General features: G+C 68.2%; 224 protein-coding genes and 2 tRNA genes (2 of these 226 cut by a window edge). 121 read left to right on the top strand and 105 right to left on the bottom strand.

Translation table 11 applies throughout. The features are described from left to right. The 6 genes from AC0IZS_RS03650 to AC0IZS_RS03625 all read left to right on the top strand — a co-directional run. On the top strand, positions 1–699 hold the 3' portion of the coding sequence (locus AC0IZS_RS03650) for a TRAP transporter large permease (protein WP_471634400.1). Its footprint begins 594 nt before the window's first position; the window shows 699 of its 1,293 coding nt (coding positions 595–1,293); its start codon lies off the left edge, out of view; it ends in the stop codon at positions 697–699. Positions 700–859: 160 nt separating this feature from the next. After that, positions 860–1,798 carry a DMT family transporter gene (locus tag AC0IZS_RS03645; protein WP_471634399.1) on the top strand — a complete coding sequence of 313 codons (939 nt, stop codon included), beginning with the start codon at positions 860–862 and terminating at the stop codon, positions 1,796–1,798. Positions 1,799–1,906: 108 nt separating this feature from the next. After that, positions 1,907–2,374 carry a bifunctional diaminohydroxyphosphoribosylaminopyrimidine deaminase/5-amino-6-(5-phosphoribosylamino)uracil reductase RibD gene (locus AC0IZS_RS03640; protein WP_471634398.1) on the top strand — a complete coding sequence of 156 codons (468 nt, stop codon included), beginning with the start codon at positions 1,907–1,909 and terminating at the stop codon, positions 2,372–2,374. 8 nt (positions 2,375–2,382) lie between these two features. Further along, positions 2,383–2,802, top strand: coding sequence for a hypothetical protein (locus AC0IZS_RS03635; RefSeq protein WP_471634397.1), 420 nt, complete (start codon positions 2,383–2,385; stop codon positions 2,800–2,802). Between the two features lie 149 nt (positions 2,803–2,951). Next, the gene (locus AC0IZS_RS03630) at positions 2,952–3,326 is read left to right on the top strand and encodes a hypothetical protein (RefSeq protein ID WP_471634396.1); all 375 of its coding nucleotides are present in this window, start codon (positions 2,952–2,954) and stop codon (positions 3,324–3,326) included. Between the two features lie 71 nt (positions 3,327–3,397). Continuing rightward, positions 3,398–4,138, top strand: a complete 741-nt coding sequence (locus AC0IZS_RS03625) for a hypothetical protein (protein WP_471634395.1) — start codon at positions 3,398–3,400, stop codon at positions 4,136–4,138. 84 nt (positions 4,139–4,222) lie between these two features. Here AC0IZS_RS03625 and AC0IZS_RS03620 read toward each other — a convergent pair whose 3' ends face one another. The 3 genes from AC0IZS_RS03620 to AC0IZS_RS03610 form a co-directional block, all read right to left on the bottom strand. Beyond that, positions 4,223–5,014, bottom strand: a complete 792-nt coding sequence (locus AC0IZS_RS03620) for a hypothetical protein (protein WP_471634394.1) — start codon at positions 5,012–5,014, stop codon at positions 4,223–4,225. Positions 5,015–5,379: 365 nt separating this feature from the next. Next, complete coding sequence (locus AC0IZS_RS03615; protein WP_471634393.1) at positions 5,380–5,721, bottom strand: hypothetical protein; 342 nt, start codon at positions 5,719–5,721, stop codon at positions 5,380–5,382. Between the two features lie 68 nt (positions 5,722–5,789). After that, positions 5,790–6,230, bottom strand: a complete 441-nt coding sequence (locus AC0IZS_RS03610; RefSeq protein ID WP_471634392.1) for a hypothetical protein — start codon at positions 6,228–6,230, stop codon at positions 5,790–5,792. A 288-nt stretch (positions 6,231–6,518) separates the two neighbouring features. Here AC0IZS_RS03610 and AC0IZS_RS03605 point away from each other — a divergent pair, with 288 nt between their 5' ends. From AC0IZS_RS03605 to AC0IZS_RS03570, 8 genes are all read left to right on the top strand, one after another. Next, a complete protein-coding gene (locus AC0IZS_RS03605; protein WP_471634391.1) occupies positions 6,519–7,169 on the top strand; it encodes a hypothetical protein in 651 nt (216 codons plus the stop codon). Between the two features lie 171 nt (positions 7,170–7,340). Beyond that, positions 7,341–8,456, top strand: a complete 1,116-nt coding sequence (locus AC0IZS_RS03600) for an aldose epimerase family protein (RefSeq protein WP_471634390.1) — start codon at positions 7,341–7,343, stop codon at positions 8,454–8,456. An 8-nt stretch (positions 8,457–8,464) separates the two neighbouring features. Continuing rightward, entirely contained in the window at positions 8,465–8,737 is a 273-nt protein-coding gene (locus AC0IZS_RS03595; protein ID WP_471634389.1) for a hypothetical protein, read from the top strand. A 101-nt stretch (positions 8,738–8,838) separates the two neighbouring features. Beyond that, on the top strand, positions 8,839–9,252 hold the full coding sequence (locus tag AC0IZS_RS03590) for a DUF4279 domain-containing protein (RefSeq protein WP_471634388.1): 414 nt from the start codon (positions 8,839–8,841) through the stop codon (positions 9,250–9,252). 127 nt (positions 9,253–9,379) lie between these two features. Then, the gene (locus tag AC0IZS_RS03585) at positions 9,380–10,912 is read left to right on the top strand and encodes a DegQ family serine endoprotease (RefSeq protein ID WP_471634387.1); all 1,533 of its coding nucleotides are present in this window, start codon (positions 9,380–9,382) and stop codon (positions 10,910–10,912) included. Positions 10,913–10,978: 66 nt separating this feature from the next. Further along, a complete protein-coding gene (locus tag AC0IZS_RS03580) occupies positions 10,979–11,638 on the top strand; it encodes a response regulator transcription factor (RefSeq protein WP_471634386.1) in 660 nt (219 codons plus the stop codon). Then, a complete protein-coding gene (locus tag AC0IZS_RS03575) occupies positions 11,635–13,023 on the top strand; it encodes an ATP-binding protein (RefSeq protein WP_471634385.1) in 1,389 nt (462 codons plus the stop codon). The genes AC0IZS_RS03580 and AC0IZS_RS03575 overlap by 4 nt, the downstream gene beginning before the upstream one ends. A gap of 63 nt (positions 13,024–13,086) precedes the next feature. After that, complete coding sequence (locus AC0IZS_RS03570) at positions 13,087–14,082, top strand: 2-dehydropantoate 2-reductase (protein ID WP_471634384.1); 996 nt, start codon at positions 13,087–13,089, stop codon at positions 14,080–14,082. 156 nt (positions 14,083–14,238) lie between these two features. Here the strand turns inward: AC0IZS_RS03570 and AC0IZS_RS03565 are convergent, their stop codons facing one another. After that, the gene (locus AC0IZS_RS03565) at positions 14,239–14,715 is read right to left on the bottom strand and encodes a hypothetical protein (protein WP_471634383.1); all 477 of its coding nucleotides are present in this window, start codon (positions 14,713–14,715) and stop codon (positions 14,239–14,241) included. Positions 14,716–15,016: 301 nt separating this feature from the next. Here AC0IZS_RS03565 and AC0IZS_RS03560 point away from each other — a divergent pair, with 301 nt between their 5' ends. Then, a complete protein-coding gene (locus AC0IZS_RS03560) occupies positions 15,017–15,247 on the top strand; it encodes a DUF4287 domain-containing protein (protein WP_471634382.1) in 231 nt (76 codons plus the stop codon). Between the two features lie 85 nt (positions 15,248–15,332). Here AC0IZS_RS03560 and AC0IZS_RS03555 read toward each other — a convergent pair whose 3' ends face one another. After that, positions 15,333–15,827 carry an Lrp/AsnC family transcriptional regulator gene (locus tag AC0IZS_RS03555; protein ID WP_471634381.1) on the bottom strand — a complete coding sequence of 165 codons (495 nt, stop codon included), beginning with the start codon at positions 15,825–15,827 and terminating at the stop codon, positions 15,333–15,335. Positions 15,828–15,926: 99 nt separating this feature from the next. On the opposite strand from AC0IZS_RS03555, the gene AC0IZS_RS03550 reads away from it, so the two are divergent. Together AC0IZS_RS03550 and AC0IZS_RS03545 are read left to right on the top strand one after the other, a co-directional pair. Further along, positions 15,927–16,814: an EamA family transporter gene (locus tag AC0IZS_RS03550; protein ID WP_471634380.1), complete on the top strand. Its 888-nt coding sequence runs from the start codon at positions 15,927–15,929 to the stop codon at positions 16,812–16,814. A gap of 97 nt (positions 16,815–16,911) precedes the next feature. Next, positions 16,912–17,349 (top strand): hypothetical protein, encoded by a 438-nt coding sequence (locus AC0IZS_RS03545; protein WP_471634379.1) that lies wholly within the window; start codon positions 16,912–16,914, stop codon positions 17,347–17,349. 153 nt (positions 17,350–17,502) lie between these two features. Here AC0IZS_RS03545 and AC0IZS_RS03540 read toward each other — a convergent pair whose 3' ends face one another. The 9 genes from AC0IZS_RS03540 to AC0IZS_RS03500 all read right to left on the bottom strand — a co-directional run bounded on the left by AC0IZS_RS03540 (position 17,503) and on the right by AC0IZS_RS03500 (position 28,681). Further along, positions 17,503–17,835, bottom strand: coding sequence for a YrhB domain-containing protein (locus AC0IZS_RS03540; protein WP_471634378.1), 333 nt, complete (start codon positions 17,833–17,835; stop codon positions 17,503–17,505). Between the two features lie 98 nt (positions 17,836–17,933). Then, entirely contained in the window at positions 17,934–18,470 is a 537-nt protein-coding gene (locus AC0IZS_RS03535; RefSeq protein WP_471634377.1) for a hypothetical protein, read from the bottom strand. 96 nt (positions 18,471–18,566) lie between these two features. After that, complete coding sequence (locus tag AC0IZS_RS03530) at positions 18,567–19,004, bottom strand: hypothetical protein (RefSeq protein ID WP_471634376.1); 438 nt, start codon at positions 19,002–19,004, stop codon at positions 18,567–18,569. A gap of 908 nt (positions 19,005–19,912) precedes the next feature. Further along, a tRNA-Arg gene (locus AC0IZS_RS03525) sits at positions 19,913–19,987 on the bottom strand. Between the two features lie 345 nt (positions 19,988–20,332). Then, a complete protein-coding gene (locus AC0IZS_RS03520) occupies positions 20,333–24,802 on the bottom strand; it encodes a translocation/assembly module TamB domain-containing protein (protein WP_471634375.1) in 4,470 nt (1,489 codons plus the stop codon). A gap of 59 nt (positions 24,803–24,861) precedes the next feature. After that, positions 24,862–26,784: an autotransporter assembly complex protein TamA gene (locus tag AC0IZS_RS03515; RefSeq protein WP_471634374.1), complete on the bottom strand. Its 1,923-nt coding sequence runs from the start codon at positions 26,782–26,784 to the stop codon at positions 24,862–24,864. Positions 26,785–27,018: 234 nt separating this feature from the next. Continuing rightward, on the bottom strand, positions 27,019–27,570 hold the full coding sequence (locus AC0IZS_RS03510) for a 2OG-Fe(II) oxygenase (RefSeq protein ID WP_471634373.1): 552 nt from the start codon (positions 27,568–27,570) through the stop codon (positions 27,019–27,021). Further along, a complete protein-coding gene (locus AC0IZS_RS03505) occupies positions 27,567–27,938 on the bottom strand; it encodes an ankyrin repeat domain-containing protein (RefSeq protein WP_471634372.1) in 372 nt (123 codons plus the stop codon). Before AC0IZS_RS03505 ends, AC0IZS_RS03510 begins: the two co-directional genes overlap by 4 nt. A gap of 206 nt (positions 27,939–28,144) precedes the next feature. Then, complete coding sequence (locus AC0IZS_RS03500) at positions 28,145–28,681, bottom strand: hypothetical protein (protein ID WP_471634371.1); 537 nt, start codon at positions 28,679–28,681, stop codon at positions 28,145–28,147. A 511-nt stretch (positions 28,682–29,192) separates the two neighbouring features. Here AC0IZS_RS03500 and AC0IZS_RS03495 point away from each other — a divergent pair. After that, positions 29,193–29,678, top strand: coding sequence for a DUF4279 domain-containing protein (locus tag AC0IZS_RS03495; protein ID WP_471634370.1), 486 nt, complete (start codon positions 29,193–29,195; stop codon positions 29,676–29,678). 194 nt (positions 29,679–29,872) lie between these two features. Continuing rightward, positions 29,873–30,304 (top strand): hypothetical protein, encoded by a 432-nt coding sequence (locus AC0IZS_RS03490; protein ID WP_471634369.1) that lies wholly within the window; start codon positions 29,873–29,875, stop codon positions 30,302–30,304. A gap of 99 nt (positions 30,305–30,403) precedes the next feature. On the opposite strand, the gene AC0IZS_RS03485 is transcribed toward AC0IZS_RS03490, so the two are convergent. From AC0IZS_RS03485 to AC0IZS_RS03450, 8 genes are all read right to left on the bottom strand, one after another. Then, complete coding sequence (locus AC0IZS_RS03485) at positions 30,404–30,646, bottom strand: hypothetical protein (RefSeq protein WP_471634368.1); 243 nt, start codon at positions 30,644–30,646, stop codon at positions 30,404–30,406. Positions 30,647–30,659: 13 nt separating this feature from the next. Then, a complete protein-coding gene (locus AC0IZS_RS03480) occupies positions 30,660–30,986 on the bottom strand; it encodes a hypothetical protein (RefSeq protein WP_471634367.1) in 327 nt (108 codons plus the stop codon). Between the two features lie 51 nt (positions 30,987–31,037). Continuing rightward, the gene (locus AC0IZS_RS03475; protein ID WP_471634366.1) at positions 31,038–31,280 is read right to left on the bottom strand and encodes a hypothetical protein; all 243 of its coding nucleotides are present in this window, start codon (positions 31,278–31,280) and stop codon (positions 31,038–31,040) included. Between the two features lie 4 nt (positions 31,281–31,284). Then, entirely contained in the window at positions 31,285–31,851 is a 567-nt protein-coding gene (locus AC0IZS_RS03470; protein ID WP_471634365.1) for a hypothetical protein, read from the bottom strand. Positions 31,852–31,948: 97 nt separating this feature from the next. Then, on the bottom strand, positions 31,949–33,136 hold the full coding sequence (locus AC0IZS_RS03465) for a vWA domain-containing protein (protein WP_057267916.1): 1,188 nt from the start codon (positions 33,134–33,136) through the stop codon (positions 31,949–31,951). A 44-nt stretch (positions 33,137–33,180) separates the two neighbouring features. Continuing rightward, the gene (locus tag AC0IZS_RS03460; RefSeq protein WP_471639460.1) at positions 33,181–33,774 is read right to left on the bottom strand and encodes a GNAT family N-acetyltransferase; all 594 of its coding nucleotides are present in this window, start codon (positions 33,772–33,774) and stop codon (positions 33,181–33,183) included. 11 nt (positions 33,775–33,785) lie between these two features. Continuing rightward, positions 33,786–34,046 (bottom strand): hypothetical protein, encoded by a 261-nt coding sequence (locus AC0IZS_RS03455; protein WP_436216705.1) that lies wholly within the window; start codon positions 34,044–34,046, stop codon positions 33,786–33,788. 83 nt (positions 34,047–34,129) lie between these two features. Beyond that, positions 34,130–34,984 (bottom strand): AAA family ATPase, encoded by an 855-nt coding sequence (locus AC0IZS_RS03450; protein WP_057201805.1) that lies wholly within the window; start codon positions 34,982–34,984, stop codon positions 34,130–34,132. A gap of 109 nt (positions 34,985–35,093) precedes the next feature. On the opposite strand from AC0IZS_RS03450, the gene AC0IZS_RS03445 reads away from it, so the two are divergent. Continuing rightward, entirely contained in the window at positions 35,094–35,759 is a 666-nt protein-coding gene (locus AC0IZS_RS03445) for a cytochrome c4 (protein WP_179683561.1), read from the top strand. 184 nt (positions 35,760–35,943) lie between these two features. On the opposite strand, the gene AC0IZS_RS03440 is transcribed toward AC0IZS_RS03445, so the two are convergent. Then, on the bottom strand, positions 35,944–36,378 hold the full coding sequence (locus AC0IZS_RS03440) for a DUF1841 family protein (protein ID WP_471634364.1): 435 nt from the start codon (positions 36,376–36,378) through the stop codon (positions 35,944–35,946). A gap of 90 nt (positions 36,379–36,468) precedes the next feature. Then, positions 36,469–36,759 (bottom strand): hypothetical protein, encoded by a 291-nt coding sequence (locus AC0IZS_RS03435; RefSeq protein WP_471634363.1) that lies wholly within the window; start codon positions 36,757–36,759, stop codon positions 36,469–36,471. 291 nt (positions 36,760–37,050) lie between these two features. Here AC0IZS_RS03435 and AC0IZS_RS03430 point away from each other — a divergent pair, with 291 nt between their 5' ends. Continuing rightward, positions 37,051–37,281 carry a hypothetical protein gene (locus tag AC0IZS_RS03430; protein WP_471634362.1) on the top strand — a complete coding sequence of 77 codons (231 nt, stop codon included), beginning with the start codon at positions 37,051–37,053 and terminating at the stop codon, positions 37,279–37,281. A 15-nt stretch (positions 37,282–37,296) separates the two neighbouring features. Here AC0IZS_RS03430 and AC0IZS_RS03425 read toward each other — a convergent pair whose 3' ends face one another. Together AC0IZS_RS03425 and AC0IZS_RS03420 are read right to left on the bottom strand one after the other, a co-directional pair. Then, positions 37,297–40,383 (bottom strand): VIT domain-containing protein, encoded by a 3,087-nt coding sequence (locus tag AC0IZS_RS03425; protein ID WP_471634361.1) that lies wholly within the window; start codon positions 40,381–40,383, stop codon positions 37,297–37,299. Positions 40,384–40,494: 111 nt separating this feature from the next. After that, positions 40,495–41,295, bottom strand: coding sequence for an IclR family transcriptional regulator (locus tag AC0IZS_RS03420; RefSeq protein WP_471634360.1), 801 nt, complete (start codon positions 41,293–41,295; stop codon positions 40,495–40,497). A gap of 122 nt (positions 41,296–41,417) precedes the next feature. Between AC0IZS_RS03420 and AC0IZS_RS03415 the strand changes: the two genes are divergently transcribed. The 6 genes from AC0IZS_RS03415 to AC0IZS_RS03390 all read left to right on the top strand — a co-directional run bounded on the left by AC0IZS_RS03415 (position 41,418) and on the right by AC0IZS_RS03390 (position 46,895). Further along, positions 41,418–42,119, top strand: coding sequence for a 3-oxoacid CoA-transferase subunit A (locus AC0IZS_RS03415; protein ID WP_471634359.1), 702 nt, complete (start codon positions 41,418–41,420; stop codon positions 42,117–42,119). 26 nt (positions 42,120–42,145) lie between these two features. Then, positions 42,146–42,805 (top strand): 3-oxoacid CoA-transferase subunit B, encoded by a 660-nt coding sequence (locus AC0IZS_RS03410; protein WP_471634358.1) that lies wholly within the window; start codon positions 42,146–42,148, stop codon positions 42,803–42,805. 53 nt (positions 42,806–42,858) lie between these two features. Beyond that, positions 42,859–44,064: a 3-oxoadipyl-CoA thiolase gene (gene pcaF, locus AC0IZS_RS03405; protein WP_471634357.1), complete on the top strand. Its 1,206-nt coding sequence runs from the start codon at positions 42,859–42,861 to the stop codon at positions 44,062–44,064. Positions 44,065–44,093: 29 nt separating this feature from the next. Further along, positions 44,094–44,891 (top strand): 3-oxoadipate enol-lactonase, encoded by a 798-nt coding sequence (gene pcaD, locus AC0IZS_RS03400; protein WP_471634356.1) that lies wholly within the window; start codon positions 44,094–44,096, stop codon positions 44,889–44,891. Between the two features lie 104 nt (positions 44,892–44,995). Next, complete coding sequence (locus AC0IZS_RS03395; protein ID WP_322596167.1) at positions 44,996–45,724, top strand: SDR family oxidoreductase; 729 nt, start codon at positions 44,996–44,998, stop codon at positions 45,722–45,724. A gap of 169 nt (positions 45,725–45,893) precedes the next feature. Then, positions 45,894–46,895 (top strand): Bug family tripartite tricarboxylate transporter substrate binding protein, encoded by a 1,002-nt coding sequence (locus AC0IZS_RS03390; protein ID WP_471634355.1) that lies wholly within the window; start codon positions 45,894–45,896, stop codon positions 46,893–46,895. Between the two features lie 15 nt (positions 46,896–46,910). Here the strand turns inward: AC0IZS_RS03390 and AC0IZS_RS03385 are convergent, their stop codons facing one another. Both AC0IZS_RS03385 and AC0IZS_RS03380 read right to left on the bottom strand, forming a co-directional pair. Beyond that, positions 46,911–47,162 carry a benzoate/H(+) symporter BenE family transporter gene (locus tag AC0IZS_RS03385; RefSeq protein WP_471634354.1) on the bottom strand — a complete coding sequence of 84 codons (252 nt, stop codon included), beginning with the start codon at positions 47,160–47,162 and terminating at the stop codon, positions 46,911–46,913. A 6-nt stretch (positions 47,163–47,168) separates the two neighbouring features. Further along, positions 47,169–48,284: a phospholipase D-like domain-containing protein gene (locus tag AC0IZS_RS03380; RefSeq protein WP_471634353.1), complete on the bottom strand. Its 1,116-nt coding sequence runs from the start codon at positions 48,282–48,284 to the stop codon at positions 47,169–47,171. Positions 48,285–48,411: 127 nt separating this feature from the next. On the opposite strand from AC0IZS_RS03380, the gene AC0IZS_RS03375 reads away from it, so the two are divergent. Both AC0IZS_RS03375 and AC0IZS_RS03370 read left to right on the top strand, forming a co-directional pair. Next, complete coding sequence (locus AC0IZS_RS03375; protein WP_471634352.1) at positions 48,412–49,263, top strand: aminotransferase class I/II-fold pyridoxal phosphate-dependent enzyme; 852 nt, start codon at positions 48,412–48,414, stop codon at positions 49,261–49,263. Further along, positions 49,260–49,628: a pilin gene (locus tag AC0IZS_RS03370; protein WP_471634351.1), complete on the top strand. Its 369-nt coding sequence runs from the start codon at positions 49,260–49,262 to the stop codon at positions 49,626–49,628. The genes AC0IZS_RS03375 and AC0IZS_RS03370 overlap by 4 nt, the downstream gene beginning before the upstream one ends. Positions 49,629–49,845: 217 nt before the next feature. On the opposite strand, the gene AC0IZS_RS03365 is transcribed toward AC0IZS_RS03370, so the two are convergent. Further along, complete coding sequence (locus AC0IZS_RS03365) at positions 49,846–50,460, bottom strand: short chain dehydrogenase (protein ID WP_471634350.1); 615 nt, start codon at positions 50,458–50,460, stop codon at positions 49,846–49,848. A gap of 124 nt (positions 50,461–50,584) precedes the next feature. Between AC0IZS_RS03365 and AC0IZS_RS03360 the strand changes: the two genes are divergently transcribed. Continuing rightward, positions 50,585–51,469 carry a LysR family transcriptional regulator gene (locus tag AC0IZS_RS03360; protein WP_471634349.1) on the top strand — a complete coding sequence of 295 codons (885 nt, stop codon included), beginning with the start codon at positions 50,585–50,587 and terminating at the stop codon, positions 51,467–51,469. A 2-nt stretch (positions 51,470–51,471) separates the two neighbouring features. Here the strand turns inward: AC0IZS_RS03360 and AC0IZS_RS03355 are convergent, their stop codons facing one another. Beyond that, positions 51,472–51,921 (bottom strand): surface-adhesin E family protein, encoded by a 450-nt coding sequence (locus AC0IZS_RS03355; RefSeq protein ID WP_471634348.1) that lies wholly within the window; start codon positions 51,919–51,921, stop codon positions 51,472–51,474. A 121-nt stretch (positions 51,922–52,042) separates the two neighbouring features. Next, the gene (gcvA, locus tag AC0IZS_RS03350) at positions 52,043–52,954 is read right to left on the bottom strand and encodes a transcriptional regulator GcvA (RefSeq protein ID WP_471634347.1); all 912 of its coding nucleotides are present in this window, start codon (positions 52,952–52,954) and stop codon (positions 52,043–52,045) included. Positions 52,955–53,067: 113 nt separating this feature from the next. Here gcvA and AC0IZS_RS03345 point away from each other — a divergent pair, with 113 nt between their 5' ends. The 3 genes from AC0IZS_RS03345 to AC0IZS_RS03335 all read left to right on the top strand — a co-directional run bounded on the left by AC0IZS_RS03345 (position 53,068) and on the right by AC0IZS_RS03335 (position 55,589). Continuing rightward, positions 53,068–53,667 (top strand): LysE family translocator, encoded by a 600-nt coding sequence (locus tag AC0IZS_RS03345; RefSeq protein WP_471634346.1) that lies wholly within the window; start codon positions 53,068–53,070, stop codon positions 53,665–53,667. A 243-nt stretch (positions 53,668–53,910) separates the two neighbouring features. Next, positions 53,911–54,606, top strand: coding sequence for a M24 family metallopeptidase (locus AC0IZS_RS03340; protein ID WP_471634345.1), 696 nt, complete (start codon positions 53,911–53,913; stop codon positions 54,604–54,606). Between the two features lie 35 nt (positions 54,607–54,641). After that, positions 54,642–55,589 carry an NAD-dependent epimerase/dehydratase family protein gene (locus AC0IZS_RS03335; RefSeq protein ID WP_471634344.1) on the top strand — a complete coding sequence of 316 codons (948 nt, stop codon included), beginning with the start codon at positions 54,642–54,644 and terminating at the stop codon, positions 55,587–55,589. 3 nt (positions 55,590–55,592) lie between these two features. Here AC0IZS_RS03335 and AC0IZS_RS03330 read toward each other — a convergent pair whose 3' ends face one another. The 8 genes from AC0IZS_RS03330 to kefC all read right to left on the bottom strand — a co-directional run bounded on the left by AC0IZS_RS03330 (position 55,593) and on the right by kefC (position 63,841). Further along, positions 55,593–55,772: a hypothetical protein gene (locus AC0IZS_RS03330; protein WP_471634343.1), complete on the bottom strand. Its 180-nt coding sequence runs from the start codon at positions 55,770–55,772 to the stop codon at positions 55,593–55,595. Between the two features lie 151 nt (positions 55,773–55,923). Next, positions 55,924–56,544 carry a Pr6Pr family membrane protein gene (locus tag AC0IZS_RS03325; RefSeq protein WP_471634342.1) on the bottom strand — a complete coding sequence of 207 codons (621 nt, stop codon included), beginning with the start codon at positions 56,542–56,544 and terminating at the stop codon, positions 55,924–55,926. Between the two features lie 46 nt (positions 56,545–56,590). Then, on the bottom strand, positions 56,591–57,232 hold the full coding sequence (locus AC0IZS_RS03320) for a trimeric intracellular cation channel family protein (protein ID WP_471634341.1): 642 nt from the start codon (positions 57,230–57,232) through the stop codon (positions 56,591–56,593). A gap of 37 nt (positions 57,233–57,269) precedes the next feature. Beyond that, a complete protein-coding gene (locus AC0IZS_RS03315) occupies positions 57,270–57,626 on the bottom strand; it encodes a hypothetical protein (RefSeq protein ID WP_471634340.1) in 357 nt (118 codons plus the stop codon). Next, the gene (locus AC0IZS_RS03310; RefSeq protein WP_471634339.1) at positions 57,623–58,465 is read right to left on the bottom strand and encodes a hypothetical protein; all 843 of its coding nucleotides are present in this window, start codon (positions 58,463–58,465) and stop codon (positions 57,623–57,625) included. The genes AC0IZS_RS03315 and AC0IZS_RS03310 overlap by 4 nt, the downstream gene beginning before the upstream one ends. Beyond that, positions 58,462–59,601 carry a PepSY-associated TM helix domain-containing protein gene (locus AC0IZS_RS03305; protein WP_471634338.1) on the bottom strand — a complete coding sequence of 380 codons (1,140 nt, stop codon included), beginning with the start codon at positions 59,599–59,601 and terminating at the stop codon, positions 58,462–58,464. Before AC0IZS_RS03305 ends, AC0IZS_RS03310 begins: the two co-directional genes overlap by 4 nt. A 28-nt stretch (positions 59,602–59,629) precedes the next feature. Continuing rightward, positions 59,630–61,810, bottom strand: a complete 2,181-nt coding sequence (locus AC0IZS_RS03300; protein WP_471634337.1) for a TonB-dependent siderophore receptor — start codon at positions 61,808–61,810, stop codon at positions 59,630–59,632. 141 nt (positions 61,811–61,951) lie between these two features. Beyond that, a complete protein-coding gene (gene kefC / locus AC0IZS_RS03295; protein ID WP_471634336.1) occupies positions 61,952–63,841 on the bottom strand; it encodes a glutathione-regulated potassium-efflux system protein KefC in 1,890 nt (629 codons plus the stop codon). Positions 63,842–64,031: 190 nt separating this feature from the next. Here kefC and AC0IZS_RS03290 point away from each other — a divergent pair, with 190 nt between their 5' ends. From AC0IZS_RS03290 to AC0IZS_RS03275, 4 genes are all read left to right on the top strand, one after another. Next, positions 64,032–64,670 (top strand): LysE family transporter, encoded by a 639-nt coding sequence (locus tag AC0IZS_RS03290; protein WP_471634335.1) that lies wholly within the window; start codon positions 64,032–64,034, stop codon positions 64,668–64,670. Between the two features lie 108 nt (positions 64,671–64,778). After that, entirely contained in the window at positions 64,779–65,396 is a 618-nt protein-coding gene (locus AC0IZS_RS03285; RefSeq protein ID WP_179683587.1) for a ParA family protein, read from the top strand. Positions 65,397–65,456: 60 nt separating this feature from the next. Next, entirely contained in the window at positions 65,457–65,921 is a 465-nt protein-coding gene (locus AC0IZS_RS03280; RefSeq protein ID WP_179683588.1) for a MaoC family dehydratase, read from the top strand. A gap of 62 nt (positions 65,922–65,983) precedes the next feature. After that, positions 65,984–66,925, top strand: coding sequence for a LysR family transcriptional regulator (locus tag AC0IZS_RS03275; RefSeq protein ID WP_471634334.1), 942 nt, complete (start codon positions 65,984–65,986; stop codon positions 66,923–66,925). Here the strand turns inward: AC0IZS_RS03275 and AC0IZS_RS03270 are convergent. Both AC0IZS_RS03270 and AC0IZS_RS03265 read right to left on the bottom strand, forming a co-directional pair. Next, positions 66,913–67,446 carry a tRNA (cytidine(34)-2'-O)-methyltransferase gene (locus tag AC0IZS_RS03270; protein WP_471634333.1) on the bottom strand — a complete coding sequence of 178 codons (534 nt, stop codon included), beginning with the start codon at positions 67,444–67,446 and terminating at the stop codon, positions 66,913–66,915. The two genes, AC0IZS_RS03275 and AC0IZS_RS03270, sit on opposite strands and share 13 nt — an antisense overlap. 52 nt (positions 67,447–67,498) lie before the next feature. Beyond that, positions 67,499–68,272 carry a phosphoribosyltransferase family protein gene (locus tag AC0IZS_RS03265; protein WP_471634332.1) on the bottom strand — a complete coding sequence of 258 codons (774 nt, stop codon included), beginning with the start codon at positions 68,270–68,272 and terminating at the stop codon, positions 67,499–67,501. Between AC0IZS_RS03265 and AC0IZS_RS03260 the strand changes: the two genes are divergently transcribed. From AC0IZS_RS03260 to AC0IZS_RS03225, 8 genes are all read left to right on the top strand, one after another. Further along, entirely contained in the window at positions 68,271–69,218 is a 948-nt protein-coding gene (locus tag AC0IZS_RS03260; RefSeq protein WP_471634331.1) for a class I SAM-dependent methyltransferase, read from the top strand. The genes AC0IZS_RS03265 and AC0IZS_RS03260 overlap by 2 nt on opposite strands. 149 nt (positions 69,219–69,367) lie before the next feature. Continuing rightward, entirely contained in the window at positions 69,368–69,844 is a 477-nt protein-coding gene (locus AC0IZS_RS03255) for a DUF2244 domain-containing protein (RefSeq protein ID WP_035205801.1), read from the top strand. 60 nt (positions 69,845–69,904) lie between these two features. After that, positions 69,905–71,074 carry a cytochrome c oxidase subunit II gene (gene coxB / locus AC0IZS_RS03250; protein ID WP_471634330.1) on the top strand — a complete coding sequence of 390 codons (1,170 nt, stop codon included), beginning with the start codon at positions 69,905–69,907 and terminating at the stop codon, positions 71,072–71,074. A 30-nt stretch (positions 71,075–71,104) separates the two neighbouring features. Beyond that, entirely contained in the window at positions 71,105–72,736 is a 1,632-nt protein-coding gene (ctaD, locus tag AC0IZS_RS03245; protein WP_471634329.1) for a cytochrome c oxidase subunit I, read from the top strand. A gap of 6 nt (positions 72,737–72,742) precedes the next feature. After that, positions 72,743–72,862, top strand: coding sequence for a cytochrome oxidase small assembly protein (locus tag AC0IZS_RS03240; protein ID WP_471634328.1), 120 nt, complete (start codon positions 72,743–72,745; stop codon positions 72,860–72,862). A 22-nt stretch (positions 72,863–72,884) separates the two neighbouring features. Beyond that, the gene (locus AC0IZS_RS03235; RefSeq protein WP_471634327.1) at positions 72,885–73,511 is read left to right on the top strand and encodes a cytochrome c oxidase assembly protein; all 627 of its coding nucleotides are present in this window, start codon (positions 72,885–72,887) and stop codon (positions 73,509–73,511) included. Next, entirely contained in the window at positions 73,508–73,747 is a 240-nt protein-coding gene (locus AC0IZS_RS03230) for a DUF2970 domain-containing protein (protein WP_471634326.1), read from the top strand. The genes AC0IZS_RS03235 and AC0IZS_RS03230 overlap by 4 nt, the downstream gene beginning before the upstream one ends. A 77-nt stretch (positions 73,748–73,824) precedes the next feature. After that, positions 73,825–74,706 carry a cytochrome c oxidase subunit 3 gene (locus AC0IZS_RS03225; protein WP_471634325.1) on the top strand — a complete coding sequence of 294 codons (882 nt, stop codon included), beginning with the start codon at positions 73,825–73,827 and terminating at the stop codon, positions 74,704–74,706. A 167-nt stretch (positions 74,707–74,873) separates the two neighbouring features. Here AC0IZS_RS03225 and AC0IZS_RS03220 read toward each other — a convergent pair whose 3' ends face one another. After that, entirely contained in the window at positions 74,874–75,107 is a 234-nt protein-coding gene (locus AC0IZS_RS03220) for a twin transmembrane helix small protein (RefSeq protein ID WP_471634324.1), read from the bottom strand. A 15-nt stretch (positions 75,108–75,122) separates the two neighbouring features. On the opposite strand from AC0IZS_RS03220, the gene AC0IZS_RS03215 reads away from it, so the two are divergent. From AC0IZS_RS03215 to AC0IZS_RS03195, 5 genes are read left to right on the top strand one after another with little or no spacing between them, the layout of a single operon-like run. Next, positions 75,123–75,890 (top strand): SURF1 family protein, encoded by a 768-nt coding sequence (locus AC0IZS_RS03215; RefSeq protein ID WP_471634323.1) that lies wholly within the window; start codon positions 75,123–75,125, stop codon positions 75,888–75,890. Continuing rightward, positions 75,832–76,584, top strand: coding sequence for a hypothetical protein (locus AC0IZS_RS03210; protein ID WP_471634322.1), 753 nt, complete (start codon positions 75,832–75,834; stop codon positions 76,582–76,584). Before AC0IZS_RS03215 ends, AC0IZS_RS03210 begins: the two co-directional genes overlap by 59 nt. Continuing rightward, positions 76,581–77,771 carry a COX15/CtaA family protein gene (locus AC0IZS_RS03205; protein ID WP_471634321.1) on the top strand — a complete coding sequence of 397 codons (1,191 nt, stop codon included), beginning with the start codon at positions 76,581–76,583 and terminating at the stop codon, positions 77,769–77,771. The genes AC0IZS_RS03210 and AC0IZS_RS03205 overlap by 4 nt, the downstream gene beginning before the upstream one ends. After that, positions 77,768–78,670, top strand: a complete 903-nt coding sequence (gene cyoE / locus AC0IZS_RS03200; protein ID WP_471634320.1) for a heme o synthase — start codon at positions 77,768–77,770, stop codon at positions 78,668–78,670. Before AC0IZS_RS03205 ends, cyoE begins: the two co-directional genes overlap by 4 nt. Positions 78,671–78,681: 11 nt before the next feature. Continuing rightward, entirely contained in the window at positions 78,682–79,299 is a 618-nt protein-coding gene (locus AC0IZS_RS03195; RefSeq protein WP_471634319.1) for an SCO family protein, read from the top strand. Positions 79,300–79,362: 63 nt separating this feature from the next. Here the strand turns inward: AC0IZS_RS03195 and AC0IZS_RS03190 are convergent, their stop codons facing one another. The 4 genes from AC0IZS_RS03190 to AC0IZS_RS03175 all read right to left on the bottom strand — a co-directional run bounded on the left by AC0IZS_RS03190 (position 79,363) and on the right by AC0IZS_RS03175 (position 83,848). Continuing rightward, a complete protein-coding gene (locus AC0IZS_RS03190; protein WP_471634318.1) occupies positions 79,363–80,430 on the bottom strand; it encodes a Bug family tripartite tricarboxylate transporter substrate binding protein in 1,068 nt (355 codons plus the stop codon). Between the two features lie 130 nt (positions 80,431–80,560). Continuing rightward, entirely contained in the window at positions 80,561–81,502 is a 942-nt protein-coding gene (gene rpoH / locus AC0IZS_RS03185) for an RNA polymerase sigma factor RpoH (protein ID WP_471634317.1), read from the bottom strand. Positions 81,503–81,900: 398 nt separating this feature from the next. Continuing rightward, the gene (locus tag AC0IZS_RS03180) at positions 81,901–82,830 is read right to left on the bottom strand and encodes a hypothetical protein (RefSeq protein ID WP_471634316.1); all 930 of its coding nucleotides are present in this window, start codon (positions 82,828–82,830) and stop codon (positions 81,901–81,903) included. A gap of 133 nt (positions 82,831–82,963) precedes the next feature. Then, positions 82,964–83,848, bottom strand: a complete 885-nt coding sequence (locus AC0IZS_RS03175; protein ID WP_471634315.1) for a LysR family transcriptional regulator — start codon at positions 83,846–83,848, stop codon at positions 82,964–82,966. A 143-nt stretch (positions 83,849–83,991) separates the two neighbouring features. Between AC0IZS_RS03175 and AC0IZS_RS03170 the strand changes: the two genes are divergently transcribed. Both AC0IZS_RS03170 and AC0IZS_RS03165 read left to right on the top strand, forming a co-directional pair. Then, positions 83,992–84,498 (top strand): universal stress protein, encoded by a 507-nt coding sequence (locus AC0IZS_RS03170; RefSeq protein ID WP_471634314.1) that lies wholly within the window; start codon positions 83,992–83,994, stop codon positions 84,496–84,498. Between the two features lie 19 nt (positions 84,499–84,517). Then, the gene (locus AC0IZS_RS03165) at positions 84,518–85,489 is read left to right on the top strand and encodes a TerC family protein (protein ID WP_471634313.1); all 972 of its coding nucleotides are present in this window, start codon (positions 84,518–84,520) and stop codon (positions 85,487–85,489) included. A gap of 173 nt (positions 85,490–85,662) precedes the next feature. Here the strand turns inward: AC0IZS_RS03165 and AC0IZS_RS03160 are convergent, their stop codons facing one another. After that, a complete protein-coding gene (locus AC0IZS_RS03160; RefSeq protein ID WP_471634312.1) occupies positions 85,663–86,628 on the bottom strand; it encodes a GlxA family transcriptional regulator in 966 nt (321 codons plus the stop codon). Between the two features lie 97 nt (positions 86,629–86,725). Between AC0IZS_RS03160 and AC0IZS_RS03155 the strand changes: the two genes are divergently transcribed. Further along, on the top strand, positions 86,726–87,364 hold the full coding sequence (locus tag AC0IZS_RS03155) for a cysteine hydrolase family protein (RefSeq protein ID WP_471634311.1): 639 nt from the start codon (positions 86,726–86,728) through the stop codon (positions 87,362–87,364). Between the two features lie 170 nt (positions 87,365–87,534). On the opposite strand, the gene AC0IZS_RS03150 is transcribed toward AC0IZS_RS03155, so the two are convergent. Together AC0IZS_RS03150 and AC0IZS_RS03145 are read right to left on the bottom strand one after the other, a co-directional pair. Beyond that, positions 87,535–88,992 carry a TIGR01777 family oxidoreductase gene (locus AC0IZS_RS03150; protein ID WP_471634310.1) on the bottom strand — a complete coding sequence of 486 codons (1,458 nt, stop codon included), beginning with the start codon at positions 88,990–88,992 and terminating at the stop codon, positions 87,535–87,537. 5 nt (positions 88,993–88,997) lie between these two features. After that, a complete protein-coding gene (locus AC0IZS_RS03145; protein ID WP_471634309.1) occupies positions 88,998–89,639 on the bottom strand; it encodes a DUF4166 domain-containing protein in 642 nt (213 codons plus the stop codon). 188 nt (positions 89,640–89,827) lie between these two features. Between AC0IZS_RS03145 and AC0IZS_RS03140 the strand changes: the two genes are divergently transcribed. Both AC0IZS_RS03140 and AC0IZS_RS03135 read left to right on the top strand, forming a co-directional pair. Further along, positions 89,828–91,636 (top strand): sensor histidine kinase, encoded by a 1,809-nt coding sequence (locus tag AC0IZS_RS03140; protein WP_471634308.1) that lies wholly within the window; start codon positions 89,828–89,830, stop codon positions 91,634–91,636. Next, complete coding sequence (locus tag AC0IZS_RS03135; protein WP_471634307.1) at positions 91,620–93,008, top strand: sigma-54-dependent transcriptional regulator; 1,389 nt, start codon at positions 91,620–91,622, stop codon at positions 93,006–93,008. Before AC0IZS_RS03140 ends, AC0IZS_RS03135 begins: the two co-directional genes overlap by 17 nt. 121 nt (positions 93,009–93,129) lie before the next feature. On the opposite strand, the gene ycaC is transcribed toward AC0IZS_RS03135, so the two are convergent. After that, positions 93,130–93,756, bottom strand: coding sequence for an isochorismate family cysteine hydrolase YcaC (gene ycaC / locus AC0IZS_RS03130; RefSeq protein ID WP_471634306.1), 627 nt, complete (start codon positions 93,754–93,756; stop codon positions 93,130–93,132). Positions 93,757–93,894: 138 nt separating this feature from the next. Then, the gene (locus AC0IZS_RS03125) at positions 93,895–94,758 is read right to left on the bottom strand and encodes a pirin family protein (protein ID WP_471634305.1); all 864 of its coding nucleotides are present in this window, start codon (positions 94,756–94,758) and stop codon (positions 93,895–93,897) included. 131 nt (positions 94,759–94,889) lie between these two features. Between AC0IZS_RS03125 and AC0IZS_RS03120 the strand changes: the two genes are divergently transcribed. Then, positions 94,890–95,792 (top strand): LysR family transcriptional regulator, encoded by a 903-nt coding sequence (locus tag AC0IZS_RS03120; RefSeq protein WP_471634304.1) that lies wholly within the window; start codon positions 94,890–94,892, stop codon positions 95,790–95,792. A 107-nt stretch (positions 95,793–95,899) separates the two neighbouring features. Here AC0IZS_RS03120 and AC0IZS_RS03115 read toward each other — a convergent pair whose 3' ends face one another. Then, positions 95,900–96,817, bottom strand: coding sequence for a LysR family transcriptional regulator (locus tag AC0IZS_RS03115; protein ID WP_471634303.1), 918 nt, complete (start codon positions 96,815–96,817; stop codon positions 95,900–95,902). A 107-nt stretch (positions 96,818–96,924) separates the two neighbouring features. On the opposite strand from AC0IZS_RS03115, the gene AC0IZS_RS03110 reads away from it, so the two are divergent. Further along, the gene (locus tag AC0IZS_RS03110) at positions 96,925–98,187 is read left to right on the top strand and encodes an SGNH/GDSL hydrolase family protein (RefSeq protein ID WP_471634302.1); all 1,263 of its coding nucleotides are present in this window, start codon (positions 96,925–96,927) and stop codon (positions 98,185–98,187) included. 10 nt (positions 98,188–98,197) lie between these two features. Here AC0IZS_RS03110 and AC0IZS_RS03105 read toward each other — a convergent pair whose 3' ends face one another. Continuing rightward, a complete protein-coding gene (locus tag AC0IZS_RS03105; protein WP_471634301.1) occupies positions 98,198–99,115 on the bottom strand; it encodes a LysR family transcriptional regulator in 918 nt (305 codons plus the stop codon). A gap of 108 nt (positions 99,116–99,223) precedes the next feature. On the opposite strand from AC0IZS_RS03105, the gene AC0IZS_RS03100 reads away from it, so the two are divergent. The 4 genes from AC0IZS_RS03100 to AC0IZS_RS03085 all read left to right on the top strand — a co-directional run bounded on the left by AC0IZS_RS03100 (position 99,224) and on the right by AC0IZS_RS03085 (position 103,571). Beyond that, entirely contained in the window at positions 99,224–100,207 is a 984-nt protein-coding gene (locus tag AC0IZS_RS03100) for a Bug family tripartite tricarboxylate transporter substrate binding protein (RefSeq protein WP_471634300.1), read from the top strand. Positions 100,208–100,220: 13 nt separating this feature from the next. After that, a complete protein-coding gene (locus tag AC0IZS_RS03095; protein ID WP_471634299.1) occupies positions 100,221–101,636 on the top strand; it encodes a M20/M25/M40 family metallo-hydrolase in 1,416 nt (471 codons plus the stop codon). 1 nt (position 101,637) lies between these two features. After that, positions 101,638–103,245 carry a carboxylesterase/lipase family protein gene (locus AC0IZS_RS03090; RefSeq protein ID WP_471634298.1) on the top strand — a complete coding sequence of 536 codons (1,608 nt, stop codon included), beginning with the start codon at positions 101,638–101,640 and terminating at the stop codon, positions 103,243–103,245. A gap of 104 nt (positions 103,246–103,349) precedes the next feature. Next, complete coding sequence (locus tag AC0IZS_RS03085) at positions 103,350–103,571, top strand: DUF7661 family protein (RefSeq protein WP_471634297.1); 222 nt, start codon at positions 103,350–103,352, stop codon at positions 103,569–103,571. Between the two features lie 15 nt (positions 103,572–103,586). Here AC0IZS_RS03085 and AC0IZS_RS03080 read toward each other — a convergent pair whose 3' ends face one another. Further along, a complete protein-coding gene (locus AC0IZS_RS03080; RefSeq protein WP_471634296.1) occupies positions 103,587–105,455 on the bottom strand; it encodes a diguanylate cyclase domain-containing protein in 1,869 nt (622 codons plus the stop codon). 98 nt (positions 105,456–105,553) lie between these two features. After that, on the bottom strand, positions 105,554–106,936 hold the full coding sequence (gene ftsY / locus AC0IZS_RS03075) for a signal recognition particle-docking protein FtsY (protein ID WP_471634295.1): 1,383 nt from the start codon (positions 106,934–106,936) through the stop codon (positions 105,554–105,556). A gap of 27 nt (positions 106,937–106,963) precedes the next feature. Between ftsY and AC0IZS_RS03070 the strand changes: the two genes are divergently transcribed. The 4 genes from AC0IZS_RS03070 to coaD all read left to right on the top strand — a co-directional run bounded on the left by AC0IZS_RS03070 (position 106,964) and on the right by coaD (position 111,333). Next, positions 106,964–108,442: a M16 family metallopeptidase gene (locus AC0IZS_RS03070; protein ID WP_471634294.1), complete on the top strand. Its 1,479-nt coding sequence runs from the start codon at positions 106,964–106,966 to the stop codon at positions 108,440–108,442. A gap of 175 nt (positions 108,443–108,617) precedes the next feature. After that, on the top strand, positions 108,618–109,964 hold the full coding sequence (locus AC0IZS_RS03065; RefSeq protein ID WP_471634293.1) for a M16 family metallopeptidase: 1,347 nt from the start codon (positions 108,618–108,620) through the stop codon (positions 109,962–109,964). After that, positions 109,961–110,671: a 16S rRNA (guanine(966)-N(2))-methyltransferase RsmD gene (gene rsmD / locus AC0IZS_RS03060; protein ID WP_471634292.1), complete on the top strand. Its 711-nt coding sequence runs from the start codon at positions 109,961–109,963 to the stop codon at positions 110,669–110,671. The genes AC0IZS_RS03065 and rsmD overlap by 4 nt, the downstream gene beginning before the upstream one ends. Positions 110,672–110,829: 158 nt before the next feature. Further along, positions 110,830–111,333 (top strand): pantetheine-phosphate adenylyltransferase, encoded by a 504-nt coding sequence (gene coaD, locus AC0IZS_RS03055; protein WP_471634291.1) that lies wholly within the window; start codon positions 110,830–110,832, stop codon positions 111,331–111,333. A gap of 251 nt (positions 111,334–111,584) precedes the next feature. Here the strand turns inward: coaD and AC0IZS_RS03050 are convergent, their stop codons facing one another. From AC0IZS_RS03050 to AC0IZS_RS03020, 7 genes are all read right to left on the bottom strand, one after another. Further along, a complete protein-coding gene (locus AC0IZS_RS03050; protein ID WP_471639459.1) occupies positions 111,585–112,334 on the bottom strand; it encodes an alpha/beta fold hydrolase in 750 nt (249 codons plus the stop codon). A 53-nt stretch (positions 112,335–112,387) separates the two neighbouring features. Then, positions 112,388–113,512 carry a zinc-binding metallopeptidase family protein gene (locus AC0IZS_RS03045; protein WP_471634290.1) on the bottom strand — a complete coding sequence of 375 codons (1,125 nt, stop codon included), beginning with the start codon at positions 113,510–113,512 and terminating at the stop codon, positions 112,388–112,390. A gap of 166 nt (positions 113,513–113,678) precedes the next feature. Further along, positions 113,679–113,996 (bottom strand): BON domain-containing protein, encoded by a 318-nt coding sequence (locus tag AC0IZS_RS03040; protein WP_471634289.1) that lies wholly within the window; start codon positions 113,994–113,996, stop codon positions 113,679–113,681. Positions 113,997–114,118: 122 nt separating this feature from the next. Beyond that, complete coding sequence (locus AC0IZS_RS03035; protein WP_471634288.1) at positions 114,119–114,682, bottom strand: ferritin-like domain-containing protein; 564 nt, start codon at positions 114,680–114,682, stop codon at positions 114,119–114,121. A gap of 28 nt (positions 114,683–114,710) precedes the next feature. Continuing rightward, complete coding sequence (locus AC0IZS_RS03030) at positions 114,711–115,100, bottom strand: hypothetical protein (protein WP_471634287.1); 390 nt, start codon at positions 115,098–115,100, stop codon at positions 114,711–114,713. 58 nt (positions 115,101–115,158) lie between these two features. After that, a complete protein-coding gene (locus AC0IZS_RS03025; protein WP_007860309.1) occupies positions 115,159–115,323 on the bottom strand; it encodes a DUF1328 domain-containing protein in 165 nt (54 codons plus the stop codon). 288 nt (positions 115,324–115,611) lie between these two features. Then, positions 115,612–116,976, bottom strand: coding sequence for a sensor histidine kinase (locus AC0IZS_RS03020; RefSeq protein ID WP_471634286.1), 1,365 nt, complete (start codon positions 116,974–116,976; stop codon positions 115,612–115,614). 123 nt (positions 116,977–117,099) lie between these two features. Here AC0IZS_RS03020 and AC0IZS_RS03015 point away from each other — a divergent pair, with 123 nt between their 5' ends. Beyond that, a complete protein-coding gene (locus tag AC0IZS_RS03015) occupies positions 117,100–117,732 on the top strand; it encodes a response regulator (RefSeq protein WP_057201863.1) in 633 nt (210 codons plus the stop codon). A 118-nt stretch (positions 117,733–117,850) separates the two neighbouring features. On the opposite strand, the gene AC0IZS_RS03010 is transcribed toward AC0IZS_RS03015, so the two are convergent. From AC0IZS_RS03010 to gpmA, 4 genes are all read right to left on the bottom strand, one after another. After that, a complete protein-coding gene (locus AC0IZS_RS03010; protein WP_471634285.1) occupies positions 117,851–118,267 on the bottom strand; it encodes a response regulator in 417 nt (138 codons plus the stop codon). A 112-nt stretch (positions 118,268–118,379) separates the two neighbouring features. Further along, the gene (locus AC0IZS_RS03005; protein ID WP_471634284.1) at positions 118,380–119,129 is read right to left on the bottom strand and encodes a HesA/MoeB/ThiF family protein; all 750 of its coding nucleotides are present in this window, start codon (positions 119,127–119,129) and stop codon (positions 118,380–118,382) included. Between the two features lie 153 nt (positions 119,130–119,282). After that, positions 119,283–120,719: a S41 family peptidase gene (locus AC0IZS_RS03000; RefSeq protein WP_471634283.1), complete on the bottom strand. Its 1,437-nt coding sequence runs from the start codon at positions 120,717–120,719 to the stop codon at positions 119,283–119,285. A 199-nt stretch (positions 120,720–120,918) separates the two neighbouring features. After that, entirely contained in the window at positions 120,919–121,662 is a 744-nt protein-coding gene (gene gpmA / locus AC0IZS_RS02995) for a 2,3-diphosphoglycerate-dependent phosphoglycerate mutase (protein WP_409963736.1), read from the bottom strand. A 72-nt stretch (positions 121,663–121,734) separates the two neighbouring features. Here gpmA and AC0IZS_RS02990 point away from each other — a divergent pair, with 72 nt between their 5' ends. From AC0IZS_RS02990 to AC0IZS_RS02975, 4 genes are all read left to right on the top strand, one after another. Next, complete coding sequence (locus tag AC0IZS_RS02990) at positions 121,735–122,142, top strand: rhodanese-like domain-containing protein (RefSeq protein WP_471634282.1); 408 nt, start codon at positions 121,735–121,737, stop codon at positions 122,140–122,142. Positions 122,143–122,211: 69 nt separating this feature from the next. Then, positions 122,212–122,472: a glutaredoxin 3 gene (gene grxC, locus AC0IZS_RS02985; RefSeq protein ID WP_322596852.1), complete on the top strand. Its 261-nt coding sequence runs from the start codon at positions 122,212–122,214 to the stop codon at positions 122,470–122,472. A gap of 125 nt (positions 122,473–122,597) precedes the next feature. Beyond that, positions 122,598–123,056, top strand: coding sequence for a protein-export chaperone SecB (gene secB, locus AC0IZS_RS02980; RefSeq protein ID WP_007860332.1), 459 nt, complete (start codon positions 122,598–122,600; stop codon positions 123,054–123,056). 49 nt (positions 123,057–123,105) lie between these two features. Then, positions 123,106–124,116, top strand: a complete 1,011-nt coding sequence (locus AC0IZS_RS02975; protein ID WP_471634281.1) for an NAD(P)H-dependent glycerol-3-phosphate dehydrogenase — start codon at positions 123,106–123,108, stop codon at positions 124,114–124,116. Here the strand turns inward: AC0IZS_RS02975 and AC0IZS_RS02970 are convergent, their stop codons facing one another. Together AC0IZS_RS02970 and lysA are read right to left on the bottom strand one after the other, a co-directional pair. After that, positions 124,117–124,806, bottom strand: a complete 690-nt coding sequence (locus AC0IZS_RS02970) for an N-acyl amino acid synthase FeeM domain-containing protein (RefSeq protein WP_471634280.1) — start codon at positions 124,804–124,806, stop codon at positions 124,117–124,119. A 442-nt stretch (positions 124,807–125,248) separates the two neighbouring features. After that, positions 125,249–126,499, bottom strand: a complete 1,251-nt coding sequence (gene lysA, locus AC0IZS_RS02965; protein ID WP_471634279.1) for a diaminopimelate decarboxylase — start codon at positions 126,497–126,499, stop codon at positions 125,249–125,251. A 107-nt stretch (positions 126,500–126,606) separates the two neighbouring features. Between lysA and AC0IZS_RS02960 the strand changes: the two genes are divergently transcribed. Beyond that, positions 126,607–127,560 (top strand): LysR family transcriptional regulator, encoded by a 954-nt coding sequence (locus AC0IZS_RS02960; protein WP_471634278.1) that lies wholly within the window; start codon positions 126,607–126,609, stop codon positions 127,558–127,560. Between the two features lie 793 nt (positions 127,561–128,353). On the opposite strand, the gene panC is transcribed toward AC0IZS_RS02960, so the two are convergent. Both panC and panB read right to left on the bottom strand, forming a co-directional pair. Next, on the bottom strand, positions 128,354–129,190 hold the full coding sequence (panC, locus tag AC0IZS_RS02955) for a pantoate--beta-alanine ligase (protein ID WP_471634277.1): 837 nt from the start codon (positions 129,188–129,190) through the stop codon (positions 128,354–128,356). A 48-nt stretch (positions 129,191–129,238) separates the two neighbouring features. Beyond that, positions 129,239–130,117, bottom strand: coding sequence for a 3-methyl-2-oxobutanoate hydroxymethyltransferase (gene panB / locus AC0IZS_RS02950; protein WP_471634276.1), 879 nt, complete (start codon positions 130,115–130,117; stop codon positions 129,239–129,241). 98 nt (positions 130,118–130,215) lie between these two features. On the opposite strand from panB, the gene nadC reads away from it, so the two are divergent. The 4 genes from nadC (at position 130,216) to AC0IZS_RS02930 (ending at position 135,310) form a co-directional block, all read left to right on the top strand. Then, a complete protein-coding gene (gene nadC / locus AC0IZS_RS02945) occupies positions 130,216–131,085 on the top strand; it encodes a carboxylating nicotinate-nucleotide diphosphorylase (RefSeq protein ID WP_471634275.1) in 870 nt (289 codons plus the stop codon). Next, positions 131,082–132,221, top strand: coding sequence for a quinolinate synthase NadA (gene nadA / locus AC0IZS_RS02940; RefSeq protein ID WP_471634274.1), 1,140 nt, complete (start codon positions 131,082–131,084; stop codon positions 132,219–132,221). The genes nadC and nadA overlap by 4 nt, the downstream gene beginning before the upstream one ends. A gap of 19 nt (positions 132,222–132,240) precedes the next feature. Continuing rightward, positions 132,241–134,019: a chorismate-binding protein gene (locus AC0IZS_RS02935; protein WP_471634273.1), complete on the top strand. Its 1,779-nt coding sequence runs from the start codon at positions 132,241–132,243 to the stop codon at positions 134,017–134,019. Between the two features lie 232 nt (positions 134,020–134,251). Continuing rightward, positions 134,252–135,310, top strand: a complete 1,059-nt coding sequence (locus tag AC0IZS_RS02930; protein WP_471639458.1) for a porin — start codon at positions 134,252–134,254, stop codon at positions 135,308–135,310. Between the two features lie 189 nt (positions 135,311–135,499). On the opposite strand, the gene AC0IZS_RS02925 is transcribed toward AC0IZS_RS02930, so the two are convergent. The 5 genes from AC0IZS_RS02925 to AC0IZS_RS02905 form a co-directional block, all read right to left on the bottom strand. Then, positions 135,500–135,859, bottom strand: coding sequence for a 5-carboxymethyl-2-hydroxymuconate Delta-isomerase (locus tag AC0IZS_RS02925; protein WP_057201879.1), 360 nt, complete (start codon positions 135,857–135,859; stop codon positions 135,500–135,502). A 97-nt stretch (positions 135,860–135,956) separates the two neighbouring features. After that, positions 135,957–136,856: an alpha/beta fold hydrolase gene (locus tag AC0IZS_RS02920; protein WP_471634272.1), complete on the bottom strand. Its 900-nt coding sequence runs from the start codon at positions 136,854–136,856 to the stop codon at positions 135,957–135,959. Then, the gene (locus AC0IZS_RS02915; protein WP_471634271.1) at positions 136,844–137,239 is read right to left on the bottom strand and encodes an MAPEG family protein; all 396 of its coding nucleotides are present in this window, start codon (positions 137,237–137,239) and stop codon (positions 136,844–136,846) included. The genes AC0IZS_RS02920 and AC0IZS_RS02915 overlap by 13 nt, the downstream gene beginning before the upstream one ends. A gap of 122 nt (positions 137,240–137,361) precedes the next feature. Further along, the gene (locus AC0IZS_RS02910) at positions 137,362–139,149 is read right to left on the bottom strand and encodes an ATP-binding response regulator (protein WP_471634270.1); all 1,788 of its coding nucleotides are present in this window, start codon (positions 139,147–139,149) and stop codon (positions 137,362–137,364) included. Beyond that, a complete protein-coding gene (locus tag AC0IZS_RS02905) occupies positions 139,150–139,752 on the bottom strand; it encodes a response regulator transcription factor (protein ID WP_471634269.1) in 603 nt (200 codons plus the stop codon). It abuts the gene before it with no gap. A 302-nt stretch (positions 139,753–140,054) separates the two neighbouring features. On the opposite strand from AC0IZS_RS02905, the gene AC0IZS_RS02900 reads away from it, so the two are divergent. Next, positions 140,055–140,810 carry a carbonic anhydrase gene (locus tag AC0IZS_RS02900; RefSeq protein ID WP_471634268.1) on the top strand — a complete coding sequence of 252 codons (756 nt, stop codon included), beginning with the start codon at positions 140,055–140,057 and terminating at the stop codon, positions 140,808–140,810. 159 nt (positions 140,811–140,969) lie between these two features. Here the strand turns inward: AC0IZS_RS02900 and bioF are convergent, their stop codons facing one another. The 9 genes from bioF to AC0IZS_RS02855 all read right to left on the bottom strand — a co-directional run bounded on the left by bioF (position 140,970) and on the right by AC0IZS_RS02855 (position 148,469). After that, positions 140,970–142,190: an 8-amino-7-oxononanoate synthase gene (gene bioF / locus AC0IZS_RS02895; protein ID WP_471634267.1), complete on the bottom strand. Its 1,221-nt coding sequence runs from the start codon at positions 142,188–142,190 to the stop codon at positions 140,970–140,972. After that, complete coding sequence (bioD, locus tag AC0IZS_RS02890; protein ID WP_471634266.1) at positions 142,187–142,858, bottom strand: dethiobiotin synthase; 672 nt, start codon at positions 142,856–142,858, stop codon at positions 142,187–142,189. Before bioD ends, bioF begins: the two co-directional genes overlap by 4 nt. Continuing rightward, positions 142,858–144,204 (bottom strand): adenosylmethionine--8-amino-7-oxononanoate transaminase, encoded by a 1,347-nt coding sequence (bioA, locus tag AC0IZS_RS02885; protein WP_471634265.1) that lies wholly within the window; start codon positions 144,202–144,204, stop codon positions 142,858–142,860. Before bioA ends, bioD begins: the two co-directional genes overlap by 1 nt. 2 nt (positions 144,205–144,206) lie before the next feature. Then, on the bottom strand, positions 144,207–144,587 hold the full coding sequence (gene panD, locus AC0IZS_RS02880) for an aspartate 1-decarboxylase (protein ID WP_471634264.1): 381 nt from the start codon (positions 144,585–144,587) through the stop codon (positions 144,207–144,209). 64 nt (positions 144,588–144,651) lie between these two features. Continuing rightward, a complete protein-coding gene (locus AC0IZS_RS02875; protein WP_471634263.1) occupies positions 144,652–145,026 on the bottom strand; it encodes a 6-carboxytetrahydropterin synthase in 375 nt (124 codons plus the stop codon). 18 nt (positions 145,027–145,044) lie between these two features. Beyond that, positions 145,045–145,683: a 7-carboxy-7-deazaguanine synthase gene (gene queE / locus AC0IZS_RS02870; protein ID WP_471634262.1), complete on the bottom strand. Its 639-nt coding sequence runs from the start codon at positions 145,681–145,683 to the stop codon at positions 145,045–145,047. A gap of 6 nt (positions 145,684–145,689) precedes the next feature. Next, positions 145,690–147,279, bottom strand: a complete 1,590-nt coding sequence (gene nadB, locus AC0IZS_RS02865; RefSeq protein WP_471634261.1) for an L-aspartate oxidase — start codon at positions 147,277–147,279, stop codon at positions 145,690–145,692. Positions 147,280–147,343: 64 nt separating this feature from the next. After that, positions 147,344–148,186 (bottom strand): segregation and condensation protein A, encoded by an 843-nt coding sequence (locus AC0IZS_RS02860; protein WP_471634260.1) that lies wholly within the window; start codon positions 148,184–148,186, stop codon positions 147,344–147,346. A 76-nt stretch (positions 148,187–148,262) separates the two neighbouring features. Next, positions 148,263–148,469, bottom strand: coding sequence for a DUF3460 family protein (locus AC0IZS_RS02855; protein WP_007861239.1), 207 nt, complete (start codon positions 148,467–148,469; stop codon positions 148,263–148,265). Between the two features lie 42 nt (positions 148,470–148,511). On the opposite strand from AC0IZS_RS02855, the gene AC0IZS_RS02850 reads away from it, so the two are divergent. Beyond that, a complete protein-coding gene (locus AC0IZS_RS02850) occupies positions 148,512–149,024 on the top strand; it encodes an outer membrane protein assembly factor BamE (protein ID WP_471634259.1) in 513 nt (170 codons plus the stop codon). A gap of 4 nt (positions 149,025–149,028) precedes the next feature. Here AC0IZS_RS02850 and AC0IZS_RS02845 read toward each other — a convergent pair whose 3' ends face one another. Then, positions 149,029–150,690 (bottom strand): SulP family inorganic anion transporter, encoded by a 1,662-nt coding sequence (locus tag AC0IZS_RS02845; RefSeq protein ID WP_471634258.1) that lies wholly within the window; start codon positions 150,688–150,690, stop codon positions 149,029–149,031. A gap of 197 nt (positions 150,691–150,887) precedes the next feature. Here AC0IZS_RS02845 and AC0IZS_RS02840 point away from each other — a divergent pair, with 197 nt between their 5' ends. Next, positions 150,888–151,526, top strand: coding sequence for a YitT family protein (locus AC0IZS_RS02840; RefSeq protein WP_471634257.1), 639 nt, complete (start codon positions 150,888–150,890; stop codon positions 151,524–151,526). A 3-nt stretch (positions 151,527–151,529) separates the two neighbouring features. Here AC0IZS_RS02840 and AC0IZS_RS02835 read toward each other — a convergent pair whose 3' ends face one another. Continuing rightward, positions 151,530–152,312 carry a MipA/OmpV family protein gene (locus tag AC0IZS_RS02835; RefSeq protein ID WP_471634256.1) on the bottom strand — a complete coding sequence of 261 codons (783 nt, stop codon included), beginning with the start codon at positions 152,310–152,312 and terminating at the stop codon, positions 151,530–151,532. Positions 152,313–152,533: 221 nt separating this feature from the next. On the opposite strand from AC0IZS_RS02835, the gene AC0IZS_RS02830 reads away from it, so the two are divergent. Genes AC0IZS_RS02830 through AC0IZS_RS02820 form a run of 3 tightly spaced genes read left to right on the top strand, consistent with a single transcriptional unit; the run spans position 152,534 to position 155,316 of the window. Beyond that, on the top strand, positions 152,534–153,193 hold the full coding sequence (locus tag AC0IZS_RS02830) for a response regulator (protein ID WP_471634255.1): 660 nt from the start codon (positions 152,534–152,536) through the stop codon (positions 153,191–153,193). Beyond that, a complete protein-coding gene (locus AC0IZS_RS02825; protein WP_471634254.1) occupies positions 153,190–154,611 on the top strand; it encodes a sensor histidine kinase in 1,422 nt (473 codons plus the stop codon). The genes AC0IZS_RS02830 and AC0IZS_RS02825 overlap by 4 nt, the downstream gene beginning before the upstream one ends. 60 nt (positions 154,612–154,671) lie before the next feature. Further along, positions 154,672–155,316 (top strand): DUF2306 domain-containing protein, encoded by a 645-nt coding sequence (locus tag AC0IZS_RS02820; protein WP_471634253.1) that lies wholly within the window; start codon positions 154,672–154,674, stop codon positions 155,314–155,316. Positions 155,317–155,319: 3 nt separating this feature from the next. Here AC0IZS_RS02820 and metG read toward each other — a convergent pair whose 3' ends face one another. Beyond that, complete coding sequence (gene metG, locus AC0IZS_RS02815) at positions 155,320–157,401, bottom strand: methionine--tRNA ligase (protein WP_471634252.1); 2,082 nt, start codon at positions 157,399–157,401, stop codon at positions 155,320–155,322. A gap of 109 nt (positions 157,402–157,510) precedes the next feature. On the opposite strand from metG, the gene AC0IZS_RS02810 reads away from it, so the two are divergent. Continuing rightward, positions 157,511–158,656, top strand: a complete 1,146-nt coding sequence (locus AC0IZS_RS02810; protein WP_471634251.1) for an SMP-30/gluconolactonase/LRE family protein — start codon at positions 157,511–157,513, stop codon at positions 158,654–158,656. A 12-nt stretch (positions 158,657–158,668) separates the two neighbouring features. Here AC0IZS_RS02810 and AC0IZS_RS02805 read toward each other — a convergent pair whose 3' ends face one another. Together AC0IZS_RS02805 and AC0IZS_RS02800 are read right to left on the bottom strand one after the other, a co-directional pair. After that, positions 158,669–159,919, bottom strand: a complete 1,251-nt coding sequence (locus AC0IZS_RS02805) for a patatin-like phospholipase family protein (RefSeq protein ID WP_471634250.1) — start codon at positions 159,917–159,919, stop codon at positions 158,669–158,671. 94 nt (positions 159,920–160,013) lie between these two features. Then, complete coding sequence (locus AC0IZS_RS02800; RefSeq protein WP_471634249.1) at positions 160,014–160,589, bottom strand: restriction endonuclease; 576 nt, start codon at positions 160,587–160,589, stop codon at positions 160,014–160,016. A gap of 108 nt (positions 160,590–160,697) precedes the next feature. On the opposite strand from AC0IZS_RS02800, the gene apbC reads away from it, so the two are divergent. The 19 genes from apbC to AC0IZS_RS02705 all read left to right on the top strand — a co-directional run bounded on the left by apbC (position 160,698) and on the right by AC0IZS_RS02705 (position 183,668). Further along, positions 160,698–161,789 (top strand): iron-sulfur cluster carrier protein ApbC, encoded by a 1,092-nt coding sequence (gene apbC, locus AC0IZS_RS02795; protein WP_322596826.1) that lies wholly within the window; start codon positions 160,698–160,700, stop codon positions 161,787–161,789. Positions 161,790–161,853: 64 nt separating this feature from the next. After that, positions 161,854–162,798 carry a LysR substrate-binding domain-containing protein gene (locus tag AC0IZS_RS02790; RefSeq protein WP_471634248.1) on the top strand — a complete coding sequence of 315 codons (945 nt, stop codon included), beginning with the start codon at positions 161,854–161,856 and terminating at the stop codon, positions 162,796–162,798. Between the two features lie 277 nt (positions 162,799–163,075). Then, a complete protein-coding gene (locus AC0IZS_RS02785) occupies positions 163,076–164,752 on the top strand; it encodes an OFA family MFS transporter (RefSeq protein WP_471634247.1) in 1,677 nt (558 codons plus the stop codon). 141 nt (positions 164,753–164,893) lie between these two features. Continuing rightward, positions 164,894–167,230 carry an FdhF/YdeP family oxidoreductase gene (locus AC0IZS_RS02780; RefSeq protein WP_471634246.1) on the top strand — a complete coding sequence of 779 codons (2,337 nt, stop codon included), beginning with the start codon at positions 164,894–164,896 and terminating at the stop codon, positions 167,228–167,230. After that, complete coding sequence (locus AC0IZS_RS02775; RefSeq protein WP_471634245.1) at positions 167,227–167,526, top strand: hypothetical protein; 300 nt, start codon at positions 167,227–167,229, stop codon at positions 167,524–167,526. The genes AC0IZS_RS02780 and AC0IZS_RS02775 overlap by 4 nt, the downstream gene beginning before the upstream one ends. Further along, positions 167,523–168,419 (top strand): formate dehydrogenase accessory sulfurtransferase FdhD, encoded by an 897-nt coding sequence (gene fdhD / locus AC0IZS_RS02770; RefSeq protein ID WP_471634244.1) that lies wholly within the window; start codon positions 167,523–167,525, stop codon positions 168,417–168,419. Before AC0IZS_RS02775 ends, fdhD begins: the two co-directional genes overlap by 4 nt. Positions 168,420–168,456: 37 nt before the next feature. Further along, on the top strand, positions 168,457–169,011 hold the full coding sequence (locus AC0IZS_RS02765) for a DUF3305 domain-containing protein (protein ID WP_471634243.1): 555 nt from the start codon (positions 168,457–168,459) through the stop codon (positions 169,009–169,011). Then, the gene (locus AC0IZS_RS02760) at positions 169,004–169,687 is read left to right on the top strand and encodes a DUF3306 domain-containing protein (protein ID WP_471634242.1); all 684 of its coding nucleotides are present in this window, start codon (positions 169,004–169,006) and stop codon (positions 169,685–169,687) included. Before AC0IZS_RS02765 ends, AC0IZS_RS02760 begins: the two co-directional genes overlap by 8 nt. Further along, positions 169,647–171,716, top strand: coding sequence for a 4Fe-4S binding protein (locus AC0IZS_RS02755; protein WP_471639457.1), 2,070 nt, complete (start codon positions 169,647–169,649; stop codon positions 171,714–171,716). Before AC0IZS_RS02760 ends, AC0IZS_RS02755 begins: the two co-directional genes overlap by 41 nt. Positions 171,717–171,736: 20 nt before the next feature. Then, on the top strand, positions 171,737–172,342 hold the full coding sequence (locus AC0IZS_RS02750; RefSeq protein WP_471639456.1) for a TorD/DmsD family molecular chaperone: 606 nt from the start codon (positions 171,737–171,739) through the stop codon (positions 172,340–172,342). Between the two features lie 139 nt (positions 172,343–172,481). Next, entirely contained in the window at positions 172,482–172,694 is a 213-nt protein-coding gene (locus AC0IZS_RS02745) for a formate dehydrogenase (RefSeq protein WP_145695590.1), read from the top strand. Positions 172,695–172,708: 14 nt separating this feature from the next. Next, on the top strand, positions 172,709–175,687 hold the full coding sequence (locus AC0IZS_RS02740; RefSeq protein WP_471634241.1) for a formate dehydrogenase subunit alpha: 2,979 nt from the start codon (positions 172,709–172,711) through the stop codon (positions 175,685–175,687). Between the two features lie 31 nt (positions 175,688–175,718). Beyond that, positions 175,719–176,339, top strand: a complete 621-nt coding sequence (fdh3B, locus tag AC0IZS_RS02735; RefSeq protein ID WP_007861300.1) for a formate dehydrogenase FDH3 subunit beta — start codon at positions 175,719–175,721, stop codon at positions 176,337–176,339. Next, a complete protein-coding gene (locus AC0IZS_RS02730; protein WP_471634240.1) occupies positions 176,336–176,572 on the top strand; it encodes a hypothetical protein in 237 nt (78 codons plus the stop codon). Before fdh3B ends, AC0IZS_RS02730 begins: the two co-directional genes overlap by 4 nt. Before the next feature lie 13 nt (positions 176,573–176,585). Next, positions 176,586–177,794 carry a formate dehydrogenase subunit gamma gene (locus tag AC0IZS_RS02725; RefSeq protein WP_471634239.1) on the top strand — a complete coding sequence of 403 codons (1,209 nt, stop codon included), beginning with the start codon at positions 176,586–176,588 and terminating at the stop codon, positions 177,792–177,794. Between the two features lie 14 nt (positions 177,795–177,808). Next, positions 177,809–178,198 (top strand): hypothetical protein, encoded by a 390-nt coding sequence (locus AC0IZS_RS02720; RefSeq protein ID WP_471639455.1) that lies wholly within the window; start codon positions 177,809–177,811, stop codon positions 178,196–178,198. A 64-nt stretch (positions 178,199–178,262) separates the two neighbouring features. Continuing rightward, positions 178,263–179,183: a formate dehydrogenase accessory sulfurtransferase FdhD gene (locus AC0IZS_RS02715; RefSeq protein WP_471634238.1), complete on the top strand. Its 921-nt coding sequence runs from the start codon at positions 178,263–178,265 to the stop codon at positions 179,181–179,183. A 38-nt stretch (positions 179,184–179,221) separates the two neighbouring features. Further along, positions 179,222–180,793 carry a C13 family peptidase gene (locus AC0IZS_RS02710; protein WP_471634237.1) on the top strand — a complete coding sequence of 524 codons (1,572 nt, stop codon included), beginning with the start codon at positions 179,222–179,224 and terminating at the stop codon, positions 180,791–180,793. A gap of 355 nt (positions 180,794–181,148) precedes the next feature. Further along, complete coding sequence (locus AC0IZS_RS02705; protein ID WP_471634236.1) at positions 181,149–183,668, top strand: ABC transporter permease; 2,520 nt, start codon at positions 181,149–181,151, stop codon at positions 183,666–183,668. A gap of 15 nt (positions 183,669–183,683) precedes the next feature. On the opposite strand, the gene AC0IZS_RS02700 is transcribed toward AC0IZS_RS02705, so the two are convergent. The 4 genes from AC0IZS_RS02700 to AC0IZS_RS02685 all read right to left on the bottom strand — a co-directional run bounded on the left by AC0IZS_RS02700 (position 183,684) and on the right by AC0IZS_RS02685 (position 186,786). Continuing rightward, positions 183,684–184,427, bottom strand: coding sequence for an amino acid ABC transporter ATP-binding protein (locus tag AC0IZS_RS02700; RefSeq protein ID WP_471634235.1), 744 nt, complete (start codon positions 184,425–184,427; stop codon positions 183,684–183,686). Then, the gene (locus AC0IZS_RS02695; RefSeq protein WP_471634234.1) at positions 184,424–185,143 is read right to left on the bottom strand and encodes an amino acid ABC transporter permease; all 720 of its coding nucleotides are present in this window, start codon (positions 185,141–185,143) and stop codon (positions 184,424–184,426) included. Before AC0IZS_RS02695 ends, AC0IZS_RS02700 begins: the two co-directional genes overlap by 4 nt. A gap of 9 nt (positions 185,144–185,152) precedes the next feature. Continuing rightward, a complete protein-coding gene (locus AC0IZS_RS02690; protein WP_471634233.1) occupies positions 185,153–185,851 on the bottom strand; it encodes an amino acid ABC transporter permease in 699 nt (232 codons plus the stop codon). Between the two features lie 107 nt (positions 185,852–185,958). After that, positions 185,959–186,786, bottom strand: a complete 828-nt coding sequence (locus AC0IZS_RS02685) for an ABC transporter substrate-binding protein (protein WP_471634232.1) — start codon at positions 186,784–186,786, stop codon at positions 185,959–185,961. Between the two features lie 119 nt (positions 186,787–186,905). Between AC0IZS_RS02685 and AC0IZS_RS02680 the strand changes: the two genes are divergently transcribed. From AC0IZS_RS02680 to AC0IZS_RS02670, 3 genes are all read left to right on the top strand, one after another. Further along, positions 186,906–187,337 (top strand): group II truncated hemoglobin, encoded by a 432-nt coding sequence (locus AC0IZS_RS02680; protein ID WP_471634231.1) that lies wholly within the window; start codon positions 186,906–186,908, stop codon positions 187,335–187,337. Between the two features lie 85 nt (positions 187,338–187,422). Next, entirely contained in the window at positions 187,423–188,004 is a 582-nt protein-coding gene (locus AC0IZS_RS02675) for a hypothetical protein (protein ID WP_471634230.1), read from the top strand. Between the two features lie 26 nt (positions 188,005–188,030). Next, positions 188,031–188,501, top strand: a complete 471-nt coding sequence (locus AC0IZS_RS02670) for a RidA family protein (protein WP_471634229.1) — start codon at positions 188,031–188,033, stop codon at positions 188,499–188,501. Between the two features lie 12 nt (positions 188,502–188,513). On the opposite strand, the gene AC0IZS_RS02665 is transcribed toward AC0IZS_RS02670, so the two are convergent. The 3 genes from AC0IZS_RS02665 to radC form a co-directional block, all read right to left on the bottom strand. Further along, a complete protein-coding gene (locus AC0IZS_RS02665) occupies positions 188,514–189,506 on the bottom strand; it encodes a Bug family tripartite tricarboxylate transporter substrate binding protein (RefSeq protein ID WP_471634228.1) in 993 nt (330 codons plus the stop codon). Positions 189,507–189,620: 114 nt separating this feature from the next. Further along, positions 189,621–190,265, bottom strand: coding sequence for a Smr/MutS family protein (locus AC0IZS_RS02660; protein WP_471639454.1), 645 nt, complete (start codon positions 190,263–190,265; stop codon positions 189,621–189,623). Between the two features lie 311 nt (positions 190,266–190,576). Further along, positions 190,577–191,290 (bottom strand): RadC family protein, encoded by a 714-nt coding sequence (gene radC / locus AC0IZS_RS02655; protein ID WP_471634227.1) that lies wholly within the window; start codon positions 191,288–191,290, stop codon positions 190,577–190,579. An 88-nt stretch (positions 191,291–191,378) separates the two neighbouring features. On the opposite strand from radC, the gene AC0IZS_RS02650 reads away from it, so the two are divergent. Further along, positions 191,379–191,843 carry an FKBP-type peptidyl-prolyl cis-trans isomerase gene (locus AC0IZS_RS02650; protein ID WP_057201916.1) on the top strand — a complete coding sequence of 155 codons (465 nt, stop codon included), beginning with the start codon at positions 191,379–191,381 and terminating at the stop codon, positions 191,841–191,843. Next, complete coding sequence (ispH, locus tag AC0IZS_RS02645; RefSeq protein ID WP_057201917.1) at positions 191,843–192,838, top strand: 4-hydroxy-3-methylbut-2-enyl diphosphate reductase; 996 nt, start codon at positions 191,843–191,845, stop codon at positions 192,836–192,838. Before AC0IZS_RS02650 ends, ispH begins: the two co-directional genes overlap by 1 nt. Positions 192,839–192,865: 27 nt before the next feature. Here the strand turns inward: ispH and AC0IZS_RS02640 are convergent, their stop codons facing one another. Continuing rightward, positions 192,866–193,561 (bottom strand): CBS domain-containing protein, encoded by a 696-nt coding sequence (locus AC0IZS_RS02640; protein ID WP_471634226.1) that lies wholly within the window; start codon positions 193,559–193,561, stop codon positions 192,866–192,868. Between the two features lie 174 nt (positions 193,562–193,735). On the opposite strand from AC0IZS_RS02640, the gene AC0IZS_RS02635 reads away from it, so the two are divergent. The 9 genes from AC0IZS_RS02635 to AC0IZS_RS02595 all read left to right on the top strand — a co-directional run bounded on the left by AC0IZS_RS02635 (position 193,736) and on the right by AC0IZS_RS02595 (position 201,092). Continuing rightward, the gene (locus tag AC0IZS_RS02635) at positions 193,736–194,677 is read left to right on the top strand and encodes a threonine/serine dehydratase (RefSeq protein ID WP_471634225.1); all 942 of its coding nucleotides are present in this window, start codon (positions 193,736–193,738) and stop codon (positions 194,675–194,677) included. 33 nt (positions 194,678–194,710) lie between these two features. Further along, entirely contained in the window at positions 194,711–196,033 is a 1,323-nt protein-coding gene (gene serS / locus AC0IZS_RS02630; RefSeq protein WP_471634224.1) for a serine--tRNA ligase, read from the top strand. Positions 196,034–196,210: 177 nt separating this feature from the next. After that, on the top strand, positions 196,211–196,723 hold the full coding sequence (locus tag AC0IZS_RS02625; RefSeq protein ID WP_471634223.1) for a DUF1993 domain-containing protein: 513 nt from the start codon (positions 196,211–196,213) through the stop codon (positions 196,721–196,723). Positions 196,724–196,795: 72 nt separating this feature from the next. Then, a tRNA-Ser gene (locus tag AC0IZS_RS02620) sits at positions 196,796–196,885 on the top strand. A gap of 207 nt (positions 196,886–197,092) precedes the next feature. Continuing rightward, positions 197,093–198,043: a helix-turn-helix transcriptional regulator gene (locus tag AC0IZS_RS02615; protein WP_471634222.1), complete on the top strand. Its 951-nt coding sequence runs from the start codon at positions 197,093–197,095 to the stop codon at positions 198,041–198,043. Positions 198,044–198,092: 49 nt separating this feature from the next. Further along, the gene (locus AC0IZS_RS02610) at positions 198,093–198,503 is read left to right on the top strand and encodes a RidA family protein (protein WP_471634221.1); all 411 of its coding nucleotides are present in this window, start codon (positions 198,093–198,095) and stop codon (positions 198,501–198,503) included. Next, a complete protein-coding gene (locus tag AC0IZS_RS02605; protein ID WP_471634220.1) occupies positions 198,500–199,210 on the top strand; it encodes a DJ-1/PfpI family protein in 711 nt (236 codons plus the stop codon). Before AC0IZS_RS02610 ends, AC0IZS_RS02605 begins: the two co-directional genes overlap by 4 nt. Positions 199,211–199,321: 111 nt before the next feature. After that, a complete protein-coding gene (locus AC0IZS_RS02600; protein WP_471634219.1) occupies positions 199,322–200,302 on the top strand; it encodes a tripartite tricarboxylate transporter substrate-binding protein in 981 nt (326 codons plus the stop codon). A gap of 13 nt (positions 200,303–200,315) precedes the next feature. Next, positions 200,316–201,092: a creatininase family protein gene (locus AC0IZS_RS02595; protein WP_471634218.1), complete on the top strand. Its 777-nt coding sequence runs from the start codon at positions 200,316–200,318 to the stop codon at positions 201,090–201,092. Between the two features lie 60 nt (positions 201,093–201,152). Here the strand turns inward: AC0IZS_RS02595 and AC0IZS_RS02590 are convergent, their stop codons facing one another. The 4 genes from AC0IZS_RS02590 to AC0IZS_RS02575 are packed head-to-tail and all read right to left on the bottom strand — an operon-like array spanning position 201,153 to position 205,571. Next, a complete protein-coding gene (locus AC0IZS_RS02590; protein ID WP_471634217.1) occupies positions 201,153–201,590 on the bottom strand; it encodes a response regulator in 438 nt (145 codons plus the stop codon). Then, positions 201,577–203,103, bottom strand: a complete 1,527-nt coding sequence (locus tag AC0IZS_RS02585; RefSeq protein WP_471634216.1) for a sensor histidine kinase, YfiR-like protein-associated — start codon at positions 203,101–203,103, stop codon at positions 201,577–201,579. Before AC0IZS_RS02585 ends, AC0IZS_RS02590 begins: the two co-directional genes overlap by 14 nt. Then, complete coding sequence (locus AC0IZS_RS02580; protein ID WP_471634215.1) at positions 203,104–203,631, bottom strand: TOL_0243 family YfiR-like periplasmic protein; 528 nt, start codon at positions 203,629–203,631, stop codon at positions 203,104–203,106. Between the two features lie 44 nt (positions 203,632–203,675). Beyond that, positions 203,676–205,571 carry a TOL_0244 family TonB-dependent receptor gene (locus AC0IZS_RS02575; RefSeq protein ID WP_471634214.1) on the bottom strand — a complete coding sequence of 632 codons (1,896 nt, stop codon included), beginning with the start codon at positions 205,569–205,571 and terminating at the stop codon, positions 203,676–203,678. A 290-nt stretch (positions 205,572–205,861) separates the two neighbouring features. Between AC0IZS_RS02575 and AC0IZS_RS02570 the strand changes: the two genes are divergently transcribed. Together AC0IZS_RS02570 and AC0IZS_RS02565 are read left to right on the top strand one after the other, a co-directional pair. After that, a complete protein-coding gene (locus tag AC0IZS_RS02570) occupies positions 205,862–208,891 on the top strand; it encodes an EAL domain-containing protein (protein ID WP_471634213.1) in 3,030 nt (1,009 codons plus the stop codon). A gap of 229 nt (positions 208,892–209,120) precedes the next feature. Beyond that, positions 209,121–209,759: a hypothetical protein gene (locus AC0IZS_RS02565; protein WP_471634212.1), complete on the top strand. Its 639-nt coding sequence runs from the start codon at positions 209,121–209,123 to the stop codon at positions 209,757–209,759. 12 nt (positions 209,760–209,771) lie between these two features. Here AC0IZS_RS02565 and AC0IZS_RS02560 read toward each other — a convergent pair whose 3' ends face one another. The 4 genes from AC0IZS_RS02560 to AC0IZS_RS02545 all read right to left on the bottom strand — a co-directional run bounded on the left by AC0IZS_RS02560 (position 209,772) and on the right by AC0IZS_RS02545 (position 213,343). Next, positions 209,772–210,062, bottom strand: coding sequence for a cation transporter dimerization domain-containing protein (locus tag AC0IZS_RS02560; RefSeq protein WP_471634211.1), 291 nt, complete (start codon positions 210,060–210,062; stop codon positions 209,772–209,774). Between the two features lie 55 nt (positions 210,063–210,117). Continuing rightward, on the bottom strand, positions 210,118–211,035 hold the full coding sequence (locus AC0IZS_RS02555) for a cation diffusion facilitator family transporter (RefSeq protein ID WP_471634210.1): 918 nt from the start codon (positions 211,033–211,035) through the stop codon (positions 210,118–210,120). 11 nt (positions 211,036–211,046) lie between these two features. After that, positions 211,047–211,556 carry a hypothetical protein gene (locus AC0IZS_RS02550; protein WP_471634209.1) on the bottom strand — a complete coding sequence of 170 codons (510 nt, stop codon included), beginning with the start codon at positions 211,554–211,556 and terminating at the stop codon, positions 211,047–211,049. Between the two features lie 365 nt (positions 211,557–211,921). Next, positions 211,922–213,343 (bottom strand): aminotransferase-like domain-containing protein, encoded by a 1,422-nt coding sequence (locus AC0IZS_RS02545; protein ID WP_471634208.1) that lies wholly within the window; start codon positions 213,341–213,343, stop codon positions 211,922–211,924. 157 nt (positions 213,344–213,500) lie between these two features. Here AC0IZS_RS02545 and AC0IZS_RS02540 point away from each other — a divergent pair, with 157 nt between their 5' ends. From AC0IZS_RS02540 to AC0IZS_RS02525, 4 genes are all read left to right on the top strand, one after another. Then, positions 213,501–214,784 carry a hydroxymethylglutaryl-CoA reductase, degradative gene (locus AC0IZS_RS02540; RefSeq protein WP_471634207.1) on the top strand — a complete coding sequence of 428 codons (1,284 nt, stop codon included), beginning with the start codon at positions 213,501–213,503 and terminating at the stop codon, positions 214,782–214,784. A gap of 77 nt (positions 214,785–214,861) precedes the next feature. Continuing rightward, positions 214,862–216,070 carry an ABC transporter substrate-binding protein gene (locus AC0IZS_RS02535; protein WP_471634206.1) on the top strand — a complete coding sequence of 403 codons (1,209 nt, stop codon included), beginning with the start codon at positions 214,862–214,864 and terminating at the stop codon, positions 216,068–216,070. A gap of 34 nt (positions 216,071–216,104) precedes the next feature. After that, the gene (locus AC0IZS_RS02530) at positions 216,105–217,022 is read left to right on the top strand and encodes a branched-chain amino acid ABC transporter permease (RefSeq protein ID WP_471634205.1); all 918 of its coding nucleotides are present in this window, start codon (positions 216,105–216,107) and stop codon (positions 217,020–217,022) included. A 7-nt stretch (positions 217,023–217,029) separates the two neighbouring features. After that, positions 217,030–218,592 carry the 5' portion of a branched-chain amino acid ABC transporter ATP-binding protein/permease gene (locus AC0IZS_RS02525; protein WP_471634204.1) on the top strand. The gene runs 246 nt beyond the window's last position, so 1,563 of the gene's 1,809 nt are visible here — the first part of the coding sequence; the start codon lies at positions 217,030–217,032; its stop codon lies beyond the right edge, outside the window.

Below are 218,592 nucleotides of genomic sequence, written 5' to 3'. Positions count from 1 at the left end.
TACCCCGCCGGCACCTTCCCCGGCTGGGAGATCGTGTGGATCTCGTTCCGCGCCTCCGTCCCCGGCCTGGCCGTGGTGGTCATCATCATCGCGGGCATCCTGTCGGGGGCCTTCACGGCCACCGAGTCGGCGTCCGTCGCGGTGCTGTGGGCGCTGGTGCTCTCGGTCTTCGTCTACAAGAAGCTCACGCGCGAGCAGTTCCTCAAGGCCGCCTCCAAGGCCGTCAAGACCACCGGCACCGTGCTGCTGCTGATCGGCATCTCGTCGATGTTCGGCTACCTGATCGGCCTGTACGGCGTGGCCGAGATCACCGGCGATGCGCTCAAGTCCATGAGCACCTCGCCCTGGGTCATCTTCCTGTGCGTGAACATCATTTTGTTCATCCTGGGCACTTTCCTCGACATGGCGGCCACGATCCTCATCTGCACGCCGATCTTTCTGCCCATCTGCCAGCAGTTCGGCATGAGCACCGAGCAGTTCGGCATCGTGATCCTGATCAACTGCGCGCTGGGCCTGAACACCCCGCCCGTGGGCACCACGCAGTTCATCGGCTGCACCATCGGCGGCATCTCCGTGGGCGAGGTGATGAAGACCATCTGGCCGTTCTACAGCGCGCTCATCGTGGCGCTGATGCTCGTGACCTACGTGCCGCAGTTCTCCATGTGGCTGCCGGACCTGGTCCTCAAGGGTGGTGGGTGAAGCGCAGGGGGCCCGGCGGCGAGGTCGGGTCTCCTGCGTCTTTTTTCCTGCACTGCTGACCGACTGATCGATAGCATCCATGAGGCGCCCTCGGGCGCCTCGTTGCCTTTTTGGGCGCCCCCGCGGCGCCTCGTTTCCTTCTTGACCGAGAGATTTCCGCATGGGGGCTGTTTCCCGTTTTGCCGACCGCAAGGTGCTCGTCGCCGTCGCACTGCTGTGCTGCCTGCTCTGGGGCAGCTCCTACCCTGCCATCAAGACCGGCTACGCCTGGTTCGGCATCGCCAAGAGCGATGTGCCCACGCAGCTCGTCTTCGCCGGCTGGCGCTTCGTGGGCGCGGGCCTGGTGCTGCTGGCCTGGGCCCTGGCCAGCGGCCGCAAGGTGGGGGCCCTGGGCCCCGGCTCGGCGCGCCAGCTGGTGGTGCTGGGCCTGGCGCAGACCGCGCTGCAGTACGTGTTCTTCTACGTCGGCGTGGCACACACCACGGGGGTCAAGGCCTCCATCATGAACGCCACCGGCACCTTCTTCAGCGTGCTGCTGGCGCACTGGGTCTACCACAACGACCGCCTGAGCCATGCCAAGCTCTGGGGCTGCGTGGTGGGCTTTGCGGGCGTCATGGTGGTCAACCTGGGCCGCGGCTCGTTCGACATGGACTTCACCCTGCTGGGCGAAGGCTTCGTCGTGCTCGCCGCCCTGGTGCTGGCCGCCGCCAGCATCTACGGCAAGCAGCTCTCGCAGCGCATGGACTCGGTCGTCATGACCGGCTGGCAACTGGCCATCGGCGGCGTGGCCCTGCTCGCCATGGGTTGGGGCGCAGGCGGCGCGCTCACCGGCTTCACCCCCGCATCCACCGCATTGCTCGTGTACCTGGCCCTGCTGTCCTCGGCCGCGTTCTCGCTGTGGAGCCTGCTGCTCAAGCACAACCGCGTGAGCCAGGTCACCGTGTTCAACTTCACCGTGCCGGTGTTTGGCGCCGGGCTGTCGGCCCTCTTCCTGGGCGAGGCGCTGTGGGAGTGGAAGAACCTGGTCGCGCTGATGCTGGTGTGCGGGGGGATCTGGCTGGTGACGCGCGATGCGGGGCAGGGCGGGGCAGGCAAATAAGCGCTTCTCCAAGGCCCCCTGCGGCCACAGGTCCATCCTTCGCGCATGGGGCCGGAAAAGCCATGGGCCTTGTGCGCATGGCCTTTTCTGCTACCGTTGTTCACTACTATGCCCACGCTTGCGATCCACAACGACTGTGACCAGGACTTCATGCAGCTCGCCTTGGCGCAGGGGCGGCGTGCCCTGCCAGGGTGCCTGCCGAACCCTCCCGTGGGCTGCGTGCTCGTGAAGAATGGGCAGGTGATTGCCAGCGGCTTCACCCAGCCGCCCGGTCAGCACCATGCGGAAGCGATGGCTCTCGCCCGGCTGCCCGAAGACCTGTCGGGCGACCTTTCCGAAGTCACGGCATTCGTCACGCTGGAGCCCTGCTCCTTCCATGGCAGAACGCCGTCGTGCGCCACAGCGCTGGTGGCCCGTGGCATCGGCCGGGTGGTGGTGGCGACGCTCGACCCGGACCCGCGCAATGCGGGCAAGGGCATCGACATCCTTCGGGCGTCAGGGATCCAGGTCGCCTTGGGTGTGCTCCAGGGCCAGGCGCTGGAAGACCTGGGGCCGTACCTGGGCCACTCCCGGTAGTTGCCGCCATGAGCCTGTGCGCCGTTGAACTGACCACCATTCCTGCGGACGAGCATTTCCACCAGCAAGGGGTGGCCGTGCGCGTCGAGATTTTGCACGACCACTTGGTGTGCCAGTCCGCCCGCTATTGGCGCCGCAGCACCGTGGCGATGGAGTGGATGGAGCACAACCATCCCCCGGAACTACGGGCCGGTGCACCCAGCGCCTTGCGCGATGACCTGGCAGCAGGCCTCCTGGGCCTGCTGCGCGCGGCCAGGATCAGCCCCTATGTGGAAGGCGTGCATGCAGGTATCCACGCCACGAAGTGCCAGTTGGCGATTTCTTCGGCATTTCTCTCCTGCAGCCTCTCATGGTTTGCCGAGTCGCCACCGGAGTGGAGCGGGCTTGCGCCCCTCGTGAATGCGCTCGAAGCGATAGGCCGGGACTGATGCTCCAGCGGGCCAAGGGGCTGGCTTAGGGCGCCCCGAAGCCGTCACCTTGACAGCACCGGGCACTGCTATAGTCGCCGCCATCCTGGTGTGTTGCTGCCATGCACTGTGGCAAGAGGCGGCCTCCATTCCCTTCATCTTCCGTTCCGATGAGCATCACGATTTCCTCCGGGGACGGGCCATGCCTGCATCTCAACGCCTGGAGTTGGGGCGTGCTCCATTTCCTTGTCGAGAAGGCCCAGCTGTTTCCCGAAGACGTCTGGGAGCCCGCGCGCCACCTCGGGACCGACCTCGATTTCATCCAGGCGACGCAACTGGCGGATTTTCTGGGTGCCAGTGTCTTGCCTGCGCTCAAGCCTGGGGAGCGCATGTTCTTCGACGGCAGCAAGACCGACCTGCCTGACGACGGCACCTTTTTCCGTGACGCTGGCGAGCAGTGGAAGAATTACAGCCTGCATAGAGAAGTGGTGCAGGACATTCTTGAGTTCCTGAAAATGTCCAAGGGCGCAGTGTCGTTCTACTAGCAGTGCCGTTCAAGGTCCTGCCACCAGCGTCTGCCATCATTCCCGCCACCGACTTCCACCACCGACCCCGAATGAACCTACAAACCCTGTTCCCTGAGCTGGCCCGCGGCCGTGCCCTGCTGTTCTCGCTGTGCGCCGCCTTCTTGGCCGGATGCACGGCGACCACCCCCAACATTCCCCTGGACAAAGCCGGCGCCGCACCGATTTCCACGGTGTCGATCCTGCGGGTCACCGAGTCGCAGTCCTTCACGGTGCGCAACCGCTCGGGCCTGTCGGCCCTGGGCGGCGCCGTCGGCGGTGCCATTGCCGGGGGCATACAGGCCACGCAGACCGAGGGCTTCGTGAAGGAGTACAACGCCGGCCCGGTCCGGCTGCCGGCGCAACTGGTCGATGATCTGCAGCAGAGCCTGTCGGCGCGGGGGATGCGCGTCTCCTACCTGCCGGACGAGGTCGCCAAGCTCAGGGACGGTGCCGACGACTACACCCACATCCAGACGGACAGCGATGCGCTGCTGAGCGTCTGGTTCGGCCCGGTGGGCTATGTCGCCGATGGCATCGTGGACGCAGCGTTCGAGCCGTGGGTGGTGGTGCACGTGCGGCTGCTGCATGGCAAGACCAAGCAGGTGCTGGCGCAGAAGAGCTACACGGCAGGTTACCAGTCCTCGGTGAAGGGGGCCGTGCCCGTGCCGTGCGCCGCGACGTACCGCTTTGGCACCTACGAGCGGCTAATGGCGGAATTCGCCCGGGCCACCCAAGCCCTCTCGGTCTGCCAAAAGGCCATCGCGCAGCAGGTGGCACAGGACCTGCGGTGATTCCAGCCCAAGGGGGCCTTCCACCCGCAGGAGGGGCGCCCGCGCAGCGCGCCGACCGCCCCCATCGCCACACAGGCTTGCCGGCTAGCGCGCCAGCCGCACGATCCCATAGGGGTTGAACTTGAAATCGTCCTCCTCGTACGTGGAGGCGAGCGAATGGGCAGCGCGGCGCTGCTTGAGCACCTGGGCCACTCCGTGCTGCGCCATCTCGTCCGCCACGGCATCCATCAGCGCCACCACCTGCAGCTCCGATCCAAGCGATTGCGGCGCATACACCTCCGGCAAGCCGACCAGGTGGAACCCCACGCTTTCCAGGTAGCCCTGGTCCGACAGCGGGCGCCTGGCAAAGGCCAGCCGGCCAATCCGCTGCTGTGCCAGCAGGTCGCCGGACTGCAGGGCCTGGGCGCCCTGGCGCACCAAGGCCCGCCACCGGTCGATCCCGTGCGCGACGCCTGCACTTTCGCCCTTCACGGCGACAGCCCCCGCGTCGATCAGCCGGCCGACCAGCTGCAGGGCGGCCATCGAGACTTTGACCGTGTCCTGCCGGTGCATGGGCGGCCCCAGGACGTAGAGGACGGACTGGTGGCTGGCGACCGCCTTTTCGTCTGCTGCGGTCCACGCATTGGATGCAACCCGGTCGCGGTTCACCGTGAACGACCGCGGCATGCGATCGTCAGGCTCTGCGATGGAATACTCCTCGTCCACGCTGAACCCGGTCGCGAACTCACGCACTGCGCGAGACACGGCCTCCTTCAACTGCGCCTGGTGGCCACTTTTTCCGAGGAAGCACAGAACGTGGCGCGGCTGCACCGACGGCTCGGGCGCCGACACCGCGGTCTTGTCGCCGGGCGAGCCCGCGCCGGACTTCTGGGCCATAGAAACCCTCCAGCCCATGGCGGCTGCAATCCCTGCTGCAAGCAAACGGCGCATGTTGTTCAATGTTCTGTCCTCACGTGTGGATGCGGTTGCATGCACCGCGTGGCGGAGTGCGGGGCGAGGCGGGCTTTTTTCATGCAGGCAAGTCTACTGCCAGCCCCCGCAGGGGCAGCCGCCGCGGCCCCGCTGCAGAAGAGAAGACGAACCGCGTTTTTCATATTCGTACCTTGCAACGGTGGCTGAAAGGAAGAAAAGTGCTTTGCAGGAGCACCGTCGCCGGGCCGATGACCCGCAGATGGACGGCAATTCGATGCGGGGCAGCGAGCAACCGCTTCGTCGTGACTGTATCGGGCACGGCACGTCTTTCATGGCGAATACTGGTACTCGCAAATCACATCCTCTGCGCCAGTGGCGTGAAAGAAGTCATAGCCTATCTGGTGTTCGCGCAGACACGTTGCAAGGCGGTCGCAGCAGGTCGCCACAAAGTCGACGGGAACGCCGTACCCGCTGCCATCCACTTGAAACGGTGACTCCGGTGAGAGGTTCCCAACATAGTGCAGGCTGAAGGTGCGTGCGAAGTCCTCAAGGCGTATCGCCCACTGCCCGACGGTCACGGCAATGCCCGCCTCCACGAGAATCTGCGCGAGCTGCTCCTTGGATTCTGGATAGAACACGTCGCCCAACACATACGAGTCAGGAACCGCCATGGGAGCCCCCAGGTTGCAGCGGACGGTACACAGGCGGCGCCACGGAACGCGCCCTTTCGGCACAAGGCTCAGGCGCCGGATTTCGCCAGGACATAGGCGATGCGCTCTTTGTCAAAGGCCACCCACGATGCCTTGCCTTGAAGCACGGCACCTCGAAGCTCTGGCAGCCGCTGGGTCATTTTCAGGAAGTCGAGCCATTGCATTCCAACATGGGCGCCGGCAAGTGACGGGTGTGATGCGAGGATGGCGGCTGAGGACCAGGCTCCGTGATGGGGTATGGAAACCGACTGCATTCTGAGCCGATCAGACGCCTGGGTCGTGTAGGGAGCACCGGCTTCGATGGATGCAGGCAGGGATGTGCGATCGATCCCCACAAAGACTTCGCGACCGGACATCCGTTGGTACAGCAGATGGAAGTCTGCATCTCGCTGATGCTCCGCGATGTCAAAGATCAACTGCCCGACGTCGCGCGCATCTTTCTTCTGTGGTTTTTTAAGAAGCGCGAACACGCTCACCTCCGGCGCCCAGGGCCTTGGTCAACGGCGCCAAAGGATGGCCAGGCCGGTTGACGGGCCGTGCCCATCTGTACCGTAGCCTCTGTCGATCAAGACGATGGGCCGTGTGGTAGCCGCCGATCGAGACCCGGAGATCGCAGTCAGGACACTTCAGGTCAATGGGCATTTTGAGGCGGATGAAGGAGGGCTGTTCCTGGCCGGTGACGGCAATCGTAGCAGTGCCTGCGTTGGGCCCGAGGCCGAACGAGCACTCAGCCGACATGCCCCGCATAGACTCCCCGCATGCCCCACCCCCATCCCCACCCCCACCACAGCGAAGCAATCTCGCACCCCCGGCGCCCCGCCCCAGCGACCCTGCGCGCGCGCCTCGCCGCGGCTCTGGTGTGCTTGGCATGCCTGGCGTCCCTCGCCGCCCACCAGACCGCCCGCGCGGCCGAACTCGACGCCCGGCGCCAGGCCATCCTCACCTCCATGTACAACCCGGATGCGGTGGTCACGGAGGCCGTCCACCGCGACTTCTGGTCCGGGTTCGACAACGACCCCAGCGACCCGAAGCTGCCCGCGTCGATGGAGCGCATGGCGGCGGCGCTGAAGAATTCGCTGGCATTCGAGCGGGCCAAGGTGCTCAGCTACAAGGCCAGCATCAAGCAGCGCAAGCCTGTGTTGGACCCCGCCTACGAAGAGGTGCTGCAGGCGCGGCTTGCGATGCTGCGCGATCGCAACCTGCCTCCCGACAACGTCCTGGCGCAAGCCAAGGAGTTTCGCGAGTCGCTGGTGCCGGTCTCCCAGGGCAAGCCCCTGGGTGCGCCGGGCGGCGCCCAGGTGCTGATGACCCCTGCGCTGCTCGACGGCTTGCTCAAGAACATCGAGGCCGCGCATGTGCGGCTGCAGCGGCTGCTCAACCCGGTGTGGACGCCGCCCGCAGGCGGGTGAGCCAACAGCAAGCAGGCACTCAATCGAGCAGGCAGGCAGGTCGGCGCAGTCCACTCACGGCTGCCTGCTGCCGGGCCCTGCGTGTTGCGCCAGGGCCGCGAGTGCTCCCCGGCAGCGCCAGGGTGGTGGGCTTGCCCGGCGCACACCTGTCTACTTGAATAAACTCCCCCCATGCCCCACACCCTCCACCGCGAAGCATTCCAGCAGACCCTGCACGGCCTGCGCACCGACCTGTTCACCCTGCGGGGCGAGGGCGGGCTGCAGGTCGCCGTCAGCAACTACGGCGCGCGGCTGGTGCAGGTCGCAGTGCCCGACGGGCAAGGCGGCCTGATGGACGTGGCGCTGGGCTACGACAGCCTGCAGGGCTACCTCGACGGGCAGCTCTCCATGGGCGCGCTCATCGGCCGTTGGGCCGGGCGGGTGCGCAGCGGGCAGCTCAGCGTGCCCGGCCACGATGCGCCACTGCAGTTGCCCACCAACAGCGGCCCGCACCACCACCATGGTGGGCCGCGCGGCAGCCGCTTCCAGGTGTTTGCGGTGGACGCGGTGCAGGCCGACGCCATCGCGCTGAGCCATGTGTTCCGCACCGAGGACGATGGCGTGCCCGGCACGGTGCGCCTCACGGTGCGCATTGCCGTCACGCCCGACAACGCGCTGCAGATGGCCTGGACCGCCGAGGCGGCCGATGCACCCACCATCGTCAACATCACCGGCCATGCCTTCTTCAATCTGGCCGGTGCCGGCAGCACGCACCGCCACCAGTTGCAGGTGCCTGCCAGCCGCTATGTGCCGCTGGCGCTGGATGTGTGCCCGCTGGGCCAGGTCGAGGAGGTGCAGGGCACGGCGTTCGACTTTCGAGAGTTGCGCACGGTGGGCGAGGCCATTGCACAGCACGGCGACCAACTGGCCCTGGCTGGCGGGCTGGACCACTACCTGGTGCTCGACAGCGGCGTCTCGGCCCGCGCGCCGTTTGCCCTGCCGGCCGGCAGCCCCGGCCTGCGCCTGGCCGCGCGCCTGCGCGAGCCCGCGAGCGGGCGCAGCATGCAGGTGTGGAGCACGGCACCCGGCGTGCAGGTCTACGCGGGCCACGGTCTCAAGGCCGACCCGGCGCGCGACCTGGGGCGGGGCGGCGGCAAGAATCCGAACGGCTGGCTCTGGCAGCCCGGCGACGGCATCTGCCTGGAGCCCATGGAGTACCCCGATGCGCCCAACCAACCGGCCTTCCCCATGCGCTGGCTGGCGCCGGGCGTGGTGGAGCATGGGGCCATCGTGTACCGGTTTCTTTGATAGCGGCCATGCCACCTAGAGATACCAACGGTTGCCCGGTGGAAGTCGGCACAACGGTACGGCTGCTCTCCCTTTCCGGCCAGTGGCTGGACGATTTGCCGGCGGAGGAACGGGCCGACGTTCTGTCGATGGTGGGCGAAGTTTTCATCATCGAGGAGATCGACGAGCACGGTCATCCGTGGGTGCGAAAATCCTGGCCCAACGAGGCGGAGGGCCGGTGCCACTCCCATTCAATTGCGCTTGAGCAGCACGAGATGGTGGTTGTGCAAAATTCTCGCTAGCGTTTCGCTGCGCAGCCCCAGGAGAGACCCGTGTCCAGAGTATCCACATCGCTCAACCCATCCCGCTGGGTCCGCGCAGCACATTGCGCGAGGTTGAACTGATGCAAGAACGCAGCGACATCTACGCGTACTTCTGGGTTGAGGGGCACTCTGTCTCCCACGCCGACATATCGGCTCGCCTCGGCCTCATGCCCACATCGACCCGCAGTATTGGCGAGAAGGAACGCTATGGGTACCCCGCCAAGGCCAACAGTTGGGAGCTGCTTAGTCCTCTGGCGCGCGGGCAAGGACTTCTTCAAGACTACCTTGACGCACTCCTTGGTCTTTTGGAAACGAATGCAGCAGCTGTTCGCGAGCTGACTTCCGATTGCTCCGCTGGCATCAACTGTGTCGGCTTCTACTACGGCGCCAATCCCGGTCTGCATCTGTCCACCACATTGATCGCACGCCTGGCCGCGCTGAATTTGCCGGTGGACTTCGATCTGTACAACTACGGTCGCGAAGAGACTGCCTGACGCGTCGACCCGCGCCAGCACCGGTTCATCGAATGGGGCCACTCGCCTAAGTTTCGCCTAAGTGTCCGCTTCGACACTGCCTTCCATCACAGCAACTCCTTGCTACTGAACGGAAAGGCAGATCACCATGAACACCTCCAGCTTTGTCGCATCCACCCCCCGCCGCCTGATCGCCGCGCTGGTGGCCGCAGGGGCCCTGGGCGCCGCGAGCGTCGGGCTCATCAGCGGGCACCAGGCGCGGGCCTCGGCACCAGCGCCCGCGCCCCTGGTGGCGCAGGCCGCCTTGCCCGCGGGCACGGCCTTGCCCAGCTTTGCGCAGATCACCGCGCAGAACGGGCCGGCCGTGGTCAACATCAGCGTGACGGGCAGCACCCGTGGCGCCCAGGCCGGTGGCGATGACGACGACGAGCGCCCCACCGCGCGCCAGCAGCGCCAGGCGCCCGGCATCGACCCTGACGACCCGTTCTATGAATTTTTCCGCCGCTTCGGCGTGCCGGGCGCGGGTGGCGGCGGCGCGCAGCCCAACGTGCCCACGCACGGCCAGGGCTCGGGCTTCATCGTCAGCTCCGATGGGTTGGTGCTGACCAATGCCCATGTGGTCAAGGGCGCAAGCGACGTGACCGTGAAACTCACCGACCGGCGCGAGTTCCGCGCCAAGGTGCTGGGCTCGGACCCCAAGACCGACGTGGCCGTGCTCAAGATCGAGGCCAAGAATCTGCCCACGGTGCGCCTGGGCAGCACGCGTGACCTGCAGGTAGGCGAATGGGTGCTGGCCATCGGCTCGCCCTTCGGCTTCGAGAACAGCGTGACGGCCGGCGTGGTCAGCGCCAAGGGCCGCTCGCTGCCCGACGACAGCCTGGTGCCCTTCATCCAGACCGACGTGGCCGTGAACCCCGGCAACTCTGGCGGCCCGCTGTTCAACGGCCGTGGCGAGGTGGTGGGCATCAACTCGCAGATCTACAGCCGCTCGGGCGGTTACCAGGGCGTGTCGTTCGCCATCCCGATCGAGCTGGCCGACAAGATCAAGGAGCAGATCGTGGCCACCGGCAAGGTGCGCCATGCCAAGCTCGGTGTGGCGGTGCAGGAGGTGAACCAGGCGTTTGCCGAATCCTTCCAGCTCGACAAGCCCGAGGGCGCGCTGGTGGCCAGCGTCACCAAGGACAGCCCGGCCGACAAGGCCGGCCTGCAGGCGGGCGACGTGATCCGCCAGGTGGACGGCCAGCCCATCGTGGCCTCGGGCGACCTGCCCGCCTGGGTGGGCCAGGCGCAGCCGGGGCAGAAGGCACGCCTGTCGGTGTGGCGCCAGGGCAAGCCGCTGGAGCTGACCGCCACCCTGGGCGACGCCAGCGACAAGGGCAAGAACGCCCAGGCCAAGGCCGACGAGGCTGTGGGCAAGGGCCAACTGGGCCTGTCGCTGCGCCCGCTGGACCCCGATGAGCGCCGCGAGGTGGGCGTGAGCGCTGGCCTGGTGATCGAGCAGGCGCGCGGCCCGGCCGCCGCCGCGGGGGTGCAGCCTGGCGACGTGCTGCTGGCCATCAACGGCGCGCCGGCCAAGGACATCGAGCAGGTGCGCGCTGCCATGGCCAAGGCGGGCAAGTCGGTCGCTCTGCTGATCGAGCGCAACGGAGACAAGATCTTCGTGCCGGTCCGTTTGGGCTGATCGTTCCCGCGTGAAAGGGGCTGCTTCGGCAGCCCCTTGTCATTCATTCGCTATGCTTGCCCCACCATGCGCCTGCTCCTCGTAGAAGACGACCCCATGATCGGCGAAGCCGTGCAGGACCTGCTGCGCGCCGAGCACTACGCCGTGGACTGGGTGCGCGATGGCGATGCCGCCGACACGGCCCTGCGCACCAGCGCCTATGACTTGGTGATGCTGGACCTGGGCCTGCCCAAGCGCGACGGCATCGCCGTGCTGCGCGACCTGCGCACGCGCAAGGACCGCACCCCCGTGCTGGTGGCAACCGCGCGCGACGCCGTGGCCCAGCGCATCGAGGGGCTCGACGCCGGGGCCGATGACTATGTGCTCAAGCCCTATGACCTCGACGAGCTGCTGGCCCGCATCCGCGCGCTGCTGCGCCGCGCCTCGGGCCGGGCCGAGCCGGTGTACGAGCACAAGGGCGTGAGCATCAACCCCAGCACGCGCGAGGCCAGCGTCAACGGTGTGCCCGTGGTGCTGTCGGGCCGCGAATGGGCCGTGCTGGAGCCCCTGCTCGCGCGCCCGGGCCTGGTGCTGTCGCGCCAGCAGCTCGAAGACAAGCTCTACGGCTGGGGCGACGAGGTCAGCAGCAACGCGGTGGAGGTGTATATCCACGGCCTGCGCAAGAAGCTCGGGCCCGACATCCTGCTCAACGTGCGCGGCGTCGGCTATCTCGTACCCAAAGCATGACGACGACGCAGTCCAAGTCCTGGCGCACAGCGCTGCAGTCCCTGCTGCCGCGCTCGCTGCGTGCGCAGTTGCTCATCTTCCTGCTCGCTGCCATCCTGCTCGCGGGTGCCGTGCAGGGCGTGCTGGCCTACCGCAGCGCGCTGGACGAGGCTGATGCCCTGTTCGACTACCACATGCAGCAGACCGCGCTGGCCCTGCGCGCGGGCCTGCCGCCCGATGCGCGCGACCTGGGCCAGGGCCTGTCGGGCGAGGACGAGAACCACGAGTTCATCGTGCAGGTGTGGACCAACGAAGGCCTGCGCATCTTTGAGTCGGCCGTGGGCGCCGCGCTACCGCAGATCGCCGTGCTGGGCTTTGCCAACGTGCAGGCGCGCGGCGGCACCTACCGCGTGTTTTCGCTGCAGACGCGCTCGCAGGTCATCCAGGTGGCGCAGAACATGGCCGTGCGCAGCGGCATGGCGCGCACTCTGGCGCTGCGCACGCTGGCGCCGCTGGCGGTGATGGCGCCCCTCTTGGTGCTCGCCGTGTGGTGGGGCGTGAGCCGGTCGCTGGCCCCCGTGGAGCGCGTGCGCCGCCAACTGGCACGGCGCCAGGCCGACGACCTGTCGCCCGTGAGCGATGCCGCCCTGCCCGACGAGGTGCAGCCCCTGGTGACCGAGCTCAACCTGCTGTTCGAACGCGTGCAGAGCGCCTTCGCCGCGCAGCAGCACTTCGTGGCCGATGCCGCGCACGAGCTGCGCTCGCCCCTGGCCGCGCTGCGCCTGCAGCTGCAGGGCCTGCAGCGCGCCAGCGACGATGGCGCCCGCGCCGTCGCGGTGGAGCGCCTGTCCGCCGGCATCGACCGCGCCACGCGCCTGGTCGAGCAGTTGCTCACCCTGGCCCGGCAAGAGGCCAGCGCCGCCGGCCCCACCCCCACCGAGGCCGTGGACCTGCGCGCCGTGGCCCAGCTCGCCCTGGCCGACGTGGCGCCCGCCGCGCAGGCCCGCGACATGGACATGGGCCTGCTCGAATCCGATGCGGCCCCCGTGCCCGGCCGCCCCGAGGCCCTGCGCATGCTGGTGCGCAACCTGCTCGACAACGCCGTGAAATACACGGCCCCAGGCGGCCAGGTGGACCTGCAGATCCAACGCACGGCCGATAACGCCGTGGACCTGGTGGTCGAAGACAGCGGCCCTGGCATCGCCCCCGAGCACCGCGAGCGCGTGATGCAGCGCTTCGTGCGCGAGACGGCCGACAGCGCCCCCGGCAGCGGCCTGGGCCTGGCCATCGTGCAGGCCATTGCCCAGGCGCATGGCGCCAGCGTGGCGCTGGATGCCTCGACTCGGCTGGGCGGGTTGCGGGTCACGGTGCGGTTTGCTGGGGTGGTGACCGCTCCCGTCGCATAGGCAGCACCGGTTGCGGCATCCTGGCCGCACAATGCGCCGTCATCACCATCACTGGGCGAGCGTATGAACTTCATCGTGTTGGGCGCAGGCGCCATCGGCTGCTACGTGGGCGGGCGCCTGGCCGCGCAGGGGCAAAGCGTCTGCCTGGTCGGCCGCCCGCATGCCATGGAGCCCCTGGCGCGTGAGGGCCTCACCGTCACCGACCTCGACGGCTACCGCGCCCACGTGCCCGCCGCGCAACTGCGCCTGGCCAGCACGCTGGCAGAGGCTGCGCCGGGCCCAGATACGGTGGTGCTGCTGTGCGTGAAAAGCGGTGCCACCGAAAGCGCCGCGCGCGAGCTGGCTGCTGCGTGCGCGCCCGGCACGCCCGTCATCTCGCTGCAGAACGGCGTCGACAACGTGGCCCGCATTGCGGCCCAGGCCCCCACCCTCAAGGCCCTGGCCGGCATGGTGCCCTACAACGTGGTGCTGCGCGGCGCCCAGGTGCACCGCGCCACGGCCGGCGCCATCCAGCTGCAGTGCGATGCCGTCACCGAGCCCGTGGCGGCAGTCTTCAACGCCGCCGGCCTGGCCACCGTGCTGCCGGGCGACATCCGCGCCGTGCAATGGGGCAAGCTGCTGCTCAACCTGAACAACCCGGTCAACGCCCTCTCCAACCTGCCCCTGCGCGACGAACTGCTCGACCGCGACTGCCGCCAAATCTTCGCCGCCCTGCAGACCGAGGCCCTGGGCGTGATGGAGCGCGCCGGCATCACCCCGGCGCAGGTGACCGCCGTATCGCCGCGCATGCTGCCCAGGGTGATGCGCCTGCCCAACTGGCTCTTCACCCGCCTGGCCAGGCGCATGCTGCAGATCGACGCGACCGCCCGTTCCTCCATGTGGGACGACCTCGAAGCCGGCCGCGTGACCGAGATCGACGCCATCTGCGGCGCGGTGGTGCGGCTGGCCGCGCAGCATGGCGCGCAGGCGCCGCTCAGTGGGCGAATGTGCGAGCTGCTCAGCGGGCCGCGGTTGCGGTTGACGGGGGTGGAGATGAAGAGGGCGGTGGGGTTGGGGTGAGACAGGGGGTGCCAGGAGCAAGCCTTTTGACCCTGCGCAAACCCGTGCGCCTTGCAGCCACGGTGCTTGCCCCATCGCAAGCCCGTACTTGCGTGGCTGACGCCCCCATGCCCGACTGCTCGACCTACACCGTACCCTGGCGCGCTGTGCGCGGGTTCACAGGCGGCTTCCGGGCCTGACTGCCAGGGCCACGATGGCGATACCACCAGCGATGATCAACGCGTCCTCGATCAGGCCGCTCTTCGTCTGGCCGATGTGTTTCATGGCGCTCTTTCTGGCATCCAGGGTGATGTAGGCCAGAGGCACTGCTGTGGCCACCGCTGCCAGCGCCCCGGCTTGCTCACGGCCGCGTGGTGCCAGTGCCGCGCCGGCAATACCGGCGCTCATGACCCGCGCCAGCAGGCCCAGAGCAACGGTCCTGTCAGGGGCCGTCTTCATCTTGTCGCCGGCCAGTTCCCCGGCGCCCATCGCGAGCGCGCCATACTTGAACAAGGGGCGGTCCAGCAGTGCGAGCCTGCCAGGCGTGGAGTGGCCCAAAAGCCTTGCTGCCGACAGCGTGGCCATCGGTGTCATCGAGCGGGCGCTGGCAACCGCCCCTATGAGCGCGGACCAGAGCAGGCTTGGCGTTTTCATGTGTTTCCCATCGGTGATGCAGATGGGCAATCGTCGGGGGTAACCGGCATTCCGGGGATTGCTTGAACTCGCTGACAGCCGTAGGACAGTCTCGCGCGTCGCAGTACGGCTGCCCACAAAAGCTACGATGGCGGCGAGAGGCCGACAGCATCCAACCAATCCATCCAAATTTTTGGCAACGGCTTGTCGATACCCAACCCCTTCGTTCGTCGTAGCAACAGGAGGCCGTAGAAACAGGGGCGCATGGCACGCACCGTGTGCCCGTCTGCCCCCCAAAGCCCATCCACCAAGGAGCCAGCCCATGCCCGAGTCCAGCACCAACGCCAGCACCACCCCTGTCAAAGGCCCCGCCTCGTACTTCCCTTCCATCGAGGCCAAGTACGGCCAGCCCATCAGCCACTGGATGGACGTGCTGCGCGCGGCGGGCGCGCTAAAGCACATGGAGTATGTTGCCCTGCTCAAGACCGACCACGGCCTGGGCCATGGGCATGCCAATGCACTCGTGGCAGCCTACCTGGCCAAGAGCAAGTAGCGACCCTAGAAGCCAGGACCTTGTGCGGCCCGGGGCCGGGCCGTGCAGGCACGCGCCACAATGGTGCGGTGCAGCGCGCGGCCTCTCAAGGCCCGCTGCCCTCGCCGGTCGCCAACGGCACCTGCAACCCCGCCTTCAAGCACCCCAGCGACACCGAGGTGCGAAACCGCCGCACGTTGTCATCGCCCTCGAACAGGCGGCGCGTCAGCGCGTCGTAGTCGGCCATGGATGCCACCGTCACCACCAGCAGGTAGTCGGCCTCGCCCGTCACGCAGTAGCACTGCTGCACGGCCGCCTCGGTGGCAATACGGGCGCGCAGCGGGGCGGTGCGGTCGGGGCGCTCGTTTTCCAAATGCACCTCGACCATGATGGTCAGGGGCAGGCCCACCTTCTCGGGGTCGATCACGGCCACGTTGGCGCGGATCACGCCGGTCTGCTCCAGTCGCTGGATGCGCCGCTGCACGGCAGGCGCCGACAGGTGTACGGCCTGGGCGATGGCGCGCTGGGGCGTGGTGTTGTCCTTTTGCAGGATGTCGAGGATGGCCAGGTCGAAGGCGTCGAGGGCGGGGGCGGCGGGCATGGCGGACCTTCCAGCGGCAAAGGGTTGGTGAGCGAAAGTTGCGCGACAGGGTTGAAATTAGAGTCAAAAGCACGCCATGGTCGCACTATATTTTCAGCCATGTCCTCCCTGTTGATCCGCTACCAGCGTTTTGTTCCCTTTCTCGCCGTGCTCGGCGCCGTCACTGCCCTCGGCATTGGCACCTCGTGGGCCAAGCACTACCTGTTTCCCTTGGTGGGCGCGCAGGGCACCACGGCCGTGCGCGTGGGTTTCTCCGCGCTGCTGCTCTTGCTGCTGTGGCGGCCCTGGCGCTGGCACCTGTCGCGCAAAGACCTGCGCGCCATCGTGCTCTATGGCGCCATGCTGGGCGCCACCAACCTCACGTTCTACATGTCGCTGCGCACGCTGCCTTTCGGGCTGGCCGTGGCCATCGAGTTCTCGGGCCCACTGCTCATGGCCGTGCTGTCCTCGCGCCGCGCCATCGACTTCGTGTGGGTGGCCCTGGCCGTGGTGGGCCTGGGCATGCTGCTGCCCCTGGGCATGAACGGCAGCACGCTCGACCCCGTGGGCGTGGCCTATGCGCTGGCGGCCGCCACCTTCTGGGCGCTGTACATTGTGTTCGGCAAGCGCGTGGGGCACCTGCACGCCGGGCATTCCGTCTCGCTGGGCCTGCTCGCCGCAGCCGTGGTGGTGGTGCCCGTGGGCGTGGTGCATGCCGGCACCGCGCTGCTGTCGCCCTACGTGCTGCTGGTGGGCCTGGCCGTGGCAGCCGTCTCCAGCGCCATCCCCATCTCGCTGGAGATGATGGCCTTGAAGCGCCTGCCCAAGGAGGCCTTCGGCATCATGATCAGCATGGAGCCCGCCGTGGCCGCCCTGCTGGCCCTGGTGCTGCTTGGCGAGTACCTGACGTTCAACCAGTGGCTGGCCATTGGCCTGGTGATGTCGGCGTCGATGGGGACGGCGATGACAGCGCGGCGCGCCGAGCCGGGCAAGCTGCAGCCGGCGTAGAGGTGGGCGGGGCGGCACCCCGCAGACGTCGGGCAGAATTGGGCTACCCACAGGAGCGCACCCAGGTCGTGCGTGCCGCCACTTCCAGGAGAAACCAGTGACCACAACGAAGGGCATGGCCCGGCTTGTTCCACGGGCTCTGCGGGCTGCAGGCTTGCGCACCGGCCTGGCGGGCTCGGCGCTGCTTCTGTTCGCGAGCGTGCCCTTGATCGGATGCACACCCCCGGACGCCCCGGTGGTGGTGATGGACGCAGGAAAGATCCAGGAGGTGAGGAACTGCCCACCCTCTGACCCAAAGTATGAATTTGAATGCCTTGGCCTGGCGTGTCAGAAGACGTTGTTTGAGCGGGGAACGATTCCGGCCGGTGCGCGTATCGTCGCGACCCAGGGTACCCATACCTCCGACATGGCCGGAAAGACCTGGCATCAAGTGAAGTTTCCACACGGCGACGGTTTCGGGTACGCGGAGTGCGAAATGCAGGGCAAGGACGTGATCGCCGCGCACGGGCTGAGGGCGCGCGACCAGAAATGGTAAAGACCGCGTAGCTGCAGCCAACCATGCAGGGTGAGCTTTTCGCCTGGCGGCCCATCCCAACCGGCTCCCCCCGCTACGAGGTAGGTGATAGGCCGCTCAAGCAAAGAGTTAGATCCCAACTCCATCCGCATGCCGTGGAGGACTTGTGGACGGCTAGAGCGGACGTCGAACCCCCTTGCGAAACTCCTCAACATAGTACTCAACGGGATGTGCGGTTCCGCACGAATAGAGCTTGCAGGTCGTTCTATCCACGATCACAGGCGCATTGCCTGCAAGGGAGTGAAGGAAATCACCCGTCTTCACGTATTCAGCCGAATCGTAGAAATAGACCCATCCGAAGTCGTGCTCGTCGATGCTCGTTATGGCCAACTGATGGGGTGGGCGGTTGGCGTTCACCGGCAACGCAGATCCGAAGTTGTCCATTGCTTGCTCCAAGCGCCGCAGGTACGCCCGCACGGTTTCGTCAGCGGTGTGTTGGGTGGTCATGAAGTGGCTCGCATCCTGGGTCGGAGACCCCGTGTTGGAACAGATCTGGGCGGTGAGTCGTCTGCCTGGATGACCGGTTGTCGCCGATTGCACCCCACCTACTTCGGCACGCAGGCCGCGTACGGGGCCTTGGGGTCTTGCATATCGGCTGCAGAAGACGCCATGCTGAACGGCTTGGCAAACTGCTTGGCGCCCTTGTCGCGGGCAGCGCGCGAGCGCAAGTCATCGACCGGCACCCAGCGGCCGTCTTCATAGACAAAGTTCAGCATGTACATGAATCGGCTCGAATCCCACAGGCCATCGCCCGCGGTGACCTTGATCTGCCGGGCGGCCTCTTCCCCAGGGGCCTTGACGTGGGCGACGACCTCGGTGATTTCGATGAAGGCAGAAAAGGGCCGGATCAGCGAGTCGGTCTTCTTCACGTCGTAACGCACCTCGATGGGCAGGCGCGCCGTCTTGATCCAGGACTTCAGCCCCTCGCTGAACTGCACTTCGGTGGCGGGCTTGGCTGCATAGAACGCTTTGCAGTTGGCGACCAGCGTCTTGAATTCGGCCACCGCATCGGACGCGGCCCAAGCCTGTGCACCGCCGAGGGCCAGCAGGGTTGCGACAAGCAGGGGGTTTGCAGATTTCATGGTAGGAAGTTCCGTTGCTTGGGGCTGTTGATGGGGTGGGGTGCGCGTGGCGCCAGGCGCCGTGGCCCTGTGGGTGCTCCCCTGCTGACATCACAATTATCGGCAGCGCTTACGGCGTTCACGGTGGGTCTGCAGGTCGTCTGACATCGACTTGCTCCTGCCCGCGCCGAAGAGAGCCAACCATCCGGTGAACAGGGCAAGCCCGCCGACAAGAAGAATCGCGGTGAGATCCATGCCTGCCAGTACCATCCCGAAGGCCGCTGCGCCAATGGCCAGGGCAATGCCCCCCAGCACCAGGCGCCTCGCCCACAGGTACGTGCCGTACATGGCACGCTCAGCGCTCGAGACAGGCTCGCTGGTGCCCTGGTTGTCTTCGTAGAACGCCTGCCAGAAGACCCAGAAAATCACGGGCGGCAGCAGCAGCAGGACGATGATGCCCCGCTGCGCATACACCAGCGCCCAGGCACAGAACGCAATCAGGGCAATGCCTACAGCCACGAGAACCCAGCGCTCGATGATTTCCCAACGCTCCATGCCTTCTCCCGATAAATGAATGGATGGCTGGGCCCATGCGTGTCCGCTGCCGGCCCTGGCCGATGGCTGCCATCGTAGCAGCGGTGCCCAAGGCACATGCTTGCAGGCCATGGGTGGGGCGGGCGGGCCTTGGTATTGATCGCTGGCAGCAGCCTCAAGTGCAGGCTCGCGCGTTGCACCAGTCCGGGTACTCCACCTCGAAGGTATCGCCCTTGCGCCGCAGCACCATCCAGATCTGTCGTCGCATCGGCGGTTCTCCCTCTCACGTGTCTTGTCCAGTGGCTGGCGCAGCCTTGGCCGCCGGTGGCCGTGGTGGCTCGGTGGCTCGGTGGCTCGGTGGCTCAAGTCTAATGCGCCGTTTCGCCAACCGGTACCACTCATATGGCCGGTGGATATCGCGACATGGCAAGGCGCCAACCGCAGCGGTAGCCCGTGCCATAGCGGGAATGGTTCAGGCCATCGCGGCGGGGCCCGTTGCGCTGCTGACAATGCACCCATCCGGACCGGTACTGCAGCAGGTGCCTGTAGGACAGCAGGGCCTGCGAGGCGCGGGCTTGCAGGCCCTGGGTGAGGCCCCTGCTCCTACACCCCTTGCGTGCGCAGCGCGCCATAGTGGAAGTGCCGCTTTCATGGTGCGGTGCCACGTGGGCAGACGTGGCCGGATAGGCGCCGAGGCGTTTGCGGGTACTCCAGCCGGCCTATCTTTTGCCCGCCCTTCGGGGCGGGCATTTTTTACCGGTTCGGCTGGCGGCTGTGGAGCCACGGCCTGCGGTGCAGATGCTGGGCGTGCTGCGAAGGCAGTCCGCAGCGAGGCGGCTTGGGGGAGACGTAGCCGATGGCGCCGTGCCCCCGGTTTGTCCCCAGAGCCGGTGTCGCGCTTGCAAATCATTGATTGGCAAGGCATGGGGTGGTCCCCTCGACAGGAATCGAACCTGTATCTAGCGCTTAGGAGGCACTCGTTCTATCCATTGAACTACGAGGAGGACGCAGCGGGCGATTGTAGGGGCAGTGCGGAGGCTCCTTCGGCAAGACCGGTTTTTGCGCTGCGCACTGCCCCCGCATGCGGCTTTGCCTTCAGCCGGATGGCTAGGAGCGTGCGCGGCAGAAGGAGCATCGGCTGCAACGCCCGACAATCCGGTCTCGCCGGGTATCACCTCCGGCGCCCAGGGGCCACCCTGGGCTTGTCGGTACTACCCAGCGATCCTCGGTTTTCGGACGTTTCGCTTCGATGCCTTCTGCCGCGCACGCTCCTAGGCGGGAAGCCGCTGACAGTGCTGTAGCACGGCAAGGCGAACCAACGACGCCAGGCGGTTGAAGGCACAGCCGCATCAGTCGTACTTCAACGTGTAGATGATGTCCACCGCACTCTGCGCCCCCGTCTGCCCGCGCAGGGTGAGCCGGCGCGACAGGTCATAAAAGATGTACAGCGTGCCCAGGGTGCCCGACAGGCTGCGCTCGTACGTCACGTACAGGTCGGTGGACAAACGCTTGCCAAAAGTCAGGGCCGCGCCGGTGGCGTCGTCGCCCGAGCCGGGGCCTTTGAAGCCGATTTCGTCCAGGCCCAGGCGACTGGCCACATTGGCGGTGCCGCCGCCGCCCTTGCGGCCCAGCAGGGCCAGGGCGGCCTGTTGCAGCACGGCGGCTTCGGCGCCGCCGGCAGCGGCGTCGCGGCCCAGAACCACCCACGAGAGTTTTTCGGCGTCGGGCAGGTCCGGGTCGGAGTACAGGCGCACACGCGGCGCCAGGGCCGAGCCGCTGACCTGCACGCCGGCGCGCACGCTGATGTTGGGGCGCAGCGCCAAAATGTCGAGCGAGGGATTGTTGTACGGCCCGCTGAAGCGGATGAGCCCGGTCTCCACGTCCAGCACCTGGCCCCAGGCACGGTAGCGGCCCTGGTCGGTGCGCACCTCGCCGATCACGCGCGGGGGCGCGCCGGGCACGGCGCTGCTGCGGATGTCGAGCTCGCCCGTCAGGCGCGTGGTGATGCCCTGGCCCTGCAGCGCGAAGTCGCGCCCCAGGTTCAGGGTGATGGCGATGTCGGGCGGCTTGGCCGTGGTGGGCGTGGTGCCGGTGGCGGGCTGCGCGGCGGCCTGCGTCGCCTTGGCCACCGCCTGGGCCTTGGCTTGCGCCTCGCGGTCCTTGGCGGCGGATCGCACCACCACGTCGCTGCCCAGGCTGGGCGCGGTCTCGTCGGGCAGGATGATGGTGGCGCGGTCGGTCGTCAACTGCCCGCGCACGCTGAACTGGCCCTGCTGCAGCTGCGCCTGCACCTTGCCCGACACGCTGACCTGCCGGTCGGCCCGGCCCAGCACCTGCAGGGCCTTGGCCTCGGCCTGAAAACTCATGCCCAGGCCCGACATGCCACTGTTGTTGTTGGCTGCCGCGTCGCCCCAGGTCACGCGGCCGGTGCCGGTGAGGCTGCCACCGTCCTGCGGGGCAGCCGTGCGGTTGCCGCTGTAGCCGGGGATGCGCGCCTTGCTGCCGCTGCCCCCGCGCAGGCGAAACTCCGTAATGTCCAACTGGTTGCCGTTGAGCGCGGCGCGCAGGCGCCCGCCCTGCAGGTCCACCCCGTCGAGGATGGAACGCACGGCCAGCTCGTCGGCCCCCAGCGTGCCGGCCCAGCGCGGCGCGGCGCGGGTGCCCGACAGGGTGGCATTGGCATCGAGCGTGCCGCGCACGCGCCAGCCCGGCGGCGCCAGGGCCGACCACACGCCCACGTCGGGCAGGCGGGCGCGCAGGGTGCCGGCCAGCGGCGCATCGGGCGCCAGCCTGGTCTGGTCCAGCGTGCTCCCCAAGGTGAGGCGGGTGCTGGCCGTGGCGTCGACCTCGCCGGCGCGGTCGCTGGCCCACACCAGTTTGGCGCGCAGGGCATCGCCCTCGGCCTCCAGGCTCAGCTCGGCCTGGCGCACGCCGGCATTGCTGCCACGGCCAGGCTCTTCGGTCACGGTGGCCTTGGGGCTGCCTGCGCCTGTGCCCTGGCCGCTGCTCTGCACGGTGGTGATCGCGGCCGTGCTGTCGCCAGCCAGAATGCGCAGGTCGCCCGAGGCGCGGCGCAGGCTGGCGCTGGCGCGCAATGCATTGGTGGTGTCCACGTTCCACTGCCCGTCGAACACGATGTTGCCCGCCAGGCCCAGGCGGGCCAGCAGGGGCTGGGCGGGTTTGCCGGCGGCATCGCTGCCGCCGCCAAAGGCATCCACCCAGGCCATGGGCAGGCCCTGCAGGCTGCCCTGCGTTTGCAGGCGCAGCGGGCTGCCGCCGCCACCGGCGTAGGTGATGGGCTGCCAGCGCAGCGTGGCGGTGCCCGGCACTGGCCCGGTGATGCGCGCCTGGCCGGCCGTTGCCTGCACCGACAGGGCGGCGCTGCCAGCGGCCGGGGTGGTGCCCGATGCCGCAGCAGCAGGGGCTGGCGTGGCCGCACCCATGCGCAGCTTCACGGTCACCGGCTCGGCCAGCTGCACGGCCCAGGGGCCGGGCAGTTGCGTGTCCTGCGCCTGCAGGCGCAGCTCGGTCACCTGGGCCTGCCACTCATTGGCGCCGCCCATGCCGCCCGACAGGCGCGTGCGCACCGTGGCGCGCTGCGTGCCGGTGCGGGCCTCGCCATCCAGCGCCAACGTGGCCTGGGCGAGCGAGCCCGACACCTCGGCATTCACCCCGCGCAGCTGGATGGCGGACATGGGGCTCGCAACCCCTGTAGCGCCCTTGCCCGGTGGCAGCGCCACGTCGAGCTGCGGCGCATTCACGCGCGCCTGCAGGGTGAAGTTGCTGTCGTCCTTGCCGCCTGCGGGCAGGGCCCTGCCGGCCGCCAGCGCCTCGATCTGGCGCTGGGCGGTCTGCCAGCCGCCCGTCCAGCGCGCATTGATCTGCGCCTGGCCCTTGGCCGTGGCGCCTTTCATGGCATCGCCCAGGCCCGGCAGGCTGGCCAGCCAGGCCTGCGTGCGCTCGGCATCGCTCAGTTGCAGCTGCAGCTCGCCCGCGCCCTTGGTGGGTGCGATCTGCCCATTGGCGCTGGCCGTGGCGCCCGGCACCGTGGCGCGCAACTGGCCCTGGGCCGATTGCTCGCCGATGGCCACGCGCAGCTGCGTGGCCTCGACCTTGGCCTGCAGGGCGTCGAGCAGCAGGCGGTCCAACTGCACCGTGCCGCCACCCGTCTGCGCCAGGTACTGGCCCTGGGCGGTGAAGACGTTGATGCGCAGTAGCGGGGCGCCTTTCTTGCCCGCAGCCTGCACGGGGGCTTGCGCAGGCGCAGCGCCCGTGGCGCGGATGTCTGCCGTAAAGCGCACGGCCTGGTCGGCCTGGCCCTGGGCCGTGATGCGCCCGCCCAGCGGTGCTGCGGCCAGCGCGGTGTGCAGCGCGTCAGGCCGCAGGTTGCGCAGCTCTGCCTGGCCCTCGGCTGCGCCGGTGGCGGGGGTGAACTGGCCCTTGAGCGCAATGGTGCCAGCCGCCTTGCCGGTGCCGATGGTGGCGGTGGCGGCGGGCACATCCCAGCGCGCGCCGTCGAAACCCGCGCGCGCCTGCAGCGCGGCCAGGGGTAGGTGTTTTGTGTCCCACGGGCCGGGCAGGTCGTTGCGCAGGTCGGCCTCGATGTTCCAGCCCGTGCCGGCGAGTGAGGGCGCCGCAGCGGGCGAGGTGGGTGTGGATGCCGGGGCCGAGGGTGCGGCAGGGGCGCCAGGGGCAGCAGCAGTGGTCGCCACCGGGTCCACCTGCACCGTGCCATGCAGCAGCGTGCGTGGTGCCTTCGGCCACAGGGCCGCCAGGTCCAGCGCCTTGAGGGTGGCAGCTGCCTGCTTGAGCGGCTGGGGCACCCAGGGGAGGATGGTGGCCTGCACATCGGCCTGCATGGGCTCGGCGGGGGCGCTTGCCTTGGCGGCAGTTGCGGGTGCGTTCTTGCGCGGCGTAGCGGTGGACGCCGATGCAGCCGGTGCCGCCGCCTGCGCCGTCACCGCCACGGGCTGCAGCCGCGCAGCCAGCTCCAGCTGCGCCGCCGCCGTGGCCAGCGTGCCCTGCAGCGTGGCGTGCGCGCCCACCTGCAGCGGGTGGCCGCCGCCCGGGGGCGTGGTCTGCACCGTGCCGTCCACCGTGGCGTCGATGGCCATGGGGGTCTGGGCCTGCAGCTTCACGCGGGCGCTGTAGCGGCCCTGGGCCAGCTCCACGTTGTCGATCTTCAGGTGGTGCTCGGTGCCGTCGTAGCGGTAGTCGCCGGCCAGGTTCTGGGCTTGCACGGCGGGTTGGCCGGCCAGGCTGATCTGCTGCTCGGGCGAGCCCGCCCACTCCAGGCTGTCCACCTTGAAGGGCACGGCCACCTGCACCGGCAGCACCAGCTGCTCCAGCGGTTTCAGGGGCTCGGTGCTGCTGGGCGCCGTGGCCTGGGGGGTGATGCGCACGCGCGCGGCATGTACCTCGCCCAACTCCACCTTGCGGCTGAGCAGCGGGGCCAGTTGCCAGCCGATGCGCGCGCCGTCCACCTCCACCACCATGGCAGGGCTGCTCCAGCGCAGCCAGCCAATGCTGCCGCCTGTGCGCAGCGATCCGCTCACGTCGCGGCTTTCCAGCTTCTGGTCCGCCGGCAAATACTGCGCGGCCCGCGCCAGCGCCATGGCCAGCGATGTGCTGCTGCCTGCCCACCACCACGCGCCACCGGCTATGGCCAGCACCAGCGCCAGCAGGCCCACCAGTAGCCATGCCAGCAGCCGCAGCCAGGTGCGGCGCCGGCGCGGCGGTGGCGGCGGGGCCGACGACCCGGCGCTGAAATCGGGCGAGCGGTGGGCAGTGGCAGAGGAAGGCGGGTTGCGTGCGGACATCAATCAATCGGTCAGAGGATCAGGCGGGCGGTAAGGGGTAAGAAAAGAGGAGAGTCCGGTCAGAAGCTGAAGCCCAGGCGCAGGTGCAACCGCAGCTCCTTGGCCTGCACGCCATAGGCTAGGTCGGCCTGCAGCGGGCCCACCGGGCTGCGCCAGCGCACGCCGGCACCCACGCCCACGCGCGGGTCCAGGTCGCCCACCTTGTCGGCCACGGCGCCGGCATCCACGAACAGGGTGCTTTCCCAGTCCGTCATGCTGCCCTTGTAGACGATGGGGCGCTGCCACTCCAGGCTGCCCACGGCCATGTAGCGCCCGCCGTAGAGCTGGTCGTTGTCGGTGCGCGCACCGATCTTGCGGTAGCCATAGCCGCGCACCGTGGTGTCGCCACCGGTCAGGAAGAGTTGGGTCACCGGCAACTGCGCGCCCTCGCGCGCAAACACCGCGCCGCCCTCGGCCCGCACCGCCAGCCGCGCCGTGCGCGCGGCGCCGTCGTCAGCCTCCACCCGGCCCGCCGGGATGAAGGTCTGCCAGCGCAGCAGCGTGCGCACAAAGGGGTCGCGCTCGGGCGTGAGCGTGGTGCCCACGCCCAACTCGGCCGCAATGCCGTGGCCCCGCGTGGGGGCGGTGTTGTTGTTGAAGTAGCGGCCCGTCCAGCCGTAGTTCACGCTCAGCGCCGTGCCCGAGGGCGGGGCGTTCAGCCCCTGGCTCTTGGCATAGTCGTACTGCAAGAAGTAATTGCGGTCGATGTTCTTGGTGCTCTTGCTGCGGCCGCCGCGCAGCCGGGCGCTGTTGGTCTCGTAGTCGCCCGTGTCTTCGCGCTGCACCTGGCCGCCGGCAAACCAGCGCCAGCCGTTCTCGCCGGGCAGGTCGGTCCACTCGGTGCTGAGCAGCTTGTTCTTGCGGTCGAGCGACAGTTTGCTCACCGCGCGCCAGCCCAGCAAGGGCATCTGGTTGTGGATGTGGTCAATCGTCAGGCGCGGCCCGCTATCGGTCGACAGGCCGGCACCAAACACCACCTTCTGCAACTGTGCCTCGCGCACCTGGGCCACCACCGGCACGGCCAGCGGGTCGGTGCCCTCGGTGTCCAGCGTCAAAAACACCGCGTCGTAGTACCCGCTGCTGGCCAGGCGCAGCTGCGCGTCCAGCAGCTCCGTCTCGTCGTAGATCGCGCCCGTGGGCAGGCGCGCCAGGCGGCGCGCGCCATCGGGGTCATAGCGCTGGTTGCCGTCCACGCGCAGCGGGCCAAAGCGGTACAGCGGGCCCGTGTCGTAGGCCACGCTCAGGTTGGCCTCGTGCTTGTCGGCGTCCACCTCGGCACGGCTGTTGGTGATGCGCGCCGTGGGGTAGCGGCGCACCTGCAGCTGGCGCAGGCCATCGTTCTTGGCACCGTCCCACGCCGACTGGGTGAAGGCCTTGCCCGGCGGCAGCCCCCAGCCGTTCTGCACCCGCCGCAGCTGGCGCGCGCGGCCTTCTCCATCCTGCGCGTTGCTGACTGCTTCGGCAAAGGTGATGTCGGCCTTGGCAATGTGCGTCTGCGGCCCCGGGTCCACCGTGATCACCACCGTGCGCGGTGCCAGCTTGGCATCGGGCGTCTCGGTCAGCTCGACCTTGATGGTGGGCGCAAAGTAGCCCAGCGTGCCCAGCAGCTCGCGCGCATTGGCGTCGGCCGCGCCCAACAGGCGCTGCAGCTCGCTGGCCTGCAGGTCGGGCAGCTGGCGAAAGCGCTGCAGCTCCAGGTGCCGCTCCAGCGTCTCGCGCACCGAGTCCGGCCCGCGCACCTCCACCGCAAACGAGGGGCTACCGTCCGAGTCCGCCTCAATGGGGCTCGACGCCGCATCGCGCGGCGCCTCCTCACCCCCGCGCCCAGGCAGCAGGCTGCAGCCCTGCAGCAGCAACGACGAGGCGGCACTGAAAAGCAGCAACGCCGACCATCGGGCCGGCGTTGAAAAAAGGGCAGTGTGCGAGAGGGGGCTACGGGACACGGCAGGCGGCTTCGGTTGGGATGGACGGGGGCATGGTACGGCACGGTGCACACACGGCAGGCACAGCGGCACCGGCGGGTGCAAAGGCATGCACAGGGCGCAGGAGGCCTGACAGCGATGCCACACTATCGCCGCAAAAAGCGCGTTTCCTTGTAAGACAGATTCCCGCAGCGTATCGGGGTGTGTCTGGCTCGGGTAGGGGCCGCCGTGCGCGGGCCACCAGGGGCAACTTGGTCAGGCCTGTGGGTCGCGGTACATCACGTCCGTGCGCAGCACGTACTTCACCCCACCCGTCACCACCGAGCCCTGGTGCCGCAGCCGGTGCGGAAAGACCAGCGCCGTGCCCTGCGCGGGCTGCACGCGCTCCCAGCCGAAGTCCGTGCTGCCGCCCTCGAAGTCGGCGTTCAGGTAGACCATGAAGGTGAGCAGGCTCTCCTGGTCCGTCCCCACGCGCACCGTACCGTCCTGGTGCCAGGTGAACTTCTGCTCCTTCTCATACCGGTAGTAGCGAAACCGCTCGTTGAGCCCGCTCAGCAGCAATCCTTTCAGCTCCGCCGGCAGCAGCGGGCGGGCGCGCTCGAACAGCTTGGCGGCCAGCTCGCGGCGGTCGAAGATCACGCGGTCGTTGTTGCGCGCATCCTTGTACAGCAGCTCGCCATCGTCCGTGCGGATCGCTGCCTCTTCGTACCCCAGGCCCTCGCTGTCGGCGATGTACTGGGCGCACTCCTGGGGCGACAGGAAGCCATCGATGGTGAAGACACCGGCGCCAAGGGGGTTGATTTTCATGGGAGTTTGTTTGGGTCGACCACAGGCCGTTGGACACCATTGCCACGGCCCTGGTCAGGGAGCATGCCCCGGTCACATCGGGCAAACCGGTTTGCGCCGCGCTCGATGAGTATCGCCACATTGTCCGGTTTGCCTCCCATGTAGGCGTAGTGAAGCGGCGTCATCTCGAAATCACCGGCTTGGTTGATCTCCGCGCCATGGTCAAGTAGCCAGGCGATATCCTCCGGCTCGCCTTTCCAGGCCGCGACGTGGATAGGACACTCGCCGAGTGCATTTGTCTGGTTCACAGCGGTGAGGGGAATGTCCAGCCCTTCGGCGTCCACCAAGGACCACCAGTACCGCTGGAGCCTGTCAAAAACCGAGGGCACGTCTGTCTCCTGGGTTGTAGGCCTGCCGCCGCTCCTGGTCGGTCGTGGTTTCGAGCATCATCCAATCCGAATTTCTGTGGGCCGGGGCACCGGGGTAAACGAGAGATCGCAGCCTTCATGGCTGCATCGGGCTCGATATGGCGGGCATCGTACCTGCAGCCTTTGAAGAGAGCGATCAATGATTGGCAGGCAGGCAGACCGCTTGATCAGAACACCACCCACAAGGTCACGGCCACCACCGCGCCCACCAGCAAGGCCGGCGCGGCCACCGACCAGTCCTGCGTGGACGGCACACTGGCCCCGAAGGCCGATGCCGCCAGCCAGGCATGCAGCCAGTACACCGCGCCCGACCCGGCCCCCGGCATGAAGGTGGTGGCCCACCAAAAGCTCAAGGGCGCCAACGCGACCGGTGCCAGCGCAATGGGCAGCGACCGCAAGTACCCCGCCTGGAACCGCACCGACCCCAGCCGCCAGCCCCCGTGCGTACGCACCGGCACCAGGTTGGGCATGGTGGGCCGGGCGCCCAGCAACGCCGCCACGACCCAATGCATGGCTTCATGCAGCGCAGTGCCCGGCAGCACCGCCAGGCAGTACGACCACATGCCGATGTGTACGCACAGGCGCTGAAAGACGAGGATGCCTGCGAGCACCAGCCAGTCCCTTGCGTTCAGGGCCTGGGCGCGCACGGTGGCCCAGGCCAGGGGGTGGGTGATAGCTTCGGTGATCCATGCGGGGTCGTCCATGGGAAATCAATTTTTCATTCGTTGAAAAGGTGGGTGAGAGGGCGCGCCAAGAGCCTGGCACCCATGGCCATTGTCACGATGAAATGGGGGGCGCGTGTCGGAGAGCATGCCTTGTGGGGTGCCGAGATTGGTGCCCCGGGGGGGGCGCGGGCCCGACGCGGGCCCATGCTGCGCGGTGAGCTTCGCGGCGCGCGCGGCCGGGCCGGGCGCCTGCATCGCGGCCCAGCCGGGCACGCGCGTCCTTCCCTGCGCATGCGCACGACCTGTCGGCCCGCGCCCAGATCGCGAGCGTCGCCTGCGACCTGGACTGGCCCCTGCCCCCGTGGCCCTCTACCGCCACCAGGGCGTGCCCGACTCGCCCAGCATGGAGACCTTCGTGCGCACGCTCAAGGGGGCTGTGAAGGGAACGGTTTGAGGCGGGGTGAGGTGCCGGTGGGCAGTGCGGTTGCTGATACCCTGGCGGCACTGCCCCCGGGGGCTCGCGCATCACACCCAAGTCAGAAGGAATCAGATGGCCCGTATCTCCACCACGGTCCGGCGGCGCGTGGAACGCGGCGTGCGGCGCCGGGACAAAATTCTTGCCGACCCTGCTTACCGGGGGACACCCCGCCTCTATCGCTTCGATGCATCGCTGCGCATTGCCGGTATCGGCCAGCAACACGATGCCATGCAGCTCAGGACGGGCATCGAGCCCACCCGTGCTGTCCGCAAGGGCGAGCCACGGTTTGCCGGAAAGCGATGGCAAGAGGATATATGGCGCCTGGACTCGCCATTGGGCGGCGTTGCCTCTCTGGACGCACACCTGCAATGGCTCTGGCAGACCATCGCGCCGCACCAGGACTATTTTCGACAGCTCATCGCGCTGTCATCCAGTGCCGAGTTGGTTCTTGGGTGCTTCTCTGAAAGCCCGTATCCGTACCTCACGGTGGAGAGTGATTCCCTGCACCTTCTTCGGGAGTTGAACCTGGGGGTTTCCTTCAACTTCACGTGCGTGTAGGCAGGGCGCAGCACCTGAGCGGCGTGGCGCAGCGCAGTGGGCATGGCCTCACCTAGAAGGTCTGCGTGGGGCCCACCCTGGCCACTGCTACGATGACGGCTACAGCCCGGACGCGGGTATACAAGGGCCTCGCAAGGTTCTCCAGCCGACTGGCATGGGTAGCACTCTCTACAGAACGTCTGGCGTCAAAAAACATGCACTCCTGGCACGATTTTCATATCACTGGCTACGCTGTCGATGGCAAACGCCGCGAGCTGGTCTTTGATCTGGAGTGGCCCTATGACCCAAGCGCCGAACCAAAGCGGGCGAAGCTTGGGTTTTCCGGGGTCGAGTGCTACTTCCTGGAGCACGACCTGGGCGGCAACATCGTGTACTCGTTCGAAGAGCGGCCGCTGCGGGAGTTTTTGACGGAGTGGACTGATCGCTTCGAGGCCGAATGCAAATGGGGCTGGCCCAAATTCTGGCGCCCGGTCCCTCATCCGAAGCGCCCAGTGGAAGTCGAACGAGAAGAATCGCTTCAGACGCTTTCTTCCATGCAGCTAAGGTGCATCGAGTTATCCAGCTCCTATGGATTGAGCGGGTGGATTCTGGCTGAGGGAAGCCACCATTCATCCATGGATGTCTGACCACGCACCGCGCCGGCTCGCATCTCACTTTCAAGATATGGTCTATGGCGATTCAACGGCGAGTGTCTTCCGTGGCTGCGATGGGCCTGAAGCGAAGCTTCACACCGAACCGAAGGCCCTGGCATGGGTGGCTTGCAGCCACGCCTTGTCCGGCGGCCCGTTGAAGCCCACCACGGCATCGACGCCGCACTGGGGGCAGATGGCCGTCTGGTCCTGGTTGTCGCCATCGCACCATTCCCTGATGGCGCCAGGCGCGAACGTCCCAAAGCAGTAGTAGCAAGCAGCCACCTCACTGCCGAGAAGCGCATCGCGGTGCAGCGACGATCCGCACGTTCTGCCCATGGTGTCAACCAATTCAGATGGTGGTGGGCCGGGGCACAAGAGAGATCGTGGTCTGAAGTGCTTCAATGGTCATTTCTATTCGGGTGCTTATGTATTCGTGCACCGGATTTGGCGATGCGGTCGAGACCCAGTTCTGGAGAGCTCGCAATTCATCGCAGACAGCGGGTATGTCATCTTGATCGAGGGGGACACCCGATGAAAACAATGGGATCCATTGCGCACCGATTTTCTCTGCACCTTGCAGCCAAACTGCATTGAACACATCCTCCGTCGAGAGCGGATATGTTGATGTCACGGTGGCGCCGTCGATCTCACGCTCGATGATCAGTAATATAGACAAACGAAGGCACCTTCAGTTTGCGGCTGCAGCACGCCTGACTCCGTTGCGGCGCTACCTGCGCAGCTTCACGGCCACCCAGGCCATGCAAGCACCCAGCGCTGCCCAGATGAGGTGGTACACGACAAGGCCGGCGGGCGTGCCCAATGCGGCCCCCAGTGCCTGCGCCATGGCGCCCCGCACCAACGACTGCGTGGGCGGCGGTGCGGCCAGGGTGACGGCCCCCCAGGCGCTGAAAAGGAACACGCAGCCCCCGACAACCAGGAAGAACCACGCCAGCCATCTTGTCTCCCGCATACTTTCATTCCTTGGAGTGGTGGGCTGCCCATGGGGTGCCATGGGGCACGCCATCGAGAGGCTTTTGCCTTCGGAAAAATATCCCTCGGATGGCGATGAAGGCCCCGAGCAGAACCAGCAGCACCCATGACAGGGCCGGTCCCCAGCCGTTCTGGATGGCCGCGTACCTGCGGGCTTTTTCTTCGTAGCCGAACCAGGTCTTCTCCGCGTTGGTCAGCTCGTAGCACAGGCCGCCGCCGCCCATCGATGCCGGCGCCATCAGCAGCGACACCTGTTGGCTGCGCAGGTGCTCGGCGTACTGGTCGTTCAATCGGACATCGTTCTCGTCAAGGCAGTTGGATGTGGACGACCAGCCCAGGGCGCAACTGCACCGGTGCACCACCCCGTCCGCGCTGCGTACCCTGGTTGCATACTGCGACCTCTTGCTCGGCCACGTGTCGTAGCGCGCCAGAAGCCGCCCGTCCACCCGGGTGAGCTGGTCCTTGGGGGGAATCTCCACCAGGCTGGACTGCACCCCAAAAACGACAAAAAACATCATCAGCACGAATGGAACGCACTGGATGCCGCCCACAAGGGGGCCACCAACCAGCCCATCCAGCCCAGAACTTCCCGGGCTCTTATCCTTCTTCTGACCACCTGCACGTCTTGCGGCTCCCTCCACCAATCCCTCACTTCGACAACAACCGCATCGTCTCTTCCAACCCCTTTAACGACAACGGAAACATTCGATTCCCGATCAACTGCTGCACGATGCTGATGCTCTGGCGGTACTGCCATACGCCCTGGGGCTCGGGGTTGATCCAGGCGAACTTGGGGAAGGCGTGGGTCAGGCGCTGGATCCACTCGGCACCGGGTTCTTCGTTGTTGTATTCCACGCTGCCACCGGGCTGCAAAATCTCATACGGGCTCATGGTCGCGTCGCCCACGAAGATGAGTTTGTAGTCCTTGTTGTACTTGCGAATAATGTCCCAGGTGGGAAACTTCTCGGCAAAGCGGCGGCGGTTGTTCTTCCACATGAAGTCGTACACGCAGTTGTGGAAGTAGTAAAACTCCAGGTGCTTGAACTCGGTCTTCACGGCGCTGAACAGTTCTTCTACGCGCTGGATGTGTTCGTCCATGGTGCCGCCCACGTCCATGAGCAGCAGCACCTTCACGTTGTTGTGGCGCTCGGGCACCATCTTGATGTCGAGGTAGCCGGCGTTGGCCGCGGTGCTGCGGATGGTGTCGGGCAGGTCCAGTTCCAGGTCGTTGCCTTCGCGCGCAAACTTGCGCAGGCGGCGCAGCGCGACCTTGATGTTGCGCGTGCCCAGCTCCTGCTGGTCGTCATAGTCCTTGTAGGCGCGCTGCTCCCATACCTTCACAGCGCTCTTGTTCTTGCCGGCGCCGCCTATGCGCACGCCCTGCGGGTTGTAACCGCCGTGGCCAAAGGGGCTGGTGCCACCGGTGCCGATCCACTTGCTGCCGCCCTCGTGGCGCTCTTTCTGCTCTTCGAGGCGCTTTTTCAGCGTCTCCATCAGCTCGTCCCAGCCCATCTTCTCGATGGCGGCCTTTTGCTCGGGGGTCAGCTCGTTCTCCAGGATCTTGCGCAGCCAGTCGGCCGGGATCTCCTTGGTGAAGTCGGCCAGCATCTCCACGCCCTTGAAGTAAGCGCCGAAGGCCCGGTCGAACTTGTCGTAGTGCTTCTCGTCCTTGACCAGGGTCAGGCGCGAGAGGTTGTAAAAATCGTCCAGGCTCCACGAGTCGTCGGAGCGGGGGCCCACCACGCCGGCCTCCAGCGCCTCCAGCAGGGTGAGGTATTCCTTGACCGACACGGGCAGCTTGGCCGCGCGCAGGGTGTAGAAGAAATCGATGAGCATGGTGGGGTGCCTCCTCGGTCAGGCAGGGTCGTCGTCGGGCGGTGTCAGGCCGCGGTTTCGCGGCGTGCGCGCAGGTAGATGAGCTGGGCGCGGGCCTCGGGCCACTCGCCGGCGCGCATGCTGTACATCACCGTGTCGCGGATGGTGCCGTCGCGGCGCATGGCGTGGCCGCGCAGCACGCCGTCCTTGTGCGCGCCCAGGCGCTCGATGGCGCGCTGCGATGCGAAGTTGTAGTTGTCGGTGCGCCAGCCCACCACGTTGCAGCCCAGGGTGTCGAAGGCGTGGCCCAGCAGCAGGAGCTTGCAGGTGGTGTTGACGTGGCTGCGCTGCACGCTCTGGCGGTACCAGGTGTAGCCGATCTCCACGCGCTTCACGGCGGGCAAAATGTCGTGGTAGCTGGTGCTGCCCAGCACGGTGCCGCTGGCCTCGTCGACCACGGCAAACGCAAAGCGGTCGCGCGTGGCCAGGGCCGTCTCGATGTAGGCGCGCGTGTCCTGCGGCTCGGGCACCGAGGTCACGCGCAGCGTCCACAGCTGGCCGTCGGCCGCAGCGGCTTGCAGGCCGGCTTCATGGTGCAGGGCCAGGGGCTCCAGGCGCAGGCCCTGGTCGCGCAGGGTGACGGGTTGCACGAACAACATCGACATGCGGCTTATTCCTTGGGGGGTTGTGCTGCTGCAGCAGCTGCCTGCTTTTGCCGGCGCTGCAGCTGCCAGCGCCGTGCGGCGTGCAGGCCCAGGCCGCCGCCCACGCTCACCAGGGCGATGCCGCCCAGCGTGGTGGCGCCGTAGCCGGGCGCAAAGATGTCCAGGCCCATCCACTGGCCCAGCCAGAAGCCGGCCAGCGCGCCGCCGAGAAAGCCGATGGCGTCGGCTACGCCGTCGATCAGCGAGGGGGTGTTTGCTTGGGTCATGGGTGGGTGGCTCGTGTGGAGATCTGCGGTACGGTCCGCCGCTGCGCCGCCCCAGGGCGGCGCGGCGTGGGGTCAGCAGTTTTTCAGCGGTTCCTCTGGTTCATGAACACCAGCTTTTCGAACAGGCTCACGTCCTGCTCGTTCTTGAGCAGCGCGCCCACCAGCGGGGGCACGGCCACCTTGTTGTCGGCGCTTTGCAGTGCCGACAGGGGGATGTCTTCGGCCACCAGCAGCTTGAGCCAGTCGAGCAGCTCGCTGGTGGAGGGCTTCTTTTTCAGGCCGGGCAGGTTGCGCACGTCGTAGAAGGTCTTCATCGCCACGCTGAGCAGGTCGGCCTTGAGCGTGGGGAAATGCACCGCCACGATCTGGCGCATGGTGTCGGCTTCAGGGAACTTGATGAAGTGAAAGAAGCAGCGGCGCAAAAAGGCGTCGGGCAGCTCTTTTTCGTTGTTGGAGGTGATGAACACCAGCGGGCGGTGCTTGGCCTTGATGAGCTCGCGCGTTTCGTAGCAGTAGAACTCCATGCGGTCGATTTCGCGCAGCAGGTCGTTCGGAAACTCGATGTCGGCCTTGTCGATCTCATCGATGAGCAGCGCCACGGGCCGGTCAGCCGTGAAGGCCTGCCACAGCACGCCCTGGATGATGTAGTTGCGGATGTCCTTCACGCGCTGGCTGCTGTCGCCATCGTTGAGCTGGCTGTCGCGCAGGCGGCTCACGGCGTCGTACTCGTACAAGCCCTGCTGCGCCTTGGTGGTGGACTTGATGTGCCATTGCAGCAGCGGCATGCCAAGCGCCTGGGCCACTTCCTCGGCCAGCATGGTCTTGCCGGTGCCCGGCTCGCCCTTGATGAGCAGCGGGCGTTGCAGGGTGATGGCAGCGTTCACGGCCAGCATCAGGTCTTGGGTCGCAACGTAGTTCTGGGAACCTTGGAATTTCATGGCAGGGAAAACACCGGATCGTTGATGAATGGGCTTGACAGGCGCTGGCTATAATTGCCCGGTTAAGCAGAGCCCTCAGGCTGAACTTCCACGAGATTGTGCGCGCAAAATGAACAAGACGTTGACCACGATATTTGCCCTGGCTGTCGCTTCTGTGACCGCCTTCTCCCACGCTCAGGAAGTCAAGGGCGATGTGAAAGCGGGGGAAAAGAAGATCGCCATGTGCATCGGCTGCCATGGCATTGTGGGCTACCAGGCCAGCTTTCCTGAAATCCACAAGGTGCCCATGATCTCGGGCCAGAGCGGTGCCTACATCTCCTCGGCGCTCGACGCCTACCGCAAGGGCGACCGCAAGCACCCCACCATGCGCGGCATTGCCGACTCGCTGACAGACCAGGACATCGCCGACGTGTCGGCCTACTACGCACAGCACGGCAAGGCCGGCGCTGCAGAGCTGCCAGCCAAGCCCAAGCGCGAACCCAGCGTACAGGTGGCCGAGCTGCTCAAGAAGGGCGCCTGCGTGTCATGCCATGGCGACAACTTCGCCAAGCCCATCGACCCCTCGTACCCGCACATCGCCGGCCAGCACGCCGACTACCTGTTCGTGGCGCTCAAGTCGTACAAGGCCGAGAAGAACCCCAACCTGGGCCGCAACAACGCCATCATGGCTGGCGTGGCCAAGCAGTTCACCAACAACGAACTGAAGGCCCTGGCCAACTACCTGGGCAGCCTGGAAGGCGACATGCACACGGTGCCGCAATCGCGCTTCCGCTGAGCCCTCGCAGCGCCCTAGAGAAAAAAGCCCGCAATTGCGGGCTTTTTCTTTGGGGCCGTGTGTAGGCCCCGAGCGGCCAAGAAAACTCAGCGAAGCGGTTCTGGCTAGGCGCTGCGTCGCAGGCAGTACGAGCAGTACGACAAGACGCTGCAACGACGCCAGAAGAGTTTTATTGGCCGCGCCCTCAGTCCCGGGTGGCTCTGCGTTGCACGGCGGCGATGTAGGCATCGCCGTCCGGCGGGCGACCCGAGCGCTGGCTCTCCCACAGCATCTGGCCCAGGCACTCCATGGTGGCGTGGTGGGCGTCGTGCAGCGAATCGAGGCGCTTGGCCAGCAGCTCCACCGCCTGGCGGATGCCGCGCGGCTGGTCGATGCTGCACTGCTCGCTGATCGACAGGTGCATCGACAGATGCAGAAACGGGTTGGTGCGGTCTGGCGTCTCGTCGTAGTTGCGGGCTACGGCGACCTCGGCATCGGAGAAATCGGGGTGGTACTCGGGGTGCTCGGCGATCCACAGGCTGGCCAGCGTCTCGATGGCCTCCATGGGGGCGCCGCTCTGGGACTTGGCGTGTACGCCGCAGAGAAAGCGGCGCACGTCGGCTTGTGACGGGTTGAACATATTGGGGCCGCAGCGTAGCACGCACGGCGTGCCGGGGTGGAGCGCGGGGGTATGCGCGCGGCGGCGCAGCAGGGCGGTTTGGCGAACTGATTACCGCTGCTTGTACCGGCCCGTTTCGCACCAGAAGCGGGTCTTGACCCCAGGCTGGCCCTCGAACAGGTCCGCCGCATTGCTGCAGTTGGCCATGTTGTAGGCCTTGCCATCGGCAGCGTCGAAGGTGGCGACATGCATCCGCAGCGCGCCATTGACGGCGCTGTTGCGGTACAGGGTGAACACCACGGAGTTGTAATCCGTGGCGGCGGTGGTGGTTGCCGAAATGGCCGCGCAGCACGCGAACAGTACCGCGAGGCCCAGCCAGCGGGAGCCTGGAGGGAACGTCATGCTTTCAATCTAGCAGTCTGCCGTGACAAGCGGTAGTGCCAAATTACCAGCCCGCTGCGCTCGGGCTTTTGCGCCAGCTTGGTGCCAATGTGGCGGAACGTCCTCGGCGCACCCGGCCAGGTGGCTGGTGGGTGGCTGGCGAATTTGCTGCACAGGGTGGGGCGAATCTGTCCTACGGGCCCGCCCCGGGCCCCCACCTACATTGGAACCGCGGGGGATGCACACAGTTGGTCACCGCGCGATACATCCCAAGACAGCCAGACACACAAACCACCATCCAAGGAAACTGCCATGAACAACAACGCAACGCGCATCATCGGGGCCCTGCTGCTCGTCGTCGGCCTGGCCGGCTTCTTCACCGGCGGCTTCAGTTTCACCAAGGAAACCACCCAGGCCAAGCTCGGCCCGCTGGAGCTCAAGGTGAAGGAGAAAGAGTCCGTCAACGTGCCCCAGTGGTTGAGCGTGGGCGCCATGGCGCTGGGCGCGGTGGTGCTGGTGCTGGGGTTTCGGCGCCGCAGTTAAGCCCCTCCCCTGGCCTCAAGGCCTGGGGCCAATCGTGAAGCTGCCCACGGTGACGGTGTCTCCCCGGCCCGTCAGGCGCAGCACCACGTCCTCGTCCTTCTGCGCAGGCGTGCCGAAGCCGGTGGACAGCCGCAGCATCAGAGTCGTCGCCGGGGCCACCACCTGCTGGCGGTGGCCGTAGAAGCGGGCGCGCACGGTGTAGGTGCCGGGCTTGGCATGCTTCAATGAAAACTCCTCGGGCCCATAGCCGCCCGTGAAGTCGGCCGACATGCGCCCGCCCTGGTAGGTGAGGCGGTTGCCGAAATAGGCTTCTTCACCATTGGGGTCCAACACATACAGGTCAATGTCGGTGTTGTCCGCATCCCAGGCCAGCACGGCGCGCAAGTCCAGCGGCAGGTTGCGCAGGAGCCGTTGGTCCACCGCCTGCGTGTTCACTGTCTTTCCATCGGTCTGGGCCTGGGCCACGATGGCATTGAGCTCGGCCAGCGCGACCAGCTCCACGCCGGGGAACCGGCCGGCCCAGGGCTTTGCCACCACCTGCCACAGCTGGTCCACCGCCGCCTGGGGCTGGCCGGCCTTGGCCAGCGCCAGGCCCAGGTCGCGCCAGGACTGGGGCTCGTCGGGCGCCAGCGCCAGCACGCTGCGCAGCACGGGCAGGGCCACGGCGGTGTCTCCCGCCTGCAGCAGCCGGTAGGCCAGGATGCGCAGCACGTGGCGGTTCTCCAGCTCCATCTCAGCCAGGTTGGACAGCACGCGCCGCGCCAGCGCCGGCTGGCTGCGCTCGTACAGCAGGTCGGCCACGTCGAGGAAGAACGCGGTGCTGTTGGTGTGCGAGGGGCGCTCGTCGAGGTAGATGGCCTCCAGGTCTTCGATGGATCCGGCCGCGCGCAGGCGGCGCAGGTAGGGCGCATCGGGCTGCCAGGCGCGCAGCTGGATGGAGGCTGAGGGTGGCGCACCTGCAGACCGCGCAGGGGCTGCGGCCAGGGCGTCGGCACCGGGCGCGAAGGGCATTGCCTCTAGCCTCAGGCCGCGGGTGCCCGTGGGCGCGATCGGGCTGTTGCGCTGCGGGGCGAACTCCAGCTTGGGGAGCGCTGCAGGCGCAGGCGGTGGCGGTGCCATCGACATGCCCACCGCACCGCCGCGCGCCTGCTCCTTCAGCTTGGGCGGCGCATCGTCCTTGGGGAAGTCCTTGTCCCACCAGGCCAGCTTCTCGTCGAACTGGCGCGCGATGCGGTCCAAGTGCTGGGCGCGGGTGGCCGCTTCGCGGCTGGCAGTGTCGGTGCGCAGCTGGGCCCAGCGGGCACGCAGCGCAGGCGGTGGTTCGATGTCGTGGCGCGCATAGTCCTGCACGGTGTCAAGCACGATCAGCGATGTCTCGCGGCTGGCGATGCGAAAGGCCTGGCCCAGGCGGCGCACGGCGGCGAGCTGGCGCTCGCCTTCGGCTTCGAGCCGGGCCATGCGCAGGGCGGCCCAGCGGTGGGCGGCCACGCCGGGGGCGGTGATGACTTCGGCGGTGGGAGCCTGAATGCGCAGGCTGCGCGTCTCGCTTTTGCCGTCGGGCAGCGACCACTGCAGGGTGACGATGGCCTCGGCCCCGGTAAAGCGCCCGGCCAGCGCGATGCGGCCCTGCTCGGGCAGGGCCGAGGCCAGCTCCACGTCGTCGGCCCCCTCGCTGGTGGCCACCTGCACGCGCGGTGCTTGCTGGGCTAGCGCGTCGAGCGCCTGGGCGGTGGACACGGCCAGCAGGTCCAGGTAGCCGCCGCCACTGGCCTCGGCCATGCGGCGCAGCCCGGCCGCGTTGCTGCCGGCGCTGGCGCTCAGCGCATAGGTGGGCACGGGCTGGGCGGGCAGGGCGGTGGCGTCGCCGCTGTTGTTGTTGTTGTTGCTGGCGGCGCCCCAGTTGCCCAGCCCGTCGCTGAAGACCAGGGCCATCTGCACGCCCTCGGGCGCGCGCAGCGCGGCGGCCTGGGTGGCGCCGTCGTAGGCCATGGCCTTGAGCCGGTCGCGCAGGGCCGACCAGTTGCCGCCCTGCACGCTGAAACGCTCGATGGGCCCGGCCACGTCGCGTACGGGCTGCAACAGCACCTCCACCGTGCCCAGGCGGCGCAGCCAGCCGTCCAGCAGCGCCAGCTCGCGCGCATGGTCGCGCCCGGCTCCGGAGCCCGAGGCGTCCCACACCAGACCCACGCGCTCGGGCCGCGCGCGCTCGGCACTGCGTGCGGCCACGGGCACCTCGGCATAGAAATAACTGGCGCCGTCAAACCGCTGTTTGGCCACCAGGGGCTGGGGCCGGGAGAACCAGGTGGACGAGGCCCCTGGCAGCTCCACGCGCAGCTCTTCGCCCCGGCTGTTCTGCGCGCCCACCAGGGCGATGCGCGTGTCGGCTCCCTCGGCGCGGGCCGCCATGCCCAGCGTGCCCAGCTGGGCCTTCACGGCACCTGGCGCCACGCCCGCTACGCGCACCGAAACATCGAGCCGAGTGGCCGGCGCCTGCAGACCCAGGGGCAGGCGCCACACGGGCGCGGCGGCGTTGGGCAGCACCTCGCTCAGCTCCAGCACCACGCGCCGGCTGCCTTGGGCTGGCAGCGGGTAGACGCGCAGGCGATGGTGGTTGCCACCCACCGATTCGAGCAGGGCCGGGTCCACGCGGGCGCGCGTGATGTCTTCGAAGACCTGGCGGCCCTTGGCTTTTTCGACCGGCACGGCCGGGCGCAGCTCGCCGTCGATATCGAGCGCAAAGCCGGTCACGCTCTGCCCCTCGGCCAGGGGGAACTGCAGCTGCGCCTCCAACTGGCGCCCGTTGGGGTTGAACAACTCCAGCTCGATGCGCGTGGCCGCGATGCGCCCGACGATGGTGGCCTGCACGTCGAGGCGGCGCAGCTCGATGGGCGTGGCTGCTGCAGGTGTCTGCCAAGTGAGGACGCGCGGGGGCTGCACATGGCCCTGGGGTGAGGGCATTGTGAGAAAGCGCTGCACTGGCTGCTCGGGCTGGGCGCCCACGGGCGCCGTCAGCGGCAGAAAGGCCAGGGCGCAGAGCACACCCAGCAGCGTGCGCTGCCAGGGCCGGTGGTGCGCGGGTGCGGGGGCACGGGTGGTCGTCATGGTCATGTCGCTCTCTTGCGAGTGGGCAGAGCTGCACGATAGGGCCGTGGACCCGTGCCGCGCGCACCGCGCCGACCACGCGGCGCCCGTTTCCGTGACAAACCCGACAGATCAGCCGCGCGGCGAGCCCATCATCCGCGAGATCATCTTTGCCGCCTTGAGCAGCGCGGGCAGCATCGTCTCCTGCATCACCTCGGCACTCGTGCGGTTGGCCTGGCCGCTGATATTGAGCGCGGCCACGGTTTGGCCGGTGCGGTTGGTGAGCGGGGCGGCTATCGAGATCAGCCCCTCCTCCAGCTCCTGGTTCACCAGGCACCAGCCCTGCTGGCGCGCCTGGCGGATGCGGGTGAGCAGGGTGGGCACGTCGGTGGCGGTGTGCTCGGTCCAGCGCTGCAGGGGGTGGGCTTCGAGTCGGGCCTGCAGTTCCGCGTCGGGCAGGGCGGCCAGCAGCACGCGGCCCATCGACGTCCAGCATGCAGGCAGGCGCGAGCCCACGCCCAGGTTGGTGCGCATGATCTTGTGCGTGGGCACGCGCAGCACGTAGACGATGTCCAGGCCGTCGAGCACGGCGGCCGAGGACGACTCGCGCACCTCTTCGACCAGGTCTTCCATCACTGGCTCGGCCAGGTTCCAGATGGGCAGCGACGACAGGTAGGCAAACCCCAGGTCCAGGATGCGCGGCGTGAGGCGGAACTGCCGGCCATCGGTCTCCACATAGCCCAGCGTTTGCAGCGTGAGCAAGATGCGGCGGGCCCCGGCGCGCGTGAGGCCGGTCTGCGCGGCCACTTCACTCAGCGTCTGCTGCGGTGCCGTGGCACTGAACGAGCGAATCACCTCCAGCCCGCGTGCAAAGGATTGCACGTAGCTGTCGCTGGGCTTGGGGTCTTTGGCGGGCGCAGTTTGGGTGTTCATGGACGGTGTGACTATAATTCTTTTAGCGAACATTTGTTCTTTAGGCGAACAAAATCAAGAAGAAGTTGCAGGTGTGAGACAAACCCGCCGCAGCTTCCCTCCATTCTCAGGAAAGCAGATCAATGATCAACAAGATTGCAGACTCGGTGGCCCAGGCGCTGGCCGGGGTGAAGGATGGTGCCACGGTGCTGATCGGCGGTTTCGGCACGGCCGGCATTCCCGGTGAGCTGATCGACGGGCTCATCGCCCAGGGCGCGCGCGACCTCACCGTGGTCAACAACAACGCCGGCAATGCCGACCACGGGCTGGCCGCGCTGCTCAAGGCCGGCCAGGTGCGCAAGATCATCTGCAGCTTTCCGCGCCAGGTCGACAGCTATGTCTTCGACGAGCTCTACCGCAGCGGCAAGCTGGAGCTGGAGCTGGTGCCCCAGGGCAACCTGGCCGAGCGCCTGCGCGCCGCCGGGGCCGGCATCGGCGCCTTCTTCTGCCCCACGGCCTACGGCACCGAGCTGGCCGCAGGCAAGGAGACGCGCGAGATCAACGGCAAGCACTACGTGCTGGAGTACCCCATCCACGGCGACGTGGCCCTCATCAAGGCCGACAAGGGCGACCGCTGGGGCAACCTCACCTACCGCATGTCGGCCCGCAACTTCGGCCCCGTGATGGCCACGGCCGCCAAGACCACCATCGCCACGGTGCATGAAGTGGTGGAACTGGGCGCGCTGGACCCCGAAGCCATCGTCACCCCCGGCATCCACGTGACGCATGTCGTCCGCATCGACCGGGTCGCCACGCAAGCCGGCGGCATCAAGAAGACAGCCTGAACCCAGCGGACCGAGTGCACACCACCATGACCACCCCCACCAGCTACCAAAAACGAAGCAAGGACGACCTGGCCCGCCGCGTGGCGCAGGACATCCACGATGGCGCCTACGTGAACCTGGGCATCGGCCAACCCACCCTGGTCGCCAACCACATCCCCGCAGGCCGCGAAGTCATCCTGCAAAGCGAGAACGGCATCCTGGGCATGGGCCCGGCACCGGCCGCGGGCAGCGAGGACTATGACCTCATCAACGCCGGCAAGCAGCCCGTGACGCTGCTGCCCGGCGGCGCCTACTTCCACCACGCCGACAGCTTCGCCATGATGCGCGGCGGCCACCTCGACATCTGCGTGCTGGGCGCCTTCCAGGTCTCGGCCACGGGCGACCTGGCCAACTGGAGCACGGGTGAGCCCGGCGCCATACCCGCCGTGGGCGGCGCCATGGACCTGGCCATCGGCGCCAAGCAGACCTGGGTGATGATGGACCTGCTGACCAAGCAGGGCGCCAGCAAGGTGGTGGCGCAGTGCAGCTACCCGCTCACCGGTGTCGCCTGCGTCAAGCGCATCTACACCGACCTGTGCACACTGGCATGCACGCCAGCGGGCGTGCAGGTCATCGACATGGTGGACGGGCTCACGCATGCCGAGCTCGAACGCCTGGTGGGCTTGCCACTGCTCGCTGCCGCCTGACCCCTTTCGTCCATCACCGCTTTCATCACAACCATCCTCAGGAGACAAGAACCATGAGCCAGCAAGCCTTCATCTGCGACGCCATCCGCACCCCCTTCGGGCGCTACGGCGGCGCGCTGTCCAGCGTGCGCACCGATGACCTGGGCGCTATCCCCCTCAAGGCGCTGATGGCGCGCAACCCTGGTGTGGACTGGGCGGCGGTGACCGACGTGCTCTACGGCTGCGCCAACCAGGCCGGCGAAGACAACCGCAACGTGGCCCACATGTCCAGCCTGCTGGCGGGCCTGCCCATCGAGGTGCCCGGCGCCACCATCAACCGCCTGTGCGGATCGGGCCTGGACGCCGTTGGCTCGGCCGCGCGCGCCATCAAGGCCGGCGAGGCCGGCCTGATGATTGCCGGCGGTGTGGAAAGCATGAGCCGTGCCCCCTTCGTTAGCCCCAAGGCCGAGACGGCCTTCAGCCGCAACAACGCGGTGTACGACACCACCATCGGCTGGCGCTTCATCAACAAGCTGATGAAGGAAAAGTACGGCGTGGATTCGATGCCCGAGACGGCCGAAAACGTGGCCGTAGAGTTCGGCATCGAGCGCGAGGCGCAGGACCGCATGGCCCTGGCCAGCCAGCTCAATGCCGTGGCCGCACAGAAGGCCGGCCACCTGGCGCGCGAGATCACGCCCGTGACCATTCCCCAGAAAAAGGGCGACGCCATCGTGGTCGATACCGACGAGCACCCGCGCGAAACCAGCCTGGAAGCGCTGGCCAAGCTCAAGGGCGTGGTGCGGCCTGACGGCAGCGTGACGGCCGGCAACGCCAGCGGCGTGAACGACGGCGCCTGCGCCCTGCTGCTGGCCGACGAAGCCAGCGCCGGCAAGTATGGCTTGAAGCCCCGTGCCCGCGTGGTCGGCATGGCCACGGCCGGCGTGGCGCCGCGCATCATGGGCTTCGGCCCCACGCCCGCCACCTTGAAGGTGCTGGCGCAGACCGGCCTGACCATCGACCACATGGACGTGATCGAGCTCAACGAAGCCTTTGCCGCACAGGGCCTGGCCGTGCTGCGCGCCCTGGGTTTGAAGGACGACGATGCGCGTGTCAACGCCTGGGGCGGCGCCATTGCCCTGGGCCACCCGCTGGGGGCCAGCGGTGCGCGCCTGGTCACCACCGCCGTCAACCGCCTGCACGAGCATGCCGGCCAGTACGCGCTGTGCACCATGTGCATCGGCGTGGGCCAGGGCATCGCCATCATCCTCGAACGCGTCTGACCCGCAGCTTGCCCACAGGAGCCCAGGCCGTGCCCACGCCCACCACCTTGCTGCAGACCCCTGCGGGGGCGTTCCGCGTCGCCATCGACGGCCCCGAGGGCGCACCCGTGCTGGTGCTCTCCAACTCCCTGGGCACCACCCTGGAGATGTGGGACGCACAGGCCGCGCGCCTGGCCACCCGCCACCGCGTGGTGCGCTGCGACACGCGCGGCCACGGCGGCAGCGTGGTGCCGCAAGGCCCCTACAGCTTCGAGCAACTGGGCGGCGATGTGCTGGCCTTGCTCGACGCGCTGCAGGTCGAGCGCGCCAGCTTCTGCGGCATCTCCATGGGCGGCTTCACCGGCCTGTGGCTGGGCGTGCACGCCGGCCACCGGCTGAACCACCTGGTGGTGGCCAACAGCGCGGCCAAGATCGGCACCGAAGACGGCTGGCGCACCCGCGCCGCCCTGGTGCGCGAGAAGGGCGCCGCCGCCATGGCCGAGCTGGCCGCATCGTCGCCCGGCCGCTGGTTCAGCGAAGCCTTTGTCGCCGCGCAGCCCGAGGTGGTGGCCCGCGCCCAGGGCTGGATCGCCGGCATCGCCCCCGAGGGCTATGCCGCCTGCTGCGAGGCCCTCGCCACCAGCGACCTGCGCAGCAGCATTGCCCGCATCGCCGTGCCCACCCTGCTCATCGCCGGTGCGGCCGACCCCGTGACCACGGTGGCCGACGCCCAGGCCATGCAGGCCGCGATCGCCGGCGCGCAGCTGGTGCAGCTGCCGGCATCGCACCTGTCCAACCTGGAAGCCCCGGCCGAGTTCCACGCCGCACTGGCCGCCTTCGTGGCCTGAGCACCGGAACACGCTGCCCCGCCACCGCGCCGAATGGCGCGCGTGGCGCCCGCTGGCTGGGCGCAACCCTGGCCACCCCTTGAATCTGTGAAGGAAGCATCCCCATGACCCACCCCAGCACCCAGCGCGAGCGCGTCCTCATCACCGGCGGTGGTGCCGGCATCGGCGCGGCCACGGCCGAGCGCTGCCGGGCCGATGGCTACGAGCCCGTGGTCATCGACCGCGTGGTCGACCATGTGCCCGGCGGTATCCAGGCCGACCTGTCCAACACGGCCGACACGGCGCGCGCGCTGCAGCAGGCGCTGGCCGGCGGTCCCATCACGCGGCTGGTGAACAACGTGGGCGTGGTGGTGCCGGCCGATGCCGAGCACCAGACGCTGGACGAGTTCGACCTGGCCGTGGCGCTGAACCTGCGCTGCAGCCTGCAGTGCATGCAGGCCTTGCTGCCCGGCATGAAGGAGGCAGGGTTCGGGCGCATCGTCAACATGTCTTCGCGCGCCGCGCTGGGCAAGGAGCTGCGCACTGCGTACTCGGCCACCAAGGCCGGCCTGATCGGCATGACGCGCGTGTGGGCGCTGGAGCTGGGCCGCCACGGCGTCACGGCCAATGCCATCGGCCCCGGCCCCATCCGCACCGAGCTGTTCGACCGCGCCAACCCGCCCGACGCGCCGCGCACGCGCGCCATCATCGAATCCGTGCCCGTCAAGCGCGTGGGCACGCCGGACGACGTGGCGCACGCCGTGTCCTACCTGCTCGATGCGCGCAGCGGCTTTGTGACCGGGCAAGTCCTCTATGTCTGTGGCGGCATGACCGTCGGCGTCGCCGGCGTCTGACGCAGATTTGCCTTCAACCGGCTAACGTCGTTGGGGAGTCTTGCCGTGCAACAGCACTGTCTGCGGCTCCCCGCCTAGTTATCCGGCTGAATGCAAATCTGCAGGGCGTGCTTTGTGAAGCCGCCATCCCTCTATCCCTTTTCCATGCAACCGTTGTTCTAGGAGACACATGAACCCCATCCGCTTTCCCTCCACCCGCCGCACCCTGCTGGCTGCATTGGCCACCGTCGCTGTCGGCGCTGCGATCCCTGCCGGCGCCCTGGCACAGGCCGCCTACCCCAGCAAGCCCGTGACCATCGTCGTGCCGTTTGCGGCGGGCGGCACCACCGACATTCTGGCGCGCATCATCGGCCAGGCCCTGACGACCGAACTGGGCCAGCCGGTCGTCGTGGACAACCGCGCAGGCGCGGGCGGCAACATTGGCGGCGCCCTGGCCGCCAAGGCCCCGGCCGACGGCTACACCCTGTTCATGGGCACGGTGGGCACGCACGCCATCAACGCCAGCCTGTACAAGAAGATGCCCTTCGACCCGGTCAAGGACTTCGCGCCCCTCACGCGCGTGGCCAACGTGCCCAACCTGCTGGTGGCCAACCCGGCCCAGCCCTACAAGAGCGTGAAGGAACTCATTGCCTACGCCAAGGCCAACCCCGGCAAGCTCAACTTCGGCTCGTCGGGCAACGGCAGCTCCATCCACCTGTCGGGCGAGCTGTTCAAGTCGCTGGCCAAGGTGGACATGGTCCACGTGCCCTACAAGGGCAGCGCACCGGCTGTGACCGACCTGCTGGGCAACCAGATCGGCATCATGTTCGACAACATGCCCTCGGCCATCCAGCACGTGCGCTCGGGCAAGCTCGTGCCCATTGCCGTGACCACCGCCAAGCGCTCGCCCGAGCTGCCCAACGTGCCCACCATCGCCGAAGCCGGCGTGCCCGGCTACGAGGCGACCTCGTGGTTCGGCATGTTCGCGCCCACCGGCACGCCCGCACCGGTGCTGGCCAAGCTCAACACCGCGTTGGTCAAAGTGCTCAACCAGGCCGAGGTGAAGAAGAAGATCAACGAGCAAGGCGCCGAGACGTACAGCGAAACGCCCGAGCAGTTCGCCGCCTTCATCAAGACGGAGAGTGTGAAGTGGGGCAAGGTCGTTCAGGAGTCGGGCGCTAGCCTCGATTGATAGACGCCTGGGGGCTCAGGCTGCCACGGCCCGGGGACGCAATGCCCACCAGGTCAGCAGCCCCAGCACCAGCCCCCAGCAGGCCGAGCCCAGGCCCAGCAGGCTGGCGTTGGACGCGGTGACCACGAAGGTGACGAGCGCCGCCTCGCGCGCGCTGGGCTCGGCCAGCGCGCCGGCCAGCCCGTTCTGGATGGCGCCCAGCAGCGCCAGGCTCCTACCGAGGAAAAATTTATAGGCTATTAGTTGGCCACTGTACCGATCTAACATCTACGGCTAAGCATCCCCTTCATCCTCGTCTTCCTGCCAATAGATGTGGTTGAACAAGGCATCTAGTTCCGAGAAGTTGGCCAAGCCAAGCTGTCGCTGAACAGTCAGGGCTTCCTCGCAGAAGCGGGCATATAGCTCGCCATCAACGCCGGTCTTGGCAGGGTGAAGTGGGTAGCCGGCTGACCCAGCAGTCGCAAGGCCCTCCACAGCATTCTGGTTCATGACCGCATATCGCTTGTTGTCGATCGCATGCAAAACTTCGGTTAACAGATTCACTCCGGCGCCTTTGATGCCGAGGAAATGTTGCCGAAGTATCTCGAAGGCCTCTGCTGGCGGCGGCGGCTTGCTGTGCTTTAGGATGTCTGCTAAGGCCGCCACAAAGCGTGATGCCTGCGCTGCCATCCTCGACTTCTGTCTATGTAGGCCACCTGAGTGGAATCGGTGATATAGGCCTTCGTACAAAGGAAGAAAGGTGGTCGCGGCAGGGCTTTGCAAGGCGGCTAGTTCCTGAATGAGCACTTTCGCCTCGGCAACGTGCTGAGCTCGATTGGCCCGATGCGTAGCGAAGCCGTTTTCGGATGTGTCTCGCTTCATCTCCTCCAACTTGTAGGCTAGCACGCTCAGATCTGGAGCCGCTTCGCGATTGATCTTGTCGGCGCGTCTTTTTGCCATGTCGCGCCAAGCCCTCTGGACGGCAAACTCTCGGGCATAGCCATCGATTTTCTCTTTAGTCGCAGGTACGACGACTCCGTCTTCAATCAATTCATCAAAAAGCGCCGCCACCTCGGCGAAGAGCGCTCCATCTGCATCGTCAACACGAACTGAAGCCTCGTAGTTCTTGGAAAGGCCTCCGGCCGTCAAGTTGGCCGATCCCACGAAGACCGTCGATCGACCCGAGTCCGCAAATGCGTAGACCTTGGGATGGAACGTTTTCTCCGTGTCACTCAGATATAGCGCCAAGTGATGAATCTTGGAAAGCCTGAAAAGAGTTCGTAGCAAAGTCGGTTCAGTGAGATGAAAACTTAGCCCAATGGCAAATCTAGCTGTCATGCCGCTCCCAAGGGATTCCTCCATTGCCTTAAGCATTAGCTTGAGCGCCGAACCCTTCGCAAACGCCACCATACAGTCCAGGTGACGTGCTCGCCTAATCGATGCGAGAAGAGCGTCTGCGTGCCCGTTTTGGTCACCATTGAGCACCAATTGAACTTTGCTTCCCAATTGTTCCTCCGCTTTTTAATGTCCCTGATCCATGCAGCCTACTGCAACTCTGGCCCGCATCGCCCAGCGCCTGCTGCGCACCGAGAGCGGCAGGCGCGCCGTGGTCGTCAAGCCCAACTTTCAGAACCCGCTGGGCCACACCATGCCCGAGCGCAACAAGCGCCGCTTGCTGCGCCTGGTGGAGCAGCACGACCTGGCGCTGATTGAGGACGACGTGTTCGGCAACCTCTCGCACACGCCCCACCGCCCCCAGCCCGTGAAGGCCTGGGACCGCCATGGCCGCGCGATCTACTGCGGCCGCGCCAGCAAGAGCCTGGCGCCCGCGTTCCGCCTGGGCTGGGCATCGGGCGGGCGCTGGCACGCGCGCATGGAGTCGCTCAAGCTCAGCACCTCGCTGGCCGCTCCCTGGCTGGAGCAGGCCGTGCTGGCCGAGTTTTTGCGCACCGGCGGCCTGCAGCCGCACCTGCGCAAGCTGCGCGAGCGCATGGCCCAGACCACCCCGCGCGCGGCCGAGGCCGTTCAGCGCCACTTCCCGGCCTGCACGCGGGTGCACAGTCCCGCAGGCGGCTGGCGGCTGGCGGCTGGTGGCTGTGGCTGGAGCTGCCAGCCGCCGTGGACGCCCTGGCCTTGCTGCGCTTGGCCGTGGCCCAGGGCATCGCCTTCACGCCCGGCGTGCTGTTTCCACCGCCACCAAATACGCCCACTACCTGCGTCTGAACATCGCCCGTCCCTGGCCCCGCGAGCTGGAGCCGGCGGTGCGGCTGCTGGGGCAACTGGTGAGGGCTGGCTGCATGAAGCGTGCGCGGAAGGCGGGCGGGACGCTGGCGGCGAGGGCGCAACAATAGGCGATGTGTGCGTCCAGTCAGAATGGAACCAATCATGAAAATAGCAAGCGCTGCTACTGGTTTTTTTGTCAGCTTGGCTGGGCTGGTGGCCTGTCTGTTTGTCTATGCCCAGTATTCGGATTACAGAGAGAAAGCCGAGTTGGAGAACTTGATGTTCAGCGCGCAGAGCCTGCAGCGGCAGTTGGAAGACTCTTTCAGAAAGACCGGCAGGTTTGATGACAGCGTCACTGCGGGTGACAGTTTCAAGGCCCAAAAGGTGTCTGTCCGGAATGGAACGATCTCTGTGACTGGCTCTCTGGGGCAGTTGCTGGTGTTAGTGCCCAATGTGGATGGCGGCATGGCGCGATGGCAATGTTATGCCGCGCCTGAGAGGGCGATACCACGCAATTGCCGCGCGGAGTGATTCGATCTTGCTTTGGTTTACGTGCAGCGGATCACGCTGTGACTATGGATACGGATATGGACGATTGACCGATAGAGCCAGAAGATCTGGCAATTTTCAAAGTTTAGAGAGTCGTGCACTCTCGCCGGCCTCAGCGCTCAGGCCGCGATGTTTTCATGAGAACGCCGGCGCAGGCAGCCGTGCAGACGCGGATACCTGCGCCCCGGTACCGCCGGCCTCAGCCGCCCACCCGGTACACCCGCCCGGTCTGCCCGCCTTCCACGCTGCGCTGGTAGGCCAGGGCCGCACGCGCGGCGGGCACGGTTTCGAAGCCCGGGAAGAAGGGGCCGTAGCTGCCCACCGATTCGGTCAGGATGGTGGGGCTCACGGCGTTGATGCGCAGGCCGCGCGCCAGCTCGATGGCGGCAGCCGCCACGAAGCCATCGATGGCGGCGTTCACCGCCGTGGCGTTGGCCCCGTTGCGGATGGGCTCGATGCCCACGATGCCGCTGGTCAGCGTGATCGAGCCGCGATCGTTCAGGCAGTGCTGGCCCAGCAGCGCCAGCTGCACCTGGCCCAGCAGCTTGTCCTGCAGGCCCAGGTTGAACTGCTCGGGCGTCATCTCGGCCAGCGGGCCGAAGTGCAGGTTGCCGGCGGTGCTGACGATGGCATCCACCTTGCCAACCGCCTTGAACAAGGCCGCCACCGATCCTGGCTGCGAGAAGTCCGCACGGTGCGTGCCGCTGGTGCGGCCCACGGTGATGACCTCGTGGCGTGCCGAAAGATTGGCCAGAACGGCCTGGCCGATGGTGCCGCTGGCGCCGATGAGAAGAATTTTGCTGGTGGTGGACATGGCTTGTTCCTTTTTTCCGGGTTGTGCCCGAATGCGTTGAAGAAGCCTGGATTGTTTTGTGAATCAATCAGTGCATAAAGTACAGTGAAGTTCTTCTTGAACTAACCTGGGGTTCGCAATCACCATGGACAAGCTGCGCAACATGGAGGTCATGGTGGCCGTGGTCGAGGCCGGCAGCTTTGCCGCCGCCGCGCGCCAGCAGGGCATTTCGGCCGTGATGGTGGGCAAGCACATCCGCCAGCTGGAGGAGCACCTGGGCGCGCGCCTGTTTCAGCGCAGCACGCGCCAGAACAGCCTGACCGAGGTGGGCGCCGCGTTCTACGAAGATTGCCGGCGTGTGCTCGAACAGGTGCGCTGGGCCGAGTCGGCCGTGGAGCGCAACCGCGCCGTGCCCCAGGGCCTGCTGCGTGTGAGCGCACCCTTCACGCTTGGCAACCAGGTGATCGCGCCGCTCGTGGCCGATTTTCTGCTCGCCCACCCGCAAGTGCGCGTGGAGCTGCAGCTGACCGACAGCGTGGTCGACATGGCGGGCGAGGGCTTCGACGCGGCCGTGCGCATCGGTGCCATTGCCGACGAGGGCCTGGTGGCCCGGCCGCTCCAACCCTACCGCATGGTGATCGCCGCCACGCCCGGCTACCTGGCACGCCATGGCCGCCCCGACCGCGTGGCCGACCTGGCCCAGCACCAGTGCCTGAGCCATTCGGTCTGGCAGCGGCGCGTGGAGTGGACGCTGTATGACGACGGCGGCAAGGCCTTCCAGTGGCCCGAGCTGGCGCGCTTCACCTGCAACCAGGGTGACGGGCTGCGCCAGGCGGCGCTGCGCGGCCTGGGCCTCATCATGCAGCCCGAAGTGCTGCTGGCCGAGGAGATCCGCGAGGGGCGGCTGGTGCCGGTGCTCACCCGCTGCGTGCCGGCAGCGCGCCCGGTGCATCTCGTCTATGCGCCGGACCGGCGGCAGTTGCCCAAGCTGGCGCGCTTTATCGAGTTTGTGGTGCGGGCGATGGGGTAACTCTACAGATTGCGCACCTTGCAAGCCGCCGAAATCATGCGCCGCGACCACTCGCTGGACATGTCCTTGAACAGCACCGGCGCCTCGCCCTCCTTGTACTCCTCGCGGCCGACGATGGGGCCGGCCCACTCGGGCTGCGCGTAGTACGAGAGCCACAGGTACCAGGCCTTGCGCGATGGGCAGTCGACCACGACCTTGGCGTAGTACGAGCGGTACTTCTGGCCCCGGAACGAGGTGCGTTGCTGGTCGCGCGATACGCGCAGGTCAAGCACCACGCGCTGGTCCACCCCGATGGGCTCGGGGAGGATCTCGATCAGGTTCTTGCCCGCCTCGGCGCGGTCACCGCTCAGCGTGAACCAGCCGTCCGAGGAAACGGGCCGCTGCTGCGGTTGCGCTGGTGGTTGCTGGCCCCCAGCCAGGGCTGCGATACATAGAACAACGGCGCAGAGCATGGGAGGCTTTGGGGGTGTCTTGGGACGGGGGGACAATCGGAAAATCATTATCACTGAGGCCGATGCCCCGTTTCTATTTGTTACAACAAGGCGCATGCCGGGCCGTGGCGTGCCCACCTGTTCAGGTGATGCGCCAGGCCGACGTTTCTGCCAGCACCCAGTCCCTGAAGGCCGCCAGGCGCGGCTGCCCGGCCGCCCCCAGGGGGTAGGCCAGCCAGTAGCTGTAGTCATTGGGCAGGTCCAGGGCAAAGGGCTTGACCAGCCGCCCCGCCGTGATGTCGGCCGAGGCCAGGAACATGCGGCCCAGTGCCACGCCGTGGCCCTCGGCGGCGGCCTGCAGCACCAGGGCCGAATCGCTGAACCCCGGGCCTGCGCGCACGATGGCGTCGGCCTCGCCGCGGGTGGCGCCGGCCATGGCCAGCCAGCGCGGCCACAGGTCGCCCGGCTGGTCGTGCAGCAGCGTGTGCTCCTGCAGGTCGGCCACGGTGGCCAGCGGTGCCTGCGCCTGCAGGGCAGGGCTGCACACGGGCGACAGGCGCTCGCGCGAGACCAAGTCGGCCTGCAGCCCGGGCCAGCGCCCCAGGCCCAGGCGGATGGCCAGGTCGAAGCCATCGCGCGCAAAGTCGTGCACCGCCACCTCGCTGGTGATGTGCAGGTCGATGCCCGGGTGCAGCGCCCGAAAGCCTGCCAGCCGCGGCACCAGCCACCGGGCCACGAACGAGGGCAGGGCGGTGATGCGCAGCGGCCCCACCAGGCTGTGGTCGTTGCCGGCCACGCGCTCGGTGGCGCTGGCCAGGGCGTCGAGCAGGCGGCTGAGCTCGGGCGCATAGGCCTTGCCGGCCGCGGTGCGGGTGAGCGTGTGGCCCTGGCGCTCAAACAGCTTGAGCCCCAGCCACTCTTCGAGCTGCCGCACCTGGTGGCTGATGGCTGCCTGGGTCACGTGCAACTCGTCCGCCGCACGCGTGAAGCTGTGGTGGCGCGCCGCGGCCTCGAAGGCGCGCAGGGCATTCAGCGGGGGCAGGCGGCGGGCCATGGTTCAATCAAAATTTCTCATCGAGAGTATGAGATTACATCGTTTGGCAACAGTGCGCGCGGCCGTTGTAATCGGCGCTTTCTCCCATCGTTCTTGTATTGGAAGCGCTGCCCATGATCGCCCTGTCCACCTGGCTCCTGATCCTTGCCTTTGCCGTGCCCATGATCGTCAGCCCCGGGCCCGGCAACACCGTGCTCGCCGCATCGGGCGGGCAGTTCGGGCTGCGGCGCACGGTGCCGTTCTGGATGGGTTTCGAGGCCGGCAACCTGGTGTGGTGCCTGGTCTATGGCTTCGGGCTCAGCGAGGTCTTTGCGCGCAACCCGGCCGCCTACACTGCGCTCAAGTGGGGCGGCACGGTCTACATCGTGTACCTGGCCTGGTGCTTCTTTCGCAGCGCGGGCGCCAGCGAGCGGCAGGACCTGCGGCCGCTGGGTTTCGTCGACGGCTTCGTCTCGCTGTCGCTCAACCCCAAGGTGCACTCGATGATCCTGGTGATGTTCTCGCAGTTCCTCTCGCCCGGCCTGCCGCTGGCGGCCCAGGTGCTGCAGATGGCCGTGGTCTTCGTCGTGCTGGGCCTGGCCTGCCACTTCGTGTGGATCTATGGCGGGCAGGTGCTCTTCAGCCGCGCGCAAAGCCCGCGTGCCATCCGGCTGCAGGGGTTGGCGTTCGGGGCGTGCATGCTGGTGGTGGCGGGGGTGATGGCGGTGTCGTGAGGGGCGCGGCCGGCAGGGCCTGCCATTCGATGCACCGATATGGAGTGACAGGACACTAGCCGCAGTCAACCTGCAGCCCCCATCAAGCCCTGCCCCCGATGGTTCCAGATGCCTGCCTTTCATGATGGACAAATTCTTGCTTTGACCGCAGCCTGTCGGCGTGTAGGCTAGATTTGACAATCGGCCACCAGCGGGTGTTCGACGCTTTTCGGCGATGTTTCTCCACTTTCCCTGGAAGCGCTCATGCCGACGATCAGACACCATCGCGAAGTCCAAGCCATTGCCAGACGGGTGCTCGCAGACCTGAGCCAGACCATCACTCCCGACGATAGCGAGAGGACGATCGCCGCGCGTGCGACTTCGATGATGGAAAGCCTTGGCATAACAGCCACTTGGTACTACGACTGCCCGGCGTTCGTTCTTGTAGGCTCCAGGAGTTGCTTGTCCGTGTCAGGGGCGAACTATGTGCCTGAAAGCGAGCCTGTCGGCGCCACCAATCTTGTCACCGTCGACTTAAGTCCGTCGTTAAATGGGGTCTGGGGAGACTGCGCTCGCAGCTTTGTTGTCGAAAACGGTCGGCACACGAACATGCCCACATTGCCTGAGTTCAAACGGGGGTTGGACGCCGAGCGACAACTGCATCAGCGAGTGATCTCTTTCGCAACGAGGGAAACAAGCTTCGAGCACCTGTTCGACTTTGCGAACGCGGAGATCGCCGATCTTGGCTTCGAAAATCTGGACTTCTCAGGCAACGTTGGACACAGTATCGAATCCTCTCGAATAGATCGTCGATTCATCGAGGCGGGTAACAGCGCACGGCTCGGCGATGCAAAGCTGTTCACGTTTGAACCTCACATCCGTGAACTGGGCGGCCAATGGGGCTTCAAGCATGAGGACATTTATTTCTTCGGGGCCGACGGGAAGATCGCCGCCCTCTGAGGCCCTAGTCAACTCCAACCGCAAAGTCTCTATCTATGCAGAAGGTACTGCTCCTGGGAGGGTCGGTGTTTGTCGGCCGCGCATTGCTGCAGCGATTGATCGCACGTGGCTTCGACGTCACGGCGGTAACGCGTGGGTTGGTTCAGGCCGACTGGGGTGCTGCACATCACATCGCCTGTGACAGGCGGGATGCGCACCAGCTGGCATCGCGCTTGCGTGGACACACTTTTGATGCAGTTATCGACGCTTCTTGCTACGGCCCGGAGGATTGCCGTGCGCTCCTTGCCGGGCTGCAGGCGATGCCCACCACCTATGTGTTGCTCAGCTCTGCCGCGGTCTATCAGCGGTCCACCGCGCCACTCCCGTTTTCTGAGGCATCGCCTGCCCACGGGGATGGCATCTGGGGAACGTATGGCCGCGACAAGGCAGCGGCCGAGACAGTGCTCTCCGAATCCTCGATCCCTCGCCAATTCGTGGTTCGGCCGCCGTTCATCTATGGCCCCGGGAACAACCTGGACCGGGAGCGCTTCGTGTGGGCCAGACAGCTGGCGCAGGACCCGATTTTTGTTCCTGGTGACGGGGAAACGCTCATTCAGTTCGTGGGCATTGACGATTTGACGCGCGCCATCGTCGGGTTCCTGGACCCACGGTGTGCCGTGGCTCCTGGAATCTACAACCTGGCATCACCAACCTACGTTTCCTTCAATCAGTACATCGCACTTCTTGGGCAGATCGCCGGTCGCCAGAGCCATGTCGTTCACGTCCCGGACTCCACCATCCCGGCACGGGAGTATTTTCCCTTCCGCAAGGCCCACTTGATCTTGTCGACGCAGAAACTGGGTACCTGGAGCGAGCGACCTCAGACGCCGCTTGTGAAGGGCCTGCAGGCAGCATTCGATTGGATTGCCTCTTCCTCCCACTTCACCGTGGAGCCATCGCAAAGAGAAGTAGACTTGAGGCGCCTTTACGCACCTGGCGCGTAGTCATTAGAGACAGGCGAGATCGTATGGGGCGATTGACTTCCAGCGATGCGGCAGCAATTCATCGGCGCGCCACTCGTTGTTGCGCACGAAATCGCGGCACCACAGCAGTTGGCGCTCAATGCCCACCGCCGGTGCGCAAGCCTGCGCAGCCATCGGGCGAATCTCTGCGAGGGCAGCGTGCATTTTTTTGGATAGCGAAAGTCTGGTTGTCCACCGAACCAACTCTGCGCCCGTGCAGCGATGGTTGCTCCAGCGTTATCGCGAGGATTTGCAACGCAGCCATGGTGTGAAAGGCGCGGTTTTGGCACCCCTTGTTTGTGGGGCAGCACACTGGCTAGGTTGCCACCCGCGCACGCCGGCTGGCCCAGGCCAGCAGCGCCCACCCTGCGGCCACGACGACGACCGCGATTCCAACTGCATACACCGCCACCCCGCCGTACCCGCCCACCTTCGCCGGATTCAGGAAGGGGTAGGGATACCAACCAACGGCAGCGCCGCGCACCATCGAATACGCGAGGTACAAGCTCGCGCACGCCACTACCCATCGCAACGGCCGTACGCCTACGGCCAAGCGCGGCGGCCACAGCAGCCAGTCAAGCACCACCACGACGGGCATCACATGGTGCAGCACCGAGTTCACCCAAGGCCTCAACGCGCCCAGATCCACGTCGCGCAGCAGCAGCGCGAACACGACGCCGACCACCAGCATGCAGGTGGCGGTCACTGCGCGCAGCGATTCAAAAGCGGCCGAGGGCCGCGCGTGTGTCCATTGGCGGCATGCACCCGCGATCAAGACGCCAGCGGCCAGCAGGTTCGACAGGTTGGTAAAGTAGCTGAAGAAGTTGAGCGCGTTGTAGCCCAGCCCCACATGCAGCCACAGTTGCCAGCCGATGGCGGCGAGTGCGAGCAGGGCGAAGGCCAGGCGGAGACCGGCGGTGAGGGGCGCTGGGGTCATTTGGGATCGTCGTTGATGGCGATGAAGCTGTCGCGTGGCTGGAGCATCACACCCGCCACGCCGGCAGCTCCCAATTGCGCCACAGCGCCAGGCCGCGCAGCCCGGCCGTGGCTACCACGCAGGCCAGCAGCGGCGCCCAGCCCGGCGCATCCATCTGGCGCAGGGCCACGTCGATCCAGCCGCCGGCAAAGGCGCACAGGGCATACGGCCGGTGGTCGCTGAAGGCCTGGGGCACCTCGTTGCACAGTACGTCGCGCAGCACGCCGCCGAAGACGCCGGTGGTCACGCCCATCATCACCGCGATGATGGGCGGCATGCCGATGGCGGTGGCGATGTCCACCCCCACGGCGGCGAACAGGCCCAGGCCGATGGCGTCGGGCAACAGCATGGCGCGCTCGGTGGGCTGGAAGTGGCGCTGGCGCATGAACAGCATGGCGCACACGCACAGCGCCAGCAGCCCCCAGATGAAGCCGGTGTGGCGTATCCAGAAGAAGGGCCGCTGGTCCAGCAGCAGGTCGCGCAGCGTGCCGCCGCCGAACGCCGCGACAAAGGCCACCACGCACACGCCCACCACGTCCATGCGCTTGCGCGCCGCGGCAATGATGCCCGACAGCGCGAAGGCGATGGTGGCCGCGACTTCGAGAAAAAAGCGCAGCGTTTGAATCCAGGGGGCGTCGAGCAGGTCCATGGGCGCGATTGTGCCGCGCGCTGCCCGGTCCGGGGAGTTACGCCAGTGCGTGCACCAGCAGGCCCAGTACGCAGCCGGCCCAGCCCAGGGCACCGATGCGGCGTGCCCAGCGCAGGCTGCCTTCGGGCCACTGGTTCATGGCCAGCACCAGGCCCCAGCCCAGCACCATCCACGAGGCGATCGCGATGGCGATGCCTGCGGCCAGGCCGGCGGCCACGGTGGAGGCAGCGCACTGCAGCGCCAGCGTGGCCAGCGCCAGGCCCCAGGCCTTGTGCTGCGGTTGCGCGCCCGCGAGGGCGTCGCCCCAGGCCCGGGTGGCGGTGGCTTGGGCCCAGTGCACCAGGGCCAGCAGGCAGGCGGCGGCCGCGCAGGCCAGGGCGAGGGTGTCGTTCATGCTGCCGGCTCCGCGTGCTGCGTGGGTTGGGTGGCGGGCACCGATGCTGCGCGGTGCTTCCATTGGCGGTGCAGCACCGCAACCCCCATGGCCAGGCACAGGGCTGCGGCCGCGGCCCACACTGCCGTGGTGGCCCATTGCGCCGTGTCCGAGCGCCAGGCCAGCCCCGCCAGGGCCGCTGCGGCCAGCGCTGCCAGCAGCGCGGCGGCGCGCGGCCACCAGGCCTGCAGCGTGGCCGCCGGCAGCACCAGGAAGAAGGCCACCAGCAGGCCCAGCATGCCGGCCGTGCGCCCGGGCTCTGCCGCGACGATGTGGGCGATGCGAAACGACTCGATGGCCAGCAGACCCGCCAGCCAGAACGAGAGGGTCTGCGTGGGGGGCCAGCGCCAACGCCAGCGCGTGGTGCGGCGCGGTGCATGGCCACCACTGCTGTCGCGGCGGCGGTTGGCCTGCACCCGCGCCGGGCCAATGAAGGCGGCCAGGCCCGACAGCACGGCGCCCAGCGCCACCAGGCTGGCCAGCATGGGCCACTGCAGCGGCGCACCCAGCACCAGGCCCGCCACGCCCGCCAATCCCAGCAGCACGCCGGCCGCGCCCAGTGACACGCGCCACAGCGCCAGGTGGCGCAGCGCCCAGGCCGCGAGCAGCGAGGTGATGAGCCAAGTGGCGATCAGCGTCCACACGGCCCACACCGGCCGCTGCGCCAGCGGCGGCAGGCCGGCGGGTGGCCACAGGTGCACGAGCACGGCCACCAGCACGGCAGCGGGCACGGTGGCGTGCAGCGCGAGGAAGCAGCGCACCACGAAGGAGGCGCAAGGGGCTGCGGCCTGTTTCGTCATGCCTGCAGCCCTGGCGGCCCGCCGGCCTGCTGCCCTGCCGGTTGAGATTCACGCCGCCGCTGCTGGCGCGAGTCCAGCCAGATCAGCGTGCCCGATATCGACAAGAAGGCTGGCGTCATGCCCAAGATGAAATACAGCCACTTCAATGCCAGCCCGCCAAAGTCGCCAAAGTGCAGCGGCTCCATGAGCCCGTTGACCAGCGACCAGAAGCCGGCCGTGCGCGGGTCCAGCGCCTTCTTGGGCTCACCCGTGGCGGCGTTCATGTCCACCCGCGCCGTGCTGGCCAGGTGGCCGGCCAGGGCGCCGGTGAAGCTGGCCTCGGCCGCGCTGGTGCCCCAGCGGCGCAGCGATACATAGCGTGCCTCCAGCCCCGGCACGGCCTGCTGCGCGCTGCGGTACAGGGTGTCGAGGGACTGCATGGGGGCAGGTTCGGCGGCGGGCGGCTTGCGCGCGGCACTGGCGGCAGGCGCGCCCGCGCTCACGTATTGGTATCCCTGCTCGAACAGCGGCGCCAGCCCCAGCCAGGCACCCGTGGCCGCGATCAGGATGTGAAAGCCCAGCCCCCAGATGCCGGCGGACTTGTGCAGGTCCGACATCACCACGCGAAAGCTGCGGCCCCAGCGCTGGGTGAACAGCTCGGCCAAAATCTTGCGGTGGATGACGATGCCCGTGCCGATCAGCACCAGCATGGCCGCGCCGAGAAAGCCCACGATCCAGCGCGGCCCGAAGAACAAGAACACGTGCAGCATGCGCAGGTACTGGCCGAGCTGGCTGTCCACCGGGCCCACCACGGCGCCCGTGTCCGAGCGCAGGGCCACCTTGGTGCGCTGGCTAACGGGGGCGCCGCGCTCGCGCACGTAGGCGAAGTAGCTGGGGTTGGTGGCGTCGGGCAGGGCAATGGTCTCCACCGTGGCGCCCGGGTAGCGTGCCTGCAACTGCGCCAGCACGGTGGCCAGCGGCGCGGGCGGCTCGGTGCGCGGCAGCCCCGCCAGCGAGGGGTTGGCCCACAGGTCGATCTCGTTCTTGAACACGACCACCGCGCCCGAGAAGCAGACGATGAACATCAACAGGCCCGTGACGATGCCCGCCCAGGAGTGCAGGACGAACAGGCGGTTGAGCGTGCGCTGGCTGGTCATGGTGGTGGCTGGCAGTGCCAAGGCCAGGTCAGAAGAAGTACGTCAGCCCCAGGCTGAAGTTGCGCGGCAGCGCGGGCGAGACCACGTTGGCGTTGATCGCGCCGTCGTAATACGCCTTGTTGAACAGGTTCTTCACGCCGGCTGTCAGGCGGTAGTTCTCGCCCGCGTAGCTGATGGAGGCATCGGCCACCACGTACGAGGGCAGTGTGAACGGGTACGAGCCGATCTGCTCGCTCACATAGCGCCCGCCCAGGCCCAGCGTAACGCGCTGGTACTGCGGCAGCTTGTAGGTGGCCCAGCCCGTGAGCGTGTGGCGCGGCGTGAGGTTGAGCGGCAGGCCCACGATGGCCGCGTTGTTGTCGCGCGTGACCTTGGTCTGCGTATAGGTGTAGGCGCTGGTCAGCTTCCAGCCGTTCTTGAGGTCGGCGCCCAGCTCCACCTCAAGGCCGCGCGCACGCTGCTGGCCGGTCTGCACGCTGAAGCCGGTGTTCACCGGGTCGGCGGTGGTCACGTTCTCGCGCACCAGGTCGAAGATCGCCAGCGCACCCGTGAGCTGGCCACCCGGGGCTTCGTACTTCAGGCCTGCCTCCCACTGCTTGCCGGTCTCGGGCACGAAGGGCGTGCCGTTGAACGCCAGGCCTGAGGTCGGCAGGAAGGACTCGCCGTAGCTGCCATACGCGGCCCAGCCGGGCGTGAACTCGTACACCAGGCCGGCCGACAGCGTGGTGGCGCTGTCCTTTTGCTGCGTCTGCACGCGCGTGACGCGGTTGTCGATGTCGTTGGTGGACCAGTCGCGGCGCAGGCCTACCAGCGCCGTCCAGCCCTGGCCGAACTTGATCTGGTCCTGCGCATACAGGCCCGCCACGGTGAGCTTGCCGGGCGCATCGCTGGTCAGCGCCGCAGGGCAGTTGGCCTGCACGCCGTAGGCCGGCGCGAACAGGTCGAGCGCGGCAATGGAGCAGGTGCGGCTGGCCAGCAGGCTGTGGCCGCTGCGCACGTCCAGGCCCGTCACCAACTGGTGCTTTGCGCCCAGCGCCTCGAAGCGCGTGAGCAGCGAGGTGTCGGTGGCCAGCAGGTCGTAGTCCATGGTCTGGCGCGAGGCGCTGCGGTTCTGCAGCCGCTGGTTGGCCTGCAGCGCCTGGTTCGAGACAAAATTGCCCGTGCCCTTCTCGGTCTCGTAGCGCACGTTCTGGCGGAAGCTCATCGCGGGCGAGACCTGGTGCTCCAGCGCGTAGCCCAGCGTGGTGCTCTCCACGTCGTACACGCCAAACGCGGGCTCGCCGGTGAACAGCGTGCGGGACAGTGTGCCGTTGCGGTTGGGCAGCAGCGTGCCATAGGGCGTGATGCCCTGCTGGCGCATCCACTCGCTGCGGCTGTAGGTGGCGAACAGCACCAGGTCGGTCTGCGCACCCAGGTCGATGGAGAGGGACGGTGCAAACCAGCGGTCCTTGCGGTAGACGAACTGCGTCGGGTCGTCGGCGTTGGACACCTGGGCGTTGATGCGCAGCGCCGTCTTGCCTGACTCGGACAGCGGCCGGTTCACGTCGGCCTGCAGCGTGCGCTGGCCAAAGCTGCCCACCTCCACACCCACCTCGTTCAGCGGCTCCTTGCGCGGCCGCTTGCTCACCGCGTTGACGATGCCGCCCGGCTGCACCTGGCCATACAGCACCGAGGCCGAGCCCTTGAGCACCTCGAAGCGCTCGTAGCCATAGGGCTGCAGCTTGGCCCACATGCCGGGGCTCTGCACCAGGCCGTCGACCAAAATGGATTCGGTGGAGCGAAAGCCGCGGATGTTGAGGTCGTCAAAACCCCGGCGCCCGAAGTTGACAGGGCTCACCCCAGCCACCGTCTGCAGCGCCTGCTGCACATTGGTGATCTGGCGCGACTCCATCTGCTCGCGCGTGACCACGCTGACGGACTGCGGTGTTTCGAGCCGGCGCATCGGCGCCTTGCCGGCCGTCTGGGCCTCCACGGGCGCAAAGCCCATGTCCTTCTCGGTGCTGGCGTTGATGCGCACCTCCTGCAGCTGCGGGGCGGTGGTGGCGTCGGAGGCGGTCTGCGCAAAGGCGGACTGCGCCAGGCACAGGGCCAGCGGTGTCAGGGCGAACAGGCCGGCGGTGCGGGCAGGGGATCGGGCTGGCGAGAGGGCAGGGCGTGGTGCGGCGCTCGCGCGCAGGCGCAGCGCTGCGCGTTGGGACAGGGTGGGCATGGAAAGGGTCCGGGACAGGAGGATGGAAGCAGCGGGCGCTGGCGCGCATCCTGACGGGACACTTGGCTTGCGGGAAAGTACGAATTGTAATGCGAATGAATCTTGTTTGCGAAGATTGGTAAAGTCGATCTGCCGTTCTCTTCAGTCCTTGTCGGTGCCGGCTGTCCCACTGGCAGGGTGCTCACCCCCCACCGCCCCATACCCCGGATAACCCCCGTCGTCACCTGCCGCCGCAGCCTCCTGCCTTTCCCTTGCCATCTGCTCCGCCAGCTGATTGCGTCCCTCGCGCGCCACGGCGATCATCTTGGCGCGGTCGCGGTGGTGCGGGTACATGCGGTCGGACAGGGCGATGTTGTGCTCCCTGAAGCGCCGGGTCATCTCTGTGGCCTGGTCGGGCGGCAGGCCCATGAGTTCGAGCACGGTGCGGGCGCTGTGCATGCTCGACTCGAACAGCTCGCGCTGCACCAGGGTCACGCCCTCGTCGCGCAGATTGTTCCAGTGGGTGAGGTCGCGCGCGCGGGCCACCACGGTGAGGTGCGGGAAGTGCTTGCGCGCCAGCACGGCGATCTTGACGGACTGCTCGGGGTCGTCCACGGCGATGACCAGAATGCGTGCCTGGCCGGCACCGGCGATGCGCAGCAGGTCGAGCCGGGTGGCGTCTCCGTAATGCACGCGGTAGCCGAAGGTGCGCGCCACCTCCAGCATCTCCACGCTGTGGTCGAGCACGGTGGTGCGGATGCCCTGCATCAGCATCACGCGCGCCACGATCTGGCCGTAGCGGCCGAAGCCGGCGATCACCACGGGGGCGTCCTGGGGTTCCGAGATCTCATCGGCTGCGGGCGCCTTGAGATTGGCGTAGCGGCGCAGCAGCACGCGGTCCAGCACCACCAGCAGCAAGGGGCTGGCCAGCATCGACAGCGCCACCGCGCCGATCAGCAGCGAGGCCGTTTCGGCGGGGAACACCTGGGCGCCGGCGGCGGCCTGGAACACCACAAAGGCGAACTCGCCGCCCTGGGCCAGCAGCAGCGTGAACACGGGGCGCTCCTGGTAGGGGATGCCCACCGCACGCGCCAGCGCATAGATCACCACCGCCTTGCAGGCCAGAAAGCCGAAGAGGATGCCGGCCATGAGCCAGGGCGAGCGCATGAGCACGCCAAAATCGATGCTCATGCCCACGGCAATGAAGAACAGGCCCAGCAGCAGGCCCTTGAAGGGCTCGATGTCGGCCTCCAGCTCGCGCCGGTACTCGCTGTCGGCCAGCAGCACGCCGGCCAGAAAGGCGCCGAGGGCCATCGACAGCCCGACCATCACCATCAGCATGGCAATGCCCACCACCAGCAGCAGCGCGGCGGCGGTGAAGACCTCGGGTGTGCGGCTCTTGGCGATCCAGCGCAGCACGGGCCGCAGCAGCAGGCGGCCGCCGAGGATGATGGCGGCGATCACGCCGACGATCTTGGCCACTTCGAATGCCACCTCGCCCGGCGAGTGGCTGGCGGCGTCGGCACCCGCCGCGGCGCCCAGCAGCGGCAGCAGCGCCAGGATGGGGATGGCCGCCACGTCCTGGAACAGCAAAATGGAAAAGCCTGCCTGCCCGCTGGCAGTGCGCATCAGGTTGCGCTCGGCCAGGGTCTGCAGGGCGATGGCGGTGGACGACAGCGCCAGCCCCAGCGCCCCCACCAGGCCCACGCGCCAGGGCAGGCCCACCAGGCTGGCCAGCGCAAAGAGCACGGCCGCGCAGCCCAGCACCTGGGCCGTGCCCATGCCGAAGATGGGGCGGCGCAGCGCCCACAGCCGGCTGGGCTGCAGCTCCAGCCCGACGAGAAACAGCATCAGCACCACGCCGAACTCGGCGAAGTGCAGGATGTCCTGCACATTGCTCACCAGGGCCAGGCCCCAGGGCCCGATGGCGATGCCTGCGGCCAGGTAGCCGATGATGGCGCCCAGGCCCAGGGCCTGGGCAATGGGCACGGCGAGCACGGCCGCCGTGAGGTACAGAAAACCGTAGGTGAGCCAGGTGGGTGCGTGTTCCATGGGCGGGTCGGGCGGCTTGTTGTGGTTGGCGATTTGCTGCAGCCTCGCCGTCCATTCTGGCATCGCTTGCGGATGATCTGCCCATCCCGTCGGAATGCTCCTGTTTTGGTAGCGCAATAGGCCCGCAAGCCATGGGGGGCGTCCGCATTGATAAGATACGCGCCCTTGCTTTTTGTGTGGTGCTTGCTCCATGGATTTCCAGACTTGGTTGGCTTTTTTCGCGGCCTCGTGCCTGATCGCGGTGTCCCCCGGCTCGGGCGCGGTGCTGTCCATGAGCCACGGCCTGTCGTTCGGCGTGCGCAAGACCGGCGCCACCATCCTGGGCCTGCAGCTTGGGCTGCTGCTCATCCTGCTGGTGGCGGGGGCGGGCGTGGGCTCGCTGCTGCTGGCGTCCGAGCTGGCCTTCAGCGTGGTCAAGGTGCTGGGCGCCTGCTATCTGATCTGGGTGGGCTTTTGCCAGTGGCGCGCGGGCGAGGCCTCGCCGCTGCAGGGCGACGAAGAGGTGCCCGCGGGCACCTGGCAAAAGCGCTGCCTCACGGGCTTCCTGACCAATGCCACCAACCCCAAGGGCATCATCTTCATGGTGGCCGTGCTGCCCCAGTTCATGACCGACACGCGCCCGCTGTGGACGCAGCTCTTGGTGATGGCCGCCACCACGGTGGCCGTGGACGTGACCGTGATGCACGGCTACGCCGCCGGCGCCAGCGCCATGCGCCGCCTGATGCGCAGCGCCCGCGCCCTGCGCATGCAGAATCGGGTGTTCGGCGGGCTGCTGATGGCGGTGGGCGCGGGGCTCTTCTTCGTCAAGCGCGGCGGCTCCCATGCATGACTGGCTTGCGCAATGCTATCAATTGGGTAGCATCGCGCAAAGCCGCACCCCGGTGCGCACTTCTTTCCAGCCGATTTCATTGCCAGACCCAACGCAAGGAGTTTCGTGATGCCAGTGATCGTCGTTGCCAACCCGAAGGGGGGCGTGGGCAAGTCCACGCTGTCGACCAATGTGGCGGGCTACTTTGCCAGCCAGGGGCACCCCGTGCTGTTGGGCGATACCGACCGCCAGCAATCCGCGCGCCTGTGGCTGGGCCTGCGCCCGCCCGCAGCGCGGCCCATCGGCGTGTGGGACGTCAACTCCGATCTGATCACCAAGCCGCCCAAGGGCACGACGCATGCGGTGCTCGACACCTCGGCCGGCCTGCACGGCTGGCGCCTGAACGACGTGCTCAAGGTGGCCGACAAGATCATCGTGCCGCTGCAGCCCAGTGTGTTCGACATCTTCGCCACGCGCGAATTTCTTGACCAGTTGGCCGAGCACAAGCGCTCCGAAGGGGTGCAGGTGGGCATCGTGGGCATGCGGGTGGATGCGCGCACGCGCGCGGCCGACCAACTGCACCAGTTCGTGGACAACCTCGGGTTTCCGGTGCTGGGCTACCTGCGCGACACGCAGAACTACATCCACCTGGCGGCGCACGGGCTCACGCTGTTCGACGTGGCGCCGGGCCGCGTGGCGCGCGACCTGGAGCAGTGGCAGGGCATCTGCGCATGGCTCGATTCATGAGGGAAAACACCTGTCACCCGGCCGACAAGGCCGGCCTGGGAGCGGCGCTACATTGGTGCCATGAAAATCTTCCGCTCCTACTCCGAAGTCAGCGCCTGCGTGGGCCAGGAGGTCGCCGTGACCGACTGGATCACCATCACGCAGGAACAGGTCAACCTGTTCGCCGAGGCTACTGGCGACCACCAGTGGATCCATGTGGACCCCGAGCGTGCCAAGGCAGGGCCTTTCGGCGCGCCGATTGCGCACGGCTTTCTCACGCTGTCGCTGATTCCGCGCTTCTTCGAGTCGGGTATTGCCATCGAGGGTGCGCGCATGGGCGTGAACTACGGCCTGAACAAGGTGCGCTTCACCTCGCCGGTGCCGGTGGGCAGCCGCGTGAGGGCACGCCTGACCCTGCAGGCCGCGGAACCGCTGGCGCCGGACGGTATGCAAATGACCTGGCTGGTGACCGTGGAGCGCGAGGGCAGCGACAAGCCCGCCTGCGTGGCCGAATCGCTCGCCCGCAACTACGGCGCCAAGCCTTGAGGGCAGGGCGCCAGGCGCCCTGTCACCCGGAGCCCGTTCACATTTGGCAGGAGGGCTGAGCGATGGACCGCCTGCAAGCCATGAAAGTCTTCGACCGCGTGGTGGACGAGGGCGGCTTTGCCGCTGCCGCCCGCGCGCTCGACATGTCGCCCCCCGTGGTCACGCGCATGGTGGCCGAGCTGGAGCAGCACCTGGGCACGCGGCTCTTGCAGCGCACCACGCGCAAGGTGGCGCTCACCGATGCCGGCGAGGTCTACCTGCAGCGGGTGCGCAGCATCCTCAACGAGATCGACGATGCAGAGGCCGAGGCCGTGGCCAGCACGCGCGACCTGCGCGGCACCATCCGCATCGTGGCGCCGCCGGTGCTCACCACCAACTTCCTCGCGCCGCTGACCGCGCTGTGGCATGCGCGCTACCCCAAACTGATGCTGGACATCAGCGTGGATGCGCTGGCCCTGCGCCGCATCGACGAGTTCGATGTGACCATCATGGTGGCGGGCGAGGATTTCGATGGCAATATCGTGGCCCGCGCGCTCATGCATGGCGAGGCCATCGTCGTGGCGTCGCCCGAGTACCTGGCGCGCAAGGGCGTGCCCCAGGTGCCGATGGACCTGCTGCAGCATGAGTACCTGCGCGACACGGGCGCACCCGCACGCTCCGAGATGGGGGGCGGGCGCAAACTGCGCCTGCACCCGGCCGTGGGCGACGGCGACTGGCAGGAGGTGGATGCGCCTGCCGTGCTGCAGTCCGACAGCAATGGCGTGCTGCTGCGCGCGGCCATCGACGGCGCGGGCGTGGCGGTCACCGCGCGCCTCTTGATCGAGGAGCAACTGGCCAGCGGCGAGCTGGTGCAGGTGCTGCCCGAGTGGATCGTCTCGCGCTACACGGTGTATGCGGCGCTGCCTTCGGGCCGCATGCTGCCGGCGCGCACCAAGGTGTTCCTGGACTTCATGTCCGAGCAAGGGCCCCAGGCCATCGCCGACCAGCGCTATCAGCCGGGCTGAACCATCGCCGCCAGCTCCGTCGCCAGGGGAGCGGGGGCGCTTGCGGCTATAGCGTTGGCAGCGCCGAAGCTGTTCTGCCGCCAGGCCTCGAACACCGACACCGCCACCGCGTTCGACAGGTTCAGGCTGCGCTGCCCTTCGATCATGGGCAGGCGCAGGCGTTGCGCAGGCGGGAAGGTCTCGCGCAGCTCGGGTGGCAGGCCGCGCGTCTCGGCGCCGAACACCAGCCAGTCGCCGGGCAGAAAGCAGTTGTCGAACAGGTCCTGCGAGCCATGCGTGGTCATGGCGAACATGCGCGCCGGGTCGGGCTGGGCATCGCGCAGGAAGGCCGTCCAGCCCGCATGGCGCAGCACGGCGGTGTACTCGTGGTAGTCCAGGCCTGCACGGCGCATGAGCCGGTCTTCCATGGAAAAACCCAGGGGCTCGATGAGGTGCAGCGTGCAGCCCGTGTTGGCCGCCAACCGGATCACATTGCCGGTGTTGGGCGGAATCTCGGGCTCGACCAGGACGATATGGAACATGGGCGGTATTTTGCTGCGAACAGCGCCCCTTGCGGCCGGGTTTTGTAACAAATCATGGGGTGCCGCCGGCGCTGTCGCGTGGCCGCTGCGTGCGGGCGAACACCACCGCGCCGATGGATGCCGCACCGGCCTCGCGCAGCGCCGTGGCGGCGGCGTGCAGGGTGGCGCCGGTGGTCATCACATCGTCGATAAGCACGGTGCGCCGGCCACGCAGGGCGGCGGCCTGGGCGGGCTCCACGGCAAAGGCGCCGCGCAGGTTACGCAACCGCTCGGCGCGCGTAAGCTGCACCTGGTGTGCCTGCACATCTCCCGAATGCAGGCGCAGCAGCAGGCCGGGGTGCGCCTTGGCGGGCGCGAGCTGCCGGGCCAGCAGCAGGGCCTGGTTGAAGCCGCGCTCGCGCAGCCGCTCGGCCGACAGGGGGATGGGCAGCACCAGGTCGGCCCTGTCGAGCATGGGCGCCAGCCCCGGGGTGCCGCGCATCAGCGCGGCCAGTGCGGCGGCCCAGCCGGGGTCGGCGCGGAACTTGAAATCGGCCAGCATGCCGGACCAGGGGTAGGCGTAGTCCACAGCAGCCAGGCAGCGCTCGAAGACCGGTGGCACGCGCAGGCAGGCGCCACACACCGTGACACCCTCGGGCACGCGCAGGGCGCAGTGGGTGCAGCGCGGCACCGGCTGGGCGAAGCGGGCCGTGCAGGCCGGGCAGATGCGCGTGGCGGGCCAGGCGTGGCACACGGCACACTGGCTGGGCAAGGCGCCGGCCAGCGCGCCGAGCCCGCGGCCCAGCCCCCATCGCCTGGATAGCCCCGTGAACGCCTTGAACTGCATGAGTCAATATACTCGTTGGACCCCGCCGGTTCCTACGACATGCCCACAGCGCCCCCCCACGATCGATCCCCTTGCCGCGGCCCGCTGGCATGCCGCCGCGCCCGCCGCCGCCCCCTGGCTCCATGAAGAGGTGGCCCGCCGCATGGAGGACCGCCTGCAGTGGATACGCCAGGCCCCCGCGTCCTGGTGCCACTGGGACCCCGTGCGCGGCGGCCTGCAGGGGCACGTGCTGGTGAGCGCCCGCTACCCCAAGGCCGCCTGCCAGGTGGCCGAGACCGCTGCGCACTGCGTGCCGGCGGCCGAGCAGGCGCTGGCCCGGCCCTGGTGGAGCCCGGCGCGCTGGACCGGGCCGGCACCGGCGTTGGGCCTGCCGTCCGATGCCAGCGTGCAGATGCTCTGGGCCAACATGGCGCTGCACATGGCGGCCGACCCGCAGGCCCTCATCGCCCAGTGGCACCGCGCGCTGGCGACGGACGGCTACCTGATGTTCTCCTGCCTGGGGCCCGATACCGCGCGCGAACTGCATGGCGTGTACGCCGCCATGGGCTGGCCACCGGCCGGCCATGCCTTCACCGACATGCACGACTGGGGCGACATGCTGGTGCATGCCGGCTTTGCCGAGCCGGTGATGGACATGGAGCGCATCACGCTCACCTTCGCCACGCCCGAGCGCCTGCTGCAGGAGCTGCGCGAGCTCGGCTGCAACCTGCACCCCGGCCGCTTCGGCGCCCTGCGCGGGCGCGGCTGGCGCGAGCGCCTGCATGCGGCGCTGCTGCAGCACCTGGCCGACCCGGCCCAGGGCGGGCAGTTGGCACTGACTTTCGAGATCATCTACGGCCACGCCTTCAAGCCCGCGCCACGCCTGAAAATGAGCGCCAGCAGCGCCGTTTCCTTGCAGGACATGCGGGCCATGCTGGCCACCGGTACCGGTAGAAGTACCGGGTAGCTGCCTGTCAATGACATGGAACAAGGCACGCTACAATTCAGGGTTATTGGGATTTCGGGCATCTTCCCGCGCAACGTGGCGGGCTGCGCATGCCGCGCCAGTGTCTTTGCTGGCGTGGTCTGCAGCCGGCAGTCTTGTGGGCACCTCCGGTGACAGGCTTGGTTTTTCGTTTTGCCACTGTCTCGGGTCAGCGCATCGATTGGCGCCTGGCCCGCAACTGCTCGGTCACCCCCGCGCAGATGGGCTGGATGTACCTGTCGCTGTGTTCGGTTTCACTGGGCATTGCAACGTTCTTCTGGATGCTCGGAGCCCGTCTGGTCATGCCCTTCGCGTGGCTGGAGATGGCAGTTGTAGGTTTGGCATTCGCCATGTACGGACGTCATGCGGCCGATGGCGAGAGGATTTCACTGCAGGGCTCGCGCCTGGTGGTGGAGCTGGAGACAGCAGGCAAGCTCGAGCGCGCCGAATTCGACCGGAGCTGGGTTCGCGTAGAACCCAAGACCGGCGACCGGTCGCTGATCACCTTGTCTGCACAGGGCCGATCGGTGGAAGTGGGGCGCTATGTGCGCCCCGAGCTTCGGCCGGCCCTGGCATCGGAGATCCGCATGGCCTTGCGCGCAGCCTGACCCCACGCAGGCGCGCCAGCAGGGATTGGTTAATTTGAGGCTTAGAAGTAAGTGAGAACTATGAAGAGCATTTCCAATAAGCTGGCTTCTCTGCTGCTGATTGCCGGTACATGGGTAGGCGGCGTTGCCCATGCCGTTCAAGACCTGCCTGGCGGTCCCGCAGTCAACCAGCTCAATCTGCATCCTCCGGTCACCAAGATTGCCGAGGAGCAGCATTTCCTGCATTGGATGATGCTGGTCATCTGCACGGTGATCTTCGTAGCCGTCTTCGCCGTGATGTTCTATTCCATCTGGAAGCATCGCCAGTCCAAGGGCGCCAAGGCCGCCAATTTCCATGAGTCCGTGACCGTCGAAGTGGTCTGGACCATCGTTCCCTTCATCATCGTGATCCTCATGGCCCTGCCCGCCACCAAGGTGCTGGTGGCCCAGAAGGACACGACCAATGCCGACCTCACCATCAAGACCACGGGTTACCAGTGGAAGTGGGGCTACGACTACATCACCGGCGAGGGCGAGGGCCTGGCCTTCATCTCCACGCTGGACAGCAGCCACCGCGTGATGTCCGACAGCGGCAAGGTCGCCGACGCGCCCGCCGACTACCTGCTCAAGGTGGACAACCCGATGGTGGTGCCGGTCAACAAGAAGATCCGCATCATCACCACCGCCAACGACGTGATCCACGCCTTCATGGTGCCGGCCTTCGGTATCAAGCAGGACGCGATCCCCGGCTTCGTGCGCGACACCTGGTTCCGCGCCGAGAAGATTGGCGACTTCTACGGCCAGTGCGCCGAGCTGTGCGGCAAGGAACACGCCTACATGCCCATCCACGTGAAGGTCGTGTCCGCCGAGGACTACACCGTCTGGGTGGCCGAGCAGCGCAAGAAGGCCGCCGCCAAGCTCGACGACCCGACCAAGGTCTGGACGCTGGAGGACATCCTCAAGCGCGGCGAGAAGGTCTATGCCGCCAACTGCGCCGCCTGCCACCAGGCCAACGGCAAGGGCGCTGGCCCGATCAAGCCGCTGGACGGCTCGGCCATCGTGCTCGACACCGACCATGCCAAGCAGATCCAGATCCTGCTCAAGGGCGCAGCCAATGGCGCCATGCCTTCATGGGCCCAACTGAGCGATACCGACCTGGCGGCCGTCGCCAGCTACACCAAGAACAACTGGTCCAACAAGACCGGCCAGCTGGTGCAGCCTGCCGAAATCGTCGCCCAGCGTGGCAAGTAATCACCGCCCCAACGTATTGAGGAATTCACAATGAGCGCAGTTCTCGACAACCACGGGCACGGTGGCGACCACGCACACGACGACCATGGCCACCATGGCCCCACCGGCTGGCGCCGCTGGGTGTATGCCACCAACCACAAGGACATCGGTACCCTGTACCTGCTGTTCGCCTTCACCATGCTCATGGTCGGCGGCGTACTGGCCCTGTTGATCCGCGCCGAGCTGTTCCAGCCCGGCCTGCAGCTGGTGAACCCCGAGCTGTTCAACCAGCTGACCACCATGCACGGCCTGATCATGGTGTTCGGCGCCATCATGCCGGCCTTCGTTGGCTTTGCGAACTGGATGATCCCGCTGCAGATCGGCGCATCCGACATGGCCTTCGCACGCATGAACAACTTCAGCTTCTGGCTGATGATTCCTGCCGCGGCCATGCTGGTGGGCTCGTTCTTCATGCCCGGCGGCGCACCCGCTGCCGGCTGGACGCTGTACGCACCGCTGACGCTGCAGATGGGCCCCTCGATGGACGCCGGCATCTTCGCCATGCACATCCTGGGCGCCTCGTCCATCATGGGCTCGATCAACATCATCGTGACCATCCTCAACATGCGCGCCCCCGGCATGACGCTGATGAAGATGCCCATGTTCGCCTGGACCTGGCTCATCACCGCCTACCTGCTGATCGCCGTGATGCCCGTGCTGGCCGGTGCCATCACCATGACGCTGACGGACCGCCACTTCGGCACCAGCTTCTTCAACCCCGCCGGCGGCGGCGACCCGGTGATGTACCAGCACATCTTCTGGTTCTTCGGCCACCCCGAGGTGTACATCATGATCTTGCCGGCCTTCGGCATCGTGAGCCAGATCGTGCCCGCCTTCGCGCGCAAGAAGCTGTTCGGCTATGCCTCCATGGTGTATGCCACTTCGTCCATCGCCATCCTGTCGTTCATCGTGTGGGCGCACCACATGTTCACCACCGGCATGCCCGTGACCGGCCAGCTGTTCTTCATGTACGCCACCATGCTGATCTCGGTGCCCACGGCCGTGAAGATCTTCAACTGGATCGCCACCATGTGGCGCGGCTCCATGACGTTCGAGACCCCCATGCTGTTCGCTGTGGGCTTCATCTTCGTGTTCACGATGGGCGGCTTCACCGGCCTGATCCTGGCCATGGCCCCGATCGACATCCAGCTGCAGGACACCTACTACGTGGTGGCCCACTTCCACTATGTGCTGGTGGCTGGCTCGCTGTTCTCGATGTTCGCAGGCGTGTACTACTGGCTGCCCAAGTGGACGGGCCACATGTACTCCGAGACGCGCGGCCAGATCCACTTCTGGGGCTCGCTGATCACCTTCAACATCACCTTCTTCCCGATGCACTTCCTGGGTCTGGCCGGCATGCCCCGCCGCTATGCCGACTACCCGATGCAGTTCGCCGACTTCAACGCCATCGCCTCGGTAGGTGCCTTTGGCTTCGGCCTGATGCAGGTGTACTTCTTCCTGGCCGTGGTGCTGCCCGCGATGATGGGCAAGGGCCCTGCAGCCCCCGCCAAGCCCTGGGACGGCGCCGAGGGCCTGGAATGGGAAGTGCCATCGCCCGCACCGTTCCACACCTTCGAAACCCCGCCCAAGCTGGACGCTACCGCGACCCGCGTGATCGGCTAAAGCACCATGCCCACGACCCCCGAACAGAAGAAGAGCAACCTGCGCCTGGGCTTGATCCTGGCGTCGATCGCTGCCGCCTTCTTCGTCGGGTTCATGGTCAAGATGGTCCTCTTGTCCTCCCGCTGAAGAAGACACTGAGCCCCACGCCATGAACCTGCGCCGCGAAAACGCCAAGATGGTCGGCAAGCTGGTCGTGATCGCGGCCGGCATGTTCGCCTTCGGCTACGTGCTGATCCCCATCTACAAGCACATCTGCGAGATGACGGGCATCAACATCCTGTCGCTGTCCGAGCGCCAGGTGCCTGGCAACGGCGTGGCCGGCAAGGACGTGAAGGTGCCCGCCAACACGCAGGTGGACAAGAGCCGCACCATCACCGTCGAGTTCGACGCGAATGCGCGCGGCCCCTGGGACTTCAAGCCCGCCCAGCGCTCGGTGCAGGTGCATCCCGGCGAGCTGACGACGGTGATGTACGAGTTCCAGAACGTGCAGAACCGCCGCATGGCCGCCCAGGCCATCCCCAGCTACGCACCGCGCCAGGCGGCGGCGCACTTCAACAAGCTCGAGTGCTTCTGCTTCAACCAGTACGTGCTGGAGCCCGGCGAGAAGAAGCAGTGGCCCGTGGCCTTCGTGATCGACCCGCGCCTGTCCAAGGACGTCACGACGATCACCCTGTCCTACACCTTCTTCGAGGTGGGCGGCAAGACGCCCGCGGCGCCCGAATCCACGGCGGCAGCCCCCGCGCTGCAGCACCCTGCGCAAGGAGCCGGATCATGACCGACAAGCCGGTACTGCCCCACCCCGCTCCCGTGGCGCCGTCGCCCGTGCAGCGCAAGGGCTCGCTGCTGCGCACCATCCGCGCCGTGGCCTGGTCCTTCATCGGCCTGCGCAAGGGCAGCGAGTATGCGCAGGACGTCGAGAAGCTCAACCCGGTGCATATCATCGTGGTCGGGCTGGTCGCGGTGTTCCTGCTGGTGATCGGGCTGATCGCCCTGGTGAATTTCATTGTGTGACGGCGGCATAGGCAAAGACAGATACCGAGCGCCCCACGAGTACCGATAACAAAAGATTTTGAGATTCAGGAGCTGAAATGAGTGCATCAAGCCACGGAACGACACCGTACTACTACGTGCCCGCCGAGTCGCGCCACCCGGCGATGGCGGCTGCCGGCCTGTTCTTCGTGATCCTGGGCGCGGGCCAGTGGATCAACGGCCACGACTGGGGCAAGTACTCCCTGGCGCTGGGCATGGTCTGGTGGCTGTTCGTGCTGTACCAGTGGTTCGGCGACGCCATCCGCGAAAGCGAAGGCGGCCTGTACGGCCACAAGATCGACCTGTCATACCGCTGGAGCATGAGCTGGTTCATCTTCTCGGAGGTGATGTTCTTCGGCGCCTTCTTCTCGGCCCTGTGGTGGGCGCGCGCGCACTCGGTGCCGGCCCTGGGCAGCCTGGACAACGCGCTGCTGTGGCCCGACTTCAAGGCCGTGTGGCCCAGCATCGCTGCCGGCGCCACGGCCTCGCCTGCCGGCATCGTCGAGCCCTTCCAGACCGTGGGCCCCTTCTGGCTGCCCACCATCAACACCGCGCTGCTGCTGACCTCGGGCGTGACGCTGACCATCGCCCACCATGCGCTGCGCGAAAACCACCGCGGCAAGACCATCGCCTTCATGTGGGCCACCGTGCTGCTGGGCTTCGTCTTCCTGTGCGTGCAGGGCTACGAGTACTACCACCTGTACACCGACCTGAACCTCAAGCTCAGCTCGGGCGTGTTCGGCTCCACCTTCTTCATGCTCACCGGCTTCCACGGCTTCCACGTGTTCCTGGGCATGCTGATGCTGCTGTTCATCACGCTGCGCCTGCAAAAGGGCCACTTCACCCCCGAGAAGCACTTCGGCTTCGAAGGCGCTGCCTGGTACTGGCACTTCGTGGACGTGGTCTGGCTCGGCCTGTACGTGCTGGTCTACTGGATGTAATGTCCGGCACCCATGAAAAAAGCGCCGCGAGGCGCTTTTTTTGTGCCGTCCCTGGCAGGTTCTCCTACGGATTTGCATTCAATCGTATAACTAGGCGGGAGCCGCAGACAGTGCTGTAGCACGGCAAGGTGAACCAACGACGTTAGACGGTTGAAGGCAAATCCGTATCAGCGTGTGCTGGCAGGCAGCCCGGTGGGCTGGATATAGCCCAGTTGCCAGGCGACGAGAATGCACAGGAACAGCGCGATGGACAGCCCCACCCGGATGGCCAGCGCCCACGCCATGCGGTGGCCCTTGGCCTTGTCGTCGCTGGCATTCTTGCCGCCACGCATCATGAAGAACAGGGCCGAGGCCAGGCTGGCCAGGATGGCGATGAAGGCCAGCACAACGAGGTATTTCATGGAGCACATTATCCCGTGACCCACACGCAACGCGCCCTGGGCCCGCTTTTCTGGCTGATCCTGCTGGCGGCGCTGGCCGGCATGCTGGCCACGGCCTCGCTCGGGCGCTGGCAGCTTTCGCGCGCGGCAGAGAAAGAGGCGCTGCAGGCGCGCATCGACGAGCGCACGCGCCAGCCGGCCATCGGCGGCCAGGCGCTGCTGGCTCCGGCCTCCGCCGACGCGCAGCAGGCCCTGGTACACCGCACCGTGGCCCTGCAAGGCCGCTGGCTGGCGCAGCACACCGTGTACCTGGACAACCGGCAGATGCAGGGCCGGCCTGGTTTCTTCGTGCTCACGCCCCTGCAGCTGGTCGATTCCGGTGCCGTGGTGCTGGTGCAGCGCGGCTGGGCGCCGCGCAATTTCCAGGACCGCATGCAGCTGCCGCCGGTGCAGACGGACGCAGGCGTGGTGCAGGTCGCCGGCCGCGTGGCGCTGCCGCCTTCGCGCCTGTACGAGTTCGAGGGCGGCGACAGCGCCAAGGGGTCTTCCCGCATCCGGCAAAATCTCGACCTGGCTGCCTTCGGGGCAGAGACGGGCCTTGCGCTGGCGCCCCTCACGGTCTTGCAGACCGGGGCTGCCGCCGAAGGGCTGCTGCGCGACTGGCCCGTCATCGGCGCGGGCGTCGACAAACACTACGGTTACGCATTTCAATGGTTCGGGCTCTGCGGCCTGATTGCACTTCTCTATGTCTGGTTCCAAATCGTCCGACGCTTCCTTCGCCCACGCCGCCAGCCAGGCGCCTGAGCGCCCCGGCAACGGCGCGGCCCACCCGCTGGGGCTCACGGTGCACAGCCTGCCCGAGGCGGGCGATGCCGTCGCCGGCAGCCAGCGCACGCGCCATGGCCGCCTGAAGATGTTCGGCGTGCTGCTGATCTGCGCCGCCCCGGTGATCGCCTCGTACTTCACCTACTACGTGATCCGGCCCGAGGGTCGCCGCGTCTACGGCGAGCTCATCAACCCCCAGCGCACCATGCCCGACCTGGTAGGCACCGCGCTCGACGGCAAGCCCGTGCCGCTGGCCTCGCTCAAGGGCCAGTGGCTGCTGGTCAGCGTGGCCGGCGGTGACTGCAACGAGCCCTGCCAGAAGCACCTGTACCTGCAGCGCCAGCTGCGCGAAACCCTGGGCCGCGAGAAGGACCGCGTGGAGTGGGTCTGGCTCGTCAACGACGCCGCGCTGCCGCCGCCGCTGCTGGCACCGGCCCTGCAGCAAGCCACCGTGATGCGCCTGGCCCCCGAGGGCGTGGCCGCCTGGCTGGCCCCGGCCCAGGGCCATGCGTTGCCGGACCACCTGTACGTGGTCGACCCCATGGGCAACTGGATGATGCGCTTTCCCGCCGCCATGGACAGCAGCGGCGCGGCCAAGGCCAAGCGCGACCTCGACCGCCTGCTGCGTGCGTCCTCCTCGTGGGACGAGGCCGGCCGGCCCGCCAAGCCATGACCGACGCCCAGCCCCTGTACGACCTGGCGCCGCTGGCCCGGCTCATGCTGCTGGGCGTGCTGATCGCCCTCGGCCCGCTGGTCTGGGTGTGGCTGCGCAACCGCAACAGTACGCCCCTTCGGCGCCTGCAGGCGCTCACCGTGCTCACGCTGTTCCTGACCTTCGACCTGGTGCTGTTCGGCGCCTTCACGCGGCTCACCGATTCGGGCCTGGGCTGCCCCGACTGGCCCGGCTGCTACGGCAGCGCCAGCCCGGTGGGCGCGCGCGCCGAGATCGCCGCCGCGCAGGACGCCATGCCCACGGGCCCTGTCACCCACGGCAAAGCCTGGGTGGAGATGGTGCACCGCTACCTGGCCACGGGCGTGGGCGTGCTCATCATCGTGATCACCGTGTCCTCCTGGGTGCAGCGCCGCCAGGCCAGGCAGCAGGGCGTGGCCGAGCCACCCCTCAGCCCTTGGTGGCCCACCTTCACGCTGTTCTGGGTGTGCCTGCAGGGCGCCTTCGGCGCGCTCACGGTCACCATGAAGCTGTTTCCGGCCATCGTGACGCTGCACCTCATCGGCGGCCTGGTCCTGCTGGCCCTGCTGTGCGTGCAGGCCGTGCGCCACGCCCACTGGGCCCAGGGCCGGGTGGCCGAGCGCATCGCCCCCGCGCTGCGCCAGGGCCTGGTATGGACCACGGTGCTCGTGGCCGTGCAGATCGTGCTGGGCGGCTGGGTCAGCACCAACTACGCCGTGCTGGCCTGCACCGGTTTCCCCACTTGCCAGGGGAGCTGGTGGCCCACCATGGACTTTGCCCAGGGCTTCCAGGTCTGGCGCAAACTGGGGCTGCTGCAGGACGGCAGCCACATCAGCTTTGCCGGCTTGACCGCCATCCACTACGTGCACCGGCTCATGGCCTATGTGGTGCTGGCCGCGCTGCTGGCGCTGGTCTGGCGCCTGCGCAAAGCCGCCGTGCTGCCGGTGCAGGCGCGCTGGCTGCTGGCGCTGGCGCTGGCACAGCTGGCCACCGGCCTGTCGAACGTCGTGCTCGGCTGGCCGTTGCTGGCCGCCGTGCTGCACACCGGCGGCGCTGCCGCCATGGTGGTGGTGCTGACCTGGGCGCTGGCAGCCAGCCGCGCGGCCACCGCACCGCAAGAAGACGAAAACCCAGCGCCTTCGCGCGCATCGAGAAGAGTGTCCGCATGAGTGTCGCCCCCGCCGCCGTTATCTCGCCGCCATCGCGCGTGGCCCAGTTCTATGCCCTCACCAAGCCGCGCGTGGTGCAGCTCATCGTGTTCTGCGCGCTCATCGGCATGGTGCTGGCCGTGCCCGGCCTGCCCACCGGCGCGCAGCTCGGGCGCATGGCCATCGCCTGCCTGGGCGTGTGGCTGGTGGCCGGTGCGGCCGCCGCCTTCAACTGCATCGTGGAGCAGGGCATCGACGCCAAGATGAAGCGCACCGCCTGGCGCCCCACTGCCAAAGGCGAGCTGTCCAATACGCAGACGCTGCTGTTCTCGGCCGTGCTGTGCGCCGCCGGCTCCGCGCTGCTGTACTTTGCCGTGAACCCGCTGACCATGTGGCTCACCTTCGCCACCTTCGTCGGCTATGCGGTCGTCTACACCGTGATCCTGAAGCCCCTGACACCGCAGAACATCGTCATCGGCGGCGCCTCGGGCGCCATGCCGCCGGTGCTGGGCTGGTCGTCCATGACGGGCGACGTGGGACCCGAGGCGCTGATCCTCTTCCTCATCATCTTCTTGTGGACGCCGCCGCACTTCTGGGCCCTGGCGCTGTACCGCGTGGAGGACTACCGCAAGTCCGGCCTGCCCATGCTGCCCGTGACGCACGGCAACGAGTTCACGCGGCTGCAGGTGTTCCTGTACACGCTGATTTTGTTCGCGGGCTGCCTGATGCCCTTCGTCTACGGCATGAGCTCGTGGATCTACCTGATCGCCGCCGTGCTGCTCTCCGCGGGCTTTTGCGGCTATGGATTTGCGCTGTGGCGCAAGTACTCCGACGAACTGGCGCGCAAGACCTTCCGCTTTTCCCTCATCCACCTGAGCGTGCTGTTCGCTGCACTGCTGGTGGACCACTACGTGCTTTGAAGCCCCACACCATGCAGAAACGAAACGCCTTGAAAGCCATCGCCCTGGGCACCGCAGCACTTGCCGGCGGCGCGCTGCTCACCGCCTGCTTCGACAAGAAGGGGCAGGCGCTGCAGTTCCGCGGCGTGGACGTGACCGGCGCCGACTACGCCCGCGACCTGCCGCTGACCGACCACAACGGCCAGGCGCGCAGCATGAAGGACTTTGCCGGCAAGGTGGTGGTGGTGTTCTTTGGCTTCACCCAGTGCCCCGACGTCTGCCCCACCGCCATGGCCGAACTGGCCGAGGTGAAAAAGGCCCTGGGCAAGGACGGTGATCGGCTGCAGGGCCTGTTCGTCACCGTCGACCCCGAGCGCGACACCCCCGAGGTGCTCAAGGCCTACATGGCCAACTTCGACCCGAGCTTCCTCGCGCTGCGCGGCACGCCCGAGCAACTCGCCGCCGTGGCCAAGGACTTCAAGATCTACTACAAGAAGGTCGAAGGCAAGACCCCCACCAGCTACACCATGGACCACTCGGCCGGCAGCTACGTCTATGACCCGGCCGGCCGCCTGCGCATCTACAACCGCTATGGCAGCGGCGCCCAGGCGCTGACCGAGGACGTGCGCGCGTTGCTGAGCGCCGCCTGAGCACACCCGCAAAAAAGCCCTCCGTCGCCTTGGCAGGCGGGGAGGGCTTCGGGGTTGGTGGACTTATTCGGCCTTGATGCCGCGCATGGCGATCACCCCACCCAGCAGGTTGGTGTCCGCCTTGATGCGGTTGGCCAGGCCTTCGGGCGAGGTGCCCACCACCTGCCAGCCCTGCTGGAACAGCTTGCTGCGCACGTCGGGGCTGCGCGCGATCTCGCTGATCAGCGCGGCCACCTTGGCCTGGATGGGCTTGGGCATGGTGGACGGGGCGGCAAACGCGTTCCAGATCTCCAGGTTGTAGTTGGTGATGCCGGCCTCTGCCAGGCTGGGCACGTCGGGCACCAGCGGGCTGCGGCCCGAGGAGGTGACGCCGATGGCGCGCAGCTTGCCGGCCTTGATCTGGGCCTGGGCCAGGGCCGGGGGCAGCAGCGCCATCTGCAACTGGCCGCCGAGCATGGCCGTGGCCACCTGGGGGTAGCCGGGGTAGGGCACATGCACGGGGTTGATGTTGCTGCGCGACTTGAGCAGCTCGGTGCCGATGTGGCCCACGGTGCCCACGCCGGGGGTGCCGTAGCTCCATTTGTCGCCGCCGTTGCGCGCGGCCACGAAGAATTCGCGCGCATCGGCCGTGGCCGGCACGCCAGGCTGGCTCACGGGCGCGGTCAGCACCAGGGGCGAGGTGCCGATCAGGCTCAGCGGTGCCAGGTCCTTGATGGGGTCGTAGGGCACGGCGGGGTTGAGCATCTTGGCGATGGTCATGTTGCCGTTGATCATCAGGCCGATGGTGTGGTCGTCACGCGCCTTGGCCACGGCGTCGGCGCCGATGTTGCCGCCCGCGCCCACCTTGTTCTCCACGATCACCGGCTGGCCCAGCGCCTTGGACAGGGGCTCGGCGATGGTGCGGGCCGTGAGGTCGGGCGAGGAGCCGGCCGGGAAGCCGACGATGATGCGCACCGGCTTGGTCGGCCAGGCCAGGGGGGCTGCTGCTGCTGCAGGCGCTGCTGCGCCAGCGGGTTTGGCTGCCGGCGCTTTTTGCGGGGGCTGTTGGGCGATGGCCCAGGGCGACGACAGGGCAGCGAGCGCGAGGGCCAGGGTGGCACGGCGGGGAACAACAGGGCGTGACAAGAGCATCTCCTTGAAAGTGATCTGCAGCGGCTGCAACGCCAAAGCAAAAGGGCCCCGACGGGGCCCTTTTGTTGGAGGCGCTTTTGCCGCGAAGCAGCGATGTTAACGCGGCCCCTGTGCCAAAGCGTGGCGCTGCTTATGCGTATTCCGCCAGCGCCTTCTTCATCTTCTTCATGGCGGCAACTTCGATCTGGCGGATGCGCTCGGCGCTGACGCCGTAAACGGCTGCCAGCTCGTGCAAGGTCATGCCGCCCGAACCGTCGTCGTTCACCTTGAGCCAGCGCTCTTCCACGATGCGGCGGCTGCGCTCGTCCAGGTCGGACAGGGCGGCAGCGATGCCATCGGTGGCCAGGTAGTCGCGCTGGCGCGATTCGATCATGGCGGTGGGCTCATGGGCGGCGTCGGCCAGGTAGGCAATGGGGCCGAAGGCCTGCTCGCCATCGTCGGAGGGGCTCGGGTCGAGCAGCACATCGCCGCCCGACATGCGGGTTTCCATCTCGATGACTTCCTCACGCTTGACGTTCAACTGCTGCGCGACCGAGTCGATCTCGCTGTCCGACAGCGTGTCACGGTGCGTGGCGGCATCGGCGGCGGCCGCGTCGGCCTTGAAACCCTGCTTCATGGACCGCAGATTGAAGAACAGCTTGCGCTGGGCCTTGGTGGTCGCCACCTTGACCATGCGCCAGTTCTTGAGGATGTACTCGTGGATTTCCGCCTTGATCCAGTGCATGGCGTAGCTCACCAGCCGCACGCCCTGGTCGGGGTCGAAGCGCTTGACGGCCTTCATCAGGCCCACGTTGCCTTCCTGGATCAGGTCGCCGTGCGGCAGGCCATAGCCCAGGTACTGGCGCGAAATGGAGACCACCAGGCGCAGGTGCGACATCACCAGCCGGCCGGCGGCGTCCAGGTCGTTGTTGTCCTTGAGCGCGCGTGCGTACGTCTGCTCTTCCTCGTGGGTGAGCAGGGGCAGGCGGTTGACGGCCGAAATATAGGCGTCCAGGTTGCCCAGCGGGGGCACCAGCGCCCACGGGTTAGCCGGGGCCAAAGTCGTCGTAGCGGTTCCAGATTGAATGTTCATTCCGGGAATCCTTTCCTCTAAGGCATGATATTAGCACTCTCTTGGAGTGAGTGCTAAGGCCGAAGTTCCCATGCCGGGCCTGGGTGTTTGCAGGGGGCGATTTCCGGGGGGTTGGCGCCTGCCGGGTTGCTTACCCGCATCCCAGTCTGTCTGAAAAACCAGTCTATGGGGCTTGCTTTGGGTCGGATGTAGGAGTCCTGCCCAAGGGCATGTCGTGAATTGCGACAGCCGCCGCTTTGCGGGGTGGTGAAGGTGCCCTGGACCTGGGGCCGCCATGGGCCCTGGCGACGGTGGAGGCGCCGGGCCGACAATCGCGTTCGTATTGTGAGTCCTCACTTCGATTGGGCGCAGCCCCATGGGCATGGCCTGGCGCCGCCGGCGTACGGCGGCCTCCGGGGTCACTGGTTTTTCAGGCTGAGCACGGTGCCCTCGGCATCCACCGTGGCGACGGCGGTGTTGGTGACGACGGCATTGAAGGCGTTGGTGCCACGGTATTTCGTGAACACGGTCATTCCGCCATCCGTCACCTTGTAGCGGGTTTCGACATGCTCATAGCTCTTGGGGTTGCGCATGGCCGCCTTGACTGCCGTCTCCACGTTGCGGTGCGCGCCGTTCCACGGGCTGAACTGGGCCTCGTACTTGGCCTTCACGGCGGCGGAGCGCGCCACCTCTTCCTGGAACTTCTTCTCGGCTGCCTGCTGCGTCTCTATCGTCTCGAGCTTGCCCTGGTAGAGCAGGCGGCTGCCGGGCTCTTCCTTGATCAGCGTGCGGTAGATCTGCACCAGCCGGTCGTTGGAGAGGGTGTTCGCATTCTCCAGCTCCAGCTTCATCACCTGCACCTCGGCGCGCGACTGCAGGCGCCCCAGGTCGGGGTCGCGCGTCACCCCCATGAACTTGGTGATGGTGGCGTGGGCTTCGCGCGCCTGGCCTGCTGCGAGCTGGCGTTCCACCTCGGCGATGATCTTCGACTTGTTGGCGGCGTACTCGGCCTCGCGCTCCTTCTTCACCGCTGCAATGCGCGCAGCGGCCTCCTGCTGCTTCGTGGCCTCGTCCTGCAGCCGCTTTTCCTCGGTGGCGCTGCCGAAGCTGCTCATCTGCAGGAACATCAGCACCAGCACGATGCCCACGCTCCAGCCGGGGGAAGGGAAGAGGGGGGTGCGCGCCAGGATCCGTTGGCGGATCGGTGGCAGCAGCAAGACGAGCATGGGGATGAGCAGCAGCCCTGCGGCATAGCCGCCGGATGCGCCCACGCCCCCCAGGGTGCTCAGGCTCGCGAGAATGGCCATGGCATACAGCCCGGCCGCTACCAGAATCGGCTTTGACAGCATCGGAAACAGTCCTCCCTGAATCATTTTGTTGCGCGCGATCATAGTGTGCTATCCCGCAAACAGGTGATACCGATACAACCGATGGATTTGGCGCCATCGCAAGGCGCAAACCGCCCCTGAGCAGGGCAGTCCGCTAACGGCTGGTCGGCAGCAGCCGCTCCACCAGCGGGTGCAGCACCTTCTTGTGCGCGGCGATGGCAAAGAAGTGCTCTTCCACGCCCTCGCAGGCGCCCAGCCGCCGCACGCCGTAGTGCGCCGTCAGCTCGTCGTGGACCAGGCCGGCCATCGGGAACACGCCCATGCCCGCAGCGCCAAAGGTCTTGAGCAGGGCGCTGTCCTCGAACTCCCCGGTCAGGTTCGGCCGGATCGCCATGCGGTCAAACCACTGGTCGAGCAGGGGGCGCACGGCCGCATGGGTGGTGGGCAGCAGCACCGGCACCTTGGCCAGGGACTGCGGAAAGCCGCGCCGGGCCGCCGCGTACAGCGCAGGCGGCGCGTACCAGGCCAGGGCCGATGCGGTGAGGGGGTGGCTGTAGACCTTGAGGCTGGGGTTGGGCGGTGCGGGGCGGTCGGCCAGCACCACGTCAAGCCGGTGCAGCGCCAGGTCGCCCAGCAGGTCCTCGAACTCGTCCACCAGGCACAGCAGCTTGAGGTGCGGTGCCTGCATCACCGGCTGCATCAGGCTGCGCACCGCCAGCTTGGGCAACTGGTCGGAGATGCCCACCACCAGGCGCACCGTGGGGGCGCCGGCCGCATCGCGCACGGCGGCGGGCAACTGCTCGCCGAGCTGGAAGATCTGCTCGGCCTGGCGCATCGCGGCCAGGCCCGCGTCGGTGAGCGCCACCCCGCGCCCCGAGGGCTTGAGCAGGGCGTAGCCGAGCGCGCGCTCGAGCTCGCGCACCTGCGTGCTCACGGTCTGCACGGCCATGCCCAGGCGCTCGGCGGCGCGCGCGACACCGCCCTCCTTGGCGACGACCCAGAAGTAGTACAGGTGCCGGTAGCTGAAGTCGGAGCCCATGCAATGTCCGGTTTTTCAGAACTGTCGCTTCCCAATTCGCTGCTTTCACAAAGCGGGCGCCTGGCTATCGTGGGGCCAGGCACGCAGACCACAGGGTGGCCGTGGGGCGGGCCACCACACCGACCAATCGGAAGGAGACAGCCATGTTGAGAGTCCTTGTTCCATCGGATGGTTCCGCCAACTCGTTGCATGGCCTGCGCCATGTGATCGGCGAGTTTGCGAAGAACCGGGATCTGGCGATCCATGTGCTCAACGTGCAGCCGCCGTTCTCCCAGCATGTCTGCGATTTCAGCAGCAAGAGCGACCGCACGGAGTTCCACAGGGAGCAGGCCGCGCTGGCACTGGCGCCGGTGCGCCAGGCGCTGGACGGCGCCGGTATCCCCTACACCGTACACATGGAGGTCGGCGACAAGGCCGACTGCATCGTGGAGGCCGCGCGCCGGCTTGGCTGCGACGGCATCGTCATGAGCACGGCGCGCAAGAGCTCGCTGGTACGCATGGTCGAGAACTCGGTCACCAACCAGGTGATCGAGCGCACGAGCGTGCCCGTGGAGGTGATCGCCGGCGAGCCCGCATCGAAGCTGGAGCGCTTCGGCATACCCGCGGGCGTGGGCGCGGGCATCCTGGTGCTGTGGATGGCCGCCAGCTGAGTGGGCGCAGGGCCTGGCGATGACCAGCAGCATCGACACCCTGGCCACCGGCCCGATGTGGGCCGGCTTCATCGCCTTCGTGCTGGCCATGCTGGCGCTGGACCTGTTCGTGCTGGGCGGCAACAAGGCGCACCGCGTGTCGCCCCGGGAGGCGGCGGGCTGGGCCGTCGCCTGGGTGGCCCTGGCCACCAGCTTCGGCGCGCTGCTGTGGTGGTACCTGGACGGCGTGGCCGGCCGCGAGGTCGCCAACCGCAAGGCGCTGGAGTTCTTCACCGGCTACCTGATCGAGCAGGCCCTGTCGGTGGACAACATGTTCGTGTTCGTGATGGTCTTCGGCTACTTCGCGGTGCCGCCGCAGCTGCAGCGCCGCGTGCTGCTGTACGGCGTGCTGGGCGCTATCGCCATGCGCGCCGCCATGGTGCTGGGCGGTGTGTGGCTGGTGTCGGAGTTTGCCTGGGTGCTCTACGTCTTCGGCCTGTTCCTCGTGGTCACCGGCATCAAGATGCTGGTGCTGGCCGAGCGCAAGCCCGACCTGGACCACAACCCCCTGCTGCGCTGGCTGCGCGGTCACCTGCGCATCACACCGGGCTTCCACGGCCAGGCCTTCTTCGTGCGCATCGGCGGGGTGCGCCATGCCACGCCGATGCTCCTGGTGCTGGTCATGATCGAGGCCAGCGACCTGGTGTTCGCGGTGGACAGCATCCCCGCCATCTTCGCCGTGACCACCGACCCGTTCATCGTCTTCACATCCAACATCTTCGCCGTGATGGGCCTCAGAGCCCTGTACTTCCTGCTGGCCGACATGGCCGAGCGTTTTCACCTGCTCAAGTACGGCCTGGCGCTGGTGCTGGTCTGCATCGGCGGCAAGATGCTGGCCACGCCCTGGTTCCACATGCCCACGCAGTGGTCGCTGGCGATCGTGGGCGCCATCATCCTGGTGTCCGTGGTGTTGAGCCTCAAGCTCCCCAGGCGCTCGCGCAGCGCATGGTGAAGCGTGCGGTCTCAGAGGCTGGGAGTTTTTTGGCCGTGTCCGAATGGCGCGTCAAAACGCACTGGATCTAGGCGCAAAGCACAGCCATAGCTCGGGCTATGGCGAGCATTTGCAACGACGAGCCGGGGCGTTTTGGCGTGCGAGGCGGGCATGGACGAAAGACTCTCAGCCTCTCAGGTCGTGCGGAACTGCCTGCGGTAGGCCTGCGGCGAGACCTGGAGCGCCGCCGCGAAGTGCTGGCGCATCGAGGCCGGGGTGCCGAAGCCCGCCTTGTCGGCCACCGTGTCGATGGATTCCTCGGTGGTCTCCAGCAGGCGCTGGGCCAGGGCCAGGCGCTGGTGCAGCAGCCACTGGCCCACGGGGGTGCCCATGGCCTCGCGGAAGTTGCGCGTGAAGCTCCGGCGGCTCATCAGGGCGCGCTGGGCCAGGGCATCCAGGTCGTGCGGCTGCTGCAGGTTGTGCAGCATCCAGTCGACCACGGGGCCCAGGCGGTCGCGCTCGGGCGCGGCGCGCACGGGGGTCTCGATGTACTGCGCTTGGCCGCCCTGGCGGTGCGGGGCCACCACCATGCGGCGCGCCGCGCGGTTGGCCGCGTCGGCACCGTGGCGCACGCGCAGCAGGTGCAGGCAGCAGTCGATGCCGGCGGCCGTGCCGGCCGAGGTGAGCACGTCGCCATGGTCCACGTACAGCACCTCGGGCTGCAGCACCACGTGGGGGTAGCGCTCGGAAAAGCGCTCGGCCAGGTACCAGTGGGTGGTGGCCGTGCGGCCTTCGAGCAAACCCGCCTCGGCCAGCACGAAGGCCCCCAGGCACAGTCCCACGATGGTGGCGCCGCGGCGGTGTGCGCGGCGCAGCGCCTCCAGCAGTTCCGGCGGTGCCGCGCGCGTGTCGTCGAACCACGAGGGCACGACGATGATCTGCGCCCGGCGCAGGATGTCGAGCCCGTGCGCAACGTGGATCGCAAAGCCCGCGTTGGTGCGCAGTGCTCCGGGCGTTGCGGCGCAGACCGAGAGCGCAAAGCGGTGGCTGCGGTCCTCGTCGCGGTCCTCGCCGAAGACCAGGCACGGCACCGACAGGTGGAAGGGGCTGATGCCGTCGAAGGCGAGCACGGCGACGGTTTCTGGCTGGGAGACGATCATGGCCCGATTCTATCGATAATTGGCATTCGGGCCGCTATCGGCCAGGGGCATCGCTGCCTAAGATTCAATCCATCGCAACCCAATGGAAACACCGACCATGTCCACCGCACCCCGTCGCGCCCTGATCGTCATCGATGTGCAGAACGAGTACTTCGAAGGCGGCCTGCTGCCCATCGAATTCCCGCCCGTGGCGCAAAGCCTGCCCAACATCCTGCGCGCCATGGACGAGGCCCGTGCCGCCGGCCTCAAGGTGGTGGTGGTGCAGCACCATGCGCCCAAGGGCGCGCCGGTATTCCAGGCCGATACGCACAACGGCCAGTTGCACCCCGAGGTGGCGCGCCGCCACCGCGACCACCTGATCACCAAGGCCACGCCCAGCGCGTTCACCGGCACCGACCTGGCGCAGTGGGTCGCCGACAACGGCATCGACACGCTGAGCATCGTCGGCTACATGACGCACAACTGCGATGCGTCCACCGCCTTCGAAGCCATGCACCGCGGGCTGGCGGTGGAGTTCCTGTCCGACGCCACGGGCGCGCTGCCCTACGAGAACGCGGCGGGCTACGCCAGCGCCGAGGAGATCCACCGGGTCTTCAGCGTCGTCTTCCAGAGCAACTTCGCGGCGGTGGCCAGCACCGAGGGCTGGGTGGCGGCGGTGCGCGATGGCCAGGCCCTGGCCAAGGACAACGTGGTGGTGTCGAACCAGCGCGGCCGCGCCCGCGCAGCCCGCGCCTGAGAGACTGAGAATCTTTCGTCCACGCCCGCCTTGCACGCCAAAACACCCCGGCTCGTCGTTGCAAATGCTCGCCATAGCCCGAGCTATGGCTGTGCTTTGCGCCTAGATCCGAGGCGTTTTGGCGCGCCCTTCGGTCACGGCCAAAAAATTCCCAGCCTCTGAGTTCGCCTTCAACCGGCCAGGTCGCGCAGCGCCCCGGCCAGGGTCGGGTGCTGGAAGCGGTAGCCGGCCTGCAGCGCGGCCCGGGGCTCCAGGTTCTGTCCGTCGAGCAGCAGGGTCGACATCTCGCCCAGCAGCCAGCGCAGCGGCGCCCCCGGCATGCGCAAATAAACCCGGCGTCCGAAGGACTGCGCCAGCGCCCGGCTGAAGCCCGCCTGCGACGGGGTGTCCGGCGCCACGGCGTTGACGGCACCCTCCAGCGCCGGGTGCGTGAGGGCAAAGCGGATCAGCCCCAGCGCATCGGCCAGGTGGATCCAGGGCGCCGGCTGCCGGCCGGTACCGAGCACCGCGCCCAGCCCGAAGCGGGCGCTCAATGCCAGCATGGGGTAGGCGCCATCGCCCCGGCCCAGTACCACGCCCAGGCGCAGCCGCAGCACGCGCACGCCCAGGGCTTCGGCGCGCCGGGCCTCGTGCTCGATGGCCACGCACAGGTCGGACTGGAACTCTCCCGGCCGCGGCGGGCCGTCCTCGGCCAGGGCCGCGCCATCGAGGTTGTTGGCCGCACCGTAGTAGCCCACGGCCGACGCGCTGACCAGCACCTCGGGCACCTGCTGCAGCCGCCGCATCAGTTGCACCAGGGCCATGGCCACCTGCGTGCGGCTCTCGACAAGCTCGCGCCGGCGCGCGGCCGTCCAGGGCCGGCCCAGCACCCGGGCGCCCGCGAGGTGTACCACGGCGCCGATGCGGGTTTCGCTCGGGATCTGGTCCAGGTGCTCCACCACCCACACGCCCTGGCCGAACAGGGCCTGTGCCTGGCGCGCATCGCGCGACAGGGCGATGACGCGCCGGCCCTCGGCCTGCAACTGCCGCACCAGGGCACTGCCCACGAAGCCGGTGGCACCGGTCACCAGCACCGCCGGTCCCGAGGGCGGCGTGTGTGCCCCGGGGGTGGGCGGCGATGCCTGCTGCGCGGCCGAGCGCCCCAGCCGGCGCACGGCGCGCACATTGCGCACGCTCCACGCCAGCACGCCCACGCCGTACAGCGTGAAGAGCCAGGAGACCCAGCCGTGGGGATGGAAGTGCAGTGCGGTGTTCATCGATGCCCAATCATGCAGCACCGGCACCATCAGCGCCACGAAGGCCCCATAGCTGATGGTGAGCACGGTGTGCAGCAGGCGCTCGAAGGGCGGCAGCCGGCGCGTGCGGTCTTCTTCCAGAAAGTCGGCCAGCGTGACCCCTATTTCCGCCGCCAGTACCAGCGCCAGCACGCCGGCCATGGCGCCGGGCCATTCGAACCAGGCCAGACCCACAAAGACCAAGCCGTACAGCGCCTCGCGCGCCGCATGCAGCGCCAGCTCGCGGCGGGCCGACACGCGCTGGGGCAGGCGGGCCTGCCATTCGTGGTGCCAGAGGTTGTCGAAGGCGCCCAGCACCGACTGGACGGACAGGAGGATGAAAACGGCTTGCATGCTGCTCATTCGACTTGGAGGGGATCGGAAAAGACGCCCGATTGGTAAAAGGTCTCGCCCCACAGCGGGTGTTGCATCGACAGCGTGAAGCGGAAGTCGCCACCGCCCAGGTCGGTGTGGGTCACGCGGCACTGCCCGGGCGACAGCCAGTGCGGCACCGGGATGCGCAGCGGGCCCAGCGCCAGAAAGAAGCGGCGGCTCTGGAAGACCAGGCTGCCGTCCTCCTCGAAGACATCGAGGGCCATGGCCAGGCCACCGTCCGTGCGCTCGGTCAGCTGGCCTCGTGCTCCGGGTTCCTTGGTCGAGCGCACGGTGGCTGCGCCAGTGGCCTCGCCGAACACCCGCTCCCACACCACCCCGCCCAGGCCATTGCCGCGCACCCGCACGGTGGCCGCCAGGCCCCGGGCCTGCAGGCTGGTGAGCGGGCTTCCGAAGGCGCGCGACAGGCTGGCGTAGATGCGGCCGATGGCGGAGCAGCGCAGGTCCATGCGGCCGGTGTAGTCCACGTCCGGGTGATTGGCACCGAAGCGCCGGCGCACCGCGGCCGGCAGGCGGGCCCAGCCCGCGGCGCCCACGTAGTCGGCCAGGTCCAGGTGGCGGGCGGCGTCGGCTGCGGGGGCGAAGGAGGTCAGGGCGGTGGAGGGCATGGCGGGTTTCCTGTGGGGGCTGCTTGATCCCTCTTCTGCGAAAACCGGGCCAACCCTCCACACCACCGCAAGTCCTTGATTCATTGGACTTTTCACCAACGGCCTGCATACTTCGTTTACAGTGCGCGCAGGCTGTGTTGTCAACGCTGGCAACAGGTCACCCCCACGCCGGCACCGCTTTTCATCCCATGCTCATCCGCGCCGTTCTCGGCTTCTCGATCGTCGAAACCCTGGCCCTGGCCGGCATGCTGCTGTGGTGGGCCGACCGGGTGGCCGGCGCCCGGCTGCTGGCCGCCTTCTTGAGCGGCATTGCCCTGTGGATGGCGGGCAACGAGCTGCCCAACTGGCTGGGCCCGGGCAGCGCGGATGTCGCCATGGCGATGATCGGCTTCTCGCCGCTGACCTCGGCCTTCTTCTTTCACTTCTGCGTGGTGTTCTGCGGCGTGCGGCTACCGCGCTGGGGCGTGGCGGCGGCCTACCTGCTGGGGGGCTCGGCCACCCTGGCCGTGCAGCTGGTGTCGCCGGGCGAGCTGGTCTGGCGCGAGCACGTGGGCCTGATCGCCATCGCCAACACCGTGGGCATGGTGGCCAGCATGGCCTGGGTGGTGCTGGGCTTGGGCGGCATCGCCGTGCTGCTCACGGCGCTGGCGCGCGCCCGGCGGCCAGCCTTCAACCAGATCGCGGCGGTCACCGCGTCCTGCCTCTGGGGCGTGGTCTGCCTGTCGGGCTACGGCATCGTGGTGCTGGACCTGCCGCTCTACCCCTTCCCGCTGCTGGGCCTGCCGCTGTACCCGGTGATCCTGGTCTACGGCATCCTGCGCTACGGCGTGTTTGTGTCCAACGCCTGGGCGCGCCGCGCGCTGGCCTGGGCCCTGCTGCTGGCGCTGGGGGCCGTGGTGGTAGCACTGACGCCGCTGCTGCCCATCGAATCGCGCTGGATCGGCGGCTTCGTGGTGGCCATCAGCTGCATCGCGCTCAACGGGCCCGTGCGCCAGTTCGCCGAGCGCCTGGTGTACCCGGGCGGTGCGGTCTCGGCGGCCGATCTGCAGTCCTGGCGCGAGGCGCTGCAATCGGCCGACAGCATGCAGGCGCTGGAGAATGAGGCCAGCGCCTTGCTCAGCCGCCGCACGGGCACCCAGGTGCGGGTGCTGCTGGGCGATGGCAGTGCCCAGGCCCCTGGCGACATGCCGTGCCTGCTGGGCGCGCGCGCGGGCCCCGGCTGGGCCATCACCTTGCACGGCTGGGAGGCCGCGCCCCCCGGGCCACGGCGCGTGGCCGAGCTCTTCGGCACCGTGGTGGCCGATGCCGCCGAGCGCGTGGCCCAGGGCGAGCAGATCGCGGCGCGCGAGCGCGAGCGCCAGCTGCAGGCGCGCCTGGCCGAGCTCGGCTCGCTGGCCGCCACGGTGGCGCACGACATCCGCAACCCGCTGAACATCATCGCCATGGCGGTGGCCACGGCCTCGCCCGAGGTGCGTCGCGAGGTGGCCGGCCAGGTGGGGCGCATCGCGCACCTGAGCAGCGACCTGCTGGACTACGCCAAGCCCTGGAAGCTGGTGCCCCAGCGCTACGACCTGGCCGCCCAGGTGCGTGCCGCGGCAGCCAGGCTACCGCACTGCACGCTGGGCGCCGCCCTGCAAGCGCCCCTGTGGATCGACGGCGACCCGCGGCGCGTGGACCAGGCGCTGACCAACCTGCTGGAGAACGCGCGCGCCGCATCCGGCGCCGAGACCCCGGTGGCCGTGTACATCGACGCCGAGCCGCGCGCCGATGCCGTGCTGCTGCATGTCTGCGATGACGGGCAGGGCGTGCCCGAGGAGATCCGCCACCGCCTGTTCGAGCCCTTCGCCTCGCGCAGCCCCGGCGGCACGGGCCTGGGCCTGGCCATCGTGGCGCGCACCCTGGCCGCCCACGGGGGCTCGGTGGCGCTCACGCAGCGGCCGCCCTGGACCACCTGTTTCACCCTGAGCTTCCCCCTGAACCATGCACACCCCTCCTGACGCTGCGGACCGTGGCTGCATCCTGCTGGTCGACGACGAGCCGGCCTTCCAGCGCCTGGGCGCCCACTTTTTGCGCGAGCTGGGCCACGAGGTGGTGGTGGCGGGCGACGGCGAGCAGGCCCTGGCCGCCTTCGCCGCGCAGCCGGTGCCCGACCTGGTGCTGCTGGACCTGGCCATGCCGCCGTCGATGGACCCCGAGGCCGGGCTGGCGCTGGTGCCGCGCTTCGCGCATGTGCCGGTCATTGTCTGGTCCGGCCATGGCGACCATGAGCTGGCCTTGCGGGCCGCCGAACTGGGTGCCTGGGACTTCCTGACCAAGCCCATCGACCCGGACATGCTGCGCTTCGTCATCGCGCGCGCCATGCGCAAGGCCAAGCTCGACGCCGAGCTGCGCAGCCTGCGCGCGGCGCAGGCCGGCGACGACGACATGGGCTTGGCCGGCCAGGCCCAGGCCACCGTGCAACTGCGCGCCATGGTGCGGCGCGTGGGGCCCACGCGGGTCAGCGTGCTGGTGCTGGGGCCCACCGGCAGCGGCAAGGAGCTGGTGGCGCGCGCCCTGCACGCCTGCAGCCCGCAGTCGGCCAGCGCCTTTGTCGCCATCCACTGCGGCGCGCTGTCGGCCGAGCTGCTGGAGAGCGAACTCTTCGGCCACCTCAAGGGCAGCTTCACCGGGGCTTACCGCGACCAGCCGGGCCTGGTTGAGGTGGCCCATGGCGGCACCCTGTTCCTGGACGAGGTGGGCGAAATGCCTCCGCCCATGCAGGTCAAGCTGCTGCGCTTTCTGCAGGAGGGCAGCTTCGTGCCCGTGGGCGGGCGCAGCCCGAAGAAGGCCGAGGTGCGCGTGGTGGCCGCCACCCACCGCGACCTGGAGGCCATGGTGCGCGACGGCAGCTTTCGCGAAGACCTGTACTACCGCCTCAAGGGCGTGGTGCTGCGCACCCCCGCACTCGGCGAGCGGCCGGCCGACGTACCGCTGCTGGCCACGCGCTTCCTGCACCGCGTGGCGCCGCGCGCCGGCCTGTCGGGCGATGCCCTGGCCTGGCTGGCCGCGCGCGAGTGGCCGGGCAATGTGCGCGAGCTCAAGGCCCTGGTCGAGGCCGCAGGCGCCCTGCTGCTCAAGGACCAGGCCGAGGTCGATGCACCGCTGCTGCGGCTGGCCGCAGGCGAGGCGGACGAGGACCAAAACGCCACCGAATCCGCCGCGCCTCTGGAAGGACTGGGGCCGCTCGACGCAGCGCTGGCCGAGCTGGAGCGCCGCTTGGTCCGCGATGCCCTCCAGTCGGCCGGCGGCAACCAATCCGAAGCCGCGCGGCGCCTGGGCATCTCGCGCGTGGGGCTGATCAAGAAGCTGGCGCGGCTGGGCCTGCGCTAGCGCGCATTGGCCACGGCCAGGGCCGTGGCCCGTGCGGCACGCCCGTCGGGCGCGCTGCGAATCCGGTAGCGCGCTGCCCCCGGCCATTGCCTGCGCCCTGGCTTAGCCCATGGCCGGAGCCTCACCGGCCCTGGGTCAGCAGGGCGTGGCTGGTGATCAGGTTGCGGTAGTCCGGAATGTGGTTGGAGAACAAGGTGCCCAGGCCCTCCACGTCGTTGCGCCAGTCGCGGTGCAGTTCGCAGGCCGCGCCGAACCAGCTCATCAACTGCACGCCGGCCTGCGACATGCGGTCCCAGGCCGCGTTGCGGGTGATCTCGTTGAAGGTGCCCGAGGCATCGGTGATCACGAAGACGTCGAAGCCTTCCTCGATGGCCGACAGCGCCGGGAAGGCCACGCACACCTCGGTCACCACGCCGGCGATGATGAGCTGCTTCTTGCCGGTGGCCTTCACCGCCTTGACAAAGTCCTCGTTGTCCCAGGCGTTGATGTTGCCGGGCCGGGCGATGTAGGGGGCATCGGGAAACTGGCTCTTGAGCTCCGGCACCAGCGGGCCGTTGGGGCCGTTCTCGAAGCTGGTTGTCAGGACGGTCGGCAGCTTGAAGTAGCTGGCGATGTCGGCCAGCGCCAGCACGTTGTTCTTGAACTTGTCCGGGTCGATGTCGCGCACCAGGGACAGCAGGCCGGTCTGGTGGTCTACCAGCAGCACGGCGGCGTTGTTCTTGTCCAGGCGGACGTAGGGCTTGGTCATGGTGAATCTCCTTGGGGGTTGCAAAAAAAAGCCCGGGATGGGCGGATGAGACGCAGCCGCGCCCGGCCGGGCCGCTGGCCCGGGAGGATCGAAGCAGTGTCGGAGAGGCGGAGGCCCCACCCAGGGAGCCTCAAGCGCTCAGGCCGCCATCCGGCCGAAGCGGCCGCTGTGGAAGTCGGCCATGGCCTGGCGGATCTCGGCCTCGCTGTTCATCACGAACGGGCCATGGCCCACCACGGGCTCGTCGATGGGTTCACCCGACAGCCACAGCACGGTGGCGTCGCTGCTGCCCTCGATCTCCACGCCGCTGCCGGCGCGGTCGAGGTGTAGCAGTTGCCCCTCCCGCGCGGTGGTGCCGTTGACCTGCACCGTGCCGTGCAGCACCACCAGCGCCAACGTATGCCCGTCCTTCGCGTCGAACCGGCCCGTGCCGCCCTGGCCGATGCGGATGTCCCACACGTCCATCGCCGTGAAAGTGTGCGCCGGGCCGCGGTGGCCGGCGAATTCGCCGGCGATCACCCGCACGCGGCCCGCGCCTTCGGCCAGGTCCACGCAGGGAATCTGCGCATCCAGCAGCGTCTGGTAGCCCGGCGCGGTCATCTTGTCCTTGGCGGGCAGGTTGACCCAGAGCTGCACCATCTCGATGGTGCCGCCGCGTTCGGTGAAGGCGCGCGAGTGGAATTCCTCGTGCAGGATGCCGCCGCCGGCGGTCATCCACTGCACGTCGCCGGGGCCGATCAGGCCGCCCGCGCCGGTGGAATCCCGGTGCTCCAGCTCGCCCTGGTAGACGATGGTCACGGTCTCGAAACCGCGGTGCGGGTGCTGGCCGACGCCGCGCGGGCGGTCGGTCGGCCCAAAGGGCGTCGGCGCTGCGTGGTCAAGCAGCAGGAATGGGCTCAGGTGCCTGCCCAGGCCGTCGTAGCCGAACAGCGAGCGCACCGGAAAACCGTCGCCCACCCAGTGCGTGCGGGGGGCGCTGTAGACACCGAGGACTTTCTTCATCGCTATCTCCTTGTGTCGCCGAGACGAAGGTCTTGGCCGATGGATAGAGAATATGAGAGGAACGATGAATGCGGTAGTTGGTAATATTTGCCATCAGAGTCCTATTTGAGGAACGATAAAGGCGGTGTGCGATGAAAGACCTGAACGACCTTTACTACTACGTGCAGGTGGTGGACCACGGCGGCTTTGCGCCCGCCGGCCGCGCGCTGGGCATGCCCAAATCCAAGCTGAGCCGGCGCATCGCGCTGCTGGAAGAGCGCCTGGGCACGCGCCTGATCCAGCGCTCCACGCGGCGCTTTGCCGTCACCGAGACTGGCCAGACCTACTACAGCCACTGCAAGGCGATGCTGGTGGAGGCCGAGGCCGCCGACGAGGCCATCGCGCTGACCCACGCCGAGCCGCGCGGCATCGTGCGCATGACCTGCCCGGTGGCGCTGCTTGATGCGCGCATCGCCGACATGCTGGCGGCCTTCATGGCCGCGCACCCGCGCGTGGAGATCCACCTGGAAGAAACCAACCGCCGCGTGGACGTGGTGGGCGAAGGCATCGACGTGGCCATCCGCGTGCGTCCGCCGCCGCTGGAAGACAGCGACCTGGTGATGCGCGTGCTCGCCGAGCGCGGGCAATGCCTGGTGGCCTGCCCGCAGCTGTTGGCAAGCGGCATCCCCCAGGTGCCTGCCGACCTGGCGGGCCTGCCGAGCATGGACCTGGGCCTGCCGCAGCACGAGCATGTGTGGAGCCTGATTGGCCCGGACGGCGCGCAGGCGGCCATCCGCCACCGGCCGCGCCTGGTCACGCGCGGCATGCTGGCACTGCGCGCGGCGGCCGTGGCGGGGGTGGGCGTGGTGCAACTGCCCTCGATGATGGTGCGCGAGCAGATCGCGCGCGGTGAACTGGTCCACGTGATTCCGGGCTGGGCGCCACGGCGCGAGATCATCCACGCCGTGTTCGCCTCGCGCCGCGGGTTGCTGCCGGCGGTGCGGTCGCTGGTGGATTATCTGGCGGAGCGCTTCCAGGCGCTGGACGAAGACTGATACGGATTTGCCTTCAACCGTAAACGATAGTTGGTTCGCCTTGCCGTGCTACAGCACTGTCTGCGGCTCCCGCCCAGTTTTACGATCGAAGGCAAATCCGTATGAACCTATGCGCTGCCGCGTGGCCGCGGTACGGCCTTGCCTGGCAACCGGGCAATGCGCTCGCTCAGAAAGTCCACCAGCACGCGCACGCGCTGGGGCTGGTAGGGGCGGGCGGCGTACAGCAGGTGCGCCTGCTGCGCCGGGCCGGTGTAGCGGGGCAGCACGCGCACCAGGCGACCGTCGGCCAGCAGCTCGGCCACCATCCAGGTGGGTTGCAGCGATATCCCCGCGCCGGCCAGCACGCTGTCGAGCAGGGCCACGGCGTGGTTCACGCGGTAGCGGCTGTGTACCGGCACGTTCACGGGGCCGGCAGGGCCTTGCAGCAGCGCGCCATCGTCGCCGGCCGCATAGCGCAGGTAGCCGTGCGCCAGCAGGTCCTGCGGCTGGCGCGGCCTGCCGTGTGCGGCCAGGTAGGCGGGCGAGGCCACCAGCACGCGCGGCCAGGTGCCCAGGTGGCGGGCGACCAGGTCCGGGGGCAGGGGGCCGCCCAGGCGCAGCGAGACGTCGATGCGCTCCTCCAGCGGGTGGATGAAGCGGTCGTCCAGCACCAGCTCCAGCGAAATGTCAGGGTAGGTGGCGAGGAACTCACCGGCCATGGCATTGAGCCGGCACTGGCCCAGCGCCACCGGTGCGCTCACGCGCAGCAGGCCGCGGGGGTGTGTGGTGCGCTGGCGCACGTCGGCCACCGCCTCGTCGTAGCCCTCCAGCATGCGCCGCGCATGCTCGTGAAAGCGCTGGCCTTCTTCCGTCAGGCTCAGCCCCGCCGGGGCGCGGCGCAGCAGGCGCACGCCCAGCGACTGTTCCAGTCCGGCCACCAGCTTGCTCACCGTGGGCTGGGTGGTGTCCATGGCCCGCGCCGCGCCCGACAGGCTGCCCAGCTCCAGGCTGTGAACGAAGGCGGCAAGCGCGCGCAGGGTGTCCATGGGTATTCCGATATCGAATGGATGGAATGCCATTTTGCCGTCTGTTCATGGATCGTGGAATGCAAGACAGTGGGCCCTTCTTTCAGCCCCCACGAGGATCGACCGACATGAACAAGCCCTGGAATCTCACCGCGCACCTGCGCCGCGCCGCCCTGGCACTGGCCATGGCTGCCGTCACGCTGCCCGCAGCCGCCGAACACTGGAGCCCGAGCTGGATGGCCGCCACCCAGCCGCTGTGGGGCGGCGACTTCGTGCTGCCGCTGGGCCTGCCCTTCCAATACCACCGGCAGACCATCCGCCAGGTGGCGCGGCTGAGCGTGGGCGGCACGCAGTTGCGCGTGATGCTGAGCAACGAGGGCAGCGCGGTGCCGCTGCACATCGGCGCGGCCCGCGTGGCGCGCCATGCCCGGGGATCGGCCACCGTGCCGGGCACGGACCGCCCGCTGCTTTTCGGCGGCCAGGCCGCCACCGTGGTGCCGCCCGGTGCGCGCTGGGTCAGCGACCCGGTGGACCTGCCCCTGCCCGCGCTGGCCGAGGTCGCCGTGTCGCTCTACCTGCCCCAGCCCAGCGCGCCTGCGGGCTTTCACTTCGATGCGCGGCAGACGGCCTATGTGGCAGATGGCGACCACACCGCCGCCCTGCAATTGCCCGCGTCGGCCACCGAATGGAGCACCCGCGCCTACGTGAGCGGTCTGGTGGTGCAGTCCGCAACGCCGCCGGCCGCCGTGGTCACGCTGGGCGATTCCCTCACCGATGGCAATGGCGCCACGCCCGGTGCCCACGCACGCTGGCCCGATGCGCTGGCCGAGCGCCTGGCCGGGCAGGGCGTGGCCGTGCTCAATGCCGGCATCTCCGGCGGTCGCCTGTTGAAGGGCGGCATGGGACGCGCAGGCCTCACGCGCGCCGCGCAGGACGTGTTCGGCCAGCCGGGCGTGCGCGCCCTCATCGTGCTGCTGGGCACCAACGACATCGGCTGGCCCGGCGGCCCCTTCGCACCCGGGGAGCCTGCGCTGCGCGCCGAGGAGCTGGTGCAGGGCTACCGCCAACTCATCGCCATGGCCCGCACCCACAACCTGCGTGTGCTGGGCGGCACCATCCCGCCGTTCGGCGACGCGCTGGCCGGCACGCCGCTGGCGGGCCACTACTCGCCCGAGAAGGATGCCGTGCGCCAGGCTGTGAACCGCTGGATCCGCGAGGCCGGGGCCTTCGACGCGGTGGTGGACTTCGACGCGCTGCTGCGCGATCCGGCCCGCCCCTCGCACCTGCGCGTGGCCATGGACTCCGGCGACCACCTGCACCCGGGCGATGCGGGCTACCGGGCCATGGCGCATGCCGTCGACCTGGACGCACTGCTGGGCCGGGCGCCGTGACGGGCCGGGTTCAGCGCCCTGCCGCCACCTCCGTGTCGACCAGGGCCTTGCAGAAATCCCGGATGACGGCCAGGGCGGGCGGTTCGGCCCTGCCGTTGAGGGTCACGAAGGCGAACTGGGCCTGCAGCCGGGCCTCCGGCGAGACCATGACCTCGCGCAGTGCATCCCGTGGCCATTGCGCCTGGGCCACGGCGATGACACCCAGGAAGAGCGCATCCGTCGCTTGCACGGTTCTCAGGAGGCTGGCGACGTCTTCGGACGCATGCTGCATCCAGGTATGGGGGTTGGCCGCGGCGCCATAGCGCTCGACCAGTGTCCGCGCTGCATCGTCGCTGACCTTGGTGGACAGCAGGGGAAAGGAACGGAGTTCCTTGAAGCGGACTTTCTGCCCCTCGCCCAGCGGGTGGCCTGCCCGGCAGAGGAAGCCGGAGCGCAGCGCAGGCAGCACCTCAACACTCAGGTCCGGTGCCGGTGGCACGGCACGGTAGGTCAGCAGGAGTCCGTCCACATGGCGCGCGCGCAGTTCCGCCAGCTGGATCTCGGGGCTGCCACCGAGGAGCTGTACGCGCACCTTGGGGAACTCACGCAGCATGTGCGTCATGAGCGGCGCTGCGAACAACGCACTCGGGGCCGATCCCACGCCCAGGCGGATGTCGCCGGCCACGCCTTCGGCCATCGACGCGGCGGCGCGCTTGAGCTCGGCCGTCTGCAGAACGATCTGCTGCGCCTGCGCGAGCACCAGCCGTCCGAACGGGGTCAGTTCGTTCTGCTTGCCGATGCGGTCCACCAGCGGCAGGCCGAGTTCCTGTTCCAGCATCTGGATGCTGCGGCTCAGCGCCGACTGCGTGACATGCACGGTCTCGGACGCCCGGCTGAACGAGCGGGTCTCGGCGAGGGCCACGAAGTGCTGGAGCTGGGCGATGTTCATGGATTCTTGATCATGAGTTCAACTCATCATAACTACAAAAATAATGAACTGGACTGCTGAATGAGCAAGTCCAAGAATCGGTGCCATCGCAGTTTTCTGGAGCTTGCAATGAACCTGTCCCCCCGTGCTTTCATCGCCGCGCTGGCGTGCGGCCTGTGTACCCTGGCGGCCGCGCAGAGCGCATTCCCGTCGCGCCCCGTGACCCTGCTGGTGCCTTACCCCGCCGGCTCGGCCAGTGACTTCACGGCGCGCACCTTCCATGAGCCCCTGGGCAGGCAACTGGCCACGCCGGTGGTGGTGGAGAACCTGGGCGGGGCCGCCGGGGCCATCGCGGCGGTGAAGGTGCTGTCCGCACCTGCCGATGGCCACTACCTCTTCCAGGGCTCGCCCAACGAGCTGATTCTTGCGGGCCTGGTCAACAAAAGCGTGAAGTACCAGAGCGGCGACTTCCGCATGGTCGCGCCCGTGGCGGTCTCGCACCTGGTGCTGGTCGCCGCCGCGCATGTACCGGCCGACAGCATGGACCAGCTGGCGGACCTGGCGCGGGCGCGCAAGGCGGCGCCGCTGACCTATGGATCCTCCGGGCCCGGCACGCTGTACCACCTGCTCGGGGCACTAATGGCCAAGCGCACGGGGGCGGAAATGACGCACGTGCCCTACAAGGGCGGCGCGCCGCTGATGCAGGACCTGCTGGGCGGGCAGATCGACTTCGCCTTCATGCCCTACCAGAGCAGCTACGCGGACCTGGTCAAGCAGGGGCGCATCAAGGTCATCGGCTCGCTCGCCGACGCCAAGCTGCCCGCGCCCTTCCAGGACGTGCCCTCGTACAAGGCCAGCCGCCAGTTCAAGGACTTCGGCTTCAACATCTGGACGGCCTATCTGGTGCGCCAGGGCACCCCGCAGGCCACTGTGGACCAGTTGGCCGCAGCCTTCCAGGCGGCCTTGCAGCAGCCCCAGGTGCGCGGCCCGCTGGAAGCCCAGGCCAAGACCTTGTTCGCGCCCATGCCGCTGGAGCAGGCGGCCGCGTTCTACAAGGCTGAGATCGCCCGCTACCAGGAGCTGGTCAAAACCGTCGGTTTCGAGGCCCAGTAGGAGCGCAACGCACATGACGAACCTCGACACCGTCGGCGCCCACCTGCGCCAATCCGAAGCCCCCATCGTGGCGTGGCTCGAAGACTATCTGCGCTTGCCCAGCGTCAGCGCCGACCCCGCATTCGCGCCGTCGATGCAGGCCACGCGCGAGTTCCTGGTGGCCCGGCTGCAGCGCATGGGCCTGGCCGACATCCAGTTGCTCGACGGCGGTGGCGAGGCGGCTGTGTTCGGTCAATGGCTGGGCGCACCCGGCAAGCCGACGATCATGGTCTATGGCCACTACGATGTGCAGCCCGCCGACCCCCTGGACCAGTGGCGCACCCCGCCCTTCGAGCCCACCACCATCGACGGCTGCATCTATGCGCGCGGTGCGTCCGACGTCAAGGGCTCGACCACGGTGGCGCTGGAGGCGGTCGCGGCCTTCCTGGCGCAAGCTGGTGCGTGCCCCGTGAACGTGAAGGTCTTTCTCGAAGGCGAGGAAGAGACAGGCAGCCCGTCCTTGCGCCGCATTGCCGAGCGCTACCATGCCCTGCTGCAATGCGATGCCGTGCTGTCTGCCGATGGGGGCCGGGCGAGCGCCAGCGTTGCCACCATCAATACCGGCGCACGCGGCAATGCGCAGCTCGAAGTGGGCCTGCGCAGTGCGTCCAAGGACCTGCACTCGGGCCGCTACGGCGGGGGCGTGCGCAATGCACTGCACGAGATGGCGCGCCTGCTGGCCTCGCTGCACCACGAGGACGGCTCGGTCGCCGTGCCGCACTTCCATGCGGGCGCGCACCCGCCCGATGCGCAGCAGCGTGCCGACACGGCCGCCTTCCCGTACGACGAAGCGGCATTCTTCACAGACGTGGGTGCCGCATCGCATGGCGAGCCCGGCTTCAGTGCGCGCGAGCGCATCACCCTGCGGCCGGCGCTGGACGTCAATGGCATGTGGGGCGGGTACACGGGCGCCGGCGGCAAGACCATCATCGCGCACGAGGCGTTCGCCAAGCTCACGGCCCGGGTGGTTGCCGGGCAGGACCCGGCGCAGGTCATCCGCGCGGTACTGCGGCACCTGCAGGACCGGTGCCCGCCGGGCTGCGAGCTGCAGGTGCTGTCGCTCGGCGACGGCTCGCCGGCGTCCACTTTGGCGCCGCACCACCCGCTGGTGCAGGCGGCCGAAGCGGTGCTCACGGACGCCACGGGCCACCGGCCCATCCATGTGCGCCTGGGCGCGAGCGTGCCCATCACCGCGCTGTTCAAGGAGGTCCTGGGCATCGACACGCTGATGTTTGGCTACAACCTGCCCGACGAGGACGTGCATGCCCCCAACGAGTTCTTCCGCCTGCAGTCGCTGCGCGACGGCCTGCAGGCCTGGGCCTGCCTGCTGGAGCGCCTGGGCCATTTTTCGCCTGCGGATTTTCGCTTCCCTTCCACGCTGGAGACATGACATGCATTCCCCCACGCTGAATACCCTGCTGTTGCTGGTTCTTGCCCTGGGCCTGGCCGCCTGCGGCAGCGGCGATGACCACCCTTCCGATCCCACCGAGGTCGCCACGGCAGAGGGCCGGCTGGTCGGAACGCCCGACACAGGCCTGGTGACTTACCGCGGGATTCCCTACGCCGCGCAACCCATGGGTGCCCTGCGCTGGGCCCCCACGGCGGCGCCCCAGGCACGCAGCGCGGTGCTGCAGGCCACGCAGTGGGGGCCGTCGTGCCCGCAGGCCGGCCCGGGGGCCGATGCCGCCACGTCGGAGGCCTGTCTGTACCTCAACGTGTGGAAGCCTGCGGACGCCCGGCCGGGCAGCAAGCTGCCCGTGGTGGTGTTCATGCATGGCGGGGCCTTCGTGCTGGGCTCGGGGGCGCAGGTCAGCCTGGCCGAGCTCACGAAGCGCCAGGTGGTCAGCGTGAGCTTCAACTACCGCCTGGGCGCACTCGGCTACATGGCGAACTCTGCGCTGCAGGCATCCAACCAGGACGCCAGCCTGGGCAACTTCGCGCTGATGGATGCGCTGGCGGCCCTCGCCTGGGTGCAAAAGAACATCGAGGCTTTCGGTGGCGATGCCGGCAACGTGACCCTCTGGGGGCTCTCGGCGGGGGCCACGCAGACCTTCTCGCTGCTGCAATCGCCCCGGGCCAAGGGCCTGTTCCACAAGGCCATCCTGCAAAGCGGCGGCGGTGCGGAGTATTCCAACCTGGCGCCGCAGGCGGCGCTGGCCGTGGGCGACAGTGCCGTGGCAACGCTGGGCTGCGCCAAGGCGGCCGACCAGGCCGCCTGCCTGCGGGCGCTGCCCGTATCGGCCATCCTGGCCGCCCAGGGCCCCGGCAAATGGCGCCCGACGGTGGACGCGCAGGTGCTGACCCAGGTGCCCGCCCGCGCCTTCGAAACCGGCAATTTCAACCGCATGCCGGTCATGATCGGTGGCGTCTTCGACGAAGGCACGCTCTTTAGCGACCCACAGCTCAGCGCCGGCAACTACCCGCTTTACCTGCACTCGCTGGTGCCGGCGGGCTTCGACACCAAGAGCATCGACGCCACCTATGCCCTGTCGCGCTTCGCGGTGCCGGGCCAGGGCTATGCGCGGGCCGTGGGCGATGCCATGTACGCCTGCGGCAACAGCGCGCGGCGCGATGCCCTGTCGGCCTGGGTTCCGGTGTACGGCTGGGAGCTCACGGACCCGGCCATGTCGTTCCCGCAGAACCCGGTGTCCTACTACTACGGCAGCTCGCACGGCCTCGACAGTCTCTACCTGACCGGCAATGCCAATGCGCTGCCCTCCTACCCGTTCCTGGACGCGGGCAGCAAGGCCGCCGTGACCAGCAGCGAGGGCCTGGCCCAGCGCAGGGCCCTGGCAGCCCAGATGCTCACGTATGTGGCCAATTTCATCCGCAGCAGCGATCCCAATGGCGATGGCCGCCACCTGGCGATCCACTGGCCACGGTTCGCGGGCCCCACCGACCGGCAACTGATCGAGTTCACCCTGCCCGCGATCACGACCTCGAACACCCGGTTCGAGCAGGCCCACCACTGCGGGACGGTGTGGCCTGCGATCTATTGAGCGGTGCGCGGCGGGTGGTCACCGCCTTGTAGACTGGGGTCCGTCCCATCGCCTCGCCCTGGGCCAGTCCTGGGCGATGCGGTGTGTTTTTATGGAGGAGCCCGATGTCCCACCACCCCCGCTTCAACGTCTTTGGCCGCATCGTCGAAGTGCAGCGCCACGGCGCGCAGTGGCAGTCGTTCCTGATCGGTACCGACGGCAAGCGCGCACCGGCCGGCTGGGTGGTGCCCGACTTCATCGAGGCGGACGAACTGGCCCAGTACCTGGCCGACCTGTTCCACGAAAGCGCCATGCCGCACAACGGCGAGGTGCATCGCATCAGCTAGCGGCGATGTGCGGGATCATCCCGCATCGGCAAGGTACACATACAGCCGGTTGCGCCCCATGGTCTTGGCCTGGTACATCGCGTTGTCGGCCTGGCGCAGCACCTCGTCCACCGTCAGGGTGTGGCCGGACACCAGGCTCACCCCGATGCTGGCTTCGCATTGGTAGGGCTGGCCACCCAGGGCATAGGGTTCGCGCAGCGCCGCCAGCATGCTTTCGCCCACGGTCCGTGCCTTGTCCGTGGCCTCGGGGGCTTCCTTGCCCAGGCTCTGCAGCAGCACGACGAACTCATCCCCGCCCAGGCGGGCCACGGTGTCCTGCTCGCGCACGCAGGCACGCAGGCGCGTGGCCACCTCGCGCAGCAGCAGGTCGCCCACGGCATGGCCGCGGCTGTCGTTGAGGGCCTTGAAATGATCCAGGTCGACGAACAGGGCGGCGGCGATCTGGCCGCTGCGGCTGCTGGCAGCCATCACCTGCTCCAGCCGGTCGGTCAGCAGGCGCCGGTTGGGCAACTGGGTCAGGGTGTCGTAGAGGGCCAGGTGGCGCGCCTCGTCCTCGGCGGCCTTGCGCCGGGAGATGTCGATGTCGATGCAGAACATCTCGGGTTCCTGGCCTGGCACGTGTACGTAGGCGTGGCTTGAGAACACGTCCACCGGTGAACCGTCCTTGCGCTTGAGGCGCAGCTCTCCGGCGGGGATGGGTTCGCCCGAGCTGAACATGTGCGCGACCTGGGTTGTCACGGCATCATGCATGGGGGCGGGGATGATCAGCTCCAGCAGGTTCCGGCCCAGGGCCTCCTGCTCGGTGTAGCCGTACAGTTCTTCCGACGCCTTGTTCCAGTAGGTGGTGGTGCCGTCGGCCCGGTAGCCCTGCACCGACACCGACGGGATGCCTAGCAGCAGCGAGCGAAAGCGCAGCTCCGATTCGTGCAGCGCCTGCTGTGCCTGCCAGCGCTCGGTGATGTCGCGCGCCAGGAAGAGCGCGGCCGCCTGGCCATCCACCTCCGTGCCCAGCGGCTGCGCGCGTCCTTCGAAGTAGCGGATTCCCGATGCGGTGTAGACCGTGTACTCGAGCTTGTGGGGGGCGCCCGAAGCCAGCGTGTCGCGCAGCAGCTGTACCAGCCGCTGGGCTTCGCTGGAGGGCAGCACGTCGCGCAGGTGCTGCCCCACGCGCTGGGGCGCCCCTGCGGCATGCACGCCGTCGTCGCGCGAGAACAGTTCCATGCAGCGGCCGTTGCGGTCCAGCAGCATCAGCGCATCGGGAATCGCCAGGGTGATGGCCTGCAGGCGGGCAGCGCTGCCCGCCAGGGCGAAGTCGGTGGCCTGGCGCTGCTCCACGTCGCGCAGCAGCAGGCCCAGGAGGGCGGTGGCCACCGGAAAGATCATCAGATAGGGAACGGCCACGGTTTCGTTGATGCGCGCCACCACCTCGGCAGGCAGCCCCTGGAACAGCCCCACCACCGCCAGGTGCAGCAGCACGCCGAACACCAGCAGCGGCCAGATGCCCACGCCCAGTTGCCAGCGGCGGCGCGCATGGCGGTAGGCCAGGCCGGCGGCCACGCAGGTGGCGATGCTCAGCAGCCCGACGAAGACACCGGCACCACCGATCCACAGTCGCCAGGCTGCCGCCATCGCTCCGGCAATCAGCGCCACCGTGGTGCCGCCGAAGAGGCCGGCCATGCACAGCACCACCGAGCGCGCGTCGATGATGACGCCCGGGGCAATGGCCAGAGGCGAGAGCATGCCCACGATGCAGATGCCGCCGAACAGCAGCCCCGAGAAGGCCTTGCCCACGCGGGGCTGCCTGCGCCATAGCCGGATGTTGGCCCCGTGCAGAAAACACAGTGCCAGCAGCAGGGCCGCGCCTTTGACCAGTTCGACGAACAAGGAACCTCCCCGCAGCCCGTGAGCGAAGTTCCATCATGTGGCAATTGCTGCCAGCGGTAAATGCAAATTTGGTGGGGTTTACGCCTCCCGGTGCCCCATCAGGTCAGCAGCGCCTGGGCGAATTCGCGGGCGTTGAAGGTTTCGAGGTCCTCGAGCTTTTCGCCCACGCCGATGAAGTACACGGGGATTGGGCGCTCCTGCGCGATGGCGGCCAGCACCCCGCCCTTGGCCGTGCCGTCGAGCTTGGTGACGATGAGGCCGGTGAGCTGCAGCGCATCGTCGAAGGCGCGCACCTGGGCCAGGGCGTTCTGGCCGGTGTTGCCATCGATCACCAGCAGCACCTCGTGCGGGGCGGTGGCGTCGGCCTTGGTCACCACGCGGCGGATCTTCTTGAGCTCCTCCATCAGGTGCAACTGCGTGGGCAGGCGCCCGGCGGTGTCGACCAGCACCACGTCCTTGCCGCGGGCCTTGCCGGCGGTCACGGCGTCAAAGCTCACGGCGGCGGGGTCGCCACCCTCCTGGCTGACGATTTCCACCGTGTTGCGGTCGGCCCAGACGCCAAGCTGCTCGCGCGCCGCTGCGCGGAAGGTGTCGGCGGCCGCCAGCAGCACGGCAGCGCCCTCGCCCGAGAGGTGGCGGGTGAGCTTGCCGATGGAGGTGGTCTTGCCCGCGCCATTGACGCCCGCCACCATGATCACGGTGGGCGTGTACTGGCCGATGACCAGCGCTTTCTCGAGCGGGCGCAGCAGGTCGGCCAGGGCATCGGCCAGCAGGCCCTTGACCAGGGCCGGGTCGGTGGTCTTGCTGTCCTTGACGCGGCGCTTGAGGTCGGTCAGCAGGTGCTCAGTGGCCTTCACGCCCGTATCGGCCATGAGCAGGGCCTCTTCGAGCTCTTCGTACAGCGCATCGTCGATCTGCGTGCCGGTGAACACCGTGGCGATGCTGCTGCCGGTCTTGCGCAGGCCCAGCTTGAGCCGGTCGAGCCAGCCCTTGCGCTCGGCCACCACGGGGGGCGGGACCACCACGGGCGCTGGAATGGGGGCGGGTGCCGGCGGATGCACCACGGGAGCCGGGGCCGCCACGGGTGCCGCCACCGGGGCCGGCGCGGGGGAGGGCGCCCAGGGGGCGGGTGCTGCCGGCGTGGGGGCGACCGGGGCCGGCGGCGCAAGGGTTACAGGGGGTGTCCAGGGTGCCGGGCCCGCAGGCACCGGCGCTGCCGTGGGGGCTGGTGCGGGGACTGGTGCCGGTGCGACAGGCTGCGCCGGCGCAGGCTCCGCCTTGCCGCCAAAGGGATTGCGCAGCCAGCCCAGGCCGGGGATGGCCGGTGCGGGCGCCGGGGCCGAAGCTGGCTGGGGCGCAGGCGGCTCGGGCTGGGCCGCGGGTGAGTAAGCAGGTGCAGGGGCTCCGGGCGCGGCCACCGATGGGGGCTCATCGGCAGGGGCGGGCGAGGTGGGGGGCTTTTTCTTGAAAAAACTGAACATTGGCGGGTTCTTAGAATCAGCCATTCTATGAAACGCGCTTTCACCCTACTGGGCCTGCTGGCCTGCCTCGGCGCCGGAGCCACCACCGCGGTGGTTTCTCCGGGTTCCCATCCATCGTCTGCAGCGGGCGGGGCCGTTGTGGCGCCCCCCGGGCCGGGAGGCGGCGGGCCGCGTGCCACGGCCTCCGGCGCGCAGCAGTTCACGCTGGCCAACGGCATGCAACTCATCGTGCAGCCCGACCACCGTGCCCCCACCGCGGTCCACATGGTCTGGGTGCGGGTGGGCTCCATGGACGAGGTGGACGGCACCTCGGGCGTGGCCCACGTGCTCGAGCACATGATGTTCAAGGGCTCCAAGACCGTGGCGCCGGGCGACTTCTCGCGCCGTGTGGCGGCCCTGGGTGGGCGCGAGAACGCCTTCACCAGCCGCGACTACACGGGCTACTACCAGCAGATCCCGGCCAACCGTCTGGAGGACGTGATGCGCCTCGAATCCGACCGCTTCGCCCACAACCAGTGGCCCGACGAGGAGTTCAAGAAGGAGATCGAGGTGGTCAAGGAGGAGCGCCGCATGCGCACCGAGGACCAGCCGCGTGCCGTGCTGGCCGAGCAGCTGTTTGCCGCCACCTTCACCGCCGCGCCCTACCGCCGCCCCATCGTGGGCTGGATGAGCGACCTCGATGCCATGACGCCGGACGACGTGCGCGCCTTCCACCGCCAGTGGTACACCCCCACCAACGCCGCCGTGGTGGTGGCCGGCGACGTGGACGTGGCCAAGGTGCGCGCGCTGGCCGAAAAATACTACGGCAAGCTGCCCACCCACGCGTTGCCCGTGCGCAAGCCGCGCGTGGAGCCGGCCCAGCAGGGCCTGCGCCGCCTTGCGGTGAAGGCGCCGGCCGAACAGGGCTATGTGGCCCTGGCCTTTCGCGTGCCAGCGCTGGAGCGCCTGCAGGACCTGCAGGAGTTCGACACCGACGCGCTGGCCCTGTTGATGCTGTCCGCCGTGTTCAGCGGCTACGACGGCGCGCGCCTGGAGCGCGCCCTGAGCCAGGGCGAGAACCGCGTGGCCGACAGCGTGGGCAGCTCGGCCATGGTCACGGGGCGCGGGCCGGCGCTGTTCATGTTCACCGGCGTTCCCACCGGCGGCAAGACCGCCCAGCAGGTCGAGGAGGGCCTGCGCGCCGAGGTGGCGCGCGTGGCGCGCGACGGCGTGAGCCAGGCGGAACTGGAGCGCGTGAAGACGCAGTGGATCGCCTCCACCGTCTACGAGCGCGATTCGGTCCACAGCCAGGCGCAGGAACTGGGCAGCAACTGGGTGCAGGGCTTCCCGCTCGACGCCGAGGAGCGCCTGCTGGAGCTGGCGCGCAAGGTCACGCCGGAGCAGGTGCAGGCCGTGGCCGCCAAGTACTTCGGCGACGACCAGCTCACCGTGGCCACGCTGCTGCCGCAGCCGCTCGATACCCCCCGTCCCCGCCCGACCCCCAAGGCCGGTGCTGCCCGCCACTGAACCCGGAAATGAAACACCCCCTGAGTCGCTTCGCGCCTTCCCCCTCTCTCTCCTCGCTGCGCGAGTCGGGAGGGGGACGCCCCCGGTGCGGCGGGGCGGCCCTTGCACGGGGGCCCTGGCCTTGGCCGCGTCAGTTTCATACCCCGCAGGTGACCCACTTGCAATGGAAGCTCAAATGATCAATTTAAAAAAACTGGCGCTCGGCACCGTGCTGGCCAGCAGCAGTGCGCTGTTCTACTGCGGCTCGGCCTGGGCCCTGCTGCCCATCCAGCACTGGACAGAGCCCAATGGCGCCCGCGTGTGGCTGGTGGAAAGCCCCGTCATCCCGATGGTGGATGTGCAGATCGACTTCGACGCCGGCAGCCGCCGCGACCCGGCGGCGCAGGCCGGCCTGGCCAGCGCTACGGCCTCCATGGCCTCCAAGGGCGTGAAGGGGCAGGGCGCAGAGCCCGCGCTCGACGAGAATGCGCTGGGCGAGGCCTGGGCCGACCTGGGCGCGAGCTTCGAGGCCGGGGCCGACAGCGATGCCCTGCACTTTTCGCTGCGCTCGCTGACCGACCCGCCGTTGCTGGACAAGGCCGCGCGCCTGGCGGCCCGCCAGATCGCCGAGCCGAGCTGGCCCGCCGACATCTGGGCACGCGACCGGGCGCGCTGGAGCGCGAGCATCAAGGAGTCGAACACCCGCCCTGCCACCGTGGCCGAAAAGGCCTTCGGCGCCGCGGTGTACGGCAGCCACCCCTATGGCGTGCGCACCACCGAAGAGACGCTGGCGCGCATCAACGTGGCCGACATGCAGGCCTTCCACGCCAGCGCCATCGCGGCCTGCCGCGCCAAGGTGAGCATCGTCGGCGCGGTCACGCGGGCCCAGGCCCAGACCCTGGTGGCCACGCTGCTGGCGCGCTTGCCGGCCGCATCGGCCTGCGCACCCCTGCCCGCCGTGGGCGAGATCGCCGCGCTGACCGCGCCCGAGGAAAAGAACATCCCGTTTGCCTCGGCGCAGGCGCATGTGCTGATCGGCCAGCCGGGCTTTCCCCGCCGCGACCCCGACTTCATCGCGCTGCTGGTGGGCAACCACATCCTGGGCGGTGGCGGCTTCGTCTCGCGCCTGACCGAGGAGGTGCGCGAAAAGCGCGGCCTGAGCTACAGCGTCTACAGCTACTTTGCGGGTGGCCTGCACGCCGGGGCCTTCACCATCGGCCTGCAGACGCGGCCCGACCAGGCGGCGCAGGCCGTGAAGGTCTCGCGCGACGTGCTGGCCCGCTTCGTGGCCGAAGGCCCGACCGAGGCTGAGTTGCGTGCCGCCAAGGACAACCTGATCGGCGGCTTTGCGCTGCGCATCGACAGCAACAAGAAGCTGCTGGGCAACGTGGCCAACATCGCCTGGAACGACCTGCCGCTCGACTACCTGGACCGCTGGACCCAGCGCGTGGATGCGCTCACGGTGGCTGACATCCGCGCCGCCATGCAGCGCAAGCTGCAGCCCGAGCGCATGGTGACCGTGGTGGTGGGAGGCAAGCCATGAGCCGCTCTACCCTGCGCGGCCAGGCGCTGACTGCTGCCCGCTCCGCCCCGCCCGCCAGTGCCCCCGCGGCACCCGCAAAGAAGAAGGCCGGTGCGGGCAAGAGCCCGGCATCTGCCACGGCCAAGGCGCCCGGCGAGATCCGCATCATCGGGGGGCTATGGAAACGCACCCGCCTGTCCGTGGCCCAGCGCCCGGGCCTGCGGCCCACGCCTGACCGCGTGCGCGAGACCCTGTTCAACTGGCTGGGCCAGGACCTGACCGGCTGGCGCTGCCTGGATGCCTTTGCCGGCACCGGCGCGCTGGGTCTGGAGGCCGCCTCGCGCGGCGCAGCCGCCGTGCAGCTCGTGGAGAGCGATGCCGCCCTGGTGGAGCAGCTCAACACCTTGCAGCAGCGCCTGGAGGCCAAGGCCGTGCGGGTGCAGCGCGGCGACGGCATTGCCGCGCTGCGCCAGGCCGCCCCCGGCAGCCTGGACCTGGTGCTGATCGACCCGCCGTTCGAGAGCGCCTTGTTCGAGTCGGCGCTGCAGGCGGCGGGCAAGGCCGTGGCGGCCAGCGGCTTCGTGTACCTGGAGGCGCCCGTCGCCTGGACCGACGAGGGCCTGGCCGCCAGCGGCCTGGTGGTCTACCGCCACCTCAAGGCCGGAGCGGTGCATGCGCACCTGCTGCGGCCCGTGGGCGCCGCCGGCGCGCCGGCCGAGGCCCGCTGAGCTTCGTTCGCGCCCGACCGCACCTGCAGCCGGGCCGGCCGAAAAGGGCGCTGGATGCATCCATGTTGCAGTGCACTGCATAATGCGCCCAAGCGGCCCGGCAGGCCCACAAGAGGCCGGGGCCAGTGCCCATTTCGCCGTACAGGAGACAACCCGCCATGGCCCAGAACGTGCTCGCCGTCTATCCCGGAACCTTCGACCCCATCACCCTGGGCCATGAAGACGTGGTGCGCAGAGCCACCCAGTTGTTCGAACGCGTGATCGTCGCCGTGGCTGCGGGCCACCACAAGAAGACCCTGTTCAGCTTGGAGGAGCGCATCGACATGGTGCGCGAGGCGGTCAAGAACTACCCCCAGGTGCAGGTGGAGAGCTTCTCGGGCCTGCTGCGCGACTTCGTCGTCTCGCGTGGCGGCAAGGCCATGGTGCGCGGCCTGCGCGCTGTGACCGACTTCGACTACGAGTTCCAGCTCGCCGGCATGAACCGCAGCCTGATGCCGCAGGTGGAAACCGTGTTCCTGACTCCGAGCGACAAGTACCAGTTCATCAGCAGCACCTTCGTGCGAGAGATCGCGGTGCTGGGCGGCGAGGTGACCAAGTTCGTCTCGCCCTCGGTGGAGGAACGGCTGGCCGTCAAGGTGCGCAGTCTGGCTCCCCAGCCCTGAGCTGGCCGGTTTGCGGACGGCTCTTGCGTTGCCAGCGAACGTTTGAACGGCGCGCTGCCTAAGCCAGGACCGCCGCGCAAGGGCCGCCCCGCCGCGCTGGCGGTCTCCCCCTTCCTGAATGGCGCAGCCAGTCGAGAGAAGGGGCTGAGGGCGGTGGCTCCAAGCCTGCCTGCGCAGGCTTGGGCGAGCCCGAAGAGCGGCCGCCTCTGGTGGACGTACCGCAGGCGCGCAGCGCCTCAGGGGGGTGTCCTCTATGCGATCCAGCCGCCGCGCTGCAGCCATTGGGTCAACAGGGTGTTGACCACCTCGGGCCGCTCCATGGTCAGCATGTGGCCGCAATCGGCCACCACCTCGAACTCGGCGCCGGGGACCAGGCCCGCGATTTCCTCGGAGCAGGCCAGTGGCGTGAGCTGGTCCGCCTCGCCGCAGACCACCAGCACCGGGCATGTCACCTCGGGCAGGTGCAGCCGGGCGTCCGGCCGGGCGATGACGGCGCGGTTCTGGCGCACCAGTTGTTCGGCGCCTGCGCGCAGCACGAAATCCAGGTAGTCCTGCACCAGGTCGGTACGCGCCGCTCCGGTGGGGTGGAAGGCGAAGGCCACATTGGGCTCGATCACCTCGCGCACGCGCCCCTGCTCAAACAATGCGATGGCCGCTTCGCGCAGCGCCTGCATTTCGGCCGTTTCCGGCCGGGCGGTGGTGCCCAGCAGGGCCAGCCCGACGACGCGGCCCGGCGCTTGCCGCGCTGCTTCCATGGCGATCATGCCGCCCATCGAGGCGCCGCACAGCAGCAGGGGGCCGGGGTATTGTTCCAGCAGCAGGGCCGCCATGGCCTGAACGCTCGTGGCCTCGGGCCGGGTATGCACCGCGGTGATCTCCGGGCGCAAAGCCGCTGGCAGCACGGCGCTTTGCAGGCGCCACATCGTCGCATCGCCCGCAAGGCCCGGAATGAGCAGGAGTTGCGGTGCAGGGCTGGGCGGTGGATTGCGGGTCATCGTCATCGTCATCGGGTCGGTCTTCAGGTCGTCAGCGCCGGGGTGGGGCGGTCCGCGGGTCACTCCACCGCACTGGTGGCCAGGTGGGGCGCACCGCTGTTGGCGGACTGCTGGGCCCCCTGTACCAGGTCATGCACGAAGCGCAGCTTGACCATGGCGCCAGAAGACAGGGCGAATGGATAGGCGTCGTCCTGCCCGAGGCTGCGGTTCAGGCTGTTGAGCAGCAGCGTCAGCGGCACCCATTGGCGCACCATGTCCTGAAAGTCCGGGTGGCTTGCCGCGAACGGATCGGTCACGTGGTGGCGCGCTGCCACATGGGGGTCGGGCACGGTCACGGCGGTCTGGTAGCTGGCGGCGGTCTCCAGCAGGTCCACCATGTGCAGGTAGTGGGCCCAGGTCTCGGCCCAGTCCTCCCACGGGTGGGCGGCGGCATAGGCACTGACGTGGTTCAGGAACCAGTCGTTGCCGTTGCTGCCCTTGGCATAGTGCGCGTCGAGCGCCGCAGCATAGTCCTGCCGCTCGTCGCCGAACACGCTGCGGAACGCGTCCAGCCGGTTGCCATCGCGCACCAGCTGGTCCCAATAGAAGTGGCCGGACTCATGGCGCAGGTGGCCGATGAGGGTGCGGTACGGTTCCCCCAGCGCGATGCGCCGGCGTGCGCGCTCGTCGTCATCGGCCTCGGCCACGTTGAGGGTGATGGTGCCGCCCTGGTGGCCGGTGAGGATGGCCGGCCCACCCAGCATGTCCGCCAGGAACTCGAACACCGGCCCGTAGCGGCCGGGCACCGGCTCCAGCCCCAGGCGGGCCAGGGTGTAGAACAACTGCCGCTTGGCCCCCTCGATCTGCTTCCAGCGGCGCAGGTTGGCCATGTCCGACAGATCGGGCAGCAGACGCGTCTGCCGGCACGAGACGCACAGCTCGGCATAGTCGCTCGACGGCACGGCAAAGTTGCAGGCGTCATAGGCCGTGTGGTTGTGGCACATGCGGTACAGCCGGCCGCTGTACTGCGCCGTACCGCGCTCGCCCAGGCGTCGCCACAGGTCCGGGCCATCCTGGGGCGCGGGCGTGAGCGCCGCCATCGTCAGCTGGTCTGGCAGAAAGGCCAGCGCGCTGCCACAGTGCAGGCATTGCACGCTGTCGAAAAACACCAGATGACCGCAATGGTCGCAATTGAATACCCGCATAGGGTGAGCTTAAACCCAGACGCCGTGCGGCAGTGGACTCAATAGGCAGCGATCCATGCAAATGGGGCTGCAAGCCATGCCGCAATGGCAAAAGCAGGCCCTGCGGTGAGGCAGGAGCCTGCTTTTGGGCCATCAGCGGCTTTCACCGCCCGATGGCTGGCGTCGTTCAGGGGCGAACGACGATGCTGTTACGCACTTCGCGCACATGCTTGGTGTTGCGGGCGATGTTTTCGGCCTGGTTCTTTTCAGAAGCCGACTTGGCGAAGCCCGACAGCTGCACCGTACCGTTGAGCGTTTCCACGCTGATCGAGGTGGCGGAGACGCTCTTGTCTTCGGCCATCTTGGCCTTGACGGCGGTGGTGATGCCGGCGTCGTCGACGTAGGAGCCTACGGTCTGCTGGTCGCGGGCGACGGAGCAGCCGGTGGCCGTGACGATGGTGATACCGGCAACAGCGGCAAAGGCGAGGGCACGTGCGTATTTCATGGTTTTTCCTTCAAGTTGGTTTTTCGGAACGCGGGTGCTTTTTTGCAAGTTCAGCCTGTCGGTCTTTTGCACCCTCCATGACCGGCAAGCTGTGGGGTGCTGGGGCTAGGGGCCGGGTGGGCTCATTGCTCCAGCAGATCTTTCAATTCATCGGCGTGCTCTTCCTCATCGGCCAGGATGCCTTCGAGCATGCGGCGCGTGGTGGGGTCCTTGTCGCCGATGAGATCGATCATCTGGCGATAGGCCTCCACCGCCACCCGTTCGGCCACCAGGTTGGCGCGCACCATGGCCTTGAGGTCCGACGAAGTGTCGTAGTCGGCATGGCTGCGGGACAGCAAGGTGTCGGGCGCAAAGTCGGGCTCGCCACCGAGCTGCACGATGCGCCGGGCAATCTGGTCGGCGTGACCCGACTCTTCGTTGGCATGGACCATGAATTCGCTGGCAATGGCAGGCGAGGACAGGCCGTGCGCCGTGAAGTGGTGGCGCTTGTAGCGCAGCACGCACACCAGTTCGGTCGCCAGGGCGTCGTTGAGCAGCGCGATGATGTCTTCGCGGTGCTGCGCAAACGCGGGGGTGACAGCCCCCTGGTCCAGGTGGCTCGTGGCGGCAGCCTTGAGGGCTGATTCGTCGAGCACCATCCTGCGAGGGGTCTGACCGTGGGGATCGTTGTTGTTTTGGTGGTTCATGGCAAAGCCTGACAGGAGGCAGCGCAGGTCAGTAGGCGCGGCGGCGCGAGGCCATCAGGATCAGGCTCGCGGTGAGCGCGCCGACACCGGCTGCGATGAGGATGGACTTGCCGGGCTGCTCGGCCACGTACTTGCTGGTCGCATCGGCCACCTCCTGCACCTGGCGGCGGGCACGGGCGCTGGCGTCGGCGGCATAGTCGATGCTGCGGCTGGCCAGCTCCTGGGCGCGTGCGGCCAGGTCGTCGATGGCGGGATCGGCTTCGCGGCGCAGTGCGCGGACGGTGCTTTCGGCCTTGTCCAGCGAACCATTGGCGACGCTGCGTGTGCTTTGCACCGCGTCCTGGGCGCTTTGCAGCACATCATCGGCGAGGCTGCGGGCCCCTGCGGCAACTTTGTTGGTGGCGGATTGGATGGTCATTGGGTCACTCCTTGTGGTGTAGACGATGGGATGGTCGGCCAACTGGGTCTGGGGCTTTTCAGCCCCTTCGCAGCAGGCCCATGACGAAGGTGACGACGGCCATGATCACGAACACGAAGAACAGGATCTTGGCGATACCCACGGCACCTGCGGCAATGCCGCCGAAACCGAAGATGGCTGCGATCAGTGCGATGACCAGAAAAACGACGGCGTAGTGCAGCATGTGCTTCTCCAATGTTGGCGCCGGAAATCCGGCGAGTGGTGGAGCGCCATTCGTTGGCGCCTGGGTCCAATGTAGGTGGCCCAGGCCGTGCGGAATGCCGGTGGCCGGCGCGCCCATTTGTCGGTGTCCTGACGCCTGGCATGTAGGACACGGGCTCGCGGGATGGTGCTGGGCAGGCGCTGGCCTGCCTGGGCCCTGGAACGCCAGGCTCCGGGCCGCGTGCTTCAACGGGGAGTAGGGGGGGCTGCAGCCCTGCAGAAGGCACCGCGCTGCTGCGGTGACCGTGCCTCAGCCCTGCAGCGGCAGGATGGCCGAGACGAGCGCGCCGTTGCCCGGGCGCGAGGTGATGGTCAGGCGTCCGCCAGCGGCCTCCACGCGGTGGCGCATGCCGGCCAGGCCGTGGGAGGAGGGGCTCACGCTGGCCGGATCGAACCCCTGGCCATCGTCGCGCACTTGTACCGCCACATGCTTGGGGTGGCTGTGTACCGAGACCAGCACCTTCTGCGCCTTGGCGTATTTGCCGATGTTGGTCAGCGATTCCTGCACCAGCCGGTAGACGGTGAGCTGCGTGGGCTCGGGCAGTTGCACGGGCTCCAGGCTGGTTTCCACCTCGATGCCGGCGCGTTCGCCGTACTCGCGCGCCAGGATCTCGATGGCGGCCGTCAGCCCCAGGTTGGACAGGGACGAGGGGCGCAGGTCCTCGATGATGCGGCGCTTGAGCGCAATGCCGCTGTTGAGGGTTTCGGTCAGGTGGCGCAGGCGCTCGGCGATCTCGGGCACCTGGGTGTCGATCTTGGACTTGAGGCGCGCCACGTCGAGCTTGGCGGCCGTGAGCAGGGCGCCGAGTTCATCGTGCAGTTCGCGCGCCAGGTGGCCGCGCTCGTCCTCGCGCACCTGCTGCAGGTGGCTGGCCAGCTCGGACAGCGTGGCCGTGCGCTCCCGCACCAGGCCTTCGAGCCGGTCGCGCTCGCGCTCCAGCAGCAACTGCTCGCGCAGGCTGAACTCCTGAAGCGCATGCGCCTGGCGCAGGTACATGAAGAATGCCAGCAGGCCGATGGCCGTGACCGTGGCGATGCCGATGCGCGAGAGCATCAGCGAGCGCAGCACCTGCGCCTGCCCCTGCTTGACAACGATGGCGCTGCGGTCGATGAGGGCCTGGGCGTGCTTGCGGATGGCCTCCATGTTCTCCATGCCCACGTCGGTGTGCAGGATGAACTTCCAGGCATCCTCATTGCCCTGGCGGCGCAACTTGAGGCTCAGTTCCATTTCCGCCAGCTTGCGTGAGATCTGGCGTGACAGCAGGGACAGCTCCTGCATGTCGTCGGGCGAGTCGAGGAACTGGTTGCGCAGGTTGTCGAGGTCCTGCTGCACGCTGGCCAGCGCCTTGTCGTAGGGCTCCAGGTAGCGGTCGTTGCCGGTGAGCAGGTAGCCGCGCTGGCCGGTCTCGGCATCCAGCATGCTTTGCAGCAGGCGGTTCAGAGCACCGTGCGTCACCTGGCCGTGCGCCATCTGCGTGACGGCGCCCTGCGAGCGCATGTGACCGACCTCGTTGATCCCCACCAGCACCATGGCCGCGAGCAGCGCCATGGGCAGGCTCAGGGCCATCTTTCGGACTTTGGGCAGCAAGTCCCTGGCGATCTCTTGCAAATTCATATGCGTTATTCTGGATAATGACCACGGACCGGCTGACGGCGCCGCCCCAGGGCGGGTGATCGCAACGCAGGTGCATTCAACAAAAATTGGGAGTGGGCAGCACCCTCCCTGAAAGAACGCTCAATGATCAAGATCGGCATTGTGGATGACCATGCAATTGTTCGCTCCGGACTGCGCCAGTTCCTGTCCGAGCACGTGGACCTGCGCGTGGAGGGCGAGGCCTCCAACGGCCGCGAAGCCATTGACCTGGTGCGTACCCATGAAATCGACGTGCTGCTGATGGACCTGTCCATGCCCGGCCAAAGCGGCCTGGATGCGCTGGCCATGCTGCGCGCCAAGGCGCCCGACATGGGTATTCTGATCCTCAGCGGATACCCCGAGGAGCATTACGCCATCAATCTGATCCGCCAGGGGGCCAGTGGCTACCTGAACAAGGAATGCGACCCCTCCGAAATCGTGGAGGCCATCCGCATCATCGCACTGGGCAAGCGCTACCTGACCCCCGCCGTGGCGGACCTGCTGGCCCAGCAGCTCAACCGCAAGGACGATGCCCCGCCGCACGAGCAGTTGTCGGAGCGCGAGTTCCAGGTGTTCCTCAAGCTGGCCAAGGGCGAGACGGCCGGCGACATCGCCAAGTCGCTGTCTCTGAGCGTGAAGACGGTGAGCACCTACCGCACGCGCCTGATGGAAAAGATGAGCCTGTCGTCCAACAGCGACCTGACCTACTACGCGCTCAAGAACCGCCTGATCGACTGATCGGGTGGCGGTCTTGCGGCGGGCGGGGTCAGGCGCCCGCGCCGCTGCTGCCGCGTGCAGGCTGCAGGCGCGGTTCTTCACTGTGGGGGGTGGGCATGCTGGCGGTACGCCAGCGCACTCAGGGGTTGCCGCGCACCGGAATGCGGGCGCTAGGGGCGGGGTGTACGCTGCCATGCTCTATGCAGTAGTCCACCAGGGCATCGATTTCGTTGGATTTGTCGAACACCGCATCCACGCCCAATTGGGCGCAGCGCATGCGGATGTCGGGGGTGGCATAGTTGCTCAGCACCACCATCTTCTGGTGCGGCCGGCGGTCACGGCAGGCGGCCAATACGCCCAGGCCGCTGCCCTGGCGCAGGAACAGGTCGACGATGGCCAGATCCCATTGTTCCTGGTGGCCGGTGAGCCAGCCCTTGCCCTCGTCTTCGGTTTCCGCAACGCCCACTGCCTCGACGGACGCCAGTTCTTCCAGCGTACCGATGAGGTTCTCCCGGATGGTGGCATTGTCTTCAACGATGTACGTGCGGAGTTTCACTACCTGATCCATAAGACGGCCGGTACAAGCAAACCCGGGCCTGGTTCTGAATTTAACCGAAGCGTCGTTGCCATTCTGACAGCTGCTGCACACAGACCACGTAGGAGCGCTCCTACGGTGACGCGCACACAACACATCCGGGCGCGCGCTCCACGTGCATGGTGCTCCATTCCATCGAACGGCCGTCCAGCATCATCAGCCGCCCCGCCAGGGTGGGGCCCACACCGGTGATCAGCTTCAAGGCCTCGGCCGCCTGCATGGCCCCCACGATACCCACCAGGGGCGCGAATACCCCCATGAGCGCACAGCTGACCTCCTCGAACTGTGCGTCGGGCGGGAAGATGCAGGCATAACAGGGCGCGTTGCCACTGCGCGGGTCGATCACGGTGATCTGTCCGTCGAAGCGGATCGCCGCCCCGGCCACCAGCGGCACGCCGTGGCGCACGCAGGCTGCGTTGACCGCATGGCGGGTGGCGTAGTTGTCGCTGCAGTCCAGCACCACCGTGGCGCCGGACAGCAGTTGGTCGAGCAGTGCTGCGTCGGCGCGGGCCTGCAGCGCCTGGACCTGGACCTCGGGGTTGATGGCCGCCACCGCCTGCGCGGCCGACTGCACCTTGGGCGTGCCCACGCGCGCCGTGGTGTGCGCAATCTGGCGCTGCAGATTGGTCAGGTCCACCGTGTCGTCATCCACCAGCGTGATGCGCCCGACGCCGGCAGAGCCCAGGTACAGCGCTGCCGGAGAGCCCAGGCCCCCGGCGCCGATGACCACGGCATGGGCGGCCAGCACGCGCTCCTGCCCCTCGATGCCGATCTCGTCGAGCAGGATGTGGCGCGAGTAGCGCAGGAGCTGGTCATCGGTCATGGGGCGGGGGCTTGGGTGCTGCAGTTCGGCTGCGATTGTGCGGGAGATTGAACCCTGGCGGCGGCAGGCGTGAAAAAGGCCGGGCTCCCTGGGGAGACCGGCCTCGCGGGGCCCAGTGCTGGCGGCGCCACCAGGGGCGGGCCGCTCGGGGGCTCAGTTTTCCTTCTTGTCTTCCTTGCGCTCGGTCAGCGTCTTGCTGACCAGCACGGGGCGGCCCTTGAGCTGGTTCAGGGCCTGCACGAGCTGGAAGTCCTTGTCGGTGCCGAACTCGGGGGCCTTGCGGTCGGCGGCCGGCTTCTTGGCCTCTTCTTCCAGGCGCTTCCTGGCCTCCTCGCGGGCCTTTTCACGGGCGGCATCCTTCTTTTCCTCGCCCTGGCCGCTGCCCAGGTGCTTGTCCAGGTCGGCTTCGCGCATGCGCAGGGCGGCAAACACGTTGCCTTCTTCCGACTCGTCGATCATCACGTCGGGCACGATGCCCTTGGCCTGGATCGACTTGCCGCTCGGCGTGTAGTAGCGCGCCGTGGTCAGCTTGATGCCGGTGTCCGGACCCAGGGGACGCACGGTCTGCACCGAGCCCTTGCCAAAGGTCTGGCTGCCCATGATGGTGGCGCGCTTGTGGTCCTGCAGCGCACCGGCCACGATCTCGCTGGCCGAGGCCGAGCCTTCGTTGACCAGCACCACCATCGGGATCGACTTGATGGCGGCGGGCAGGCGGCGCAGGGGGTCGCCGCCGCTGCGGCGCTGGTAGTACTCGGGCGCCGCCTTGTAGGTGGACTTGCTTTCGGCCAGCTGGCCGTTGGTGGTGACCACCGTGACGTTCTCGGGCAGGAAGGCGGCCGAGATGGCCACCGCCGCATCGAGCAGGCCGCCCGGGTCGTTGCGCAGGTCGAGTACCAGGCCCTTGATGCCCGGGTCCTGCTTGTAGATCTCTTCGACCTTGCGCACAAAATCGTCCACCGTGCGTTCCTGGAACTGCGACAGACGGATCCAGGCGTAGCCGGGCTCGATCACCTTGCCCTTGACGGACTGGGTCTTGATCTCTTCGCGCGTGATGGTCACCGGGAAGGTGCGGCTCTCGTCCTTGCGGAAGATGGTCAGCGTGACCTTGGTGTTGGGCTCGCCGCGCATGCGCTTGACGGCCTCGTTGAGCGCCAGGCCCTTCACGGCCGTTTCATCGATCTGGGTGATCAGGTCGTTGGGCTTCAAGCCCGCGCGGAACGCGGGCGAGCCTTCGATGGGGGAGACCACCTTGATCAGCCCGTCTTCCTGGGTGATCTCGATGCCCACGCCCACGAAACGGCCCGAGGTGCCTTCGCGGAATTCCTTGAAGGACTTCTTGTCGAAATACTGGGAGTGCGGGTCCAGGCTGGCCACCATGCCGGAAATGGCATCGGTGATGAGCTTCTTGTCGTCCACCGGCTCGACATAGTCGGTCTTGACCAGGCCGAAGACGGCCGACAGCTGCTGGATTTCTTCCAGCGGCAGGGGCGTCATGGCGCCGCGCGCTACGGTCTGCAACGACACCGTGGTGAGCGCTCCAGCCACCACACCTACCGACACCCATCCTGCTATTTTGAGTTTGTGGCCCATAGAACACCTTTACCGCATCAATATACACCTGGGAAGCTGGCCGGATGCCTTTTTTACACGCGGGTGAAAACAAGCGTTTCAAAAAGGCCTCCGACCACTTCTTAGAAGGGCCCAACCCGCCGCAGTTCCGCGCCGGGGCTCGCTTTCGCAGGTTCGAAGGGGGCAATTGGCGGGCTTTACACCCGCTTTACGCCAATTTCTAGGCCTTGCCTTGCGAAGCCACCGCCGCGGCGGCCTTGGCCGCTGCTTCAGCGTCACCCAGATAGTAGTGGCGGATGGGCTTGAGGTCGCCATCGAGCTCGTATACCAGTGGAATCCCGTTGGGAATGTTCAGGCCCACGATCTCGTCGTCCGAGATGTTGTCCAGGTACTTGACCAGGGCGCGGATCGAGTTGCCGTGCGCCGCCACCACCACGCGCTTGCCGCCCTGGATGGCCGGGGCGATGGATTCGTTCCAGAAGGGCAGCACGCGCGCCACGGTGTCCTTGAGGCACTCGGTCAGCGGCACCTGGCCGGCATCCAGGCGGGCGTAGCGCACGTCGCTGCGCTCGCTGCGCGGGTCCGTGGCTTCCAGCGCCGGTGGCGGCGTGTCATAGCTGCGGCGCCAGACCAGCACCTGGGCATCGCCGTACTGCTTGGCCATGTCGGCCTTGTTCAGGCCCTGCAGGGCGCCGTAGTGGCGCTCGTTCAGGCGCCAGCTGTGTACCACGGGCAGCCAGGTGCGGTCCATCTCGTCCAGGGTATGCCACAGCGTGCGCGTGGCGCGCTTGAGCACGCTGGTGTAGGCCACGTCGAACTCGTACCCCTCGGCCTTGAGCAGGCGGCCAGCGTTCTTGGCCTGGTCCACGCCGGTGGGGGTGAGGTCCACGTCGGTCCAGCCGGTGAAGCGGTTTTCCAGGTTCCAGGTGGATTCGCCGTGGCGGATCAGTACGAGTTTGTGCATGGTTTCCCTTGGAGAAGCGGGTCAAAACCATACATTTTAGAATTGCGCCGTTCGCCAACCCAAGGAATCCCTGTGAAATTCATTATCGACAACTGGTATCTGGTCTTCGTGGCACTGGCTTCGGGCAGCATGCTGATGTGGCCGTTGCTCAAGAACGCCAGTGGCGGTTCGCTCACCCCAGCCGGGGCCGTGCAGCTCATCAACCGCGAAAAAGCCGTCGTCATCGACGTCTGCGAGAGCGAGGAATTTGCGGCGGGCCACGTGGGCGGCGCCAAGAACATCCCGCTGAACCAGCTCGAAGAGCGCCTGGCCACCACGGTGAAGAACAAGGCCCTGCCGCTGGTGCTGGTATGCGCCACGGGCGCGCGCGCCAACCGCGCCGTGGGCATCGCCAAGAAGCTCGGCTACGAGAACGTGCAGGCCCTGGCCGGCGGCCTCAAGGCCTGGCGCGAAGCCAGCATGCCGGTTGAAAAGGCCTGAGATACCCATAGATGAAAGGGGCAGGCGCCTGGCGCCTACCCCGCCGCCACTCTACGAAAGATGCCCGCCATGCAACCCGTGAAGATGTACACCACCGCCGTCTGCCCCTATTGCATCCGCGCCAAGCAGATCCTCAAGTCCAAGGGCGTGGAGCAGATCGAGGAGATCCGCATCGACACCGACCCCGCCGCACGCACCACCATGATGGAGATCACCGGGCGCCGTACCGTGCCGCAGATCTTCATCGGCGACACCCATGTCGGCGGCCACGACGACCTGGTGGCGCTGGACGGCCGTGGCGGCCTGATGCCGCTGCTCGGAGTCCAGTGATCGGGTAAGCCCGTCTTCGGGCGCTGCATAATGCAGCCCCATGTGCCCGCTGCGGGAGCTCTTCCCCGGCGGGTTTCGTTTTGTCACCAGCTCGTTGTTCGAGCACAAGAAGAGACCTGTCAACCATGGCCGACCAAGAAAATCCCGTTTTCCAGATCCAGCGCGTCTACCTCAAGGACATGTCGCTCGAGCAACCGAACTCGCCGGGCATCCTGCTGGAACAGGAACAACCCAGCGTGGACATCCAGCTGGGCGTGGAAGCCACTCCCGTGGCCGAAGGCATCTTCGAAGTGGCCGTGACCGCCACCGTGCAGACCAAGGTCAAGGACAAGACCGTGTTCCTGGTCGAAGCCAAGCAGGCCGGCATCTTCGAGATCCGCAACATCCCTGAAGACCAGATGGGCGCCATCATGGGCATCGCCTGCCCACAGATCGTCTACCCCTACCTGCGCGGCAACGTGGCCGACCTGATCAACCGCGCCGGCTTCCCGCCCGTACACCTGGCCGAAATCAATTTCCAGGCCATGTTCGAGCAGCAGCAAGCCCAGGCTGCGGGCAATCCGTCGCCCATCATCACGCAGTAAGCGTGGTTCGCGGGGACGCAGCATGCCGTCCCCGCCGTCTCATTCCCCTATGAAAATCCTTGTTCTGGGCGCAGGCGCCTGGGGCTCTGCCGTGGCCATGAGTGCGGCGCAGCACCCCGCGGGGCATGCCGTTACGCTGTGGGCGCGCGACGCCGGGCAACTGGCCGGCATGCAGGCGGAGCGCCAGAATGCGCGCTATCTGCCGGGCATGGCCTTCCCTCCCGCGCTGGCGCTGGCCGGCGGGGACTCTGCTGCGCTCGCGGCGCAGGCGGATCTGGTCATCGTGGCCACGCCCATGTCGGCCCTGCGCGGCATGCTGCAGGCGCTGCACGCCTGCCCGGCACCCGTGGCCTGGCTGTGCAAGGGTTTTGAATCGGTGGCCGGCGGCGCGCCTGGCCGCTTCGGCCTGCTGGCCCATGAAGTGCGGGCCGAGGTGGCCCCGGCGCTGGAGGCCGGCGCCCTGAGCGGCCCCAGCTTTGCCCAGGAAGTCGCCCGTGGCCAGCCCACGGCCCTGGTGGCGGCCAGCGAGCACGCCAGCGTGCGCGATGCCCTGGTGGCCGCCTTCCACAGCCCCAGCGTGCGCGTCTATGCCAACGAGGACATCGTCGGCGTCGAGGTGGGCGGCGCGGTGAAGAACGTGCTGTCCATCGCCACCGGCCTGTGTGACGGGCTGGCGCTGGGGCTGAACGCCCGCGCCGCGCTCATCACGCGCGGCCTGGCCGAGATGACGCGCCTGGGCCTGGCGCTGGGCGCGCGCGCCGATACCTTCATGGGCCTGTCGGGCCTGGGTGACCTGGTGCTGACTGCCACCGGCGACCTTTCGCGCAACCGCCGCGTGGGCCTGCTGCTGGCGCAGGGGCAGAGCCTTGCGCAGGCCGTGGAATCGCTCGGCCACGTGGCCGAAGGCGTCTACAGCGCACGCACGGTGGCCCAGCGCGCCCGGCTGCTGGGCGTGGACATGCCCATCACCGATGCCGTGGTGGCCCTGCTCGATGGCCGGCTGCAGCCTGCCGAGGCGGTGGCCCAGCTCATGGGCCGAGGCCCGCGCGAAGAAGTTTGATCAATTGCCTGCCGACAGGCGGCGCAGCAGCCCTTCCTCGTCGTCGGGGTGGAAGAAATAGGGGTAGAAGCTGCGCTCCTGCGCCGACAGGCCGGGCCGGCCGCCGAACTGGTCGATCAGGCGGCGCCCCTTGTTGCCATCCATGTGCAGCAGCACGGCCGGGGCGCCCACGCGCTGGCACAGGCGTGCCGATCCCACCGGGTCGAAGCGCAGCATGCGCATGTAGAACGCTGCGTGGCGCGGATTCACCTCGATCACGATGTCGGTCGCCCGGCGTGCGCGGAAGGCCACGATGAAGGCGATGTGGAAGATGGCGCCCAGCACCTGCTTGGAGCGCACGCCCGGGTCCATGGCGAGCTTGCCGATTTCGCAGATGCGGGCGCCGCGCTCGCGCAGGTCGCCAATGAATTCGGGAAACTGCTCTGCCGCAGCCAGGTTTCCGTCATCGAGCCGCACGGAGATGGTGCCTGCAGGCTGCCCGTCGATCTGCACCACCAGGCTGCTCAGGTCGAAGTCGTGCGTCAGCGTGGCCTGCATGCGGTAGCCCCGGCTGGCGTACATGCGCGCCAGCAGGCCCTGGCCCTTGCGCGACAGGCGGATCTTGCAGCTCTTGGTCTCGGTGGTGCCCAGGCGGCTCAGGTACTCGCCGGGGTACTCCAGTTCGACGATGGTGCGTTCTTCGGCTTGCATGGCAGGCTCCTTGCGGTTCCTCCATGTCCTTGGGTCTGCCGCCCTGGGGGGTGGGACAAGGCACGGAAATCCACCAGCCTAGCGGCGGCAGGGGCCATCGGCAAACATTAAAAGGCAGGTGGCCCGCGCAAATGGTGACGCGCCGTCAAAAAGCCGCATCCGCCCTTGGGAGGCGGATGCGGCTTTGTGCGCCGGGTACGGTGCCCCTCGGGGCACGGGATCAAAGTACCCCGAACAGCATCAACAGCAGGACGAGGGACAGTGGGACGCCGAGAAGCCAGAGAATGATGGGCATGGTGATCTCCTTGGAAACGGGTGGAAGTGGATAAGTGACTTCACTGTATTCCCGCCCCCTGGCGCCGCCTGTCCGCCAACGCGGCGCCCCTGCGTAGGCCCGAGCCTACCGGCCTTGCAGGGGCGGGCGCCATGCCGGCGCGCCGTGTTACAGCCCTTCTTCCAGTGCCAGCAGCTCCTGCACCGTCTGGCGCCGCCGGATCAGCCGGGCCTGGCCACCATCCTCCACCAGCACCTCGGCGATCAGCGGGCGCGTGTTGTAGTTGGAGGACATGGAGGCACCGTAGGCGCCTGTGTCATGGATCACCAGCAAGTCGCCCACGCGCGCTTCGGCCAGCTCGCGCGGCAGCACCACGCCGCCATCGCCCTGGGTGAACACATCGCCCGACTCGCACAGCGGCCCGGCCACCACCGTGGGGCGGGATGCGGCGGCCGTGCTGCCATCGCGGCGCAGCACCTCCATGGCGTGGTAGCTGCCGTACATCGAGGGGCGCATGAGTTCGTTGAAACCCGTGTCCAGCAGCACGAAGTGGTTGCTGCCGGCGTTCTTGGTGGCGCGCACCTCGCCCAGCAGCACCCCCGATTCGGCCACCAGGAAGCGGCCGGGCTCGATCTCCAGGCCCAGCGGGTGACCGACGATGGCCTCGGCCTGCTGGCGCGCCGTGTTCCACAGGCCGTGGTAGTGCTGCGTGTCGATCACCGGATCACCGCTGCGGTAGGGGATGGACAGACCGCCGCCGGCCGAGATGGCGTGCAGGTCGTGCCCGGCCGCGTGCGCCGTGCGCACAAGCTCCACCATGGCGCCGCAGACCTCGGCCAGGTGGGCGTAGTCCACGCCCGAGCCGATGTGCATGTGCAGGCCCGTGAGCGCTAGGCCGTGCTGCCGGATGGCGGCCAGCGCTGCGGGCAGGTCGGTGTGCCAGATGCCGTGCTTGCTGTGCTCGCCGCCGGTGTTGGTCTTGTTGCTGTGGCCGTGGCCGAAACCCGGGTTGATGCGCAGCCACACCGCATGGCCCGGCGATGCCTGGCCCAACTGGTGCAGCATGTCGATGGAGCCGGCGTTGACCGGCACGCCATGCTCGACCACGCAGGCCAGCGTGTCGGCATCGAACAGGTCGGCCGTGAACACGATCTCCGAAGGCTCGCCGCCGGCCTGGTAGCCGGCGGCCAGCGCGCGCAGGATCTCGCCACGCGAGACCGCGTCCACCTTCACGCCCTGCTCGCGCATGAGCTTCAGGATGTGGATGTTGGAGCAGGCCTTCTGCGCAAAGCGCACGGTGTCGAAGTTGGACACCTGGGCGATGCACTGGCGGATGGTGGCCGCGTCGTAGACCCACAGCGGGGTGCCGAACTGCTCGGCCAGGGACTGCAGTTGGGCGGGGGAGAAGGGGTTGGACATGCGAAAAGCTCCGGGAATGCGGGGAATGGCCCGATCATGCCGCCCTCCAATCATCCAGTCCAATGCTTGTTTTGAGGAATCTATTCATTTTAGATATGCTTGGCGGCATGCCCCAGCCCCCGCAAGACACCTCCCCGCCGCCGCGTATCGGCCACCGCCATATCGAGGTGTTCCGCGCCGTCATGCTGGCCGGCAGTGCCACCGGGGCCGCGGAGCTGCTGCACACCTCGCAACCGACGGTGAGCCGCGAGCTGGCGCGCCTGGAGTCGCTGCTGGGCTATTCGCTGTTCGACCGCGTGCAGGGTCGGCTGCGCCCCCATGCGCGGGCCCTGGCGCTGTGGGACGAGGTGCAGCGCTCCTGGCAGGGCCTGGACCGCGTGGTGGACCGCGCCGTGGCGCTGGGGCGCTCGGCCGGTGCCGCGCAGTCCCTGTCCGTGCTGTGCCTGCCCGCGCTGTCCCACGCCCTGCTGCCCGGCGCCGCCGCGCGCATGCTGGCCGCGCACCCCGGCGCCCGGGTCTCCGTCACTCCGCAGGAACCGCCTTTGCTGGAAGAGTGGATGACGGCGCAGCGCTTCGACATGGCACTGAGCGAGCAGGTCTCCACCCCGCCCGGTACGCGCTCGCAGCGGCTGCTGACCTTGGACGAGGTGGCCGTACTGCCTGCAGGCCATGCGCTCGCTGCAAGGCCCGTGCTGCAGCTGGCCGACTTTGCCGATCAGCCGTTCGTGAGCCTTTCGGCCGACGATCCGTACCGCCGCCAGATCGACACCCTGTTCGCCGAGGCCGGTGTGCCGCGGCAGATGCGCATGGAAACGCACAGCGCAGTGGCGGTGTGCGCGATGGTGCAGCGCGGGCTGGGGGTGGCCATCGTCAATCCGCTCACGGCGCTGGCCGTGGCGGGGCAGGGGGTGGTGGTGCGCAGGGTGGGGTTTTCGGTGCCGTTCAGTGTGAGCCTGGTGTTGCCGTTGTACCGGGCGGCGTTGGAGGAGGTGGGGTGGATGGTGGAGGCTTTGGGGTTGGAGGCTGATGATTTGAAGGAGAGGCTTGGGCGGTTGGTTTGACGGGCTGTTCGGCTGTTTGGTGGTGGTAGCTGCATGCCTGAATTGAGGGCGGGAGCCGGGATGTGCGCCCGGCGGCGCAGTAACTTTCTCTTGGCCGCCAAGAGAAAGTCACCAAAGAGAAGGCGGCCCCCAGTCTGCGTCCCCCGTTCTCCCTGTCGGGCGAACGGGGGCAACCTGCGATGCTCGGTCCTGGGGTGGTGCCGATGAACTCGCTGCGTTCTTCGAACTCCGCTCAAACAGCATCGGCAAGCTAGAGGACGAAGTGCGTGTGTCCTTCGGCACACGCACCCACCCCAGGCCCTGCGCTTCTCGGCGCAGCCAGCAGGGGTAGGGAACGGGTACCAAACGGCTGCTGCTTCGCAGCTGCGCCTGGGGTCGGGTCGCTCTGCGCGCTGCCGACGGTGCGGGCGCAATCGCTCTGGCGAGCCGAGCGCAGCGAAGGACCACAGGCCGAGCGAAGCAATGGCCCGAGTGGAGCCCGCTCCCACCCCCTTCTGACCGTGCCGAGAAGCGCAGAAGCTGGGGTGGCGCGTGTGCCGAAGGACACACGCGCTTCGTGATCTGGCTCGCCGCAGATGTTTGAGCGGAGTTCGAAGAACGCAGCGAGTTCCGAGGCGCACCCCAGCTTCGAGCATCGCAGGCTGCCCCCTCGCCCCCGGCGAGGGGGACACGGGCAGCGGGGTCGCCTTTTCTTGGCCTACGTTCTTTTGGCGAGGCAAAAGAAGGTAGGTGCGCCGCCGGGCGCACACCCCGGCCTCCGCCCTTCAATCAAGCATGCCACCCCAACCAAGAGTCAGAACTCCAAGTTGTCAATCAATCTCGTAGCCCCCAACCGCGCCGCCCCCAACACCACCAACGTCCCCACAGCATCCTCGGCCCTGGCCGGCTGCAGATCCACCCGCCGCCGCACCGTCAGATAGTCCGGCTGCCACCCCCGCGCCCGCAACCCATCCATCGCCTGCTGCTCCCACTCCACCCCAGGCTGCTGCCCCCAGCGCAAAGCCAATTGGCGCAAGGCCTGCGACAAGGCCACCGCCTCCTGCCGCTCCTGCAGGCCCAGGTAGCCATTGCGCGAACTCAGGGCCAGGCCGTCGGGGGCGCGGCGGGTCTCGCCGGCCACCACGGTGATGGGCAGGGCGAACTGGCGCACCATCTGGCGGATCACCAGGAGCTGCTGGTAGTCCTTCTTGCCGAACACCGCCGTGCCGCCGCTCTGGCCGAGCACAGAGGCGAACAGCTTCATCACCACCGTGGCCACGCCGGTGAAGAAACCGGGGCGGAAATGGCCCTCCAGCATGTCGGCCAGGGCCGGGTCGGGGTGTACCTTGAAGGTCTGGGGCTCAGGGTACAGGTCGGCCTCGCGCGGGGCGAACAGCACCTGGCAACCGGCCGCCTGCAGGCGGTTGCAATCGGCTTCCCAGGTGCGCGGGTAGCTGTCGAAATCCTCGTGCGGCAGGAACTGCAGGCGGTTCACGAAGATGCTGGCCACCGTCACGTCGCCCAGGGGCAGCGCCTGTTCGACCAACGCGATGTGGCCGTCGTGCAGATTGCCCATGGTGGGCACGAAGGCCGGGCGGCGGTAGGGCGCCAGGGCCTGGCGCAGGTCGTCGATGGAGTGGGCGATGAGCATGGGATCGGACAACAGGAACAAAGTGGATGAAGGAAAAGGGGTGCAGGGCTACCAGGCGTGCAGGGCGTTGTCGGGAAAGCGGCCCTCCTTGACGGCTTGCACATAAGCCTCGATGGCACCGCGCACGCTGCCGGCGTCCTGCATGAAGTTGTGGACGAACTTCGGGTTCTTGCCCAGGTTCATGCCCAGCATGTCGTGCAACACCAGCACCTGGCCGGCCGTGCCGTTGCCTGCGCCGATGCCGATGGTGTGGCAGCGCAGCAACTCGGCCGTGAGGTCGGCGGCCAGCACGGCGGGCACCATCTCCAGCACCAGCATGGCAGCACCCGCATCCTGCAACTCGTGCGCGTGCTTGCGCAAGGTGCGCGCTGCGTCGTCGCTGCGCCCCTGCACGCGGTAGCCGCCCAGGGCATGCACCGTCTGGGGCGTGAGGCCCAGGTGGGCGCAGACCGGCACGCCGCGCTGCACCAGGAACTCCACCGTGGGCGCGGTCCAGCCGCCGCCTTCGAGCTTGACCATGTGCGCGCCCGCCTGCATCAGCACGCAGGCGCTGCGCAGGGCCTGCTCGCGGCTTTCGGCATACGTGCCGTAGGGCAGGTCGGCCACCAGCCAGGCCGTGCCCTGCACGCGGTGCAGGCCGCGCGCCACGCTGGCCGTGTGGTAGGCCATGCTGTCCAGCGTTACGCCCACGGTGCTGGGCAGGCCCTGGCAGACCATGCCCAGCGAATCGCCGACGAGGATGCATTCCACGCCCGCCGCATCGGCCACCGCCGCGAAGGTCGCGTCGTAGGCCGTCAGCATGCATATCTTCTCGCCCGCATCCCGCATCTGTGCCAGGCGCGGCAGGCTCATGGGGCGGCGCTGGGGCAGGGGCGAGGCCGGTGGCAGCGTGCCGTAGGCCGTGGCGGAAGGCGTTGGATCGGTCATGGGGCTCCCCTGGACAAAATGGCGCGAGTGTAGGGGGTATGCGGCCGGGACAGCGGTGTCCCAAAACCCGTTCCCAGAAGCCGCTATGCTCGCGCCCCATGACCCATCCCAGCGACGATGAAAAAAGTGCCGACGTGGCCGCCCTGGCCCGTGTCGACGTGGCCCGCGCCCTGGCAGAAGACGTCGGCAGCGGTGACCTGACCGCCGGCCTGATCGACCCTGCGCGCCGCGCCCGTGCGCGCATCCTGGCGCGCGAGGCCGCCGTGATCTGCGGTACGCCCTGGGTGGAGGCGGCCCTGCGTGCCCTGGACCCGGACGTGCAGCTGACCTGGCAGGTGGCCGAAGGCCAGCGCTGCGCGGCCGACCAGGTGGTGCTGGAGATCGAGGGCAGCGCGCGCGCGCTGCTCAGCGCCGAGCGCACGGCGCTCAATTTTCTGCAGCTGCTGTCGGCCGTGGCCACCAAGACGGCGCTTTATGCCGATGTGGTCGCCGGCACGCGCGCGCGCATCGTCGACACGCGCAAGACCCTGCCGGGCCTGCGCCTGGCGCAGAAGTACGCGGTGCGCGTGGGCGGCGGCACCAACCACCGCATCGGCCTGCACGATGCCGTGCTGATCAAGGAGAACCACATTGCCGCTGCCGGTGGCGTTACGGCCGTGCTGCGCGCCGCGCAGCAGGTGGCGGCGCAGGCCGCCTTCATCGAGATCGAGGTGGAGACGCTCGCACAACTGACCGAGGCGCTCGAAGCAGGCGCCAGCATGGTGCTGCTCGACAACATGCCCTTGCCCACGCTGCGCGAGGCCGTGCGTATCAATGCGGGCCGCGCCATCCTCGAAATCTCGGGCGGGGTCACACTCGACGGCCTGCGCGAACTGGCCGAGACCGGCGTGGACCGCATCTCCATCGGCACGCTGACCAAGGATGTCAAGGCCACGGACTTTTCGATGCGGCTGCAGGAGCTGTCATGACCGAAGCGACGCTGAACCGCATCGACGTCGAATACGACCAGCCCCTGGACGTGCTGGAGGAAGGTGGCGGTTCTGTCTGCTCCACCAAACACGCCTGGGCGCGCGTGCCGCCCGAGCCCTCGCAGGCCGAGCGCGCTGCGCTCAAGGACCGCATCCGCCGCCTGCTCAAGGAGAAGAACGCGGTCATGGTCTCGCACTACTACGTGCACCCGGACCTGCAGGACCTGGCCGAGGAAACCGGTGGCCTGGTCAGCGATTCGCTCGAGATGGCGCGCTTTGGCCGCGACCATGCGGCGCAGACCCTGGTGGTCTCGGGCGTGCGCTTCATGGGCGAGACGGCAAAGATCCTCTCGCCCGAGAAGACCGTGCTCATGCCCGACATCGATGCCACCTGCTCGCTCGACCTGGGCTGCCCGGTGGACGAATTCAGCGCCTTCTGCGATGCGCACCCGGACCGCACCGTGGTGGTGTACGCCAACACCAGCGCGGCCGTGAAAGCGCGCGCCGACTGGCTCGTCACGTCGAGCTGCGCGCTCGAGATCGTCGGCGCGCTCAAGGCGGCGGGCCACAAGATCCTGTGGGCGCCCGACCGCCACCTGGGCGCCTACATCCAGCGCGAGACCGGGGCCGACATGCTGTTCTGGAACGGTGCCTGCATCGTGCATGACGAGTTCAAGGCGTTCGAACTCGAAGCGCTCAAGAAGGAGCATCCCGGGGCCAAGGTGCTGGTGCACCCCGAAAGCCCCGCCGACGTGGTGGCGCTGGCCGATGCGGTGGGCTCCACCTCGGCCATCCTCAAGGCCGCGCGCGAGATGGATGCGCGCGAATTCATCGTCGCCACCGACAACGGCATGATGCACAAGCTGCGCACGCTCAACCCCGGCAAGACCTTTTACGAAGCCCCCACCGCCGGCAACAGCGCCACCTGCAAGAGCTGCGCGCACTGCCCCTGGATGGCGATGAACGGTCTGGCCGATGTGGCGCGGGTGCTGGAGACCGGTGCCAACGCGGTCCACGTCGACCCGGCGCTGATCCCGCGCGCGCGCCAGCCCATCGACCGCATGTTGGCCTTCACGGCGGCGCTCAAGGGCGGCCAGCCCGTCCAGGGGCTGGTGCCGCACATCGGCGCGGCATAGGCCGGCCCTTCCCTTGCGCATGCCATCCCGCATCGATTTCACCCGCCCCCAGGAACCCGGCGCGCAGCGCCTGCGCCATGCCTTCGGCCCGCCGCGCACCGTGCTGGTGGCGCATGCGCTTGACGAGGTGCGCGGCGTGCTCGATGCCGTGCATGCGGCGGCGCAGGGCGGTGCCTGGTGCATCGGCTATGTGCGCTACGAGGCCGCGGCGGCCTTCGATGCCGCGCTTGCCACCCATGGCGCCAACGGGCCGCTGGCCTGGTTTGCCGTACACGATGCGGCCCTGCCCTGGCCGGACGAGGTACCAGAGCAGGGGCCCGCCGAGATCGCCTGGGCAGCCGGCCTGCCGCGCGCCGAGTTCGATGCCTGCCTGGCGCGCATCCAGCAGGCCATCGCCGATGGCGAGGTCTACCAGGTCAACTACACCGCGCCGCTGCAGGGCCGTGCGCAGGGCAGCGCCCAGGCGCTGTTCGAGGCGCTGCACCGCACCCAGCCCGAGGGCTACTGCGCGCACATCGATGCCGGCGATACCCAGGTGCTGTCGGTATCGCCCGAGCTATTCTTCGACTGGACCACCGATGCGGCGGGCGGCGACATCCTTGCGCGCCCGATGAAGGGCACGGCGCCGCGCGGCGCCACGGCCGAGGCCGATGCCGCGCAGGCCGAGCACCTGCGCACGGCGCCCAAGGAGCGGGCCGAGAACGTGATGGTCGTGGACCTGCTGCGCAACGACCTCTCGCGCATCGCGCAGCCGCACAGCGTGCGCGTGCCGCGCTTGTTCCACACCCAGGCCCTGCCCACCGTGTGGCAGATGACCTCCGACGTGCAGGCCCGCACCCGGGCCGGCACCACGCTGGCCGAGGTGTTTGCCGCACTGTTCCCCTGCGGCTCGGTCACGGGCGCGCCCAAGGTGCGCGCCATGCAGCTGATCCGCGATCTGGAGCCCGCGCCGCGCGGCGTGTACTGCGGCGCCGTGGGCGTGGTGCGCCCGCACGGGCCACCGGGCCAGGGCGGCGTGGCAGCCACGTTCAACGTGCCCATCCGCACCGTGGTGCTGGAAGGCACTCAGGACACATTCGCCTCCACCTGCGGCATCGGCAGCGGCATCACCTCGGGCGCCGAGGCCGAGTCCGAATGGCACGAATGGCGCCACAAGCGCGCCTTCGTGGAGCGCGCCAGCGCCGCGTTCGACCTGCTCGAAACCCTGGCGCTCGAGGGAGGGCAGTTCCGCCACCTGGGCGAGCACCTGGCGCGCATGGCCGGGGCCGCCGCGCACTTCGGCTACGGGTGGGACGCAGGCCGCGTTCATGCCTGCCTGCAGGCACTGGCCGCGCAGCACGCCAGTGGCGCCTGGCGCGTGCGCCTGCTGCTGGACAGCCGGGGCGCACCCCGCGCCGAGGCCTTCGTGCTGCAGCCTACGCAGGTGCCCGTCTGCCTGCAACTGGCCGGCCGCGCCTTCGACGAGGCCGACAGCGAATTCGTGCGCCACAAGACCACGCGCCGCGCGCACTATGCGGCCTTCGCACCCACGGCGCCCGGCGTGTTCGACACGGTGCTGTGGAACCGTGCGGGCGAGATCACCGAGAGCACCTTCGGCAACATCGCCCTGCGGCTCGATGGCCGCTGGGTCACGCCGCCGCTGGCCTGCGGCCTGCTGCCCGGCGTGGGGCGGGCCGTGGCCCTGCGCGAGGGCCGCGTGGCCGAGACCGTGGTGCGGATTGACGACCTGCCGCGCGTCGATGGCTGGGCCTTCATCAACAGCCTGCGCGGCTGGCTGCCCGCCCAATTGCTGGCCTGAGCACAAGCCTGGGCCGCGCGCGCCTGCCTGTGCATATACACCAGGCTGTGCGGGCATCGCTATGCATGCTTATTTCCCGCACTGGCATGCAAGGGTTTACCCCAGCACTGTCACACAGGCTTTTTCTAATGGACCCAGCGCCTCACCACGGGGTGCCGACCGGTGAGATGCGTGCCCTGTGGCACGCCCATGCTCCCGGTGATCTGCCCATTTCGAAGAAGTGATGAACTCCATGAAACTCAAGCTCCTTGCCCTCGCGGCCCTGACCCTTGCCGCCGGCGCCCATGCGCAGTCCAGCGTCACCCTGTTTGGCGTGGTCGACGCCTCGGTGGTGCGCATGTCCAGCAACACCAACAGCGTCACCGGCCTGTCCAGCGGCGGCCAGTCCAGCAGCCGCCTGGGCTTTCGCGGCGTGGAAGACCTCGGTGGCGGCCTGAAGGCCGGCTTCTGGCTCGAAGGCGGCCTGGCCACGGACAACGGCACGGCCGCAGGCTTTCGCTTCGACCGCCGCTCCACCGTGAGCATCTCGGGTGGCTTCGGTGAAGTCCGCCTGGGCCGCGACAAGTCGCCCGCCTACCTGAACATCGAGACCTTCGATCCCTTCGGCGATTCCGGCGTGGGCGGCAACAACGGCGCCAACATGGTGGGCAGCGCCACCTCGGCCGCCGGCACGCCCGAAGGCAGCGCCCCCAAGCGCACCAGCAACGGTCTGAACTACCTGCTGCCCGAGCTGGGCGGCTTCTACGGCCAGCTGCAGTACGCCCTGGGCGAGCAGTTGTCCAACCAGGTCAACGACCGCATGGGCAACTCGCTGGCCCTGCGCGCTGGCTACGCCAACGGCCCGCTGAACGTGGCCCTGGCCTTCGGCGAGACGCGCGGCGGTGCCGCCACTGCCAACGCGGTCGACTACAAGTCCAGCAACGTCGGCGTGTCCTACAGCTTCGGCGTGGTCAAGCCCATGGCCCTGTTCGCCACCGAGCGCGGCAACGGCCGCCGCGTGGACATGTACACCTTGGGCGCCACGGTGCCGCTGGGCGTGGGCGAGCTGCGTGCCTCGTACGTCAACTTCAAGCGCAAGGACGTGAACAACGCCGACTCGCAGAAGTTCGCCATCGGCTACGGCCACAACCTGTCCAAGCGCACGCAGCTGTACGCCACCGTGGCGCGCATCAGCAACGACGGCGCCGCCACGCGCGGCCTGGCCGTGTCGTCCTCGTCGCTGGGCAGCCCGACCATCGGTGCCGGCAACGACGTGACAGGCTACGAGTTCGGCGTGCGCCACACGTTCTGACGGGGGATCGGGCCGGACCACCTGTTGCAGCGGGTGGTGCGGTTCCAGGTCCGTGCTGTGCGCCTTTCACCTGGTGGGGATGCGAGGGGGGCGCAGCACGGACTTTTCCTCCGCGACAGGAACGACAAAGCCGCCCAGGGCCATGCCCTGGGCGGCTTTGTCATTGGGGACTGCCTGCCCGGCAGATTCTTACAGCTTTTCCTTGGCGTACGAGCCGCGGTCCATGTCCACGATCTCCACGCTCAACTGCACCAGCACGCCCTGCGGCTTGGGCGTGAGTTCGCGCAGCACGCCGGCGATCAGGTCCGACAGCTCCTTCTTGGCCTCGGGCGTGCGGCCCGAGAGCACGCGCAGCTGCGCATGCACGAAGGCGCGCTGCGCCGGTGCGGTGCCGATCTCGAAGCTGTCGGCCACCACGAAGCGGGTCTTGAGGTCCAGCTCGTCCAGCACCTGGGGGTGGGCGCACAGCGCGGCATTGAGCGCGGTCAACGCTTCGGCCTCGGGGTAGTGCGGCAGGTTGCCGGAGTACTCGACGATGAGATGGGGCATGGTGGTTCCACGAAAAATCGGTGCACCCGGCAGAGGGCCGGTGCGGTGGGCGAAGACGCCACGGGGTGCGCGGCGCAGGGCCTACCAGTTTATCGGCTTATCGGGGTGGTGCCGGGGTGTCGTTGGACTGCACGAAGCCATGCAGCGCCCGCAGCATGGCCATGGGGGCCTCGATCTGCGGCCAGTGGCCGATGCCATCGAGCGCGACCACGTCCGCATGGGGGACCACCTCGCGGTAGCGCTGTGCCATGTGGGCGCCCGAGTTGGGGTCGGCGCTGCCGTTGATCAGGCGCACGGGCACCGCCCCGGCCACCAGCGGTGCCACCAGGCGATCGCGCAGGGCCATGCGCTCGATGTAAAAGCGCCCCAGCTGGTGCGAGATGCGCCGCCCCTGGCCATGGTTGAGCAGGGCCCAGAAGTCATCGAGCAACCCGGCCGCGGGTTGCGTGCGCGCGCCGAACAGGCCCGCCACCGTGCGCTCGAACGCGCGCCGCGGAATGCGCGGCCCCACCCACCGGCCCAGCGGGGACGAGAGCAGGTGCTGTATCGGGCGCGGGGCATACGCTTCGGGGCACACGCCGCCATTGAGCAATACCAGCGAGGCGATGCGGCAGCCCGCCTGTGGGTCTTCCACGCGGCGCGCCAGCATCTCCTGCGCGACGCTCACGCCCAGGTCGTGGGCGACGATGTGGCAGTGTTGCACGCCCCGCTGCGCGAGCAGGGCATCGAGCAGATCGGCATGGTCTTGTATGCGGTAGGCGTGCGCCTGCGGCTTGTCCGAAAAGCCCATGCCCAGCAGATCGGGTGCGATCACGTGGTAGCGCGCCGCCAGCGCGTTCCACACGCCATGCCAGTCGTAGGAGCTCGTGGGGTAGCCATGCACCAGCAGCAAGGTGCTGCCCTGGCCCGCCTCGGCGATGAAGAGGCGCTGGCCGCGTACCGTGGTGAACCTGCCCTGGCCGTGCCAGCGCTGCAGGGCGGGGGTCAACTGGTCCATGCCGCACGCACCAGGAGCAAGGTGGCCGCGAGCTGGCACAGCAGGGTCAGCGCGTGGGCCGCCTGGCGCCAGGGCAGGCGGCGACCGAAGGCCGCCGTGCAGTAGAGGATGCGCGCGAAGATGAACACGCCGCAGACTGCGGCCAGGGCGCTGGCCCGCGTGCCGTCGGCCTGTGCCAGCGCCAGCACGAGCAGGCCGAACAGCAGCGACTGCTCCAGCGTGTTGCCATGCGTGCGCACCGCCACGGCCAGGTCTTGGTGCCCGCCATCGCCCCAGGTCTGGCGGTGGCGCATGCGCAGGCGCGAGACCTGCAGGGACAGGGCGGTGAGCAGCAGGGCCAGTACCGAGAGGGTGGTCGATGCGATGGTGAGGGAGTGGGGCATGTCGAAAAGTGGGCGTATGGGTGCATCAGGAAGTGGTCCGCCCAAGCTTAAAAATCCGCGCTGCCGCTGCCAATAGCACCAAAGGGCAGGTGGGGTGGCCGCTCTGGCCATCCCTGTCCGGTTCACGCGGCCGCGTGGCTTTGCAGGAAGGCGCGCAGCTTCATGGGCGTGATCGGCTTGGGCAGCAGCGGCAGGCCGGCGGTGGCGGCGCGGGCCTGCAGCTCGGGCGTGGCCTCGGCGGTGACCAGCAAGGCTGGCACGGCATGGCCGAAGGCGCTGCGCAGGGCCGCGATGGCGCCCAGCCCGTCCACGCCCTGCGGCAGGTGCCAGTCCACCACCAGGGCGTCTGGCCGCGCATGCGCAGGCCACTGCTGCTGCAGCGCCTCCTGCAGGCTGGCGGCCGCCGTGACCTCACAGCCCCAGCCCTGCAACACCTCGGTGAGGGCCCTGCGCGAGCCCGCGTCGTCCTCCAGCACCAGCACCCGCTGCACCGTTGGCGCGGGCGGCTGCTGCGGCCTCGCATCCTCCGATGCTGCCGTGGCCACAGGCAGGCTTGCGGGCACGGCTGGCGCCTCGGCGGCCAGCGGCAGGCACAGCGCGAAGCGGCTGCCCTGGCCCGGTTGCGACTGCACGCTGAGCTCCAGGCCGAGCAGGGCGCACAGGCGCCCGGCCGTCGCCAGCCCCAGGCCCAGCCCCTGGCCGCGCTCGCGCGCCGGGTGGCCGACCTGGTAGTGCTCGTCGAAGATGCGGGGCAGCTCGGCGGCATCGATGCCCACACCCGAGTCCTCCACGCTCACCTCCACCAGGGCGCCTTGCGCGCTGGCCTGCAGCCGCACGAAGCCTGCCGGCGTGTAGCGGATGGCGTTGGAGACCAGGTTGGACAGCACCCGTGCCAGCAGCGCGCGGTCGCCTTGCACCTGGGCGGTGGTGGGCTGCGCGCTGAACACCAGGCCCTTGGCCTGGGCCTGCACCGCGAAGGTGCCCGCCAGCTCGTCGAACAGCGACTGCAGCGCAAAGCGCGTCGGGCGGGGCGTGATGGAGTGGGCGTCCAGTCGCGACAGCTCCAGCAGCCCCTCCACCAGGGCGCCCATGCTGGCCGCGCATTCCATCAGGGTGGTTGCCAGGTAGTCCACCCGTTCGCGCGATGCGGGCTGCTGCAGCGTGTAGGCCAGCAGCTGCATGGCATTGAGCGGCTGGCGCAGGTCATGGCCCACGGCGGCGAGGAACTGCGCCTTGGAGGTGTGGGCCGCCTCGGCCTCCTGGCGTGCCAGCCGCGTGGCCTGGTTCTCGCGCTGCAACGCGGCAATCAGCTCCTGGCGCTCGCGCTGCTGGGTGGCGGCCTGCGCGATGGTGCGGGCCTGGGCCCGGCCGGCATGCCAGACATACAGCCCCATCAGCACGGCACCCAGCGCCAGCAGGGTGTGCAGCGGCTGCGCCACGAGCAGGTCGCGCGCCGCCAGCGGACCGAACACGCCCGCTGCATAGGCCGCCAGCGCGGGCAGATGGTGGGCCAGGTGGGCCACGCTGCCCAACACCACGGCGGCCAGGCCGATGTGCAGGGCCACCTCGGCCACCAGGTTGGCGGGCGCCAGCAGCACCCAGCTGCCGATGCCCCAGGCCAGGGCCTGCGCCAGTGCGCTCACCACCACCCAGCGTGCCCAGAAGGCCGGGCGCGTGCCGGGTGCCGCGGGGCTGCGCCGGTAGGCCATGCCCAGGGCGATGCGCAGGCCGCGCACGGCCACAAACGCCGCCAGCCAGAGCGCAATGGCGGTGGCCGGCACCTCGCGCCAGAACAGCACGCTCAGGAAAAAGGCCTCCACCACGCCCACCAGTGCGGACAGGGGTGCGCCCCGGTACAGAGTGTCCAGCGCCTGGGCGTCGGGCAGCCCACCCGGTGCCGCCGCGGCCATCTAGAGCAGCCCTTTCTCGCGCGCCAGCGCCACCAGGTGCGTGCGATTGCGTGCCTGCAGTGCGCCGAGCAGCGCCGTGACATGCAGCTTGACGGTGCGCTCGGCAATGCCCAGCACCTGCGCGATGCGCTTGTTGGGCTGGCCCTGGGCCACCAGCAGCAGCACTTCCATCTGCCGCGCCGTGGGGCCTGCCGACCCATCCGCGGCTGCCGCGGGCAGCGGGCCGAACACCAGCCCCCCGGCTGCGACGGTGGCCAATGCAGCGGCCATGGCATGCACGGGCTGCGACTTGCCGAGGAAGCCGCTGGCACCCGCGTCTCGCGCGGCCGCCTGCAGGGCCGGGTCCTCGTCGCCCGAGATCAGCACCCGGGCCACCAGCGGAAACTGCCGGGCAAAAAGCGCCAGCCCCTGCAGCCCGCTGTGGGCCCCCAGGCGCTGGTCGAGCAGCACGATGTCCAGCCCCGGCTGGCCTGCGGCAACCCGTAGGCCTTCCTCCAGCGTGCAGGCCGTGTCCACGCGGGTGCCCGGCCAGGCATGGGCCAGCGCATGGGCAAAGCCGACGCAGAACAGGGGGTGGTCGTCCACCAGCAGCAGTTGGGGCATGGTGCGGATTGTGTGGCAAGCCAAGGCGGCTGCGGCATGGGGTGGCCGTGCGCTGGTGCCGATCCTTATGGTTGACATGGGGCAAGGGGCTCTCCCCTTCGGGGTTCTCCAACCAGGCGTTGCTGTACAGAATCGCGGCAGCCTGGGGCGGTCTCCGGGCTGGCTGCGCACGCCTCTTTGCGTTGTTGTTTCACCACCCTCCTTCCGCCTGCCTGCCCGTTTTCGATTGGACAACGCCGAAGGTGCGCGTGCGCGTGCCCTGGGCGGCAGCGGTGTCTACCACCCTCGTCTTCAATATAACCATGACACACCAGAAATTGATTCGACGCGTGACCTTTGCCTGCCTTGCGCTGTGCGCCACCCTGGCGAATGCCCAGGGCCCGCACGCCCACTGGGAGTACAAGGGCAAGCATGGCGCAGCCCATTGGGGCGCGCTCGAACAGGGCTTCGAGGCCTGCGCCCGCGGCACGGCCCAGAGCCCTGTCGACATCCGCAAGACGGTGAAGGAGGCGCTGCCGGCGCTCGACTTCCAGTACGCATCCGGGGCACCCACCCTGGTCAACAACGGCCACACGGTGCAGGTCAATGTACCGGCCGGCAGCAAGCTGGTGGTGGGCGGGAAGACGCTGGAGCTGCTGCAGTTCCACTTCCATACGCCCAGTGAGGAGGCCGTGGGCGGCAAGCGCGCCGCGATGGTCGCCCATTTCGTGCACAAGGCCGAAGACGGCGGCCTGGGCGTGGTGGCCGTGCTGATCCAGCCGGGCAAGAAGAACCAGGCCTGGGAACCCATCTTCGCGCACCTGCCGCGCGTGGGTGAGCAGGTCACGGTCGATGGCCTGGCGCTGCACCCCGCCGCCCTGCTGCCGGAAAAGCACGGTTACTACAGCTTCGAGGGTTCGCTGACCACGCCGCCGTGCTCGGAAGGCGTGCAGTGGATGGTGCTCAAGGAGCCCGTCAAGCTCAGCGCGCAGCAGATCAAGTCGTTCCGCAAGGTCTACAGCGCCAACGCGCGCCCCCTGCAGCCTCTGCACGGGCGCGTGATCAAGGAAAGCACATGAAGCGAAGCACCCCCTGAGTCGCTTCGCGCCTTCACCCCTCTCTCGTCTCGCTGCGCGAGTCGGGAGGGGGACGCCCCCAGTGCGGCGGGGCGGCCCTTGCACGGGGGCGCTGGCCTCGGCCGTGCCATTTTCATGCGCAGCGCCCGGGGCGTTGAGACCTCAGACCTGTGCTGTCGCCGTGCATTCTGCGGCGTGCCGGTGCAGCGCCTGCAGCAGCTGGTCGACGTCGTCTGCGGTGTGCGCGGACGACAGCGCGATGCGCAGCCGCGCCGTGCCGGCCGGCACCGTCGGCGGGCGGATCGCGGGCACCCACAGGCCCTGTGCCCGCAGGCTTTCCATCACCGCCAGCGCGGCTTCGTTGCTGCCGATCACCAGCGCCTGCACGGCGGTGTCCGAGGGCAGCAGGTGCCAGCCCAGCGCCGCCGGCAGGGCGGTCAGCCCGCTGCGCAGCTGCGTGATGCGCGCGCGCAGCTGCTGGCGCCGGTCATCGGCCGCCGCGATCAGCTCCAGGCTCTTGCTCAAGGCGCTGGCCAGCAGCGGCGGGGCGGCCGTGGCGAAAATGTAGGTGCGCGTCTTCTGCAGCAGCCATTCGATCAGCGCGGTATCGCCTGCGACAAAGGCTCCGGCCACGCCCGCGGCCTTGCCCAGCGTCGCCATGTACAGCACCCGCCGCGATGCGGCGGCCCCGCTGAGGCCGGCCTGCGCCAGGCTGCCGCGCCCCTGTGGCCCCAGCACGCCGAAGCCATGGGCGTCGTCGAGCAGCAGCAGCGCATCGAAGCGCTCGCACAGTGCCAGCAGCGCCGGGATGTCGATGAGGTCGCCGTCCATGCTGAACACGGCGTCGCTGACCACCAGCTTGCGCCGCGCGGGGCTGGCGGCCAGCGCCGCCTCCAGCGCCGCCAGGTCGGCATGCGGGTAGCGGTGGATGGTGGCGCGCGACAGGCGTGCACCGTCGATCAGGCAGGCGTGGTTGAGCGCGTCGGAGAACAGCGCGTCGCCCTGGCCCACCAGCGCCGGGATGATGCCGGTGTTGGTGGCATAGCCGGCGTAGAAGTACAGCGCGCGCGGCAGCTGCACGAAGGCCGCCAGTTCATGCTCCAGCGCGGCGTTGGCGGCGCTGTGCCCGCTGACCAGGGGCGAGCCGCCCGAGCCCACGCCGAAGCGGTGCGTGGCCTCGCGCGCGGCCTCGGCCAGCGCCGGGTGGCCGGCCAGGCCCAGGTAGTCGTTGCTGCAAAAGGCCAGCATGGGCTGCCCGTCTACCAGCAGCCGCGCGCCGCCTGCGGGCTGCACCACGCGGCGGCGGCGCAGCAGGTGGGCGCGCTCGATGTCGGCCAGGCGCGTCGGAATCTCGTCGAGCCAGGAGGCTGTCGGCGCGTTCATTGCCAGTCCCCGGGCAGTTCGAAGGCCAGGCTGCGCGCCTCGGGCACGGCCTGGTGCGGCACCTCGGCCAGCAGTGGGGCCTGCAGCCGTGCGCGCAGGTAGGCGATGTTCTCGTCCGCGGCCAGCATCGCGGGGTCCACGCGGTTGGCCACCCAGCCGGCCAGCGTGAGGCCGCGCGCGCGGATGGCCTCGGCCGTCAGCAGCGCATGGTTCAGGCATCCCAGGCGCAAGCCCACCACCAGCACCACGGGCAGGGCCAGGGCCTGGGCCAGGTCGGCACCGGTCGAGGTGTCCGACAGCGGCACGTGAAAGCCCCCGGCACCTTCGACCACCACCGCATCGGCCTCGGCCGCCAGGGTCTGGTAGCTGCGCACGATGGCCGCGATGTCGATCTGCACGCCCGCGCGGGCCGCCGCGATGTGGGGCGACAGCGGGTCGGGCAGCAGCACCGGGTTGTCCAGCGCCGCGGGCACGGCCACGGTGGACGCCGCGCGCAGAGCGATGGCGTCTTCGCTGGCCCAGTCGCCGGCCCAGGGCACCACACCGGCGGCCACCGGCTTCATGCCGACCACGCGGCGGTGGTGCCGCGCCAGCGCGTGCAGCAGGCCGGCGGACACCAGCGTCTTGCCCACACCGGTGTCGGTACCGGTCACAAAGCATCCAATCATCAACAGGTTTCCTCTTGCAGGGTGGCGTTCAGCGCGTCGAGCGCGCCGCTGGCCAGGCAGTCAACCGCCTCGCCGTCGAGCACATAGGGTGGCATGGCATACAGCGTGTTGCCGATGGGGCGCAGCACCAGGCCGCCGGCCATGGCGTGCTGGTGGTAGCGGCGCGAAAAATCGGGCAGGGTGGTGGCGATGTCCCAGGCCCAGACCATGCCCAGGCGGCGCGCATGGCGCACGCGCGGATGGCGGGCCAGGGGCACGCAGGCGGTGTCGATGCGCTGCGCCAGCGCCGCGTTGGCCTTGAGCGCATCCAGCTGGTCGAACAGCTCCAGCGTGGCCAGGGCCGCACGGCAGGCCAGCGGGTTGCCGGTGTACGAGTGCGAGTGCAAAAAGCCGCGCGCCACCTCGTCCGCATAGAACGCCTGGTACACCGTGTCCGTGGTCAGCACCGCCGACAGCGGCAGGGTGCCACCCGTGAGGCCCTTGGACAGGCAGACGAAGTCGGGCCGGATGCCCGCCTGCTGGTGCGCGAACATGCTGCCCGTGCGGCCGAAGCCCGTGGCGATCTCGTCCACCACCAGGTGCACCTCGTAGCGGTCGCACAGTGCGCGCGCCAGGCGCAGGTACTCCGGGTCGTGCATGGCCATGCCGGCCGCGCACTGCACCAGGGGCTCCACGATCAGCGCGGCGGTGTCGGCATGGTGTTCGGCCAGCCAGGCGTCAAGGGCGGCGGCGCTGCGCCGCGCCACGTCCTCGGGCGTTTCTGTGGGCGCGGCCTGGCGCGCATCGGGGCTGAGTACGGTGGCGGCCAGGCGCACCAGCGGGGCGTAGGCTTCGCGGAACAGCGCGATGTCGGTCACCGCCAATGCCCCCACGGTCTCGCCGTGGTAGCCGCCAGCCAGGCCCACGAAGCGGCTCTTGCCCGGGCGGCCCGTGTTGCGCCAGTAGTGGGCGCTCATCTTGAGCGCGATCTCGGTGGCAGCCGCTCCATCGCTGCCATAGAACGCATGGCCCAGGCCCGTGAGTGCAGAGAGGCGCTCCGACAGCTCGACCACCGGGGCATGGGTGAAGCCGGCCAGCATCACATGGTCGAGCCGCTCCATCTGGTCGGCCAGGGCGGCCTTGATGTGCGGGTGGCTGTGGCCGAACAGGTTGACCCACCAGGAGCTGATGCCATCGAGGTAGCGCCGGCCATCGGTGCCGTAGAGCCAGGGGCCTTGCGCGCGTGCAATGGCCACGGGCGGCTGGGCCTCGTGCCGCTTCATCTGCGTGCAGGGGTGCCAGACATGGGCCAGGCTGCGGGCGACCAGGTTGTCGCCGGTTGCCGGGGTCATCGGTGCCGTGGTCATGCTCACACGGCCTGCGTGGGCACCGCGTGGCGCAGCGCGGTCTGGCGGTTGTGCCCGTCCACGAACACCAGTTGCGGCACATGGCCGGCCACCTGCTCCTCATGCACCTGGGCAAAGGCGGCAATGATGATGAGGTCGCCCTGGCTGGCGCGGCGCGCGGCCGAGCCGTTCACCGAAATCATGCCGCTGCCGCGCTGGCCCTTGATGGCATAGGTGACGAAGCGCTCGCCGTTGTTGATGTTCCAGATGTGGATCTGCTCGTTCTCGGCGATGTTGGCGGCGTCGAGCAGGTCTTCGTCGATGGCGCACGAGCCTTCGTAGTGCAGCTCGCACTGGGTCACGGCTACGCGGTGGATCTTGGATTTGAGCAGGGTGCGGAACATCGGCTTCCTCGGGTTGAAGTCAGGGAGGTGTGGCGGGGGCCTGCCACGCAGACGGGGCGCAAACTCAGTGCGCAGCGAAGTCGAGCGCGCAGCTGTCGCCCAGCGCCTCGCGCCAAACGCGCACGCGGCTCACGCGCGGGCGCAGTTCGGCAGGCAGGGCCTGCGCGATGAAGAGGCACAGGTTCTCGAGCGTGGGAGTGCCCAGCCCGGGCACCTCGTCGAGCATGTGGTGGTCGAGCTGCTCGCGCACCACCTCCAGCCCCCGGCGCAGCAGGCCGAGGTCCAGCACCATGCCGGTAGCGGGGTCGCGCGGGCCGCTGAGCGAGACCTCGGCATGGTAGGTATGGCCGTGGATGCGGCGGCTGCCTTCGGCCTCGATCTCGCGGCGCAGGGTGTGGGCCGCGTCGAAGAAGAAGCGCTGGGAAATCGTGAACTGCATGGCAAACAAAACAGGGGACTAGCGGATACCGCTGATCTTGTGGGTCTGCAGGCTTAGCCGCCACACTGGCTGCTCCATGCAGGTGGCGATGCACAGGGCGATGTGGGCGGCCTGGTCGGGCCCGTCCATGGGCTGCAGGAAGCGCTGGGCGAACTGCCCGGTGGCGGCGATGGCCGCCAGGTCCATGCCGGCCTGGGGCCAGACGAGCTTGAGCTCCTGGCCCTGCTGCTGCACCCAGGGCGCGCCGGCCTTGGGGCTCACGCACAGCCAGTCGATGCCCGGCGGCGCGGCCACGGTGCCATTGGTCTCCACGGCAATGCGGAACTGCCGTGCGTGCAGGGCGTCGATCAGGGCCGCATCGACCTGCAGCAGGGGCTCGCCACCCGTCAGCACCACCAGGCGGTGATCGGCATCGTGGGCCGGCCACTGGGCTGCAATGCGCTCGGCCAGGGCATCGGCCGTGGCGAACTTGCCACCCAGGGTACCGTCGGTGCCCACGAAATCCGTATCGCAGAAGCGGCAGATGGCGCTGGCGCGGTCGGCCTCGCGGCCGGTCCAGAGGTTGCAGCCGGCAAAGCGGCAGAACACGGCGGGCATACCCGCCTGCCCGCCTTCGCCCTGCAGGGTGTAGAAAATTTCCTTGACGCTGTAGGTCATACTTTGTCAGGCCACCGGCGGCACGAGGATGGTGGGGGCCGCAGGGGCGGCCAGCTCGGGGTAGTCGCGGCTGAAATGCAGGCCCCGGCTCTCGCGGCGCATCTGCGCGCTGCGCACAATGAGCTCGGCCACCTGCACCAGGTTGCGCAGCTCCAGCAGGTCGCGCGTGACGTGGAAGTGCGAGTAGAACTCGTGGATCTCGCCCTGCAGCAGCGCGATGCGGTGGGCCGCGCGTTCGAGCCGCTTGTTGGTGCGCACGATGCCCACGTAGTCCCACATGAAGCGGCGCAGCTCGTCCCAGTTGTGCGAGATGACCACGCATTCGTCGGCATCGGTCACGCGGCTGTCGTCCCACTGGGGCAATTCAGGCAGCGCCACGGCGGGCGCCGCAGCAATGGCCTGGGCGGCCGCGCGGGCGAACACCATGCACTCCACCAGCGAGTTGCTGGCCAGCCGGTTGGCGCCGTGCAGGCCCGTGCAGGCCGTCTCGCCGATGGCGAACAGGCCCGGCAGGTCGGTGCGCCCCGAAAGATCCGTGAGCACGCCGCCGCAGGTGTAGTGCGCGGCCGGCACCACGGGGATGGGCTCCTTGGTGATGTCGATCCCCAGCTCGGCACAGCGCGCGAGGATGTTGGGGAAATGCTCCTGCAAAAATTCCGGGCTCTGGTGCGAGATATCGAGGTGTACGCAATCGAGGCCGCGCTTTTTCATCTCGTAGTCGATGGCGCGGGCCACCACGTCGCGCGGTGCCAGCTCGGCGCGCTCGTCGTGCTGCGGCATGAAGCGCGTGCCGCCGGCCGCTGCCGGCAGCTTGAGCAGGCCACCCTCGCCGCGCACGGCCTCGGTGATCAAAAACGACTTGGCGTGCGGGTGGTACAGGCAGGTTGGGTGGAACTGGATGAACTCCAGGTTCGCCACGCGGCAGCCCGCACGCCAGGCGGCCGCGATGCCGTCGCCCGTGGCGGTGTCGGGGTTGGTGGTGTACAGGTAGACCTTGCCCGCGCCGCCCGTGGCCAGGATGGTCTGCGGCGCGCGGAAGGTGATGACCTCGTCGGTGGCCTCGTCGAGCGCGTACAGGCCGAGGCACCGGTCGGAGCCCTTGGCGCCGAGCTTGCGTGCCGTGATCAGGTCCACCAGCGTGTGCTGCTCGAACAAGGTGATGCCCGGCGTGGCGCGCACCACGTCGATCAGGGTGCGCTGCACGGCCGCACCGGTGGCGTCGGTGGCGTGTACGATGCGCCGCGCACTGTGGCCGCCTTCGCGCGTGAGGTGCAGGGCGCCGTCCTCCCGCGAAAACGGCACGCCCAGCTGCTGCAACCAGGCAATGGCCTCGGGCGCGTTCTCCACCACGAAGCGCGTGGCGGCCAGGTCGCACAGGCCGGCCCCGGCCACCAGGGTGTCGTCCACATGGGCGCCAAAGCTGTCCCCATCGGCCAGCACGGCAGCAATGCCGCCCTGGGCCCAGGCACTGGCACCGTCGTGCAGCTGGCGCTTGGTGACCACCGCCACGCGGTGCGTGGGCGCCAGGTGCAGTGCTGCCGAGAGGCCGGCGAGGCCGCTGCCTACGATGAGAACGTCGAAGTCGTGAGATGCCATGGCGTGCAGAATGGGTGAGGTGAGACCATGGCCGCCCGCCATGGCCGGGGTCCGGCGGCGGTGATCAGGCGGGGGTGTACGCCAGGCGCACGTAGATCGGCGCAAAGGCCTCGGCCTGGGTGATCTCGATCAGGGTTTCCTTGGCCAGCTCCAGCAAGGCGATGAAGGTCACCACCAGCACGGTGCTGCCGCGCTCGGGCTCGAACAGCTCTTCGAACTCCACGAAGCGGCGGCCCTGCAGCGTCTTGAGCACCATGCTCATGTACTCGCGCACCGAGAGTTCCTCGCGCGTGATCTTGTGGTGCTGCACCAGCTTGGCGCGCTTCATGATGTCGCGCCAGGCCTCCTGCAGCTCCACCACGTGTACGTCGGGAAAGCGCGGCTGCAGGCTTTGCTCGATGTAGACCTGGGCCTTGAGGAAGTCGCGCCCGTACTGCGGCAGCTGCGACAGGCGCATGCCGGCCATCTTCATCTGCTCGTATTCGAGCAGGCGGCGCACCAGCTCGGCCCGGGGGTCCACCGGCTCCTCGCCCTCGGCCTGCTTCTTGGGCGGCAGCAGCATGCGCGACTTGATCTCGATCAGCATCGCCGCCATCAGCAGGTACTCGGCGGCCAGCTCCAGGTTGCGGCTGCGGATCTCGTCCACATACGCCAGGTACTGCTTGGTCACCCCCACCATGGGGATATCGAGGATGTTGAAGTTCTGCTTTCTGATCAGGTACAGCAGCAGGTCCAGCGGCCCTTCGAAGGCTTCAAGGAAGACTTCGAGCGCATCGGGCGGGATGTACAGGTCGGTGGGCAGGGCGAACAGGGGCTCGCCGTACAGGCGCGCCAGGGCGACCTGGTCCACCACGTCGGGCATGCCCTGGTCCTGGACCGCGGCATCGGCTTCGCTCGCGCTGTTCATCAATTTGCTATGAAATAAAGAGCTTCAAACGCTTTGTGAAAAAGCGATGGAAGCCGTTTTCATGCGGAAAATTCGCTCAGTCGGCGTTGGTCTGGTAGACGTAGGGCTTTTGCTCGACCTGGCCTTCGCGGTACTCGCCCCAGATCTTGCGGTCCACCTGCTTGTCCCACAGCAGGGCGCGGCCAGCCACCTGCTGGGCGTCCAGTTCGGGCCGGCTCGCCTTGAGCTGGTTGATGAACTGCGTGGTGTCGGATTGGTAATCGGGGCGGCGGAAAATGGACATGGACTGGTAACCTCTTTTCCTTGATTTTACCGGGATGACCCCATGCCCCCATTTTTTCGTGCTCTGGCAGCCGCCGTCGCCACCCTGGCGCTGCTCGCCGCCGCCGGCTGCGATCCCCAGCGCATCAGCGAACTGCAGCCCGGCGTGTCCACCGAGGCGGACGTGCGCGACCGCTTCGGCGTGCCCGAGAACACCTGGAACGAGGCCGATGGCAGCCGCACCTTCGAGTACAACCGCCAGCCCGCCGGCCAGGTCAACTACATGATCGCCATCGGGGCCGACGGCAAGCTGATCGCCGTGCGCCAGGTGCTCACGCCCGAGAACTTCGCCCAGGTGCAGCCCGGCATGGGCATGGACGCCGTGCGCCGCCTGCTGGGCAAGGCCGCCAAGGTGTCGCCGTACCCGCTCAAGGACGAGATCCACGTGCAGTGGCGCTTTGCCAACGCGCGCAACGAGCCGCAGGTGTTCACCGTGGTCCAGGGGCCGGGCGCGAAGGTGCTGCGCACCGAGACCGGGCCCGACCTGGATGCCCCGGAATTCAAGGGCGGCAAGTAGCCACTCATACATTGATGCCGGTACTGCCTTGCGCGGCCAGCCGGTCGGCAAAGCCCGAGCGTTCCATCAGCGAGCGCGGCTGTTCGTGCAGATGCACGATCTGCAGGTGGCCGCCGCGCTGTGCCACCGCCTTGAGCACCTGGCCGAGGGCATCGAGGCCGGTGGTGTCCAGCGCCACGAGCTCGCTGGCGTCCAGCACCAGGTCCACACCGGCGGGGCCGGTCTCCACCGCCTGCACGATGGGGTCGATCTTGGCCGCCGCGCCGAAGAACAGCGCACCGTGCAGGCGCCAGGTCTGGGTGGCCCGCCCTGGCGTTGCCGTGGCAGGCGGCTGCAGCTCGGCCCTGAACAGCCCACTCATGCGCCGCACGAACAGCGCGCAGGCCATGAACAGGCCCACTTCCACCGCCACCGTGAGGTCGAACACCACGGTGAGGAAAAAGGTGCCCAGCATCAACAACCGGTAGTGGTTGCTGAACTGGCGCAGGCGCACGAACTCGTGCCACTCGCCCATGTTCCAGGCCACGAACAGCAGGATGCCCGCCAGCACCGCCAGCGGGATGTGCAGCGCCAGGGGGGCGGCGGCCAGCACGATCAGCGCCAGCGTGGCGGCATGCACGATGCCGGCGATGGGGGAGGTCGCGCCCGAGCGGATGTTGGTCACCGTGCGCGCAATGGTGCCGGTGGCCGGCATGCCGCCGAAGAAGGGCACGACCAGGTTGGCCAGGCCCTGGGCCATGAGCTCCTGGTTGGGGTCGTGCTTGCGGTGGTGGCTGTCGGTGGCCAACTGGTCGGCCACGCGGGCGCACAGCAGCGATTCGATGGCGCCCAGCAGGGCGATGGTGAGCGTGGGCGTGACCAAGAGGCGCACCGTCTCCCACGAGAAGTCGGGCAGCGCGAAGGCCGGCAGGCCCTGCGGAATGCCGCCAAAGCGCGAGCCGATGGTCTCCACCGGGAACTCCAGCGCCCAGGTCAGCAGGCTCAGCGTGACCAGGGCCACCACCGGCGCGGGCACGCGCGCGAAGCTGCGCACGCGGTAGCCGTCCATGAGCCGCACCACGGGCGAGCCCTTCATGAACAGCCGCGGCCAGACGAACAGGCCCGCCACGCACACGGCGCCCAGGCCGAAGGCGTAGGGGTTGAAGCTGTCGATGTGGCGCGCAATGGTGCCCACCTGCGAGAAGAAGTCGCCCGGCATGCGCGCGATGGACAGGCCCAGCCAGTCCTTGAGCTGCGAGAGCGCGATCAGCACGGCGATGCCGTTGGTGAAGCCGATGACGATGCTCACCGGCACGAAGCGCACCAGCGTGCCCAGCCGGAACAGGCCCAGCAGCACCAGCAACACGCCGGCGCAGGCGGTGGAGATGAGCAGGTTGGCCACGCCATAGCGCTCGACGATGCCGTAGACAATGACGATGAAGGCCCCCGCCGGCCCGCCGATCTGCGCATTGGTGCCGCCCAGGGCCGAGATCAGGAAGCCGGCGATGATGGCCGTCCACAGGCCCGCGCCGGGTGGCAGGCCGCTGGCGATCGCAAAGGCCATGGCCAGGGGCAGGGCGACGATGCCGACGGTGATGCCCGCGCCCACATCGGCCAGGCAGCGGCTGCGGTTGTAGCCGCTCAGGGCATCGATCAGCCGCGGGTGGAAGGCGAAGGACAGCTGCATGGCAAGGAGGGCACCAGTGTATTCCCCGGCACCGCAGGCGCAATGCCGGGACACCCATGTCGCACGGGGGTGCGCAGGGTACCGGGGATGCAAGCATTTCCTGTGCCGGCCGCTGCCGATCGGTTCTGGCGCAGTGCTTGCTTGCACCCATGGACTCTGCACTGCCCCACGGCCGCTGTATCCTGACGAACCGACCCATGCCCGATCCTTCCACTTCACCCCTCGAACCCGACGCCCCCGAGTCGCTGCGCCACGGCACCTATGAGGACGCCCAGGCCATCTTCGCGGGCACGCTGTTCGTGGCCATGGCGCTCATGCTGTTCAACCAGGCGGGCTTGCTGGTGGGTGGCACGGCGGGCATCGCCTTCCTGGCGCACTACGTCACCGGCATCTCGTTCGGCAAGCTGTTCTTTCTGGTGAACCTGCCGTTCTACTGGTTCGCCTGGACGCGCATGGGGCGCGAGTTCACGATCAAGACCTTTCTGTCGGTGGCGCTGCTCTCGGGGCTGACCGAGCTGTTCCCCCACGTCATGCACGTGGACTACCTCAACCCCTTGTTCGCCTCGCTGCTCGGCGGGCTGCTGCTGGGCACGGGCTGCCTGTTCCTCGCGCGCCACCGCTCCAGCCTGGGCGGCGCCACCGTGCTCTCGCTGTACATGCAGGACCGCTACGGCGTGCGCGCCGGCAAGGTGCAGATGGGCATCGACTGCGCCGTGGTGCTGATGGCACTGTTCATCGTGCCGCCCGAGCGGGTCGCGTACTCGGTGCTCGCGGTGCTGGTGATGAGCGGCTTCCTGTGGATCAGCCACCGGCCAGGCCGCTACGTCGGGCACTGACGATCAGAACCGGTACAGGTAGCCAGCTACCACCGCCGGCTGGCTGGACTTGTCGACCAGCGGGCTGTTCCGGATGGCGCTGCCCAGCCGGGTGCTGCTCAGGTCCACGAACACCCACTGCCGCGGTGCCAGGGTGTAGCCCACGCGCACGCCGGCCTGCAGGTTCACGGCCGAGCTGCCCTCATAGGCCGGGCGGCCCAGTCGGGCCTCGGTACCCTCGACGCCATAGTAGTAGTCCACATATTTGCGGTCCTGCTGCTGCACCTGCACGCGCGGCGTGATGTCCCAGGCGCCCTGCTGGAAGCGGCGCTCGGCCTTGAGCGTGAATTGGCGCCCCTTGCTGTGGCCCGAGGCATCGGCCAGCAGCTCGGCCGACAGTTGCACCGGCCCGGTGTCCCAGGTCGCTGCCGCGCCCAGCCAGAGGCTGCTCTTGCGCTCGTGCATGCCGGCCAGCCAGGGCGAGTCCTCGGCCTCGTAGCCGTCGAAGCCAAAGCGCGAACGCAGCCGCAGGCCCACGGGGCCCAGCGAGGGCAGCTTGAGGTCCACGCCCGGGCCGGCAATCTGGATCCAGCGGTTTTCATAGGTGAGCAGGGGCAGCGGCTGCAGCTTGTCGTCGAAGTCGCGGTAGGGCTTGCGGTCTGCGGCCACGGCCAGGCCCAGGCCCAGGCCCCAGGAGGAGGCGGCGCCTGCCTCCTGGGCCTGGAGGCTGGCGGGCGCCAGCAGGGGCAGTGTGGCGGCCAGTGCCGCCAGGGGGCGGAGGATGGAATGCGGGAGGCGAAGCGTCATGGTCTCAATTTCCACAAGAAGAAGGGGATACGGGGCAGGGCAGGCCTGCGTGGACAGGGGGCCGCCGCGGTGGTAGCTTTGCCGCAGCGTGCCGGTGGACTGTAGGAAGGCTTTCTTAGCCTGCGGTTAGCCCCATGGATGGTCAGGGCAGGCGCTGCTCATGGCGGGCTAAGAAACCCGCGCTACGCTGTGGCCAGCCCTGTTCTTTCGAGGAGACCCCGTTGCGCGCATTGCTGGTGGAAGACGACGACATGATCGGGCGCAGCCTCACGCACGCCCTCAAGGGCGCGGGCTGGTCGGTGGACTGGGTGCGCAATGGCGAGCTGGCCCACAGCGCCCTGGCCGATGGCGACTACAGCTGCGTGCTGCTGGACCTGGGCCTGCCCGGGCTGGACGGCACCGAGGTGCTGCGCCGTGCGCGGGTGCGCGGCGACCTCACACCGGTGGTGGTGCTCACGGCGCGCGACGGGGTCGAGGACCGCGTGCTCGGGCTCGATACCGGGGCCGACGACTACCTGCTCAAGCCCTTCGAGATGAGCGAGTTGCTGGCACGCATGCGCGCCGTGGTGCGCCGGCGCAGTGGAGCCGCCCAGTCCCTGGTGGGCAACGGGGCGGTGCAGCTGGACCTGGCCACGCGCGAGGTGCTGCAGGGCGGCGTGCGCGGTGCCCTCACGGCACGCGAATTCGCGCTGCTGCATGCGCTGCTGGAGCGGCCCGGCGCCATCCTCTCGCGCGAGCAGCTCGAAAACCGCATCTACGGCTGGGGCGAGGAGGTCAGCAGCAACGCCGTGGACGTGCTGATCCACGGCATGCGCCGCAAGCTCGGGCCCGATGCCATCCGCAACGTGCGCGGCCTGGGCTGGCGGGTGGCGGCGCCATGACGGGCACTGTGCCCGAGGCGGGCGCGCGCTGGTACCGCCCCCGGTCGCTGCGCGGGCAGATCGTGCTGTGGCTGGCGCCCTGGATCCTGGCGGGTGCCGTGGTGGCGGGCGGGGCTTTCTGGGCCAGCTACAGCGCGCTCATCCACACCTTCATGCAGTACCAGATGGAGATACTGGCGCGCTCGCATCTGGCCGGCGGGCCGGTGCGGGCGGGCCCGGCAGAGGCTGCGGTCGAGCCGCTGCCCCTGCTCAGCCGCACCAACATCGTGGAATGGGGCGCCTTCGTCGTGCAGGTATGGTCGGCCGACGGGCGCCTGCTCGCCACATCCGGCCCCGACATCGGCGTGCCCCTGCAGGCCGCGCCCGGCCACCAGCGCTTGCGCACCAGCGACGCCTGGGCACCGGGGTGGCGCGTTTACACCACACCCGCGGCCGGGCCGCACCCGCACCGCGTGCAGGTGCTGCAAAGCGAGCAGTTCCTGCAGGAAGAGGTGGCTGTGCGCACCCTGTACGCCATCGTGCCCCTGGCCCTGCTGGTGCCCGCGCTGCTGTTCACGCTGTGGCGGGTGGTGGGGCGCGCGTCGCGCTCGCTGCGCACCGTGGCCGACGAGGTGGCGCAGCGCAACGACCGCAGCCTGGGCGCCATTCCCATGGGCCGCGTGCCCGAGGAGATCGTGCCGCTGGTCGGCTCGTTCAATGCTCTGCTGGAGCGCCTGGACGAGGCCTTTGCCGCCCAGCGTCGCTTCGTGCAGGACGCCGCGCATGAGCTGCGCACCCCCATGGCCGCCATGGCGCTGCAGATGGAGAACTTGCAGCCGCTGCTGCCCCCGGGCGAGGCGCAGCAGCAGTTTGCCCAGCTCGATGCCGGCATGCGCCGGGCCCGGCATTTGATCGGCCAGCTGCTGCGGCTGTCGCGCCAGGAGGCACCGGCGTCCACGGGGCTGGCTGCCCAGCCACTGGACATCACGGCCCTGCTGCGCGAGAGCGTGGGCCAGCTCATGCCGCTGGCGGACCAGCGGCGCATCGAGGTGGGTTTCAGCGGTGCCTGTGCCGTGCTCGTCGACGCTGTGGCCAGCGACCTGCGCAGCGTGTTCGACAACCTGCTGGACAACGCGCTGCGCTACACCCCCGAGGGCGGCAGCGTCGAGGTGCGCCTGCACCCGCTGGTGAGCGGCCCGGTGGTGGACATCATCGACACCGGCCCTGGCATTGCGCCCGACCTGCTGGAGCGGGTGTTCGACCGCTTCTTTCGGGTGCCCGGTGCCGCCGCCGACGGCAGCGGCCTGGGCCTGGCCATCACCCGGGCCGCAGCGCTGCGCCAGGGGCTGCGGGTGGAACTGCTGGCGCGCGACGATGGTGCGGTGGGTCTGGTGGCGCGAGTGCACCTGCTCGCTCATTCAGCGGTAAGTCAGGGCTAATACCCGCCTGAGTCGCGCTTTCTAGAGTGGATGGACTCCCATCCTCTCAAGGTATCTGCGATGAAAACACGCATCTTTTTTTCCTCCCCCGCCCTGGCCTGGTCCTGGGGCTTGCTGGCGCTGTCGGCGCTGGCCATCGGCGCGGTCTCGCTGCGCTACGCGCTGCCCGGCATGCCCTTGCCGTCGGACCTGCCCAGTCTCGCGCTGTCGCCCCGGCCCTTCGTCGTGCATGCGGTCAGCGCCTCGCTGGCGCTGGTGCTCGGGCCGCTGCAGTTCGTGCCGGCCTGGCGCGCGCGCTTTCCAGCCCTGCACCGCTGGGTGGGGCGTGCCTATGTGCTGTCGATTGCCGTGGCCTGGCTGTCGTCGCTGCCGCTGGCCGTGAACGCCATGACGGGCGCGGTGGCCGCCGCCGGCTTCTTCGCGCTGGGCCTGGCGTGGGTGGTGACGACCGGCATGGGCCTGGCGCGCGCCCTGCAGCGGCGCTTCGCCGAGCACCGGCGCTGGATGCTGCGCAGCTTTGCGCTCACGGCCGCGGCCATCACGCTGCGCATCTACCTGGGCGCCAGCATGGCCGCCGACATCGACGAAGCGCTGTCCTACCCCTTCATCGCCTGGCTGTGCTGGGTGCCCAATGCGCTCGCGGCCGAGTGGTACCTGCGGCGCAAAGGGGGGGCGCAGCGCCCGCAGGCGCTGCAATTCCAGTAAAGATCAGCGCACGCGCATGCCCGGCGTGGCGCCCGGCCAGGGGTTGAGCACGTAGATGCCGGGGTTGGCCTTCTCGTCGCCATGGCTGGCGGCCAGCACCATGCCCTCGGACACGCCGAATTTCATCTTGCGCGGTGCCAGGTTGGCCACCATCACCGTGTGCTTGCCGATCAGCTCGGCCGGCTGGTAGGCGCTGGCGATGCCGCTGAACACGTTGCGCGTGCGGCCCTCGCCCACGTCCAGCGTCAGGCGCAGCAGCTTGGTCGAGCCTTCGACGGGTTCGCAGTTCACGATCAGCGCGATGCGCAGGTCGATCTTGGTGAAGTCGTCGATGCCGATGGTCGGCGCCAGTTCCTCGCCGCCGGGAGCGGTCACTTCAGGCGCTGCCTCTACAGGCTGCGCCGGGGCTTCGAACAGCGCGTCGAGCTGCTCGGGCGCCACGCGCTGCATCAGGTGCTGGTAGGGAGCGATGGCCTGCACGTCGCCGGCCACGGCCCAGCGCTGCATGTCGCTGCCGACAAAGCCTTCTACCGCGCGGGCCAGGCCCGGCAGCACGGGCGCCAGGTAGCGTGTAAGCACCGCAAAGGTGTTGATCAGCACCGAGCACACCTGGTGCAGGGCTTCGTTGTTGGCCGCGTCCTTGGCCAGGTCCCAGGGCTTGTTCTGGTCCACGTAGGCGTTGACCTTGTCGGCCAGCAGCATGATCTCGCGCGTCGCCTTGCCGAACTCGCGCGCCTCATACAGCTGCGCCAGGCCGTCGCCGGCGCTGCGCACTTCGGCCAGCAGGGCCGCGCCATCGGCGCTGAACTGCGTGGTGAGCTTGCCGTCGAAGCGCTTGGTCAGAAAACCCGCTGCACGGCTGGCGATGTTGACGAACTTGCCGATCAGGTCGCTGTTCACGCGCGCCATGAAGTCGTCGGCGTTGAAGTCGATGTCTTCGTTGCGGTTGGACAGCTTGGCCGCCAGGTAGTAGCGCAGCCACTCGGGGTTCATGCCCAGGCCCAGGTACTTGAGCGGGTCCAGCCCGGTGCCGCGGCTCTTGCTCATCTTCTCGCCGTTGTTGACGGTGAGGAAGCCGTGCACGAACACGTTGTCGGGCGTCTTGCGGCCGCTGAAATGCAGCATGGCGGGCCAGAACAGCGTGTGGAAGGTGACGATGTCCTTGCCGATGAAGTGGTACTGCTCCAGGGCCGGGTCGGCCATGTAGGCGTCGTAGCTCTCGCCGCGCTTCTCCAGCAGGTTCTTGAGCGAGGCCAGGTAACCCACGGGCGCGTCGAGCCAGACATAGAAGTACTTGCCCGGCGCGTCGGGGATCTCGATGCCGAAGTAGGGCGCGTCGCGCGAGATGTCCCAGTCGCCCAGGCCTTCGCTGGTCGTGCCGTCCGGGTTGGTGCGGACGGTGAACCACTCCTTGATCTTGTTGGCCACTTCGGGCTGGAGCTTGCCGTCCTGGGTCCAGTTTTCGAGGAACTCCACGCAGCGCGGGTCCGAGAGCTTGAAGAAGAAGTGCTCCGAGCTCTTGAGCTCGGGCTTCACGCCCGACAGGGCCGAGAACGGGTTGATCAGGTCGGTGGGCGCGTAGACCGAGCCGCAGACCTCGCAGTTGTCGCCGTACTGGTCCTTGGCGTGGCACTTGGGGCACTCGCCCTTGATGAAGCGGTCGGGCAGGAACATGTTCTTCTCGGGGTCGAAGAACTGCTCGATGGTGCGGGTCTCGATCAGCGAGCCGTCGGCACGGTCACGCAGGTCGCGGTAGATCTGGCGCGCCAGCTCGTGGTTTTCCGGGCCGTCGGTGCTGTGCCAGTTGTCGAAGCTGATGTGAAAGCCGTCCAGGTACTGCTTGCGACCGGCGGCGATGTCGGCCACGAACTGCTGGGGCGTCTTGCCGGCCTTCTCGGCCGCGATCATGATGGGTGCGCCGTGCGTGTCGTCGGCACCAACGAAGTTGACCGCGTTGCCCTGCATGCGCTGGAACCGCACCCAGATGTCGGCCTGGATGTATTCCATGATGTGGCCGATGTGGAAATTGCCGTTGGCGTAGGGCAGGGCGGTGGTGACGAAGAGTTTGCGTGCGGAGGACGGCATGGGACGGACTTTCTCAGGCGGAACCCGCGATTTTAGGCGCTCGGAACCCCCGTTGGCCCGGCAGGGGCAGATGCCACAATGCCCGCCTCAAGAACAACAGGGGGACACCATGGCAAAAACGTGGCCAGGCAGACTGGGGTGGGGTCTGGGAGGCGCCGTGCTGGCGGGGGCCGCCTACCTGGTCTGGTGGCCGGTGCCGATAGCACCCGTGGCCTGGAGCGCGCCGGCCGCGCCCGGCTACCAGGGCGTGCATGCGCCCAACCAGCGCCTGGCCGGGCTGCGGATGATTGACCTGAAAGGCGAGGTCGGCCCCGAGCACATCGCGCTGGGCAAGGACGGCAAGCTCTACACCACGGTGCTCAGCGGCAATATTTTGCGCATGAACCCGGATGGGTCGGACCAGCAGGTGTTCGCCAACACCGGCGGGCGCGTGCTGGGCTTCGATTTCGACGCCGCAGGCAACCTGGTCGCGGCCGATGCGGTCAAGGGCCTGCTGTCCATCGCCCCCGACGGCACGATCCGCCTGCTCACCGACCAGGTGGCCCCGGGCGACCCCATCCGCTACGCCGATGGCGTGGTGGTGGCCCAAAGCGGCAAGATGTACCTGAGCGACGCCTCCACCCGCTTTGCGCCCAGGGACTGGGGCGGCACCTTCGAGGCCAGCGTGCTCGACATCCTGGAGCAGGCCAGCACCGGCCGCGTGCTCGAATACGACCCTGCCACGCGCGCCACGCGGGTGGTGGCGCGGGGCATCAGCTTTGCCAACGGCGTGGCGCTGAGCCAGGACGAGAAGAGCCTGTTCGTCAACGAGACCGGCAAGTACCGGGTGTGGAAGATCGCCGTGGACGCGAACGACCTGGACATCGGCCAGCTCCCGGCGGGTGCGCAGGCGCAGGCCCGGGTGTTGCTGGACAACCTGCCCGGCTACCCCGACAACCTGATGCGCGGGCAGGACGGCCGGATCTGGCTGGGCTTTGCCAAGCCGCGCGGCGCCGCCATCGACAACATGGCCGGCAAGCCCTGGCTGCGCCGCCTCACGCTGCGCCTGCCGCGCGCGTTGTGGCCGATTCCGAAACCCTACGGCCATGTGATCGCGTTCACGGACGACGGCAAGGTCGTGGCCGATCTGCAGGATCCGGCGGGCGCCTATCCCGAAACCACGGCCATCACCGAGACCGCAGACCGGCTGTATGTGCAGAGCCTGCACGCGCACGGCCTGGGCTGGCTGCCCAAGGACATTCTCAAGGCGCCGTAGCCGGCCGCATCCTCAGCTGTGCATGAGCGTTTGCACCTCGGCACCAGTGTCCGTCCAGCCGAAGAACTTGCACACCTCGGCGCGCATGGCCAGCGTGTCCTCGCGGCCCAGGGCCATGAGCTCGCGCGTGTAGCCCGACTCGAACAGCAGGTAGCTGGCCAGGGCCGCGCCGCGCACGTCGGCCATGTTGGAGGTGACGCCCAGGGCGCCGAGCATGGCGCGCACGGGCGTGGGCAGGTTGCCCACGTGGCGCGCGGCCACGGCGTCCAGCCGCTGCGAGGGGGCGATCACCAAGAGCTCGATGGGGCGCAGCGCGCTCTTGGCGCGCACTTCGGGCGGGATCAGCGAGAGCGTCTGGTTCACGCGCTGCACGCGCTCCACGTCGACCGACAGTGCGTCGAGGAAGATATTGGACAGCGCATGCCCGGCGATCTGCGCCAGCGAGGGGTAGGTCGGCGTGGGGTTGGCCGAGGCATCGCCCTTGGGTTCGTGCATGCGGCCGGCGCCGACCACCAGGATGCGCTCGGCCCCCAGGTGGATGGCCGGCGCGATCGGGGCCGACTGGCGCATGGAGCCATCGCCAAAGAACTCCATGTGGTCCCCGATGCTGATGGCCTTGGCCGGGAACACGAAGGGAATCGCCGACGAGGCCAGCAGGTGCTCGTGCGTGATGCGGTCGCGCGCCGCCTTGCGCTGCGAGCGCACCCAGGGCTGCAGCGGGGCGTCGCTCTCGAAGAAGGTCACGTGCTCGCCCGAGCTGTAGCTCGACGCCGTGACGGCCAGGGCCTTGAGGTGGCCCTTTTTCAAAAGGCGCGGCAGGCGCACCAGCGGCACCATCTTGACCAGCAGTTTTTCGAGCGGCGCATTGTCCAGCAGCGAGCGTGGGCGCATGCGCCGCCAGCGCGCCAGGGCCCAGCCCAGCGACAGCAGCGAGAGCCAGCGCGCGCCGCTGCGCAGCACGCTCAGCGAGTCGGCCCGGTACACCTGCTGCGCATGGAAGTCGCGCCAGACGCGCGCGATGCGGCGCACGGCCCGGTCGAAGTTGTCGGCCCCGCAGGCCAGCGCCGCCGCATTGATGGCCCCGGCCGAGGTGCCGGTGATGATGGGAAAGGGGTTGGGTTCGTCGCCCGCACCACAGGCCAGGCGCAGGTCGGCAATGGCTTCGAGCACCCCCACCTGGTAGGCCGCCCGGGCGCCGCCGCCCGTCAGCAGAAGGCCCGTGGTGGGAGGGGCTGGCGGGGCGGGGCTGTCGGGTGGGTGCATCGGCGCGTGCGTGGGGGCTGTATCGACAGTGCCAAGTGTGCTGCGTTGCCGACAGCCCGCCACATGGGGAAACCCGCATGGCGGGCGGGCCGGGTCAGGCCTTTGCCAACAGCAGGGCGGCGACGCCCGAGCCCTGCAGCACGGTGATGCCGTTGTCGCGCGCGAAGAGGCGGGCGTTGTCGGAGAGCTGCCCCTGGGTCATCACATAGATCCCTGCCGAAGCCCCCTGCGCCTGCATGGCGGCCTGCAGTTCGCGCATCGGCTCGACGCCATGGGTGGCGGCCTTCCAGCGTTTGGCGCTGACCAGGGTGGCCTGGCCGCCCTTGGCCACGCGCAGGTCCACGGGGCCGGACCGGGGCTTTTCCACCGTGCAGCCATCGCGCACCCAGGCGGATTCCAGCGCGTCGGAAAACTGGCGCCAGGGCATGCTGTTCACGGCGTCCAGCATTTCCTCGACCTTGGCCGGGCTCGGCGCCCGGAGCTGGCGCCAGGCCGCAATGCAGCCCACCACGAAGATGGGCAGCGTGCCCACGGCGCCGACATAGGCGTACTCGCGCGGCAGCAGTGCGCCAGCGCCCAGGGCGATCACCCCCACCACCAGGAAGCTGACCCACCAGGGCGAGCGCAGCAGCACGGCAAACAGGGATTTCTCGGCCATCTTGAATTTCACGGGGGGCTTTCTGGAATCGGTGACAGAAGGGGGAAGACGTGCATTGTCCTGCACTTACCGGGGGCGGGGCCTCTTCGATAGACTACCCGTCCCACAGGAGTTAATTGCATGGCAGTCACCGAACAGGGCCTTCTGGCCGCACTTTCCAGCGTACAAGACCCGCATACGGGCAAGGACTATGTCAGCACGCGGGCGTTGCGCAACGTGCAGATCAGCGGCGGCGACGTGGCCTTCGACGTGGAGCTGGGCTACCCGGCCAAGAGCCTGGTGCCCGAGCTGCGCCGCAGCCTGGTGGCCGCAGCCAAGGGCGTGGCCGGGGTGGACAACGTCTCTGTCAACATCACCTCCAAGGTGGTGGCCCACGCCGTGCAGCGCGGCGTGCAACTGCTGCCCCAGGTGAAGAACATCATCGCCGTGGCATCGGGCAAGGGCGGCGTGGGCAAGAGCACCACCGCCGCCAACCTGGCCCTGGCGCTGGCGGCCGAGGGTGCCAGCGTCGGCGTGCTCGACGCCGACATCTACGGCCCGAGCCAGCCGATGATGCTGGGCATCAGCCGCCGCCCCGAGAGCGACGACGGCAAGACCATGGAGCCGCTGGAGAACTACGGCGTGCAGGTCATGTCCATCGGCTTCCTGATCGACCAGGATGAGGCCATGATCTGGCGCGGCCCCATGGCCACCCAGGCGCTGGAGCAGCTGCTGCGCCAGACCAACTGGAAGGACCTCGACTACCTCATCATCGACATGCCGCCCGGCACCGGCGACATCCAGCTCACGCTGTCGCAGCGCGTGCCCATGACGGGCGCGGTGATCGTCACCACGCCGCAGGATATCGCCCTGCTCGACGCCAAGAAGGGCATCAAGATGTTCGAGAAGGTGGGCGTGCCCATCCTGGGCATCGTCGAGAACATGGCCGTGCACGTGTGCAGCAACTGTGGCCACGTGGAGCACATCTTCGGCGCCGACGGCGGCAAGAAGATGGCGGCCGACTACGGCATGGACTACCTGGGCGCGCTGCCGCTGGACATGCAGATCCGCCTGCAGGCCGACAGCGGCAAGCCCACCGTGGTGGCCGACCCCGATGGCGACGTGGCGCAGATCTACAAGAAGGTGGCGCGCACCGTGGCTGTGAAGATCGCCCAGCAGTCCAAGGACTTCTCGTCCAAGTTCCCGACCATCGCGGTCAGCAAGGACACATGAACCGCCTTCGCTGGGAGTGGCTGCAGGCCGCCCGTGCGCCCGGCCGTGAAGGGGCTGCGCGCCGATGAACCTGCTGTCCGCCATGCGCTACCTCGTCTCGCTGGACGAGCACCGCCATTTCGGACGCGCAGCCCAGGCCTGCCACATCACGCAGCCAGCCCTGTCGAATGCGCTCAGGGCCCTGGAGGAGGAATTCGGCGTCGTCATCGTGCAGCGGGCGCGCAGCTACGTGGGCCTGACCCACGAGGGTGAGGCCGTGCTGGCCACGGCGCAGCGCATGCTGCGCGACAACGAGGTGCTGCGCCAGGAGCTGCGCAGCACCGAGATCGCGCCGCAGGGCCGCCTGCGCATGGCGTCCACGCCCACGGCGGTGCCCATCCTCTCGCGCTTTGCGGCCCTGCTGCAGGCGCGGCACCCGGGCATCCTGCCGGTCGTGCTGTCCATGAGCTCGCAGGAGCTCGAGCAGCGGCTCGAAGACCTGTCGCTGGACCTGGCGGTGGGCTACAGCGAGCGCATGCAGGCCAAGCGCGTGAACCTGCGCTCCTGGCCGCAGTGCAACGAGCACTACTACCTGCTGCGCCGCGCGCAGAGGCCCGACCCGGACCGCCTGCGCATCGGCGCCCCCGTGCGCTGGGAGGAGGCCGGCCAGTTGCCGCTATGCCTGCTCACCCCCGACATGCACAACCGCTTCATCATCGACGAGGCGCTGCGCGCAGCGGGCGCGCCAGTGCCGCCGGCCATCGAAACCAATTCGGTGCTGACCCTGGTGCTGTCCGTGCTCTCGGGTGAAGTCTGCAGCGTGCTGCCGGGCGCCATGGTGGCCGCCGCGCGCAGCGAGCGCGGCCTGGAGGCCCTGCCCCTGGTCGATCCCGACGTGCGCACCCCGATCGGCTTCATGACCCAGCGCGGCCCGCGCGTGTCCCGGGCGCTCGAAGCCGCGCTCGAACTGCTGGACCTGCCCGCCTGGCGCGAGCACGTGGCAGAGCACTGCGGCGAGTTGAAGTCTTAGCCAAATCCCCCGGGGGCGCATCCCCCAAGACGGACGGCCCAGCCCGGCGAGGCAATCCTTGCGCGGGGCTGTGGGTTGGGCAGTGCGGGCTGATTGCGCGACATATGCAATGCGCTGCATATGCGATCGATTTCCATTCGCGTTCATTCAACTGCTGAATCGCACCATGTGCCGATTCAATTTGACGCACCAGGGATCCTGTTCAGACACTCCGCTCGGCGCATTGACCTGCGTCAAAAAGAAAAGCGCTTGCGCAACATCACAGGAGAGAGAACATATGAATGCATCATCGGCAGGCACCGCGACCATGCCTGAGTCCTTCGCGGCTCCTGGTTTTCTGGACAAGGAGCGCATCATTGCGGGGCCTGGCTTCAATCGGTGGCTGGTGCCGCCGGCTGCCCTGGCGATCCACCTGTGTATCGGCATGGCCTATGGCTTCTCGGTCTTCTGGCTGCCCCTGTCCAAGGCACTGAGCACGGCGGGCGCGGGCGCGGCCTGCCCCAAGGACATGAGCTTCTTCGCCGAGCTGTTCGCCAGCGGCTGCGACTGGCGCGTGGCCACGCTGGGCTGGATGTACACCCTGTTCTTCGTCTTCCTGGGCTGCTCGGCCGCCATCTGGGGCGGCTGGCTGGAGCGTTCCGGCCCGCGCAAGGCCGGCGTGGTTTCAGCCGTGTGCTGGTGCGGCGGCATGCTGCTGTCGGCGCTGGGCATCCACTTGCACCAGTTCTGGCTCATGATCCTGGGCTCGGGCGTCATCGGGGGCATCGGGCTCGGGCTCGGCTACATCTCCCCCGTGTCCACGCTGATCAAGTGGTTCCCTGACCGGCGCGGCATGGCCACCGGCATGGCTATCATGGGCTTTGGCGGCGGCGCGATGATCGGCTCGCCCTTGGCCGTGGACCTGATGAAGAACTTCTCCAGCCCTACCGACGTGGGCGTGATGCAGACCTTCGTGGTCATGGCGCTGGTGTACTTCGTGTTCATGATGGCCGGTGCCCTGGGCTACCGCGTGCCGCCCACGGGCTGGAAGCCCGCCGGCTGGACGCCGCCACCCCCCTCGGCCAACGCCATGATCACCCAGCGCCATGTCCACGTGAAGCGCGTCTGGGGCATCCCCCAGTTCTGGCTGATCTGGGTGGTGCTGTGCATGAACGTGAGCGCCGGCATCGGCGTGATCGGCATGGCCTCGCCCATGCTGCAGGAGGTGTTCGGCGGCGGGCTGATCGGCGTGTCGCAGAAGTTCGGCGAGCTCGACAAGACGCAGTTGGCCGCCATCGCGGCCGTGGCCGGGGGCTTCACCGCCTTGCTGTCGCTGTTCAACATCGGCGGCCGCTTCTTCTGGGCCAGCCTGTCCGACAAGTTCGGCCGCAAGATGACCTACGTGATCTTCTTCGTGCTCGGCGCCCTGATGTACGCCAGCATCCCGAGCTCGGCCGGCGCGGGCAGCAAGCTGCTGTTCGTGGGCGCGTTCTGCGTGATCCTGTCGATGTACGGTGGCGGCTTCGCCACGGTGCCGGCCTACCTGGCCGACCTGTTCGGCACGCAGTTCGTGGGCGCCATCCATGGCCGCCTGCTCACCGCCTGGGCCACGGCCGGCATCCTGGGCCCGGTGGTGGTGAACTACATGCGCGAGTACCAACTGGGGCTGGGCCTGCCGCGCGAACAGGTGTACAACCAGACCATGTACATCCTGGTGGGCATGCTGGTCATTGGCCTCATTGCCAACCTCATGGTGCGCCCGCTGGCCGACAAATGGTTCATGAGCGACGCGGAACTGGCCCACGAGAAGAAGCTGGCCCACGAAAAGAGCGTGGCGGCCGAAGTCGGCGGCGGCCCCGGCAGCGGCGGCACGACCAGCCCGGCGGTGGTGGCCTTCGCCTGGCTTGCAGTGGGCCTGCCACTCATCTGGGGCATCTACAAGACCCTGGTGAGCGCCGCCAAGTTCTTCCAGTAGCAAACAAGCAGATGGCATGGGGCTGGAGGCGATCAAAAACGCCCCGGCCGCCATGTCCATGCCCCCTGCAGGGCAGGGGGGACGGGAACGCCCAGGGCGTGGCACAGTCCAACCGGCGGCGGCCCCGTCCAGGAGACCATGATGAAGCAAGAAAAAATCGAGTTCTACAAAGGCCCGGCCGGCGGCTGGGGCGCGCTCAACAGCGTCAAGAATGCGCTGCTGCGCCAGGACATCCCGATCAAGGGCGCCAGGACACTGCTCTCGGCCAACCAGCCCGACGGCTTCGACTGCCCGGGCTGCGCCTGGCCGGATCGCAACCACACCTCCACCTTCGAATTCTGCGAAAACGGTGTCAAGGCCGTGGCCGCTGAGGCCACCGCGCGGCGCGCAGGGCCCAGCCTGTTTGCCCAGTACACCGTGGCCGAACTGGCCGGGCAGAGCGATTTCTGGCTCGAGGATCAGGGCCGGCTCACCCAGCCCATGGCCTACCACGCGCCCAGCGACCAGTACCGCCCGATCTCGTGGGACGATGCCTTTGCGCTGATCGCGCGCCACCTGAACGCACTGCCCGATCCGAACCAGGCGATCTTCTACACCTCGGGCCGGGCCAGCAACGAGGCCGCCTTCCTGTACCAGCTGTTCGTGCGCCAGTACGGCACGAACAACTTCCCCGACTGCTCGAACATGTGCCACGAGCCCAGCGGCAGCGGCATGCGGCCGCAGATCGGCGTGGGCAAGGGCACGGTGACCCTGCACGACTTCGAGTGCGCCGACGCGATCTTCATCTTCGGCCAGAACCCGGGCACCAACCACCCGCGCATGCTCGGCGAGCTGCGCGAGGCGCACAAGCGCGGCGCGCGCATCGTGAGCTTCAACCCCCTGCGCGAGCGCGGGCTGGAGCGCTTTGCCGACCCACAGGACAAGCTGGAGATGGCCACCTTCGGCTCCACGCCCATCAGCACGCACTACTTCCAGTTGCGCGTGGGCGGCGACCTGCCGGCCGTCAAGGGCATGATGAAGCATGTGCTGGAGCAGGAGGACGCGCATGGCGGCGTGCTCGACCATGCCTTCATCGCCGAGCACACCACGGGCTTCGACGCCCTGGCGGCGGACCTGCGCGCGGAATCCTGGGAGCTGCTGGAGCAGGAGTCGGGCCTGACCGAGGCGCAGATGCGCTCCGCGGCCGACATCTACATCGGCGCCAAGAGCGTGATCGCCTGCTGGGGCATGGGCATCACCCAGCACAAGTATGCGGTGGCCACCATCCAGGGCATCGTCAGCCTGCTCATGATGCGCGGCAACATCGGCCGCGAGGGCGCGGGCCCCTGCCCGGTGCGCGGCCACAGCAACGTGCAGGGCGACCGCACCATGGGCATCTGGGAAAAGCCCCCGGCGGCGCTGCTGGACAGGCTGCGCGACGTGTTCGGCTTTGAGCCGCCGCGCGAGAACGGCGTGGACACGGTGGAGGCCATCCGCCACATGCTGGACGGCAAGGGCAAGGTGTTCTTCGCCCTGGGCGGCAACTTCGCCGCAGCCACCCCCGACACCTACGAGACCTGGAAGGCGCTGCAGCGCTGCGACCTCACGGTGCATGTGACCACCAAGCTCAACCGCAGCCACATCGTGCATGGCAAGGAGGCGCTGATCCTGCCCTGCCTGGGCCGCACGGAGATCGACGTGCAGGCCGGCGGCCCGCAGGGCGTGACGGTGGAGGACTCGATGAGCATGGTGCACATCTCGGTGGGTATCAACCCGCCGGCCTCCGAGCACCTGCTGTCCGAGCCGGCCATCGTGGCGCGGCTCGCTGCCGCCACGCTGGCCGGGCGCAGCAATGTGCCGTGGATGTGGCTGGTCGAGGACTATGCGCGCATCCGCGACCAGATCGAGAAGGTGTTCCCCGACTTCAAGGACTTCAACCAGCGCGTGGCGGTGCCCGGCGGGTTCCGGTTGCGCAACACGGCCAGCGAGCGCGTGTGGGCTACGGCCTCGGGCAAGGCCAGCTTCCACGCCCACGCCGTGCCGCGCGACACGCCCACGCACATCGCGCGCGAACGCTACAAGGATGCGGTGGTCTTCACGCTGCTGACCACGCGCTCGCACGACCAGTACAACACCACCATCTACGGCATGGACGACCGCTACCGCGGCGTCTACGGCCAGCGCCGCGTGGTGTTCATCAACGAGCAGGACATCCGCGCCCTGGGCATGCAGGACGGCGACTGGGTCGACATCCAGACCGTCTGGAGCGACGGCCAGGAGCGCCGGGCCGACCGCTTCAAGCTGGTGGCCTACGACATCCCGCGCGGCAACCTCGCGGCCTACTACCCGGAGACAAACCCCCTGGTGCCCCTGTCGGCCGTGGCCGACACGGCGGGCACGCCCACCTCCAAGTCCATCCCCGTGCTGCTGCTGCCGCATGTGACGGGCGGTGCGGCCCTGGCGGGCGCTGCCGTGCCGGCACAGGCCGAGGCGCCATGACCGCTGTGCAGGAAACCCTGGCCTGCGCCATCCTGCGTGTGCTGGCCGAAGAGTCCCGCGGCCTGGACGGGGCGGCTGCGCCCGGCGTGTCGCTGCCGCGCCTGGGCAAGCACCTGGGCCAGGGCGTGAGCGTGCTCCTGCGCGAACTCACGCTGATGAGCGATGCCGCCGTGGGCGGCCAGCGCGGCCCCGGCTGGGTGCGCGTGGACCAGGTGGGCGAGCGCTGGGTGGCCCACCTGACCGATGCCGGCCGCGCCGTGGCGCGGCACCTGCCGGCGGCGGGAGAGACCCCATGAGCGCGCAGCCGTTCTCGCTGCCCGACGATGAGCCCGATGCAGCGCTGGACCTGCCGGCGCTGGCCCAGCGGCCCGTGCGGGTGTTTGGCGAGGCGGGCGTGCCGCAGGACGGGGCCCTGCGCCTGGACACCCTGGCCGCGGAGATCCCCGTGGCACTGGTGTTCAACGGGGTCTCGCATGCGGTGATGATGGCCACGCCCGAGCACCTCGGTGATTTTGCGCTCGGCTTTGCGCTGAGCGAAGGCATCCTCGACCAGGCGCAGGACTGCCGGGGCAGCACTCTGCACCTGGCCGACGCCAGCGCGGCGCACTTGCCGCCCGGCGTGCCGGGCATCGAGGTGCACCTGGAGATTTCGGCGCGCAGCTTCGAGCGCCTCAAGGACCGGCGCCGCAGCATGGCCGGCCGCACGGGCTGCGGCGTCTGCGGGGTGGAGAGCTTTGCCGCGCTCGACCTGGCCCCCGAGCGCCTGCCGGCGCGTGACTGGATGGAGCGTGTGGACCTGCCCACCGTGCTGCGCGCCTTTGCCGACCTCAAGGCACTGCAGCCGCACAACGCGCAGTCAGGCTCGCTGCATGCCGCCGGCTGGGCCACGCTGGACGGGCGCCTGGCCCAGGTGTGCGAAGACGTGGGCCGGCACAACGCGCTGGACAAGCTCATCGGCTGGCTGTCGCGCAGCGCGCGCCTGGCCGAGCCCGGCTTTGTCGTGCTCAGCAGCCGGGGCAGCCACGAACTGGTGCGCAAGTGCGCCCGCGTAGGCATCTCGGCGCTGGCCACCATCTCGGCCCCTACCGCCACCGGCGTGCAGGTGGCCGAACTGGCCGGGCTGCGGCTGTGGGGCCTGTGCCGCGCGCCGCGTGCGGTGCTGTATGCGCCGGGGGCGCAAGCGGGGTAAAAACCCTGACCCTTGCCCGGCGCAGTACAGTCGGGCCATGTCTCTGCGCCCCACCATCGAAGTCGCCGTCATCATGCGCCGCGAGCGCCTGGACAACCGCTGGCAACCCTGGCGCTGGGTGCTGGACGACGTGGTGCCCGCAGAATCCGCCTTTGGCGATGTGCCGCGCCTGCTGCGCCAGGACGACAACCAGGCCCTGTGGCTGTTCCCGGGCTTTGCGGTCGAATTGTTCAAGGACGATGGCGAGGGCTACCACCTGAACCTGTCTGCCCCCGCGCCCTGCTGGTTCGTGCTGTGGCGCATGGACGAGGAGGGCACCGAACCCGAGCCGCTGGCCCGCCCCGTGGCCGTGAGCCTGAGCTACCACGACGCCGGCCGCTGGCTCGATGCGCAGGAGACGGTGGAGCAGGTGCCCGCCCCGCCAGCCGTGCTGCAGGCGCTGCAGGCCTTTGTCGACGAGCACTACGCGCCCGAACCCAAGCGCCGCCGGCGGCCCGACAGCTTCCAGTCGCTGACCGACCGCTTCGGCAACCCGGCATCGGTCTCCACCGACAAGCAGCGCGGCGGCCGGGGCGGCCCGCACCATGGCTGACGGTTTTCTCTCGCGCTGGTCGCGCCGCAAGCAGGAGGTGGCTGCGGGCAGGCCCGTGCAGGAGCCGGAGCCATCGCCCCCAGCAGAGGTCTTGCCATCCGCCGCCGCCATGCCTGCCGCAGAGCCGGTGGCCGTGCCTGCCGCCGCTGAGCCAGAGCTGCCCACGCTGGCCGATGCGCAGGTCCTGACGCCCGAGTCCGACTTCAAGCCCTTCATGGGCCGCGGCGTGGCGCCCGATGTGCGCAACACGGCCATGAAGAAGCTGTTTGCCGACCCGCATTTCAATGCCATGGACGGGCTGGACATCTACACGGGCGACTACTCCAAGCCCGACCCGCTGCCCGAAGGCATGCTGCGCCAGATGGCGAGCGCCCATTTCATGGGCTTCTTCGACCACGAAAAGGAGGCGGCCGGTGAGGCCGTGCCAGAGGCCGCGCAGGCAATGGCCCCCGATGGCACTCAGCCTCGGGATGATGCGGAGACGCCGGCGCTGCCAGACGTGGCACAGTCCGAGGTATGCACCGCCATTCCTAGCTCGCCAGTACTGGCCGCAACGCCCCCGGAAGGGGACGCAGCGGCCAGGGTAGCCAGCCACACCGAACATGACCACGCTGATCTGCGACTGCAACCAGACAATGCCCCTCGACGCGAAGGCGTTGGGCGCGGCCCTGCATGAGGAACTGACCCTCCATTCCACGCTGTGCCGGCGCGAGGCCGGCGCCTTCCAGGGGGCCATCCGCACCGGCCAGGAAGTCGTGGTGGCCTGCACCCAGGAACAGCGCCTGTTCGGCGAGCTCGGCACGCAGACCGAAGGCGCGGTCTCGCCGATCCGCTTCGTGAACATCCGCGAAACCGCAGGCTGGAGCCGCGATGCCCGCGATGCCGGCCCCAAGATCGCCGCGCTGCTGGCCGCTGCCCGCCTGCCCGAGCCACCACCGGTGGCCACCGTCAGCTACAAGAGCGCCGGGCGCCTGCTGGTTATCGGCCCGCTCGATGCCGCCGAGCAGGTCGCGGCCCTGGTGGCCGACGTGCTCGACGTGACCCTGTTCGCGCAGGGCCCAGGCCCTGCGGGCGGCGCCCAGGCGCGGCGCTTTCCCGTGCTCGGGGGGCGCCTCACCGGGCTCACCGGCTGGCTCGGGGCCTTCGATGTGCAGTGGTCCGCCGACAACCCCATCGACCTGGACCTGTGTACGCGCTGCAATGCCTGCATCGTGGCCTGCCCCGAGAACGCCATCGGCCTGGATTACCAGGTGAACCTGTCCGCCTGCGATGCGAACCGCGCCTGCGTGCGGGCCTGCCAGGTGGCCGGCGCCATCGACTTCGGCCGCGAGGCCAGCGCGCAGCAGGAGCGCTTCGACCTGGTGCTGGACCTGCGCCCGGCCACCGCCGAGCCCGGCTTCGCGCAGCATGCGCCGCCGCAGGGTTATTTCCGCTCCGACGGGCGCGACATGGCCGTGTTGCTCAAGCTGCGCGAGATGGTGGGCGAATTCGACAAGCCCCGCTTCTTTGCCTACAAGCAAAAGCTCTGCGCCCACAGCCGCAACGAGACCGTGGGCTGCAATGCCTGCATCGAGATCTGCTCGGCCGAGGCCATTTCGAGCGACAAGTCCCGCCAGCAGATCAAGGTCAACCCCCACCTGTGCGTGGGCTGCGGCGCATGCAGCACGGTGTGCCCCACCGGGGCGCTGTCCTTTGCCTACCCGGGTGCCACGGAGCAGGGCGCGCGCTTCAAGGCCCTGCTGTCCACCTACGCGGCCGCAGGCGGGCAGAATGCCGTGCTGCTGCTGCACAGCCAGGAGCGCGGTCAGGCGCTCATCGAAGAACTGGGCCGCGCCGCCCAGTTGCGGCGCGCCCAGGGTGTGCCGGCCCATGTGATCCCGGTGTCGCTGTGGCACACCGCCAGCACCGGCGTGGACCTGTGGCTCAGCGCGCTGGCCTATGGCGCATCGCAGGTGGTGGTGCTGGCCGCGCACGAGGAGGCGCCCCAGTACCTGGATGGTGTGCAGGCGCAGATGGACGTGGCCCAGGCCATCCTGCATGGGCTGGGCTACACCGGCAGCCACCTGCGGCTGCTGCGCGCGGGCGATGTGGCGGCGCTCGATGCCGCCCTGCAGTCGCTGCGCAACACCCGCCAGGTGCTGCCGCCGGTGGTGGCGCGCCATGGCGTGGCCCAGGAAAAGCGCGCCACGCTGGAGATGGCGCTGGACCATTTCATCGCCCATGCGCCACTGCTGAAAGAGGGGCTGCCCGAGGCCATCGCGCTGCCGGCAGCCGCCGCGCCGCTCGGGTCCATCACGGTCGACAAGAACCGCTGCACCCTGTGCCTGAGCTGCGTGAGCGCCTGCCCGGCCGGCGCCCTGCAGGACAACCCGCAACTGCCCCAGCTGCGCTTCCTCGAAAAGAACTGTGTGCAGTGCGGCCTGTGCGCGACCACCTGCCCCGAGGACGCCATCGCCCTGCAGCCGCGCCTGCTGCTCACGCCCGAACGCGCGCAGCTGCGCGTGCTGGCCGAAACCCAGCCCTGGGCCTGTGTGCGCTGCAGCAAGCCGTTTGGCACATTCAAGGCCATCGAGGCCATGCTGGAGCGGCTTTCGGGCCACGCCATGTTCCAGGGCGAAGCGCTGGAGCGCCTCAAGATGTGCAGTGACTGCCGCGTGATCGACCTGTATTCTTCCCAAAGCGAAGCGAAAGTGACGGACCTGTGAGCGCCACCGCCCCCCTGACCATGCCGGGCAGCGCCGCCCTCGACGAGGAAACCGCGCGCGCCGAACTCTATGGCCTGCTGGCCCAGCTGTACTACAGCGCGCCGGCCCCCGAACTGCTGGCCTTGCTGCGTGTGGCCGTGACCGAGGCCCCTGCGCAAGGCGGCCTGCTTGAGGAGCCCTGGCAGCAGTTGGTGGGCCTTGCCCGTGCGCGGGACGACGCGGCCATCGCCGCCGAGTTCGAGCGCCTGTTCGGCGGCGTAGGCAAGCCCGAGGTCTTTTTGTACGGCTCGCACTACCTGAGCGGCTTTCTCAACGAGAAGCCGCTGGCGCGCCTGCGCAGCGACCTGGATGCCCTGGGCCTGGCGCGCAGCCAGGCCATGCCCGAGACCGAGGACCACCTGGCCTACCTGTGCGAGGCCATGCGCTACCTGATCGCCGGCGACGACATGGCGGTGTGCAACCTTACGACACAACGGGACTTTTTTGCCGCCCATGTGCAGCCCTGGATACCCGCCCTGTGCGACGTGCTGGAGGCCCACCCCGCCGCCCCCTTCTATGGCGCGCTGGCCCGCTTCACACGGGCTTTCGTGGCTGTGGAAACCCAGGGTTTCGACATGCTGGAGTGAGCCGGTGCGAGCAACTGCGAAGGGTTGCCAAACCCGAGTGATGTGCTATGGGGTGGCCATACCCGATTGCAGTGGGCCAGACACTCGCATAGACTGTATGAACGACATTGCATAGCCGCAAGCCCTCCTGGAGACAATGATGCAGGACAGCCAGCCCCAACCTTCTCGCCGCCGGTTCTTTGCAGGTGCAGCCACTGCGGGGGCTGCTGCCGCTGCTGTAGCGGCCTTGCCGCACATCGCAGCGCCCGATGCCACTGCCGTGGCCGAGCCGGTACCGGCACCGCCCGAGCGCGGTGGCGGCTACCGCCTCTCGGCGCATGTCCAGCAGTATTACAAAACCACCCAACTCTGACCGCGGGGCGCACCATGTTGCTCACCAAGAAGTCTTCCCACGCCCGGGAGGGCGCTGCGGCCACCTCCCCGTCCTCCCCCTTCGTCCACAGCCTGCAGCGCGGCCTGGCCAAGGCCCTGCCCACCATGGACCGGCGTGCCTTCCTGCGCCGCTCGGGCCTGGGCGTCGGCGTGGGCATCGCCGCCTCGCAACTCACCCTGGTCAAGAAGTCCAGCGCCGCCGAGGGCGCCAAGGTCGGCCTGGGCGACAGCAAGATCGAGGTGCGGCGCACCATCTGCACCCACTGCTCGGTCGGCTGCGCGGTGGATGCCGTGGTCGAGAACGGCGTCTGGGTGCGCCAGGAGCCGGTGTTCGACTCGCCCATCAACCTGGGCGCGCACTGCGCCAAGGGCGCGGCGCTGCGCGAGCATGGCCACGGCGAGTACCGCCTGCGCTACCCGATGAAACTGGTCAACGGCAAGTACGAGCGCATCAGTTGGGACACGGCGCTCACCGAGATCACGGCCCGCATGCAGGACCTGCGCAAGGCCAGCGGGCCCGACAGCGTGTACTTCGTGGGCTCGTCCAAGCACAACAATGAGCAGGCCTACCTGCTGCGCAAGTTTGTGAGTTTCTGGGGCACCAACAACTGCGACCACCAGGCCCGCATCTGCCACTCCACCACGGTGGCCGGGGTGGCCAACACCTGGGGCTACGGGGCCATGACGAATTCGTACAACGACATGCAGAACAGCAAGGTCGCCATGTACATCGGCTCCAACGCGGCCGAGGCCCACCCGGTGAGCATGCTGCACATGCTGCACGCCAAGGAGACCGGCTGCAAGATGATCGTGGTGGACCCGCGCTTCACCCGCACGGCGGCCAAGGCCGATGAGTTCGTGCGCATCCGTTCGGGGTCCGACATTCCCTTCCTGTTCGGCTTGCTGTACCACATCTTCAAGAACGGCTGGGAGGACAAGCAGTACATCAACGACCGTGTCTACGGCATGGACAAGGTGCGCGAGGAGATTCTGGCCAAGTGGACGCCCGACAAGGTCGAGGAGGCCTGCGGCGTCAAGGAAGAGCAGGTGTTCAAGGTGGCGAGCATGCTCAACGCCCACCGCCCCGGCACCGTGGTGTGGTGCATGGGGCAGACGCAGCACACCATCGGCAACGCCATCGTGCGCGCCTCGTGCATCCTGCAGCTGGCGCTGGGCAACGTGGGCAAGTCCGGCGGCGGCACCAACATCTTCCGCGGGCACGACAACGTGCAGGGCGCCACCGACGTGGGCCCCAATCCCGACTCGCTGCCCGGCTACTACGGCATTGCCGAAGGGGCCTGGAAGCATTTCGCGGCGGTCTGGGGCGTGGACTTCGAGTGGATCAAGGGCCGGTATTCGAGCCCGGCCATGATGACCAAGTCGGGCCTCACGGTCTCGCGCTGGATCGATGGCGTGCTCGAGAAGAACGAGCTGATCGACCAGGACGCCAACCTGCGCGGCGTGTTCTTCTGGGGCCATGCGCCCAACTCCCAGACCCGGGGCCTGGAAATGAAGCGCGCCATGGACAAGCTCGACCTGCTCGTCGTGGTCGATCCCTACCCCTCGGCCACGGCGGCCATGGCGGCCATGCCCGGCAGGGCCGAGGACCTGAATCCGAACCGAGCGGTTTACCTGCTGCCTGCGGCCACGCAATTCGAAACCAGCGGTTCGTGTACCGCGTCCAACCGCTCGCTGCAATGGCGCGAGAAGGTGATCGAGCCGTTGTGGGAAAGCCGCTCCGACCACATGATCATGTACCAGTTCGCGCAGAAGCTGGGCTTCGACAAGGAGCTGGCCAAGAACTACAAGCTGCAGAAGGTGCAGGGCATGGACGAGCCCGTGATCGAGGACATCCTGCGCGAGATCAACCGCAGCGTCTGGACCATCGGCTACACCGGCCAGAGCCCCGAGCGCCTGAAGGCCCACATGAAGAACATGCACCTGTTCGACGTGAAGACCTTGAAGGCCAAGGGCGGCAAGGACAAGGAGACCGGCTACGACTTCACGGGCGACTACTTCGGCCTGCCCTGGCCGTGCTACGGCACGCCCGAGCTCAAGCACCCCGGATCGTCCAATCTCTATGACAATTCCAAACATGTCATGGATGGCGGCGGGTGCTTTCGCGCCAACTTCGGCGTGGAAAAGGACGGCCAGAACCTGCTGGCCGAAGACGGCTCGTACTCGCTGGGCTCCGACATCACCACCGGCTACCCCGAGTTCGACCATGTGCTGCTCAAGAAGCTGGGCTGGTGGGACGAACTGACCGACGCCGAGAAGAAGGCCGCCGAGGGCAAGAACTGGAAGACCGACCCCACGGGCGCCATCATCCGCGTGACCATGAAGAACCATGGCTGCCACCCCTTCGGCAACGCCAAGGCGCGTGCCGTGGTGTGGAACTTCCCCGATGCCATCCCGCAGCACCGCGAGCCGCTGTACGGTACCCGGCCCGACCTGATGGCCAAGTACCCCACGCACGACGACAAGAAGGCCTTCTGGCGCCTGCCCACGCTCTACAAGAGCGTGCAGGACAAGAACATCGCCGACAAGGTACACGAGAAGTTCCCGCTGATCCTGACCTCGGGCCGGCTGGTCGAGTACGAGGGTGGCGGCGAGGAGACCCGCTCCAACCCCTGGCTGGCCGAGCTGCAGCAGGAGTCCTTTGTGGAGATCAACCCCAAGACCGCTGGCGAGCGCGGCGTTCGCAACGGCGAACGGGTGTGGCTCAGCTCGCCCACGGGCGCCCGCATCAATGTGCAGGCGATGGTGACCGAGCGCGTGGCGCCCGATACCGTGTGGATGCCGTTCCACTTCTCGGGCCACTGGCAGGGCGCGGACATGCTGGCCTACTACCCCAAGGGCGCGGCCCCGGTCGTGCGCGGCGAGGCCGTGAACACGGCCACCACCTATGGCTACGACAGCGTGACCATGATGCAGGAAACCAAGACCACGATCTGCAACGTGGAACGCGCGTGAGCACGCAGCAGCAGCGACCAGGAGATACCCCATGGCACGAATGAAATTCATCTGCGATGCAGAGCGCTGCATCGAATGCAACGGCTGCGTCACCGCCTGCAAGAACGAGCACGAGGTGCCCTGGGGCGTGAACCGCCGCCGCGTGGTCACGCTCAACGACGGCGTGCCGGGCGAGAAATCCATCTCGGTGGCCTGCATGCACTGCAGCGATGCGCCCTGCATGGCCGTGTGCCCCGTGAACTGCTTTTACCGCACCGACGAAGGCGTGGTGCTGCACGACAAGGACGTCTGCATCGGTTGCGGCTACTGCAGCTATGCCTGCCCGTTCGGCGCCCCCCAGTTCCCCTCGCAGGGCACCTTCGGCGTGCGCGGCAAGATGGACAAGTGCACCTTCTGCGCCGGCGGCCCCGAGACCCACGGCAGCCAGGCCGAGTTCGACAAGTACGGCCGCAACCGCCTGGCCGAGGGCAAGCTGCCGGCCTGCGCCGAGATGTGCTCCACCAAGGCCTTGCTGGCCGGCGATGGCGACGTGGTGGCAGACATCTTTCGCAACCGCGTGGTGCAGCGCGGCAAGGGTGCCGAGGTCTGGGGTTGGGGCACGGCCTACGGCTCCAAGCAGGCCGGCCAACCCACGCCGGGAGCCAAGTCATGACCGGGCGCGGCGCGCTGATTCTGGGGGCCGCCTGCGGGCTGCTGGCGCTGGCGGCCTGCACCGAGAAGCCGCAGACCGGCGGCGGCGTGCGCATCGATGCGCCGCCCTATGCCGGCACGGGCAGCCAGTTCACGCAGCCCGGCTGGAAGGCCGGCGACAAGGCCGGCTGGGAGCAGCAGCTCAAGGCGCGCCAGCAGTACGGCCAGAACGAATACACCCGTAGCACCCGCTAGAGCGAGGCCTGCCATGAAAACCATCCTGTGCAGCATGGCCCTGTGTGCCGGACTGGCCTGGGGCACCGCGGCAGCCCAGGCGCCGGCCGGCGCCGGTGCCGCAGCGCCGGCGGCCTCCGCCGCCGCTCCGGCAGCAGCGGCGCCCGCAGTCGGCGGCATCCAGGGCCAGAACATCTTCCAGGTCAAGCCCGATGCCAGCGAAGAGCCGGGCTACGCCCAGCAGACCAACGGCGAGCGCGCCAAGGTGCAGCCGGGCAACAACGCACCGATGTGGCGCCAGGTGGGCGAGGGCGTCACGGGCTACAGCAGCCTGCCCAAGAGCCAGGCGCCCGAGGCCGGCAACCTGATCCAGCCCTTCGTGCAGTACCCAGGCTCGCGCGTGACCAACGCGGGCGAGGCCTGGCGCCAGGTGCGCAACCAGTGGATCATTCCCTACGGTGGCTCGCTGCTGCTCATCGTGGCGGGCGCCATCGCGCTGTTCTACTGGCGCAAGGGCACGATGCAGCTGCACGGCGCCGAGACGGGCCGCAAGATCGAGCGCTTCACGCCGTTCGAGCGCTCCGCCCACTGGGCCAACGCCATCGCCTTCGTGGCGCTGGCCATCTCGGGCCTGGTGATGGCCTTCGGCAAGTTCTTCCTGCTGCCCATCCTGGGTGGCACGCTGTTCGGCTGGCTGGCCTATGCCCTCAAGAACCTGCACAACTTCGCCGGTCCGCTGTTTGCGGTGTCGCTGGTCATCGTGTTCCTCACCTTCCTCAAGGACAACTTCCCGCGCCGCGGCGATCTCACCTGGCTGCTCAAGGGCGGCGGCATGCTCTCGGGCAAGGAGGTGCCCTCGCACCGCTTCAATGCCGGCGAGAAGCTGATCTTCTGGGGCGGGGTGCTGTTCCTGGGCGCCATCGTCGTGGCCTCGGGCCTGGTGCTGGACAAGCTCATCCCCGGGCTCATCTACGAGCGCGGCACCATGCAGATCGCGCACATGGTCCACGCCGTGGCCACGGTGGTGATGATGGTGATGTTCATGGGCCACATCTACCTGGGCACCATCGGCATGCAGGGCGCCTACAAGGCCATGAGGACCGGCTACGTGGACGAAACCTGGGCCAGGGAGCACCACGCGCTCTGGTACGAGGACATCCAGGCCGGCAAGATCCCATCGCAACGCAGCAGCAGTGCCGAGCCCACGGGCGAGGCCGCTGCCGCCAAGCCCCTCCAGGCATGAGGTCCACCATGACGATGCACCCCTTCCTTCGCCCATCGCTGCTGGCCCTGTGCGCTGCCTGCGCCTGCAGTGCCGCCCTGGCCAAATTGCCGCCACCCCCGCCCGAGGCAGCCGCCAAGGCGGCCGAAGCCGCTGCCAAGGCCGCCTGGGCTGGCAAGGTGGACAACTACAAGCTGTGCCAGTCGCAGGACCGGGTCGCGGCCCACTACCGCAAGACCAACACCTCGGCAAAGCCTGCTGCCGCTGCGGCAGCCGCCTGTGCGGACCCCGGCCCCTTCGCCTACACGCCACCCGAAGCCAAGCCCATCGAGGCGGCGGGGGCGCACTCGCCACCGGGCACGGCCAGCAGCCCGCCCAGTACCAAGACCCCCGCCGCCGCCGCCGCTTCGGCGCCCAAGTCCTGAGCCCGCGCCGGCGCGGGCAGCGAGCCTCCCGCTGTGCCCTGCGGGGATGGGGTACGCTGTGCCCATGAGCACGACGCCCCTGCCTGCCACCGACTTTCGCCTGCCGCTCCTGACCCAGGCGCAGGCGCCGCTGACCCACCGCGTCGAGGTGGTCAACGAGCATGGCGAGCGCGAACAGCTGTCCATCCCCGCCGAGCGGCCGCTGACCGTGTATGTCGACAACCGCGAGCTGGTCACGCTGATGACGCTGGGCGCCCACCCCGAACTGCTTGTGCTGGGCTACCTGCGCAACCAGCGCCTGGTGGAGTCGGTGCAGGACATCGAGTCGATCACGGTGGACTGGGAGGTCAATGCCGCCGCCGTGCGCACGCGCCACGGCATCGCGCGCATCGAGGAGCGCACGGCCAGCAAGGTGGTCACCACCGGCTGTGGCCAGGGCAGCGTCTTCGGCGGCCTGATGGACGAGGTGGACCGCATCGTGCTGCCCGAGGCGCGGCTCACCCAGGGCCAGCTGTACGGCATCGTCAACGCCATCCGCCTCAAGGAGAGCACCTACAAGTCGGCCGGCTCGGTGCATGGCTGCGCGCTGTTCCAGGGCGAGGAGCTGCTGGTCTTCGTCGAGGACGTGGGCCGCCACAATGCCATCGACACCATCGCGGGGTGGATGTGGATGGCCGCCGGGGACGTGGCGCCGATGGCGGGTGCCGACAAGGTGTTCTACACCACGGGCCGGCTGACCAGCGAGATGGTCATCAAGTCCGCCCAGATGGGCGTGCCCATCGTGGTCTCGCGCAGCGGCATGACGCAGATGGGGCATGCCGTGGCCGAGCAACTGGGCCTGTGCGCCATCGGCCGCGCCACCAACCGGCGCTTCGTCTGCTACAGCGGCGTGCAGCGGCTGGTGCTGCAGCCCGAGCTGGCGCAGTCCCCGGCGGTGGTCCCGGGCGTGCAAGCCAGCCGGGTGGAGCCGGACACCGCATCCTGACATCGGGCGGCCCCGCGCCAATGGCATGATTGGGTACCATGCGACACCAGAAACCCATCCATGCCTGGGCTGACACCCTGCCCAGCCAGTTTGGCCCCTATGACCCCGACGAGGTGCCGGGCGTGCATGACATTCCCGTGCCCGACGGGCTGGGCGAGGCCGTTGTGCCCACGACCCCTGCGCCGCTGCCGGCCGAGGCGGTGGTCCCGCCACGCCTGCCGCTGGGTCGCTGGCTGCTCGAAGGGCTGCGTGCTGCCGTGCTGCGGGTGCCGCGCACCGGCGCTGCGGTGCCCACGCCCCTGCAACTGATCTTGCTGGTGCTGCTGTGCAGCGGGGTGCTGCTGGCGCTGGAGCGCCTGCACGTGGCGGGCCCGGCCAGCTTCAACCTGCGCGGTTGGCTGCTGTCGTGGTGGTCGCTGCCTTTGCTTGCCTGGTGCGCCTGGTGGGCCATCTCTGCGTCCCGGAACGAGGGCAGGCCGGCACAGGTGACCGGGGGCCTGGCGGCCTGGCTGGCGCTCACGAGCGTGGCCGTCCTGCCCTCTTCGGTCGCTGCCTATTCGCTGATGGCGCTTGGAGCACACCAGCCCCAGCGCTGGTCTTCGGGCCACTGGCCCAGCGTGTTCTGGGCCATCTACGCCGCCACGGTCGTGTGGATGGTGGTGGCCGACGTCGGCGTGCTGTCGCGCTTCGTGCGCTCGCGTGTGCGCACGGCACTGTACGGGCTGGTTTTGGTAGGGGTGGTCGCCGTGGGCATGCTCTACGCTTCCAGCCAGTCGTGGCTGCCGAACCCCGATCGTGCCGACGGCGATACCCCGGCCCCTGCGCGCCTGCACTTGTCGCAATCGCTGTTCGAATCCCAGCAGGACCTGATGCAGCAGCAGGCCGATGCCCTGGTGGCCGAACGTCCCGGGGTCACCGATGTCTATGCCCTGGTGTTCGCGCCCTATGCCCGCGAGAACGTGTTCCGCCGCGAGAGCACCCTGGTCAGCCAGGTCCTGCAGGAGCGTTTCGATGCCCAGGGCCGGGTGCTGCACCTGCTCAACCACGCCGAAACCGCCGACACCCATGTCTGGGCCACGCCCGAGAACCTGGAGCGCGCAGTGAATGCCCTGGCCGCGCGCATGGACAGGGACCACGACGTGCTTGTGGTCTACATGACCTCGCACGGCGCCCAGAACCACCAGCTTGCCGCCTCGCACTGGCCACTGGAGGTGCCGCCCATCAGCCCCGAGATGCTGCGCGAGGCGCTGGACGCGGCGGGCATCCGCCACCGTGTGATTGCGATCTCGGCCTGCTACTCGGGTGGCTGGATCGACACCCTGGCCACCCCCTCGACGCTGATCATGACGGCGGCCGACGCCACCCATACCTCCTACGGCTGCGGTGCCCTGTCGGAGCTGACCTTCTTCGGCCGCGCCGTGTTCGACGAACAACTGCGCAGCACGCACTCCTTCGAGGAAGCCTTCAAGAAGGCCGTGCCCCTGATCCAGCAGCGCGAGGTCGAGGCCGGCAAGAGCGACGGCTTCTCCAACCCGCAGATCCGCGTGGGCGCTGAGATCGCCCCCGTGCTCAAGGGCCTGGAAGAGCGCCTGAACGCCGTGCCCCGCTGAGCAGATGGCCCTTAGAGCCTGTTCAATGTCTTTTTGCAGCCGCGTTGGGGCGCAATCGGGATGAGTGGATGCTTCGGATGCGCCGCATGGGCTCATGCCCATGCAAGCAGCCGGGGCTTCCAATCGCCCGATTTCGCCCCAACCCTTCGGGCAAGTGCCTTTTCGGGCGGTCTGCGGCGTTGCGGCGCTTGCCAATAGCCGAGCTATTGGCTGCACCCCGCGCCTTGCATCCCATCCCGAAAAGGGACTTGCGCGGCTTCAAAAAGACTTTGAACAGGCTCTTAAAGGGCCTGCGCGCCGGCTGGAAATGTTTCATTGCCGTGGATTGGCAGGCTTTTGCGCTAATGTCACGCCCATGAACCTCTCTTTTATCCGCCTGGGCTGGCGCACCCTGCTGCGCGACCTGCGCGCGGGCGAGCTGCGCCTGCTGGTCGTGGCCGTGACCCTGGCCGTCGCTGCGCTCACCTCCGTGGGCTTCTTTGCCGACCGCCTGCAGGGCGGGCTGCAGCGCGATGCCCTGCAATTGCTGGGCGGCGACGCCGTGGTGGCCAGCGACAACCCCACGCCGGCGGTCTTCGCCGAGCGCGCCAAGGCCCTGGGCCTGCAGAGCGTGACCACCATGGGCTTCCCTACCATGGGGCGGGCCAGCGACGACAAGGGCGGCGCCAGCAAGCTGGTGGCCTTGAAAAGCGTGCAGCCGGGCTATCCGCTGCGCGGCACCCTCACGGTGGCCGTGGGCCCGGGCGCGGCCGAGCAGACCACGCGCGAGATCCCGGCGCGCGGCGAGGTCTGGGTCGATGCGCCGCTGCTCGAATCGCTGGGCCTGGCTATGGGCGACATGCTGCTGCTCGGCGATGCGCAGCTGCGCATCGCGCGCATCATCGTCATCGAACCCGACCGGGGTGCCGGCTTCATGAGCTTTGCGCCGCGCGTCATGCTCAACGAGGCCGACGTACCCGCCACCGGCCTGGTGCAGCCTGCGAGCCGGCTGACCTACCGCTTTGCCGTGGCCGGACCGGCCCCTGCCGTGAAGACTTTCAGCCAGTGGGCTGCGGACGAGGCCAAGAAGCCCGAGCAGCATGGCGTGCGCGTCGAATCGCTGGAAAGCGGCCGCCCCGAGATGCGCCAGACGCTGGACCGCGCCCAGAAGTTCCTGAGCCTGGTGGCCCTGCTGGCGGCACTGCTTTCGGCCGTGGCCGTGGCGCTGGCCGCGCGCGGTTTTGCCACCGACCACCTCGATGCTTCGGCCATGCTGCGCGTGCTGGGCCAGAGCCAGCGCACCATCGCCGGCGCCTACACCACCGAATTCGCGCTGATCGGCCTGTTCGCCAGCGCCCTGGGCGTGGCCATTGGCTACCTGGTGCATTACGTCTTCGTGCTGCTGCTGGCGGGCCTGGTGGAATCGACCCTGCCTGCTGCCAGCCTGTGGCCTGTGGCGTTTGGCCTGGGCATGGGGCTCACGCTGCTGTTCGCCTTTGGCCTGCCGCCCGTGCTGCAGCTGGCCCAGGTGCCGCCGCTGCGCGTGATCCGGCGTGACGTGGGCGGACTCAAGCCGGCGTCGCTGGCCGTGCTCGGCGTGGGTGTGGCCGGCTTTGCGGCATTGTTGCTGGCCGTGAGCAGCGACATCAAGCTCGGCCTGATCGCCGTGGGCGGCTTTGCCGCTGCCGTGGCGCTGTTCGCTGGCCTGAGCTGGGTGGCCGTGAAGCTGCTGCGCCGCAGCGTCAACGAGGCCACCGCGCCGCGCTGGCTGGTGCTGGCCACGCGCCAGATATCCGCCCGCCCGGCCTATGCCGTGGTGCAGGTCAGCAGCCTGGCCGTGGGCCTGCTGGCCCTGGTGCTGCTGGTGCTGCTGCGCACCGACCTCATCAGCAGCTGGCGCCAGGCCACACCGCCCGATGCGCCCAACCGCTTCGTGATCAACGTCATGCCCGAGCAGGCCGACGCCTTTCAGCAAAACCTGAAGGACGGCGGCGTCAAGCGCTACGACTGGTACCCCATGATCCGCGGCCGCCTGCTGGCCGTGAACGGCAAGGCCGTGGGCCCGGCCGACTACACCGACGACCGCGCCAAGCGCCTGGTGGACCGCGAGTTCAACCTCTCCACTGCAGTGCAGCAGCCGCCCCACAACCAGATCGTGGCCGGCAAATGGACCGAGAACGAGCAGGGCTCCATCAGCGTGGAAGAAGGCATTGCCGAAACCCTGGGCCTGAAGATGGGCGACCGGCTGCAGTTTGACATCGGCGGCGTGCAGAACGAAGCGCGCATCACCAGCCTGCGCAAGGTGGACTGGGGCTCCATGCGCGCCAACTTCTTCGTGATGTACCCGGTAGAGCACCTCGAAGGCGTGGCCGTGACCTACCTGGCGGCCTACCGTGCGCCCGACAAGGCGGGCTTCGACAACGCGCTGGTGCGCCAGTTCCCCAACATCACCAACGTGGACATGGGCGCCACCATCACCCAGGTGCAGCGCGTGCTCGACCAGGTGATCCGCGCGGTGGAGTTCCTGTTCGCCTTCACCCTGGCCGCCGGCCTGGTGGTGCTGTTCGCGGCCGTCACCGCCACGCGCGAGGAGCGGGCGCGCGAGTTCGCCATCATGCGCGCCGTGGGGGCGCGCGCCAGCCTGCTGCGCCAGGTGCAGCGCGCCGAGCTCATGGGCGTGGGCCTGCTCGCGGGCTTCCTGGCCAGCACGGTGGCTGTGGTCGTGGGCTGGGCGCTGGCGCGCTTCGTGTTCGACTTCACCTGGACGGCATCACCCTGGGTGCCGCTGGCCGGTGCGCTGGCCGGCGCTGTGCTGGCGCTGGCCGCAGGCTGGTGGGGGCTGCGCGATGTGCTGCGCCGCCCCGTGGTGGAGACGCTGCGCCGCGCCTCAGAGTAAGGCCGCGAAGGCGGCTTATGCCGCCTTGGCGAACGGCGTGCGGATGTCCGAGAGAAACTGCTGTGCGCGCGGGTGCTGCGGGCGGTTGAAGAACTCGCCCGGGGTGGCGCGCTCCAGCACCCGGCCCTCGTCCATGAAGAGCACGCGGTCAGCCACCTCGCGGGCAAAGCCCATCTCGTGCGTCACGCAGACCATGGTCATGCCGTCGCGCGCCAGGTCGCGCATGGCCACCAGCACCTCGCCCACCATCTCGGGGTCAAGGGCGCTCGTGGGCTCGTCGAACAGCATCAGCGGCGGCTCCATGGCCAGGGCGCGGGCAATCGCCACGCGCTGCTGTTGGCCGCCCGAGAGCTCGCTGGGCCAGGCATGGGCCTTGTGCGCCAGGCCCACGCGGTCCAGCAGCGCCAGGGCCCGTTGCTCGGCCTGCGGGCGTGACAGTCCGCGCAACTGGATCGGTGCCAGCGTGCAGTTGCCCAGCACCGACAGGTGCGGGAACAGGTTGAACTGCTGGAACACGAAGCCGATGCGCGAGCGCAGCGTGTTCACATCCACCCCCGGCCCATAGATGTGGTGCCCGTCGATCAGGATGCGCCCGCCCTGGATGGGTTCGAGCCGGTTGAGCGTGCGGATCAGGGTGGACTTGCCCGAGCCCGAAGGCCCGCAGACCACCACCACCTCACCCTGCTCGATGGTTTCGGTCACGTCCACCAGGGCGTGGTAGCTGCCGTACCACTTGTTGACGTCGTGCAGTTCGATCATGTTGTAAGGGGCTTGGGGGTGGGTGAGGGGGCCGATGCGGCGTGCCGCGCCAGCCGGCGCTCCAGCCCATAGGCCAGGCGCGACAGGCCGAAGCACAGCACGAAGTAGGTGAACGCCAGGATGCCGAAGACCTCGGCCGGCCGGATGAAGACCTGGCTGTTGATCTGGGTGGCGATGAAGGAGACTTCGGTCAGGCCGATGATGTAGCCCAGCGAGGTCTCCTTGATGGTGGAGACGAACTGGTTCACCAGCGAGGGCAGCATGCTGCGCAGCGCCTGCGGCAGTACCACCAGGCGCATGGCGCGGGGGTACGAGAGGCCCAGGGCGCGGGCGCACTCCATCTGCCCGCGCGGCACGCCGAGGATGCCGGCGCGCACGATCTCGGCCAGGTAGGCTGCGTTGAAGATGACCAGGGCCAGCAGCATGGTGGTGAACTGGCCGGTCTTCACCCCCGTTACGCTGGGCAAAAAGAAATAGGCCCAGAAGATCACCATCAGCAGCGGCGTGCCGCGCACCACGAAGACGATGCCCGTCACGGGCCAGCGCAGGGCGCGCCAGGGGCTCACGCGCGCCAGGCCGAAGAGCACGCCCAGCGGCAGCGCCAGCAGCAGGGCGCCTGCGGCCAGCAGCAGCGTGAGCGCCAGGCCGCCGAGGGGGCCATTGGGGTATTGGCCGACCAGGAAGTACAGCCAGTAGGTTTCGAAGAGTTCCAGCATGCCAGGGGATCAGATCGTGCGTACGGGGTAACGGTGGTGGTACCAGCTGGCCAGCCCAGTGATGAGCAGCGACACCGTGAGGTAGGCGGCACTGGCGAAGGCAAAGGCCTCGATGCTGCGGAAGGTGGCGCTTTCCACCTTGGCCGCCTGGTACATCAGCTCGGCCACGCCGATCACGGTGGCGATCGAGGTGTTCTTCCACAGGTTGAGCGCCTGCGAGATCAGCGGCGGCACGGTCACGCGCAGGGCTTGCGGCAGCACCACGCGGCGCATGGTGGCCAGAAAGCCGAACCCGAGGGCCCGGCCCGCCTCCAGCTGCACCGTGGGAATCGAGCGGATGCCACTGCGGATATCTTCGGCCATGAATGCCGCGGTGTAGAGCGCGAGCGCCACGATGGCGGCCGCGGCCTCGGCATGGCCGCTGTCGTAGAGCCATTGCCTGGCCGCTTCGGGCAGCAACTCGGGCGCGCCGAAGTACCAGAACAGCATGTGGGCCAGCAGCGGCACGTTGCGGATGCCCTCGACGAAGGCAAAGCCGGCCCAGCGCAAGGGGGCCACCGGCGCCAGGCGCAGCAGCGCCACCACCAGTGCGATCGGCAACGCCAGCACCAGCGCGGCGGCCAGCAACTGCAGCGACAGCAGCAGGCCACCCACCATCATGAGGTGGTACTGGCCGCTCAGCAGCAGGGAGTAATCAAACAGGGGCATGCATGCCAGTCATTCAGAAAGCGGTAGCAAGGGCTTGCGGCGCGCACCAATGGAACGCCGGCCCTTGTGTCCCGCCTGCGGCGGCCATGCCGCCGTAAGTCCTGCCATCAACCGTCGATCTTGTCCGACTCGAACTTGAAGGGGCGGGTGGTGAACTTGATCTTGGTTTGGGGGCCGTACCACTTGAAGAAGATCTTCTCGGCGTCGCCGGACTTTTCCAGCTCGCGCAGCGTGTCGTCCACAATGGATTTCACGGCGCTCTCGCCCTTCTTGATGCCCAGGGCCAGCGGTTCCACGCTCAGGTTGGTGGGCAGGATGGCGTAGTCCTTGTTGCGCTCGCCGAGCTTGCCGAAGTCGTCGATGAGCGAGGATTCGTCGTTCACGTAGCCCACGCCCTTGCCCTGCTGCAGCGCCAGGAAGGCCTGCTGCGTGGTTTCGAAGGTCACCACCTCCACGGTGGGCACGGCCTTGCGCACGTTGGGCTCCTGCGTGCCACCCTTGACGGTGACCACGCGCTTGCCGGCCAGATCGGCCACGTCCTTGATGCCGCTGGCCTTCTTGACGAGCACCTTCTGGCCCGTGACGAAGGTGGTCAGCGAGAAGTCGATCTGCGCCTCGCGCTCCTTGTTGTGCGTGAGCGAGGCGGCCAGAATGTCCACATGGCCCTGCTGCAGCTCGGGGATGCGCGCGGCCACGGCCAGTTGCTTGAACACCGGCTTGACGCCGATCTTCTTGGCAATCGCCTTGCCCAGGTCCACGTCGTAGCCGATCAGCTCGCGCGTCTTGGGGTCGATGAAGCTGTTGGGCTCGTCGGTGCCCAGCACGCCGACGACGAGTTCGCCCTTCTTCTTGATATCGGCCAACTGGTCGGCGTGGGCGATGCCCGACACCGCGAAGGCTGCGGCGACCAGGGAGGCAATGAAACGGATGCGCATGATTTCTCTCTCTCCAGACTTGTTGAAGCCCGAAGGCTACGCTTCCAACCGGGAGATATGAACATCCCATTTCTTATAATCAAAATCGCCAAACGTGCTTGGCAAGAACTGTGACCCCCATGGACGACGACACCCCCGACAACACCACCCCCGCCACCACGCCCTTCGAATGGATCGGCGGCGAAGAACGCGTGCGCGCCCTGGTCGAGCGCTTCTACGACCTGATGGACCTGGAGCCGGGCTATGCCGCGCTGCGCGCCGCCCATGGCAGCGACCTGGGCCAAGCGCGGCAAAAACTGTTCTGGTTCCTGTGCGGCTGGCTGGGCGGGCCGTCCTATTACACCGACCAGTTCGGCCACCCGCGCCTGCGCGCGCGCCACATGCCGTTTGCCATCGGCACCCAGGAGAGCCGCCAGTGGGTGGCCTGCATGGACCAGGCGATGGGCGAGACGGGCGTGCCCGAAGCGCTGCGCACGCGCTTGCGCGAGAGCTTCACGGGCACGGCGGACTGGATGGTCAACCAGCCCCTGGTGGCCAAGAAACTGATGTGAGCGGCTGTGCGGGCCCGCGGGCCTGCGCTCCGGGATGCGCCCGCAGGCATACTGCGGTTGTCCATTCCACCGAAGGAGCCGTGCCATGAAGCGTTCCCTTGTCCTTGCCGCCAGCCTGCTGGCCTGTGCCCTGACGCATGCCCAGCCGGCGCCCGCCGCTGGCGACACCTGGGGCAACGTGCCGCCTGCCTCGGACGACCGCTTCACCAACCCCAAGAGCAAGCTCTACGCGGGCCCCAACGGCTGGCACAACTTCGGCGAGGTGCGGGCCGAAGTGGCCAATGCCGCCAAGAGCCGCTATGCGTTCAAGACCGGGCTCAACTACCTGGCCACCTCCAAATCGTACGTTTTTGCCACCAACTCCCAGACGCAACTGGTCGAAGTGGACTTTGGCACCGACCAGCCCGCACCGGGCACCTACGAAGTGGCGGCCAAGCCCGATCCCGCCCAGAAAAAGGCCCTGGTATCCCTCACCGATGCATCGGGCGGCAAGCTGCTGGGCTGGCAGAGCGGCGACAAGGCCGGCACCGTGACGGTGTCCAAGGTCAATGGTTACCTGTACTTCACTGCGCGCAACCTGCGCCTGGCGCCCGTGGGCATGAGCAACAAGGGCGATCTCAAGCAGCCCATGTCGCTGGGCTTCGAGGGCGCTGTCGCACCCCAATAGGTCTTTTACGGGAGAATTTTTTGTCCATGTCCTGCGATGAACGTTTTGCACAGGAGGCCCTTGCGCTGGGTTACTCCTTTGACGGCGAGATCAAGATCGGCGGCAATTACGTGCCTTTGGTACGCGATGGCCGCCATATCTACCTGAGCGGCCAGATTCCCCGCGTGGGCGATACCGTGGTGGTCACGGGCGCGGCAGGGGCCGATGCCTCGCTGCAGGACGCGCAACGCGCCGCCAAGGTCTGCGCCATGCGGGCGCTGGCGCTGCTGCAGCGTGCGTTGGGCACGCTCGACGCCGTCAGCGCCGTGCTGCGCATCACCGTCTATGTGCAGTCAGCCCCCGGCTTCACGCAGCAGAGCGAGGTGGCCGATGGTGCTTCGGAAGTGCTTTACCGCGTGCTCGGCCCGGTGGGCGCACACACCCGCACCTCGGTAGGGGTGCTGCAGTTGCCCAAGAACGCCACGGTCGAGGTAGACCTCATCGCCACCACCGGCTGACGCAGCGGTTGTTCACTCTGCCTTGATGCCCGCCGTCTTGACGATCTGGGCATAGCGCCCGTACTCGGCCGCCACCTGGCGCTGGAACTGTTGCTGCGGCGTGCCCGTGGCGTCGATGCCCTGTGCTGCCAGCTCGGCCCGTGCGGCCGGCGTCTGCACGATGCGCGCGGCGTCGGCGGCGATGGTGTCTAGCACAGTCTGGGGTGTGCTTGCCGGTGCGAACAGGCCGAACCAGGTGCCCGAGCGGTAGCCTGGGTAGGTCTCGCCGATCGTGGGCACGTCGGGCAGCAGCGTGTTGCGCTTCTCGCCCGTCGTACCCAGGGCCACGATGCGCCCGCTGCGGATGTGCGGCAGCGCCGGGCCCAGGGCCACGAACATCACTTCGACCTGGCCGGCGACCACGTCCTGCAGGCCCAGGGGGCCGCCGCGGTAGGGGATGTGCGTGGCGAAAAAGCCCGCCTGCTGCTTGAGCAGCTCCATGCTGAACTGTAGCGCGCTGCCATTGCCTGCCGAGGCGTAGCTGTAGCGGCCGGGCTCGGCCTTGGCGGCCCGCACGAAGTCGTTCAGGGCGCGAAACCCGGTCTTGGCATTGGCCACGAGCACGAAGTCCACATGCCCGAGCGACACCACGGGCACCAGGTCGCGCTGGGCGTTGTAGGGCAGGTTGTTCTGCAGATTGGGCAGGATGGTGATGGGCCCGTCGCCACCCACCAGCAGGCTGTGCCCGTCGGCCGGGGACTTGGCCAGTGCGTCGGCGGCGACGATGCCGCCGGCTGCGCCTCGGTTCTCCACCACCACGGCCTGCTTCCACTGCTCGGCCAGGCGCTGGGACAGGTAGCGTGCCAGCACGTCGGGCGCGCTGCCAGGCGAGTTGTGCACGGTCAGGCGCACTGCCTTGGCAGGGAAGGCCGTGGCGTTTGATGGCTGCTGCGCCGCGGCCGTGAGGGCCACGCAGGCGGTGGCCCAGGCCACGGCGATGGATTTGAGGGAGGCAGCAGCGTGCATGGCCGTTTCGCAAGGGAGTCGATGAAGGCCGCGATTCTGGGGCGGCACCTTGCAAACGGGAACGATCCTTTTGTCACTTGCATAGCTGCAAATGATCTAAGCCACCCAGGGGGCTTAGATGCCCCGCGGACCTGAAGGCTGCAACAGCACCAGCAGCGCGCCTGCGCCGCCATCGACGGGCCGGGCCTGCACGAAGGCCAGCACCTCGTTCTTCTGCACCAGCCAGCGCTGCACCCGGCCCTTGAGCACGGGGCTCTTGCCGGGCGAGCCCAGGCCCTTGCCGTGCACCACGCGCACGCAGCGCAGCCCGTTGCGATGGGACTGGCGGATGAACTGGCCCAGGGCCTCGCGCGCCTCGTCCACGCGCAGGCCGTGCAGGTCGAGCTGGCCCTGGATGGACCAGTAGCCCGAGCGCAGCCGCTGCGTGACCTGCACGCCGATGCCGGGGCGCCGGTAACTCAGCGCGTCGTCGGTGTCGAGCAGGGTGCTCACGTCGAAGTCGTCGCTGATGGATTCAAGCAGTACGCGCTCCTCGTCCAGCCAGTGCTGCAGCGGCAGCGGCTGGGGCAGGCGGCGCTGCAGGCGCGCCAGGTTGCGCACGCGCAGCGGGGTGATGGGGCCCACACTGCGGCTGAACAGCTGCTGCTCGGCCTCGGCCCGGGCAGCGGCCTCGCGCCGGGCCTTGTCTTCGGCCTGCTCGCGCTCGTGCTGCTCGCGCAGCTGGCGCGCCACCGTGGCCAGCTCCTGCAGGTCGGCGATGCGCTGGCCGGCGCGCCGGGGCGCGGGGGGCGCCCGCCGAGGGGGCTTTGCCGCAGGGGCTTGTGCGGCGGCGGGCGGCCGGGGCACGCGCGCCGGCCGGGCGGCCGCCAGGCGGGCCGCGGCCGATGCACGCCGGGCGGCGCGTGTGGGCTCGGGCACCGGCGGAGCCGGGGTGGGCAGGGCGGCTGCCAGGGTGGGGGGCAGGGCCTCCCTGCCCGCTGTATCGGCGGCGCGGGCCAGGGCCGTCTGCAGCGCGGTGGGCGCCGCAGGCCGTGGACTGGGCGAGGGCGCGCGCGCCGGCGGGGCCGGGCTCACAGCAGCCCCTTCTCGGCCATCGACAGGGCCTGGCCCGGGGCCACGATGACGTGGTCGAGCACGCGCACGTCGATCAGCGCCAGCGTGGTCTTGAGCGTCTGGGTCAGCGCCTCGTCGGCGCGGCTCGGCTGCACGCTGCCGCTGGGGTGGTTGTGGGCCAGCACCACGGCGGCGGCCTGGTGGTGCAGCGCGCGCAGCACCACCTCGCGCGGGTAGACGCTGGCCTGGGTCAGCGTGCCGCGAAACAGCTCTTCGAGCGCCAGCAGGCGGTTCTGGTTGTCCAGGAACAGCACGGCGAACACCTCATGCCCCTTGGCGGCCAGGTGCAGCTGCAGGTAGTGCTTGACGGCGTCGGGCGAGTCGAACACCTCGCGCTCGCGCAACTGCTGGGCCAGGGCGCGGCGCGCCAGCTCCAGCACGGCCACCAGCTCGGCGCGCTTGGCCGGGCCCAGGCCCTTGATGCGGGCGAGGTCGTCCGCACTGGTGTGCAACAGGCCGGCAATGCCGCCAAAACCGCCCGTGAGCTTGCCGCTGGCGGCGTCGCGCACCGGCGGGTCGAGCAGCTCCTGGGCCATCTGCAGCACGCCCTTGCCCACGATGCCGGTGCGCAGCAGGATGGCCAGCAGCTCCGCATCGGCCAGCGCAGCGGGGCCGCGCGCGAGCAGTTTTTCGCGCGGCTGGGCGTCCGGGGGGAGGTCTTTGATGGCCATGGCGTGGATGAAATGAGCGGTTCAAGGGTATCCCGCCACGAGGGATTGCCCGTTTTTCTACAATAGAGGCCAGTTTATCGGGACTTTCATGACCTCTACCGCCACAGCCCTTCCCACCGTACAGCCGGGCTCCTTTCTCACGCTGCACTATCGCCTGGCAGGTCCGGCGGGGGATGTGATCAACACCTTTGCCGACAAACCGGCCACGCTGTCGCTGGGCACGGGCGAGCTGTCGCCCGCCATGGAGCTGCACCTGCTGGGCCTGGTGGAGGGCACGCGCGCCACCTTCGAGCTGCCCGCGGGCGAGGCTTTTGGCGAGCGCAACCCCGACATGCAGCAGTGGGTGGCGAAAAAGCTGCTCAGCGACCTGGGCAGTGCCGACGAGAAGTACAGCCCCGGCGATGTGGTGCAATTCCCTACCCCTGACGGCATGGGCAGCTATGCCGGTGCGGTGATGCAGGTGCGCGAGGACGGTGCCGTGCGCTTCGACTTCAACCACCCGCTGGCCGGCCAGCCCGTCACCTTCGAAGTCCATGTGATCGGAATCCTCTGATGCAGACCCCCCAGGAAATCCTGCTGGCCGAGCCCCGCGGCTTCTGTGCTGGCGTGGACCGCGCCATCGAGATCGTCGAACGCGCGCTGCAGAAGTTCGGCCGCCCGATCTACGTGCGCCACGAGATCGTACACAACACCTACGTGGTCAACGACCTCAAGGAAAAGGGCGCGATCTTCATCGAAGACCTGGCCGACGTGCCCCCGGGTGCCACCCTGGTCTTCAGCGCCCATGGCGTGAGCAAGGCCGTGCAGGAAGAGGCAGTGGCGCGCGGCTTTTCCATCTTTGATGCGACCTGCCCTCTGGTGAGCAAGGTACACGTCGAGGTGGCCAAGCTGGCCAAGGAGGGCTACGAGTTCATCATGATCGGCCACAAAGGCCATCCCGAGGTGGAAGGCACCATGGGCCAGCTCGACCACGGCATCCACCTGGTGGAGGACGTGGAGGACGTGGCCCATGTGCAGCCCGCGCAGACCGCCAAGCTCGCCGTGGTCACCCAGACCACGCTGAGCGTGGACGACGCGGCCGAGATCTCGGCCGCCGTGCGCGCCCGCTTCCCCCAGGTGCGCGAGCCCAAGCACCAGGATATCTGCTACGCCACGCAGAACCGGCAGGACGCCGTCAAGGTGCTGAGCCCGCAGGTGGACCTGGTGATCGTGGTGGGCAGCCCCACCAGCTCCAACAGCAACCGCCTGCGCGAGCTGGCCGCCAAGCTCGGCACCACGGCCTACATGGTCGACAGCGCCGATGAACTGAAGGCCGAGTGGTTCACCGGCGTGGCGCGCGTGGGCCTCACGGCCGGTGCCTCGGCGCCCGAGATCCTGGTCCGGCAGGTCATCGACCGCATCAAGGCGCTGGGCGCGGTGTCGGTGCGCAGCATGAACGGCATCGAGGAAACCATCAAGTTCCCGCTGCCCAAGGGCCTCAAGATCGACGCCGCCACGGGCTTCGAGATCAAGGAGCGCCAGCCCGAAACCGGGCCGGCTGGTCATTGAAATAGGGTAAGTAGGCGCTCACAACGCCTACAGTGCCACGGCTGGGCCGCTCCACAGGTCCAGCGGCGGGTCGGCCGCCACGGCGCGCAGGATGTCGGTGCGCGAGATGAAGCCTGTGAGCCGGCCCGCCTCGTCCGTCACCGGCAGGCCGGGCAGGCCGGTGTCCAGCAGCACGGCGGCCACGCGGCGCAGTTCGGTGTCGGCCGCCACGGCGGGCACGGGGCTCACCATCACCTCGGACACAGGCCGCCGGGCCAGGTCGATGGCCTGCTTGACCGCGCCGGGCTCGGGCAGCAGGTCCAGCGGCGCCATGTCGGCACGCAGCAGCAGGCCCACCACGCGGCCCTGGGCATCCACCACCGGCGCCTGCGCCACATGGTGCTCGGCCAAGGTCTGCCAGGCAGCGTTGACCATGGCCTCGGGCTGCACGGTCAGGGCCTCCTGGGTCATCACGTCGCTCACCAGCGTCAGCGGCTTGCGCGCCTGCTGGGGGCCTTGTTCGGTCTGTGCATAGGCGCTCACGGCATCCTGCAGGCGCAGGTTCACGGGCAGGGCGGCGCCGCCGGTGGGGGGCGTAGGCAGGTCGGGCTCCCGCGCCTGCACGTCCAGCGAACGGGTGCGCAGGGCCTGCGGGCGCTGCACGCGCCGCACCGGTGCGATGGTGGCCAGGTTTTCAGGCCCGCCACGGTACATCTGCCCCGAAGGGCCGAACACAAAGAACATGCGAGCAACCTCCTGCGGGCACGCCCGCAACAAGCGGCGGCCCATGCCCATGTTATCGGCAGCAAAAAGGCCTGGGCACAACCCAGGGTGTATCCGTGTGTGTGCTGCGGTGCGCAACGGGGCATCTACACTCCCAGGTTGTCCTGAACCGGGCCTTCGAGCCCCCGCATTTCCATGATCGACCGCGCCGCCATCTCCGCCGCCCGCACCCAACTGGCCTCCCGCCCTGACTTCCTGCGCACCACGCCGCTGCTGCGGCTGAGCGGCCGATCCCTGGGCGTGGACTGCGCCGAGGTCTGGCTCAAGCTCGAGCACCTGCAGGTGGGCGGCAGCTTCAAGGCGCGCGGCATGCTGTACCGCCTGCTGGCCAACCCCGTGCCCGAGAGCGGCGTCATCATCGCCTCGGGCGGCAACGCCGGCATTGCCGTGGCCGCCGCCGCCCGGGCCCTGGGCGTGCGCTGCGAGGTCTTCGTGCCCGAGGTCTCGCCCGAGGCCAAGCGCGCCCGGCTGCGCGCCCTGGGGGCCGACGTGGTCGTCACCGGGGCGGCATATTCCGAGGCCTTCGAGGCCTGCGTGGCCCGCCAGAAGACCACCGGCGCCCTGCAGGCCCATGCCTACGACCAGCCCGAGGTGGTGGCCGGTGCCGGCACCCTGGCGGCCGAGATCGAGGAGCAGGGCGGCCGCCTGCCCGACACCGTTCTCGTCAGCGTGGGCGGTGGCGGCCTGATCGGCGGCGTGGCCGCCTGGGTGGAAAGCCGTGCCCACGTGGTGGCGCTGGAGCCCGAGCGCGCGCCCACGCTGCACGCGGCCCGCGCCGCCGGCATGCCGGTGGACGTGGAGGTGGGCGGCATCGCCGCCGATTCGCTGGGCGCGCGCCGCATCGGCACCATCGGCTGGGAGGTGAGCCAGCGCCACGTGCATGAATCCCTGCTCCTGCCCGACGAGGCCATCCGCTCGGCCCAGCAGTGGCTGTGGAAGGAGCTCAAGCTGGCGGTAGAACCTGCTGCTGCGCTGGGCCTGGCTGCATTGCAGACGGGCGCCTACAAGCCGCAGCCGCAAGAGACCGTCGCCATGGTCCTGTGCGGCGCCAATTTCGACCCGACCGGCCTCGCCTGAGGCCCGTTGCGCGTCCCCCTCTAAAATCCCCCCATGCTAGACATTCTTCTTCTCCGCAAAGACCTCGACACCGCCATCGCGCGCCTGGAAACCCGCAAGAAGCCCCAGGCCTTCCTGGACGTGGCCGCCTTCCAGGGCCTGGAATCCGAGCGCAAGACCCTGCAATCGCGCACCGAAGAGCTGCAATCGCAGCGCAACCAGATCTCCAAGCAGGTCGGCATGCTGATCAGCCGCGGCGACAAGGACGCTGCCGAGGCTGCCAAGGCCCAGGTCACGGCCATGAAGGCGGAGTTGGAGCAATCGGCCGCGCGGCTGGAGCAGATCCAGTCCGAACTGCTGGCCATGCTGGTCGCCGTGCCCAACCTCCCGCACGAGAGCGTGCCCCTGGGCTCGGACGAGTCGGGCAACGTTGAGGTGCGCCGCTGGGGCACGCCCGGCACCTATGCCTTCGAGGTCAAGGACCACGTCGACGTGGGCACCCCCCTGGGCCTGGACTTCGACATGGGCGTCAAGCTCTCGGGCTCGCGCTTCACGGTGATGAAGGGGAACATCGCCCGCCTGCACCGCGCGCTCGCCCAGTTCATGCTGGACGTGCAGACCCAGGAGCATGGCTACACCGAGTGCTACGTGCCCTACGCCGTCAACGCCGACTCGCTCAAGGGCACGGGCCAGTTGCCCAAGTTCGAGGGCGACCTGTTCGCCGCCAAGAAGGGCGGCCAGGACGGCGAGCCCGTGCCCGACAACGCGGCGCTCTACCTCATCCCCACCAGCGAGGTGCCGCTGACCAACTTCGTGCGCGACGTGATCGTGGCCGAGGCCGAGCTGCCGATCAAGCTCACGGCGCACACGCCGTGCTTTCGCTCCGAGGCCGGCAGCTACGGGCGCGACACGCGCGGCATGATCCGCCAGCACCAGTTCGACAAGGTCGAGATGGTGCAGATCGTGCATCCCGAGAAGAGCTACGACGCGCTCGAGGAGATGACTGGCCACGCCGAAGCCGTGCTGCAGAAGCTCGGCCTGCCTTACCGCGTGATGAGCCTGTGCACCGGCGACATGGGTTTCGGCGCGGCCAAGACCTACGACCTCGAAGTCTGGCTGCCCGCGCAGAACACCTACCGCGAAATCAGCTCGGTGAGCAACTGCGAGGCCTTCCAGTCGCGCCGCTTGCAGGCCCGCTTCAAGAACGCCCAGGGCAAGAACGAGTTGCTGCACACCTTGAACGGCTCGGGCCTGGCCGTGGGCCGCACGCTGGTCGCCGTGCTCGAGAACTACCAGCAGGCCGACGGCAGCGTGACCATCCCCGAGGTGCTGCGTCCCTACATGGGCGGCCTGGCCGTGCTGGCGCCGCAGGCCTGAGCGCCTGCTGGTGCATGGTGAGGAGCGGGCCTGCGGGCCCGTTTTTCATGGGTGTGTGCGGTTCTGATGGCGCCGCGAGCAGCATCCGTCGCGTTGTGGTGCAATGCGCTTCCGACAGCGAGCCAGGCGCTTAGAGCGCGCGTCGTTTCCCTTACCCCCTTTCAGGATAGACCCTCCATGACCTACCCCATGCACACCTCCAGCATCCCCGTGTTCCGCCAGATGCTGGGCGCCCTGAAGGACGTGCTCGCCAAGACCGAGGCCCACGCCACCGCGCGCAAGATCGAACCCGACGCGCTGCTGCAGGCCCGCCTGTACCCCGACATGTTCCCCATGGCGCGCCAGGTGCTGATCGCCTGCGACTTCGCCAAGGGCGTGTGCGCCCGCCTGGCAGGGGTCGAAGTGCCTTCGTTCCCGGACGGCGAACGCCCCGGCTTTGCCGAGCTGAACGAGCGCATCGACACGGTGCTGGCCTTCATCGAAGGCCTGCCCGCCGAGAACTTCGCCGAAGCCGCCACGCGCCAGATCACCCTGCAGCCCGGCACGCCGCGCGAAAAGCAGTTCGTGGGCCAGGCCTACCTGCTGCACTATGGCCTGCCGCAGTTCTTCTTCCACGTGACCACCACCTACGCCCTGGCGCGCCACAACGGGGTGGAGCTGGGCAAGAAGGACTACATGGGCAAGGCCTGATTTTTTCGGCGCACTCGACGGCCATTGCTGGGCGCCAAAAAAGCCTGCTATAATCGCAGGCTTCGACACATAGGAGAGGTGGCAGAGTGGTCGAATGTACCTGACTCGAAATCAGGCGTAGTGGCAACACTACCGTGGGTTCGAATCCCACCCTCTCCGCCACTGACAAAGCCCCGACGCTATCTAAACCATAGCTCGGGGCTTTTTCTTTTGCCGGGCTGCTGGCACCGGGGTCGACCTGCCAGTGCATTGCTGCCGGAATCCGGCCTTGGCCGCTGATCGCCGGCCGCATCGCGGCGACGCGGACCCTAGAATGCACCGCAGAGGGTGGGCACCATGCCGGCCCCGGCATCGCGGGAGTGAGTGGCCATGCAACATCGCACCTACCAGAGCAGTTCCCTGGCGGAGGGCGCGCAGATCCTGAACCGCGAGTGGTCGCGCCACCGGGTGGAGGTGCCGCGCGGCCACGAGATGCGCCTGCGCTTCTCGATCCGTTCGCTCACGCCCGATGTCTCGGTGAGCGCGCTGGCCTACGGCACGCAGGCCACGGTACACCCCGAGGAGCGGGCCGACGTGCTGCTGCTGCAGATGCCGCGCAGAGGCGCCGGGCGGGTGTCGTACAGCCGCGCCAACACGGCCATGGATGCGGACCACTATGCGCTCATCGACGTGCAGCGCGTCGCTCAGGTCTATTGCAGCCCCGAACTCGAGATGCTGGTGCTGCGCATCGCCATGCCGCGGATGGTGGGCTGCCTCGAAGAGTTCCTGGGTCACCGGCCTGAGTGCGCGCTGCAGTTCGAGCCGACCATGGCGCGCGGCTCCCGGGCCTGGGCTGCGTGGGAGCCGGTAGCGGCTGCGCTGGAGGTGATGCAGCGCAGCACGCTGGTGGACTTCCCCGCGCCCGCGGTCGAGGCCATGGAGCGCATGCTGCTGTCCACCCTGCTGATGGCCCAGCCCCACAATTTTCGCGAGGCGCTGGCACGCCCTGCGCGCGCCATTGCACCCCGGCATGTGCGCCGGGCCGAGGAGTTCATCCACGCCCACCTGCAGCAGCCGTTGAGCACCGTGCAGATCGCGCGCCATGCGGGGGTGAGCGTGCGCGCCCTGTTCGACGGGTTTCGCAGCTTTCGCCAGACCACGCCGGCCGCCTATGCGCGCGAAGCACGGCTGGCCGCCGTGCGCCGGGACCTGCTGCGCGGGGGGGATGGCGTTGCCGACGTGGCGCAGCGCTGGGGCTTTCACCACCCGGGCCATTTCGCGGCGCAGTACCGGCGCCAGTTCGGCGAGACGCCGACCGAGACCCAGCGGCTGCACGCCTGAGGGGGCTCCTGAGCTGGCCGTCACTTTTCTCTCTTCTGCTTTTTCTCATATGAACTCCATAGAACACCTCGCGCCCGGCGGGCGCTTCACCACGCCCCCCTTGTCCGCTGCCACCCGCTTCGGCAGCCTGCTGTTCGTGTCCGGCACGCCGGGCTACTACGACGACGGGCGCATCGACGAGGGGGACTTCGGCGCCCAGTTCGAGCAGGCCATGGTGGTGCTGCGCGAGGTGCTGGCACGCGGCGGCAGCTCGGTGCACTCGCTGCTCAAGGTGAACGTGCTGCTCACGCGCGCCAGCGACGTGGCCGAGATGAACCGGCGCTATGCCGCCGCCCTGGGGCCTGGGCCCTATCCGGCGCGCACCACCTCGGTCGTGCTGGCGCTGCCCGATCCGCGCATGCTGCTGGAGATCGAATGCGTGGCGGCGGTGGAAGACGCCGCCGGAGGCGCACAGCCATGAGTGCCTTCCAGATCGGCATGGTGATCTTTCCGGGCATGACCAGCCTGGACTTCGCGGGCCCGCTCGACGTGTTTGCGCGCCTGCCCGATACCCAGGTGCATGTGCTCGCCAAGGATCTGGCGCCGGTGGTCACCGACATCGGCTTTCGCGAACTGCCCAGCCTGCGCATGGCCGATGCGCCCGCGCTGGACCTGCTGTTCATCGGTGGCGGCCCGGGCGTGAACGCGCTGATGGAAGATGCCGAGACCCTGGCGTTCTTTGCCGACCGGGCGCCGCAGGCGCGCTGGATCACCTCGGTATGCACCGGTGCCCTCGTGCTGGGTGCCGCAGGCCTGCTGCGCGGCTACCGCGCGGCCACCCACTGGGCCGCCTTGGACGTTCTGCGGCATTTCGAGGCCATCCCCACGGCGCAGCGCGTGGTGGTGGACCGCAACCGCATCACCGGCGGTGGGGTGACAGCGGGCATCGACTTTGCCCTCACCGTGGCGGCCGAGCTGCATGGCGCCGGCCTGGCCCAGGGCATGCAGCTGGGCATGGAATACGCACCGCAGCCGCCGTTCGATACCGGCTCGCCTGCGACCGCACCGGCCGCGCTGGTGGCCCGCGTGCGTGAACGCCTTGCCAGCTCCACTGCAGCGCGCATGGCGGTGGCGCAACGCGTCGCCGCGCGCCACGGGTGGACGGCCACGCCCCCGGCCACCGGCTGAGCTGCAAGACGCCTGCCGCAAAGCGGCCTGCATTGCCGCATTGCGGCGCGGCCCGCAGCCACCTGCCTAAGCTCTCTCCCCATGGGTGTCGGTGCTTTCAAGGAGCTGCATATGTCGATGTTTCGTCGGTGGGGATTGGGGTTGTTGCACGCGGCCGTGGCCTTGTGCGCCGCGCTGGGCGCAGGGGCTGCGCCTGCGCAGGAATACAAGGGACCCATTACCCTGGTGGTGGGCTATCCGGCCGGGGGCTCGGCCGATATCGGGGCGCGCATCCTGGCCGAAAAGCTGCCGGCCATCCTTGGGCAGCCGGTCATCGTGGAGAACCGGGCGGGCGCCGGTGGCCAGATCGCGGCGCGCTACGTCAAGGCCGCGCCGGCCAACGGCTCGGTGCTGTTCTTCACCAACGGCCATACGGTGGTGACGGTGCCGCAGATCCTCAAGGCGCCGGGCTTCGATACCCGAGCGGACCTGCGCCCCGTCGGCCCGTTCGCCGGGTTCGAGCTGGTGCTGGCAGTGCACCCGCAAACGCAGGCGCAGACCATGAAGGAGCTGCTGGCCTATTTCACGCGCACCCCGGGTGCCCGCAACGTGGCCGTGCCCGCGCCCGGCAGTGCGCCGGAGTTCGTCGTCACCCGCCTGGCCCAGTTGGCCAAGGCGGACATCCAGGCGGTGGCCTACAAGGGCTCGGCACCCGCCGTGCAGGACGTGGTGGGCGGGCAGGTGCCTGCCGCGGTGCTGCCCGTGGGGGATGTGCTGCAGTACCTCAAGACAGGCCGGCTGGTGGCCGTGGCCGTGACCCATGCCACGCCGCTGCTGCCTGGCGTGCCCGCGTTTGCCGACCTGGGCTATGCCGAGCTGGGGGCCTCCGACTTCCTGGCCGTCTATGGCCCGGCCGGCATGGGCGATGCGAGCGTGGAGCGCATCAATGCCGCCATCCAGCGCGTGGTGGCCATGCCCGACGTGGCCGAACGCATGCTGTCCTATGCCATGCAGCCGCAAAAGGGCTCGGCCGCCGACCTGGGCAGGCGCTACGAAGCGGCGCGCACCACCGTCCAGCAGCTGGTCAAGGCCGTGGCCTACCAGCCGCAATGAGCGGGATCGGGCCATGCATCCCCCTTCCTCAGCGGCGCTGACCACGCAGTGGGGCCAGCGCAATACCCTGGCGTTCGACCGCGCGCAGGCCGCATCCACCGTGGTCATCCTGCCCATCGGTTCGACCGAGCAGCATGGTCCCCATCTGCCCGTGGAGGTGGACAGCCTGCTGGTGACCGAGGTGGCCCGGCGCGCTGCCGAACTCAGCGCTGCCAGCGTGCCCACGCTGGTATTGCCCACGCTGTGGGTGTCGCTGGCGGAGCACCACATGGACCATGCGGGCAGCCTGACGCTGGACTTCGACACCTTGCTGGCCTTCGTGCGCAGCGTCGTGCGCTCGCTCAAGCGCCAGGGTCACGAGCGGATCCTGCTTCTCAACGGCCATGGCGGCAACATGGCCGCGCTGACCTTGATCGTGGACATCCTGACCCACGAGCTGGGGGTGCCGGTGGCCACGGCCACCTACTGGGTGGTGGCGGCCGAAGCGTTTGCCGACATCCTGGAAGGCCAGGCCAATCTGTTGCACGCCTGCGAGGCGGAAACGTCGATGGTGATGCACCTGTGCCCCGAACTGGTGGACACAGCCGCTGCGCGCAGCCTGCAGGCCCCGGCCACCGGCTTCACGCTCACGGGGGGCATCTACCGCTGGCGCGGCATGCAGCACTGGTCCTGCAGCGGCGTGGTGGGAACGCCGCAACTGGCCAGCGCCGGCAAGGGCGAGCGCCTGCTGGCAGCCGCGGCCGAGGCCCTGGCGCGGCAACTGGTGGGCGGCGGGGTGTGGGGTGATTGATGAGCCTGGGCGATTCGTTGGCGGCTATGGCCCGGCGTGCCGGTGGTGCGGCGCAGGCTCCTAGGCCGTTCTGTTGACATTCAGCCAGTAAGCCCCGGCCTGGCCGACGACATCGGCCATGCATTCAAAGTCCAGCGGCTTGACCACGTAGCTGTTCACTCCGAGGTCATAGGACAGGGTGAGGTCCCGGTCCTCCTGCGAGGAGGTCATGATGACGACAGGGATGCGGCGTGTGCGCGCATCCACCTTGATTGCGCGCAGCACTTCAATGCCGTCCACGCGTGGCATCTTCAGGTCCAGCAGCACCAGGCGGGGCGGGGCGCTCTCGAGGTTCGCATACTGGCCCTGGCCAAACAGGTAGTCCAGGGCCTGCTCGCCATCCTTGACCCACAGCATCTTGCTTCCCAGCCCGCGCTTTCTCAGCGCGCGCATCGCCAGCTCGGCATCGTTGGGGCTGTCTTCCACCAACAGGATGTCCAGGTCTTCAAACAGCTCCATCGGTGGCCTCCTTTGGCAAGGCGAAGTAGAACGTGGCGCCTTCCCCCACATTGCCGTCGGCCCAGACACGGCCGCCGTGCCGGCTGACGATCCGCTGCACCAGCGCCAGGCCCACGCCGGTTCCGGGGAACTCGGTGGCATCGTGCAGGCGCTGGAAAACACCGAACAGCTTGGCCTTGTACTTGGGGTTGAATCCGGCCCCATTGTCGCGGACAAAGAATATATGCTCGCGCTCATCGGAGACGGCCCCGATTTCGATGCGGGGATCTTCGCGTTGCGCGCTGAACTTGAGCGCATTCGACAACAGGTTGGTCCACACCTGCCCCAGCAAGACCCGGTCGCCCAGCGCGATGGGCATGGCGCCAATGTGCAACTGCACCTTGCTGAAATCCTCGCGCTCCTTCAGCCCGTTCCAGGTCGCGGCGACCAGGGCGCCCATCTCGACCTGGGTCGTCGTCAGGGCCTTGCGGCCCAGGCGCGAGAAGGCCAGGAGGTCATCTATCAGCACCCCCATGCGGCGGCCCTCGGTCTGGATGATCTGGATCTTGCGCCGTGCCTCGTCGTCGAGGCTGGGGCCATGGTCCTCCATGAGGGCCTCGGAAAAACCCACGATCCAGCGCAGGGGCGCGCGCAGGTCGTGCGAGACCGAGTAGCTGAAGCTCTCGAGCTCCTGGTTGGCGGTTTCCATCTGGGCGGTGCGCTGGGACACCCTGCGCTCCAGCTCCGCATTGAGCTGGCGCACGTCCTGGTCTGCCCGTTGGCGCTCCTGGGCTTCCTGTTCGAGCGCCTGGTTGGCTGCCTGCAGGGCCTCGGCGCGCCGCCCCACCTCCGCGAGCATGTCGTTGAAGGCATCCACCAGGTAGCCCAGTTCGTCCCGGGTGGTCTTTTGCACCCGCAGCGAGAAGTTCTTCTCTTCCATCACCTGGCGCGCGACGCTGGTGACGGCCAGGATGGGCTTGGTGAGGGCAGCCTGCAGCCAGGCGGACATGCCGGCTGCCACCAGCAGGCTCAGTCCGAACACGCTGGCCAGGATGCCGGCATAGCTCTTGAACCGCTTGGTCCGCTCGTAGTCCACGCTCATGTAGACGGTACCGACGATCTCGTTGTTCTCCAGGATGCGCTTGAAGACGAGGAACGCATTGTCCCGAAGCTGCACGCCGTCGGCTTCCGGCAGTGTCGGGATGTCCGGCGCGGGGAGCGCGCTGTCCCCGCGGTACTGGGCCACCAGATTGCCCCGGGCGTTGTAGATGGCGGCGGCACGGATCTGGGGCCGTGACTCCAGCAGGGACAGGTTCTCCTTGGCGGACTTGTGGTCGTCGAAGGCCAGGGCGGGCCCGGTCGCGCGGCCCAGGATCTCCGCCTGCGTCAGCAGATCGCTCACCACGTTTTTCTTGTAGCTCTGCAGCTCGTAGAACGCCAGCGCCATGCCCGCCACGGCCAGGGAGACAAAGGTCGCCGCAAGCACTGCCAGTGCAAATTTGTAGCGCAGCGAGCGGGCGATGGCGCTGAGCATCTAGCGCTCTCCCGAGTGCACTTTCTGTGCAACAGCGAGCATGCGCGAACTCAGGCGCAAGCCCCGCTTCTCCGCGGGCTCCAGCGCGACTTCAAAGCGCACGCGCCGCTCCAGCAGCAGGAAGTTGATGATGCTGCCCAGTGCCAGTCCGCCTTCGTCCTCGGTCACCACCAGCACCGAATGCGACTGCAGCGATGCCTGCAAGGGCTTGAGGCGCGCCGTCTCGGCCTTGCCCACGAACAAAATGGCAAGGCCATCGGCCCCATCACCCGCTTTCATCCGGCGCACCGCGATCGGGCGCGCATGGATTTTTCGCCCGTTGACGATGTGCGCCAGTTCCTCGGCGATGGGGTCCGCACCCAGCACGCCGATCGTGAAGGGCGCCTCCGCTGGGCCCAGCGCTCCCTCGGGCCAGTCGACATAGCCGGCCAGCTTGTACAGGTACGCGGCCTTGACCTGCGATTCCTCATTGGGCCGATCGGACTGGGCCCGGCAGATGCCCGCGCCGCCGACGCCCAGCAGCGCCACCAGCGCAAGCCAGCACAGCGGCCTTCCCCATCGCGCCAGCATGCTCACAGGGACCACCGTATGCGCAGGGCGACACTGCGGGGAATCTCCTGGCGGCCGCTGGCGGCATTGAATTCAGGATGGGAACGATCAAAAAGGTTCAGCGCCGCAATCGACAGCGCCACCCCGGGACGTACTTTCCAGCCGTAGTGGAGATCCACCGCGGTATAGGCCGGGACAGCCGGGTCGGGCAGGGCACCCACTCTGCGCACGATCACGTCCAGCTCCTGCTGGTGGGGCAGGTTGAAGCCGGCGCGCAGCATCCACTGGTGGGTGGGGTCGTTGCCCAGTGCGCGGGGCCCCTCGGGGTCCGTGCTTCCCGGCATGACCTTGAGGTGCTTGCGCAGCAGCAACAGGCCTGCACCCAGCCGGGCGTCGCGGCTCGCCTGCCATTCTCCCCAGGCCTCGACCCCCCAGGTGGTGCCTGCGATCATGTTCTGGACCTGGGCGTTCGGCGGCGTCTGTCCGCTGCGCAGCCGGTCCCAATCGTGGTGGAACGCGGTAATGGAGTAGGACAGGGGGCCAGGCAACTGGGCCCGGTAGCCCAGCTCCAGCACCTTGGCGACCTCCGCCTGGAACTGCGAGCCGCCCGCGATGAAAAAGGGAGGCCTGGGGGGCAATCTTATGTCACGGTCCAGGCGGGCCGGGGCGCGTACCGCGCGCGACGCCGATCCCCACCAGAGCTGGCCTGTGGAAGGCTTCCACTCGACGCGGGCGCCCGGCAGGAACTCGGTGCCGGTGAAGCCATTGGTCTCCAGCTTCGCGCCCAAGGTCAGGCCGAGCCGGTCCGTGAGCTGGATTTCGTCCTGGACGAACAGATTGGACCAGTGCATGGAGGTCTTGTTCGGCGTGAAGCCGAAAATCACCCCCGGGAGAATCTCGTCACGGGCCTGCCGGTAGCCGCCGCCCCAGAGCCACTGGTGGCCTTGCATGGGAATGCCGTGCTGGAATTCCACGTCCAGCACACGCTGGCGGGGCTGGTACAGGAATGCGTCCCTGCGGTCGGTGACGTCGTAGTAGGCCTGTACGCGCAGGTCCTGTCCTGCGTCGAGCTTGCGTGTCAGCCGCCCGAGCAGGTTGCCCCCCGAGGCTTCCACCCGGCCGAGCTCCACGACCCCCAGCAAGCCCCGGTTGTCCGTCCTTCCGCTGTAGGCATCGCCCTGCAGGGTGATGCCACCGTGGCTGTCGAGCCAGTCCGCCCTGAAGCCCAGCTGGGTCCGCCTGCGCCCGTCCTTGCCAGCCGCCAGGCTGGCTGTCCTGGTGTTCTGGGTTTCTTCGGATTTCGCGTACACGCGAAAACTGCCCCCGCCCTGCAGGCTGCCCCCATAGCGGAACGACGCATCCGTGCCCTGGTTGCCTGCACCCAGCGATACCAGCCCCCCCTGGGTGCTGGCCGACGGTTTGGTGATCACGTTGATCACGCCATTGACGGCATTCGCCCCCCACAGCGTGCCGCCTGCGCCGCTGATCACCTCGATGCGCTCTACGTCTTCCAGCATCACATCCTGCTGGTCCCAGAACACCCCCGAAAAGAAGGGCGTGTAGACGGTGCGTCCATCGATCAGGACCAGGAGTTTGTTGCCGATGGCATTGTTGAATCCGCGTGCGCTGATGGCGTACTGGCTGGCATCCAGCCGGGCGACCTGGAGATTGGGGGCCAGTCGCAAGGCCTCCGGCAGGGTGTTCGCCCCGGAGCGGCGAATGCTCTCCGAGGTGATCACGAAGAGGGCTGCGGAGGCGTCCCCGAGCAGTTCGGGGCGCCGGGCCGCCGATGTGATTTCGATATTGCCCAGCTCTTCGAGCGAGAGTTCGGCGAGCGCGGGCCCCTGGGGGCCCTGTGCCTGGGCGGTGGACAGCGACAGTGCCAGCACCCCTGCCCAGCAGCCTTTGGTCTCTTTCATCGCCCACCTCCGTGCGTTGTTGGTGCATGCAGGCGCTCGCGCTGCATGGTGCGCCTTGCATCCCTTCCCGACAAGGCGCTTGTGTGGCTCGCTCCGTGAAGATCGCAGGCACGCCGTGGGTGCCCGATGGTGGGCAATGGTAGGTTGAAAAGCGGCGCCTGCCTACCACTGGCTTGCCATGGGGCCGTGCAAGCCATGTCCGGAATTACTTGATGCCTGGGGGCTCACGCCATAGACTGCACCCGGGATGGACATATTCCACGGGCGCTGCCCCGTGGTGGGAGGCCGGTTTGCAAGACGCACCCCTGCGCATTTTGATCGTCGAGGACGAACCCAACGATGCCGAACTGGTCGTGCATGCTCTGCGGCGGGCATCCCTCGGGTTCACGAGCCGCCGCACGGACACCGAGGAGAGTTTTCGCCGCGAGATCCATAGCGACCGGCCCGATGTCATCCTGTCCGACTTCAGCATGCCCAGGTTCAGCGGCATGGACGCCCTGTCGATTGCCCAGGAGATGTGCCCGGATGTCCCGTTCATCTTCGTGTCGGGAACGATCGGGGAAGAAAAGGCCATCGGCGCCCTCAAGAGCGGGGCGACCGACTACATCCTCAAGCACGACCTGGTGCGGCTGGGCCCCGCCGTGCTGCGGGCCCTCGCCGACGCGCAGATCCAGCGGGCCCTGCGGCACAGCGAGTTGCGGTTCCGCCTGGCCGCATCCACTGGCGATGTGTGGGACTGGGATATCGCCACCGGAAGCGCAGAGATCTCCCCGCAGTGGAAGCTGCGCCTGGGCTACCAGGATGCGGAGGTGCGGAACACGGCCGAAGGCTGGCTGGACTTGCTGGAGCCGGGTGATCGCCAGAAGGTCCTGGGCGCATTCGCTGCGCATGTCCGCAACCAGGTGCCCTACGACATCGAGTACCGTGCCCTGGCCAAGGATGGCAGCTACCGGTGGTCCCACGCCAAGGGGCAGGCCGTCTGGGACGACAGCGGCCGCGCTACCTACATGGCGGGCTCCGTGGTGGACATCACCGAAAGGAAGATCGCGGAACTCAAGGTCAAGCGCCTGAACCGGATCTACGCCGTGCTCAGCAGCATCAATTCGCTGATCGTGCGCATCCAGAGCCGTGACGAACTCTTCCAGGGCGCCTGCGAGATTGCGGTGGATGCCGGGGCGTTCCGGCTGGCATGGATCGGCCTGGTGGATGGGCCGGCCCGGCGTGTCAGGGCGGTGGCGTGGGCTGGCGATGGCGAGGATTACATCGGCCAGATTCCGCTGGGCCTGGACCTCGGGGACGCAGAACACTACGGCCGGGTGGGCGAATGCATCGCCGAGGCATCCACCGTGCTCATCCAGAGCATCGCCCGCGAAAAGCGGGTCGCCCTGCGGGAGGAGGCCTCCCGGCATGGCTTTCAGAGCTTTGCTCTCTTCCCGCTATTGATCGATCAGAAGGTCATCGGGGTCATGGCACTTTATGCGTCGGAGACGGAGTTCTTCGACAGCACGGAAGGCCGGCTTCTGGAGGATCTGGCGCGCGACATTGCCTTCTCCCTGGACCACCTTGAAAAGTCGGAACGGCTCAACTACCTGGCCTACTACGATTCGCTGACCGGCCTTGCCAACCGAGGGCTGCTCCAGGACCGGCTGAACCAGTTGATCCAGAACCATGCCCGGACCGATGAGGAGTCCGAGAAGATCGCATTGATCTGGCTGAACATCGACCGGTTCAAGAACATCAACGACACGCTGGGGCGCCATGCGGGAGATGCCCTGATCAAGCTCGTGGCGCACCGCCTGGCGCAGGTGCTGGGGTCCAAGGACCGGCTGGCGCGCATGGGTGCCGACCAGTTTGGCGTGATCCTGACCTATCGCCACGCCCCCTCGGAGGTGGCCCATCTCGTCAACGAGCAGATCTTTCCCTCCATGGAACGCGCCTTTCTGGTCGATGGGAAGGACCTGTACCTGACTTCCAGGGCCGGGATCGCCCTCTTTCCCGAGGACGGGCAGGATGCCGACAGGCTGTTTGCCAATGCCGAGGCGGCCTCGCGCGCGGCCGGCGTGGCCAAGGGCCGCTACCAGTTCTACGCCGCGTCCATGAACGCGCGGGTGCGCAGCCAGCTCAACATCGAGAGCAAACTCCACAGGGCGCTGGAGAACAACGAGTTCGTCCTGCACTACCAGCCCAAGCTGGCCCTGAGCGATGGCAGGCTCACGGGCATGGAGGCGCTCATCCGCTGGAACGATCCGGAAACGGGACTGGTCTCGCCCACCATCTTCATTCCGGTGCTGGAAGAAACCGGCATGATCATCGACGTGGGGCGCTGGGTCCTGGAGCAGGCCATCGCCGACCATGGCGCCTGGCATGCGAAGGGGCTGAACCCACCGCGCATTGCCATCAATGTCTCGGCAGTGCAGATGCGGCACAGCAAATTCCAGAGCACGGTGGAGAAGGCGCTCAAGGACCGCAGCGACGCAGCCTCTTTCCTGGACATCGAGATCACCGAAAGTCTCTTCATGGAGGACATAGAGACCAACGTCCAGCGCCTGCAGGCCCTGCGGGACCTGGGGATCCGCTTGGCCGTGGATGATTTCGGCACGGGCTATTCCTCGCTGAGCTACCTCAAGCGCTTTCCCATCGACTACCTGAAGATCGACCAGAGTTTCGTGAGGGACGTGACCTCCAACCCGGATGCCGCCGCGATATGCGGCGCCATCATCGACCTGGCGCACAACCTCAAGCTCAAGGTCATTGCAGAAGGTGTGGAGACGCAGGCCCAGATGAGCTACCTGCGGCGCAGGCACTGCGACGAGATGCAGGGCTACTTCTTCAGCAGGCCACTGCCCAGGGCGCAAATAGACGGCCTGCTGGCCAAGGGCCAGGGCCTGGACATCAGCCCATCCCATGGTCTGGGCGGCGGAAAGAAGATCCTGATCGTGGATGACGAGGCCGACGTTCTGGCGTCGATGGAGGGGCTTTTGCGCAATGAGGGCTATGCGGTACTGACGGCGGCCAGCGCGCGCGAAGGCTTTGAAATGCTGGCCGAGCATGACATCCAGGTCATCGTCTCGGACCAGCGCATGCCCGAGATGTCGGGGACGGACTTCCTGTCCCGTGCGCGCGACCTGTACCCCGACACCATCCGGATCGTGCTTTCCGGCCATACCGACCTCGACTCGATATCGGACGCGATCAACCGGGGCTCCATCTCCAAGTTCTTCACCAAGCCCTGGGATGGCGAGCTGCTGCTTGACAGCATCCGCGAAGCCTTCAGGCACCATGGGGCGGTCCGTGGCAGGCGCCGGGGCGAGCTTTCGTGAGCCGGGGCGTGTGGGGCCATCGCCCTTTTGTCGGATGGCGAGGCAGGGCGAGAAGAGGCATGCTGCGCTTGTTTCCTGCCAGGAGCCTGTCGGACTTGGAGCGTCGAAAGCGAAAATCGGCCTCAGCGAGGACAGTTTTTGCCGGATTTGCAGCCCCATAGCCTGTGCAAGAATTTGGGGGGACCGGCATTTTTATTTCACCATTTCTTTTCCGCAAAGGATGTGCTTCATGATCTCCCTCAGGAATTCCGCTTTCGCGCTGGCCCTCGCCATGGCTGGCCTGGCTGCAGCGCCCGCGCATGCGGCCGACCCTGCCGTGTTCGATGCGGCCACGGGCCGCCTGCGCTTTCCCATCCTGCAGATCGACGGCAACCTCAAGTTCCGCGACGTGGTGATCCAGCTGGTCTCGCCCGGCCAACTGCGCCTCAACGATGCCAGTGTGGGGGCGGACATCAGCTTCACCTCGGCGGGCAACGTGCTGCGCATTCCGCAGCTGAGCTTCGGTGGCGTGGTCTACCCCGCCGTCAGCCTCACCAGCCCGGCCTTTTCGCTGGTGAGCTTCGGTGATGTGGTCATCGATGCCGGCACCCCCAGCAACGCCACCCTGGACATCAGCGTGACGGCGCAGGGCACGCCTGTGCCCCTGATCACCATCAACAACATGCCCAAGCCCGCCAACCAGGCCGCGTTCTGCAGCGATCCGGCGCTGCAGCAGACGGTGTTGCAGAACGCCGGCGCTGCGCAGGCCACCTGGACCATGTCGACCTGCACCTTCAGCGGCAACACCGGCCGCATGACCGGCACGCTGACCATCACCACCCCGGTGGCGGCCGCCATCCCGATCGTCGCGAACTTCACTTACCGCTGATCGACCACCGGTTCAATGCGCCGGGGCCTCGATGTGGCCCGGCGCATCCACCTGCACCGTGGCATGGCCGATGGCGTGCTCCCGGCGCAGGTAGCCGGCCACCTGGGCCGGCAAGGCCAGCGGGTCGGTGCCCGGGGCCGGCGTCACGTGCACCGTGGCCACCGTGCTGTCGTCCGTCAAGGTCCAGGCGTGGAAATGGCCCACCTCGGCAACCCCGGGCAGGGCGTGGATGCCTGACTCGGCCGCGGCCAGGTCCAGCCCCCGGGGCACGGCCTGCAGCAGCACCACGAGGGAATCCGACATTAGGGCCTGTTCACACTAATTTCGGGGTCGCGAAGGCCCTTGCCGGCGTGCCAATCTAGGCGTGCGACGCAGCGTGTGCCCTTGCACACGCAAGGAGCGCAACGACGAGTGGCGCGCCGGCAAGGGCCTTCCCTTCGGGTTGCCCGGCCTGGGGGCCGTCTGCGGCGTTGCCCGCGCTTGCAAGGTGCACACCTTGCTGCGCACGGGCGCCTTGCATCCAGCCCCCAGGCCAGGCAACGCGATCCCCGAAATTAGTGTGAACAGGCCCTGGCCCCCAGGCCGACCGCACGACCAGCACGGCCACCAGCACCGACAGCAGCGGGTCCAGCACGGTCCAGCCCGTCACCATGATGCCGATGGCCGCCGCGATGGCGCCTACCGAGCCGAGCAGGTCCCCCACCACGTGCAGCAGGGCGCCGCGCAGGTTGCCATCGCTGCGCTGGCCCCGCGCCAGGATCCAGGCGCCCACCAGGTTCACCACCAGGCCGATGGTCGCCACGATCAGCATGGGCCCGGCCAATACCTCTGACGGCGTGCGAAAGCGCTGCACTGCCTCCCAGGCGATCCAGGCCACCAGCAAGAGAAGAGATGCGCCGTTGGCCAGTGCCGCCAACACCCGCACGCGGTGAAAGCCATAGGTGCGTTTCAGATCGGGCGGGCGCCGTGCCACGCGGTAGGCAATCAGCGCCAGCAGCAGGGCCGCCGCGTCGGAGACCATGTGCCCCGCATCGGCGATCAGCGCCAGCGATCCCGACAGCGCTCCGCCCACGGCCTGCACCGCGGCATAGCCGGCCGTCATCAGGAAGACCAGGCGGATGCGCTGCTCGTTGGAGGCGGTGACCGACGGCGCATGGCTGTGCTCGCCGTCCTCTGAATGGCCGTGGTCGTGGTCCCCATGGTCGTGGGGCTCTGCGGCTGCGTGGGCGTGTTCGCGAGCCTGGTGGGCAGGCTCGCTGTGCCCGCGATCGAGCATGGCTGACAGACCTACAGATTTCCGGCAGACGCGGCGATGCGCTGGCTGTAGGTCACATAGACACTGCAGCTTTGGACTGTCGAGATGTTCAACCCATACAGCTCGATGGTCGTCTTTCCTGACGACCAGGACGCATCATCGGACAAGGAGCTCCGGTCCGTCTTGATGGAGGGGCCGTACTTGGATATCAGAGCCTCTCGTACCTCGCCGATCAGACGGCGGCAGTCGCCTTCGGTCTTGGACGCGGTGAAGCTCAGTTGGACCTGTTCCAACCGGTCCTCCAGCAAGTAGAAACTGGCCTTGAAGTTTTCGCCGACGATAGGGACCGACGGAATCCGAAATTGCAAGGTGGCGCCGCTCTTGGTTCTTTCCTTGGCGGATGGCTCAATCACCGTCCCATCGGGGTAGCTGCGCTTGATGGTTTCCAGCGAGGCCCCGGCTTCTGCCTTGCCCCACAGAGGTTCCGCAAAGACACCATGCGACGCCAACAGTGCAAGGACCAGGGCAGCAGGTTTTTTCATGGGCTATTTTTCCAACATAGGGTGTGTGATTCCACGTGCTGGGCATCCGGCAAGGATGAAACAGCCGTATCTGTGCATCCTATCAAGCCTTTGCGCCCACAGCGCCACAATCCACGGAGATGCGCTAGTGTCCTGAGTTGGAAGTTCGTTGAAGAAAGAAATCTGCCGAAATCGCTGCCAAGCTAGGCGCAAAGCGCAGACATGCCGGGCGCATGGCGAGCATTTGCAACGACGCATGGCGGGGATTGTCGGTAGATTTATTCAACGAATTTCTAACTCGGGACACTGGAGCAGGCTTGTCTGCAACGGGGACGGACAAGACGGTGCAGGGCCAGCGTTCTGCGGTGGCGCTGGCCCCGCACCCGTCAGGTGCTTCGCCCGGCCGCCTCCGCTGCCTGCACCAGCGCCTTGCGCAGGGCCTTGGCAAATTGTGGGTCCACGACCGCACCCACGTTGAAACGCGACCAGCGCGAGGTCGCGGCGAAGTCCACCGAGAAGATGCGCCCCGGTGCCATCACGATCTTGCGCGGCAGCATCTCCTGCGCAAAGGCCAGCGAGTCCTGCACGCCCGGCAGGGCCACCCACTGGTACAGCGATTGCGGGTTGCGCGTGAACACCTCGGCGCCCACGGCGTCGAAGATCTGCGTGGCGCTCTGCGTGGCCGCGGCCAGGCGATCGCGCAGGCGCTGGATGTGGCGCTGGTAGTGGCCTTCGCTCAGGATCACGTCCACCGTGCGCTCGCTGTACTCCGAGCTGCTCACATGGATCAGCGCCTTGAGGTCGGCAATGTCGCTGGCCAGGTCGGCCCCGCAGGCGATGTACCCCACGCGCAGCGCCGCGGAAAATGACTTGGAGAAGCTGCCGATGTAGATCGTGCGTTCGAGCTGGTCCAGTGATGACAGGCGCGGTGCGCTGGTGGGCTTGAAATCGGCCAGCGGGTCGTTCTCCACGAGCATCAGGTCGTACTTCTGCGCCAGCTGCAGCACCCGGTAGGCCTTGGCTGCGGTCAGGTCCGAGCCCGTGGGGTTGTGCGCCACCGACTGGGTGAAGAACAGCCGCGGCTTGTGCATGATGAGCAACTGCTCCAGCGCCTCCAGGTCCGGCCCGTCGGCCAGGCGTGGCACGCCCACGATGTGCGCCCCCGCCAGCTTGAGCTTGCCGAACAGCGGGTAGTAGCCCGGGTCGTCCACCAGCACCGGCGCCCCTGGCGGAACGAAGTAGCGGATGACGATGTCCATGGCCTCGTTGGCCCCGTGCGTGAGCACGATCTGCCGCGGCTCGGTACCGATGCCCAGGTCGGCGAGCTTGCGCACCAGGTGGTGGCGCAGCGGCTCGTAGCCAAAGCGATTGCCGTAGCGGAACAGGGCCCCCAGGCCGGTGCGCACCACCTTGTGGTGGAACTTGTCCAGGCGCACATCGGCCAGCCATTCCACGGGCGGGAAACCATCGCCCACGGCCAGCTCACCGGGTGCGGACCTGAGCTGCTCGCGCATCAGCCATACGATGTCCATGGCGCGGCCGAGCGAGCCGGCTTCCTCCTCCTTGGCCTGGCCCTGGGGCTGCTCGCGCACGAAGTAGCCCGAGCCCCGGCGCGGCTCGATCAGGCCGCGCGCCACCAGCATCTCGAAGGCCGCGACGATGGTGTTCTTGGCATAGCCGTGCAGTTGCGCCAGCTCGCGCAGCGAGGGCAGCTTGTCGCCCGCCTGGTAGGCGCCGTCACGGATCTGCCGGTCAATGGAATCGGCCAGGGTGAGGGTCAGCGAGGCGGTCTTGGGCGCGGCTTTCATGGGGGGTTCCAAAGCGGTCTGGCCACTATGACACAGCCCAGGTGTACCTGGACAGTGGCCGCAACTGTCCCTTGAAACTGTACCCATTGCGACTGGTACAGATGGCCTAGAGTCCGCCCCATCGCCCAACGATCCACCACCCGAGGACAAACCCAACATGGTCGCCGACTCCCGCCTTCCCCAGTTCCGGGCACTCAGCCCTGCCCAGCGTTTCGACCACGTGGTGCAGGCTGCGGGGCTCACGGCCGACGAGGCCGCGCTGCTGGCCCAGCCCGGCGCCCTGGGCGTGGAGCGGGCCAACGGCATGATCGAGAACGTCATCGGCACCTTCGAGTTGCCGCTGGCCGTGGCCGGCAACTTCCAGGTCAATGGCCGCGAGGTGCTGGTGCCCATGGTGGTGGAGGAGCCCTCGGTGGTGGCTGCTGCCTCGTACATGGCAAAGCTGGCGCGCGAGTGCGGGGGCTTCCAGGCATCGAGCACGGGGCCGCTGATGCGCGCCCAGGTGCAGGCCATCGGCATCGCGGACCCGTATGGCGCACGCCAGGCCCTGCTGCTGCAGCGCGAGGCCATCCTGGCCGTGGCCAACAGCCGCGACAAGGTGCTGATCGGCCTGGGCGGCGGCTGCCGCGACATCGAGGTACACGTGTTCGACGATGCACCGCGCGGTGCCATGGTGGTCATGCACCTCATCGTGGACGTGCGCGACGCCATGGGCGCCAACACCGTCAACACCATGGCCGAGGCCGTCTCGCCGCTGGTGGAGCAGATCACCGGCGGCACAGTGCGCCTGCGCATCCTCTCGAACCTGGCCGACCTGCGGCTGGCGCGGGCGCGTGTGCGGCTTACGCCCGAGGTGATGGCCACGGCCGAGCACAGCGGCGAGCGCATCATCGATGGCATCGTCGACGCCTGCAGCTTCGCGGTGATCGACCCCTACCGCGCGGCCACGCACAACAAGGGCATCATGAATGGCATCGACCCCGTCATCGTCGCCACCGGCAACGACTGGCGCGCGGTGGAGGCCGGTGCCCACGCCTATGCCTGTCGCGGCGGGCGCTACACCTCGCTCACGCGCTGGGAAAAGGACGCCAGCGGCGCCCTGGTCGGCAGCATCGAGATGCCCATGCCCGTGGGCCTGGTGGGTGGCGCTACCAAGACCCATCCGTTGGCGCGCCTGGCCTTGCGTATCCTCGGCGTGCAGTCGGCGCAGGAGCTGGGCGAGGTGGCCGTGGCCGTGGGCCTGGCACAGAACCTGGGCGCGCTGCGCGCGCTCTCGACCGAAGGCATCCAGCGCGGCCACATGGCGCTGCATGCCCGCAACATCGCGCTGGTGGCCGGCGCCTCGGGTGAAGAGATCGAGCGCATTGCCAGGCAGATGGCGCAGGAGCACGACGTGCGCGTGGACCGCGCGATGGTGTTGTTGGCAGAGATCCGGGGCTAGGACGTCAGCCGTTCTGGCCCGGCCGGGCAGACCCGCAAAGGGTCGCCCTTTTTTACGATAACGACAGGAGACAAGACATGAAGCTGAATCCCCGTATCCCTTCCCTTGTGCGGCCGCTGTTCGCGGCGGCTGCGCTGGCCCTCGGGCTGTCCGCAGCCCAGGCGCAGGACATCCGCTTCGGCTTCAATGCCGACCAGTCGGGCACCGGCGCGGCCGAGCTGGGCGTGGCCGCACGCCACGGCTTCGACCTGGCCATCGAGGACATCAACAAGGCCGGCGGCCTGCTGGGCCGGAAGGTCGTCGGCATTGTGCGTGACGACACGGGCCAGCCGCCCAAGTCCATCCAGAACATGACCGAACTGATCGACAGCGAGAAGGTGGCCGCCGTGGTCGGGCCCACCAACTCGGGCAATGCGCTGGCCTGGCTGCACATACCGCAGCAAAAGAAGATCCCCGTCATCGTGCCCGTGGCCACGGCCACCGACATCACCAAGCGCTATGCCAATGAGGCGCAGAACTACATCTACCGCGTGTCGATGGTGGACCGCGAGCAGGTCGCGCTGTTGATCGCCTATGCCGTCAAGGCGACCAAGAACCAGAAGATCGCCTTCATCGCCGATTCCACGGGCTTTGGCCAGCAGGGCGTGAAGGACCTGACCGAGGTGCTGGCCCTGCACGGCAACAAGGCCGTGGCGGTGGAGAAGTTCGGGCCCAAGGACACGGACATGACCTCGCAGCTGGCCAAGATCCGCGACGCCGGGGCCGACACGCTCATCGTCTACGGCCTGGCCGATGCCAATGCCCAGTTGCTGCGCAGCATGGAGAAGATCAACTACCTGCCCACCACGCTCGGCACCTGGGGCAACATGAGCACACCGCTGCTCAACACGGCGGGCAAGAAGCTGGCCGAGCACATCATCTTCGCCACCTCCACGGCCGAAGACAGCAACCCGCGCGCCGTGGCGCTGGCCGCCCGCGTGCGCGAGCGCTATCCACAGCTGCCCACCTTCGTGGCGGCCGCGCAGTCCTACGACTCGGTGATGCTGCTGGCCGCCGCCGTGAAGAAGGCCGGCAGCACCGATGGCGACAAGCTCGCCGCCACGCTGGAGAACGGCCTGCCCGACACCCAGGGCGTCGTGAAGCTCTACCAGAAGCCCTTTGCCAAGGGCGACCACGAGGCGCTCTCGGTGGCCGACTTCCACCTGGCCCGCTGGCGCGATGGCAAGGTGTCGGCCTATGAAGACGCCATCACCAAGGCGCTGACGCCGGCCGACTACAAGAAGTAAGCCCGCAGCGCGGCAGGCCCGGAGACGACACCCCATGACCAACGTATTGCAAGCCTTGCTGAGCGGCCTGGCCCTTGGTGGAATCTATGCGCTCGTCGCCCTGGGTTTCAGCATCACCCATACGACGACCAAGACGCTCAACTTCGGCCAGGGCGAGTTCCTGGTCGCGGGCTCCTTCATCGCGGTGGCCACCTTGCTGCTGCTCTCGGGCAAGGGGCACACCGGCGTGCTGGCTGCAGCGGATGTGACGTTTGCGCGCTATGGACTGGCGCTGCTGGTCTCGCTCGTGGTGCTGGGCCTGCTCGGCGTGGTGCTGTACTTCACGGCGGTGCGGCCCTTCGTGGGTGCCACCGGCATGGCCTGGGTCATGAGCACCATCGGCTTCGGCATCATCGTGCAGAACACGGCGCTCGCCATTTGGGGCCCCGGCTCCATGGCCATGCCCTCGCCGCTGGGCGACGACGTGATCCGCATCGCCGGGGCCGGCATCCGCGCGCAGGAGATCCTGGTGCTCGGTGTCACGGCGGTGGTCATGCTGGCGCTGGACTACGTGCTGCGGCGCACCAAGGTCGGCAAGGCCGTGCGCGCGGTGGCGGTGAACAAGCAGGCCGCGGCCCTCATGGGCATCAACGTGGGCGCCATCGTGGTGCTGGCCTTCGTGATCTCGTCGAGCCTGGCGGGGCTGGCCGGCCTGCTGATCGCGCCCATTACCACGGCCTCGGTCTTCATGGGCCTGGCCATCGCGCTCAAGGCCTTCTCGTCGGCCATCGTGGGCGGCCTGACCAACCCGCGCGGCTGCATTGCCGGGGGCTTCATGCTCGGCTGCATCGAGGCGCTGGTGGGCCTGTGGCGCGCGGAGATGCGCGAGATCACGGTCTTTGCGCTCATCATCCTGGTGCTGGTGGTCAAGCCCGAAGGGCTGTTCGGCCAGAAGCCTTTCGAGAAGGTGTGACCGCACCATGCGCACCCATACCCTTGCGTTCATCGCAGCCGCCGCGGCTGCGGCACTGGTTCCCCTGGCGATCGGCAACGATTTCTACCTCAAGATCATCTTCACGGCCGGCATGTACTACCTGGCCGCTGCCGGCCTGAACGTGCTGGTGGGCTGGAGCGGGCAGAAGTCGCTCGGCCATGCCGGGCTGTTCGCCGCCGGGGCCTATACGGCGGCCCTGCTCACTGCCCAGGCGGGCTGGAACCCCTGGCTGGCGCTGGTGGCCGCGGCCGTGGTGGCGGGGCTCTTCGGCGTGCTGATCGCGCTGCCCTCGCTGCGCGTCAAGGGCCCGTCGCTGGCCATGGTGACCATCGGCTTCGGCATCGTGGTCGAAAAGATCGTGACCGAATGGCAGGTGCCTTTCGGCGGCCAGCAGGGCATCTACGGCATCGTGCCGCCCTCCATCGGCGGGCGCATGCTGGACATGCGCGGCTGGGCCTGGCTGGTGCTGGCCTTCGCGCTGGCCACGCACCTCATGCTGCGCACTCTGCTGGGCGGCAAGTACGGCCGTGCCTTCCAGGCGGTGCAGGCCGCCGAGGTGGCGGCCGAGAGCGTGGGCATCGACGTCTACCGCACCAAGGTGCTGGCCTTCGTCATCAGCGCCGTCACCTGCGGCGTGGCTGGGGCCCTGGTGGCGCAGCAGAACCAGTACATCAACTCCGACTTCATCAGCTTCAACCTGTCGATCTTCCTGCTGCTCATCGTGCTGTTCGGCGGCCCCTCCATCATGGGGCCGGCGGTGGGCGCCGTGGCGCTCACGCTGCTCGATGCCTTCCTGGCGCGCTGGCCCGGGCTGCAGCATTTCACCTATGGGGCGCTGCTGCTGTTTGCGCTGTACGCCATGCCGCAGGGCCTGGCCGGTGCGCTGCAGCGGCTGGGGCGGCGCCCGTGGCCGCGGCTGCACCAGGTGCCGCCATTGCCGGTGGTGCAGGGCGAGTGGTCGCCGCGCCAGGCACCGGCTGCCCATGCTGATGGTGTGGTGCTCAGTGCCAGCGGGCTGTACAAGGCCTATGGCGGCGTGGTGCCGACCAACGAGGTCAGCCTGTCGCTGCGCGCGGGCCATGTGCATGCGCTGATAGGCCCCAACGGTGCCGGCAAGACCACGCTGCTCAACATCCTGTCGGGCATCGTGGCGCCGGACCGGGGGCGCATCGAATTTGCGGGCCAGGGCATCGCCCGCGTGCGCGCCAGCCAGATCTGCCGGCTGGGCATAGGGCGCACCTTCCAGAACCTCAAGCTGTTCACGCACATGAGCGTGCTCGACAACGTGCTGGTGGGCCTGCATCCGCACCTGCGCGTGGGCTTTGCGGCCAGCCTGTTCGGCCTGCCCGCGGCGCGGCGCGAGGAGCGCCAGGCGCGCGAGGAGGCGGTGCGCCTGCTGCAGTTCGTGGGCATGCTCGACCGTGCCCACGACGAGGCCGGCAGCCTGCCCTACGGCCTGCAGCGCCGGCTGGAACTGGCGCGCGCGCTGGCCACGCAGCCGCGCCTGCTGCTGCTCGACGAGCCGGCCGCCGGCCTGAACCCCCAGGAG

It is taken from the genome of Acidovorax sp. AC410, from assembly GCF_979253235.1.
Note: the sequence above shows the minus strand (reverse complement) of the source record. Positions and strands in the feature narration are given on the sequence as shown.

Coding starts and splice junctions, on each gene's coding strand:
- AC0IZS_RS02585 (WP_471634216.1), bottom strand. CDS start 203,103: ATGCTCAGCGCCATCGCCCGCTCGCTGCGCTACAAATTTGCACTGGCA.
- AC0IZS_RS03240 (WP_471634328.1), top strand. CDS start 72,743: ATGCCCACGACCCCCGAACAGAAGAAGAGCAACCTGCGCCTGGGCTTG.
- AC0IZS_RS02860 (WP_471634260.1), bottom strand. CDS start 148,186: ATGAACAGCGCGAGCGAAGCCGATGCCGCGGTCCAGGACCAGGGCATG.
- AC0IZS_RS03645 (WP_471634399.1), top strand. CDS start 860: ATGGGGGCTGTTTCCCGTTTTGCCGACCGCAAGGTGCTCGTCGCCGTC.
- AC0IZS_RS02780 (WP_471634246.1), top strand. CDS start 164,894: ATGAAGCAAGAAAAAATCGAGTTCTACAAAGGCCCGGCCGGCGGCTGG.
- AC0IZS_RS02900 (WP_471634268.1), top strand. CDS start 140,055: ATGACACACCAGAAATTGATTCGACGCGTGACCTTTGCCTGCCTTGCG.
- AC0IZS_RS03560 (WP_471634382.1), top strand. CDS start 15,017: ATGCCCGAGTCCAGCACCAACGCCAGCACCACCCCTGTCAAAGGCCCC.
- AC0IZS_RS03435 (WP_471634363.1), bottom strand. CDS start 36,759: ATGACGTTCCCTCCAGGCTCCCGCTGGCTGGGCCTCGCGGTACTGTTC.
- serS (WP_471634224.1), top strand. CDS start 194,711: ATGCTAGACATTCTTCTTCTCCGCAAAGACCTCGACACCGCCATCGCG.
- AC0IZS_RS03475 (WP_471634366.1), bottom strand. CDS start 31,280: ATGCGGGAGACAAGATGGCTGGCGTGGTTCTTCCTGGTTGTCGGGGGC.
- AC0IZS_RS02855 (WP_007861239.1), bottom strand. CDS start 148,469: ATGTCCATTTTCCGCCGCCCCGATTACCAATCCGACACCACGCAGTTC.
- AC0IZS_RS03330 (WP_471634343.1), bottom strand. CDS start 55,772: ATGCACGCTGCCCTCGCAGAGATTCGCCCGATGGCTGCGCAGGCTTGC.
- AC0IZS_RS03020 (WP_471634286.1), bottom strand. CDS start 116,976: ATGAATTTGCAAGAGATCGCCAGGGACTTGCTGCCCAAAGTCCGAAAG.
- AC0IZS_RS02605 (WP_471634220.1), top strand. CDS start 198,500: ATGAGTGCCTTCCAGATCGGCATGGTGATCTTTCCGGGCATGACCAGC.
- AC0IZS_RS03380 (WP_471634353.1), bottom strand. CDS start 48,284: ATGGTGGCGTTTGCGAAGGGTTCGGCGCTCAAGCTAATGCTTAAGGCA.
- AC0IZS_RS03605 (WP_471634391.1), top strand. CDS start 6,519: ATGCCCCACCCCCATCCCCACCCCCACCACAGCGAAGCAATCTCGCAC.
- nadC (WP_471634275.1), top strand. CDS start 130,216: ATGACCCATCCCAGCGACGATGAAAAAAGTGCCGACGTGGCCGCCCTG.
- pcaF (WP_471634357.1), top strand. CDS start 42,859: ATGAGCCAGCAAGCCTTCATCTGCGACGCCATCCGCACCCCCTTCGGG.
- AC0IZS_RS03510 (WP_471634373.1), bottom strand. CDS start 27,570: ATGAAAATCAACCCCCTTGGCGCCGGTGTCTTCACCATCGATGGCTTC.
- AC0IZS_RS02775 (WP_471634245.1), top strand. CDS start 167,227: ATGACCGCTGTGCAGGAAACCCTGGCCTGCGCCATCCTGCGTGTGCTG.
- AC0IZS_RS02560 (WP_471634211.1), bottom strand. CDS start 210,062: ATGTCGGATTCCCTCGTGGTGCTGCTGCAGGCCGTGCCCCGGGGGCTG.
- AC0IZS_RS03520 (WP_471634375.1), bottom strand. CDS start 24,802: ATGTCCGCACGCAACCCGCCTTCCTCTGCCACTGCCCACCGCTCGCCC.
- AC0IZS_RS03270 (WP_471634333.1), bottom strand. CDS start 67,446: ATGTTCCATATCGTCCTGGTCGAGCCCGAGATTCCGCCCAACACCGGC.
- AC0IZS_RS03100 (WP_471634300.1), top strand. CDS start 99,224: ATGAACCTGTCCCCCCGTGCTTTCATCGCCGCGCTGGCGTGCGGCCTG.
- AC0IZS_RS03640 (WP_471634398.1), top strand. CDS start 1,907: ATGCCCACGCTTGCGATCCACAACGACTGTGACCAGGACTTCATGCAG.
- AC0IZS_RS02720 (WP_471639455.1), top strand. CDS start 177,809: ATGCACCCCTTCCTTCGCCCATCGCTGCTGGCCCTGTGCGCTGCCTGC.
- AC0IZS_RS03220 (WP_471634324.1), bottom strand. CDS start 75,107: ATGAAATACCTCGTTGTGCTGGCCTTCATCGCCATCCTGGCCAGCCTG.
- AC0IZS_RS02595 (WP_471634218.1), top strand. CDS start 200,316: ATGCATCCCCCTTCCTCAGCGGCGCTGACCACGCAGTGGGGCCAGCGC.
- AC0IZS_RS03570 (WP_471634384.1), top strand. CDS start 13,087: ATGAACTTCATCGTGTTGGGCGCAGGCGCCATCGGCTGCTACGTGGGC.
- AC0IZS_RS03235 (WP_471634327.1), top strand. CDS start 72,885: ATGAACCTGCGCCGCGAAAACGCCAAGATGGTCGGCAAGCTGGTCGTG.
- AC0IZS_RS02710 (WP_471634237.1), top strand. CDS start 179,222: ATGCGACACCAGAAACCCATCCATGCCTGGGCTGACACCCTGCCCAGC.
- AC0IZS_RS02925 (WP_057201879.1), bottom strand. CDS start 135,859: ATGCCCCATCTCATCGTCGAGTACTCCGGCAACCTGCCGCACTACCCC.
- ispH (WP_057201917.1), top strand. CDS start 191,843: ATGCAGACCCCCCAGGAAATCCTGCTGGCCGAGCCCCGCGGCTTCTGT.
- fdh3B (WP_007861300.1), top strand. CDS start 175,719: ATGGCACGAATGAAATTCATCTGCGATGCAGAGCGCTGCATCGAATGC.
- AC0IZS_RS02670 (WP_471634229.1), top strand. CDS start 188,031: ATGTCCTGCGATGAACGTTTTGCACAGGAGGCCCTTGCGCTGGGTTAC.
- AC0IZS_RS03195 (WP_471634319.1), top strand. CDS start 78,682: ATGCAGAAACGAAACGCCTTGAAAGCCATCGCCCTGGGCACCGCAGCA.
- AC0IZS_RS02695 (WP_471634234.1), bottom strand. CDS start 185,143: ATGCTGGAACTCTTCGAAACCTACTGGCTGTACTTCCTGGTCGGCCAA.
- AC0IZS_RS03365 (WP_471634350.1), bottom strand. CDS start 50,460: ATGTCCACCACCAGCAAAATTCTTCTCATCGGCGCCAGCGGCACCATC.
- AC0IZS_RS02690 (WP_471634233.1), bottom strand. CDS start 185,851: ATGCCCCTGTTTGATTACTCCCTGCTGCTGAGCGGCCAGTACCACCTC.
- AC0IZS_RS03625 (WP_471634395.1), top strand. CDS start 3,398: ATGAACCTACAAACCCTGTTCCCTGAGCTGGCCCGCGGCCGTGCCCTG.
- AC0IZS_RS03230 (WP_471634326.1), top strand. CDS start 73,508: ATGACCGACAAGCCGGTACTGCCCCACCCCGCTCCCGTGGCGCCGTCG.
- AC0IZS_RS02730 (WP_471634240.1), top strand. CDS start 176,336: ATGACCGGGCGCGGCGCGCTGATTCTGGGGGCCGCCTGCGGGCTGCTG.
- AC0IZS_RS02650 (WP_057201916.1), top strand. CDS start 191,379: ATGACCTCTACCGCCACAGCCCTTCCCACCGTACAGCCGGGCTCCTTT.
- cyoE (WP_471634320.1), top strand. CDS start 77,768: ATGAGTGTCGCCCCCGCCGCCGTTATCTCGCCGCCATCGCGCGTGGCC.
- AC0IZS_RS02530 (WP_471634205.1), top strand. CDS start 216,105: ATGACCAACGTATTGCAAGCCTTGCTGAGCGGCCTGGCCCTTGGTGGA.
- metG (WP_471634252.1), bottom strand. CDS start 157,401: ATGCCGTCCTCCGCACGCAAACTCTTCGTCACCACCGCCCTGCCCTAC.
- AC0IZS_RS02550 (WP_471634209.1), bottom strand. CDS start 211,556: ATGAAAAAACCTGCTGCCCTGGTCCTTGCACTGTTGGCGTCGCATGGT.
- AC0IZS_RS03345 (WP_471634346.1), top strand. CDS start 53,068: ATGATCGCCCTGTCCACCTGGCTCCTGATCCTTGCCTTTGCCGTGCCC.
- AC0IZS_RS03110 (WP_471634302.1), top strand. CDS start 96,925: ATGAACAAGCCCTGGAATCTCACCGCGCACCTGCGCCGCGCCGCCCTG.
- AC0IZS_RS03535 (WP_471634377.1), bottom strand. CDS start 18,470: ATGAAATCTGCAAACCCCCTGCTTGTCGCAACCCTGCTGGCCCTCGGC.
- AC0IZS_RS02810 (WP_471634251.1), top strand. CDS start 157,511: ATGGCAAAAACGTGGCCAGGCAGACTGGGGTGGGGTCTGGGAGGCGCC.
- AC0IZS_RS03450 (WP_057201805.1), bottom strand. CDS start 34,984: ATGAAATTCCAAGGTTCCCAGAACTACGTTGCGACCCAAGACCTGATG.
- AC0IZS_RS03105 (WP_471634301.1), bottom strand. CDS start 99,115: ATGAACATCGCCCAGCTCCAGCACTTCGTGGCCCTCGCCGAGACCCGC.
- AC0IZS_RS03005 (WP_471634284.1), bottom strand. CDS start 119,129: ATGACCGATGACCAGCTCCTGCGCTACTCGCGCCACATCCTGCTCGAC.
- AC0IZS_RS02685 (WP_471634232.1), bottom strand. CDS start 186,786: ATGCGCATCCGTTTCATTGCCTCCCTGGTCGCCGCAGCCTTCGCGGTG.
- apbC (WP_322596826.1), top strand. CDS start 160,698: ATGGCAGTCACCGAACAGGGCCTTCTGGCCGCACTTTCCAGCGTACAA.
- AC0IZS_RS03425 (WP_471634361.1), bottom strand. CDS start 40,383: ATGACGACCACCCGTGCCCCCGCACCCGCGCACCACCGGCCCTGGCAG.
- AC0IZS_RS02750 (WP_471639456.1), top strand. CDS start 171,737: ATGCCGGGCAGCGCCGCCCTCGACGAGGAAACCGCGCGCGCCGAACTC.
- AC0IZS_RS03275 (WP_471634334.1), top strand. CDS start 65,984: ATGGACCGCCTGCAAGCCATGAAAGTCTTCGACCGCGTGGTGGACGAG.
- AC0IZS_RS03045 (WP_471634290.1), bottom strand. CDS start 113,512: ATGCGGGTATTCAATTGCGACCATTGCGGTCATCTGGTGTTTTTCGAC.
- AC0IZS_RS03485 (WP_471634368.1), bottom strand. CDS start 30,646: ATGGGCAGAACGTGCGGATCGTCGCTGCACCGCGATGCGCTTCTCGGC.
- AC0IZS_RS03490 (WP_471634369.1), top strand. CDS start 29,873: ATGCACTCCTGGCACGATTTTCATATCACTGGCTACGCTGTCGATGGC.
- AC0IZS_RS03260 (WP_471634331.1), top strand. CDS start 68,271: ATGAGTCAATATACTCGTTGGACCCCGCCGGTTCCTACGACATGCCCA.
- AC0IZS_RS03175 (WP_471634315.1), bottom strand. CDS start 83,848: ATGGGCTCCGACTTCAGCTACCGGCACCTGTACTACTTCTGGGTCGTC.
- AC0IZS_RS03620 (WP_471634394.1), bottom strand. CDS start 5,014: ATGGCCCAGAAGTCCGGCGCGGGCTCGCCCGGCGACAAGACCGCGGTG.
- AC0IZS_RS02790 (WP_471634248.1), top strand. CDS start 161,854: ATGAACCTGCTGTCCGCCATGCGCTACCTCGTCTCGCTGGACGAGCAC.
- AC0IZS_RS03180 (WP_471634316.1), bottom strand. CDS start 82,830: ATGCTGTCAAAGCCGATTCTGGTAGCGGCCGGGCTGTATGCCATGGCC.
- AC0IZS_RS03160 (WP_471634312.1), bottom strand. CDS start 86,628: ATGATCGTCTCCCAGCCAGAAACCGTCGCCGTGCTCGCCTTCGACGGC.
- AC0IZS_RS02590 (WP_471634217.1), bottom strand. CDS start 201,590: ATGGAGCTGTTTGAAGACCTGGACATCCTGTTGGTGGAAGACAGCCCC.
- AC0IZS_RS03550 (WP_471634380.1), top strand. CDS start 15,927: ATGTCCTCCCTGTTGATCCGCTACCAGCGTTTTGTTCCCTTTCTCGCC.
- AC0IZS_RS02875 (WP_471634263.1), bottom strand. CDS start 145,026: ATGCAGTTCACGATTTCCCAGCGCTTCTTCTTCGACGCGGCCCACACC.
- AC0IZS_RS03420 (WP_471634360.1), bottom strand. CDS start 41,295: ATGAACACCCAAACTGCGCCCGCCAAAGACCCCAAGCCCAGCGACAGC.
- fdhD (WP_471634244.1), top strand. CDS start 167,523: ATGAGCGCGCAGCCGTTCTCGCTGCCCGACGATGAGCCCGATGCAGCG.
- AC0IZS_RS02600 (WP_471634219.1), top strand. CDS start 199,322: ATGTCGATGTTTCGTCGGTGGGGATTGGGGTTGTTGCACGCGGCCGTG.
- AC0IZS_RS03315 (WP_471634340.1), bottom strand. CDS start 57,626: ATGAACGACACCCTCGCCCTGGCCTGCGCGGCCGCCGCCTGCCTGCTG.
- AC0IZS_RS02740 (WP_471634241.1), top strand. CDS start 172,709: ATGTTGCTCACCAAGAAGTCTTCCCACGCCCGGGAGGGCGCTGCGGCC.
- radC (WP_471634227.1), bottom strand. CDS start 191,290: ATGGCCATCAAAGACCTCCCCCCGGACGCCCAGCCGCGCGAAAAACTG.
- AC0IZS_RS03495 (WP_471634370.1), top strand. CDS start 29,193: ATGGCCCGTATCTCCACCACGGTCCGGCGGCGCGTGGAACGCGGCGTG.
- AC0IZS_RS02725 (WP_471634239.1), top strand. CDS start 176,586: ATGAAAACCATCCTGTGCAGCATGGCCCTGTGTGCCGGACTGGCCTGG.
- AC0IZS_RS02850 (WP_471634259.1), top strand. CDS start 148,512: ATGCCCCCATTTTTTCGTGCTCTGGCAGCCGCCGTCGCCACCCTGGCG.
- AC0IZS_RS02845 (WP_471634258.1), bottom strand. CDS start 150,690: ATGCAGCTGTCCTTCGCCTTCCACCCGCGGCTGATCGATGCCCTGAGC.
- AC0IZS_RS03000 (WP_471634283.1), bottom strand. CDS start 120,719: ATGGGCCACAAACTCAAAATAGCAGGATGGGTGTCGGTAGGTGTGGTG.
- AC0IZS_RS03035 (WP_471634288.1), bottom strand. CDS start 114,682: ATGAACCACCAAAACAACAACGATCCCCACGGTCAGACCCCTCGCAGG.
- AC0IZS_RS02565 (WP_471634212.1), top strand. CDS start 209,121: ATGATCTCCCTCAGGAATTCCGCTTTCGCGCTGGCCCTCGCCATGGCT.
- AC0IZS_RS03395 (WP_322596167.1), top strand. CDS start 44,996: ATGACCCACCCCAGCACCCAGCGCGAGCGCGTCCTCATCACCGGCGGT.
- coxB (WP_471634330.1), top strand. CDS start 69,905: ATGAAGAGCATTTCCAATAAGCTGGCTTCTCTGCTGCTGATTGCCGGT.
- AC0IZS_RS03590 (WP_471634388.1), top strand. CDS start 8,839: ATGCAAGAACGCAGCGACATCTACGCGTACTTCTGGGTTGAGGGGCAC.
- AC0IZS_RS02820 (WP_471634253.1), top strand. CDS start 154,672: ATGAAAACACGCATCTTTTTTTCCTCCCCCGCCCTGGCCTGGTCCTGG.
- AC0IZS_RS02915 (WP_471634271.1), bottom strand. CDS start 137,239: ATGCCCCACTCCCTCACCATCGCATCGACCACCCTCTCGGTACTGGCC.
- AC0IZS_RS03015 (WP_057201863.1), top strand. CDS start 117,100: ATGATCAAGATCGGCATTGTGGATGACCATGCAATTGTTCGCTCCGGA.
- nadA (WP_471634274.1), top strand. CDS start 131,082: ATGACCGAAGCGACGCTGAACCGCATCGACGTCGAATACGACCAGCCC.
- AC0IZS_RS02755 (WP_471639457.1), top strand. CDS start 169,647: ATGCCCCTCGACGCGAAGGCGTTGGGCGCGGCCCTGCATGAGGAACTG.
- AC0IZS_RS02835 (WP_471634256.1), bottom strand. CDS start 152,312: ATGACGCTTCGCCTCCCGCATTCCATCCTCCGCCCCCTGGCGGCACTG.
- AC0IZS_RS02545 (WP_471634208.1), bottom strand. CDS start 213,343: ATGAAAGCCGCGCCCAAGACCGCCTCGCTGACCCTCACCCTGGCCGAT.
- AC0IZS_RS02910 (WP_471634270.1), bottom strand. CDS start 139,149: ATGGCCGCGGCGGCACCGGGTGGGCTGCCCGACGCCCAGGCGCTGGAC.
- AC0IZS_RS03050 (WP_471639459.1), bottom strand. CDS start 112,334: ATGACGATGACCCGCAATCCACCGCCCAGCCCTGCACCGCAACTCCTG.
- AC0IZS_RS03410 (WP_471634358.1), top strand. CDS start 42,146: ATGACCACCCCCACCAGCTACCAAAAACGAAGCAAGGACGACCTGGCC.
- AC0IZS_RS02970 (WP_471634280.1), bottom strand. CDS start 124,806: ATGCAAGCCGAAGAACGCACCATCGTCGAACTGGAGTACCCCGGCGAG.
- ycaC (WP_471634306.1), bottom strand. CDS start 93,756: ATGACCAAGCCCTACGTCCGCCTGGACAAGAACAACGCCGCCGTGCTG.
- AC0IZS_RS02700 (WP_471634235.1), bottom strand. CDS start 184,427: ATGATCGAACTGCACGACGTCAACAAGTGGTACGGCAGCTACCACGCC.
- AC0IZS_RS02930 (WP_471639458.1), top strand. CDS start 134,252: ATGAAACTCAAGCTCCTTGCCCTCGCGGCCCTGACCCTTGCCGCCGGC.
- AC0IZS_RS02540 (WP_471634207.1), top strand. CDS start 213,501: ATGGTCGCCGACTCCCGCCTTCCCCAGTTCCGGGCACTCAGCCCTGCC.
- rpoH (WP_471634317.1), bottom strand. CDS start 81,502: ATGAACATTCAATCTGGAACCGCTACGACGACTTTGGCCCCGGCTAAC.
- AC0IZS_RS03120 (WP_471634304.1), top strand. CDS start 94,890: ATGAAAGACCTGAACGACCTTTACTACTACGTGCAGGTGGTGGACCAC.
- AC0IZS_RS03025 (WP_007860309.1), bottom strand. CDS start 115,323: ATGCTGCACTACGCCGTCGTTTTTCTGGTCATCGCACTGATCGCAGCC.
- AC0IZS_RS03085 (WP_471634297.1), top strand. CDS start 103,350: ATGTCCCACCACCCCCGCTTCAACGTCTTTGGCCGCATCGTCGAAGTG.
- AC0IZS_RS03500 (WP_471634371.1), bottom strand. CDS start 28,681: ATGGACGACCCCGCATGGATCACCGAAGCTATCACCCACCCCCTGGCC.
- AC0IZS_RS03165 (WP_471634313.1), top strand. CDS start 84,518: ATGACCAGCAGCATCGACACCCTGGCCACCGGCCCGATGTGGGCCGGC.
- AC0IZS_RS03340 (WP_471634345.1), top strand. CDS start 53,911: ATGCCGACGATCAGACACCATCGCGAAGTCCAAGCCATTGCCAGACGG.
- gcvA (WP_471634347.1), bottom strand. CDS start 52,954: ATGGCCCGCCGCCTGCCCCCGCTGAATGCCCTGCGCGCCTTCGAGGCC.
- nadB (WP_471634261.1), bottom strand. CDS start 147,279: ATGGCATCTCACGACTTCGACGTTCTCATCGTAGGCAGCGGCCTCGCC.
- AC0IZS_RS03565 (WP_471634383.1), bottom strand. CDS start 14,715: ATGAAAACGCCAAGCCTGCTCTGGTCCGCGCTCATAGGGGCGGTTGCC.
- AC0IZS_RS03190 (WP_471634318.1), bottom strand. CDS start 80,430: ATGCTCTTGTCACGCCCTGTTGTTCCCCGCCGTGCCACCCTGGCCCTC.
- AC0IZS_RS02615 (WP_471634222.1), top strand. CDS start 197,093: ATGCAACATCGCACCTACCAGAGCAGTTCCCTGGCGGAGGGCGCGCAG.
- ftsY (WP_471634295.1), bottom strand. CDS start 106,936: ATGTTCAGTTTTTTCAAGAAAAAGCCCCCCACCTCGCCCGCCCCTGCC.
- AC0IZS_RS03115 (WP_471634303.1), bottom strand. CDS start 96,817: ATGGACACCCTGCGCGCGCTTGCCGCCTTCGTTCACAGCCTGGAGCTG.
- AC0IZS_RS03155 (WP_471634311.1), top strand. CDS start 86,726: ATGTCCACCGCACCCCGTCGCGCCCTGATCGTCATCGATGTGCAGAAC.
- AC0IZS_RS03580 (WP_471634386.1), top strand. CDS start 10,979: ATGCGCCTGCTCCTCGTAGAAGACGACCCCATGATCGGCGAAGCCGTG.
- AC0IZS_RS03540 (WP_471634378.1), bottom strand. CDS start 17,835: ATGACCACCCAACACACCGCTGACGAAACCGTGCGGGCGTACCTGCGG.
- AC0IZS_RS03070 (WP_471634294.1), top strand. CDS start 106,964: ATGAAACGCGCTTTCACCCTACTGGGCCTGCTGGCCTGCCTCGGCGCC.
- secB (WP_007860332.1), top strand. CDS start 122,598: ATGGCCGACCAAGAAAATCCCGTTTTCCAGATCCAGCGCGTCTACCTC.
- AC0IZS_RS02665 (WP_471634228.1), bottom strand. CDS start 189,506: ATGCACGCTGCTGCCTCCCTCAAATCCATCGCCGTGGCCTGGGCCACC.
- grxC (WP_322596852.1), top strand. CDS start 122,212: ATGCAACCCGTGAAGATGTACACCACCGCCGTCTGCCCCTATTGCATC.
- AC0IZS_RS03555 (WP_471634381.1), bottom strand. CDS start 15,827: ATGCCCGCCGCCCCCGCCCTCGACGCCTTCGACCTGGCCATCCTCGAC.
- AC0IZS_RS03390 (WP_471634355.1), top strand. CDS start 45,894: ATGAACCCCATCCGCTTTCCCTCCACCCGCCGCACCCTGCTGGCTGCA.
- AC0IZS_RS03300 (WP_471634337.1), bottom strand. CDS start 61,810: ATGCCCACCCTGTCCCAACGCGCAGCGCTGCGCCTGCGCGCGAGCGCC.
- panC (WP_471634277.1), bottom strand. CDS start 129,190: ATGCTCATCGCCCACTCCATCGACGACCTGCGCCAGGCCCTGGCGCCC.
- AC0IZS_RS03385 (WP_471634354.1), bottom strand. CDS start 47,162: ATGTTAGATCGGTACAGTGGCCAACTAATAGCCTATAAATTTTTCCTC.
- AC0IZS_RS03415 (WP_471634359.1), top strand. CDS start 41,418: ATGATCAACAAGATTGCAGACTCGGTGGCCCAGGCGCTGGCCGGGGTG.
- AC0IZS_RS03320 (WP_471634341.1), bottom strand. CDS start 57,232: ATGGACCTGCTCGACGCCCCCTGGATTCAAACGCTGCGCTTTTTTCTC.
- coaD (WP_471634291.1), top strand. CDS start 110,830: ATGGCCCAGAACGTGCTCGCCGTCTATCCCGGAACCTTCGACCCCATC.
- AC0IZS_RS02785 (WP_471634247.1), top strand. CDS start 163,076: ATGAATGCATCATCGGCAGGCACCGCGACCATGCCTGAGTCCTTCGCG.
- AC0IZS_RS03150 (WP_471634310.1), bottom strand. CDS start 88,992: ATGCAAGCCGTTTTCATCCTCCTGTCCGTCCAGTCGGTGCTGGGCGCC.
- lysA (WP_471634279.1), bottom strand. CDS start 126,499: ATGTCCAACCCCTTCTCCCCCGCCCAACTGCAGTCCCTGGCCGAGCAG.
- AC0IZS_RS02555 (WP_471634210.1), bottom strand. CDS start 211,035: ATGCTCGATCGCGGGCACAGCGAGCCTGCCCACCAGGCTCGCGAACAC.
- AC0IZS_RS02765 (WP_471634243.1), top strand. CDS start 168,457: ATGTCTCTGCGCCCCACCATCGAAGTCGCCGTCATCATGCGCCGCGAG.
- AC0IZS_RS03445 (WP_179683561.1), top strand. CDS start 35,094: ATGAACAAGACGTTGACCACGATATTTGCCCTGGCTGTCGCTTCTGTG.
- AC0IZS_RS03305 (WP_471634338.1), bottom strand. CDS start 59,601: ATGACCAGCCAGCGCACGCTCAACCGCCTGTTCGTCCTGCACTCCTGG.
- AC0IZS_RS03630 (WP_471634396.1), top strand. CDS start 2,952: ATGAGCATCACGATTTCCTCCGGGGACGGGCCATGCCTGCATCTCAAC.
- AC0IZS_RS03145 (WP_471634309.1), bottom strand. CDS start 89,639: ATGCCCTCCACCGCCCTGACCTCCTTCGCCCCCGCAGCCGACGCCGCC.
- AC0IZS_RS03135 (WP_471634307.1), top strand. CDS start 91,620: ATGCACACCCCTCCTGACGCTGCGGACCGTGGCTGCATCCTGCTGGTC.
- AC0IZS_RS03225 (WP_471634325.1), top strand. CDS start 73,825: ATGAGTGCATCAAGCCACGGAACGACACCGTACTACTACGTGCCCGCC.
- AC0IZS_RS02625 (WP_471634223.1), top strand. CDS start 196,211: ATGACCTACCCCATGCACACCTCCAGCATCCCCGTGTTCCGCCAGATG.
- AC0IZS_RS03125 (WP_471634305.1), bottom strand. CDS start 94,758: ATGAAGAAAGTCCTCGGTGTCTACAGCGCCCCCCGCACGCACTGGGTG.
- AC0IZS_RS02640 (WP_471634226.1), bottom strand. CDS start 193,561: ATGTTCTTTGTGTTCGGCCCTTCGGGGCAGATGTACCGTGGCGGGCCT.
- AC0IZS_RS02680 (WP_471634231.1), top strand. CDS start 186,906: ATGGACGACGACACCCCCGACAACACCACCCCCGCCACCACGCCCTTC.
- AC0IZS_RS03140 (WP_471634308.1), top strand. CDS start 89,828: ATGCTCATCCGCGCCGTTCTCGGCTTCTCGATCGTCGAAACCCTGGCC.
- AC0IZS_RS03170 (WP_471634314.1), top strand. CDS start 83,992: ATGTTGAGAGTCCTTGTTCCATCGGATGGTTCCGCCAACTCGTTGCAT.
- AC0IZS_RS03205 (WP_471634321.1), top strand. CDS start 76,581: ATGACCGACGCCCAGCCCCTGTACGACCTGGCGCCGCTGGCCCGGCTC.
- AC0IZS_RS03635 (WP_471634397.1), top strand. CDS start 2,383: ATGAGCCTGTGCGCCGTTGAACTGACCACCATTCCTGCGGACGAGCAT.
- kefC (WP_471634336.1), bottom strand. CDS start 63,841: ATGGAACACGCACCCACCTGGCTCACCTACGGTTTTCTGTACCTCACG.
- panB (WP_471634276.1), bottom strand. CDS start 130,117: ATGACCGATCCAACGCCTTCCGCCACGGCCTACGGCACGCTGCCACCG.
- AC0IZS_RS03030 (WP_471634287.1), bottom strand. CDS start 115,100: ATGACCATCCAATCCGCCACCAACAAAGTTGCCGCAGGGGCCCGCAGC.
- AC0IZS_RS02675 (WP_471634230.1), top strand. CDS start 187,423: ATGAAGCGTTCCCTTGTCCTTGCCGCCAGCCTGCTGGCCTGTGCCCTG.
- AC0IZS_RS02805 (WP_471634250.1), bottom strand. CDS start 159,919: ATGCACCCACCCGACAGCCCCGCCCCGCCAGCCCCTCCCACCACGGGC.
- AC0IZS_RS03065 (WP_471634293.1), top strand. CDS start 108,618: ATGATCAATTTAAAAAAACTGGCGCTCGGCACCGTGCTGGCCAGCAGC.
- AC0IZS_RS02975 (WP_471634281.1), top strand. CDS start 123,106: ATGAAAATCCTTGTTCTGGGCGCAGGCGCCTGGGGCTCTGCCGTGGCC.
- AC0IZS_RS02610 (WP_471634221.1), top strand. CDS start 198,093: ATGAACTCCATAGAACACCTCGCGCCCGGCGGGCGCTTCACCACGCCC.
- AC0IZS_RS02760 (WP_471634242.1), top strand. CDS start 169,004: ATGGCTGACGGTTTTCTCTCGCGCTGGTCGCGCCGCAAGCAGGAGGTG.
- AC0IZS_RS03575 (WP_471634385.1), top strand. CDS start 11,635: ATGACGACGACGCAGTCCAAGTCCTGGCGCACAGCGCTGCAGTCCCTG.
- AC0IZS_RS03355 (WP_471634348.1), bottom strand. CDS start 51,921: ATGCTCTGCGCCGTTGTTCTATGTATCGCAGCCCTGGCTGGGGGCCAG.
- AC0IZS_RS03265 (WP_471634332.1), bottom strand. CDS start 68,272: ATGCAGTTCAAGGCGTTCACGGGGCTATCCAGGCGATGGGGGCTGGGC.
- AC0IZS_RS02745 (WP_145695590.1), top strand. CDS start 172,482: ATGCAGGACAGCCAGCCCCAACCTTCTCGCCGCCGGTTCTTTGCAGGT.
- bioF (WP_471634267.1), bottom strand. CDS start 142,190: ATGAACGCGCCGACAGCCTCCTGGCTCGACGAGATTCCGACGCGCCTG.
- AC0IZS_RS02635 (WP_471634225.1), top strand. CDS start 193,736: ATGATCGACCGCGCCGCCATCTCCGCCGCCCGCACCCAACTGGCCTCC.
- AC0IZS_RS02920 (WP_471634272.1), bottom strand. CDS start 136,856: ATGGACCAGTTGACCCCCGCCCTGCAGCGCTGGCACGGCCAGGGCAGG.
- AC0IZS_RS02935 (WP_471634273.1), top strand. CDS start 132,241: ATGCCATCCCGCATCGATTTCACCCGCCCCCAGGAACCCGGCGCGCAG.
- AC0IZS_RS02715 (WP_471634238.1), top strand. CDS start 178,263: ATGAGCACGACGCCCCTGCCTGCCACCGACTTTCGCCTGCCGCTCCTG.
- AC0IZS_RS03595 (WP_471634389.1), top strand. CDS start 8,465: ATGCCACCTAGAGATACCAACGGTTGCCCGGTGGAAGTCGGCACAACG.
- AC0IZS_RS03430 (WP_471634362.1), top strand. CDS start 37,051: ATGAACAACAACGCAACGCGCATCATCGGGGCCCTGCTGCTCGTCGTC.
- AC0IZS_RS03280 (WP_179683588.1), top strand. CDS start 65,457: ATGAAAATCTTCCGCTCCTACTCCGAAGTCAGCGCCTGCGTGGGCCAG.
- AC0IZS_RS03310 (WP_471634339.1), bottom strand. CDS start 58,465: ATGACGAAACAGGCCGCAGCCCCTTGCGCCTCCTTCGTGGTGCGCTGC.
- AC0IZS_RS02960 (WP_471634278.1), top strand. CDS start 126,607: ATGCCCCAGCCCCCGCAAGACACCTCCCCGCCGCCGCGTATCGGCCAC.
- AC0IZS_RS03375 (WP_471634352.1), top strand. CDS start 48,412: ATGCAGCCTACTGCAACTCTGGCCCGCATCGCCCAGCGCCTGCTGCGC.
- AC0IZS_RS03325 (WP_471634342.1), bottom strand. CDS start 56,544: ATGACCCCAGCGCCCCTCACCGCCGGTCTCCGCCTGGCCTTCGCCCTG.
- AC0IZS_RS03210 (WP_471634322.1), top strand. CDS start 75,832: ATGTCTGGTTCCAAATCGTCCGACGCTTCCTTCGCCCACGCCGCCAGC.
- AC0IZS_RS03530 (WP_471634376.1), bottom strand. CDS start 19,004: ATGGAGCGTTGGGAAATCATCGAGCGCTGGGTTCTCGTGGCTGTAGGC.
- AC0IZS_RS03455 (WP_436216705.1), bottom strand. CDS start 34,046: ATGACCCAAGCAAACACCCCCTCGCTGATCGACGGCGTAGCCGACGCC.
- rsmD (WP_471634292.1), top strand. CDS start 109,961: ATGAGCCGCTCTACCCTGCGCGGCCAGGCGCTGACTGCTGCCCGCTCC.
- AC0IZS_RS02905 (WP_471634269.1), bottom strand. CDS start 139,752: ATGCCCCAACTGCTGCTGGTGGACGACCACCCCCTGTTCTGCGTCGGC.
- AC0IZS_RS03335 (WP_471634344.1), top strand. CDS start 54,642: ATGCAGAAGGTACTGCTCCTGGGAGGGTCGGTGTTTGTCGGCCGCGCA.
- bioD (WP_471634266.1), bottom strand. CDS start 142,858: ATGATTGGATGCTTTGTGACCGGTACCGACACCGGTGTGGGCAAGACG.
- panD (WP_471634264.1), bottom strand. CDS start 144,587: ATGTTCCGCACCCTGCTCAAATCCAAGATCCACCGCGTAGCCGTGACC.
- AC0IZS_RS03290 (WP_471634335.1), top strand. CDS start 64,032: ATGGATTTCCAGACTTGGTTGGCTTTTTTCGCGGCCTCGTGCCTGATC.
- AC0IZS_RS03600 (WP_471634390.1), top strand. CDS start 7,341: ATGCCCCACACCCTCCACCGCGAAGCATTCCAGCAGACCCTGCACGGC.
- AC0IZS_RS03460 (WP_471639460.1), bottom strand. CDS start 33,774: ATGTTGTTCGTGCAACCCGTCACCCTGCGCGACCAGGGCCTGCGCCTG.
- AC0IZS_RS03090 (WP_471634298.1), top strand. CDS start 101,638: ATGCATTCCCCCACGCTGAATACCCTGCTGTTGCTGGTTCTTGCCCTG.
- ctaD (WP_471634329.1), top strand. CDS start 71,105: ATGAGCGCAGTTCTCGACAACCACGGGCACGGTGGCGACCACGCACAC.
- AC0IZS_RS03615 (WP_471634393.1), bottom strand. CDS start 5,721: ATGGCGGTTCCTGACTCGTATGTGTTGGGCGACGTGTTCTATCCAGAA.
- bioA (WP_471634265.1), bottom strand. CDS start 144,204: ATGACCACGGCACCGATGACCCCGGCAACCGGCGACAACCTGGTCGCC.
- AC0IZS_RS03360 (WP_471634349.1), top strand. CDS start 50,585: ATGGACAAGCTGCGCAACATGGAGGTCATGGTGGCCGTGGTCGAGGCC.
- AC0IZS_RS03040 (WP_471634289.1), bottom strand. CDS start 113,996: ATGAAATACGCACGTGCCCTCGCCTTTGCCGCTGTTGCCGGTATCACC.
- AC0IZS_RS03440 (WP_471634364.1), bottom strand. CDS start 36,378: ATGTTCAACCCGTCACAAGCCGACGTGCGCCGCTTTCTCTGCGGCGTA.
- AC0IZS_RS02840 (WP_471634257.1), top strand. CDS start 150,888: ATGCCCGATCCTTCCACTTCACCCCTCGAACCCGACGCCCCCGAGTCG.
- AC0IZS_RS03285 (WP_179683587.1), top strand. CDS start 64,779: ATGCCAGTGATCGTCGTTGCCAACCCGAAGGGGGGCGTGGGCAAGTCC.
- AC0IZS_RS02705 (WP_471634236.1), top strand. CDS start 181,149: ATGAACCTCTCTTTTATCCGCCTGGGCTGGCGCACCCTGCTGCGCGAC.
- AC0IZS_RS02825 (WP_471634254.1), top strand. CDS start 153,190: ATGACGGGCACTGTGCCCGAGGCGGGCGCGCGCTGGTACCGCCCCCGG.
- AC0IZS_RS02535 (WP_471634206.1), top strand. CDS start 214,862: ATGAAGCTGAATCCCCGTATCCCTTCCCTTGTGCGGCCGCTGTTCGCG.
- AC0IZS_RS03585 (WP_471634387.1), top strand. CDS start 9,380: ATGAACACCTCCAGCTTTGTCGCATCCACCCCCCGCCGCCTGATCGCC.
- AC0IZS_RS03370 (WP_471634351.1), top strand. CDS start 49,260: ATGAAAATAGCAAGCGCTGCTACTGGTTTTTTTGTCAGCTTGGCTGGG.
- AC0IZS_RS03095 (WP_471634299.1), top strand. CDS start 100,221: ATGACGAACCTCGACACCGTCGGCGCCCACCTGCGCCAATCCGAAGCC.
- AC0IZS_RS02575 (WP_471634214.1), bottom strand. CDS start 205,571: ATGAAAGAGACCAAAGGCTGCTGGGCAGGGGTGCTGGCACTGTCGCTG.
- gpmA (WP_409963736.1), bottom strand. CDS start 121,662: ATGCACAAACTCGTACTGATCCGCCACGGCGAATCCACCTGGAACCTG.
- AC0IZS_RS03465 (WP_057267916.1), bottom strand. CDS start 33,136: ATGCTCATCGATTTCTTCTACACCCTGCGCGCGGCCAAGCTGCCCGTG.
- queE (WP_471634262.1), bottom strand. CDS start 145,683: ATGACCTACAGCGTCAAGGAAATTTTCTACACCCTGCAGGGCGAAGGC.